Source organism: Izhakiella australiensis, from assembly GCF_002006995.1.
GTDB classification, from domain to species: Bacteria; Pseudomonadota; Gammaproteobacteria; order Enterobacterales; family Enterobacteriaceae; genus Izhakiella; species Izhakiella australiensis.
This window is the reverse complement of sequence record NZ_MRUL01000004.1, coordinates 114045-321020: the sequence shown is the minus strand read 5'-3', so window position 1 is coordinate 321020 and position 206976 is coordinate 114045. Positions and strand designations below refer to the sequence as shown.

The following is a 206976-nucleotide window of genomic DNA, read 5'->3' as shown; positions in this document are numbered from 1 at the left end:
TACTCGGAGAGTGGATAGGGCGATCGCGTATTGTCAGTCAGCCGATATCCGGCATTTACTTTTCTTTCGATACTGACGGACTCGGATGGGATCAGGGCGTCTGGCAAGGGCCATACGACCCGGATAACGGTTACACCAGTCTCAGCGACGACACATATCGCATTGTGCTGAAAGCGAAGATAGCGATCAACAACTGGAACGGGCAAAACGACACGCTGCCGGTGATTCTTGAAACTGCGCTGGTGGGTTCAGGAATTAGCATGCAAATCGTCGACAACCAGGACATGACAATCTCGGTATGGGTATTTCCCGAAACAGATATAAGCAATGTATCACTTGAACTGATAGACGCTATCCGGCAGGGCTATCTGACAGTGAAAGCCGCTGGTGTATGGGCCGGTGATATACACACACCATCGATTGAAACACCGTCAGAGGGAAACCGTTTTTTTGCATTCGACATCGAAAATAAATATCTGGCCGGGTTTGATGACGGCGCATGGGAGAAAAAACTGTAATGGCTAAAAATGATTTTAAGGCGTTCGCGACGGATGCCAATGCAAACGTAACAACGCAAGCTGATTATGAGGAACTGGCGGCGTTGCTGACAGGATTCCAAAGCGGAAAAGCTTCGTCAGCACAGATTAATAAAGCGCTGCGTCAGGCTTCTTTTATTGCTGCGGCGTTGGCTCAATACACAGCTGATAAGTCGGGTCAGGACGTCATAGACGATGGTGATGTTGCTGCATTCATCGCGAAAATGTCGTCTGCTTTTGGCAAAGATTATCAGCCGCTGGCGGCAACGCTCACGGCGATTTCTGGCCTGGCTACCGGTGCTGACACGCTGGCGTACTTCACAGGGGCTAAAACTGCCGGGCAAACGTCACTGACGCAGACCGGGCGTGATATCGTTGGTCAGGCATCTGTAGCTAACGTTCTATCATACCTTGGTTTAGTAGACGGCAATGGATCAACAGGGCGGAAAATTAACGAGCAATGGATCACAACATCAAAAACGTACACGCCGACATCTGGCACAAAACGAATTAAAGTCACGATCACGGGTGGAGGCGGTGGAGGCGGCGGAGCATTTAATAGCGGGGGCAGCACCGATAATTTTTCGGGCGCTGGCGGTGCGGCGGGAGCGACTGGCATAAAATGGTTAAATATCGCCGACATCACGAATTTTGCTGTTGTTGTTGGCGCTGGCGGCTCAGAAGCCACCAAAGGTGGCGATTCTACATTTAGCGGAATAGTCGCAACAGGAGGCGCCCCAAGTGTCGCCGCAACAGTATTTGCATCTGGTGGAACCGGGGGTGCCGGGACTGGTGGAGACATAAACATTTCCGGTGGTGATGGTGGAGATGGTCAGAATGGGACAAGACTTTTAAACGGCATGGGTGGTGCAAGCATTTGGGGTGGCAGCCGACGATCTGGGCAAGGTTCAGTTTCCGTCCCTACGATACCTAAGGCTAGCGTATATGGAGGAGGTGGTGGAGGTGCATATGATACACAGACTATGTCTACTCGATTCTATGGCGGAACGGGTGCCAATGGCATCTGTCTAATTGAGGAATTTGCATGATATACGCACTAGTTAAAAATGGCGTCGTTGTTAACATCGTAGAGTGGGATGGGAATGGTGATATTTTTGCAGAATATATAACTGTACCACTCGACGACATGACCTGTGGTATTGGGTGGACATACAGCAATGGGAAGTGTACACCTCCGGATGATTTTTATGAAATCCCCACTGGAAGCAACTAGTTAGCAATCTATGAAAATAGGATATACTATAAAAAATTTGTAGTTATTTCCTATGGACTAGATGATGAAAGACACTAGGTTTTATGCACTGGATGGGTTAAGAGGCATTTTTGCCTTGACCGTGCTGTTAAATCACGCAATACAATCAGTCACCGGATGGAAGAATGATGGCCCATTTAGTGGGCCTCATTTGAGTGTTGCGTATTTCTTTATAATATCAGGATTTGTACTCACGCACTCACATGGTAAAAATGATGGGTTTGTGAAATATTTACTAACTCGTTTTGCAAGATTATGGCCTCTTACTTTTATATCAGTAGTCGCTATGGTTTTAACTTACGCTATATTGAATTTTTCAGGCGATGGATATGTTCCTGGTGATTATGTTTTTAATGCCAACTTAATCATAAAAAACATTCTCTTCATACACGGAGCAACACCTTTCAAGTTCCATCTAATAAACCCGCCAACATGGACTATTGGAATAGAGTTTTGGGCATCACTTTTTATACCTCTGGTTTTTGTCAGGATGGATGCGATCTTAAGGCTCTGCTCATCAATTGCTCTATTTATTTTACTTTTCTACGTTTCTAAAACAGGGATGGAAAAACTAGATAGCCTTCTTCTTTTTGGTATGCATAATTTGCTTTTTGCTATAGCATCAATGATGCTAGGTTCAAGTATATATTCAGTGCTAGAAAGGAAATCAGATAAAATCAGTAATAACTCTAAGCACATCGAAGTGTTTATGTGGACTTCATTCGCAACATGCATGATTGGAATATATGCTCAAACATCATTTGTTAATAGACTGGATTTTTTCTTCATAATATCATTTGCCCCAATATTAATGGTGGACTATTTGAGTGAAAATTCATTTATTAAAAAATTTACACGATGTGAGATTGTACAATTCTTTGGATATATTAGTTTTCCATTATATCTTCTACACTTCCCAATACTGATAACAGGAATAGCATACAGAGGTTCTGACAATGTGTGGCTGGGTGTATTAATGATGTGCTCAGTTTCGATAGTTGTCGCGTACCTCTACACCGCATTCGTCGATGTAAGGATGTATCGGTATCTTAAGGGGTGCATAAACGCGTTACTTCCCGACAAACCGCCAACTGTAGAGAAGAACAAGGAAGCCTGAGATTTGAGCCCGCGAAAGCGGGTTTTCTTTTGATGGGGCAAAAATGGGACAAAAAATTGCCGCAATCTTTACCACCTCTGTGCTACCAGTGAGGTAAGGGATTGCGGCAATGCTCTGTTTGTGCGGGGCCTTTGCTAACCCTTTATATGCTCTATTTTTCCTACCACTGCATCATGAATATGCAGGTGTAGAGATGTAATCTCAGCCCGTCCCTTTTAACGGCTCAGGCATACAACGATGCTTCGCCGCTGGGACGGGTCTTGAAACGGCGATGCATCCACAGGTACTGCTCCGGCGCACGCAGAATCTGGCTTTCAATTACTTTATTCATGTACACCGCCGCCGCCATTTCATCATTATGGGGATAGTTTTTCAGCTCCGGATCGATAATCAGCCGATAGCCATAATTATTTGAATTACGTATCAGCACAATCGACAGCATCGCCGGATTTGCTAAGCGTGACAGCACAAAGGTGCCGTTGGTGGTGGCGGTCTTTTCGACGGCAAACAGCGGCGCAAAAACGCTGCCTTTCGGGCCGTAATCCTGATCCGGCGCAAACCATACCGATTCTCCCTGCTTCAGCGCATGTACCATGCCACGTAAATCCTGACGATTAATCATGGCTTTGTTCGAACGCATGCGACCTTTGGTCTGTGCCCATTCCATCGCCCGATTATTGTGCGGACGATACATTGCCATCATCGGCTGGCATAAGCCGCTGATGCGACCGCCCAGTTCGAGCGACATAAAATGTACCCCGATCACCATAACGCCGCGCTTTTGTTGTTGTGCGTGCTGCAGGTGGTTCATGCCCGACACTTCAAACAGCTTTTTTACCGCTTTGTCAGACCAGAACCAGGCGATGCCGGTTTCCGCCAGCGCCATACCGAGTGAGGCAAAATTTCCGGCGATCATCCGTTCCTTTTCCGCCTCGTCGATGCCGGGAAAGCAAAGTTCAATATTGCGGCAGGTAATTTTTTCGCGGCGTCGCAGAAAAAGACGAGAGAGCTTACCGGCCCCGGCGCCAAGCCGCATCAGAACGGAGTAGGGCAGCTGCGTCAGCAGCCAGAGCGTGGCAAGACCAAACCAGGTGAACCAATAGCGCGGGTGCAATAAACAGGTGCTGAATTGACGACGATGCTTCATGACGAGCCTTCTGTGAACGGTGGTTGTATCGCATAAAGAAGCATTCCCTCAATTCCCCAGGCTCTACAGCTATATAAAAGCTGACCGGCACTTTAGCAAAAAGTGCCGTCAGAAATAGGTAAATAGTGGTAACAACTGACTTCATAAAGTTATACGAATAAAGCGCTGCAGGCAGTGGTAGCGGGTTTTTTAATAAATAATGAGATTAAACAGAGGGCTGAAGTAAGAAAAATAAATCAGACTTATCGTCATCGGCGCCAGGCTGAAACCAATTGTCATTATTCTTTACGCAAGGCTTACTCTCTGCGCGCGGGCTGAAATCCTTAAATCTCAGATGCTGCGAACGTTGCTTCGCCCCCAACCGGTGGTTTATTAGCCGACGCCAGCGGGTACAAGGTCAGGATCCCGATCCGGGTTTCGCTAAACGCTCTGCTGCCCATATTGCCCGCGAAACTCGCGAGCTGTGCGCTTGCAGACTGCGCTCAATTTTATTCACCAGGCGCTGCTCGCCAGCCGCAGCCTGCTGCTTATCTCGCCGACGAGCTTTGTAACGGCTGCGACAGGTGCCGTGGACAGAGGCAATCTTCCAGATAATGGTGGTCATGATGTAATCTCCCGCCGTTTGTTAAGGGTTGGTGATAAGTCTCCCTCTAAAAACGATAGCCAGCGTTATTGATAATATCAATTGCTATTGTGGAAATAATTTAAAGTATAGATTTAAAGTGATTTAAAACAATTGGTTGCATTGTTTTTTCACTTTTTTTTATTCATAAGCAGCAGTGCTATTAAAAATTTTACTAACCTATTCAGTTGCAGCGCTGCTTAATGTTTTGGCTGGCAGAAACGAGAGTAAATGGGTCTGATATAGGAGGATCGCATGATATCTGTCTTATACAGGCTGTCCGGGGGACATTATGAGGAGTTCATCCTGCCTGAGCAGGATGTTGAAACTTACCGGCGCAGGTCGCGAATTAAAAAGATAGCGACGCCGATAAGCTCGACCTCGTCTGTTAACTCGACGGCCGGTAATCGGGGGTCATCGACGGTGAGAAAACCGTTAAAAGGGCCTTCCAGAAAACGATAAACTGAAATACGGGCGTTAAAATTCGCGACCACCAGATCGCCAGTTTCAGGCGCGATGTCAGTATCGACAATAATGATGCTGCCCGCAGTGGCTTCTGCACAGCCGCTGTTTCGCTCAAGAATATAGGCGCGCCAGCTCTTGCGTACCCGGGTGCCGTTTGGCGGAGCGATGACCTCACCGCTTTTTCCATGAGCATTCCAGACCGGAATTGTCGTACCAGTCTTTACTTTATCCAGCCCGCCTGACGTCGAGCGCCCGCTCATCTCACCTTCGCCGCTGGCCAGCCACTCGACGTTGACGTTCAACGCCCTCGCAATATCAACCAGCTTGCGTGAGCCACTGGCTTCGCCCTTCGTCAGGCGCCAGATTGTAGGCTGTGAAACGCCGGACGCTTTGGCTAAAGCCCCCTGAGTGATATCCCGTATGGCCATGGCCATGTTGAGACGATTAGCAAGAGTATCAGATTTCATATATCAGAATTTATAGCGACGCGTATTTTTCGTCAAACACGCTTTGCTATTGACCGAAGTAATACCTTTAGCTATTATTAATTCGTTGTTAATAGCAAAAGGGATTGGCGAGCCGGTGAGGTAACCGCCGTTTCCCCTCTTTTGCAAAGACCGCTCTTTAACAGTCTGGCCGCCCAGCCTAACCGCTGGCAACACGAAACAATCCTGAGAAGCGTTCCGCTGCCTGCTTTTGCCAATGAAAAAAAGCAATGCAGCAGAGTAGCTAACGCGAATCTGGTTATAACATCCGGCAATGACCAATTTTTTCCCTCTTTTAATATCCGCCGACGTTTATTACCGTTACCGATGGTAAATATAAGCCCAGTTAGTTTAGCGAAGAATTAAATATATTTTCTGTTAACTTTCTCAGAGATTGCTCTTAAGCAAATCGTCTTTAACCGTTAAACAACGAGCGCAGTAAAACCTGCTGCAGCGTTGCTGACCGTTTTACCACAAGGAGGAGAGTATGCATGATGTAAGTTTATTATTGCAGCGGTGGGGCGGCTGGGCGGCCAGTGAAAACAGCGGTGTTAATTATTCGTCCGTCGCCGCCGGGTTTCGCGGCCTGCTGATTCATCCATTGAAGCGAAATCTGAATTGTAATGATAGCGACGGTCTGATTTTAGACGGCTGTATCAGCCGGTTAAAACGCTTCAATCCCACCTATCATCAGCTGATTGTTACGCACTATCTGTACCGGGTCTCGATAAGGGCTATTGCCCGCCGGCGGCGCCTTGCTGACGGTACGGTACGCAAAGAGCTTCAGGCTGCCGAGGGTTTTATTGCCGGGGTATTAAGCGGTATGGATATAACGCTCGAATGCGAATCTGAATCGATGGCCTGATGCCAGCTATGAACATAGCGGTAATCATTATTTTTCGTCTCTGAACTCTCAAACAAACTATTCATGAACTTCTGCGGTACCTAATTAACCTGCACGCATTATCTTATTCAATTTTCTTTTAGTAAGTCGTCAACGTGCGGCCTGCAATTGCATGGCTGCCGTTTCGGTTATTTCATCTGCCGCAGCGCTGAGCTGCTGATGGATTATCAGGAGGTTCTTATGAGTCAGATAATTGCCATTCTTGCCTATGAGGAGGGCTACAAGGAGCAGCCTTATTGCGATAGTGAGGGTTATCCCACCGTGGCGTGTGGCATACGTATTGGTCCACGCAATGCCGCCATCAGTCTTTATACATTTAGCGTCCCGCATGAGGTCGGCATGCTGTGGATGCAGCAGCTGGTTGACGGATTGCAATCGGAAATGCTGACGCGAGCGGTGATTAATGCCGCGCTGCAGCAGTGTAACGAGGCGCGCAATGACATTCTCACCAGCATGGCTTATCAGCTCGGTATCTATGGGCTGTCCGCTTTTACGCAGACGCTGACGCGCATTGCCGCCGGTGACTTCGTTGGCGCGGCACAAAGCGTGATCAAAAGTCAGTGGGCCAGGCAGACGCCGGCGCGGGCAACCCGGCACGCCCAGGTGATTGCCAGCGGCACTTATGATGCATACAGGGGGTTATTATGAAACTGATATTCTTTTTTACGCTGGTCCTGATTGTTGTGGTCGGCGTCTGGTTTTTTCAGCGCCACGGCCGTATTCAACTGGTAGCTCATGCCCGCTTTTTAGCTAAAACCTGGTCGGTGTGGCTGGCATCTGCGGGCTCGGTGCTGGGAGCGCTGGCGGCCAGCTTTCCTGATATCAGCATCAGCGTCTGGAGCAACCTGCCGCCGGATATAAAAACCCTGCTGCCCGGCAACCTGCTGAGTTACATTTCGGCATTTTTGGTCGCAATGGCCGTCATTGCCCAGTATATCCGCCAGCGCAAGCTGGCGGCTGAGGTGCGGTCCGCGCTGGCAAATAAGGTCGCTAACAGCGGGGGCCAGCCATGAATCTCATTCAGCTTCTGACCAGCGGCTGGCATTGGCTGGCCGCTCTGGCCGCAGTCGGCGTGGCCATCATTATCAGCTGGTTTACCGGCAGACAGTCCGGCAAAAGCGAAGGCCGGGCTGAGGAGAAAGTGAAGTCAGAGCAGGAAAAAACCGCAGTGGCGATAGCGGCTGCACGCGATCAGGCAAAAAAAAACGAGGTGGCTAAAGATGCACAGGCTGGTAATGCTGCACTTGATGATTCCGCTGCTCGTGACAGGCTGCGTAACTCGCCCTGGAACCACAGCGACGACCGGGACCCTCCGGCCTCCTGACAGCAGCTGCATGATTTTTTTCCCCATCCGCACCTACGGCCAGGACTGGAAAAATCTGGATATCCGTACCGTTCGGGAAATAAACACCCACAACGAGGTCTGGCAGCGCCTTTGCGGCGAGCCGACTAACTAACCTTTTTTCACGGCGCGACGCGCCACCCCAATCCAACGTTAATGAAAAATCTGCTTTTAGCTGCTGCCAGCGGGTAGCGGACGGGCAGACTATATCCGGAGGTTCACATGATTGAAGTTAATTCATTTGCTCAACTGCGTACGACTGCTCCGACAACCTCTGGCGATTTCGCCAGCCTGAAACGCTACAACGATGGTGATAGTAAATATCGCGGCGGCGGTGATTTTGTCGGCTTCCTGACAACGACGCTGCCTGCTGATGACGGTGGAACCACTGCCGTGGGTACCAATTTTTACTGGAAACGGGTTGTCAACGATCCGGCGGACCTCAACGTGTTTCACTTCGGCGCCAAAGGGGATGGTTATGCCGATGATACCGCCGCCGTGCAGCGGATGGTTAACTGGGCATCCACCTATAATGGCAACTGCTTTGATCTGGGCGTACGCTTTCCCGGCGGTAAGTTTCTGGTTAAGCCGATCGATATCTCCGCCACCCAGCAGTCGTTTTTCTATCTGTATGGCGATGATAATCCCCACGGCGGGATGCCGCGCACGGTTATCATTTCTGATAAAACCAGCGCGCCGGTGTTTAAGGTGCAGGCGCGGCGCTGCGTAATAAAAGGCATCTGGTGGAACGGCCAGGCCAGTGCCGATACCACGACCAATACCGGCGTTATCACGGCGGCGATGACCAGCAACCAGCAGCCGTTTTTTGAAAATACCATTACTCAGGGGGATTCAGCGCTGATTGATGGCTTTCGTGCGCAGAATACCGGCGGTACGGTGATTAAGCTGCAGGATACCTTCGATACCCGATTTAACCAGATCTACGCCCTGTATACATATTCGCGGGTATTTGATATCGGCTGGAGCCAGAGCGACGGGCAGAACTGGGACCACTCGACAGCTATCGAACTCAGCAACGCTAACTTCCAGAACGGCTTCGCCGATGCAACCTTGTATATGCCGCGCGTCTCACAGGGCTTACTGCGCAACGTCTGGATCGAGCACAGTCGCTATCCCGGCGATTTGACCAACGGTCAATGGGTCGTCGATGCCCTGAGCATCGAAAGCTGCGACAATCCGCTGAACATGAATAACTGTCGCACGCAAATGCGTCAGCTCAACCTGCAGTCCGGCGGCAATGTCAGCCTCGACAGCAGTGGCACCCGCTGGTTGTCGTCCTATGAGTACGGCTGGCGTCGTGATGAAAATTACGGCACCGTGATGACCGGCACTATGAAAGCAGGATGGTATTCAGGCTATAAAATAACCAACACCTCAACCAGTGATAAATGGTACCGGCTGGGCAATTTCTACATGCCGAAGGATAACCAGCAGTGGGTAATCGAAATGATTGGCCGGGCCAGCAATGATACCCTCAGCACCCCGGCGGGCAGCCCGGTTACCTCCATTGCCTCTTGTCGTACCTACCTGAATCTGTCGCGCTGTTCGACGGCGATTTATGGCGATATTTACCACCACGGGTCACCTGCGGTGATTGACGTAAAGTTCAATCGTATCGCTATCAGCTATGCCGAAGTCTGGGTGAAGCTGAAGGCCAATAGCGGCGATACCATGTTCAACCTGAAAACCACCGGTCCTACCCGCTTTGAATCCGGTTCATGGTCGCTGTTTACGCCCGATTTGAGCGAAACGGTTGATACCAGCAAAATCGGCACCAGCGTACCGAATGCTCGCTGTAGCCTGCATAACGGCCTCGCAGGCGTGGGGGCCAACGAGAAAGGCGTGCTGACGGTGGCGACCGCCGCTGCCGCGACGCCAGCATCAACTACGCCGGCGGGCTATATTACGGTGAATATTAACGGCACCGATCGCAAGGTTGCCTGGTTCAACTAGGGTTAAACCGTCTGAAAAAGGCGCGGGCAGCGGGCAGGGAGTGCCTGGCTGCTATACTTAGTACATCACGCCACCGTCATGCGGCGGACGGCTTTGCGATCCACCCGCTTATAGGGAGTAAACGATGAGTGATAATGAAACTATCAAATCAGAGACGGATCATTTGCGCGATGTGACCTCGCAGCTTAAGGAGATTCGGCATTACGCCCAGACCAATACCGAAACCCTTTCTACACACTGGCTGGACTTCGACGCCGGTCAGTATAAAAACAAGGGCTTTGCCGAGAAAATGGATACGCTGTTAAATCAGCAGGGCAATCTGCTTGAGGAGCTGGATAAAACCATTCAGGATATGGAAATCGAAGTGAATCGCATTGAGAATGAGGCCTGATGGGGCCGGCGCGCGTTGGGTCGCGCGCTATTCACGCGTTTAAATTGAAAACTGCGGGCTGACGCGATTACGCCCGCTGCTTTTAGCAATATAAAGCTCTTCGTCGGCTTTCTGAATCGCCGCGTCCAGTCGGTTAACCTGCGAAATATTAATGCTACAAATACCGATGCTGACGGTAATGCTCAGATCGGCGCCTTCCACAATAACGCTATTTGCCTCAATTGCTGAGCGCAGTCGTTCAGCCAGCAGGCTGGCGCGCGGTTGCGACAGTCCTTCCATTAATATCAGAAATTCTTCGCCGCCCATGCGGCTGATGATCGCGCTCTGATGCAGCGTGTTTCTGATACATTCCACGGTTTTTATCAGCACCACATCCCCGGCAGCATGGCCCCAGGTGTCATTAATTTTTTTGAAATGATCGATGTCCAGCAGTAGCACCGCACCGAGGAAAGGTTGGGGTTTATTTTTTTGATTAACCTGCGTTTCAAGCCGCTGCGACAGGCCGCTGCGCGTTAATGCGCCAGTAAGGAAGTCGTAATCGGCGCGTTGGGTAACGCGCGCCACCAGCTTACGGTTAGCGCTGGCACTGAGTGCCACAATGAGCGGGCTGATGGTCATTGCAGCAACGCCGAGGCGGGCGGATGCCAGACTGTCAAGGCGGAAGACGTCGCCGACGCCCTGAATGTTGAGCACGTTATTGGCGACCAGAATAATTTCGGTCATGCCGGTCAGCAAAGTTAGCAGGCTACTGAGGAACATCGGATAGCGGATCGCAGACCATAGCAGGGCAGGCAAAGGAAACAGCAGGCTGCCGCCTCCGCCAACCCAGATGCCCATCAGCGTTGAAAACAGCAGCGCCAGTAATGGCAACGGCGATGACAGCGGCAAGCCGCTAAACAGCGGCGGAAGCTCATCGCGACGCGGTATTGCTATGGTTAGCGGCAGCAGCAAAATCGTGGTTGAAAACTGTTCGCAAAACCAGTCAATCCAGCCTTTCAGCAAATCGCTTTGATAGTAATGCGCGCTGGCTACACTGCCGATGGTCGCGGCTACCGCAGACGCCATCACCGCCGCAGGAAAGGTGCGCATCAGCGCCTGCAAGCGTCGGGTGCGGCCGTTACCAAAGCGGGTATTAAGCAACACGGCACGGCCAACCAGGATAAACAGCAGATTGGCTGCATCCATGCCGAAAGCGGCCGGCGGCGGTGTACCAACAGACAGATCGGCAATAACCATACCCAGATACATTGCAGGAAAACCTGCACGGCAATTAAGGGAAGGAAAGCGAATTAGCAGACCAAGTAGAACGGCGTTTCCCGGCCAGAATAACGATAACGCGTCATAACTCCGGCACCAGAGACCGACGGACGATAAAACGAGTGCCAGGCTGAACAGTAAAATAACAGGGCTAAACTTGTACTTATTAAGTAACATTTTTGACTCGGAAATCATTCAGGCCTGACATCGGTCTAACCGGCAAAAACTATTCTGATAATGACTGGTCGTAACCCTGATGAAAGGTGCGTTTATTTGAAATCAAAAAAGAAAATAGCGCGCACAATATACGTGACTGTTCTGGCGTTTGCAATGAACGCGCGTTGGCTAATAAGGAAGTGACAGCATTTTCAGTAGGTTAGTGCTTAGGTGGTTAAAAAATCAAAAATAAATGATTTTTGCTAAAACAACTGACCATAAAAAATGGTTGTTACAGTCTATATCACTGAAAATATTACCACGTTGAGCCAAACTGAATGCGCCATCCAGGTTTGAGACCATTCTGATTAAATAATTATTTCACTTAAGGTTGGGCGCCGCACGAATAGTATAATTTATTATTGTGTCAATTTGCTTTCTTCGCTTAATCGACGGAGAGATTGTTTAATTCACAGCTGATTCAGACGACAAAATTCTTCCCAGCTAACGCCCAGGGCGGCGGCATGGTCGCGCAGGTAGCGTTCAATTGCCTGCGCGGCCAGTTGCTTATCGGGTTCTGCCAGTTGGATAGCGAACAGCATGCCGTCCAGCTTTTTCTCGCGTACATACGCCGCCCAGGCGCGGTCAGCCTGCAGGTTTTTTAACTGGGGAAGCGTGATTCCCATGCTTTCTGCGTCGCTGTCGCTGAGCGAATCGATTTCAGCAGCGATGTGTGGGTAGGCCTGTAAAAACATCTGGCGGGCGATAACATAATAGTCTGCGGTGGTTTTCATAGCGGCTCCTGCGATTAAGCCGCCAGTTTAGCGGGGCGGGCATCAGAATGAAATGCCCGCCCGCCGATCAGCGTGGCGTTTGTGCCGCAAGCGCGCTGACCTGCTGCTGATTGCGACTCAGGGTCTCCTCAACGCTCAGCTTGCCTGCCAGCATGGCCGCCAGATTTTCGCCCACCTGGTTTCCCATCATGTCAAAGCCTGGGATGCTGACATACTGCACGCCCTGATAGGGAACCGGGCCAAGGGTAGGTTGCTGTACGCTGGCGCTTTCAATCGCCGCTTTAACCTGAGGTCCGTAGGGGGCCAAGCGCAAATAGCGGCTCTGCTGATAGGTTGACAGGCGGCTGCCGGGAGGCACGGCGCCCCAGCCGACTACTTCGGCCACCGTATTGATATATTGCTGCGAGGTTGCCCAGACGATAAAGGCAATTGCCTCGCTCTGATGGCTGGATTTTGCCGGTACCGCCAGCGCCCAGGACCAAAGCCAGTGCGAGCCATTTTGCGTCAGGCCGCCCGGTGCCGGCGCAAAGCCCACCTTATCCGCAACCGGCGATATTTGCGGGTTAGTCAGCTGGCTGGCGGCGACCGTACTATCAACCCACATCGCGCAGCGTCCCTCGGTGAACAGCCGGATAATCTGTGAAAAGCTGTTATGCTCGGTGTCCGGTGGACCGTAATCTTTTACCATCTGAAGATAGTCGGTAAGCACTTCGCGCCATTCGTCAGAGTCCAGCGTCGGCTTCCAGTCCATATCAAACCACTGGGCGCCGTAGGCGTTGGCCATGGTGGTTATCAGCGCTACGTTATCCCCCCAGCCGGGCAGACCGCGCAGGCACAGACCGTACTGCCCTTTTTGCTTATCGGTCAGCGCGGCGGCAAAGCGCTTAATATCGCTCCAGTCCGGATCGTCCGGCATGGTTAACCCTTTTGCCGCAAACAGATCCTTACGGTAATAGGTCATGCTGCTCTCGCCGTAAAACGGCAGGGCATAGAGCGTATCCTGCCAGGAGAGCGCTTTACGCACCGGCGCCAGCAGATCGTCAACCTGATAGTCCGCAGGCAGATTATTCAGCGGCGTCAGCCAGCCTTTTTTCCCCCACAGCGGCGCCTCATAGGTGCCGACGGCGATGACGTCGTAGGGCGCATCGCCTTTTTCCATCGCGGTGCGCACTTGTTGACGAAGCTCGCCATCGCTCATCAGGTGCCATTTTAGCTGGATATCCGGATGTGCTTTCTCATAGCGTGAGGAGAGCTGCTGCATAATGGTCATATCGCCGTTGGCGATGGTTGCAATATCAAGTGTGGTGGTTGCCTGCGCTGAGAATGCCAGCAGGCCGGTCAACATTAATGGTGCCAGATATCCACGCATAGTTTTTCCTCAGACCGTCGCTGGTTGCGCTGCGGGCAGGGCGCTGTCGCGATTGTTCGCTTCAGGCGCGGCGGCTTCGTTCAGCTGGAAAAAAGCCATTTTATGCACCAGCAATCCGGCATGCTGGCTGACGGTCTGGCTGGCAGACGTAGCCTGCTGCACCAGCGTGGCGTTCTGCTGAGTATTGGTATCCATCTGGGTAATGGCGATATTTACCTGGCCAATGCCGGACGACTGCTGACGGCTGGCAACGGCAATTTCGCCGATAATGCTCACCACCCGCTCAACGCCAAGATTGATCTCTCCCAGCATTTCGCCGGAGCGCAGCACCAGATTACTACCGGCGTCGACTTTGCTGACGCTGGCGCTAATCAGGGTTTTTATCTCCTGTGCGGCCTTCGCCGAACGCTGGGCCAGCTGGCGCACTTCGGATGCCACCACCGCGAAGCCGCGCCCTTGTTCACCGGCTCTGGCGGCCTCAACGGCAGCGTTCAGCGCCAGCAGGTTGGTCTGGAACGCTATCTCATCAATAACGTGGTTAATATCGGCGATTTTTTTACTTGATGACTCAATTTCGCGCATCGCCTGCACCGCCGAGTTAAGCACTTCGCTACCGCGTTCGGCCTGGGTGCGCACGGTTTTTGCCAGTTCATCGGCCTCGGCGGCGTTATCGGCGTTGTGCTTCACCGTGGCGGTCATCTGTTCCATGCTGGCTGCAGTTTGCTCCAGCGCGCTGGACTGAGAGTGGGTTCGTTCGGCAAGGTCATCGTTACCGGTTGCCATCTGCCGTGCGGCATCATCCAGCGCCACGGCGCTTTCGCTAACGTCGCGCACGATGCCGCTAAGATGGTTATCCATATCGGCAAGCGCCCGCATTAGCTGCCCCATTTCATCGTGGCTGAAGTGGTTCAGACCGTGGCCGATATGGCCATTGGCGATCGCGCTGGCCAGCTGCCGGGCGCGCTCAACCGAGCGGGAAATCGAACGTACCAGCATCCAGCCGGCGATCAGGCTAACTGCCAGTCCGCCTGCCAGCATAGCAATAAGGCAGTTACGCGCCAGCTGATAAGAATCGACGCTTTGGGCATAGTTGCTCTCGGCGTGTTGGCGCATCAGGCTATCAAGGCGATCGATACCGCTTTGCAGCCGCTGACTGCCGGGACTCAGGCGGGTTTCAATAATCACCAGCGCGGCGGAAGGGTTGCCGCCGCGCAGTTGTTCGCCGGCTTCATTCAGCGAAGACTGCCAGCCGTCGAGTTCGCTGAGAAACTGTCGGGAAATCTCTGCGGCGCCGGGCACCATCGGCAGCCGGCCATAAGCGGCGCGCTCCCGTTGAATATTTTCAGTATACTGATGGATCTGCGCCAGGCGCTTATTCACTTCATCGCTGTCTGTCCAGTAGCGCAGCGTTTCAAACAGGGTGGCCGACTGCTGCTGTACCTGGCGGTACAGGCGTGACGTGGATTGCAGCGGCAGCAATTCGTTGCGGTAGACGGCATCAGCGCGCAGATTTGCCTCGCGCAAGCCAAAAATGCCCCAGATAGCGGTAATGGTCAGCAGTAAGCAAAGTAACCCAACAATAGCAATCAATCTTGTACGAATGGTCAGCGTCATGATGTTCCCCAAAAGGTAAACCACCCGAGTCCTGGGTAGTGAATGACCAGACAAAATGAACCTGCGATAACTCAGCTGTTATCGGCAGGAAAAAAAGTAAACTTTAGTGACTATATGATTTTCTTTCGCCAGCGCGGGCGGTTTCACCGTCTGCTGAAGGATGTCAGAGCAGGGGGGGAGGGCAAACTGCGCTGACAAGGCTGGCGCTGCACCTTCAGGCTTGCGCAATTGCCAGTAAGTATTTAACGTAGCGCCAGGTAAATAATGTAGGGATAAGAAATGAAGAACTGGATGATTGCTGGCTCTGTGATAATGCTGCTGAGCGGATGCGTTCAGCTGACCAACTACGCCAGCGCGGTGAAAACGCCGCCGCCTGCCGCATTGGTCGGTAACTGGCAGACCTTCGGGCCGCAAAGCGGCCTGGTCAGCGACGAAGCGATTGGCAGTTTGCTCATTGATGCTGAGGGCAATACCCTCGATTGCCGCCAGTGGCAGCGTGTTATCGCTAAGCCCGGCAAGGTCAGCCGTATAGACGGTGAGCTGGTTAACGTTAATCAGCAATTGCGGGTGATGCCGCTGAAGCTGGAAGGCAACGAGCTGCATTACGACGATTTGGTGATGCGTAAGGTAAACAAGCCGACCCTTGAGTGCCAGCAGGCCTGGCAGCACAGCGAAGCGCCGGCAAACCACGCCGCGGTCACCCCCTGACGGCGGCTAACTTCCCTCGCCGCGTGACTTGCGCATTGAGGAACCAGCCCGGGTTGGCTTTGCGGTAGAACAGATCAACACGGTTATCGCCGCCTGCGCCTTTGCTGGCAGGCGGCGTCGTGGATTAGATATCGCGCGGCACCAGCACCAGTCCAGAATTGCTGGCGTAGGTTGACATCAGCGACTGCTGGCGATTGGACTGATTAATCAGACGATTAAGCTCATCTTTACGTTTTGCCAGCAGCTGCTTAATCTCTCTTTCGTTATCCAGCAGATGACGTAAAACCGGGCGTAGCTGCTCAAGACTTTTGATTGATAACGGATTATCACGCGTGCAGCGCGCCAGCGCTTCAACGGTACTGGCATAGCTGATTTCGATCTGAATCAGCTCGCTCCACTGGCCTTCATTCGCCAGGCGCAGCATCTCCTGGCTAAAAGAAAGCAGCTTCTGATAATTTTCCAGCAAGTGCGGTGCGATTGTCATTTATACGGCGTCCTGAACCGGGGCGCTAACCCCATTAGCTTCTTTCCACGCGTCGGCAATACCGCGCAGTAAACCTTCAACTTCTTCTACGGCGGCTACGTCATCGCGCAGATTAGCCTGCAGCAGGCGACGCACCATGTAGGTGTAAAGACCTAATAAATTATCCGTCAGCTCATCGCCGCTGTTTTCTTCCAGCCCCTGCTTGAGGCCGTTATCGATAATATTGATGGCTTTAGAAATCGACAGCCCCTTACCTTGCAGATTGTTGTCCTGCATAAACAGGCGCGCACGCACCAGGGCGCTGAGCGCGCCGTCAAACAGCAGGGTAATCAGCTGCGCCTGGCTGGCGCTCATCACGGCGCTTTCGACGCCGATTTTTTCGTAGGCCCGGGTGCCTTTTGCACTGTACATCTTATCCCCTTAGCGTCAGGACTTGCTGGATGAGGTGCCGTTCAGGGCATCAAATTGTTGCGTCAGGTAACTGCTGGTGCTGTTCAACGAGTTCATTAACACATCCAGCTGAGTAAACTGGGTTTTATAACGCGCAACGGTGTCGTTAATACGCGAGTTGGTATCATTATATTCTTGGGTCAGCTTCTTCAGGGTGCTGTTCACGCCGTTGGTGGCGGCGGTGAGAATACCGCTGGTCGACATATAGCTGGTCAGGTTGGTGCCGATGGTGGTGGTGATACCGGTTTTTTTACCGTCGCCAATCAACATCGCCTGTACGTCGCTGGCGTTACTGCTCAGCGCGCTGGAAAGCTTGTCGCTATTAATGGTCAGCTTGCCGCTGGTCGGGTCCGAAGTGATGCCGATCTGCGACAGGGTTTTATAGCTTGAGGTGCTGGCAGCGTTGGTCAGCATGCTCTTCAGCTGCGTCTGAATGGTACGCAGCGTACCGTCGCCTACCAGCGCGCCGTTGTTTGAGCTCTGCGTGGCGCCGGGGTCAACAGCGGTGTACTGCGTCAGGTTGTCGAAGGTATCCTGCAACGCGTTATAAGCGTTAACCCAGTTGGCGATCGCCGTGGACGCTTTGGAAGTGTCCTTGGTGATGGTTAACGTTTGGTTACCGCTGGTGCTATCGTTCAGGGTCAGGTTAATACCCTGCAAAGCATCGGTAATGGTATTGCTGGCGCTGTCAATGGCAATGTTATTCACCGTCAGGCTGGCATTTTGCGCGGCGACGGTTTGCGTCAGACCCTTGGTTTCATCGGTATTGCTGCCGTCGTAACCGATAAAACTGTTCAGGGTGTCATCGCCGCTGACGCTGATGGTCATGGCGTTGACGCTGCCGGTATCGTTAGCGGTAATCGACAGGCGGTAGCTGCTGTCGCTGACCTTAATGATGCTGGCGCTGACGCCGGCTTTGGCATTATTAATCGCGTCGCGCACCCCGGTCAGCGTGGTATTGCTGTCACTCAGATTAATGCTCACCGGGTCTTTACCATTACCCTGCTGAATAGTAATGGTACGCGCGCCGCTGGTGGTCACGGCGCCGATATTATCGGTCAGGCTGCTTTTGGTTGCCGAGGTCAGCGACTGCGCCTGCGCCAGATGGCTAACGTTTATGGTGTATTTGCCGGCGGTCGCGTTCGCGCTGGTGGTAGCGCTGAATGCCGTGCTGCTGCTGGCGGTAGTGGCGCTGAACAGGTCTGCGGCGCTGAGCGCGGTATTTGCCGTTTGAAATGACGTCAGCGCGCTTTTCAGCGTGCCGTAGGCCGTCAGCTTGGCGTTAAAGGCCGTTTGTTGGTTGGTAATCGGCGTCAGCGCGCTTTTTTCTGCGGTGGTGATGTTAGCCAGCAGCGTATTTAAGTCGAGACCGGATCCGATACCTAAAGAAGAAACGTTAGCCATGGTTATCCTTTATAAAGCGTCATGGGGAGTCAGTACCGGGGTTATCGGCAGCATTGGCAGTAAGTTTATCTTTTTTATTTATCTGGCAATGAAAGGAAAAACGCTAATAGAGAAGGGTATTTCGCGCACTAAACTTTTTTAGCTCATGGCGAAAATTTTTCTAAAGGTTGTTTGATGACAGACGATAACAGGTTTGACGGCGATGAAGCCGGCGGGCTGAAGCCCACTAACTAACCCCGACTGTTATACAGGAAACTTAATTATGTCACAGGTTATTAATACAAACAGCCTCTCGCTGATCACACAGAACAACATGAACAAATCGCAGTCTGCTCTTGGCACCGCGATTGAGCGTCTCTCCTCTGGTCAGCGCATCAACAGCGCAAAAGATGATGCAGCCGGCCAGGCGATTGCTAACCGCTTCACTTCTAACATCAACGGTCTGTCTCAGGCTGCGCGTAACGCTAACGATGGTATCTCCATCGCGCAGACCACTGAAGGCTCGCTGTCAGAAATCAACAACAACTTACAGCGTATCCGTGAACTGACCGTACAGGCGCAGAACGGTACCAACAACCAGTCTGACCTGGACTCAATCCAGGATGAAATCACCTCACGTCTGTCTGAAATCGACCGCGTATCTGGTCAGACTCAGTTCAACGGCGTGAAAGTGCTGTCAGCTGATAACACCATGAAAATCCAGGTAGGTGCTAACGATGGCGAAACCATCTCTATCGACCTGAAAGCCATTACCTCTAAAACGCTGGGCCTGACCGGCTTTAACGTTAACGGTAAAGGCAGCGTAGCAAATGCTGCTGCAACTTCTGATGACCTGAAACTGGCTGGCTTTGCCGCCGCTGGCAGCCCTAACGCTGACGGCAGCACTACCTACAGCAAAGACTTCAGCTACGCTGGCGCTACCGCTGCTGACGTGCTGGCTGGTGCTAAAGATACCAACACCATTACCTATACTGGCACCAACACCGGTCTGGGCGTTGCAGCTAAAACCAACACCTACACCTACGATGCCGCGTCTAAGTCTTACTCTTATGCTGCTGACGGCGTATCTAAAGACAGCGTACTGAGCTACCTGGCGCCGAACGCTGGCGACAGCTTCTCTGCTAAAGTTACTATCGGCGGTAAAGCGCAGGACGTTAACATTGCTAAAGACGGTACTGTTACTACTACCGACGGCAAAGCACTGTACCTCGATGTAAAAGGTAACCTGACTCAGACTGGTAGTGGTGCTACTACTGCTGCAACATGGGACAACCTGGTTGCCAACACTGATACTTCTGTAACCGGTTCTGAAGCTGCCGTTGCAACTAAAATCGAAGCTAAAGGCGTTACCATTCAGTCTGCTGGTGGCGGTGCCTTAACTGCTGGTGTTGCAACCCCCGCTAACACGGTAGTTGACGTAACTGGCGTCACCGTAAGCGCCGCTCAGATGGGCAACGCGGTTAAAGGTCAGGACTTTACGCTGAACGATGGCGGTACGGCTTACGGCGTAACCGGCAGCACCGGCGCGGTAACTAAAGGTGGTGCAGCGGCCTACGTTGATAACAACGGCGCCATCACCACTACCGCTAAAGAAACCGTTAATTACTACGCGCAGTCAAATGGCAATGTAACTAACAACACCGGTTCTGCTATCTACAAAACTGCCGATGGCAAACTGACCACGACTGCTGCCACGACTTCCGCTGCAACCTCTGACCCGCTGGCGTCACTGGATGCCGCTATCGGTAGCATCGATAAGTTCCGTTCAAGTCTGGGTGCGATTCAGAACCGTCTGGATTCTGCCATCACTAACCTGAACAACACCACCACTAACCTGTCTTCTGCTCAGTCCCGTATTCAGGACGCAGACTACGCGACGGAAGTGTCTAACATGTCCAAAGCGCAGATTCTGCAGCAGGCTGGTAACTCTGTGCTGGCAAAAGCCAACCAGGTTCCGCAGCAGGTTCTGTCTCTGCTGCAGGGCTAATCACCCGGCAAGCAACAGACTTATCACTCAACCCCGGCTTGCCGGGGTTTTTTGTTTAGTTATCCTTCAGAATAAGCCGCTTTTCCTTTTCTACTAGCCCCATTGAAAATGGGGGCAGGTGTTATCTTCTCCTGGTTAGCCAATTAACAGCCGTTGCCGCTCAGCACGGGGGAAAGGATATGAATAAAGAAATTATCGTTGAACCGTTATTTGTTAAAAGTTTCCAGTGCATCGGCAGCGCCTGCCGGGACTCCTGCTGCGGCGGATGGAGTATTACCCTTGATAAGCCATCAACAAAGCGCTACCTGAAAAGCCAGAGTATTGCGGTAAAAAATATTGCCAGCGAACATATCGTCCTGACAAAGCAAACCCCGCAAAACTGGGGATATATGAAGCTCAATACCGAGGGCAACTGTGCTTTTCTTGATGAACAGAAACTTTGCACTATTCAAAAGAATATGGGCAGTAAGGCGCTAAGCCATACTTGCAGCACCTATCCGCGCCGTAAGCAGACTTATAAACTGGATGTGGAAAGCAGTCTTGAACTTTCCTGCCCGGAAGCGGCGCGCCTACTGCTAACGCTACCGCAGGCGATGCGTCTCGATAAACGGGAAAGCGCGCAGATAACCTCCCTGGCCTCCCCGGCGCGCGATCAGAGTAAACAGTTAATCAATCTGATGTGCAGTCTGCTGGTCCAGCAGGCGGGCAGCGAAGTGAATGAAGGCTTATATGCCATCGCCATGCTGTTCCTGAGCCTGGATAAACTTAGCGCAGATAATGAAGACGATAAGCTTGCTCAGCTGGAAAGCAAATTCGGCGACATTATGGCCGCTTTAGAAGCCGGCCAGCTGGGGCAGAAGATTGAACAGATAAAGCCGGATTATCAGCTGCAGTGGTCGCTTTTAATGTTAATCCAGGTTTTTCTTGAAAGCCGCCCGACCACCAGAGGCCTGCCACGGCTGCGGCATTTCGTTGGTCAACTGCTGTTTTTGCAGACTCAAAGTATTGATGATGGTGACGTTGTCACGTCGATGCAGCGTCTGGATGATGTCTGGCAACAGCAGGTGCTGCCATGGCTGCGTGAGCGTCCCCATCTGATGAGCAACCTGATGCAATACCGCATCTGGCACGATCAGTTTCCCGGCTATGCAGGGCGCAGCGCCTTGTCATGCCTTTATCTGCTGACTGCCGAATGGTTCCTGATTAAGTCGTTAATCGCCGCGCAGGTTGCCGTCAATGGACAGCTGGATGAAGATACGGTGATCGACATTGTTTACAGCTTTCATACCATTACTAAGCATAACTCGACGGTAATGGAAGGCTTTTTCAAACGCATAGACAAAGTCAAAGTCAACGACGACCTGTCGCTGCTTTATTTGCTGAAGTAAAGTGCGCATATCCGGTTCTGAACCTTCAGTACCGGGTGGCGTATTCAAGGAAAACAGGACGTTTAAATAAACAGAATTGACGTCGATTCGATTTAATTAAACGCCCTGTTTCTTTCCCTCACTGATTTTCCCCGGCGACAGCCCGCTCTGGCTCGCCAACGCCATCAAAAAAAGCGTCATCTGACGGTACCACCAGCCTGTTACCGCCAGGTTACAGTTTCCTGCGCGCCTGCCGATAATCCGGATAAGTCTTTTTTCTGGTGGCCCCCATGCGCTTTAATTTCGACCTGATACCCGGTGAATGGCTGAGCTTTGATGAGATTGCTCAGCGCTACGCGTGGAAATTTCCTGCTGACAAAGAGCTGACGGCACGCGGCTTGCTGAGTCCTTCGACCACCAGTAAGAGCCTGATTATCCGCGCGGTATTCGCGCGCCAGCAGGTCAACGCCCCGCAAAGCGATTTGCTGTTTATCTGCGGCGATAACGAACGGAAAAACTATCTTCAGCGCTTTGAACACTATCTGGCTAACCAGCAGCCGTTTTACTATTTCCACCGCGATGCGGCGCTGGAAAATCAGAACCTCTGGCAGGTGATCGGCGAAGTGAAAGTATGTGCGATGCTCGATCCGGCTTCGCCGATGGCGCAAAACCTGATGAACAGCCGTGGTTATACCCTTTCTCTGATGCGCAGCGACCCGCACGATGAGTTCTGGCAGCTGTTCGATCCACAATCTCAGCCCTGTTTTGAACATGCCCTTGCGTTGCAGTTTATCGTGGTACTGAGCGGTGACGGACTGGTGCAAAATGGCGGCGTTTATCCCGGTACCCAGGTCGGATTGCGGGTGAAAAAGCGCCTGTGGGCGCGCGCGGGTAACGCAGATTTCCAGCTCGCGGTGAAGGCGCGCTACGGTGCCTGCGTCATCACCGGCACGTTACTGACCGGCGAGCATAGCTGGCCGTGGGTGGAAGCCTGCCATATTGACGTCAGCGAAAACGAGCAGGGCGTGATTGCCGACAATAGCGTGGATAACGGCCTGTTTCTGCGCAGCGACCTGCAACGATTATTCAGTAGCCACCGCTTGAGCATTGACGGCGAGACGGGGCAAGTGCGTCTGCGTCAGGCGCTGCAAGAAGATCAAATATTACTGCCGTTTTATCAATCGCTCGATGGGCAGGTCTGTGCGCTCTGGTCGCAGGTGCCCGCCGCGACCCGAGCGCGTCTGAATCGTAAGTAACGCTGATGACAGCAGGGCTGAAGCTGTTTTCAGCTCTGCGTAACAAATTAGAAATAACCCGCCTTTGCCTCTTTATTCTGCCAATCAAAACTCGCTACAGAATTAGATAATGATGCCGATAACTTAACTAACGCAGGGTAGTCAGAGTGAACGATCTCTATACCGCCGAAGGCGTCATGGACAAGCATTCGCTATGGCAGCGGTACGTACCGCTGGTGCGACACGAAGCGCTGCGCTTGCAGGTTCGCCTGCCAGCCAGCGTCGAACTGGACGATCTGTTACAGGCCGGAGGTATCGGGCTGCTAAATGCCGTAGAGCGCTATGACGCGCTACAGGGCACAGCCTTTACCACCTATGCCGTACAGCGCATCCGCGGCGCCATGCTCGATGAGCTTCGCAGCCGTGACTGGGCGCCACGCAGTGTGCGCCGTAACGCCCGGGAGGTGGCTGGCGCCATGCACCGGGTCGAACAGTCGCTGGGGCGAGCAGCTACCGAGCTGGAAGTGGCTACGCAGCTTGACGTATCGCTGGAAGAGTACCGGCAGATTTTGCTGGATACCAACAACAGCCAGCTGTTTTCGTACGATGAATATCACGAAGAACATGGCGATAGCGCTGAGCTGGTGACGGACGGGCACGAAGAGGCCAACCCGCTCCATCAGCTTATGGAAGGTGATTTACGCGAACGCGTCATTGAAGCGATTGAGGCGCTGCCTGAACGCGAAAAAATGGTGCTGACGCTCTATTACCAGGAAGAATTGAATCTGAAAGAGATTGGCGCAGTGCTGGACGTGGGTGAATCTCGCGTCAGCCAGCTGCACAGTCAGGCGATTAAACGCCTGCGCGCCCGATTGACGGGTGCGCGCTGACAGTTTGTTTACGCACATCACAGCAATCGGAGACTCTCGGATGAGATCCAAAACAAAAATGAGACCGCTCAGCCGTTATCTGAAAGACTACAAGCACGGGCAGACCAACTGCTCGCACTGTGGCAAGGTGCTGGATCGTATGGCGCTGGTGTTCCGCGGTCAGATAATTAATAAAGAAGCAATTGCCCGTATGGACCAGATGATCGACGACCAGGTCTGGCTTAAGTTACAAACTGAACTGACAGCGCTATGTCGTTTTTGCAGCGATATCTACTGCAACACGCATCCGACCTACTTTGACATCATGGCCTTCAAGCAATATTTGTTTGAGCAGACGGCAATGAGCCACAGCACCATCCGTGAGTATGTGGTTCGTCTGCGCCGTCTTGACGATATGCTGCAGGCAAAGAACTTTCCGGCGGAAAGTCTGCGCGGCGTCAGCTGGCATGCCTGCCTGGAGAACCAGCTGCCGGATGCCGGTAATAATAATTACCGCATTGCGTTGCGCAAATATGACCAGTTTTTAGGCTGGCAAAGCAACTATTCGTAACAAAGCGGGATTTATACAGCTAAATCTGTAAGGATGGGTTGTCTTTTAACCGTCACGGAGGTCGTGATGTCCTTACTCAGGCTGGATGATTACCCGCGCCTGGAGCTGCTCGGCGCGCCAACGCCGCTCGAGCATCTCCCGCGTTTTTCCGACTACCTTGGTCGGGATATTTTTATTAAACGTGACGATGTCACGCCGGTGGCATTGGGCGGCAACAAGCTGCGTAAACTGGAATATCTGGCGGCTGATGCGCTGCGTCAGGGCGCAGACGTGCTGGTGACCGCCGGGGCGATTCAGTCAAATCACGTACGGCAAACCGCTGCCGTGGCTGCAAAGCTGGGGCTGAAGTGCCTGGCTCTGCTGGAAAACCCTATCAATACCCGCGCTGAAAACTACCTTTCTAACGGCAATAGCCTGTTATGCAAACTTTTTAACTGTGAAACGGTGCTGGTCGAGGCGTTGAGCGATCCCGTCGCCCAACTGGCCGAGCAGGCAATCCGACTGGAGGCACAGGGTTTTCGCCCTTACGTGGTGCCGGTCGGCGGCTCAAACGCGCTGGGCGCGATGGGCTATGCCGCCTGCGCCAGGGAGATCGCGCTGCAAAGTGAAGGCGTCGTTGATTTTGCCGCGCTGGTGGTGGCGTCGGGCAGCGCCGGTACGCAAGCCGGACTTGGCGTCGCGATGGCGCAGCTGATGCCGCAGACCCAGCTGGTAGGCGTAACCGTTTCGCGCCGCGCTGAGCAGCAGCGCGCCAACGTTGAGCGATTGCAGCGGGAGCTGGCGCAGCTGCTTGGTCTCGATGGCGATATTCCGGTTACGCTGTGGGATGACTATTTTGCCCCGCAGTACGGGATGCCAAATGACGAAGGTAACGAGGCGATTGCGCTGCTGGCCCGGCTGGAAGGTATCGTGCTTGACCCGGTCTATACTGGCAAAGCGATGGCCGGTTTGATTGATGGCATCAGCCAGCGCCGGTTCGAGCGCGACGGGCCGATCGCGTTTGTGCATACCGGCGGCGCACCGGCGTTATTTGCTTATCATCCAACGGTATAAGCAATAACGACGTTGCTGATTATAATCGAAGCGCTGGCCACGCAGTCGGGTAACTGACCCGCAGGTCCGGCGCTGCTATCTATCCGATATGACAGGCTTTACGGTTAAAAAAATTATCACTATAACGGGGTGTTTATGACATTTTCTTTTGTTCGTCGCCAGCTGGTGCTGGGCGCCGCCGCCGCCGCGCTGATGGCAGGTTTTGCTGTCAACGTACAGGCCGCTGATGAAAATTTACTGCAGCAGGTAAAATCACGAGGCAGCTTGCTGGTGGGGCTGGAGGGAACCTATCCGCCGTTTAGCTTTCAGGATGAAAACGGCAAACTGACCGGCTTCGAAGTGGAGTTCGCTCAGGCGCTGGCGAAACATCTCGGCGTGAAAGCCAGCCTTAAGCCCACCAAGTGGGATGGTATGCTGGCCGCGCTGGATTCCAAACGCATTGACGTGGTGATAAATCAGGTCACCATCTCCGATGAGCGTAAAAAGAAATACGATTTCTCCACCCCTTACACTATTTCCGGCATTCAGGCGCTGGTGCGTAAAGATAAGGCCGGGTCGGTAACGAAGCCGGAAGATCTGGCGGGGAAAAAAGTCGGTGTCGGCCTTGGCTCCAACTATGAGCAGTGGCTGAAACAGAACGTTAAAGGGGTGGATATCCGCACCTATGATGACGATCCCACCAAGTATCAGGACCTGCGCGCCGGCCGTATTGATGCCATTCTGATTGACCGCCTTGCGGCGCTTGATCTGGTGAAGAAAACCGGCAACACCATGTCGGTGGACGGCCCGGCGTTCTCCCGTCAGGAAGCGGGCGTCGCGCTGCGCAAAGGCAACCCGCAGCTGCTGGAGGCCATCAACAAAGCGATTGCCGATATGCAGAAAGACGGTGAGCTGACTAAGCTTTCTCAGAAGTGGTTTAGTGCGGACGTCACGAAATAATGCAGGAAAGTATTCAACTGGTGCTGGATTCAGCACCATTTTTATTAAAAGGGGCGGTGTTTACCCTTGAACTGAGCATCGGCGGCATGTTTTTTGGCCTGCTGCTCGGCTTCGTGCTGGCCTTAATGCGCCTGTCTCCTCTGCTTCCACTGCGCCTGCTGGCGCGCTTTTACGTTTCCGTGTTTCGCGGTACGCCGCTGATAGCCCAGCTGTTTATGATCTATTACGGCCTGCCGCAGTTTGGTATTGAGCTGGACCCCATTCCCTCGGCGATGATCGGCCTGTCGCTGAATACCGCCGCCTACGCTTCTGAATCGCTGCGCGGTGCGATTGCCGCCATTGAGCGTGGGCAATGGGAAGCCGCCGCCAGCATCGGCATGACCGGCTGGCAAACGCTGTATCGGGTTATACTGCCGCAGGCTGCGCGTACCGCGCTGCCGCCGCTCGGCAACAGTTTTATCAGCCTGGTAAAAGATACCTCACTTGCCGCCACCATTCAGGTGCCGGAGCTGTTCCGCCAGGCGCAGCTGATCACCTCGCGTACGCTGGAAGTGTTTACCATGTATCTGGCCGCCACGCTGATTTACTGGATTATGGCAACGGTGCTGTCGGCGCTGCAAACCCGGCTGGAAAACTACGTCAACCGTCAGGACAGGGAGGTCAGATGAGCGCCATCAGCGTGACGAATCTTGTTAAGCAGTTTCACGGGCAAACGGTGCTGCATGGTATCGATCTGGCGGTAGACTCCGGCGAGGTGGTGGCGATTATCGGGCCGAGCGGCTCGGGTAAAACCACGCTGCTGCGCAGTATCAATTTGTTGGAAACCCCGGATGGCGGCACCATCAGCGTCGGCGACATTACCGTCGATGCCGCTCGTCCGCTGGCGAAGCAAAAGCAGCAAATTCGTGCGCTGCGCCAGCAGGTTGGCTTTGTGTTTCAGAACTTCAATTTATTTCCGCATCGCTCGGTGCTGGAGAATATCCTGGAGGGGCCGCTGATTGTTAAGGGTGAGCCGAAAGCCGAAGCGACGGCGCGTGCTTATCAGCTGCTGCAAAAAGTGGGGCTGGAGGGCAAGGAAAATAGCTATCCGCGCCGCCTTTCTGGCGGGCAGCAGCAGCGGGTAGCGATTGCAAGGGCGCTGGCGATGCGTCCGCAGGTGATCCTGTTTGATGAGCCCACCTCAGCGCTTGACCCGGAGCTGGTAGGGGAGGTGCTGGCAACCATCCGCGCGCTGGCCCAGGAAAAGCGTACCATGGTTATCGTTACCCATGAGATGAGCTTTGCCCGCGACGTTGCCGACCGCGCCATTTTTATGGACCAGGGGAAAATCATTGAGCAGGGGCCGGCCCGCGAGTTATTTACCCAGCCGCAGCAGGCCAGAACCCGCCAGTTTCTGGATAAATTTCTTAATTCCTGAGCGGAAAACGTTGCTGGCGATTAAAGCCAGGATAATAGCCCGGCGCCACTGACGGTGAAAATAATATTAGCCCCGGTAGCGCCATTCTTTTTAATATTGCTAAAAGAAAACTCTGAATTATTTATTCCGCCTGTCCGCGCCGTCAGATAGTTAACTCATCACCGCCGAAAATAGTTAGTAAATCATAAGGTAATCGCTGGCTTTCAGGGCTTTCTCATTGCTTCCCCCGGCGCATAAAAGTCATAATTGTTTTAAACGAAATATAAAACTCGCCACGAGAAGCGAGCTTTGAACATTCATTAAGCGCAACGTTAAGGCGAAATTTTTTATTTCAACACAGCATCAGGGACAACGTGCTGCTGGTCTTTGCTTACACTACGACGCTAATAAGCAGGAGTGGATAATGACCGAAGCGCCAAAACAACAGCTCGGCTGGGTAAATATTCTTAAGGGCGGCTGCATTTTGCTGGTGGTCCTGTATCACGTCGTTTTACCCGGCTTTGCCGATACCGTACCTCATCTCAGCAGCGGACAGCTGCCGGCTAAGCTGTGGGTTGGATTTAATGAAATCCTTTCACCGCTGCGGATGCCCGCTTTTTTCTTCGTTTCCGGTTTGCTGGCGGCTAATGCCATCATTAACCGTCCGTGGAAAAGCGTGTTAACCAGCCGGATAACCAACCTGTTTTACCTCTATTTTCTCTGGGGCATCATCCAATGGCTGATGATCGGCCGGGTGTCCGGGCCGCTGATGGGGGAACACCTTTCGGACAATACCAATGCCGCCTGGGCCAGCAGCTTCGCTGAAAGCCTGAAGCTGATGCTGCTGGCAATGAGCTCATCCTGGTATCTGTATGCGCTGGGCTTATTTTTCCTCTTTGCCCGGCTGTTTCGTCGCTATCCGTTTGCGCTGTTACTGGTTGCGGTGATGATGAATTATCTGGCCGTGGGTCGGCTGGTGCCAGGCTGGGGACCGGAGAGCTTGCTACAGTATTTTGTCTTCTTCGTACTGGGCGCGTTTTACAGCGAGGTTATTATGCGCTGGAGCGAATGGAAGCCGCGTAACCTGCTGGTTTGGGCGCTGCTGGCGGTGCTGGCCGCCGGGCACATTGCGTTGGGATTTAACGACAACTTCTTTCTGTGCATTGTGGCTATCCTGTTTAGCGTGCAGCTCTGTCGCTGGCTCGATCGCCATTTTTCAATGCGCATAATGAAATGGACCGGACGTAATACCTTGCAGATTTACGTGCTGCATCGCATCTTTATCGAATTTTTCGCCATGGTGGCGATCCTGCTGGCCGGGCACTATCAGCTGTTTGCTAACGCCTTGTTTGCCTGGAGCTGGGCGGCGCTGTTTCCGCTGTTGATGGTTGCCATCAGCGTAGGTTGCTCGCTGGTGGCCTGGAGCCTGCTTAACCGGGGGATCGGCCGCACGCTGTTTATCTATCCGCGGCTGCTGCACCGGCAGTCTCAGGTGGCTAAGGGCGCCTGAGACTGCCGTTAAAAGCAGGGCGCCGTCGCGCCCTGAGATTATCAGCCAATGGTCATCAGGCTGGCGTTGCCGCCGGCCGCAGCGGTGTTGATACTTAGCGAACGCTCCAGCAGCAGACGTTCAAGCAGCAGGTTAGTTTCGCCGTGGGCAAAGCCTTGTACTGATACAATTGCCCCTTCGCGCTCGGCCACGGCCTGGCATACCGCGCGCAGCTGGTCGGCATCGCCGTGATAAATCACCCCGTCAAACTCAATCTCATCGCTAAGCGGTGAGGGCACGCGGTCGATACGATCCTGCACTATTTTGGGCAGGGCGCTTAGCCACTGGCGATGGACTTCATCATCTGTCCACAGCGCGCGGCAGCCGACGCTGGTTACCGCAGCCAGCTGCACCAGCGCATCCTCTTCATTTTCCGCCAGGCAGAGAATGCGTTGGCGCGGCAGCAGAGACAGGGTATTGCGCTCGCCGGTCGGGCCGGGCAGCAGCCGGGTGATCCCGCCTTGCGCCTGCCGGGCAAACTGTTGGCAGACGCTGTGCAACGCCGGGCGATCCGCCGCCCAATCCGTCAGCGCCTGGTGCGGGGGGAGCAGCAGGCTGCGTTGACTGCAATCGGGCTGGCTGGCACCGTCCTGGCGGCTAAGGGTGGTCAGCAGCGACTGCGGCGGACGGCTTGCCAGCAGCCGGTAAAGGTAAAGCGGTCCGCCTGCTTTCGGACCGGTGCCCGAGAGACCCTCGCCGCCGAACGGCTGTACGCCGACAACCGCGCCGACGATATTGCGGTTAACGTACAGGTTGCCGACCTGCGCCCGGCTGACGACCTGGGCGATGGTTTCATCAATGCGGGTATGTACGCCGCAGGTCAGGCCGTAGCCGGCAGCGTTTATCTGCTCAAGCAGGGCGGGCAGCTGGTGGCGGCTGAAACGGACAACGTGCAGTACCGGCCCGAAAATCTCCTTGTCCAGCTCCGCCACCTCGTTGAGTTCGATAAGCGTGGGCGCGACAAAATAGCCCAGCGCCGTCTCCTGACGATCCTGGCGGTTATCCAGGGTGGCTTGATAAACCTGTCGGCCTTTGGCGCGCATTTGCTGAATATGTTGATCGATTCCAGCTCTGGCCTGATCGTCAATCACCGGGCCGATATCAATGGACAACCGTTCAGGATTGCCCATCCGGCATTCAGCCATTGCCCCGCGCAGCATTTGCAGCGTGTGGTCAGCAACGTCCTCCTGAATACACAGCAATCGCAACGCCGAGCAGCGCTGACCGGCGCTGTCAAAAGCCGAGGCTACGATATCAATCACTACCTGCTCGGTCAGCGCCGAAGAATCGACAATCATCGCATTCAGCCCGCCGGTTTCGGCAATCAGCGGCGTCGGGCGGCCCTGCGGATCGAGGCGCCCGGCCAGCGTACGCTGCAGCAGGGTGGCAACGGCAGTGGAGCCGGTAAACATGACGCCGCGCACCCGTTCGTCACCGGTCAGCTGCGCACCGACGGTTTCGCCATCGCCTGGAAGCAGTTGCAGCGCACCAACCGGCACGCCAGCCTCCAGCAGAATGCGCACTCCCTGAGCGGCAATCAGCGGCGTTTGCTCCGCGGGCTTAGCCAGCACGCTGTTGCCGGCCGCCAGCGCGGCGGCAATCTGGCCGGTGAAAATCGCCAGCGGAAAGTTCCAGGGGCTGATGCAGACCACCGGGCCGAGCGGTCGGTGCGTTTCGTTAGCAAAATCCTGTTTAACCTGGCCGGCGTAGTAACGTAGAAAGTCCACCGCTTCGCGCACTTCGGCAATGGCGTTGGCATAGGTTTTTCCCGCCTCGCGAATCAGCAGGCCGATCAGCTGCTGCATCTGATCTTCCATCAGCATCGCTGCCCGCTCAAGAATGGCGGCGCGCTCTTCTGGCGGTGTGGCAAACCAGACCGGGCCATGATCGACGGCAGTCTGCAACGCCTGCCTGACGTCCTGTTCGCTGGCGTTAGCCACCTGACCGACCACATCCTGACGGTTAGCCGGATTAATAACCGGCTGCCAGGCCTCGGGTTCAGCCTCAGCCGCCAGAACAGGCATTGCCTGCCAGTTCTGGCTGGCGCTGGTGAGCAGGGCGCTGGACAGCGACGCCAACCGGTGTTCATTGGCCATATCCAACCCGGCAGCGTTTACCCGGTCGCTGCCATACAGTTCGCGCGGCAGGGGGATTTTGGGGTGCGGCATGCCGACGGCGCCTTCCTGATGCGCCAGTTGGTCAATTTGCTGCGCCGGATCGGCAACCAGCTCTTCCAGCGGCAGGGTGCTATCGGCGATGCGATTGACGAATGAGGTGTTGGCGCCGTTTTCCAGCAGGCGGCGCACCAGATAAGCCAGCAGCGTCTCATGGGTGCCGACCGGCGCATAGATGCGGCATGGGCGGTTGAGTTTACCTTCAGCCACTTTACCGACGACCTGTTCGTACAAGGGTTCGCCCATACCGTGCAGGCACTGAAATTCATACTGGCCTGGATAGTAATTATTGCCCGCCAGGTGATAGATAGCCGCCAGCGTATGGGCGTTATGAGTGGCGAACTGCGGGTAGATTAGATTTGGCACCGCCAGCAGCTTTTTGGCACAGGTGAGGTAGGCAATGTCGGTATAAACTTTTCGGGTATATACCGGATAGCCCTCCAGACCTTCAACCTGGGCGCGCTTGATTTCGCTATCCCAGTAAGCGCCCTTAACCAATCGGATCATTAAGCGGCGGCGGCTGCGTTGCGCAAGGTCGGTCAGATAATCAATCGTGTAGGGGCAGCGTTTCTGGTAAGCCTGAATCACAAAGCCGATACCGTTCCAACCCTGTAGTTCCGCATCGAAACAAAGCTTTTCCAGTAAATCCAGCGACAGCTCGAGACGGTCGGCCTCTTCGGCGTCGATATTAATGCCGATATCATAGCTGCGGGCCAGCAGCGTCAGGGATTTCAGCGTCGGATAGAGTTCGTTGATTACCCGCTCATACTGCGCCCGGCTATAGCGTGGGTGTAGCGCGGAGAGCTTGATAGAAATGCCCGGACCTTCATAAATACCGCGACCGTTTGACGCTTTACCGATGGCATGTATCGCTTGCTGATAAGAGAGCAGATAGGCTTTAGCGTCAGCGGCGGTCAGCGCTGCTTCACCCAGCATGTCATAGGAGTAGCGAAAGCCTTTTGCTTCCAGTTTGCGCGCGTTAGCCAGCGCCTCCGCGATGGTCTCACCGGTTACGAATTGCTCGCCCATCAGGCGCATCGCCATATCCACGCCTTTGCGGATCAGCGGTTCGCCGCTTTTACCGATAATACGATTCAGCGAGCGCGACAGGTTGGCTTCATTATGCGTTGAGACCAGGCGGCCGGTAAACAGCAGGCCCCAGGTGGCGGCATTAACGAACAGCGACGGGCTGCGGCCGAGGTGCGATTGCCAGTTGCCGGTGCTGATTTTATCGCGAATCAGGGCGTCGCGCGTTGGCTTGTCCGGAATACGCAGCAGGGCTTCCGCCAGACACATCAGCGCGACGCCTTCTTGCGAGGAGAGGGAAAATTCCTGCAGCAGGCTTTGCACCATCCCGGCGCGGCCGCTGGCGGTTTTCTGGTTGCGTAGTTTATCCGCCAGCGTCCAGGCGAGCTGATGCGCTTTGGTGGCTATCTCGCCACCCAGGCGTCCTTGCTCCAGCATCAGCGGAATAACTTCGGTTTCCGGACGACGCCAGTTGGCGGTAATTGCCGCACGCGCCACGGACTGCGGCAAAATTTGCTCGGCGAAATCGAGAAAGGGCTGGAAGGTCTCTTCCACCACCGGCTCTGCGCTTTCCTGCTGGATGCTGTCATCCGGCCCGGACGCAGGCTGCTCGCCATTTTCTAAGCGTTCGAGATAGTTGAATATTGCTTGTTTAATCAGCCAGTGAGGGGTGCGGTCAATCCCTTTTGCCGCCAGTTTAATCCGCTCGCGGGTTTCATCATCCAGCTTCACGCCCATAGTGGTACTGCCCATACCGGAAACTCCTGTTACGGTGATAACCATTTGTTGCAATGCAATATCAATCAAGTTGCAACCTGGTGCAACCTGTTTGATGTTAGCCGCGCGACAATATTTACAGCCGTTAGCAGTCGCGGGGAGGGTATTTATTTAACTTAATGATTAATATCATTAAATTTCTCAATATTTGACGGCGTCAAAGTTGTGATGCGGTGCAACCTTTTTTACTTTGCCTGCAGTTTTCATTCGGTGGGTTGTGAAATTTGTGTTAAGCATTGTGCCTGTTATTGCTTTAAGGCAGGATAGCGCGCCTGGTCGAGCCTCACCCGCTGTCGGTGATCTCAGGAAGAGCTTCCGCCACGGTGGAAAAAAATTACATTGGAGAGACCCCATGACCGTAAGCACACCGATGCTGGTTACCTTTTGCATCTATATTCTGGGTATGGTGCTGATAGGCTTCCTTGCCTGGCGCTCAACTAAAAATTTCGATGATTATATCCTTGGCGGCCGCAGCCTTGGAGCACTGGTTACCGCGCTCTCCGCCGGCGCATCGGATATGAGCGGCTGGCTGCTGATGGGATTGCCTGGTGCAATCTTTATTTCCGGCATTTCCGAAAGCTGGATTGCGATCGGACTGACGCTGGGCGCCTGGCTTAACTGGAAAATTGTTGCCGGACGGCTGCGTGTGCATACCGAACATCAGAACAATGCGCTGACGCTACCGGACTTTTTCACTAACCGTTTCGAAGATCGCAGCAGGCTGCTGCGGGTGATCTCTGCGGTGATCATTCTGGTCTTTTTCACCATCTACTGTGCTTCGGGCATTGTTGCCGGCGCGCGTCTGTTTGAATCAACCTTTGGCATGAGCTATCAAACTGCGCTGTGGGCCGGTGCGGCCGCCACGATTATCTACACTTTTATCGGCGGCTTTCTGGCAATCAGCTGGACGGATACCGTGCAGGCCAGCCTGATGATTTTTGCGCTGATCCTGACGCCGGTGATGGTGATCATTGCCGTTGGCGGTTTTGGCGATTCGCTGCAGGTTATCGCGGCAAAAAGCGCCGAAAATATGGATATGCTAAAAAATCTCAACGCCGTTGCGATTATTTCTCTGCTGGGGTGGGGGCTGGGTTACTTTGGTCAGCCGCATATTCTGGCGCGCTTTATGGCCGCGGACTCTCACCGCTCGATTCGCAGCGCGCGGCGGATAGGCATGAGCTGGATGATCCTTTGCCTGCTAGGCGCGGTTGCCGTTGGTTTCTTTGGCATTGCCTACTTTCAGAACCATCCGCAGCAGGCTGCGGGCGTCAATGAAAACGGTGAGCGAATTTTCATTGAGCTGGCGCGGCTGCTGTTTAATCCATGGATTGCCGGCGTGTTGCTGTCGGCGATACTGGCGGCGGTAATGTCTACCCTGAGCTGTCAGCTGCTGGTCTGCTCCAGCGCGCTGACCGAGGATCTCTACAAACCCTTCCTGCGCGCGAATGCCAGTCAGCGTGAACTGGTGTGGGTTGGTCGTCTGATGGTGCTGCTGGTGGCAGCGATCGCTATTCTGCTGGCGTCTAACCCGCAAAACCGCGTGCTGGGGCTGGTCAGCTATGCCTGGGCTGGCTTCGGCGCGGCCTTTGGACCGGTGGTAATCTTTGCGCTTGTATGGCGCCGGATGACGCGCAACGGCGCGCTGGCAGGCATGGTGACCGGCGCCGCAACGGTACTTATCTGGAAGCAGTACGCCTGGCTGGGTCTGTATGAAATTATTCCCGGATTCCTGTTTGCGAGCCTGGCGATTGTGATCGTCAGCCTGGCCGGAAGATCGCCTTCCGCTACCGCCCAGCAGCGCTTCGACGCCGCCCGCCAGGAGTATCACGCAGGATAGTGGCGGCTTGCCCCTATCCTGTACCGCCTGACGACAGATTGCTGCACGCCCGCCAGGGTGAATAAGCCTCTGTTGTCAGATAAACAAAATGTCACGCCAGTGTTAAATGACCTCATCTTATCGAGCGTAGCGGAAAATAATTTTCCGCTAATATCACAATTCTCCTGAGTCAGCGCTTGTATTTTTTTTACCGGTAATGATAATCGGTATCGTTTGTATTTACTTTTCTTTACCACACCTGACATTAACCACTAGCCGAGGCCGTCGGTATGTTTGTACCGTTTCTGATTATGTTGCGTGAAGGGCTGGAAGCTGCGCTGATCGTTAGCCTGATTGCCAGCTACCTGAAACGCACAGGACGCAGCCGATGGTTTACCGCCATGTGGGCGGGCGTCTTTATTGCTGCCGCCCTATGCCTGGCGCTGGGGTATTTCATTAATGAAACCACCGGCGAGTTTCCGCAAAAAGAGCAGGAACTTTTCGAAGGCATCGTCGCGGTTATCGCCGTGGTGATCCTGACCTGGATGGTGTTCTGGATGCGCCGGGTGGCACGTAACGTCAAGCGTGAACTCGAAGCGGCAGTAGACCAGGCCCTGAGCAAAAATAACGGCAGCGGCTGGGCGCTGGTGATGATGGTATTTCTCGCCGTTGCCCGCGAAGGGCTGGAGTCAGTGTTCTTTTTACTGGCGGCATTTCAGCAGGATGTGGGCTACGGGCCGCCGGTTGGCGCCATGCTCGGCCTGGCCTGTGCGGTGCTGCTCGGGGCGTTGCTCTACTGGGGCGGCGTGCGTCTTAACCTCGGCGCCTTTTTTAAATGGACCAGCCTGTTTATTCTGCTGGTCGCAGCCGGCCTTGCCGCCGGTGCTATCCGGGCGTTTCACGAGGCGGGCCTGTGGAATTACTGGCAGGACGTGGCCTTTAACCTCAGCGCTATTCTGCCAACCAGCACGCTGTTTGGCACGCTGCTGGAAGGCATTCTTGGCTATCAGGAAGCGCCCAGCATCAGCGAGGTGGCGGTGTGGTTGCTGTATCTGATCCCGGCGTTGGCGCTGTTTTTTCTGCCGGCGCGCTCGCCTTCAACTGTACCTTCACGATGATATCCCGCGGGCCTGCCCGGTGCAGGCCAGCCTTTGTCTGACTTTGAAAAGGAATAACAATGACTACACTTTTTCGTCGCCATGCTCTAAGCGCAGCTTTGCTGACGCTGCTGTCAAGCTCCGCCGCTGCTGTAGCAGCAGATATTCCGGTTGTGAACGTCAGCGTTAACGACAAGCAGTGCGACCCGATGTCGCTGACGGTGAAGTCGGGTAAAACCCAGTTCGTGATAAAAAACAACAGTCAGAAGGCGCTGGAGTGGGAAATACTCAAAGGCGTGATGGTGGTGGAAGAGCGCGAAAATATTGCGCCTGGCTTCACGCAAAAGCTGACGGCTAATCTGGAAGCCGGCGAATATGATGTAACCTGCGGCCTGCTCAGCAACCCGAAAGGCAAGCTGGTGGTAACGGCCGGTGATGCTAAGCGCAGCGACGGTAAGCCAGACGTAATGCAGCTGGCCGGGCCAATCACCGAATATAAAGCGTACGTCACCAAAGAAGTTGAGCAGCTGGTCGCTGGCACCAAAGCCTTTACTGATGCAGTGAAGGCCGGCGATCTGGCCAAAGCTCAGGCGCTGTATGCACCAACGCGCGTTCACTACGAGCGCATTGAGCCAATTGCTGAGCTGTTCTCCGATTTGGACGCCGCGATCGACGCCCGCGAAGATGATTATGAGAAGAAAGCTGACGATCCGAAATTCACCGGCTTCCACCGGCTGGAAAAAGCGCTGTTTGCCGATAAAAGCACCAAAGGCATGGCTGAGTATGCTGACCGCCTGAATAGCGATACGCTGGAGCTGCAAAAACGCATCAATGAGCTGGCTTTCCCGCCAGGCAAAGTGGTGGGGGGGGCTGCCGGTCTGATTGAAGAGGTCGCTGCCAGCAAAATTTCCGGCGAGGAGGATCGCTACAGCCGCACCGACCTGTCCGACTTCCAGGCGAATGTTGATGGCGCGCAGAAAATCGTCAACCTGCTGCGACCGATGCTGAAAAAACAGAATCCGCAGCTGCTGAGCAAAATCGACGCTAACTTCAAAAAAGTTGACGCCATTTTAACTAAATACCGCACTAAAGACGGGTTCGAATCTTACGACAAGCTGACCGATGCTGACCGCAACGCGCTGAAAGGACCGATCACCACGCTGGCGGAAGATTTGTCACAGCTACGGGGAACCTTAGGGTTAGATTAAGCATGGACAACAGCGAAAATGGGGGCGTGCTACAGCCGGCACGCCGTCGTTTACTGAAGGGAATGGGCATCGTTGGTGGTGCCCTTGCCGTTAGCGGTGGCTGCCCGCTGCATGCCGCAGAGCAGGGGGCGCCGTCTTTCTCCCCCGGCACTCTAGATCCCGGCTCGCGGCGCGAACGCCAGCCGTTCTACGGTTTGCACCAGGCTGGAATTATTACCCCGCAGCAGGCGGCAATGATGCTGGTGTCGTTTGACGTGCTGGCGAGCGACAAAGCTGACCTTATCCGGTTGTTTACACTGCTGACGCAGCGCATTGCTTTTCTTACCGGCGGCGGCAAAGCGCCGACGTTAGATAATCCGCAAATGCCGCCGCTGGATTCCGGCATTCTCGGCGATGAAATTTATCCTGATAATCTCACCATGACGGTTTCCGTCGGCGCGGGATTATTTGACGAGCGCTTTGGCCTGCAACAGCAAAAACCGCGCAGCCTTGTGCCGATGACGCGCTTTCCGAACGATGCGTTGGACGGAAAGCTGTGCCACGGCGACTTGCTGATTCAAATCTGTGCCAATACCAATGACACGGTGATCCACGCGCTGCGCGACATTATAAAAAACACGCCCGATCTGCTGAGCGTACGCTGGCGTCGTGAAGGATTTATTTCTGACCACGCTGCGCGCAGTCGCGGCAAAGAGACGCCGATAAACCTGCTGGGATTTAAGGATGGCACGGCCAATCCTGATACCCAGGATGGCAGGCTGATGGATAATATTCTCTGGGTTTCTGGCGCGCAGAAGGAGCCGGCCTGGACGGTCGGCGGCAGCTATCAGGCGGTGCGCATTATTCAGTTTCACGTTGAAATGTGGGATCGCACGCCGCTGCGCGAGCAGGAGAATATTTTTGGCCGTCAGAAAAGCAGCGGCGCGCCGCTGGGCATGCAGGCAGAACGCGATGTGCCGGATTACCTGAACGATCCTGATGGTAACCTGATACCGCTGGACGCCCATATGCGTCTGGCTAATCCACGGACGACAGAAACCCAGCCCAACCTGATGCTGCGCCGGGGCTACAGTTATTCGCTTGGGGTTTCTAACTCAGGACAGTTGGATATGGGGCTGTTGTTTGTTTGCTATCAGCACGATCTGGAAAAAGGATTTATTACCGTTCAGAAAAGGCTCAATGGGGAAGCGCTGGAGGAGTATATTAAACCCATTGGCGGCGGCTATTTCTTCGTGCTGCCGGGTGTGGCGGATGGGCAGCATTATCTGGGGCAAATGCTACTGGAAGCCTGATTTTTTTCCGGCGCCGGCTGACTGTAAATATCAGCAGGCGCCTTTTAAATCAGCGCTCAGGTTATTATTTAATCAATTTTAACAATGAAAAATGGAAATCCATCACATAAAAAATATTGTCATAAATGGATTAAATTATTGTTTTTAGGTATTTTTCATCGCAGCTTTCTTTATCCATCATTCCGAAATATAAAAAAAAACTTTTTCCAGCTAATTTAAAGGTTGCATTTTTGTTGGTGTTTGTTGCACTTTATTCATGAAGCCGTTTCTGTATCGTAGTTCCACTCTGGAGATTGCGAATGGAAAAGTCCTGTATGGGACGATTAGTCAGTCAGCCGTTATTTATCGCTTTTTATCGCGAGGGATTATCTCCCTCTGAAACCCTCTCTTCGCTCCTTTTTCCCCGATTAACCTGCAATAAGATTTACCATGGATTAAATGGTGTCAGTCGTTTAAACATGCTCATTACCTCCCCCGTAAAAGGCTCTAAGGAAGCCGAACCTCTAAAGCGTTCACGTAATCGCATCGCGCTAGCTGATGCGGGAAATGAAACCAACTGTAAGGTGCCACTATGGGAAGACAGAAAGCAGTGATCAAAGCGCGTCGTGAAGCCAGACGCGTACTTCGGAACGATTCACGCAGCCATCGTCAGCGTGAAGAAGAATCGGTCACCTCGCTGGTGCATATGAGTGGATTAGATGCAATTGGCATGGCGCGCGACAGCCGCGACCTCGCGCCCGTTGAAGCAAGAAATGACGCTCAGGCACACTATCTACATGCCATAGAGACAAAGCAGCTTATCTTTGCCACCGGCGAGGCAGGCTGCGGGAAAACCTGGATTAGCGCAGCCAAAGCGGCTGAGGCCCTGATACATAAGGATATTGACAGGATTATCGTAACCCGTCCGGTTTTGCAGGCCGATGAGGATCTTGGGTTCCTGCCTGGCGATATCGCGGAGAAGTTTGCGCCATACTTCAGACCGGTTTACGACGTTCTGGTTAAACGTCTTGGCTCTTCATTTATGCAATATTGTCTGCGCCCGGAGATCGGCAAGGTGGAAATCGCGCCTTTTGCCTATATGCGAGGACGTACTTTTGAGAACGCCTTCGTTATTCTCGACGAGGCGCAAAACGTGACGGCCGCACAGATGAAAATGTTTCTGACGCGTTTAGGGGAGAATGTTACCGTGGTGGTTAACGGCGACATTACGCAGTGCGATTTACCCTCGGGCGTTCTGTCCGGACTGAGCGACGCGCTGGCTCGCTTTCAGGAGGATAATATGGTCGGCGTAGTGCGTTTTAGCGCCGAAGACTGCGTGCGTTCTACGCTTTGTCAGCGAACGCTGTCAGCCTACGCCTGATTTTTCCTGCCAAATAAAGGGGACCGCCGGTCCCCTTCAACGTTTCTCCCAGCAATATGTCAGGCGATGGCTGCGCTTTTTATGCTGCGCAAGGCTCAGGGGTCTACACTTAGAGCAATAAAAACCAAGGAGTCGCCGATGAGTAAAGATAAATCTGACCAGCAGCGCAATAAAGATGAGAAGCATCCCGCCAGAGATAATCCACATGAACACGGCGAAATGCCGCGCGGCCGTGACAGCAGCGAGGACCATAAAAAGGATCCCTATAAAAAGCCGGGTAAATAAGCGCTGTCACATCCTTATTTTCCAGCTATGGCTTTGTTGATATCATTGGAGAATTATCTGATTACAGGGAGTTCTTTAATGCGTAAATCACTATTTCTTGCTCTAAGCGTGGTTGTTTTATCCGGTTGTGCGCAAGAAAGCCATGATAGCTATTCTGATGAAAACGCCGCCAGCGGGCGTACCACGAATAAAGAGTGGAAGGAGTTTGTCGCCCCGCTGTCTGTTAAAACGCAAACGCCGTGGGAAAGAAGGATGAAGCAGGCTGAAAATGAACAACGGAAGCAGAACGGAAGTTAAAGCCTGCCTGACGAGAGGCTGACGGTACCCGGCTCAGGTTTTACCGCTGATGCCGGGTAGACATCGCGCCGATCGGCTACCACAGACAATAAAAAGCAATCATTGACTACACTTTCCTGCGCAAGGCAATTACCTGAAATTGTCTTAAAAACAGTCATAAAAACTCACTTTCATACTTATTCCGTTTGTTTTACTGCGTAAATCGGCAGTTAAGACGCATAATGCCGTGTTGATGATGAAAAACGACAGGGGGGAAGTTTGACACAGGCTACATCAGAACAGTCGCACGGCATACCCGCCGGCTCCGGAGCGCTATTTTTTATTCAAATCTTTGCAACGCTCGGCTTTGCTGTTCTTTACTCAACGCTGGTTCTTTATGCCACAAAGCGCCTCGGTTTTAGCGAAGGGCAGGCGAATACCATGATGGGGGTTTTCGGCGCATTTAACTATGGCCTGCACCTGTTCGGCGGTTATCTCGGCGGCCGGTTTCTGAGCAATCGCAACCTGTTTGTTTTAGGCATGGTCCTGCAAGTTGCTGGCTGCTGGGTGCTTTCAGGTCAAAGTGCTGAAGGACTATACTGGGGACTGGCAATGTTCCTTACCGGCAGCGGGCTGAACGTCACCTGCATTAATATGATGCTGACCCAGCGTTTTGCTCCGGAAGATAACCGTCGTGAGAGCGCGTTTTTGTGGAACTACGCGGGGATGAACCTCGGATTTTTCATCGGTTTTACCGGCGCAGGTTACTTCCAGCTTGGCGAACATTACCAGTCGCTTTTTCTGTTTGCCACCCTGGGCAATATCATCGCTATCGTCATCTCGCTGCTGCGCTGGAAGCTGCTGGCTGATATCGATACGCCGTTATTACATACCAGTCGCCGGCAGTTTTTCGTCCGCATGCTGGTTGGGCTGGCGGTGCTGACCGTACTGGTACCGGCGATCCGTCTGTTATTGACCCATGCCGACTTTACCGGGTCATTTGTTATCGCGCTCGGCGTGGTGGTTTTTCTACTGTTATGCCTCACCACATTACGTCATCGTCCGCGCGAGGAGCAGCGACGTATGGCGGCTTATCTGATCCTGGCGCTGGGCTCGCTGGTGTTCTGGATGCTTTATCAGCTGGCGCCAATGGGGCTGATGTTGTTCACCGAGCACAATATAAATCTGTCGGTATACGGCATCAGAATTGCCCCGCAGTGGATTCAGAATATTAATACGCTGGTGATAGTGCTGGGCGGCCCCTTACTGGCGCTGGCCTTTGGTAATTTGCGTAAACGCGGCTGGCGCATTGATATTCCAATGCAGTTTTCCTGCTCTCTGTTTTGCATTGGTCTTGGCATGTTGGTGCTGCCGGTAGGAATATTTTTGGCCGGTAGCGATGGTATTGTGGCGTTTAAATGGATCGTTATCAGCTATCTCCTGCAAAGTCTGGGGGAACTGCTTATTTCTCCGATCGGCTATGCCATGATTGGCAAGCTGGCGCCGGTAAAGTATCAGGGGATCATGATGGGATGCTGGATGATGGTTACCGGCGTAGCGTCGGTTCTGGCCGGTTACGTTTCCGGCTGGATGCCTGAAAACGCCGACAGCAATGCCGCAGCGACGGACCCCGGCTATAGCCACGTGTTTAATCAGCTGGGGTGGGGGGCGATGGCGGTTGGCGTGGTGATGCTATTGCTTATTCCACTGCTGCGTAAGCTTATCGCCGGAGTTGAAAATCCCGGCAGTTAAGTCGGCGTTTTTTCAGCGGCTGTTCGTAGCGACAAAAAGTTACACAACCGCCAGCGATAAAACAAAGAAAAGAGTCAAGAGGCAGACCGGATAGCGGCCTGCCTGCACAATAATCTTATTAGCTGTTGTCTTTGATCGTGTGAGAGCTGCCGTTGTTTTTTACTGACGCAATGCCGGTCTCACGTGATTGCGTACTGGCATACATCTGGCTCGTTCCGATAATCTGGTGATTAGCGGCTTTCAGATTGAAATAAAACTTCCCGTTGGAGGACGTTTTACTGTCATAGCGCTCACCGTGAGGGCTGTTTGTCTGTACTGATGCTATGCCGTTTTCGGCTGCGCTTTTCGTGGTATAAAGCTCGCTGGTGAGTATTATCTCACCGTTCCCGGCTTTAAGTACAAACCGGAACTGATTATCGCTGCTTTTGCTCAATTCGAACCAACCAGACATGTTAACTCCTTGATATCATCGCTAATGAAAACAGTTTGATTAACACTTTTGAGGCTCAGCCAGTATGCATAAAAAACAGCTTGTTTCAAACCGGGCATATCCCATTCTGAACCAGTACATCAGATGAAAACAGGAAACGCTGAACAGCTGAAAGCGGGCTGTCGGCGGTGAAGGATTAGCCAGGTTCACCGGGTGCGTCAGGTATTTGCGTAAACGTAATCCGTTTATCAGGAATAAATGATTAAATCATCGTAGTGGCTTGCTAATTTTTAAGGGTTTTATATCTCTGTATCAGAATAAATAAAATACGGAGATTTAAACATGAAAACAAAATATATCAGAAATAAAAAGGGATTCTCTCTTTTAGAGCTTTTACTGGTGCTGGGTATTATTGCTGCATTAGTGGTGGGCGCATTTATCGTTTATCCGAAAGTGCAGGCATCCCAGCGTGCAGAGGCTGAATCAAAAAACATTGCAACCATACAAAGCGGCGTAAAAGCGCTCTATAACTCAGCGTCAAACTATGCGGGACTTAACAACGCTGTCGGCGTTCAGGCCAGAATATTTCCTGACAATATGCTGAACGGCACAGGCGCGACCGCTTCGGTTGTTAACCTCTTCAAAGGCAACGTGACGCTTGCGCCGTCTGCTGACAGCCCGTCGGGTACAGCAAACTCTTCCTTTAACATTACCTGGGTCAGTGTTCCTGCGGCTGAGTGTATTAAAATCGTTTCTGCTGTGGCGGCGAACTTTTATATTGCAGAGGTGGGTTCAGCCATCGTTAAATCCGCTGATGGCGCACTTGATGTGGCGTCAGCGTCTCAGGCCTGTAATGAAGGGGGGAATGCCAATATCATTTTACTGGTATCGCTTTAATTATTTAAAATCCCCCCCCTTTGCATTGACATTGCATTAATTAATGTTATTAAAGGTAAGTTATATCCTTTTTGTTGTCCGGCCCCTTTTAATAAGGGGATTTTTATTGACAAGTTTTTAAAATTGGTTATTTAAAATATAACAACAAATAAAAGGAGATGATAATGGTCAGAACTAAAAAGGGATTCTCATTACTTGAATTAATTCTGGTGCTGGGTGTGGCATCGGCTGTTTCATTTATTAAGTTTCAGGATTTAAGGCAGGAGCAGGAAAATATTCAGGCAAAGGCGGTGGGGCAGCAGATTAAACAGGTGGGGGAGGCGGTCAACGGCTATATCAGTATCCGTTTTGATAAGCTGTCCACGCTGACGTCCGTGACGGCCTCCGCAGGCACTGATCCCGGTCCCAGAAGCTGCTCTGCGGCGGATAACACCTGTACCATCACGTACCAGACGCTGATAAACGAAGGGCTGCTTCCCGCTTCATTCAGTGGGATCAATGCAAACCATTCCTCTTACGCCATTATCCTCAGACGCGCCGGTACGTCGCCCAATTACCTGATCAACGGTCTTATTACCACTACCGCACAGTGGCAGGAAGGCGACAAAATTCGTTATGACCTGCTGGGTAAGGCCATGCAGACGGCGGGCGTGGACAGCGGCATGAGCAGAACAGCCTCGTCGGTTTCCGGATACAGCGGTCAGTGGTCTGAACAGGCTGTCAATTAGAACAATATCACCACCAGTGGTCTGCTGGCTTACCGCGTGGGGTACGACAGCGCCATGTATTCTGTTTTTCTTCGCCGTGATGGCTCGCTCCCCATGACGGGCGATCTGAATATGGGCGGGAATGACGTTAACAATGTGAAGAACCTTACCGCTTCCGGTTCCGTCAGCTCCGGCGCGCTGAAATCCAGCGGAGACACTACCGTGGGCGGCAACCTTACCGTTGCAGGCACTTCCACGCTCAGCGGTAACGCCAGAGTGCTGTCCAGGCTGGCGACCAGCGGTTACAGTCCTGACGATTTACCGTCAGGCTGGGGTGGGGGAATACGCACGCTGGATGCTTATGCTTCCGGAAGCATTGGGGCAGGGACAAACGGAGATGTGAATACCTACCTGAACAGCGCCGGCTATATTTATGCCGCAATTGATGCCAACGTGGGGCGTCAGGTTAATACGCAGTACGTCTGGGCAACGGGGAACGTAAACTCAAATTATGTCCATTCCAATGGCAATATTGACGCTAACGGCAGGGTGAATGCCGGTGAGTTTGTTTATATTAACGGTCAGTCTCAGCCGGGCTGGGGATGCAGCCCGAACGGGTTACAGGGCAGGACGCCGGAAGGCACGCTGCTATCCTGCGTAAATGGCGTCTGGAAAAGCGCGGGTCTTGGCAGTGTCTATATCATTCAGGGAAATCAGGCCTGCGGGCAGTACGCCACGTCTAATGCGACCTGTCCGGGCAAGCTGGTAAGCGGTGGCTATTATCTTTCCCGCTGGGGAGGCGACGGCTGGAACACGCCTGACAATAATTTTCCCAGCTCCGCCTGGACCTGGACGACGTTTAATGGTGGCGGGATAAGGCCCGGAACATGCATAACGGCGTTTGCGTTGTGTACCAATTAAAGGTAGGCCAAGAAATGGGTTCAGTCCCTTGTCAGAAAGTGGCAAGGATTTGTTATTAGAAACAGGAAAAAGTATCAAGAAAAAACTGATCTTTGATCAGCGAAAAGGCAGTAAAGACAGGAAGTTAAGATACAAAAAAGGCTCGTCCAAACGAGCCTCTTCATGCAGTACTCTATGCAGTACAAAATCAATATTTCACTCTAAGTTATTGATTTTAAAGCATATATGGCGGTGAGGGGGGGATTCGAACCCCCGATACGTTGCCGTATACACACTTTCCAGGCGTGCTCCTTCAGCCACTCGGACACCTCACCACATTGTCGCTGCTGCCTGTTTGGCTAGCAACGGTGCGCTAATATAGGGAGTCAGCGCGGATGGGTCAAGCAGAATTTTCTCCGGGAAAATCGTTCGGTTAAGGCTTGTACGATATGAACGCTGCAGCAGTGGATTACATCGTTGCTCTATCTCTGCGTGCTGTGACTTAAGGCAAATTTGTCATATTAACTACATCTGAGCGTCACAAAAGCGTTGCAAAGCTATCGCAGACTGATTCTGTGAAACAATTAGTAATAATTTCAGCGAGGATTAGGGATGCAACGTAACGTGCTGTTTTCAGTTTCATTATTAACGATATTGCTAGCGACTGGCGCCAGCGCCGATAGTCAGGTTTACCAGCGGGCCGCCGAGGGCGATCTCAGCAAGCCAGGCGGCGCCCGCCGCTTGCAGGGTGACCAGACGCAGGCGCTAAGGGACTCGCTTAAAACCGGACGGGCGCGAAACGTTATCCTGCTGATCGGTGATGGTATGGGGGATTCGGAGATTACCGCAGCGCGCAATTACGCTGAGGGGGCGGGCGGTTTCTTTAAGGGAATTGATGCGCTGCCGCTTACCGGGCAGTACACCCATTATTCCCTCGATCAAAAAAGCCATAAGCCTGATTACGTAACCGATTCGGCGGCGTCCGCAACGGCCTGGAGTACCGGCGTTAAAAGTTATAATGGCGCCATTGGCGTTGATGTTAACGGCAAGGCCCATCCAACGCTGCTGGAAAAAGCGAAGGCTGCTGGTATGGCTACGGGTAACGTATCCACCGCCGAACTGCAGGATGCGACGCCGGCCGCGCAAATTGCTCACGTCATTTCACGCCGCTGCTATGGTCCGCAAGTGACCAGCGAGAAGTGTCCGGCTAACGCCCTGGAAAAAGGCGGCAAAGGTTCTATTGCCGAGCAGCTGCTGAATGCCAGAGCCGATGTTACTTTTGGCGGCGGAGCTAAGACGTTTAATGAACTGGCCAAAGGGGGAGAATGGCAGGGAAAATCCCTCAAAGAGCAAGCGCAAGCCAGAGGTTATCAGCTGGTGACGAATCTTAACGAAATGAATAACCTGACACTGGCTAATGCAGATAAACCGATGCTCGGACTATTCGCTGACGGCAATATGCCGGTGCGCTGGAACGGGCCGAAGGCGACGCTACATGGCAACCTCAATCAGCAACCCGTTACCTGCGAGGTAAACCGGGATCGGGCCGCAACCGTGCCGACGCTGGCGCAGATGACGGATAAGGCGATTACGCTGCTAAGAAAAAATCCCCAGGGTTTTTTCCTGCAGGTTGAAGGCGCCTCGATCGATAAGCAGGATCATGCCGCTAATCCTTGCGGACAAATAGGTGAAACGGTCGATTTGGATGAAGCGGTGCAGAAGGCTCTTGAGTTTGCCCGCCAGGATGGCAACACCCTGGTTGTGGTTACCGCCGATCACGCGCATGCCAGCCAGATAATTCCAAATGATGCCAAAGCTCCGGGGTTGACCCAGGCGTTGAACACGAAAGATGGTGCGGTGATGACCCTCTCTTACGGCAATGCAGAAGAGGGATCGATGGAGCACACCGGGACTCAGCTACGCATTGCGGCTTACGGTCCACAGGCGGCGAACGTGGTGGGGCTGACCGACCAGACGGATCTGTTCTATACCCTGCAACGGGCGATGGAATTGAAATAAGCCATAAAAGAAAGAGTCGACGCGGAAAACGTCGACTCTGTTATCTAGCCAGCGCTGGGCTTAAAGGTGCTGAGGATAAACAGCAGCGCAGCGCCAAGCACCACAGAGGGGCCGGCGGGCGTATCGTAGTAGGCTGAAAGCGTTAAACCCGCAGTAACGGCGACGGCGCCCAGTAGGACGGCGAGCACAGCCATCTGCTCAGGAGAGCGGGCAAAGCGGCGTGCGGTGGCGGCCGGGATAATCAGCAGTGAAGTAATGATCAGCGCGCCCACAAATTTCATTGCCACGCCAATCGTCAGGGCGGTAACCAGCATCAGAACCAGGCGGGTACGTTGCAGATTAACGCCGTCGACCCGAGCCAGATCCGGACTGATGGTCATCGCCAGCAGCGGACGCCATTGCCACGCCAGTAGCCCGAGAACCACCGCCACCCCAATGGCAATGCCGATCAGATCCTGCGGCGTGACGGCAAGCAGATCGCCAAACAGATAGGCCATCAGGTCAACCCGCACATTAGCCATCAGACTGACCACCACCAGTCCCAGAGAGAGCGCGCTGTGTGCCAGAATGCCCAGCAGGGTATCAATCGGCAGCAGCGGTCGCCGCTCCAGCCAGACCAGGCCAAGTGCCAGCAAAAGCGTCACGGCGATAACCGCATAGAATGGATTGATATTCAGCAGCAAGCCAAAAGCGACGCCGAGCAGCGAAGCGTGGGCAAGGGTGTCACCAAAATAGGACATGCGTCGCCAGACGACAAATGAACCCAGCGGTCCGGCAGCCAACGCCAGCATCAGCCCGGCGAGCCAGCCGGGAAGCAGCAACTCAATCATGAAACATCTTTTCCTTTGCGTAATATGATGCGCCCCTGCAAATCATGGCGATGATTATGGTGGTGGCGGTAGATGCCCAGCTGCTGTGCGCCGCGCTGGCCAAACATGGCGATAAACTCCGGATGCGTTGAGACCACCTCTGGCGTGCCGGAGCAGCAGATATGTTGATTCAGACACAGTACGTCGTCGGTCTTGGCCATCACCAGATGCAGGTCGTGGGAAACCAGCAGCACGGCGCAGTTAAGTTCATGACGCAGCTGGTCTATCAGATCGTAGAGTGCGACCTGACCGTTAACGTCAACGCCCTGGGTTGGTTCATCGAGTACCAGCAGCTGCGGCTGGTTGAGTAGAGCGCGCGCCAGCAGGACGCGCTGCGTTTCACCACCGGAGAGCTTTTGCAGCGCGGCGTTGGCCAGGTGTCCGGCCTGCACGCGCTTCAATGCCGGCAGAATATCGTGCTGTTTTACACCTGATTTCAGGCGCATAAAGCGCGACACGTTCAGCGGCAGCGTGGCATCAAGGTGCAGTTTTTGCGGTACATAGCCGATGCGCAAACCGGCCTGGCGGGTTACGTTGCCTGCAGTCGGCAAAAGCAGTCCAAGCACCACGCGGACCAGGGTTGATTTACCGGCGCCGTTAGGGCCAAGCAAAGTAAGAATCCGTCCGGGCTGGAGCGAGAGCGAGATATCGCTGAGTACGCGCTTTGAGCCAAATGCGACGGAAACGGTGTTCAGAGAAACCAAATCAGACATGATATTTTATGAGTTACATAAGTTAACAAATGTTATAATATCACATTATCTTTCACTGTCACGATGGATTGAAGCATTATGTTACATAATAAAAAACAAGCCGCCTGCGGCTTAATCGCGCTGGTTTCCGGCGCCTTGTTATCTGGCGCTGCTCAGGCAGATGTAGTGGCCTCGATTAAGCCGGTTGGGTTTATTGCTGCGGCGATTGCCGATGGGGTTACTCCGGTAAAAGTATTGCTGCCGGACGGTGCGTCTGAGCATGATTATTCGCTGCGCCCGTCAGATATAAAAACCATACGTAACGCGGACTTAGTGGTATGGATAGGGCCCGATATGGAAGCATTTATGCCTAAAGTCGTCGGTCAGCTGCCGGCGAAAAAATCCCTTGAGATAGCCAGCCTTACTGACGTTAAGCCGCTATTAATGCGTGGTTCTGAAGAGGATGAGGAGAGTGAAACGGCGGGGCATCATCACCATGAGGATGCGGGTGAGCATCACCATCATGGTGAGTTTAATATGCACTTATGGCTTTCACCAGAGATAGCAAGGAACGCTGCGGTTGCAATCCATGCAAAATTATTGGAACTTATGCCGCGAAGTAAGGACAAATTAGACGCTAACCTGCAGCATTTTGAGGCAGCATTAGCGCAGTCCAATAAAGACATCGAAAAGCAGCTGGCACCGGTAAAAGATAAGGGCTATTTCGTTTTTCATGACGCCTACGGCTATTTTGAAAAACACTACGGGCTTTCCCCTTTAGGGCATTTTACCGTTAACCCGGAAATCCAGCCTGGTGCGCAGCACTTACATTATATACGTACACAGTTGGTTGAGCAGAAAGCCGTATGCGTTTTTGCTGAGCCACAGTTCAGGCCGGCCGTTATCGATGCCGTTGCCCGGGGTACGAATGTGCGCAAAGGCACGCTCGACCCATTGGGGATGGATGTTCGCTTAGGTAAGGATAGTTACGTGAAATTCCTCTCACAACTGTCCAGCCAGTATACGAGCTGCCTGAAAGGAGCATAGAGGAAAAAAGCAAGTGCAGCAGATAGCCCGCTCTGTCGCCATGGCGTTTAATACATTACCGCGTCCCCACCGCGTTATGTTGGGTTCATTAACCGTAGTTACTCTGGCCGTCGCTGTCTGGCGGCCATTTGTTTATCATCCAGACGGTAGCGGCGGCACGCCGTCCGTTATCAGAAATATCGAGCTGGATAAAAGCGAACTACGTTCATTATTGCCTGAAGCCAGCGAACCTATCGATCAGTCCTCGCCTGAGCCGCAAGACGATCTCCCTCCGGATGAAATTGACCAGGACGTACCCAGTGAAGCGGGTACGCATGACTATGTTGTCTCCAGCGGCGATACGCTAAGTAGCATTCTCAATCAGTATGATATTGATATGGCGGACATCAGTGCGCTGGTCAAAGCGGATAAGGATCTACGGGCGCTACAGGTTGGTCAGCAGCTTTCCTGGACCCTGACTGACGAGGGCGACCTGAAGCGCCTTACCTGGCAGCTTAATCGGCGGGAAACCCGTACTTACGATCGCAGCGGCAATGGTTTTAAAGCCTCGACAGAAGTGCAGAAAGGCGAATGGTCAAATCAGGTATTGCGCGGTCAGCTTAACGGCAGCTTTGTTGCCAGCGCTCAGGCCGCCGGACTGAGCCGTAATGAGATAAATGCGGTAATAAAGTCGCTGCAGTGGCAGCTTGATTTCCGCAAATTGCATAAAGGCGATCGCTTTTCGGTGCTAATGTCGCGTGAAATGCTGGACGGCAAGCGTCAGCAGAGTCAGCTGGCAGGGGTACGTCTGGAAACCGGTGGTAAAAGCTACTATGCCATTCGCGCCGAGGACGGTAAGTTCTACGATCGCAGCGGCGCAGGCCTGGCTCGCGGCTTCATGCGCTTTCCTACCGTTAAGCAGTATCGCGTTTCCTCTAATTTCAATCTGCGTCGCCTTAACCCGGTTACCGGCCGTATTGCGCCGCACCGCGGGGTCGATTTCGCCATGCCAATTGGTACGCCGGTGCTGGCGGTTGGCGACGGTGAAGTGGTGGTGGCGAAAAACGGTGGCGCCGCCGGGAACTACGTTGCCGTTCGCCACGGGCGTCAGTATATGACGCGCTACATGCACCTGAAGAAACTGCTTGTGAAGCCAGGACAGAAGGTTAAACGTGGCGATCGTCTGGCGCTGTCAGGCAACACCGGTCGTTCGACCGGCCCACATCTGCATTTTGAAATCTGGATCAACAATCAGGCGGTTAATCCACTGACGGCGAAGCTGCCGCGTATGGAAGGTCTGACCGGTAAAGATCGTCGTGACTTCCTGGCGCAAGTACGTGAAGTTGTACCTCAGCTAAGCCTGAATAAATAAACGTAGTCTGAATTGAAAAGAGCCGGCGCTGGCACGCCGGCTTTTTTTTGTCCGGTATTAAGCACCAGCGTATTGGCTAAGCTTATTGCAAATTCGGACCCTGATATTATTATTAGCCGGTTATAGCGTGAGGCGAATGCATGGAAAACAGTAAGAAAAATCATAGCGAGTCTTTTACACCGGTATTCAAAAAAGAATTTTATGCACCGCGCTATTGGGGAAGCTGGCTGGCAGTCGGCGCCTTTGCCGCGATGGCTTTAACGCCGGCTTCAGTACGCGACCCCATACTGGGCGGACTTGGCCGCCTGGCCGGTAAGTTCGCTAAAAGCGCCCGGCGACGCGCGCAGATAAATCTTTATTACTGTTTTCCCGAAAAGAGTGAGGCCCAGCGAGAGGCCATCATTGATGCGATGTTTGCCACTGCGCCACAGGCGATGGTGATGATGGCGGAACTGTCATTGCGCAACCCCGCCGCCCTGAGCCAGCGCGTTGAGTGGCACGGGCGAGAAATTATTGATGAAGTAAAAGCCAGCGGAGAGAACGTTATCTTGCTGGTGCCCCACGGCTGGGGAGTTGATATTCCGGCTATGCTGCTGGCCTCAGAAGGCGCGCAGGTAGCGGCGATGTTCCATCATCAGCGCAATCAGGTGATGGACTACATCTGGAACCGTATGCGTCTGCGCTTCGGCGGGCGTTTGCACGCGCGCGATGATGGCATCAAGCAATTTATCAGCTCGGTACGCAAGGGCTACTGGGGTTATTATTTGCCTGATGAAGATCACGGAGAGGAGCAGAGTGAGTTTGTCGATTTCTTTGCTACCTACAAGGCAACGCTGCCTGCAATTGGACGCCTGATGAAGGTTTGCCGGGCGCGCGTCATACCGTTGTTTCCGGTTTATAACAGCAAAACCCATCGCCTTGAAGTTTATATCCGTCCGCCGATGGATGACCTTAACCTGGCGGATGACCATACGCAGGCCAGGCGTATGAATGAAGAGGTTGAGTCGCTGGTGGGGCCACATCCTGAGCAGTACACTTGGATCCTCAAGCTGCTTAAAACCCGTAAGCCCGGTGAAATGGAACCCTATCGCCGTGATGACCTTTACCGCTGATCGGCCGCGTTTTCACTCAGTGCTGAATGCTGTCGATTGATAAAGGCTGTTGGCTTAAACCGCCCGTCAGCTGAACTGATACCCACGGCGTTTTACAAGCAAAAAAAAGCCAGCTCAGCGCTGGCTTATCAAAAAGTTGCGAGAATTACTCAACCCGCAGTACGCGGCTGGTATTGGTAGTGCCGGTTGTCGCCATCACATCACCCTGGGTGACTATGACCAGATCGCCGGAAACCAAAAAGCCCTTGTCGCGCAGCAGATTAATAGCGTCATGCGCTGCCACAACGCCATCATTATTGCTGTCGAAATAAACCGGCGTCACGCCGCGATAAAGAGCAGTGAGGTTCAGCGTGCGCTCGTGGCGCGACATGGCAAAGATCGGCAGACCGGATGTGATGCGTGAGGTCATCAGTGCCGTGCGGCCAGATTCCGTCATGGTGATGATAGCCGTAACGCCCTGCAGGTGGTTAGCGGCGTACATGGCGGACATGGCGATAGCTTCTTCGATATTATCGAACTGAACGTCAAGGCGATGTTTAGAAACGTTGATGGCCGGTATTTTTTCTGCGCCAAGGCAAACGCGCGCCATTGCCGCAACGGTTTCTGCCGGGTACTGACCGGCGGCCGTTTCCGCCGACAGCATAACGGCATCAGTACCATCCAGCACCGCGTTTGCTACGTCCATAACTTCAGCGCGCGTAGGCATCGGATTGGTGATCATTGATTCCATCATCTGGGTGGCGGTGATAACCGAACGGTTCAGCTGACGGGCGCGGCGGATCAGCGCTTTCTGAATACCAACCAGTTCCGGGTCACCAATTTCAACGCCGAGATCGCCGCGGGCTACCATGACTACGTCGCTGGCCAGAATGATGTCATCCATCGCTTCCTGGGTAGCCACGGCTTCAGCGCGTTCGACTTTAGCGACGATTTTAGCTTCACAGCCGGCATCACGCGCCAGGCGACGCGCATAATTAAGGTCTTCGCCGTTGCGTGGGAAGGAAACTGCCAGATAATCGCAGTTAATTTGCGCGGCGGTGATGATATCGGCCTTGTCTTTTTCCGTCAGCGCTTCCGCTGAAAGACCGCCGCCAAGTTTGTTGATGCCCTTATTGTTCGACAGCGGACCGCCGACGGTGACTTCAGTGAAAACTTTCATCCCCTGGACTTCCAGCACTTTGAGCTGGACGCGACCGTCGTCGAGCAGTAGCAGATCGCCGGGAACCACGTCCGCAGGCAGGTTTTTATAGTCGATGCCGACCTTTTCTTTATCGCCTTCACCTTTGCCAAGGCTGGCATCGAGCAGAAAACGATCGCCAATATTAAGAAATACTTTCCCCTCTTTGAATGTCGACACCCGAATTTTCGGGCCTTGCAAATCGCCGAGAATGGCCACGTGGCGCCCCAGTTTTGCTGCGATTTCGCGCACTTTATTGGCGCGCAGCTGATGGTCTTCCGGGGTGCCGTGGGAGAAGTTAAGACGAACGACGTTGGCGCCAGCAGCGATGATTTTTTCTAGATTATTGTCGCGATCAGTAGCTGGCCCCAGTGTGGTTACGATCTTGGTTCTTCTGAGACGTCTTGACATGCATAACTCCGTATCTGTAGTAGTGGTGTTGCTGGAGCAATCGGTGTTAGAGAACATTATGTTATACGATTAGCGGCGAATGGTCCCGACTCTCCCTTAGGTTATGATTGAAAAACAACCAATCAACGCGCTGTCGGGGTGGAAATAAAACTCTCCTTATCAAATCGCGATTCTTTTAAGGCTTCTTTGACACGCTTCAGGTTCTCGCGGAATTTTTCCCCGCGGCGCAACGTAAATCCTGTTGCCAGCACATCGATAAGCGTCAGCTGCGCCAGACGGGATATCATCGGCATGTAGACATCGGTATCTTCCGGAACGTCCAGCGCCAGCGCCAGGGTCGCCTCCTGAGCAAGGGGAGAGCCAGCTGAGGTTAAGGCAAGCACCATGGCATCATTTTCCCGCGCCAGCTGCGCCAGTTCAACGAGGTGTTTGGTTCGTCCCGTATGCGAGATCAATACCACCAGGTCGCCTTCATTACTGTTAATACAGCTCATGCGCTGCATCACAATATCATCAGAATAAAAAACCGGAATATTAAAGCGAAAAAATTTATTCATCGCGTCATGGGCGACCGCCGCCGACGCGCCCAGGCCAAAGAAAGCGATTTTCTTCGACATAGTCAGTAAGTCGACCGCGCGATTAACGGCGCTCATATCCAGCGAGCGGCGTACTTGATCGAGCCCGGCCAGTGCGGAGTCGAAAATTTTGGCGGTGTAAGCATCAACGCCGTCATGCTCTGCGACATGACGGCTAACATAGGGGGTGCCGGCGGCGAGCGACTGCGCCAGTTTCAGCTTGAAATCGGGAAAGCCTTTGGTCCCCATACGATGACAAAAACGATTAACGGTGGGTTCGCTGACGCCGGCGGCCTTTGCCAGATTGGCAATGCTGCAATGCATTGCCTCCGCCGGCGCCGCCAGAATGGTTTCAGCAACCTTGCGCTCAGACTTGCTCAACAGCTCCAGCTGAGATTGAATTTTATCCTGAATATTCATCCGGTAGGCTCATTAATTCTGGCGATTTCAATCATAGGCTGAAATCCAGAGAGGTTTTGGCTGACTATAACCTGACGCATCCTGATGACGGCACTGAGTGGCGAGGCAGATCACACTTTTTTTATCAGAATATGACGCGGGTCGAATTTTCAGTAGGCACAAAATTTAACAAACAAAGGCAAAATGACGCACAAATTGAGCCATGGTGGTAACGGTAACTGCTTAAATTAACAACCTGTTGGTACATTGTGCTGGATAACCGCTGTTTAGTTTACCTGCCTTGGGTAAACGAAGTACATTGTACCCCTGACAAAATTACAATAAGTGTCTGACCAAAGATGGATTACTCCAGTCAGGCAATCCTGCAACGAGGAGAAAGAAATGGCGCTAACACAAGCAGCTCAAGCGTGCGATTTGGTGATTTTCGGTGCCAAAGGCGACCTTGCACGCCGTAAACTGTTGCCTTCACTGTATCAGTTGGAAAAAGCCGGCCAGATTAACGAAGACTCGCGCATTATTGGCGTTGGCCGGGCTGACTGGGACAAAGCCGCCTACACCAAAGTCGTGCGTGAAGCCCTTGAAACCTTCATGAAAGAAAAAATTGACGAAGAGCTGTGGGATAAGCTCAGTAAACGCCTCGATTTTTGCAATCTTGATGTGGATGACACCTCGCACTTTACGCGTTTAGGAAAAATGCTCGACCAGAAAAAGCGCGTAACGATCAATTATTTTGCCATGCCGCCGGGTACCTTCGGTGCTATCTGTAAAGGGCTTGGTCAGGCAAAGCTGAATGCCCATCCGGCCCGGGTAGTGATGGAAAAGCCCCTCGGCACCTCGCTGGAAACCTCGCAGGAAATTAACGATCAGGTCGGCGAATATTTCGATGAAAGCCAGGTCTTCCGTATCGACCATTACCTCGGCAAAGAGACGGTGCTTAACCTGTTAGCGTTGCGCTTTGCCAACTCACTGTTTGCCAATAACTGGGATAATCGCACCATTGACCACGTGCAGATTACCGTGGCGGAGGAGGTCGGTATTGAGGGCCGCTGGGGGTATTTCGATAAAGCGGGTCAGATGCGTGACATGATTCAGAACCATCTGTTGCAAGTGCTGACCATGATTGCTATGTCGCCACCGGCGGACCTGAGCGCTGACAGCATTCGTGATGAGAAGGTGCGTGTTTTACGGTCGCTGCGCATGATTGACCATGCTAACGTGCGGGAAAAAACCGTTCGTGGACAGTACACGGCAGGATTTGTACAGGGTAAAAAGGTACCAGGCTATCTGGAAGAAGAGGGGGCGAACAAGCACAGTAATACCGAAACTTTCGTCGCCATTCGGGTTGATATCGACAACTGGCGCTGGGCCGGGGTACCTTTTTATCTGCGCACAGGTAAGCGCTTGCCGACTAAATGTTCAGAGGTCGTGGTTTATTTCAAAAACCCGGAAATGAATCTGTTCAAAGAATCCTGGCAGGAGCTGCCCCAGAATAAACTGACGATCCGCCTGCAGCCTGACGAAGGGGTGGATATTGAAATTCTCAATAAAGTGCCAGGGCTTGACCACAAGCACAACCTGCAAACCACCAAGCTGGATTTGAGCTATTCAGAAACCTTTAATCAGTCGCATCTTGCCGATGCCTATGAGCGTCTGCTTCTGGAAGCGATGCGCGGTATACAGGCCCTGTTTGTACGCCGTGATGAAGTGGAAGCTGCGTGGAAATGGGTTGATTCAATTATCGATGCCTGGTCAGCAGATAAGGAATCGCCCAAGCCCTATCAGGCTGGCACCTGGGGACCGGTATCGTCAGTGGCGATGATCACCCGCGACGGTCGCTCCTGGAACGAGTTCGAATAATTTTTAATCTCTGGCCCTGGCGCATAATACATGCTCCAGGGCTATTTCACCGTTAAGCCTGTTAAAATTCTGTTTGCCCGTTTTCATACTCTACCTGCAAGTCTGTTTTTCTCACACTTTTTATATTCAGTAATTTTATTAATGAACATTGTTAATAATATGCCAGTGCATCTCTAGTTACTTAGTTAATTCTTTGTTGTTACTAATGATAATCTTTATAAAGCGTTAACTAAAACAGGCGTTCAGTTATGCCAGCTGTTTTTATTTTGATTTTTATGGTTTTTTTTCATGATAGATTTTGGTTATTATTTTTGTCAAAACTGATCGTTATAAACAATTTACAGTTTTATTTATAATAAGTTAAAATTGAGACGTCATAAGATAGTTAAGGGAAACTATGTATCGTATTAAATCAGGGGTGGCTTCCCCCCTCAGTTCACTTCTTTTTCAGAGAAATCACTAACATTCAGATAGCAACATTGTCGTTAGTCTCTCTGTAAATAATTTTCCTTGTGCCATTACACTTGTAATGATACCGGTTGGTTATTGTAAAAGTATTATTTTTTTTGCTTGGTGCAAAAAATATTGCCGATTTTTCTACGTCGGCTTCTATACATTATCTGCTAAGAGATGTAAGGGATTTGACCTGTTTTAACTTAAGGAGATTTAAATGAATTATAGTAAACTTGCTTTGGCTGGCATGTCTTTTTCGCTATTAATATCAGGCGTGGCATATGCAGCAGATGGAGACACTAGCGTAATAGCCAATGGCGGTACGATTCATTTTCAGGGTGAATTTATTAATGCGGCCTGTGCGGTAAGTACCGAATCCAGTAATCAGACCGTCCAGATGGGCCAGTATCGTACCGCTGCGTTTAAAGCCGTTGGCGACACGCTGACTTCCGTTCCTTTTACCATCTCGCTTAATGAATGTGATAATAGTATCGCCAAACAGGCGCAGGTATCTTTTGCCGGTCAGCTGGATGCAACCGATAAAACGCTGCTGGCGTTAAATAGTGCAGGCAATGCAAGTACTGCTAAAGGCGTGGCGCTGCAAATTCTGGATAGCGCATCGAATCCGATTACGCCCGATGGCAGCACCTATTCTGTTGCGCAGAATTTGATTAATGGCACCAATACTCTGCGTTTTAGCGCAAATTATAAATCAACGGCCGAGAAGGTTACGGCCGGCCAGGCTAATGCCGACGCAACCTTTATGATCAAGTACCAGTAATATCGATAGCATCGGCCTTTTATGGGCGGTGCTGTTTTTATTTTTGGTTCATTTAATTTCCTGTTATTACCTGTAAGTATCACGTGCAGCCTTGTTTATTAATCAGGGTTGATGGTCGTTTTTTTATATTTAAAGATATTCATGATGAAAGAAAGTTTAATAAAGCTAACTATATTGCTGTGCTCTATTTTTACCGTGTTGCCATATGCTAACGCGCAGGGAGGGATTGCATTAGGATCTACCCGGGTGATCTATCCGGCAGGCAGTAAGCAGGTCTCTCTGTCAGTGAATAACAGCAGCAGGCATGAGCGCTATTTAATAAATTCATGGGTATCTGACCAGCATGATAAAAAAAGTAAAGATTTTATCGTGACGCCGCCGCTCTTTGTCAGCGAGCCGTCACAGGAAAATACGCTGCGAATTATGTATATAGGCCACGCGCTACCCACTGAAAGGGAATCCTTATTCTACCTTAACGTGAAAGCTATTCCTTCAGTAAACCGTGAAAGCGTTGAAAACAAAAATGTACTGCAGCTGGCTATTCTGTCGCGGATTAAACTATTTGTTCGCCCGCCGACCTTAGCATTCCCTGCAGGCGATGCGGCGAAACAACTTCGCTTCATCCGGCGCGGCGCAACGCTAAAAATTCGTAATCCCTCGCCTTATTATCTGACCCTGGTCAATCTTAAAAGCGGAAGCCTCGCCCTGCCGTCCAGGATGGTGGCACCTGAGTCAACTATTACGCTACCGATGCCGGCAAGCAGTACAGGCGACATAACTTACCAGACAATCAACGATTATGGCGCGCTAACGGCAAGCATGAAGGGCGTAATGCAGTAAAAAAGGTTCTTCAGGTAAGGATAAACCAATGCAGCCCCCAGGACTGTTGTGCACCAGAGATCGGCGGCAAAGTGTCGTCAGGCAGGCTAACGGGCTGGTGGTGCTTTCTTTTATTGCTCTCTGGAATACAACCGTGCGTGCTGAGAACTATTTTAATCCCGTTTTTTTGTCCGAAGACTTGAGCAACGTGGCCGATCTGTCGCGTTTTGAAGAGAATCATCGGCAAGCACCGGGCATTTATCGAACTGATGTTTATCTTAACGGAAACTTTATCGCTACCGGGGATGTGCGCTTTATCGCGTTGCAGCAGGCTACCCGTCAGACTGAGGCGCAGGCTAAACGCTCTGGCGGCCTGATTCCCTGTATGGATATGAACTGGCTTGAACAGTTGGGAACCAACCTTGATGCTTTCCCGGAACTGAAAAAATATAAGCCACAGCAGTGCATTGCTCTGCAAGACGCTATCCCGGATGCGCAGACAGATTTTAACTTTGCCCGTTTGCGGCTGGATATCAGCCTGCCTCAGGCGGCGCTTAAGCACGACGCCGATGGATTTATCCCGTATGAAAAATGGGATAACGGTATCCCGGCGCTCCTGCTGAATTATATGTTCTCTGGCGACCGCACGCGAAATGAACAGAGCTATTACCTCAATCTACAGAGTGGATTGAACCTCGGACCGTGGCGTTTGCGTAACACCGGCGCGTGGAGTTATAACCAGGGCGCAAACCAACACCTCAGCCGCTGGCGTAACGTTAGCACCTATTTACAGCGCGCCATCGTGTCCCTGAAAAGTACGTTTATAGCGGGTGACAGCAACAGCAGTGGCGATCTTTTTGATAGCAACGGGTTTCGCGGTGTACGGCTTTACTCAGTCGATAGCATGTATCCCTATAGCCTGCAAGGATACGCGCCGACAGTACGCGGTATCGCTCGCACCCATGCGAAGGTGATTATTCGCCAGAATGGCTATATCGTCTATCAGAGTTACGTTCCTCCGGGGCCATTCGTCATCAATGACATGAACGCGACGGTATCAAGTGGCAACTTTGACGTCAGCATAGAGGAGAGCGACGGCAGCCGACAGAGTTATACGGTGCCATATTCTGCAGTGCCAATGCTGCAGCGAGAGGGGCGAATGAAGTATGACATCGTGGCGGGAACATATCGTAGCGGCAGCGATGAAAAAAATACGCCATTCTATCTGCAAGGAACGTTGATCGCCGGCCTGCGCGGTGATTTCACTATATATGGTGGTATGCAGCAATCGGCAGATTATCATGCATACATGCTGGGCGGCGGTAAAAATCTCGGCATTCTGGGCGCGGTTTCGTTGGATATCACTGATGCCCAAAGCAAATTGGCTGATGGCAGTCGTTATCGTGGTCAGTCACTGCGTATGTTGTACGCCAAGACGTTAAATCATTGGGGAACCAACTTTCAGCTTCTTGGCTACCGCTATTCTACTCAAGGTTTTTACACGCTTAATGAGGTAACTTACAAACGCACGCAGGGTTATGAAATAGCCAGCGGAGAGCGTGGGGATGATGGCCTGCCGGCGCTAACTACTTATCATAATTTACGCTACAGCAAGCAATACCAGCTGCAGGTAAATATCTCTCAATCGTTGGGGGATTATGGATCGCTCTATTTTTCCGGTAACCGTCAGACTTACTGGCATGGCGCGGGCAGCATGCTTTGGTATCAGCTGGGCTACGCCAGCGCCTGGCAAGGAATAAATTACGCGCTTTCCCTGTCATGGAACAAATCCGGGGCAGCCGGTGGTAGTAATCGTGTTATGGCATTAAACCTGTCGATGCCAATAAGTCTGCTTGTCGGCAGTCGCAGCTCCCTGGCTAACCGCAGCTATGCGACGTTTAATGCTAATCATGATGGCGGTGGCAGCAGCTGGCAGAGCGGTATCGGCGGTACGCTGTTGGCTGACAACAATCTGAGCTACAACCTTGCGGGTGGTGATAATAGCGCTCATCGCGGCAGCGGCAGCCTGAGCGCAAATTGGCAGAGTACCTATGGCAATCTGAGTGGTGGTTATAACTACGCGCGTGACTTTAGTCAGCTGAACTGGCAGCTTTCCGGCGGTATTGTTGGACACGCCGACGGTATTACCTTCAGTCAGCCGCTTGGCGATACAAATGTGCTAATCCGCGCGCCGGGCGCCGCCGGAGTGAAGGTAGAAAATCAGACCGGCGTACGTACCGACTGGCGTGGCTACACTGTACTGCCTTACGCTACGGTTTATCGCTATAACCGTATCGCGCTTGATACCAATACGCTGGGCGACCATACCGATATAGAAAATAACGTTATGCGTGTCGTGCCGGTGCAGGGGGCCCTGGTTAGGGCCTCATTTAATACCCGAATCGGGGTCCGGGCATTGATAACGCTGCGGCATCAGGGTAAAGCCGTGCCATTTGGTGCTGATGTGAAGGAAATGAACAGCGGTATACAGAGTATGGTCGGGGCGGATGGCCAGGCCTATCTGAGCGGTTTGCCATTTAAAGGAAGGCTAGAGGTGACCTGGGGTAAAAGTCTGGAGTCCCGCTGTCATGCAGATTATCAACTGACAGCTGAAAGTTTGAATAAAGCTGTCAGCCTTATTGCGCTCGATTGTGGTTAAAAAATTTAATATATGATTAAGATTAAGATGGTTATCTCAAAGTGTTTGATGAATAATGGTCTGATTAGAGGCTTATTATTTGTTTTTTTATTTTCACCCGTTAGCGTGAAAGCGTGGATGTGCTATCCGACCGATTCTCCAAGGGATATTGCATTTTTTTTATCTGGTGCAATTGGTCATGGAAATAATTACGTTGGTTCAATTGTTACTATCCCTGAACGGAAAAATAATTCCGATATGACAGTAACATGCCCATTACTCACTTTACGCGGGGTGAGTTTTCGTAGTTATTTAACTGATCTACCTATTTCGACAGAGATTGATAACTATAGCTATTTGTCAATAAATGATTATCTGGATGCTGCGGTAAGTGTCACAAATGCGAGCGTTGGCACTTTTTATCCACCAGTAAAATACTTAAGATTTCCGGTAGATAGTCAGGTAAGATTTGGGCGAAGTTTTCCTGTGTCTGATAATGATATAACGGTAAAGTTAAGGGTTAAGAGGAAAATATCTAATAATATAAATGTTCAACAGATGAGACTATTCAGTGTCTATATAACAACGACAAGAATTGACCCTCTCCTTAACGTTATTTACTCAGTTAGTCTGGGTGGGGAAATTAAATTGCCGGGAACTTGTGTTATTAATGCCGGTTCCACTATCTCATTTAATTTTGGCGATATCGATGCGGCTGAGTTTGTTAATACGGAAGTGGGTAACCGTCCACAAGGCGTGAATCCGCAATGGAAAAGCATTGGTATAAAATGTTCGAATACCGAGCAGCAGGCCTTAATGACTATGCGACTTGAAGGTGCAAAAACAGCAGGCAATGCGTTGGTTTCCAGTAATCCCGATCTGGGTTTTGTGATTGCTGATGAGCGCGGTAGGCCTTTAAGACCTAATGATCCAAACAGCGTTATTCCGTTTCGTTTGGGGGCAACGTCTGCCCAGGTAAAGATTGGCGCCTGGCCGGTGAGTCTTACCGGATTGAAACCTGCGGCGGGAAGATTTACGTCACATGGTTATATACGGGTAGATTTTGAATAAGGATGATAACGTGAGCGTGGCGCGAAATATAATAATTATTAATACTCTGCTGTTGGCGGTCGTACCTGCTGCTAACAGCGATGATACCTTCCTGCAAAATCTACAGCTTTCGGGAAATATTGTTGTATCAAGTTGTCGGATTTCTGTTAGTGATAAAAATAAAATAGTGAACCTGGGTAATATACCCACCCATGATCTTGCTCGCCCGGGAAGCAGAAGTATACCCGTGGCGTTCAGCTTTCATCTGACTAATTGTCCTGCTGGCTCTTTTGCTATGACAATCAAGGGGCGAAATTTTCCAGGTTATACGAATTTGCTGTCGCTTAACGGCGGGGGAAATGTTAACAACGTTGCCATCGAGATTACTTCGTCTTATTTGAACAACCAGCCGATTACGCTTGGTCAACCGGCTGCGGTAGCTAGCAGCGATCGGAGTGGCGAGCTCTATTTTAATTTTCATGCTAATTTCTTTTCATTAAGCAATGTGATCCGACCAGGAAGAGCAGAAGCGAGCGCAACTTTCGTTTTAGATTACAGCTAAATTTTTTCAAATTAAGCATGGAACATGTGCACCCCTTGCTTTTTTCCTGCCGCCGGAAAATCTTAACCTTTCACCATCACCTGTCGCGCGCAGTTTACAGCGTGGTCGAGCGCCAGCTCATGTGCGCCCGTTGCCAGCGGACGCCCAGTCGACGCTGGTCGCTAATGCCGTTTTATCGGCAATGGCGAATATAATTTTATTTGCCATCTCTCCTCAATAGCGGGCTATTTATTAGATATCGATTTCTAATAATTAGCTGGCAATCTCACTGCAACTTGCTAAATCCGTTATTAATTATATGGATTGCAGACTGCCTGTTACAAAACGTCAAGTGGTAATGTAACTAATTCACTATAAAAAAATAAACAATAGATGACGATTTGAGCTTGTGGGATTTTTGTAAATGGCAGGGTTTGTTCTATTGAACGATGCTGTTTATGTGATAGATTATAGCTATTGTAATCGGTAAAATTGATCGCCAGAAACAATTCAGCTTTTTCTTTGTGATAAGATGAAGTTAAAAATCTGCTTAAATAGTCAAGGGATGAACTATGTGCCGCACTGAAACAAGGATGATCATACCTCGTGAAGTCACTTCATTATCAGCGAGACGCTTAGTTAGTGGCTGATTGTAAATGCCATCATTCATTATTTGGTTACGGTTTGCTTTGCTGGTGATCTTTCACTGCCGATAGCACAGCCGTGCTTTGCATTAACCATTAATTTTCTTTGCAGGATGCAGAGGACATCGGGCGTTTTCTATGCCTGGTCTACACATAATCTGATAAATGGATGTAAGAGATTATGACCTACTATAAACTAAGGGAATATAAATGAAATTTGCTAAACTTGCTTTGGCTGGTATGTCTTTTTCGCTATTAGTATCGGGCGTGGCCTATGCGCAGGACGGAACAACTAGCGTGATAGCCAATGGCGGTACAATTCATTTTCAGGGTGAATTTGTCAATGCCGCTTGCGCAGTGAGTACCGGCTCCAGCAACCAGACCGTACAAATGGGCCAGTATCGTACCGCTGCATTTAAATCAGTGGGCGACACGCTGACGTCAGTGCCTTTTACTATCTCGTTGAGTGATTGTGACAGCAGTATCGCTAAGCAGGCTCAGGTCTCTTTTTCCGGCCAGCTGGATGCCACCGATAAAACGCTGTTAGCGTTAAGTGGCGCAGGGAATGAAAGTGCGGCAAAAGGCGTGGCGTTGCAAATTCTTGACAGTGCATCAATGCCGGTTACTCCGGATGGCAGTACCTATTCCGTCGCGCAGAATTTAATTGATGGCAACAACACTCTGCGTTTTAGTGCGAGCTATAAATCAACGGCTGAAAAGGTAACGGCTGGTCAGGCAAATGCCGACGCAACCTTTATGATCAAATACCAGTAATATAAACAGCATCGGCTTTTTATGGTCGATGCTGTTTTTATTTGTTGTGTATTTAATTGCCTGATTGTTATCGGTAAATATCACATTCAGCCTTGTTTATTCGCCAGGGCTGGTGGTTATTTCACATATATTGAAAGATATTCCTGATGAAAGAAAGTTTAATAAAACTAACGATATTGCTGTGCTCTGTATTTGCCGTATTGCCACCGGCTAACGCGCAGGGGGGGATTGCATTAGGTTCAACCCGGGTGGTTTATCCGGCAGACAGTAAGCAAGTCTCTCTGTCCGTGAATAACAGCAGCAGGCAGGAGCGCTATTTAATAAACTCGTGGGTGTCTGACCAGCACGATAAAAAAAGTAAAGATTTTATCGTGACGCCGCCGCTCTTTGTCAGCGAACCGTCGCAGGAAAATACGCTGCGCATTATGTATATTGGCAAGCCATTACCCGCGGATAAAGAGACGCTGTTTTATCTCAATGTCAAAGCAATCCCGTCCGTAGATAAAAAAAGTGTTGAAAACAAAAATGTACTGCAGCTAGCGGTGCTATCAAGCATTAAACTGTTTGTTCGTCCCGCTGGCTTACCGGTTTCCCCGGAAGATGCGCCAGCCATGCTGCGTTTCAGTCGTCGCGCTAACTCGCTGACTGTTCACAACGCCTCTCCCTACTTTGTGACGCTGGTTAACCTGAAATTCGCTGGACAGCCATTGTCAGCGCTGATGGTTGCGCCCGGAGCAAACGGCAGGGTTTCATTACCGAAAGGAAAGTCTGGAAAAGTTACTTTTCAGACAATTAATGATTACGGCGCGCTGTCCTCAGTGCAAACGGGCGTAATGCAATAGTACTGGCTACTTTCAGGGAAGAAAAATGATGCAGCCGCCATCTCTACCTCGCCGGAAATATCTGCGGGGCCGCGCTTTCAGGCAAACAAGCGAAACTATCTTACTACCCATTATTGTCTTATGGAGCGCTGCTGCTCAGGCGGACAGCTACTTCAATCCGAATTTTCTTTCCAGCGATATTAACAGCGTGGCGGATTTATCGCGCTTTGAAAAAAACGATCAGCAGGCGCCCGGGACATACCGCACTGATGTTTATCTGAACGGTCGTTTCCTGTCCAACCGCGACGTACGCTTTGTTGCGACAGATATAAATAATGCCACAGCCCGGCGGGCAGGGGGGCTGACGCCCTGTATCGATGTTATCTGGTTAAAACAGATGGGCGTTAATATGGCCGCGTTCCCGGCGCTGGCGAAATACCACGCAGATGAATGCGTGGCAACAGAAACGCTTATTCCTCAGGCACAAATCGCATTTGATTTTGCCTTACTTAAGCTGGATATCAGCCTGCCACAGGCTGCACTGAATCAGAGTGCTGAAGGCTATATTCCTCCGGAGCAATGGGACAATGGCATCCCGGCACTGCTGTTTAATTATACGTTCTCAGGGAACAATGGTACAGGCGATCGTAGTTATTATCTTAACCTGCAAAGCGGGGCTAATGTCGGCGCCTGGCGGCTGCGTAATACCGGTGCCTGGCGTTACAGCCAGGGACGCGGCGGGGACAAAAGCGCATGGCGTAATATCAGTACCTATGTTGAGCGCGCGGTTATCGCCCTTAAAAGTTCGCTTATCCTGGGAGACAGCAATACCAATGGTGAGCTGTTCGGCAGCACGGGTTTTCGCGGTGTCCGGCTGTTTTCGGCAGAAAGTATGTATCCCTACAGCTTACAGGGTTATGCGCCGACCGTGCGCGGGATTGCGCGTACCCATGCCAAAATTGTTATTCGTCAGAACGGCTACGTTATCTATCAAAGTTATGTCCCGCCGGGACCATTTGTCATCAATGACATGAACCCGGCGACCGCCAGCGGCAATCTGAACGTCACCATTGAAGAGAGCGATGGCTCACAGCAACACTATACCGTTCCCTATTCAGCGGTGCCGATGTTGCAACGTGAAGGGCGGTTTAAATATGACCTGGTAGCCGGACAGTACCGCAGCGGCAGTGACGAGAAGTCCCGGCCATTTTTTATGCAGGGAAGCTTAATCGCCGGTCTGCGCAACGGTTACACCCTGTATGGTGGTACGCAGCAGGCTGCTGATTATCAGGCATTTATGCTGGGAGGCGCGAAAAATCTTGGCAACTGGGGGGCGCTGTCGCTGGATATCACCCATGCCCGCAGTCGGCTGGCCGATGGCAGCCAGCATCAGGGGCAGTCTCTGCGCGTGCTGTTTGCCAAATCCCTTAATGCTTTGGGCACCAACTTTCAGATACTCGGCTACCGCTATTCAACGCAGGGGTTTTATACGCTGGATGAAGTCGCCTATAAACGCATTCAGGGTTACGAGCTGAGCGATGAACAATCAAGCCGCAATAAGCAACCGGTCATTATTAATTACCATAATTTGCGTTACAGCAAGAAAGCTCAGATTCAGGCCAACATTTCACAGGGGTTGGGCGACTACGGCTCGGTGTATTTATCCGGTAACCGCCAGACTTACTGGCATGCCGACGGGAGCACCATCTGGTATCAGTTAGGTTACGCCAACGTCTGGAAAGGGATCAGTTATGCGCTCTCATGGTCATGGAACAAGTCTACGGATATGGCCGGCAGTGACCGCATAGTCGCGCTGAATGTGTCCCTACCGATGAGCCTGCTGTCCGCCCGTCACTTTTCCAGACAAAGCCTGCTGAATCGCAGCTATGCCACCTTTAACGGCAGTCAGGACGCACGGGGCGGCAGTAGCTGGCAGACGGGCGTCGGCGGCACCCTGCTGGCGGATAATAATCTCAGCTACAACTTCTCGCAGGGTCACAGTGCCGGCAATGGCGAAAGCGGCAGCCTCAGCGCCAGCTGGCAAACCAGCTATGGGGTGATGAGTGGCGGCTATAACTACGCGAGAGAGCAGCATCAGCTGAACTGGCAAATGTCAGGTGGCGTGGTCGCTCACCAGAATGGCGTGACGTTCAGCCAGCCTCTGGGCGATACCAATATTCTGGTCCGGGCACCGGGCGCGGCGGGGGTTAAGGTTGAAAACCAGACCGGCGTACGCACTGACTGGCGTGGATATACCGTTGTGCCTTTTGCCACCGTCTACCGCTATAACCGCATCGCGCTGGATATCAACACGCTGGGCGATCATATCGACATTGACAATAACGTCATCAGCGTAGTGCCTGTCCAGGGGGCACTGGTGCGGGCGTCATTCCACACCCGCAAAGGCGTCAGAGCGCTGGTCACGTTGTTGCGTAATGGCGTGCCGCTGCCGTTTGGCTCAGAGGTTAAAGAGGCACAAAGCGAGGGGCAGAGTCTGGTCGGCGATGCAGGGCAGGTGTATCTGAGCGGTATGCCAGTGCGCGGCGTTATCCAGGCGCGGTGGGGGCAATCTGAAAGCGCAGCCTGCAAAGCCCCTTATCAACTGGAAGACGACAGTCTGAAGAAGGCTGTCACGCAAATCACACTTCAGTGTAACTGACGCTGTATTTATTTTAGAAGGCGAGTGCGGCTGACTCGTGATGTAAACAGGACTAACCATGAATCAACAAACAATACTGCGGCTGCTGTCAACGATTGGTTTATTTTTCCCGCTTTCGGTTTTTGCCACAGTTTGTGATAATTATTACAACGTACCTACAGATATTTCTTATGATCTGTCCAATACCTTTAATACGTCAAACAATGCGGTCGGTAAAATTGTCACCCTTGACGGATATACACAAGGCATTGGAGTCTGGGCTGTTTGCCCGGCAGGCACCACAGGAAAACGAACCTATCGCAGCTACGTTACCAGTTTACCAATAAACCGAGTTATCGACGGCTTTAAATATATTTCCTTGAACGATTATTTAGATGTCGCCATGAGTATCACTGATAATACTGCGGGTGTATTTTATCCTCCGGTAAACTATATGCGGATGGGAGAACACTGGAAGGTACCCGAACAAGGCGCTTTCCCTATCGCAGATTCAAATCTGCGCTTTAAATTGATCGTGAAGCGCCGGCTGATTAATAAAGTTGTTATACCGCCCAAAACGCTTTTTCGGGTTTACGTTACCAGTACCAACAGTGATCCACTGACCAAAGTGGTATATACGATAGGTTTCAGCGGCGTTATCGATGTACCGCAGTCCTGCGTGATCAATTCCGGGGCGAACATCACCTTCAATTTTGGTGATATGGGCTCGACGCTGTTCAGCCAGGCTGGGGCGGGGCATAAACCGGCGGGCGTTAATCCGCAGTGGAAATCCGTCGGCGTCAAATGTGACAACATTGCAGCTGAAGCACTGCTCACCATGCGCCTTGAGGCAGATAATACTGTCGGTGATGCCCTCGTTTCCGACAATCCTGACCTCGGTTTTGTAATAGCCGATGCCAATGGTAAGCCACTTACGCCAAACAGTTTCAGCAGCACAATTCCTTTTACTGTCGATGATACGTCAGGGGCATCGGTTCGCCTCGGAGCCTGGCCGGTCAGTATTACCGGGAAAAAGCCGAAAGCCGGTCCTTTCACCTCGTTCGGTTATTTACGGGTGGACTTTAATTAAGGTGCAAGCAATGAACCCTGTCGCGAAGTACACACTGATTCCGGGACTGTTAATTACGTCCTGGGCGTTTGCAGGCAGCAATTCTGTTGGCTTACAGAACCTGCAGCTGACGGGCAATATCGTTGAGTTAAGCTGCCAGATAAGTGCCGGAGACAGCAATAAAGTTGTCGATCTCGGTCGCTGGGCAACCCGGGGGCTACGGCAGGCCGGGTCGGCTACGTCGCCGGTCTCTTTCAGCTTTCAGCTTACCGGGTGTCCGCCAGGCATCATAGCCATTACCTTCAGTGGTAAGACCCTTGCCGGCAATAGTGCATTACTGGCGCTTGATGACAGCGCCAACGCAGACAACGTGGCGGTGGAACTCAGCGACCAGTACCATCGGCCACTGTCATTTGGTCAGCCGGCGGATAAGGTCAGCATCGATGCCAGTGGCAATGCGAGTCTGCTATTTTTTGCCCGCTATGTTGCGTTGAATAATCATGTCCAGCCCGGACCCGCTTCAGCCAGCGCGGAATTTAGGATCAATTATTATTGATGCGCTGAGAGCGAAGAGCGGCTAACGCGTAAGCAGATTCTGACTTAGTTTCGCTGCCAGTCGTCATTTTTTTGAAACTGCGTTTTAAAAAAATGAGTTTGCCATAGACGATAAACCGCATACTGCGGTAAGGTACAGCGTATACCCCTCTTCCACCTTATAGTGTCGCGGCTTTAATGGCGCAAGGAGTTCGATGCAATGAAAAACTGGCGTATCAGTGCAGAACAAATTCTTACCGCGGGTCCGGTAGTACCGGTTATCGTGGTTAATAAGCTGGAACATGCGGTACCCATGGCCGAGGCGCTGGTGGCCGGCGGCGTGAAAGTGCTGGAAGTGACCCTACGCACCTCCTGCGCGCTGGAGGCCATGAAGGCGATGATCAAAGCGGTACCGCAGGCGATCGTCGGTGCCGGTACGGTCATTAATCAGCAGCAGCTGCAGGAAGTTACCGATGCCGGCGCACAGTTCATTATCAGTCCGGGCATTAGCGAGAAGTTAGTGGCAGCGGCAGTGGCAGGACCGGTTCCCCTGATTCCGGGTATCAGCACCGTTTCAGAACTGATGCTGGGCATGGAGCACGGACTGCGTGAATTTAAATTTTTTCCGGCAGAAGCTAATGGCGGGGTAAAAGCACTGCAGGCTATTGCCGGGCCGTTCCCACAGGTTCGCTTTTGTCCTACCGGCGGCATTTCGCCAAAAAATTACCGTGACTATCTGGCCTTAAGCAGCGTGCATTGCATTGGCGGCAGCTGGCTGGTTCCGGCGGATGCGCTGGAATCCGGCGATTATGAACGCATTACCCAGCTTGCTCGCGAGGCGGTAGCCGGCGCGCGCAGCTGACTTGCCGTCAGAACAGCCGCCGGCTTGCTGTCGGCGGCAAATCTTAACCTTTGACCACTACCTGGCGGGCGCAATCTATAGCGCGATCGATCGCCAGTTCAATGTTGTCTGCCGTTGCCAGCGCGACGCCCAGTCGACGCTGACCGCTAATTTCCGGCTTGCCGAACAGGCGCAGCTGCAACCCGGCGCCAAGCGCAGCGGAAAGATTGCTAAAAGAAACGTTGTTACTGGTCAGTTCGGGCAGGATAACGGCAGATGCGGCGGGGCCATATTGACGAATGCCGCCGATCGGCAGACCGAGAAACGCGCGTACGTGCAGGGCGAACTCTGACAGGTCCTGAGATATAAGCGTCACCATGCCGGTGTCATGGGGGCGCGGTGAGACCTCGCTGAAGACGACTTCATCGCCGCAGACGAACAGCTCCACGCCGAATAATCCGTGACCACCGAGGGCGCTCACTACTTTTTCCGCAACCTGCTGCGCCTGTTGTAATGCCTGAGGGCTCATCTGCTGCGGTTGCCATGACTCCCGGTAGTCGCCATCCTCCTGACGATGCCCCACCGGCGCACAGTAATGAATACCATCTGTCGCGCTAACCGTGAGCAGGGTGATTTCAAAGTCAAACTTAATCACGCTTTCAACAATCACCCGACCGGCGCCGGCGCGGCCGCCCTGCTGGGCGTATTCCCATGCTTTTTCAAGATCATCTTTGCTACGAATAAAGCTTTGTCCTTTCCCCGATGAGCTCATTACCGGTTTTATAATGCACGGAAAACCTATTTCTTCTACGGCTTGAAGAAACGCAGCCTGGCTGTCGGCAAAGCGGTAAGCAGAAGTGGGTAGGCCCAGCGTTTCCGCCGCCAGCCGACGAATTCCCTCTCGATTCATGGTCAGGCGAGCTGCCTGAGCGCGAGGTACTACGCGCTGTCCCTGATTTTCCAGCTCTACCAGGACATCGGTGGCGATCGCTTCAATTTCCGGCACAATATAATCCGGCCGCTCCTGAGCGATGAGCTCTTTCAGCGCCTGTGGGTCAAGCATGTTGATCACATGGCTGCGGTGGGCGACCTGCATTGCTGGCGCATCGGCATAGCGATCGACCGCAATCACCTCAACGCCCAGCCGCTGGCATTCAATCGCCACCTCTTTACCCAGCTCGCCGGAACCTAATAACATTACGCGCGTGGCGGCGGGGCGCAGCGCGGTGCCAAGAGTCGTCATGATCTAATACCTGAGTTAGCTAAAAACGCGCGCAGTATAAACGAAAACGTTTGTGTAGGCACTTGCTTTGCTGATTTGCGCGGGAAAAAAGATTTGTTTATACTGGATAAAAATACAGCATCAGAGGTGTGCGATGGCGGTAGAAATTAAATATGTCGTAATACGTAATGGCGAGGAAAAGATGACGTTTGCCAGCAAGAAAGAGGCGGATGCCCATGACAAAATGTTGGATATGGCTGAAACGTTTGCCGACTGGCTGGGTCAGAGTACACTGGAGCTTGATGAAGCCCAGCGTGAAGCGCTCGGTTTACATCTGGCCGCTGAGAAAGAAGCCATTCAGCATATTATTCGCACCAGTAAACTGCCTGAGGCCGTCGCCAGTCAAAGCGCTGATAGCGACAGCGTGGTTAACCAGCAGAAGAAAGCGCCGATCAAAGCCGTAGATGCCGCCTGATTATTTGCGCCGGCGGCTATTACGCCGGCGTTTCTCCCTTATCTTCCTCTGCTCGCGGTTGGCAATCCTGTTAAACGCTGCCACGCTTATATCAGGTAAGTCAGTTTTATCCCGGAGCGACCAATTATTATGATGCCCCCAAAAGCGCGCGAAACTCCCCATACCATGACCCTGCACGACGATACCCGCGTCGATAATTACTACTGGCTACGCGACGATCATCGCCAACGGCCAGAGGTAATTGACTATCTGCGTGCGGAAAATGATTACGGCAGGGCGGTGATGTCTTCACATCAGGCGCTGGAAAGCAGCCTGCTCAATGAAATGATTGAACGTGAGGCGCAGGAGGTGCAGTCGGTCCCGTATGTAAAGCGTGGCTACCGTTATTTGCATCGCTATGCTCAGGGTGATGAGTTTCCTCTCTATTTACGTCAGCCTGCTGATACGTCAACGCCCGATGAGTGGGAAATCCTGCTGGATGCGAATCAGCGTGCTGCTCACAGCGAGTTCTACACCCTCGAAGGTCTTAGTGTTAGTCCTGATAACCAAACGCTGGCGGTGGCGGAAGACTTCCTGTCGCGGCGTCTGTTCGGCATACGCTTTTGTAATCTGACGACCGGCTGCTGGTATCCGGAAGTGCTTGAGAACGTTTCTGATGAATTCGTCTGGGGAAACGACAGTCGGGTTCTTTACTACGTCCTCAAACATAAACAGACCTTATTGCCCTGGCAGGTCTGGCGGCATCAGGTTGGCACCTCGCAGCAGGATGATGTGCTGATCTATGAGGAGCAGGACGATACCTTTTATGTCAGCGTGCACAAATCAACGTCAGAACATTTTATTATCATCGCCATGCAGAGCAGTACCAGCAGCGAGATGAGACTGCTTGACGCTGAGTTTCATGACGCCATTCCCCAGGTTTTAATGGCTCGCAGCAAAGATCATGAATACAGTCTGGATCACTATGACCATCAGTTTTTTATCCGTTCCAATCGCCACGGCAAAAATTTCGGCCTTTACCGGACCGACGAGGTTACTGCCGAAGGCTGGCAGTGCCTGATTGAGCCACGACCGCATATCGTGCTGGAAAACTTCTCGCTATTTCGCGACTGGCTGGTGGTCGAAGAGCGCCAGCGCGGACTTACCAGCCTGCGCCATATTCATCGTCGGAGCGGGGAGGCGGTGAGCATCGCCTTCGACGATCCGGCCTATGTGACCTGGCTGGCGTACAATCCCAGTCCGGAAACCAGTAAATTGCGTTACGGATACTCATCGATGACTACGCCGCAAACTCTGTTTGAACTGGACATGGACACCGGCGAGCGCGTATTGCTGAAACAGACTGAGGTTAAGGGATTTGACCCTGCAAATTATCGCAGTGAGTACCACTGGTTTATCATGCGTGACGGTACTGAGGTTCCCGTTTCTCTGGTTTATCATCGCGATCATTTCCACAAGGCTAAGAATCCGCTGTTGGTATATGGCTACGGCGCCTATGGCGGGAGCATGGACGCTGATTTCAGCATCAGTCGCCTTAGCCTGCTTAATCGCGGTTTTGTTTTTGGCATTGCTCATATACGCGGCGGCGGGGAACTGGGACAGAACTGGTACGACGCCGGTCGCATGCTGAATAAGATGAACAGTTTCACCGATTTTATCGATGTCACCGTCGCGCTGGCTAAGCAAGGTTATGCTGACCCTGACCGGATTTATGCCATGGGAGCAAGCGCCGGGGGGTTGCTGATAGGGGCCGTCCTTAATATGGCCTCTGATTTATATCATGCTGCCGTGGCTGAGGTGCCATTTGTTGACGTGGTTACCACCATGCTGGATGCGTCAATTCCGCTGACGACGGGAGAATACCAGGAATGGGGCAACCCAAACCGTGCCGACGAGTATCATTACATCAGACAATATAGTCCCTATGACAATGTCACCGCCAAGCGCTATCCTCATTTGCTGGTCACTACCGGACTGCATGACTCGCAGGTGCAGTACTGGGAACCGGCAAAGTGGGTGGCAAAGCTGCGCAAGTTGAAAACTGATGATAGCCTGCTGCTGCTTTGCACCGATATGGACGCCGGGCATGGGGGGAAATCGGGGCGGTTTAAATCTTATGAAGGTATTGCGCTGGAATATGCGTTTCTTATCGGTCTGGCGCGCGGATCGCTCAGCGCGGCGCCGCCAGCGCAGCCATAACGGCTTGTTTTAACGCCGGTTTGAGGTCGCTGATATTTTTCAGCATCCAGTGCAAATAGGCCGGATTTTTCTGCGCGACCACGCTAATTGGCTGACCGCGATACTTGCCAAACGGCAGTACCCCTTCCTGTGATGGCCGGGGCTCCATTCGCGACGCCATGGCGGCGGCGTCCCACCCGGACACCTGCATAATGCGAATTAACAGCGCAGCAGTGACGTAGCAATCATAAAGCGCCCGGTGGGCATGCAGGTGCGCCGGTGGCGTAACCTCCAGCCGCAGCGACTCTCGCAGCGCCTGGTTGCCATATTTAATGCCGGGCCATAGCTGACGTGCAAGCTTCATGGTACATAGCCAGTTTCCCGACATTTCCGGCAGTACGCGCCGATCAAAGCTGGCATTGTGCGCGACGTACCATTCGCTGCCCTGATAGCGGATAATTGCGTCTTCAACCGGCGGCATACCGCTAACCATGGCGGGGGTAATCCGATGGATGGCCATTGCCTGGCGGCTGATTGGACGATCGGGCATTACCAGATCGCTCATTGGATTGACGATTTCACCCTCAACCACATCGACGGATGCCACTTCGACAATCCCGCCGTCAAGACCGCAGGTTTCAGTATCGATTACGCGAAAGCGGGTAACTGCAGACAACTTATATCGACTCCGGTTGGATGAACGGGACGGTGTCACCGTGCCAGTGACCTTCGTTACGCTCGGCAATGACCAGCTGTTCGCCTTCAGTGCCGACCACAATCTGATTACCACGCTGATCCCAGAGTGCGCTTTTCCCGGCACTGTCTAACCCGCCGGTAGGATAGGCGTGATTGGCCATCAGCACCGCCATATTGAAATCCCGCGCCCAGCGCTGCAGATAACCGGCATCGGTAGCGTAACCCGTTTCGCTTACCAGCACGCTGGCGGCATAAAGGTTAGCGCCGCGCTGGGCTGCGTCGCGGGCATAGGCATCAACGGTAATATCCGCACATACCGCCAGCGTCACGTAGCGGTGATCGTAACCAAACAGTGGCAGACCATCGCCGGGGGTAAAAAAGCGCGTTTCATCGCCGTGCAGCTTACGCTTGGCATAGGCGATGCGGGTGCCTTCCGGTAAAAAGGCGAGGGCGGATAGCCGGGGTTTGCCTTCATGCAGTAAAGGCAAACCAATAATGATGCTCATCTGGTGATTGTGCGCCGCCTGGCTGAATACTTTCAGGCGCGGATCGTCAAGCTCCAGCGCCTGGTGGCTGGCGTGCTCCAGTTCGTAGCCGGTCAGTGAAAGCTCAGGAAAAAGCAGAAGGTCGACCTCTCTGTCTGCCGCCTGACGAATAAAGGCTAAATGATGGGCAATGTTCCATTCAAGCTCGCCGGGTTTTGACCCGGATTGGGCCGCTGCAATACGCCAGAAAGACATGATCACTCACTCCTGATAGTGATAATTCTGCAAGCTATCTCACCCGAAGCGACAACAGAAAACAAGATAAAACGTTAAGCGCGTTTATTTTTGCTTAGGTTCCCATGGCAGCCGGCTCAGAGACAGCGACGCCTGACGGTGGTGCTGAAGCCGTTCACGAAACCATATGCGCAGCTCTTCGGGCTGCTCTTTTTCAACCAGTTCAGCAATAACGGGCATATTGTAGCGCTCTTTATAGGCGACGCCCGCAGCGGCCAGATCGGCATTAACGCGATCTTTTTCCTGCTGATCCAGCTCTGCCAGATTATATGACATATCTCTACTCCTGTTCGCAGTGCAAAAAGTACCTTAGTCGCCGCAGGCTGACAAGTCTTTGCCTGCAGGCGGGTGTCATCCGACCTCGACAGCTCAGAAGGGGCGGGGTATGCTGACGCCGATTTTTAACTTTTCATGCACGGAACGATCTGGGATCTGAATCGCGGACACTATGCCACTGGATACTGTTTATCTGTTCAGCCGCTGGATGCACTTTACGCTGCTGTTCGTTTATTCGGGCTGCTGTTTTTACAGCACGCTGCTTGCGCCGCGATGCTGGCGCAAGCAATTATCTCGTCGGCTTTTATCTCTGAGCGTGCTTGCTGCTGCGGGCTGTTTATTTTCAGCCTGGTTGCTACTGGCCGCTCAGGTCGGTCTGATGGGCGACGGCTGGCAAGATATTATGCGTTCCGGGGTGTGGCAGGCCGTGCTCGCTACGTCTTTCGGTCGAATGTGGCGCTTACAGCTTTGGCTACCGCTAATCAGCCTTGCGGCACTGTTTATTCCCCGCCAGTTTGGGCGTAACCTGGCATTATTGTCAGCGCTGACCCAGCTTTGTGGCCTGGCACTGGTCGGCCATGCCGCGATGCATGAAGGTATGCCGGGTGTCTTGCAGCGTATCAATCAAAGTATTCATTTAATCAGCGCGGCGTTTTGGGTTGGCGGCCTGGTTCCGCTGCCTGCCGTTATGCTGGCGGCGCGGCGGCAGTCGTCGGGCTATGACGCTATTCGCACCATGATGCGCTTTTCTTCTTACGGACATCTTGCCGTGGTGCTGGTGCTGGTTACCGGCATCATTGACGGCTGGCTGCTGCTTGGCTGGCCACCGCAAAGTTTTCAGTTCTACAGCCAGCTGCTGCTGTTTAAGGTGATGCTGGTGCTGCTGATGATCGCCATTGCTCTGTTTAATCGCTACTGGCTGGTTCCACGCTTTCGACTGGCGGGTTACCAGGCGCAGCGACGATTTATTGCTGCCACCTGTCTTGAACTGCTGCTGGCAGCCTGCGTGCTTATTCTGGTTGCGGTGTTTGCGACGCTGTCGCCGGGTTAATTTTAAAAGGGTCATTACAATGAAAAAATGGTTAAGCATTTTGTTGCTATCAGGGATCGCCAATAGCGCTCTGGCTGCATCGCAAATTGTGACCGTCAGCCGCTTTGAGGTTGGTAAAGACAAATGGGCGTTTAATCGTGAAGAGATTATGCTCACCTGTGAAAAAGGCGGCGCGCTGTTTGCTATTAATCCCAGTACGCTGCTGGAGTATCCCCTCAACGACAAGGCTGAGGCAATGATGAAATCCGGCCAGGTTCAGGCTAAACCGATCTCAATTATTCAGCTGGACGATCCGGCGCATCCCGGCCAAAAGAAAAGCCTGCAGCCGTTTATCGATCGCGCACAGCAGCTTTGCCGTAAATAGACGATGTTAAGCGACGCGGCATTTTTTTGCTGTCCGCGACTTCAACGCGGGTTCTTCATCCTTTCTCCACCTTTTGCAACCATAGTGTCAGCTAACGCCGGAGGAGAATGATGAATCGTCGTAAATTTATTCAGGGAGCCCTGGTTAGCTGTTTCTCGTTACGCTTTCCACACAGCATCGCCAGCGGGCTGTCCGGGGCGGATGAAGGGATTGATATTGCGCTGTGGCCGGGCTTACCACCGGGCGGTGGTGGACCCGCAGGCGCGCCGCTACGTTCCCCGGTCGGGGCATTGACGCATATCTCCCGACCGTCACTGACCTTGTTGCCTTCCGCCCGTGCTGGCGGAAAAGCGGTACTTGTCGCCGCCGGTGGCGGTTACAAGCGCATCGGCATGGCGCGCGAAGCATGGCCCGCCGCCCGCTGGCTGCAGCGACAGGGATACAATGCCTATATTCTTTGCTACCGGCTGCCCGGGGAAGGCTGGCACGATGGGGTGAGCGTCGCCTTACAGGATGCAAGGCGCGCGCTGCGCGTCATCCGCAGCCGGGAAAAGCAGCTTAGCGTGCTGGGGTTCTCCGCCGGCGGGCATTTGATGGGCATGGCGATTAATGCCCGCCGTCTCGGTCACTATCCCAGTCAGGATGATATCGATAAGCTGCCCGCCAGCGCCGACGCCGCCGCGCTGATTTATCCGGTTATTTCACTGGAAAGACCCTGGACCCATACCGCCACGCATCGCATGTTGGTCGGGCCGGAGGCCAGCGATCGGCAGAACGCACTGTGGTCGGTTCAGCGCCACGTCTCGCCAGCTACCCCGCCAATATTTCTCGTGCAGGCGGAGGATGATCCGATCGCGAACCCGCATAACAGCCTGTTAATGGCTGAAGCCTGCCAGCAAGCTAAGGTGCCGGTCGAGCTGCATATGTACCGCAGCGGCGGCCACGGTTTCGCGATGGGGAGGGCCGGCACGCCCGTAGCCGCATGGCCTGAGGCATACCGCCAGTGGCTAAGCCGGGTTATGCCGGGGTGAGACTGCGGTTCTCCTGTAGCCAGCGTTTAACATCGGTGACTTCGATTCCCCGCCTGGCGTTCCAGCTTTGTGATTTCGGCCAGGCAATGCCCGATTGGCGGGCAAAAGCCAGCTGATAAGCACTGGCAACGTCACCTTGTAGGAAAAGTCGCTGCTGCAGCTGCGCACGACTGCGTACCTCCAGGGTGAAAGGCCGGCAAAAGTGTTCGCTTAGCAATTGCGCAAGCTGGCTATAAGTGACGGTGTCACCTGCTGTATAGATAATGTCATTTTGCACCGCTGGCTGGTAAAAAAAGACGTCTGCCGTTAGCCTGCCTATATCCTCTGCGGTGGTCAGGGTGAGCGCATAATCTGCCGCGCCCAGGGCGAAAAGCTTTTGGTTTTCAATCTCAATGACGCCAAAGTCCGGTTCAAATAAAAAGCTGATAAACATCCCGGTAGAAATGATCACCCAGGCCGTTGCGCTTTGCTGGCGCAGCAAGTGGCGTACCTGAAGTTGTTCATCCCATACCGGTTGGCCGCTGCCCATGCCGATGCGGTCATAATCAACGCCGAACTGCCATGGAAAATAGCGCTCAATGCCGGCGCTGATTACCGCCTGGCTAATTTTGAGCTGGGTACCGGCGCCGCCGGCAAAGCCGCTGCAGTTAATCACCGCATTAAAGGGTTTAAAAAGCTGCGCCAGGCTGGATTGATCGTCGCGACTCAGATCGGCGGTGACAACCTCAATACCCCATTCAGCCAGCTGTTTGTCGCGCTGCAAATAGGCTGGCTGGCTGTTGTGGTGCGCTGCCGGACGTAGCAGCACGCTGAGCCGGATGTCGGGGGGCGTCTTTCTGCTAGCAACAAACGCCTTAATCATCGCCATGCCGAGCTCGCCTGCGCCGATAATCAGAATGTTTTGCCGTTGCTTTGTCTGGGTATGCTTCATATGCTCCTCCTGTTACACAGCATTCTGACAGCAGCAACTTGCGACGCACAATCAGGCACACGGGTGATACCAGAGGACAACATGCAACTCAGTTCGCAACAAATCGCCAGCTTTGCCGCCATCTGCGAGGCCTTAAGTGATGAAGATGATTCACTAAAAAGAGAGGTGCTTAGCCATGCCGGCAACCGCTGGTCGCTGGGAATTTTGTATATTCTGGGGACGCAGGGAACGCTGCGCCATGCTGACCTGCGCCGCGCCATGCCGGGAATAACCCAGCGCATGCTGACACGTACTTTACGCCAGCTGGAACGTGATGGGCTGATAGGGCGCTTTGATCATCAGCAAAAATTTCCCCACCCACGCGTTGATTACAGCCTGACGGCGTTGGGAGAAGGGATGCTGATGAATATGCTGCCGCTATGGCGCTGGATTATCGATAACGCCGGAGAGTTTCGCGCCGCCAGGCGCCGTGCGATGCCGACAGCCGAATAATCAGTTTCTTTAAGTGACCCTGTCACGAATTGCGATTTTCATGGCGCAGCTAGCTTGCATTTGCCGCCCTGGAGGCCGTACTGGCCATAAATCCGCTGGCATTATTAGCCGGGAGAAGTGTCCACCAATTGACTGTCGGGTCTCCTGGAGGGGGTAATCCGGTGTAACTGGATGGATACTAACTGGTTGATTTTTATATAACTGATTGTTTATAAAAGATAAACAAAAAAAGACCGAATACGATTCCTATATTCGGTCCAGGGAAATGGCTCTTGCGGGAGAGCCGTGCGCTAAAAGTTGGCATTAATGCAGGCGATGTCGCCTTGCTCTTTAAATGTAGCCGGGATATGTATTTTTTCCAGCCAGCTGTAAACCCCCACGGCTAAAGTTGTTCGCTTCGTGATCGGGGTTGCATAAATTGGAATAGCGCAGGGCGCGTGCGCGGGTGATTTATTTGCCCCGGACGTGAATATATTAATTTTTGTTTACATTCCGCCACAGAAAAACATCTGACTGACACTGCCTGTTCAGCTTCTTTAACTATACTCGCGGTAGGAAATTAAGGAGGTAACATGCAGCGTCAAGATATGAGCGAAGCATCTTATGACGAAGCCTGCCGCATCATTGGTGACGTGGTGCTGGTACTAAAGGATGCAGGGGCAGAAACCGGACGGACCTCGATTCTGGCAATCTTGCGTAAGGCTTTGATGCAGCGTAACGATTTGGCCGGAGAAGATAATAAGGCTCTTAAGCATGCGCTGATGCTGATGAAATAGTCTCGCGGCTGTTTCGACGCCGATGCGCGGCAGTGCCGACCAGGACTGCATTATGACCCGTTGATAGCCAGCGGCGACGGTCATCAAACCGCACAACGTTGGCCGCCTCTGTGAATGGCTTAACGTTGCGCATTTCCCCCCCTTGCTATACTTCCTTAGCGCTGGAAACTCATTTTCAGCTCAAATCTTATGCTCAGCGTTGTGACTTAACATCATGTTCTATCAGTATCTGGACGGAGAAAACTGGCGTCATATTTATATTGTCGGTGACCTGCATGGTTGCCGACGGATGCTCGATGAGCAGCTGATTAGCCAGCGCTTTGACCCTCAACAGGACCTGCTGATATCAGTTGGCGATCTTATCGACCGGGGTCCGGACAGCCGTGGCTGTCTGGCGTTGCTTGATCAACCCTGGTTTCGCTGTGTGCGCGGCAATCATGAGGAGATGGCGCTAGCGGCGCTCAAGGGCGCGGATCGCGCTGAGCATCAGCTCTGGCAGCTGAACGGCGGCGACTGGTTTTATCAGCTGCGCGGCAGCCAGTGTATTGAAGCGCGCCATGCCCTGATGCGCTGTCGCGAGCTACCGCTGGTGCTTCATCTGGTATCTGACGGTAAGATTATGGTGATTGCCCATGCCGATTATCCTGCCAGCCACTACGCCTGGGGGCAGGAGGTTAATCCTCGCGACCTGGTATGGAGCCGCGAGCGGATTAATCAGCTACAGCGCGGCATCGGAGAAGTCATCAGCGGCGCTGATGACTTCTGGTTTGGCCACACGCCGTTGGAGAGACCGGTGCATGCCTTTAATCAGCACTATATTGACACCGGCGCGGTATTTGGTAACACCCTGACCTTAGTGCAGGTGCAGTAAGCCTTAATCTCCGGCGCTAAACAGTTTTCCGTCGCGCACCAGCTCGCGCGGGTAGCTGTTTTTCAGTCGACTACCTATCTTTTTTGCCAGTCCGAGTGGCTGCTGCTGAAATGTCACAATCACTTCATTCGCGCTAATCTCGCCTTCAGGGTAAATATCCCGTCCGTGATACCATTCAACGGCTTCTGCTGCCGTCAGCGCGACGCAGTTGGCGGCCTGCGTGTCGGCCAGTGCAATAACCGCTTCATGCTGCCAGCGATAGCCTTTGGCGAAGGTTTCCGCCAGCCGCAGGCCGATGCGTGAAAATCGTACTTTACCGAGTAGCGGCACGATGGCTTCCGGAAACAACCAAAGCTCTTTATCCCGTTGCCAGAGGGCCAGTAACCGGCTATCCCAGTGCAGGCCAACGTTGCCTGCGGCGGCGGTTACCTGCTGGCTAAGGGCGGTTGAAAGGCGACTGAAGGGGAGTTTGCCGAGTTTATAGCCGGGCGCAGGCAGCGCGGGTAGCGAGGCAGTTTTACGCAGGCGGGCGACAAAAAATCCTTCGCTGTCAAAGCGCTGTGGAAATACGTGCAGATCGCCCGCCGGCGTCGCTACGCGTTCGGCGCCCGGAAACAATCCATTAAGCGGCAAACGCTCAGCTGCGCCGGGCCACTGCGCCAGCAGCCAGTCGATAATTTGCTGATTTTCTTCGCGATTGAGGGTGCAGGTTGAATAAACCAGTACGCCACCCGGCTTCAGGGCATGGAAAGCGCTGGCGATAAGATCGCGCTGCGTAGCCGCAATCTCAATATTGCTGGCGGCAGACCAGTTTTTCAATGCATCTGCATCTTTACGCAGTACGCCTTCGCCGGAACAGGGCGCGTCCAGCAATATGGCGTCGAACTGTTCTGGCAGGGCAGCACCAAATACCCGGCCATCAAAATGGGTGAGGGCAACGTTGCTGACGCCGCAGCGGCTGAGATTAGCATGCAGCACTTTTATGCGACTGGCGGCGTACTCGTTGGCGACAATGGCCCCTTCTTGCGCCATGCGCGCTGCGATTTGAGTGGTTTTTGACCCCGGCGCGGCGGCCATATCCATCACGCGTTCGGGACCGGGGGCCGCATCAAACAGCGCCGTAACCGGCAGCATGGAGCTGGCTTCCTGAATATAAAATAATCCGCTCAGGTGCTCAGCAGTGCTACCGAGCGGAAAATCCCCATCATCACGATCGATCCAGAAGCCTTCCTCACACCAGGGGATCGGCGTCAGCTGCCAGCCCCAGGGCGCGACCAAATCAAGAAACTTGTCTACGTCAATCTTGAGCGTATTGACGCGCAGGCTGCGTCGCAGCGGCTGCCGGCAGATCGTGAGGAACGCGTTGAAATCGGCTTCGTCAGGCAGCAGATCGCGCATTTGCTGCAAAAAAGCAGCGGGGAGAAAGGGCGTTGCAGTGGTGGTCACAGGCGTAATCCAGGCCAGCGGGAGCAAGACAGCTCCCCATTACGATAAAAAGCCATTATGCCCTGTCGGGACGCCGCTGTCGAAAGCGGCGCCCCGTGCGGTCAGGGTTGCGGTTGCGGTATCGCCGTTCCCCAGTTGCGCCATCCTTTGGGCTCTTCATTTTCCAGCAGGAAATGTTTGCCCGGCGTCGCCTGCGGCGCCAGCGGCACCGTCGCCGGCGTTGCGAACGAAATCCCGCCCTGAATAAACTGCTGGAAGGTACCGGTTTTCACCACGCCGCCAACCAGGCCGAACTTCAGGTTATACCCGGATGACAGCCAGAATACCGAGTTGTTGCGTACCAGATGCTGATATTTACTGCTAATCCGCAGGAATACCAGCACGCGATCCGCCATCGGTCCCAGCGTCGTGCCGGTCACCGTACCGACCTCTACGCCGCGGAAGAATACCGGCGTACCTACCTGCAAGGATCCACCTTCGCTGGTATCGACCACCACATTCAGCCCGTCGAGGTAGCGCGCATCGGTGATGGTGTTTTCCTGCAGCTCAAAGCTGCGCATCACCCGACCTTTACCCGGATCGACGTTAACATAGGGCTGAAGCAGGGTCTCAAGATGGTTGACGCCGGCTGCGGAAATCTGCGGTGAAACCACCGAGAAGCGGCTGCCCCAGCGGGCAAATTCTTCCACGTACTCAGGATAAAGCACCGCTTTGGCGATCACCTGGCGGTTATCCGGGCTAAGCGCCAGACTTTCAACCTGCCCGACGCTGATACCGAGGTAGCGGATCGGCATCCCCGGCGACAGCTTGCTGCCGTCATAGGTGCGCAGCGTAATCTGGCTTCCCACCGCGCGTGCGGCGGTTTCTGATCCATAAAGAATGCGTTTCTCTTTGCGATCAAGTCCGGCGCCGGCGCCGAGCAGGTTGTCGAAGCTAATCGCCCCTTTCAATGCCCGGTTCAGCGGCGAGGCTTGCACCGTCAGGCCGCTGCCGTTCCATTGTACTTTAGCGCCGCCCTCGGCCCAGAACACGCTGTTTTGCGTCAGCAGTTTGCGGTATTCCGGACGGATATGAACGCCGATATCAAACTTATTAGCGTAAGGCGTTACTGACACGATCTCGCCCACCTGAAATTTCCGGTACAGCACTACCGATCCTGCCTGAATATCCGGCAGGCTGTTGGCCGTTAACGTCAGGGTAGTGGGCGGCTGGTCGCCGGTGATACCTTCTTCCGCCTTTGCCGCATCGGCGTACAGTGGATAGCTGGCGGCCGGCGCGCCTTTGCCTCCAGGCTCAAGACGTATACCGCCATCTACCCATTCACGCGCGCTGGCGCCCAGCACCTGCATACCATCAAGGCCAAACTTGACGTCAAGACGGCTGTTAACGATGAACTTGCTGTCGCCATGAACCAGGCTGCGGTAATCGGCATTAATGGCGATGGCGAAACGCACCCCTTTTTCCTTCAGGTCGCGGCTGATAACCTGGCCAATTTTCATCCCATGGAGCATCACCGGCTGTCCGGCATCAATGCCGTAGCTGTCACCGGCGGTGAGGGTGAGCTTCAGCACGTTTGGCTGCTGTAAGGGCGCATCATTAACGGCGGCAACGGAAAAATGGTCTGTCGGTGGGCCATCTCCGGGTAGCAGCTCAAGGGTTGGCCCGGTCAGCAGGCTGCTGATGGAGGCATCAGACAGGCTAAGCTTCGGCGTATGCAGCTCGATACGCGTATTCTCGCGCATCAGGCCAACCACCGACGGATCGAGGACCAGCTCGCCCTTAACCCGCCCGCTGTCCTGCAGTTGCATCGAGGTAAGCGTACCCACCTGCAAGCCCTGATACATCAGCGGAGTGGAATTCGCTTTCAGGCCTTTGCCATCAGGAAAATCCAGCGTAACGTTCACGCCACGCTTGCTGTGTTGCAGGTCGGCATAGAGCTGGTAGTTATCTTCCGATTTAGCCTGAGGCGAAGCGGGGGGAGAGTCGAAGGCAACGGCGCCGTTGACCAGCGCCGCAAGGCTTTCCATTTCCAGTTTCGCGCCGCTCAGGCTAACGTCTGCTTTCACGCCTGATACGTTCCAGAAACGACTGTCCTTTTTGACCAGATTGGTAAAGCGCCGCTCAATCAGCACGTCAATAGTGACGCCCTGGCTTGCCGGGTTGATGGTGTAATCATACACCCGGCCAACGGGGATTTTACGGTAATAAACGAGCGAGCCGGTGCCGAGTGAACCGAGGTTGGGGGCATGCAGATGGATCAGCATTTCGCCGGTGTTTACCCGATATTTGGGTTGGGTATCCAGCGCAACAAAGTCGGTGCGCGGCTGACCTTTACCGGGCATCATGCCGATATAGTTGCCGCCGACCAACGCATCCAGACCCGATACGCCCGCCAGCGACGCCTTGGGGGTTACCAGCCAGAACTGAGTATTGTCGCGCAGGGCATCTTTCATATCATTTTTGATACTGGCCTTAATGCGAATGGTGCGCAGATCGTCACTCAAATTTATGCCCTGAACCGTTCCGACCTCAACGCCCTGATAACGAATAGGCGTACGCCCCGGGACGATGCCGTCCGCAGAGGTAAAGGCAATGGTAACCGAGGTGCCGCGCTCCTGATAATTAGTCCACAGCAGCCAGCCGGCAATCAGCAGGGCTATCAGCGGCAAAAGCCAGAAGGGCGATACCCGGCGCCGGTTGCGGATGCGAGCTTCAATCGGTGTATTCGGCGTTTCCTGTTGCATGTGCGTCCCAAAGTAAGCGACTGTCGAGCCATTCGACGGCTAGGATAGTCAAGATTACCGCCGTACCGAAATAAAATGCGGCCGGCCCCATGGTAAAAGCTAAAAGCTGATCGCGATTGACCAGTGACATCGTGAGCGAAATAACAAACAAATCCAGCATCGACCAGCGACCAACCCAGGTGATAACGCGCAGCAGGCGAATGCGCGTTTTGAGGCCCTGCTCACAGTTGAAGTGGATGCTTATCAGCACCGTAAGCAGCACGATCACTTTGGTCACGGGCACCAGGATACTGGCGATAAAGACCACGGCGGCTACCGGCACATTGCCGCTGGCAAGAGACATAATGCCAGACAGTATCGTGTCCTCCTGGCGTGCGCCATTTAGATAGATGATGGATATCGGCAGCATATTGGCCGGAATAAGAAATATAATCGAGGCAATCAGCGCCGCCCAGGACTTTTGCAGGCTATGCCTGCGGCGTAGCCGCAGCGGGGTGTGGCAGCGCGGACAGCGTCCGCGGCTATCGGGTACGCCGGTAAAGTGGCAGCCGAGGCAGATGCGTAGCGACGCTAATGGCTGATTCGCTTCCGGCAGCGGGTAATAGCGCTGCCAAAGCTCTTCTTCATTAAGGTGGATTAACATCAGCAGGCTGAGCAGCGTCAGGGTAATAAATGCGATCAGTCCGGGACCGGGCTCCAGCGCCGCGTAATCTTTAACTTTAATTGACGCTACCGCGATGCCGATCAGATAGATATCCAGCATTACCCACTCTTTAAGCCGTCGCAGCATCAATATTACCGGCCGCAAATTCATGCCGAAGCGGTGACCAAACCACAGGTAAAGGATTGAGGCAACGAGGGTTACCGGCGTGCCGATAGTGCAAAAGGCGACCATGGAGGCGGTAATAACATCGCCCTGGCGGGCCATCTGCATGATTCCGCCCATCAGGCTGGCGCTGATCGTGGTGCCAAGCAGGGACACCGACATCAGCGGTTCGGTAAAGCTAAAAGGTAGCAGCAGTAGCATTGTTATCGCGATGGCGCAAAGCCGGGTCATCGACCAGTCGCGACCGTTGTGGATACGGGCATTGCAGCGAGGGCAATGGGCCGACTGCACCGATTTTACCGGCGGCAAGGAAAAAAGGGTATCGCATTGGGGGCAACGCTGATAACGTGCCTGTGGCAGAATAGGGCTGATAGTGTAAATTTTCATAATTATAATCTTTGGGCCGTATTTGCATTCTGTCATGCACTAGAATCAGCGACCTGTCCATATCACCTGGTACAGCAAAACTAAGGGTATATTAACTAACGGAATGTTTCACCTTGTCGAGCTGGGCAATTAATGCTTATTTTATCGGGCAGGCGTATTTAAAGCGTCTTTTTTGCAAGTTAAACAGTGGTAGCTGATGAACAAACAAGAGTTTTATAACGAGCTGAACCGTGATTTACGCGCTTTGACTCACGGCGAGACCAGCTTTCTGGCACTAATGGGCAACTGTAGCGCACTGCTTTTTGAGCGTCTGGAGCAGGTTAACTGGGCCGGTTTTTACCTGCTGAGTGAAAGTAACACCCTGGTACTGGGGCCGTTTCAGGGCAAAATAGCCTGCGTGCGAATACCTGTTGGCCGTGGCGTATGCGGCATCGCCGTCACGGAAAAAACTATTCAGCGCGTCGGCGACGTTCATGCGTTTGCCGGACATATCGCCTGCGATGCCGCCAGCAATGCGGAAATTGTATTACCCTTGACGCTAAACGGTGAAGTTATTGGCGTGCTGGATATCGACAGCGTGGCTTATAACCGATTTGATGGCGAGGACGAAGCGGGGCTTAAAATACTCAGTGAATGGCTGAGTGAAGCGTTAGCTGCAACCGACCTGCATCACTTTCTGCAGATCAATCGTCGCTAAAGCGCTCAATCACGTAGCAATTGGCGTCACGGTCATTATAATGACGCCTGTTCATGCCTGCGCTGGTTGGCAAACCCGTTGTAATCAGGAAATTTCATGGAAAATCAACCTAAGTTGAACAGCAGTAAAGAAGTCATCGCCTGGCTGGCCGAGCGTTTCCCGCAATGTTTCAGCGCCGAAGGTGAAGCACGTCCTCTTAAGATCGGTATCTTTCAGGATCTCGTTGACCGCGTTCAGGGCGAAATGAGTCTGAGTAAAACGCAGCTGCGTTCCGCTCTGCGTCTCTATACCTCCAGCTGGCGCTACCTTTATGGCGTTAAAGCCGGTGCCATTCGTGTGGACCTGGATGGCAACCCTTGCGGCGAACTTGACGAACAGCACGTTGAACATGCACGCAAGCAGTTAGAAGAAGCAAAAGCCCGCGTGCAGGCGCAGCGTGAAAAGCAGCAGGCTAAAAGGCGTGAGGCTGGCGAAGAAGAGGGCGCGCGTCGTCCGCGTAAGCCCGCAGCGCGTAAAGCCGCAGCGGCGGGAGAAGAAGTACGTAAGCCGCGTAGCAACAACAAACCGCCGCGTCCGGCTGCGGAGCGCAAGCCCGCAGAAGCGAAACCCCGCAAACCTGTTACCGATACTGCCGCGCTGGCGGTGGGTCAGAATATTAAGGTAAAAGCAGGTAAAAGTGCGATGGATGCCACGGTTCTTGAAATTACAAAAGACGGCGTTCGGGTAGAGCTGGCTTCCGGCCTGGCAATGATTGTGCGCGCAGAACATTTGCAGTTCTGAAACGGAGGCCGATTAGGGGCATGAACACTACGTTTAAAATGACTATCCTTGCGGGTCTGCTGCTGGCAGGCCCTGCTCTGGCCAATGAAAGCGCTGCGATAACCCGGGAAGATCAGCTCCCGATTCTCAAGCAGGAGCCTCAGGACGCAACGGTGAGTGAACGCGTAACATCGCGTCTGACGCATTCTCACTACCGTCAGTTTGACCTGGACAACGCTTTTTCAGCGAAAATTTTCGATCGCTACCTCAACATGCTGGACTACAGCCACAACGTGCTGCTGGCTTCTGATGTTGCAAGCTATGCTAATAAAAAAACCACCCTTGGCGATGAGCTGCGCGGTGGCCAGCTGACGGTTTTTTACGATTTATATAATCTGGCGCAGCGGCGGCGCTTTGAGCGTTATCAGTATGCGCTCAGCGTGCTGAAGCGGCCGATGAATTTCAATGGCAACGATACGATTGATGTCGATCGCAGCAAAGCGCCGTGGCCGAAATCGGCAGCAGAGCTTAATGCGCTGTGGGACGCTAAAGTTAAATATGATGAGCTGAGCCTGAAGCTGGCGGGCAAAGACGAAAAAGAGATTCGCGATATCCTGACTAAGCGTTATCAGTTCGCAATCCGCCGTCTGACCCAGAGCAACAGCGAGGATGTATTCCAGCTGGCAATGAACAGCTTTGCTCATGAAATCGATCCGCATACTAACTATCTGTCACCGCGCAATACCGAGCAGTTTAATACTGAAATGAGCCTCTCGCTGGAAGGTATCGGCGCGGTATTGCAGATGGATGAAGATTATACGGTGATCAATTCCATGGTCGCCGGCGGGCCGGCGGCGCGCAGTAAAATGCTCAACGTGGGCGATCGTATCGTCGGCGTAGGGCAACCCGGTAAGCCGATGGTTGACGTTATCGGCTGGCGTCTGGATGACGTGGTTGCCCAGATTAAAGGCCCGAAAGGCAGTAAAGTTCGTCTGGAAATACTGCCTTCCGGTAAGGGAACGAAAACCCGCACCGTCACCCTGACGCGTGAGAAGATCCGCCTGGAAGACCGCGCGGTGAAAATGTCGGTGAAAAACGTTGGTAAAGAAAAGGTCGGCGTTCTGGATATTCCCGGCTTTTACGTCGGGCTGACGGAAGACGTTAAGACGCAGTTGCAAAAGCTGGAAAAACAGAAGGTGGATAGCATCGTTATCGACCTGCGTACCAACGGTGGCGGCGCCCTCAACGAGGCGGTTTCTCTTTCCGGACTGTTTATTCCCAGCGGTCCGGTGGTACAGGTCAGAGATAACAACGGCAAGGTCCGCGAAGACAGTGATAACGATGGCATCGTTTATTACAAAGGCCCGCTGGTGGTGTTGGTAGACCGCTTCAGCGCTTCAGCTTCTGAGATCTTCGCCGCTGCCATGCAGGATTACGGCCGTGCGCTGATTGTTGGCGAACCAACGTTTGGTAAGGGAACGGTGCAGCAATATCGTTCGCTAAACCGCATCTATGATCAGATGCTGCGCCCGGAGTGGCCAACCCTTGGCACCATCACCTACACCATCCAGAAGTTTTACCGTATAAACGGCGGCAGTACGCAGCGCAAGGGCGTGACGCCCGATCTGATGATGCCGACCGGCGTCGAAGCAGTGGAAACCGGCGAAAAGTTTGAAGATAACGCGCTGCCCTGGGATAGCATCAAACCGGCTACCTACTCGAAGATGGGCGACGTGAAAGCTTATGCCCCCGAGTTGAAGAAAATGCACGACGAGCGTATCGATAAAGATCGTGAATTCCAGTACATCATTAAAGATATCGCGCGTTTTAACGCCATGAAAGATAAACGCAACCATATTTCTCTGAACTACGCCCAGCGTGAGAAAGAGAATCATGAAGAAGATGCGCTGCGTCTGGAGCGGATTAATGCGCGCTATGCCGAGGAAGGCAAAAAGCCGCTTAAGAGCCTCGACGACCTGCCAAAAGATTATAAAGAGCCCGATCCCTATCTTGATGAGACAGTGCGCATCGCCAACGATTTGGCGCAGCTGGAGGCCAGTCAAAAGCCTGGCACCCCGGCGGCGACTAAATAACCTCAAGGGCAGCCAGCGCTGCCCTTTTTTATACTCAGCGTTCTGCAACGCAGCGCGGGTAATCCCTCCCTCAGCACGGCTTTTCTTTGCGGTATTGTCCTTATGCTAACGCTGGCTATGTCAGCGAGAGGGAAAGTGCTACAAAATGTAAAGTTATGTCGTTATAGCCCCGTAATGGTTAAGGTTGCTTGAATTGCGCCACGTAGCCCATAGGATATAGCTCGCAACAAGACAATTTTTTAACTGAGGAAGATTAACTCTATGATGCGTATTGCTCTTTTCCTGCTGACTAACCTGGGAGTCATGGTGGTCTTCGGGCTGATCCTCAGTCTGACAGGGATCCAGCGAAGCAGTATTCCGGCTTTGATGATTATGGCGGGTCTGTTTGGCTTTGGCGGTGCGTTCGTCTCGCTGCTGATGTCTAAATGGATGGCGCTGCGTTCCGTTGGCGGTGAAGTTATTGAGCAGCCGCGCAATGAAACGGAACGCTGGCTGATGGACACCATCTCCCGCCAGGCGCAGCAGGCAGGGATTGGCATGCCGCAGGTGGCCATCTACCATGCGCCTGATATTAATGCCTTTGCCACCGGCGCTCGCCGCGATGCTTCGCTGGTTGCCGTATCAACCGGTCTGCTGCAGAACATGAGCCGCGATGAGGCGGAAGCGGTGCTGGCCCACGAAGTCAGCCATATCTCTAATGGTGATATGGTGACAATGACCCTGATCCAGGGCGTGGTTAACACCTTCGTTATCTTTCTGTCACGCATTATTGCGCAGGTTGCGGCGGGCTTTATGTCCGGCAATCGCGACAACGAAGAAGGCAATAGCGGTAACCCGCTGGTTTACTTCGCGGTTTCCATGGTGTTAGAGATTGTGTTTGGCATTATCGCCAGCATTATCACCATGTGGTTCTCGCGTCATCGTGAGTTTCACGCCGATGCCGGCTCGGCGAAGCTGGTAGGGCGCGAAAAGATGATTGCCGCGCTCCAGCGCCTGAAAACCAGCTATGAACCGCAGGAGGCCAACAGCATGCTGGCTTTTTGCATCAACGGTAAATCAAAAACCTTCAGCGAGATGTTCATGTCACATCCGCCGCTGGATAAGCGTATCGAAGCGCTGCGCAACGGCGCTTACCTGAAGTAATTCCCGTTACAGGCTACAAGCCGGACGCTGAAAAGGCGTCCGGCTTTTTTTTGCCCTGTTTTTGCCTCAACAGGTTACTTGCTTAGCGGCTGCTTAATACGCATCAGGCTAACAATGGTCGCCGCCGTCGAGAAGGCGCCGGCCAGCAGCAGCGCCGCATGGGTGCCATGCTCGCTGAAGAGATTGAACATCAGCGCCACGAGCGCTGCGCCGGTAGTCTGTCCGACCAGACGTGCGGTTCCCAACATGCCGCTGGCGCCGCCGCTACGGTTAGCCGGCGCTGCGCTGATAATCGTGTGATTATTCGGTGACTGGAACAAACCGAAACCGGCGCCGCACAGCATCATGCGCCAGATAATATCGCCATCGGCAGGCGCGGCGGGCAGCAGCGCGAGGGAAAATAAGCCGCTGGCAAATACGGCAAGGCCAATACCGCCTAGCAGGCCAGCGTGAAAGCGTTCGATTAGCCTGCCGGCAATGGGGGCCAGTACCATGGTCGCCAGTGGCCATGGCGTCAGCAGCAAGCCGGTAGCGACCTCATCGCGCCCCAGCGTATTTTGCAGGAAGAAAGGCAGTGAAACCATCGCCAGCATCTGGGCGCAGAAAGAGCAAACAGAGGTACACATCGACAGAGAGAACAGCGGAATACGTAGCAAATCCACCGGAAACAGCGGTACCGGCATTTGCAGCTGGCGGCGGATAAAAAAGCTGCCGATTACCAGCAGCAGAACCAGTTGCAGAATAACCCACTTCATCGCCACGCCCTGCGCGTAGCCGCTGAGCGCGGAGAGCATCAGACCGAAGCTGAGGGCATTCATCACGGCGCTGATAAAATCAAAACGCTGCTGGCTATTCTTCTGTTGGTTATCCGGCAAATAACGCAGGGCCAGCCACAGAGCGATAATGCCCACCGGGACATTGATTAAGAATAGCCACTTCCAGCTGGCAACCGACAGAATCGCGGCGGCAACCGTTGGCCCTGCTGCGGTGGAGACCGCCACCACCAGTGAGTTGATGGCCATGCCGCGTCCGAGAAAACGCTGCGGGTAAATAATACGTATCAGCGCGGTGTTGACGCTCATCAGCATGGCGCCCCCCAGCCCCTGCAAAACGCGCGCCAGCGTCAGCATGCTGAGTGACGTCGATAACGCGCAGAATAAAGACGTGCAGGTGAACAGCACCAGCCCCCACTGATAAATGCGCCTGTAGCCCAGCATATCGCCGAGAAAAGAGAGGGTCAGTAGCGACACGACGATTGCCAGCTGATAGGCGTTAACAATCCAGATTGACTCAGCCGGGCTGGCATGGAGTTCGCGTGAGATAGTGGGCAGCGCCACGTTAGCTATAGCGCTGTCCAGAACCGCCATCGTGATGCCGAGTGCAATGGTGGCGATGGCACCGTAGCGCAACGGCAGCGGAAGCCCGTCAGCGGGCGTGGTAGTTTGCATATGAGGAATATCAGCAGATGGTAATACGGATAGTTAACATGCTAATGATTATAGCGGCATAAAGCTATCTGCTCGTGTAATGGGATAGGGACAATCACTGTGGTCCGCAGTGCGGAGAATTGCTGAAAATCAGCGCGGTCAGTATACTGAAAAAAGCGTTCCATTTTTTTTAAAACTCAATGCTGAAATGAGGAGCTCCTATGTCTGCGCTGGAAAATGACAAGCAGCCGGATGCTGTTTCGTCCGTGCTTAAGGTGTTTGGCATATTGCAGGCGCTGGGTGATGAGAGAGAAATAGGCATTACCGAGCTGGCTCAGCGGGTGATGATGTCTAAAAGTACGGTTTATCGTTTTTTACAAACCATGAAATCGCTGGGGTATGTCTCGCAGGAAGGGGAAAGCGAAAAATATGCGCTGACGCTAAAACTGTTCGAACTCGGTGCTAAATCGCTGCAGAATCTTGACCTGATTCGCTTGGCCGATCAGGAAATGCGTGAATTATCGCGCCTGACGCGTGAAACGATTCACCTTGGTGCCCTGGATGAAGACAGCATTGTTTATATTCATAAAATAGATTCTCTCTATAATCTGCGGATGTATTCGCGCATTGGCCGACGTAACCCATTATACAGCACCGCCATTGGCAAAGTGTTACTGGCCTGGCGCCCTGAAGCTGAAGTCAGAGCTATTCTTGATGGGGTTGATTTTGTTCGCACCACTGAACGTACCTTAGCCGATACCGGGGCTCTGCTGCCGGTCCTTGATCGGGTGCGGGGGCAGGGATATGGCGAGGATAATGAAGAGCAGGAAATGGGTATCCGCTGTCTGGCCGCGCCGGTGTATGATCGTTTCGGTATGGTGATTGCCGGTTTGAGTCTCTCTTTTCCTACTCTGCGTTTTGATGAAGAGCAAAAATCTGACTATGTCGCGATGCTGCACCACGCCGGACGTAATGTATCGGCTCAAATGGGCTATGGTGATTACCCGTGGTAAAAAGCAGGGGGCTAAAGCTAGCCCCGTCGCTTTCAAGCTAGTTGTTATCGACCACCTCACTGCTTTTTTTCAGAACCGGGCATTCAGATACGCCGACCACGCCGCTGTCACTGTGCAGATATTGCGAGGAAACCATACCACGGGCGGTCAGATATTGGCATTTCAATCCCAGACCCGCGACGTTTTTGCTACTACCGGTTAGTACACCATAGCCCGTTACTAGCATTATCAACCAGATAATGACCAGTATCGCCAAAATTCGTACTAAAAATTTCATGTTTTCTCCTTGTTAAAAGACCGCGCTGCCTGCTGCCACTCATGCTGGCAGAAACAATAATAGCAGCATGATTGCCGCCTATGATGAAATCGATAAGAGGATACTGAAATCGCCGCATTCAGGCCGCATATCGTTATTATCTGAAACGGATTTTTCTCTTTCGATGGGTTATAAATCAGTGTGTAACCGGGTAGAATTTACCGGTTGGTTTAACAATTAGCCAACGCTGTACAGATAATTTGGTGTGCTGATTGCACACCGGGGAAAGGTAAAATGAACGAACTGGCAAATGGCTCTTCAGGACTGACGTCAATCATCGCCTTTGCGGTGGTCATCATCGCGGCGCTGATCGCCTGGTATTTTGTGAACCGGGCTAGCGTTAAAGCAAACGCGCAAATTCGCCTGCTGGAAGCGCTGCTTGAAGAGCAAAAACAGCAGAATATGTTGTTACGCCGCCTGACGGATAAAGTGGTCGGTGAAGAGGAAGCCGCGGAACCGGCGGATGAAGATAAAGACTTTACCCGTCTGATCCCTGAACGCTAGGCCACAGCAAAACACGGAGGCAAAAACGTGGCATGGAAAAATCCCTGGTATGATCCCCACCTTGAGCATCACACGCCGGAAGGATTTAAAAACCCTGAGCCGGAGCTACGTCAAAAAGGCGATCTGAAAAAATGGCAGAAAGAGCGCAAAGCTAGCGGGCTTCCTCTTCCGCCAGAAGAAGGGTACCCGGCGTTCATTAGTCGTTGGTGTCAGCCGGTTGACCTGACGGGCAGCGAGGATGCGGTATGGTGGCTTGGGCATGCTGCAATTATGCTACGTCTCGCCGGGCAATATACGCTGATCGATCCCGCACTGTCGCCCCGCGTTTCCCCCGTGAGCTTTTATGGTCCGCAGCGTAAAACGCCGGCGCCGCTGCAAATCGCCGACTTACCGTCACTCAGCTACGTGGTTATTTCTCATAGTCACTATGACCACCTCGACCGGCCGACGATAAAGCAAATTTTACGTCGTTTCCCGCAGGTGGAATTTATTGTTCCTCTCGGGCTGGCTCCCTGGTTCAAACGCATGGGCGCCAGGCGCGTTACGCAACTGGACTGGTGGCAGACAGTCCAGCTGGATTCAATAACCTTCCAGGCAGTGCCTGCCCGCCACTGGACGATGCGTACCCTGTGGGATCGCAATCGTTCTCTATGGTGCGGCTGGGTGATTAAGCAGGCGAAATTAAACTTCTGGTTTAGCGGCGATAGCGGCTACTCGGACAGCCTGCTGGCGATCCCTGAACGCCTCGGTCCGTTCAATCTGCTGGCGCTGCCGGTTGGCGCTTATGCACCAAAATGGTTCATGCAGGGCCAGCATATGGACCCTTCACAGTCGGTACATCTGCATCAGGCGGCCGGTTGTCCGCTGACTATCCCCGTTCACTGGGGCGTTTTTGAGCTGGCGGACGAATCGTTAGATGAACCTCCGTGGGTACTGGATCAGGCGTTGAGGGATGCCGGGCTGGCATCAGCGTTTTTTTATCCGTGGAAAATAGGGCAGCGATATCTGCTGAAAAACTTAATCCAGGATTTGTCCTAATCTGATGCTGAGTGATATCGAAAAAGTGCTTTATGCTTTTTATATTTCGCCTGCTGATGATAAGTAAAAATATAAATAGAGCATCATTGCTTTTTTTTAGGGCATAGAAGGAATGCTTTTCCTGGATTTGGTGCAAGCATAAGTTAACTTGTACATCAAATTTATTTCTGCATAGTTTCCCTGACAACGAATAATTATGGTGAACGCTTTATTCACGCTAAAGCAGCAAAGCGTTGCAATATTTATGCAATAACCTTGCAGGAAAATATCCTGTACTATCGTATCATCTCAGGATGAACCCGCGTCGTATGGCGCTGACTTCAGTGTTTTTTATCTTTAATTCATTGATTAAAAAAATATTTTTTTAGCAGCGGTCCGGTGGGTCATAAAGCGGATATTTTTACCTTCCGTGCTTAACTCTCTTTTTTATGCGCATTATCTCATTTGTTGTCTAAAAATGGCTTGCCATTATATTGAGGATATGTGATAACCCTGTTGGGTAAATCGAGGTACAGTTCTGTTTATGTATGGCATTTCAGTAAAGAAGTTTTGAGTACAGACGTTGACGTTGAATACCGCTTCCTTGCCGAACCTTAATTAGTGCCTCATTCAGTAATGTCTCTGGTTTCTCTGTCAGTACAGCCTACGGGCAAAAAATACACTCTAAGGAAATTTGCAAAATGGCAAAGATTAAAGGTCAGGTTAAGTGGTTCAACGAGTCTAAAGGCTTCGGTTTCATTACTCCGGCTGACGGCAGCAAAGATGTATTCGTACACTTTTCTGCAATCCAGGGTAACGGTTTCAAAACCCTGGCAGAAGGTCAGAACGTAGAGTTCGAAATCCAGGACGGTCAGAAAGGTCCTGCAGCTGTAAACGTTACTGCTATCTGATGAGCCGCAGCGCTGGCCGCACGTCGGCCGGCGCCGTAACACTCTGATGAATAAAACCCTGTCAACATGGCAGGGTTTTTTCATTTGCAGTACACTGCGCGACTGATTTATCAGTGAGACCATTTGCAATGAGCTACCAATGCCCCCTTTGCCATCAGCCGCTCTGCCGGCAGGAAACAAGCTGGGTTTGCATTAACCGCCATCAGTTTGACCGCGCCCGCGAAGGTTACGTAAATTTGCTGCCGGTGCAGCATAAACGCTCGAAACAGCCCGGCGACAGCGCTGAAATGATGCAGGCCCGCAGGCAGTTTCTTAATGAGGGGCACTATCAGCCGCTACAGCATGGTGTCTGCCGACTGCTCGCTGAGGTTATCGATAGCGATACGACGCCGCAGAGGGTGCTGGATATTGGCTGTGGTGAAGGCTATTACACCGGCGCGGTAGTACAGGCTCTCTCTGCTAACGCGAATGCCAGGGTTTACGGTCTGGATGTTTCCCGCGAGGCAATACGCAGTGCGGCGAAGCGCTATCCGGACGTGGCATTTTGCGTCGCTTCCAGCCAGCGCTTGCCTTTTATGGACAGCAGCGTTAGCGCGGCGCTGCGCATTTATGCGCCCTGTAATCCTGACGAGCTGGCGCGGGTGATGCGCCCCGGCGGTTATTTACTCACGGTGACGCCGGGACCACGGCATTTGTTGCAGTTTAAAGCGCTAATTTATCAGGAGGCAAAGTTGCATGATGCCGCGCCGGAATCGCTGCCGGGCTGGTCATTGTGTAAAGAGGAGTCGCTGGCATATCCACTGTCATTAAGCAGTGACAGCGCAGCAACGCTGCTGCAGATGACGCCCTTTGCCTGGCGCGCTCGTCCGGAAGTATGGGGGCGTATTGCTACCGTTGAGCGCTTTGCATGCGAAACTGATTTTATATTACGCCTGTGGCAGCTTCAGCCCTGAGGCGTGGTAGCTGGCTGTCCTTCCATAAGGAAATGATAGATGCGCTCCAGATCGTCCAGATCGCGCACTTCTATCAGCAGTCGGCGCTGTTCAATCTGAATAACCAGGACGCCATCTTCTGAAAGATTCATCGACTGAATACGTTCATAGCGAATAAATACGTTGGCATAAAAAAATCCGTCGCCTTTGAATACGATTTTAGGCTGGCGGAACCAGAATACGTACAGTGACATAAACGCCAGTACCAGCAGGAGGGTGGTGGTAACTTGCGGTCCGTGATGCTGCAGATTCTGCCATAGCAGGATGGCGACCAGTCCAACAAAAATCAGACTGTCGGTGCGGTTACGTCGCTTAAGCGCCACCGTCATACCGGTTTTTCCCTTACGCCGCGGCATGATCAGCTCATCGTAGATGGCGTAGGCGAGAAATAAGGCGATTACCAGCGCCAACGCGATGTCATTCAATGTCATAACCTCTCCTTAAAAGCGATGCGCAACCGTTCGCGGGAGCGGTTGCGCATCGTTTCTAACCACAGCGGGGGCGACGCCCCCGCTGCAAAGCTTACAGGCCGAGCAGGCCAACCCAGTAGCCGAAAATCCCCAGCACGAAAAAGCCCATGATGATCCACAGGGCGTTTACCTTACGACGCAGTAGCCACATACAGCCAAAGGTCAGCAGCAGCGGCACCAGTCCTGGCATCAGCTGGTCGAGAATGGTCTGCACCGTCGTAACGGTGGTTTTCCCGGTTTGGTCGGTAATTTTTGATACAAACACCGGTATATTAATGTGCGTCCATTTATTTACCAGCGCCCCCATAACGAACAGGCCGAGAATAGACGCCCCCTCCGTCAGCTTTTGTAGAAAACCGCCGCCCATATCGCCGACGATGTCTACGCCCTTACGATAGCCATAAGCAACGCCGTAGTAACGCACCAGCAGGCGTACCAGGTTAAACAGCACAAAGAACAGGATTGGACCCAGTATGCTGCCACCCATGGCAAGCCCGGCGCCCAGCGCGGCAAATACCGGTCGTACGGTTCCCCAGAAAATAGGGTCGCCAACGCCAGCCAGCGGGCCCATCAGACCGACTTTAATACCGTTGATTGCACCGTCATCAATTGATGCGCCGTTGGCACGCTGTTCTTCCATCGCCAGGGTTACGCCAAGTACCGGAGCGGCAACGTAAGGATGGGTGTTGAAAAACTCCAGATGGCGCTTAATCGCTTGTTTCCGGTCGTCATTATTGATTGGGTAAAGACGACGGATCACCGGCACCATCGAGTAGCAAAAACCCAGCGACTGCATGCGTTCAAAGTTCCACGATCCCTGAAACAAATTGGAGCGGAGAAATACGCCGCGCACGTCGCCCTGCGTCAGCTTTTTGGCCTGGTTTGTTGTATCCACCATGTGATATCCCCTTAATTAATCCAGTTCGTTATCAAGATCGTTATTTGCCGGACCCGCAGCCGGGGCTGCGCCCGCCGTGCGGTTGTATTTCGGCGCCAGCTGAATGTAAAGCACGGCCATAACCACGCCGATCACGCCGAGTGCAACCAGGTTGAAGCTGGTAAATGCTGCGGTAACAAAGCCCAGGTAGAAGAAGGGCATTAGATAGCCTGCGCGCATCATGTTGATCACCATCGCGTAACCGACTACCACGATGACGCCGCCGGCAATATTCAAACCGTTGGTGACGACTTCAGGGATAGAAGCCAGCAAGCCTTGTACTTCGCTGGTGCCAACGGATACGGCAACGATCAGCGCCGGAATGGCGATACGAAGCGCTTGCAGGAACAGCGCGGAGAAGTGAATCCATGAAATAGCCGTCAGATTACCTTTTTCCGCTGCCTTATCCGCTGCGTGCTGGAAGGCTACCGTAATGGTACGAACGACGATGGTCAGCACCTGACCGGCAGCCGCCAGTGGGATAGCCAGCGCGATACCAGCACCGGTACTCTGACCGCCGGCGATAACCAGAATGGTGGAAATGATGGAGGCGAGGGCGGCATCCGGCGCCATTGCCGCACCGATGTTCATCCAGCCAAGGGCAATCATCTCCAGTGAACCGCCGATGATGATACCTTTTTCGACGTCACCCAGAATAAGGCCAATCAGGGTACAGGCAACCAGCGGACGGTGAAACTGAAACTCGTCAAGCGTTGAATCCATCCCGGCAATACAGGACACAATAAAAATCAGTACAAGCTGAAGGATTGTTATCTCCATTGTACTTCTCCTCTGACATTCAATAACTGAAGTTAAACCGCATCTGCGGATAAGAAATTAAATCTTCGGTATTAGATTTTCGCGATCAGGTCCATCATTTTGAGTCGAGGATCGCTTGAGACCTTACGGACTTCCAGCTCAATCTGGCGCTCGTTCAGCTTGCGGAACGCTTCAATATCCTTGTCATCAACGGAAACCGCATTATTCACCTGAGTTTTACCCTGGCGGAATGCCATGCCTCCGACGTTAACGGATTTGATATCAATGCCGTTTTCCACCACCCGCAGTACGTCCGTTGGGTTAGTAAAGAGCAGCATAACGCGGTCACGGGAGTATTTCGGGTTATTCCAGACGCGCACCATTTTATCCACATCGACGACGTGTGCGGTTACGCCCGGAGGGGCAACCTGGGTGAGCAGCGTTTTACGTACATTATCGTTCGCCACTTCGTCGCTGACGACAATAATACGCGTAACGTTGGTCTCTTTCGTCCAACGGGTCGCGACCTGGCCATGAATCAAACGGTCATCAATACGCACGAGGCCAATCTTCATATGATCGTTTGGACCGAGGGGAGCCTGGGGCGCGGCGGGTTTTGCCACGGCAGCCGGCGCGGCTTTAGCGGGTGCTTCAGGTTCTTTTGCCTTCAGCGCTTTGACACCTTCGCGACCGGTTTCGACTGCCAGCGCCACTAACTCAGCAAAAGACGGGTTATCATCTCGCGCCATCAGCGTTTCAACCAGCATGGGGATATTAACCCCGGCAATAACTTCGTAGTTTTCCTTATCGACGACAATTCGACTGGCGGCGTTGAACGGGCTTCCTCCCCAGGTATCGACGAGGAACAGAACGCCGCTACCGGTATCAAGTTCGGCCAGTCGTGCTTGATATTTCTCAATCAGGGTTTCAGCATTCTCGCCGGGGACGAAATCGATCCAGCCGACGTTTTCCTGCTCTCCCAATAGCATTTCCGCGGTTTTAAGCAGTTGTTCCGCTGCCCAGCCGTGCGTGCCAATCATAATAGCAATGGTCACTTGCTACCTCCTTTCTCTGATATACGAACCCGGACCGAAAGCAAAGGTTCGCGTGAGTTTATCTGTATCAGCTTTAATCATCACTTTTCCTGACGGATACCTGCTTAACACAGGTCAGATGATTGCAGACTTATACAATAACCTTAAGATAATTCGCGAATTATTTTAGTGCGCAAAAAAATAAATTATGTGACTTTGCTCAGTAATTTAGACGAGTGTCACACTCGGACGACGCGTTGCCTGATTTAGCAGCAGTTGAAGTAACTTTACAGTTAAATTCGATAATCTATTTTGTGAGTTTCTAAGGCACTGTTAGAGTAAGGCTTCTTATACTGCACAGGAGTAACGGGCATCAGCCCCCCATATGGACTGTCACCGACGTTCTTTAACCATGCCACCGGGTCATCCGGCTCATCTCTCTGCGTCCAAACGCGATTTCTTTCATTTCTGCCGTGCTACATGCTGCCGCATGGATAGCTTTACGTCAGCGGTATCGACCTTTTTATTTCTTCGGAGTAGGTAATGGAATTTCTTCTTGACCCCTCTGTCTGGGCCGGTTTGCTTACGCTGGTTGTGCTTGAAATTGTCCTTGGTATCGACAACCTGGTCTTTATTGCCATTCTTGCCGATAAGCTGCCGCCTAAGAAGCGTGATAAAGCGCGTTTAATCGGCCTTTCTCTGGCGCTGCTGATGCGTCTGGCTCTGCTGTCACTGGTTTCCTGGATGGTTACGCTGACGAAACCGTTATTCAGTGTAGGCGATTTCAGCTTTTCCGGGCGCGATATCATTCTGCTTATCGGTGGTATTTTTCTGCTGTTCAAAGCCACGATGGAATTACATGAGCGCCTGGAGAATCACGAGGTTAACAGCGAAGGCAGCAAGAGCTATGCCAGCTTCTGGGCGGTGGTGCTACAGATTGTCATACTGGATGCGGTTTTTTCGCTTGATGCGGTAATTACCGCCGTGGGGATGGTCAACAATCTCGCGATTATGATGACGGCTGTGGTTATTGCCATGGCGGTGATGCTACTGGCATCAAAGCCGCTAACGCGATTTATCAATGCGCATCCGACGGTGGTGGTGCTATGCCTCAGCTTCCTGCTGATGATCGGCTTAAGTCTGGTGGCGGAAGGATTTGGCTTCCATATACCTAAAGGCTATCTGTACGCCGCTATTGGTTTCTCGATCCTTATCGAGCTGTTTAACCAGATTGCCCGGCGCAATTTTCTGCGCCATCAGGCGCGCAGACCAATGCGTGAGCGTACCGCCGAGGCGATTCTGAAGATGGTCGGCACGCGGCGACAAAGCCAGCATGAGGACGAGCGCGATGAGCCTGAGGCTTCCGCCAGGCAGCAGGAGCTGCCGCACGAGACCTTCAAGGAAGAAGAGCGCTATATGATTAACGGCGTGCTGACGCTGGCCTCACGTTCAGTGCGCAGCATTATGACGCCCCGTGGTGAAATATCCTGGGTGGATGCCACTCGCCCGGCGGATGAAATTCGCATCCAGCTGCTGGATACGCCGCACAGCTTATTCCCGGTGTGCCGTGGCGAGCTGGATGAAATCATCGGCGTGGTGCGGGCGAAAGAGCTGCTGGTTGCCGTTGAGCACGGTATGGACGTTACCGCATTTGCCGCTGCGCATATGCCGATTGTCGTGCCGGAAACCCTCGACCCGATCAATCTGCTCGGCGTGCTGCGTCGCGCCAGGGGCAGCTTTGTGATTGTCACCAATGAGTTTGGCGTGGTGCAGGGGTTGATTACGCCGCTTGACGTACTGGAAGCGATTGCCGGCGAATTCCCCGACGAGGATGAAACCCCGGATATTTCGGTTGAACAGGATGGCTGGCTGGTCAAAGGGGGAACCGATCTGCACTCCCTGCAGCAGCGGCTTAATATTCACGGGCTGATTGACCCTGCCGAAGATTATGCATCGCTGGCCGGTTTGTTGATCCATCACCACGGTCAGCTGCCGCAGGTTAATGAGGTGATTGAGCTGCAAGGGTTCAGTTTCCGCATCCTTGAAGCGACGGATTACCGTATTGATCTTGTTAAGGTCACCCGGATTCCGCGCCCTGAAGATGAAGATGACGCTTCATAGCGGCTGAGTCCTTTCGGTTAACGAATGCTTGCGGGCCCGCCATTTTCTGGCGGGCTTTTTTATTCGGTCGCAGGCCCGTTTTGCCGCCAGTTTTCCAGCCACTGAGGGAAATCCGTCAGCGGCATCGGCCGGGCGTAAAAATAGCCCTGCAAGGCATTCACGCCCCGGTCACGCAAATATTCCGCCTGCTGGGCGGTTTCCACGCCTTCGGCCACCAGCGCGATATTCAGCCGCTGCGCCAGGGAAATAACCATATCAGTCACCGTGGCATTAATGGCGTCGGTGCCGATGGCGCCGGTGAATATTTTATCAATTTTCAGTACGTCAGGACTCAGGGTTTTCAGATAAGACAGCGAGCTGTGGCCGGTGCCGAAATCATCGATTGCCAGCTTAACGCCAATTTTATGCAGATAGGCGACGGTGCTTTGATCCACCACGGGCAGGGCGTCACGCTCGGTTAGCTCTACTATCAGCTGCGGTTTTGGATCGGCCGGCCACCATAGCTTTTGCAGATCGTTAATAATTTCCTGCTGGTGAAAATGGCTGGCGGCCACGTTAATGGCAATATGAAATCCAGCACATCCAGGCAGCTGTGGCAGTTGGCGCACCACTTCGGTGAGCACAAATCGGGTCAGGGGGGCAATTAAGTTTTGCCGTTCTGCCAGCGGTATAAAGACGTCCGGGGCAATCCACCCCTGACGTGGATTATGCCAGCGGAGCAGTAGCTCAATGCCGTCGCAGCCGTTAGTCCGGGCATTGATCAGCGGCTGGCAGTAAACGATAAACTCACGGGCGTTGATGCCAACGCTAATTTGCCATGAAAGGCTCATGCGATTAGCGGTAGCCAGCCAGACCACATAACCCACCAGCGCGCTCAGCAGTAAAGCCAGCGGCAGCTGGGAGGGCAGCGACAAGATCGCCAGCGCGGCAGGTTCCGGACCGAACAGGGTAATAGAGTAAGGATAGCGCAGCGAGGCCTGTATATAGCTTACTTCGTCCTCAGATGGCTGCGCCGCCTCAATCATCGGGTTGCCGTATTCGAGGCTCTTACCCCCCACGTTTATAACGGCTCGCTCTACCCATGGCAGCGTCGGCTCCAGCAGATAGCTGCTCATCAGTTCAATATTTATCGTCTGTAAAATGCCAGAGCGATTATCGAGAGACCTTGGCGTCCACAGCAGCAAAACCGGCGAGCCTTTAAGTAGCTGATCGTCAACCACCAGCATCATACGCTGGCTGGCGATAGCCAGTTCGGGAAACGCGTTACTAAAGCTAATATTGCTGGCGCCGAAGATGCTGGAGCAGTATATCCGGTCATCATCGACCAGCAGAATAGAGCGAATGGTCTGCAGCGCCGCCAGTTTTTCAATCAGCGGATAACGTACCTGGTCGCACTTTAAGCCGACCAGTCCCATCGTATTGTTTGCTGCAATATCCAGTGGCGAAAACAGGCGATCAAAGCGCTGAATTGCCCTGTCAGCAAAGCTGCGTGATTGCTGCTCGACATGGCTTTTTTCTTCAAAAAAACGAAAGGTCAGCGTCACTACGAGCACCAATGCAGCGATTGTCGCAGCGATGAATAAACGCTTGCGACGAAATTGTCCGAAAACCTCCTGGGACATTGGCATTGACGACCACCCTTCAAATCACGCATAAACATGGAGCCAGAGCTTCGATTATCGGCTGGCAAGTAGATAAGTTTAGTCTTGCTGGAGAAAAAAGCGGGATGGCGGGCCACTGGCGCTAATGTTTTTAGCCGCTAAAAAAGCGTGGTTGTCAGCTGTGTTACCGAAGGCAATGACAGCGCATACCGGGCATATTTTCCGGCAGTCAGCGCTACTGGCTGCCGGAAAAAGCGTGGGGCTATTGTTTAATCGCACTGAACCTTAATCGCCAGGCCTCCGCGTGAGGTCTCGCGATATTTAGCATTCATGTCCTTGCCGGTCTCGTACATGGTTTCAATCACTTTATCGAGGGAGACGCGAGCCTGGCTGGTGCGACGCAGCGCCATACGTGCGGAGTTGATCGCCTTCACGGCGGCAATCGCATTACGCTCTATGCAGGGCACCTGCACCTGACCGGCTACCGGGTCGCAGGTCAGTCCAAGGTTATGCTCCATACCAATTTCGGCGGCGACGCACACCTGTTCCGGGCTGGCGCCGAACAGCTCGGCAACGCCTGCCGCCGCCATTGAACAGGCTACGCCCACCTCACCCTGGCAGCCAACTTCTGCGCCGGAAATTGAGGCATTCATTTTATACAGTACGCCAATGGCGCCGGAGGCCAGAAAGTAACGGGTAAAAATTTCTGGTGTTACCGGTTCGACGAAACGGTCGTAATAAGCCAGTACCGCCGGAACAATGCCGCAGGCGCCGTTGGTCGGAGCCGTCACAACGCGCCCGCCGGCGGCGTTTTCTTCATTGACCGCCAGGGCAAACATATTAATCCAGTCAATAATGCTCATCGGATCATTATTCATCTTGCCTGACGCCAACAGCATCCGGTGCAGCGCGGCGGCGCGGCGCGGAACGCGCAGGGGGCCGGGCAGCACGCCTTCAGTGTCCAGTCCGCGGTCGATGCAGTCGCTCATCGTTTGCCAGATGCGTGCAAAATAGGCTTCAATTTCCGCGCGGGAGTGAAGCGCAAGTTCGTTTTTCATCACCAGACCTGACAGAGAAAGGCCGGTATCGCGGCAGTGACTGAGCAGCTCGCTGGCGGAGTGAAACGGATAGGGCACGGAGACTTCATTCAGCGCCGACTGGCCGAAATGGGCGGCGTCAACGATAAAGCCGCCGCCGGTCGAGTACCAGGTATTGCTGTACAGCTGGCGGTCGCCGTGCCAGGCAGAAAATGTCAGTCCATTTTCGTGCAGCGGTAAATTTTCGCTGCGAAATATCATCCCGCCTTCGCGTGGAAAATCGACTTCGTGCTGACCATTAGCGACGGGCAGACGCTGACGCTGCTCAACATCTTTAATAAACGCGGGAATTGCATCGATATCGACATCCTCCGGCAGCGCGCCGGACAGGCCCATGATAATCGCGATATCGGTATGATGCCCCTTGCCGGTGAGCGACAGCGAGCCGTAAACATCCACCGCCAGACGCGTAACGTCCTGGAGTAATCCCTTATCCACTAATTCGTCTATGAACTGTTTCCCGGCTTTCATTGGGCCCACCGTATGTGAGCTTGAAGGGCCAATGCCGACTTTGAACATATCGAAAACGCTAATCACGCTAATAACTCCTGAAATTGCAGCACTGCCAGATAACATGCAGGTTTATTTCACTAATAGTAAGTGCAGGATGTCTGAACCTTGCGCCTTTTCACATGAAATAAACTAATGCCATACCAGCGGTTAAGTAATGAATACGGGTAGGGTCTGTAAACTGAGCTGGCGAATGATTCCAGCCGTCATACCCCAAATCAGGTACTGGTCAAATTGTGAGAACCACACTTGACGGGTTTGGCCGCGGTGGTTGATATCCAGCGCCGAATAGCGCGCGGTATCCAGCGCTAGCTGGAGCGGCATTTCGAAGATTGATTCAACTTCGTTTTTGTTGGCGCTCAGCGCTAAATCGGGCGGGATAACGCCGAGAAAGGGCGTTACCTGAAAGCCGGTCGAGCTGGCGACGGTGGGTAACCGGCCGATAATTCGCACCAGATGGCGCGGCAGGGCGATTTCCTCCTGCGCTTCCCGCAGTGCCGTTTCAATCAGACTGTTGTCGCTGGCATCGCGCATACCGCCGGGAAAGGCAACCTGCCCGGCGTGCTTGCGCAGCGATGCGGCACGGCGCGTCAGCAACAGCCCGGGCTGCGGCCGGTTAACCACTGGCACTAACACCGCCGCCTGACGCCCCGGACCGGAGTGACAGGGTAACAATGGCAGCTGTAGTTGAAAGCGGGTGAGGAAGTCATCCAGTGGCTGTTGGCTATTCATTTTGCTCTGCTAACCCATCAAGGGCGGAAAGAATGCGGCCAATTTTGTCGAGGGTTTCCTGGTATTCCGCCTCCTGCTGGCTGTCAGCGACGATGCCGCCGCCAGCGGCGCAGTAAAGCCTTTGCTGTTCAGCAATCAGCGTGCGTATCGTGATGCTGCTGTCCATGGTGCCGCAGGCGCTGAAATAGCCGATGCTGCCGCACCATGCGTTGCGGCCATGAGGCTCCAGCTGTTCGATTATCTCCATGGCTCTGACTTTGGGCGCCCCGGTAATAGAGCCGCCGGGAAAGCAGGCGCGCAGCAGGTCGCTGGCATGCAGTTCTGGCCGGAGACGGGCGTTGATGGTACTGACCAGATGATAGACCGCCGGAAAGGCTTCGACCGCGAACAGCTCCGGCACTGACACGCTGCCGGGTAGCGCTACCCGGCCGATATCGTTACGCAGCAAATCAACAATCATCAGATTTTCAGCGCGATCTTTCTCCGATGCCGCCAGCCGCAGCGCCTGCTGCCGGTCGTCTTGTTCATCAGCCAGACGGGGAAGCGTGCCTTTTATCGGCCGTGTCTGGATTGTGCCGGCCCGCAGGCGTAAAAAGCGCTCAGGTGAAAAGCTCAGGATCTGAGCATCAGGAAGCGTAAGCCAGGCGCTGAACGGCGCCTTGTTAGCCTGTAGCAGCTGTTCAAACGCTGGCCAAAGATTGCCGCTGTATCCGGCGCTGAAACGCTGCGCCAGGTTAACCTGATAGCAGTCGCCGCTGGCTATCCAGCGCTGGATCTGTTCATAGCGCTGGCCGTAATCTTCCCGGCTGAGATTTGACTGCCAGCGGCTGGTGAGCTTAAACGCGTCGCCGTCAGCGGGGCGAATCTGGTTCTGGAGCCAGTCAAGCCGCTGCTGTAAATCGCCATGGCACAGCAGCGTCAGTCGCTGCTGCTGGTGGTCGGCAATGATTGCCCAGTCATAAATACCAATAGCCATATCGGGCGTCTGCAGATCGCGCTGCGCGCGCTGCGGCAGGCGCTCAAAGCGTCGTCCGAGATCGTAACCAAAAAGCCCCAGCGCGCCGCCCTGAAACGGCAGCGATTCATCCGGCGTAACCTCGGGCAACAACTGTGTCAGCAGCGCTTTGCAGAGACTGAGCGGATCTTGTTCGCTCACCCGCCGGCGGCCTTTTTCGCTGATTGTGGTTTGCAGACCGCGCGTTTCCAGCGTGGCCAGCGGGTCAGCCACCAGAATATCAAAGCGGCTGTCCGGGTGGTTGGCATCACCGGAGTGCAGCAGCATCGACCAGTGAAGCGAGGCCAGCGGCGCAAAGCGTTGTTGCAACGCGTCGCAATGATAAGGAAGCGAATGATATTTCAATGACATAACTAACGGAAGTCGTAGCGGCTACAGGCGTGCAAGCCTGGCATATTTTTCTGCTGCTGGCATCTGTTTATTGCTCGTGAAATAATGACCGGCCAACTCAGGAGAAGACTATGTTTGAGGGTTTACCCGCGCTTTCCCACTACCAGCAGCAGCAGGCGGTGGAGCGAATTCAGGCGCTAATGCAATCGGGTATGAGTAGCGGTCAGGCGATTGCCCAGGTTGCGCAGGAAATTCGCCAGAGTCATTCCGGCGCCATGATCCATGCGCGCTTTGAGGATGAAGAAGACTAAGCAGGCTGATTGCCGCCTCAGTCTGTGAGGCAGCAACGACATCTGCGCTATTTCGCGGCGATAATTTTAATTTCGACGCGGTATTTCGGGTTCATCAGCTGAGCCTGCACCGTACAGCGCACAGGGGCGTTTCCGGGTGAAACCCAGGCGTCCCAGGCGCGATTCATCGCAGCGAAATCCGCCTTATCAACCAGAAAAATGGTTGCATCCAAAATTTTGCTTTTATCAGAACCCAACCGGATTAACAGGTTATCAATCACCGCCAGCGCGTCAGCCGTCTGCGCTTCGGCATCACTGTCGAGGTTTTCCGGCACGCTGGTGTAATAGATGGTGTCGTTATGAATGACGGCTTCCGACATCCGGTGTTCCGGGTCAATACGTTCAATGGTCATTATCGATGTCTATCCTTTGGCAATCAGGCAGGGATTTTCGCCTCACAGCCTGCCACAGTAAAAATGCGCTGTCATCTTTGCGATCCGCCCCGACGGGCAGCGTTTGTCTCCATGGACCGATACTGGCATAATTCCCAGTACTTTTGCAGGCCTGAGATAATTTGTGACAGACGATTTTGCAGCCGATGGCGCTCTGGCGCAGGCAATTCCCGGTTTTAAACCTCGCGCGCCCCAGCGTGAAATGGCGCTGGCCGTGGCGCGCGTTATTGCCGGGCAGGGTGAGCTGGTGGTAGAGGCGGGAACCGGCACCGGCAAAACCTATGCTTACCTTGCTCCGGCGCTGCGCGCCAATAAAAAAGTGATTATTTCTACCGGGTCTAAAGCCTTGCAGGACCAGCTTTATAGCCGCGATCTGCCGACCGTCGCCCGCGCGCTTAACTACAAAGGGGCACTGGCGCTGCTAAAAGGGCGCTCAAACTATCTCTGCCTGGAGCGACTGGAGCAGCATTCAATGGCCGGCGGCGACCTGGCGGCGCAGGCGCTGAGCGATTTGGTGCATTTGCGCGGCTGGTCGGCGGCTACCGTCGATGGCGATATCAGTACCTGCGCGGCGGTTGCTGAAGACAGTCCGGTATGGCCGCTGGTCACCAGCACCAACGACAACTGCCTGGGCAGCGACTGCCCGCTGTATAAAGACTGCTTTGTGGTTAAAGCGCGTCGTAAAGCGATGGATGCCGATGTGGTGGTGGTCAATCACCACCTGTTTCTCGCCGACATGGTGGTTAAGGAGAGCGGATTTGCCGAGCTGATCCCGCAGGCCGACGTTATGATCTTCGATGAAGCCCATCAGGTGCCGGATATTGCCAGCCAGTATTTCGGCCAGCAGGTCTCCAGCCGTCAGCTGCTGGATCTGGCGAAAGATATCACCATTGCCTATCGCACCGAGGTGCGTGACGTTCAGCAACTGCAAAAATCCGCCGATCGCCTGGCTCAGTGCGCCCAGGACTTCCGGCTGGCGCTTGGCGAGCCGGGGTTTCGCGGCAATCTGCGCGAACTGCTCAGTAACCAGCCGGTGCAGCGGGCATTGGTGCTGCTCGATGATGCGCTGGAGCTGTGCTATGACGTGGCTAAGCTGTCGCTGGGACGCTCAGCGCTACTGGATGCCGCGTTTGAACGTGCGGTGCTTTATCGCGGTCGCTTAAAGCGGCTGAAAGATGTCAGCCAGCCGGGCTTTAGCTACTGGTATGAATGTAACTCTCGCCACTTTGTGCTGGCACTGACGCCGCTTTCGGTATCAGAGCGTTTTCGCGAGGTGATGAACGAACGTCCGGCCAGCTGGATTTTCACGTCGGCCACGCTGGCGGTCAACGAGCAGATGACCCACTTCGTCGAGCGGCTCGGCGTTGAAAAAGCGCAAACGCTTATCTTAAACAGCCCCTTTGATTTCAGTCAGCAGGCGCTGCTTTGCGTGCCGCGCCAGCTGCCATTGCCCAATCAGCCCGGCGGCGCGCGTCGGCTGGCAAAAATGATGGCGCCGTTGATTGAAGCCAACCAGGGGCGCTGCTTTTTTCTCTGCACCTCGCATCTGATGATGCGTGAGCTGGCTGCCGAGTTTCGCGCCAGCCTGACGCTGCCGGTGCTGCTGCAGGGCGAAACCAGTAAAGGGCAGCTGCTCAAGCAGTTTATCGCCGCCGGCAATGCGCTGTTAGTGGCGACCAGCAGCTTCTGGGAAGGGGTTGACGTGCGCGGTGACGCCTTGTCGCTGGTTATCATCGATAAGCTGCCCTTTACCTCGCCGGACGATCCACTGCTTAAGGCGCGCATGGAGGATTGCCAGCTGCGCGGCGGCGATCCGTTTAACGACGTGCAGCTTCCCGATGCGGTGATCACCTTAAAGCAGGGGGTGGGACGCCTGATTCGCGATATTGACGATCGCGGCGTGCTGGTGATCTGCGATAATCGGCTGGTAATGCGGCCTTACGGCGCCTCTTTTCTTAATAGTCTGCCGCCGGCGCCGCGCACCCGCGACCTTGAGCGTGCGGTGGAATTCCTGCGCGCGGCGCGCACCTGATGACGGACTCTGTGATATGATGCGCGCCGAAAATTGTGAGTCCAGGAGTAAGCATGTCAACCCGTATTCTGGCGCTGGATACCGCCACTGAAGCCTGTTCCGTCGCCTTGCTGGATGGTCAGCAGGTGCTGGCAAAGTTTGAGCTGTGCCCGCGTGAACACACCCAGCGCATATTACCCCTGGTGCAACAGGTTCTGGCTGAAGCAGAGCTGACGCTTAATCAGCTCGATGCGCTGGCTTTTGGCCGCGGTCCGGGAAGCTTTACTGGCGTGCGTATTGGTATCGGTATTGCTCAGGGGCTGGCGTTTGGCGCCGGATTGCCAATGATGGGCATCTCCACCCTGGCAACCATGGCCGAGGGCGCCTGGCGCCTGCAGCGCGCGCAGCGGGTGCTGGCGGCTATCGATGCCAGGATGGGCGAAGTTTACTGGGCGCAGTACCTGCGCGATAGCGACGGCGGCTGGCAGGGTGAGGTGACTGAAGCCGTACTAAAGCCGGAGGCAGCGCAGCTTCGGATGTCGCAGCTTGAGGGTGACTGGGCGCCGGTAGGAACCGGCTGGCAGGCCTGGCCGCAGCTGACGGAGCGCAGTAAACTTAATCTGGCACGCTGTGAGGTAACGCTTCCCGCCGCGCAGGATATGCTGCCGCTGGCCGCTGCGGCGCTGGCCCGCGGCGCGGTGGTGGACGCTGAGCATGCCGAGCCGGTTTATCTGCGTAATGACGTTGCATGGAAAAAATTACCGGGACGTGAGTAGAGCAGGCAACTATTCATTGTGCGCTGAGTCTAATTAGCGGTATTCAGGAGAATTTTATGCGCAAATTAGCTTTACTCACCGCCGCGCTTTGCGCGGGTGTTTTGCTGCTGACGGGGTGCGTCAGCGTACCTGATTCAATTAAGGGAACGTCACCGACGCCGCAGCAGGATTTGGTCCGGGTGATGAACGCACCTCAGCTGTACGTCGGGCAGGAATCACGCTTTGGCGGTAAGGTGGTGAAAGTGACCAACGAAAATGGCCACACGCTGCTGGAAATCGCTGCGACCCGGCTTGACGATTTTGGACGGCCAATTCTGGGGGCGCCATCCATCGGACGGCTGTTTGCCCGCATCAATGGCTTTGTCGATCCGGTTGATTTTAATAACCAGTGGGTCACGGTGGTAGGCCCCATCACCGGAACCCGCCAGGGTAAAGTTGGTGAGGCGAACTATAACTTTATCACCGTGGATGCAACCGGCTATCAGCGCTGGCGCCTGGCGCAGCAAATCGTATCACCGCCCGCGCCGATCGACCCCTGGATTTGGTATGGACCAGGACCGGGCCGCCATCGCGGTTACTGGGGACCGCCGCCCTACGGCTGGTACAACCCCGGACCGGCGCAGGTCGAGACCTTTCTGACTGAATAAATTTTATCGCTGAACGCCCTGTCATGCTAAACCATGGCAGGGCGTTTATTGCTTTTTAAATCATGCGCTAAATTTTAGTGATGGGCTTCGCAACCTGCACATCCGGAGGATGGCAAACTGGTACGCTGAGTTAAAATAATGTTAATAAAATGCGTGCGAGGGGGTTGCGATGACAACCAATAATAACTTTCGAGGTGCTGAGTTGAAAAAGGTCTGGCTGGATCGTTATCCTGCAGATGTTCCGGCAGAAATTGATGCCGACCGCTATACGTCATTAGTTGACCTCTTCGAGCAGGCTGTTAAGCGCTACGGTGATAAAACCGCGTTTGTTAACATGGGCCGCAGCATGACGTTTCGCCAGCTCGACCGCCGCAGCCGCGCTTTCGCTGCCTGGCTACAGCAGGGGCTGGGATTGAAAAAAGGCGACCGCGTGGCGCTGATGATGCCGAACCTTTTGCAGTATCCCATCGCGCTGTTCGGGGTGCTGCGTGCCGGTATGATAGTGGTTAACGTTAATCCTCTCTATACGCCGCGCGAGCTGGAGCATCAGCTGAATGACAGCGGAGCTCAGGCCATTCTGATCGTCTCCAACTTTGCCCATACCCTGGAAAAAGTGGTGGCAAAAACCCAGATTCGCCATGTGATGCTCACCCGCCTTGGCGATCAGCTATCGCCGGTGAAAGGCTCGCTGGTTAACTTCGTGGTCAAATACGTTAAGCGTCTGGTGCCGAAGTATAATTTGCCGGGGGCTATTTCGTTTCGCAGTGCGCTACAGCAGGGCGCCGTTATGAGCTATAAGCGCCCGACGATTGATAATAACGATTTGGCGTTTCTGCAATACACCGGCGGCACCACCGGGGTGGCTAAAGGCGCGATGCTGACACACCGGAATATGCAGGCGAATCTGGCGCAGACAAAAGCGACCTATGGCTCTCTGCTGCGTGACGGTGACGAAACGGTGGTCACCGCGCTGCCGCTTTACCATATTTTCGCCCTGACGGTGAACTGTCTGCTGTTTGCCGAGCTGGGCGGGCGCAATTTACTGATAACCAACCCGCGCGATATTCCCGGTCTGGTTAAAGAAATCAGCAAATATCCCGTTACCTCGCTGACGGGCGTCAATACGCTGTTTAACGCCTTACTGAACGATCCTAATTTTCACAACATCGACTTCTCAACGCTACGCATGTCCGCCGGCGGGGGAATGTCGGTGCAGAAAGCGGTGGCTGAACGTTGGGAAAAGCTCACCGGGCGTTTCCTGCTGGAGGGCTACGGCCTGACCGAATGTTCACCGCTGGTGTCCGTCAACCCCCATGACATCACCCATCACACCGGCAGCATCGGTCTGCCAGTGCCGTCAACCGATATCCGTCTGGTAGATGATGAGGGCAATGAAGTGGCGCCGGGTGAACCGGGAGAGCTTTGCATTCGCGGTCCGCAGGTTATGCTTGGCTACTGGCAGCGTCCGGATGCCACTGATGAAGTGCTGAAAAATGGATGGCTTCACAGCGGTGATATTGTTACCGTGGATGAAGAGGGCTTTTTACGTATCGTTGATCGTAAAAAAGATATGATTCTGGTTTCCGGTTTTAATGTCTATCCCAACGAGATTGAAGATGTGCTGATGCAGCACCCAAAAGTGCGTGAAGCGGCGGCTATCGGCGTGCCACATGACGTCGCCGGCGAGATGGTTAAGATTTGCGTGGTGAAAAAGGATGATTCGCTGAGCAAAGAGGAGCTGATCGCCCACTGTAAGCTGCATCTTACCGGTTATAAGGTGCCTAAACTGGTTGAGTTTCGCCAGGAGCTGCCAAAAACCAACGTAGGCAAAATACTGCGTCGCGAGCTGCGCGATGAAGCCATTAAAGCGGCAAAGCAGGGCGGCTGACTGCCGCATTGCTGAGGGATACAAGTAAAAACGCCGGTGAGACCGGCGTTTTTATTAGCGAAGATTAACCCGCCAGGCGGGCAAAAAAGAGACCCTATGTTGAATTACACCATGATTAGCGAAAACGCTGAGCTGGCGGCGGTTTGCGCTGCTGCCGGGAAAAAAACGGCGCTGGCGTTGGATACCGAGTTTGTTCGCACCAGAACATATTATCCACGCCTCGGGCTTATCCAGATGTTTGATGGTGAACAAATTAGCCTGATCGACCCGATTGAAATCAGTGACTGGCAGCCATTTATTGCGTTGCTACAGAACCCGGCGGTAACGAAGTTCCTCCATGCCGGCAGTGAAGACCTCGAAGTATTTCTGCACCAGTATGGCGTGATGCCAACGCCGATGATCGACACCCAAATCCTCGCCGCTTTTTGCGGTAAGGCGATGTCACTGGGGTTTGCCAGCCTGGTAGAGAATTACACCGGTATAGCCCTTGATAAAAGTGAAGCGCGGACCGACTGGCTGGCGCGTCCGCTGACCGTGAAACAGTGCCAGTATGCCGCTGCCGACGTCTGGTATTTGCTGCCGGTGGCGTTGCGCCTGGTTGAGGAGACCCGCGAGGCTGGCTGGCTGGCCGCGGCGCTAAACGAGTGCCAGCTTTTGTGCCAGCGACGTCAGGAAATCACCGATCCCGAACAGGCATGGCGCGATATCACCAATGCCTGGCAGCTACGCCCGCGCCAGCTTGGTGTTCTTCAGCTGCTGGCTGCATGGCGACTGGAACAGGCGCGGCAAAAAGATCTGGCGGTTAATTTTGTTGTACGTGAAGAAAATCTGTGGAAGGTGGCGCGCTATCTGCCGGGCACGTTGGGAGAATTAGACCACTTAGGCATCCCCGGCCAGGAAATTCGTTATCACGGCAAGCGTTTGTTGGCGCTGGTTGTTGCCGCGAATGCGCTGGACGAATCGTCACTGCCTGATGCGCTGACAAACCTGGTTGATATGCCGGACTACAAACGGCTGTTTAAAGAAATTAAGGCGCAGATTGCTGAAGTAGCACAGGAAACGGGGTTAAGCCCGGAGCTGCTGGCTTCACGTCGCCAGATAAACCAGCTGCTGAACTGGCATTGGCAGCTAAAACCACAGGAGCGCATTCCTGAGCTGGTAAGCGGCTGGCGTGGCGATCTGTTAAAGCAGCGAATAGATATTTTGCTGGCAACGTAAGCGGCCTGGCATCTGTTCCCCTGCTGACAGTCAGCAGGGGAGCTTGCCAGATAATACCGCATCATTTCGGCGTTTCTTCCGTCTCCGGCAACGTGACATTGAGTTCCAGAATAGAAATGTCGTCGTCGTTCTGATCCAGCTTAACCGTCAGCATTTCCGGATCGATCTTGACGTATCTGCAAATCACTTCCAGTAAATCCTTTTTCAACTGCGGCAGATAGTGAGGCTCCATATCGCCTCTTCTACGCTCTGCAACAATGATCTGCAGCCGCTCCTTGGCTATGTTCGCAGTGTTTTTTTTACGGGATAAAAAGAAATCAAGGAGTGCCATGTCTTATCCCCCAAACAGGCGTTTCAGGAAACCCTTCTTCTCTTCTTCAATAAAGCGGAAGGGGCGTTCTTCGCCAAGCAGTCGGTCTACCGTATCAGCATAGGCCTTACCTGCATCGGATTCGGCGGCCAGAATAACCGGCTCACCCTGGTTGGAGGCACTGAGTACCGACTGGTCTTCAGGAATGACGCCCGCCAGCGGAATGCGCAAAATTTCCAACACGTCTTCCATGCTCAGCATATCACCGCGATTAACCCGGCCAGGGTTGTAGCGGGTTAGCAGCAGATGCTCTTTGATCGGATCCTGGCCGTTTTCGGCGCGGCGCGATTTAGACGACAGGATGCCGAGGATGCGGTCTGAGTCGCGCACCGACGAGACTTCCGGGTTGGTGGTGATGATTGCCTCATCAGCGAAATAGAGCGCCATCAGCGCGCCGGTTTCAATACCAGCAGGCGAATCGCAGACGATGAAATCGAAATCCATCGCCGTCAGGTCATTCAGTACTTTTTCCACACCTTCGCGCGTCAACGCGTCTTTATCGCGGGTCTGGGATGCCGGCAGGATATAGAGTTTTTCCGTGCGCTTATCTTTAATCAGCGCCTGGTTCAGCGTGGCATCGCCCTGGATGACGTTAACAAAGTCATACACCACGCGGCGTTCGCAGCCCATAATCAGGTCAAGGTTTCGCAGACCGATATCGAAATCGATCACCACGGTCTTTTTACCTTTCAGCGCGAGACCGGTCGCGATGGCAGCGCTGGAGGTGGTTTTTCCAACGCCCCCTTTGCCCGAAGTAACTACAATAATGCGTGCCATAAAGTGATTTCCTTACAAAATAGGGCTGTAGAGCCTGCTCAGTACAATTTCTGTATTGTCAGAACGCCGTCCTGCAGACAGAGTCGGGACGCTTTTCCAAAAAAATCGGCAGGTATCTGATCCATTATCCAGTATTCGCCAGCGATAGAGACCAGTTCTGCAGATAAACTGCTGCAAAAAATCTGACACTGCCGGTCCCCGCTGGCGCCTGCCAGCGCCCGACCACGCATCGTGCCGTAAATATGAATGTTGCCATCAGCAATAAGCTCGGCACCAGCGCTGACGCTGCTGGTAACAATGAGATCGCTGTTTTTGGCATAGATTTGCTGCCCGGAGCGCACCGGTGTACTAATCAGACGCGTTTTAGTGGCTTCAGACGGCGCAGGGACCGTTTTGACCTCTTCAATCGGGGCTGCTTCCTGCTTTTTCTGCTGCTTGCCTTCGCTAAGCAGCGGCAGACCGGCCCGGCCGATCAGACGCTTTAACCTGTCGTCTTTACAGCCGCTGATGCCAACAATATGCAATCCTGTTGAGGCGATTGCCTGCTGCATCTGCTGCCAGTTAACGTCACCGTCCAGCGTGGAAACATTTAACACGACGGGCGCGTTTTTTAAAAAGGCCGGAGCCTGATCTACTTTGTCCTGCAACGCCTTGCGAACCGTTTCCGGTTCCGGGTGATGAAGGTGAACAACCGACAGCGTAAAACTACTGCCCTTTAGCTCAATTGGCGCTTGCGACATCGATACCAACTCAGTCCTGTTATCGTCCCTGCTTAAATTATGCCAGTTTTCATGATGCTTAATCGCGGCGGGAGAATATTACGAAGTTATGCCAGCATGTTATAGTTAGAGCTATATTCAGGCAAGATGCCTGCCAGGTTAATTCGAGTAAAAAATATGTTTTGTGTGATCTACAGAAGTCCCCATCGCGATCAGACTTATCTGTATGTTGAGAAAAGAGATGATTTTTCCCGGGTGCCTGAGGCGCTTTTACGCAGTTTTGGACGACCGCAGTTCGCCATGATGTTACCCCTTGACGGGCGCAAGAAACTGGCTAACGCCGAGCTGGAAAAAGTGACCGCAGCGCTTAACGAACAGGGGTTTTATTTGCAGATTCCGCCAACCCCTGAAAGTTTGTTGCAAACCCATCTGGAGAACAGCAAAAAGCCAGTTTAGGAATCATCTGCAAATATTTTCGCCAGATTTACCCCCATGCGGCAATTAATTGCGGCGAAAATAAACAATATAAGGAATCCCGGATGAAGTCCCGCAAACATAATATTATTGCTATCGCCGCTTTGCTGGCGCTGGGCAGTGGCCTGTCGCAGTCAACCTGCGCGGACGCAGGTAGTGCGCCTGCACAGGAACATTTGCTTAATTCTGCGTCCACCACGCCTGCACAGGGGCATTTGCTTAATTCTGCGGATGCGCCCGCGAAGAAACCGCTCTCCAATTCGTCGCCGGCGCAGCCTTCAGCCTCAACGCTTGCTGAGACGGGGCGCGATCCAGCCGAGTTCCCCGCGTATGTGGAACAGCTTAAACAGCAAGCCCGCCAGGCGGGTATTGATGAGCAGACCATCACCAACGGCTTCATCGGGGTACACTTCGTCGATCACGCCGTCACCTCCGATCGCAATCAGCCGGAAAAAAAGTTCACGCTTGATGACTATCTGGCGCGCATTATGACGCCGGAAAGGATTGAGCAGGGGCGCGAGAACCTCGGGAAGTATCACCAGCAACTGCAGCAGGTTGCGGCCCGTTACGGCGTCTCGCCTGCTTACGTCGTCGCCCTGTGGGCGATGGAAAGCCGCTATGGTGCAATTCAGGGCAAAGAAGAGGTTGTTTCAGCGCTGGCGACGCTGGCGTTTGAAGGCCGCCGTGAACGGTTCTTTACCGATGAACTGCTGGCGGCCTTAAAAATTATTCAGCGCCAGCAGATTTCTGCTGCCGAACTGAAAGGCTCGTGGGCTGGCGCAATGGGGCAAAGCCAGTTTATGCCCAGCTCTTTTCTGCGCTACGGCGCCGACGGTGATGGCGACGGTAAGATCGATATCTGGAACAATGTTGATGACGTTTTTGCCTCAACGGCCAACTACCTTGCTTCACAGGGATGGCAGGCCGGTGAACGCTGGGGCCAGCAGGTTTCGCTGCCGGACAGCTTCGATCGTCAGAAAGCCGGTACCCGTGAAGGCCAGGGGCGTACCATTGCCCAGTGGCAGGCGGCGGGCGTAACGCTATCCGCTCCGGCGCCGTCACCGCAGCAGCGCGCCTGGATAATTCTGCCTGACGATGCGCAGAACCGGGCATTTATGGTTTTTGACAACTTCCGCACGATTATGCGCTGGAACCGTTCTTATTATTTCGCTTTGAGCGTTGGTATGATGGCTGACGTACTGGCAAAACCGGCGTCGGCTGCTGCCGATGCTCCCTGATTAATCAGCGAGGGAACAACATGTATCAGCACCATAACTGGCAGGGCACTCCGTTAGATTATCCTGTTAATAAAGTGATATGCGTTGGCAGCAACTACGCCAAACACATTAGCGAAATGGGTAGTGCAACGCCGGTCGAACCGGTGCTATTTATTAAGCCGGAAACTGCCCTGTGCGATATCCGTCAGCCGCTGTCGATCCCAAAAAATATGGGCGCGGTACACCATGAGGTAGAGCTGGCGGTATTAATTGGTTCGACTCTCAAGCAGGCGACGGAAGATCACGTCCGTCAGGCGATTGCTGGCTACGGTGTGGCACTGGACCTGACGCTTCGTGATATTCAGGCCGGCTGCAAGAAAGCCGGACAGCCGTGGGAAAAGGCCAAGGGCTTTGATAATGCCTGTCCGATTTCCGGTTTTATCCCCGCCGCCGAGTTTTCCTCCGATCCGCAAAATACTGAATTAAGGCTGCTGGTTAATGGCAGTGTGCGCCAGAGCGGCAATACCGCTGACATGATAACCCCCATACTGCCGCTTATTGCTTATATGAGTAAGTTTTTTACCCTGCGGGAGGGAGACATCGTGTTAACCGGTACGCCGGAGGGCGTGGGGCCGATGGCGTCAGGCGATACCCTGGAGGTGTCGCTGGCTGGCTATGGGATTGCCACCAGAGTGCTATAGACGCATTGAATCTGCGCCGGGGCTTGCATCTGTCGCTGCTAAGCTTTATAAGGTGCAGCTTTCTCAACGAGCGGGAATAATGATGAGCGAACTTCCATTCTGGCAGCGTAAAAGCCTTGAACAGATGACCGACGCGGAGTGGGAATCGCTTTGCGATGGCTGCGGGCAGTGCTGTTTAAATAAGCTTCAGGATGAAGAGAGCGACGAGATTTATTTTACCAATGTCGCCTGCGATCAGCTGAACATTAAAACCTGCGGCTGTAAAAATTATGAACGTCGCTTCGAATACGAACCCGATTGCATCAAGCTAACGCGGACAAATCTTCCAACCTTTTCGTGGCTGCCATGGACCTGTGCTTATCGATTGCTGGCGGAGGGAAAACCGCTGCCTGCGTGGCACCCATTGCGCAGCGGATCGAAAACCGCCATGCACGCGCAGCGTATTTCAGTCCGGCACATTGCCGTACGTGAAAGCGAAGTCATTGACTGGGAAGATCATATTATCAGGCGTCCTGCCTGAGTCTGACAGACCCCGGCGGTGCCGGGGTAATCGATCGACTAATGAAAAGACGGTGATACCGATTTAGCGCAGCTGCCGTCAGCGTTGTTGCAGGGCTGAGCCTTGCTGTCGGTTGATTTAGCCGCCTGATTCGGCGCCGGATCTGAATTGGGCGAAAACGCTGAGCATCCGCTGACGAATGACAGTACAAGAGATAGCAGTAGTATTTTTTTCATCACATCTCCTTGTTATGACGCTTACTTTTTGATCATAGACCGTCGGATGACATTCCGGGCGGCGGGATGTGAAATTTGTTGGGAGCCAGCGCCCCCGACGTCTCAATTTGAGAAAATAGTCCGTTTGCGCGCCCGGAAAGGCTGAGCGATCAGCACCAGAATGGCGATCAGTAGATACACGGCGAAAGTGGCAATCAGCCACTGGGGCATGCTGAGATTCAGCAGCGTCCAGCCGCGTTCTGAGCAGTCGCCGCTGGCGACGAATACCGCAGGAAGCCAGTGGTCCAGCGGCAGCCAGCCCGGAAAGCTGGCTGCGAAGTCGCATGTGGCGAAAGGATTGGGATGCAGCTGCAGCATGGTATGTTGCCATGACAGACGCAGGCCTTCCCAGGCGCTGTAAATCCAAATCAAAATCGCTAGCCAGCGCAGCGGCGTACGCGGCGCGATGACGCCAACGATACCTGCGCCCATGACGCCAAACAACGCGCAGCGTTCATAAATGCACATCACGCAGGGCATCAGCCCCTGAACATGTTGGAACCAAAGCGCTACTAATTCCAGCGCCAGCGCTGAAAGCGTCAGCAGTAGCCAGGCTCCGCGTCCCTGAGAGCAGCGATTAAGATAAGTCAGCATAAAACGTTCCATGAATAACTGTTAAACGGGAAGTTTAAACGAAAAACAAGGTGCTGCCAGCCCGTCAGATGACAAAAGATAGCCCTGATAAATGACTTAAATTAAACAAAATGTAAAAAAATCCCCGCCAGCAACATAGGCTGCTTAAACGCCGGTGCTACCAACTGATTTTTGTTTGATATATATCCAAATCCGGCGTTAGCAGACTATATAGCACAGAATGCCTCTGGTATGATGAGTAACAATTTATAGCATTATCCCTACCACGGAAAATAAACGCTATGGTCATAAAAGCGCAGAGCCCTGCAGGGTTCGCGGAAGAATATATTATTGAAAGTATTTGGAATAACCGTTTTCCGCCAGGAACTATTTTACCCGCTGAACGTGAGCTGTCAGAACTGATCGGTGTAACGCGAACCACGCTGCGTGAAGTCTTACAGCGTCTGGCTCGCGATGGCTGGCTGACAATCCAGCATGGCAAACCGACCCGGGTTAATGACTTTTGGGAAACTTCAGGGCTGAATATTCTTGAAACCCTGGCGCGTCTGGATCACGACAGCGTTCCGCAACTGATCGATAATTTGCTCTCAGTGCGGACGAATATTGCCTCAATTTTTATTCGTCGTGCGGTGCGCAACTTTCCGGAAAAAGCGCAGGCGGTACTTCGTTCAGCCGAGACGGTCGAAGATAAAGCGGATGCCTATACGGATCTCGACTATGGCATTTTCCGTGGCCTGGCATTCGCTTCCGGCAATCCCATCTACGGTTTGATCCTCAACGGACTTAAGGGATTATACACCCGGGTAGGGCGTCACTATTTCTCCAACCCGGAAGCCCGCCAGCTGGCGCGCAATTTTTATACTGAACTGTTGGCGCTTTGCCAGCAGCAGCACCCTGACCGGGTAGTCGACGTGGTGCGTGATTATGGCCGCCGCAGCGGAGAGATCTGGCACGGCATGCAACTGTCAATGCCCCAGCAGGAAACCAGTCGGTTGAAAAGCTCCTGATGATAATAAAAAACCGGTCAATGACCGGTTTTTTTAACCGCCTCGCCAGCAGAGGGGTTATCGGAAATGCCGTGCCATAGTTACAGTGTCACGGTGCGTGGTGGACAGCGATCCAGCTGTTCCACCGAGCCATCTTCATTTTGCTGTTCCAGATGCACATCAAAGCCCCACAGGCGATGCACATGTTTTAACACTTCACGACGGCTCTTATCCAGCGGCGTACGGCTTTGCGGCACGTAACGCAGCATCAGCGATCTGTCGCCGCGCAGGTCGACGTTATAAATCTGAATATTGGGTTCAAGATTGCTCAGATTATACTGTGCGGAGAGCTGCTGGCGGATCGCCCGATAGCCGGCCTCATCGTGAATCGCGGCAATTTCCAGGAAATTATTGCGATCGTCATCCAGTACGGTGAACAGGCGGAAGTCGCGCATCACCTTCGGTGACAGGAACTGGCTGATAAAGCTTTCGTCCTTAAATTCCCGCATAGCGAAATGCAGGGTGTCCAGCCAGTCTTTGCCTGCTATGTCCGGGAACCAGTAGCGATCTTCTTCGGTCGGCGCTTCACAGATACGCTTAATATCCTGAAACATAGCGAAGCCGAGCGCATAAGGATTAATGCCGTTGTACCACTGGCTGTTATACGGCGGCTGAAAAACAACGTTAGTATGACTATGGAGGAACTCCATCATAAAGCGGTCAGTAACTTTACCTTCGTCATACAGATGGTTGAGAATGGTATAGTGCCAGAACGTCGCCCAGCCCTCATTCATTACCTGCGTTTGCTTTTGCGGATAAAAATACTGGCTGACTTTGCGCACGATGCGCAGAATTTCACGCTGCCATGATTCCAGCAGTGGCGCGTTTTTTTCCATAAAATACAGCAGATTTTCCTGCGGTTCAGAGGGGAAACGTTGCTGCTGGGCCTGCGCTTCTTCCCGTTCGCGTCGCGGCAGGGTGCGCCACAGCGTATTCACCTGGCTTTGCAGGTACTCTTCGCGGCTTTTCTGGCGCGCTTTTTCTTCTTCCAGCGAAATCTTTTGCGGGCGTTTGTAGCGATCCACGCCGTAATTCATTAGCGCATGGCAGGAGTCGAGCAGCTTTTCCACCTCTTCAACGCCGTAGCGCTCTTCGCAGCGGGCTATATAGCTGCGGGCAAAAATCAGGTAATCAACAATTGAGCTGGCGTCGGTCCAGCTGCGAAACAGATAGTTATTTTTGAAAAAGGAGTTATGCCCATAGCAGGCATGAGCCATCACCAGCGCCTGCATGGTCATGGTGTTCTCTTCCATCAGATAAGCAATACAGGGATTAGAATTAATCACAATCTCATAAGCCAGCCCCTGCTGGCCGTGCTTATAGCGCTGCTCCGTTTCGATGAATTTTTTACCGAATGACCAGTGCGCATAGTTGATTGGCATACCGACGCTGGAGTAGGCGTCCATCATCTGCTCGGAGGTAATAACCTCGATTTGGTGTGGGTAAGTTTCCAGGCGGTAATGTTTGGCGACGCGGTCTATTTCATGCAAATAGACGTCAAGCAGATCGAAAGTCCAGTCGGGTCCATCACTGAGTCGTTTGCTGTCCTTAATTGGATCGTCAAAGATTGTTGTCATAGCGCACCCCTTAATAACAAGCGGTCAGGCACCGGCCCAAACCGTTTATTTCATGATCTGTCGCAGCATCTCCGTGCCGGCCAGATCCGGAATCACAACTTCATCTTTAATGATAGTTCACTCTCTGTTATCTCTGGGGTTAAAGCAACGGAAATCTTGCGCTACAGGGCCACTGCTGCCGGCTGTCGAAGCTGAGCAAAGTTAAATTCTGTGACGGATGTTTTAACCAGTTGTTAATACTGATGAGGCTTGAGGGCAGGGAATGCCCAGCTTTCTGCTGGTAAGGGCGTTGAATTTGCTATCTGTTAGTGTTTGCTACTGCAAAGTGGCGCTTGTCTTTAGGAAGTTCTGAATTCATCGCCTGTGCTGAGTTTTTGTTACCAAAATGCAAAAAAAGAGGTGAAATACAGACGCTAAGGTTGCGTCATCGCTTTGGAGTATTTGTCGGCGCACAGGGCAATAAATTAGTATTTTATTCTTTTCAGCAATGCGGAGCGGTTATGCGAATAGTCATTCTGGGGAGCGGCGTTATCGGCGTTACCAGCGCCTGGTATCTGGCGCAGGCAGGTCATGAGGTTACCGTGATTGAACGTCAGCCGGATTCCGCGATGGAAACCAGTGCGGGAAATGCCGGGCAAATATCACCAGGCTACGCTGCCCCCTGGGCGGCGCCCGGTGTGCCGCTCAAGGCCATCAAGTGGATGTTTCAGCGTCATGCGCCGCTGGCGATACGTCCTGACGGCAGTCGCTTTCAGCTGGCCTGGATGTGGCAAATGCTGCGTAACTGCGATATGCGCCACTATCAGCAAAATAAAAGTCGCATGGTGCGACTTGCCGAATACAGCCGCGACTGCCTGAAAGCTCTGCGCGAACAGACCGGCATCGCCTATGAAGGGCGGCAGGGCGGAACCTTACAGCTGTTTCGCACCGATCAGCAGTTTGACAACGCCAGCAAAGATATTGCCGTGCTGAAAGAGGCGGGCGTGCCCTATGAGCTGCTGCGCGCCGACGAGCTGGCGCGCGTCGAGCCGGCGCTGGCGGCGACCCGGCACAAGCTAACTGGCGGCCTGCGGTTACCTAATGATGAAACCGGCGACTGTCAGCTGTTTACCCATCATCTGACCGAAATGGCGCGCGCCGCAGGCGTGACGTTCCGCTTTGGCGTTGCTGTTGATCGGCTGGTGCGCGAAGGCAATCGTATCGTGGCGGTAAAGTGTGGCGCGGAAACGCTGACCGCCGATGCCTTCGTCATGGCGCTCGGCTGCTGGTCGACCGCCATGCTGAAGGATATTGTTGATATCCCGGTCTATCCGCTAAAAGGCTATTCGCTGACCGTTCCCGTGACCAATTCTGATGCCGCGCCGGTCTCCACCGTGCTGGATGAAAGTTATAAAGTTGCCGTCACCCGTTTTGATAATCGCATTCGCGTTGGCGGCATGGCGGAAATTGTTGGTTTTAACAACGAACTGTTAGTCGCGCGGCGTAAAACGCTGGAGATGGTGGTCAACGACCTTTACCCTGAAGGCGGTGACGTCGGCCGCGCCAGTTTCTGGACCGGGCTGCGCCCGATGACGCCGGACGGTACGCCGATAGTCGGCCGGACGCCGCTGAGCAACCTTTTTCTGAATACCGGACACGGCACCCTTGGCTGGACGATGGCCTGCGGTTCGGGTCAACTGCTGGCCGATCTGGTTTCAGGGCGTACGCCGGCTATTGCTGCCGATGATCTATCTGTACTACGTTATCTGCCAGGGTTTGACGGCAACGCTGCCGGAAAATTATATAGCGCCGGTGCCGCACGCTGATAAAAGCGCCGTGCGTTAAAGGAGAAAATATGGCTCGTCCTATTGTCGCAACCATTCATAGCGATGCGTTGCGACACAATCTGTCCGTCGTCCGTCAGGCGGCGGGGAGATCTCATATCTGGTCTGTGGTGAAGGCTAACGCTTATGGCCATGGCCTGGCGCGCATCTGGCAAAGCCTCAGTGATACCGACGGCTTTGCGTTGCTGAATCTGGAAGAGGCAATACTGCTGCGCGAACAGGGCTGGAAAAAACCCATCCTGCTGCTGGAGGGCTTTTTTGCTCCCGAGGAGCTGGAAATACTCGATCGCTATCGGTTGACCACCAGCGTGCATAGCAACTGGCAGATTCAGGCGCTGGCGCAGGCCCGGCTCTCCGCGCCCCTGGATATTTATCTGAAGGTTAATAGCGGTATGAACCGCCTCGGCTTTCAGCCGGAACAGGTCCACAATGCCTGGCAGAAACTGCGCAATTTAGACAATGTCGGTGAGATGACGCTGATGTCGCACTTTGCCAGAGCTGAGGAAGCGCAAGGCATTGTCGAGCCGCTGCGTCGCATTGAGCTGGCTGCAAAGGATATCTCCTCGCCGCGCTCGCTGGCAAATTCGGCGGCCACCCTCTGGCATCCGCAGACGCATCATGATTGGGTCAGGCCGGGCATTATTTTATACGGCGCTTCCCCCAGCGGTAAATGGCAGGATATCGCCAGCACCGGTTTGCGACCTGCGATGACGCTTGAAAGCGAAATTATCGGCATACAAAACCTGTATCCCGGTGAGGGCGTCGGCTACGGCCACCGTTACCGGGCCAGTGATGAGCAGCGGATAGGCGTAGTCGCTTGTGGCTACGCGGATGGCTATCCGCGCCATGCGCCTACCGGTACCCCGGTTTACGTTGACGGCGCCAGAACCACCACGGTTGGCGCTATTTCGATGGATATGTTAGTGATTGACCTCACGCCGTGCCCCGAAGTACACATCGGTACGCGCGTGGAATTGTGGGGTGATAACGTCAGAATTGACGATGTGGCAGCCGCTTCCGGCACCGTAGGGTACGAGCTAATGTGCGCGTTGGCCCCGCGAGTGCCGGTGGTGGTGGCCGACTAAATATCAGAGCGCGGTGATCCTGCCGCGCATTTTTTTACTCATTCGCCATGCCAGTGCGCACAGCAGCGTACCGAGCAGCATCATCAGCATAAGGGCGCTTTTTTCGCTCAGCGGCAGCGCCATTACCAGCATACCCACCGACGCGCCGCCAGCCATTTGGATAAACCCCATCAGCGCCGAAGCGACGCCCGCCTGCTGCGGCCAGGGCTCCAGCGCGTAGCTGGTCGCCGGACCAACGGTCCAGGCAAGGCCCGCACAGGCGATAACAACCGGCAGCATATAGCAATACCAGGCGCTTTGCGCTGCGGCTGGCAGCAGGCTGATTTCCGCCAGCAATAGCAGCGCTGCGCACAGCTGGGCGAGGCTGCCGGCCAGTAAACATCTGGGACGGCCCACCTTACGGATCATCTTGTTAACGAGTACGCTAAACAACATGATCCAGAAGCCGTTAGCGCCGAAAGCGAAGGAGAACTGCAGTGGCGAAAGTTTACCCTGATTCATCAGCACTTCCGGTGCCAGAGAAACGTAGGTAAGCACCATGCCCATCACTCCGGCATTGGCGGCAGCAAAGGCGAGGAAGTCGGGGCGTTTGATAATCAGGCCGTACTGGCGAAATGGAATTCCCCTGGCGCGTAGCGTCCCTTCTGGCCGGGTTTCCGGCAGCAAAAACACCACCAGTGAGCCGATCACCAGCGCATACAGGCTGAGAAGCCAGAAGGGCGCGCGCCAGCCAAAACTGGCGCCCAACAGCCCGCCCAGTAGCGGAGCCAGAGCCGGAACGATATTCAATGCGCCGTTAAGAAAGCTGTAGGCGCGCGCAGCGTCGTCGCCTTCGAGGCGGTCGCGCACGCCGCTGAATGACACCACCGCGGTACAACAAACCGCGCAGCCCTGTACCACCCGCGCCAGAAAGAAAAGCTGCCAGCTTACTGCGCAGGCGGCCAGTATGCTGCCCACCAGATAAAGGGCGATGCCGCAAAGGGCGATGGGTTTACGGCCGAAATTATCCACCAATGGTCCGGCGACCAGTTGCCCCAGTCCCATGATAAGCAGGAACAAGGGAATAGTCAGTTGCATCAGAGAGATGGGTGCATCAAGGCCAATGGCGATTTGCGGCAGCACCGGCAGGTAAAGATCGATGCCCAGCGGGCCAAACAGCACCAGCGTAAGCAACAACAGGGTGAATTTTTGCATGCGGACCAGATGGTAAAAACAAAAAAAGAAGGGCTAAGGGTAGAGCTTTGACGATAAAAAGGAAAGGCTGAAGAGCGATTCAGGCTGCCTGCTGGTGCAAACAGCCTGAACAGTGAGCGGTTAGTATGCGCCGTCGCGGCGTAAAACAACGCCAGCGGTTTTAAACAGAATGGCGACGTCGGTCCACAGCGCCCAGTTTTTAACATACCAGGAGTCGAAGTAGACCCGCGTGTCGTAATCGATATCATTACGTCCGCTAACCTGCCAGAGTCCGGTCATACCCGGTTTGGCCATCAGGTAGTAATCAACGTCGCCGGCATAGCGTTCCAGCTCTGCTTCAATCACCGGACGCGGTCCGACCAGGCTCATTTCACCCCGGATCACGTTCCACAGCTGCGGCAGTTCATCAAGGCTGGTTTTACGCAGGAAGCCGCCGACACGGGTAATGCGCGGATCATTTTTCAGCTTGAAGTCTTTATCCCATTCGGCCTGCGCCTCCGGGTCGGTTGCCAGCAGTTGTTCAAGCACTTCCTGGGAGTTAGTTACCATTGAGCGGAACTTGAGGCATTTAAATTTTTTGCCATCGTGACCAACGCGCTCGTGACCGTAAATCGGGCTGCCGCCATCGCGGGAAACCAGCCAGCACAGCAGGCCAAAGGCCGGTGCGAGGAACAGCAGCAGCATTGAGGCAACCACCAGGTCAAACGCACGCTTAAGGAAGCGTGAGGAGCGTTTGGCCAGGCTATTGCTGACGCGCAGAATCATGACTTCGTGACTGAAAATAAACGACATGTCGGTACCGTACAGCGGCACGCCGCGCAGGGCAGGGACAACTGACACCGAACGGCAGCGCTTCTTCGATAACAGCTTCAGCCATTTGTCACTTAACGCCTTTTGTTCATATTCTGTCGCTACGATGAACTGGGTATTTTCCAGATCGACCGTATCCCAGACGATATCCTTATGGGTGATAACCGGAATGCCGTTCAGATGTTCCGGACGGTTTTCGCCGCTGGTGGCAACAAACGCTTTAACTTCATAGCCAAGCATCTCTTCGCTTTGCAGCGCGGCATAGGCTTCGCGGGCGTTTCTGCCTGAACCGATGATGATAGTCTGTTTGGTCCATTGGCCGGCGCGCAGGATAGCCTGCTTAACGCAGGTACGCAGCAGTGGCACCAGAATCAGGGCAAAGCCCCAGGTGAAAATCCACAGCATGCGAGAGAAATCCCATTTGGAGAAAGAAATCAAGGCCATATCCAGCAGGGAAAAAATGACCAGCGTCTTAATTATTTCTTTCAGTTCAAACCAGAACGGCTTGCGATAGGTGTAATGACGCAAGCGCGTCCAGAACCAGGCGGTACACACCAGTGACATAACAAACTGAGCAATAAAGCGAACTTTAATCTCATGTGGCGGGATAAATATATCCAGATTCCCCCATATTGCCTGAACGGCAGCGGTGGACAAAAATAGTGCCAGATTAATAGAGACTAAATCCGAAAAGCTAAGTGCTAATTTCGCAATAATATTTTTACGGGTGCCGCTGAACGTGCGACGGCCCTCGTTCATTACCAGAGTACTTGCCATAATGCCTGCTCTCTTTTCATAAGGAACCCATGAACCTGACGAGGATCAAGCACGCTATCAGGGGTGGTTGCAGTGAATAGTTCCTGTTTATCAATGCATTGTGTGGCGTGTTTCGCCGATTTTTTTCTATTAAATGCGCAATGAGACCCTATGTTCAATCTTTTGACATTGTGTTTCATCGCAAAAATCTAACCGGAATTATGCAGCAGGGTGCTGTTGGCGTTAATACGGGTAATTCCTAAAAGCAAAAACACTCCGGTCTAAAAAATAAAGAATGCACTGCTTCGATAACAAAAAGATATTAATAGAAGAGCATGAGAATATGACGAGACGGTAACAATAAGAATACGATGAAATGAAATCATTTCATCGTATAAATAATCTTAAAGATATTATGGGAATAACTTCAGGCCGAAATTTTTAATACCCAGCGGTCATGATTTTTGTCGTAATGACCGATTTCCAGGTCCACTTGTTCACCGTCAATCCAGGCGGGTATGCTGGTGTCCTCATCCCAGCCGTCCAGCTGGTAACTCAGGCCGGGGTTGGTCAGGCAGGGGATGTGGACTTCATTGACGTTGGTTTTGCTGGCACTACCAGCGTTCATTTCTGCATCTACGATCTCATAACGCCCGACGCGAATAACATGGCTCATAATTCATCCCCTCTGCATAAGCATGAACTATAAGCGTAGTCGGTTTTGCTGACAGATCGAGCTAAAGCGGGATTCAGGCTTTATCTTCCGGCACGCGAACCCCGACTTTTACTATCTGATTTTCTTCTTTTTCAGCCACCGTCCAAATCAGATTATTCCACTCGATTTGGTCACCAACCACCGGCGCGGCCCCTAGCATTGTCAGCACCAGATGGCCAAGGGTTTGCTGGCCGTCAATCTGTTCATCCAGCGTCAGACCATAGATCTGTGCCACGTCGCGCAGCAGCGCATCTGCTTCAAGGATAAAGTCACCAAAGAAGCGTTGGTCAAGGGAAACCGGCGGCGACTGGCTAAACAGCTTACCCAGCGCGGGCAGGTCGCGTTCCCGGCCGATCACGCAAATAATATCGCCTTCTCGCAGCCGGGTATTACCGGTGGGATGTAGCAGCACATTATCGCGAAACAGCGCCGCAATACGGGTTTCTCGCGGCATATGTAAATCACGCAATGCGGCGCCGACGCACCATTTATCGGCGCTGAGCTGATAGACCAGCTGTTCCCAGGGATTCTGCGGATGAATATCCAGCCCGATGCGCGAGATCGGCGATGCCGTTGGCGGTACGATAACCCGGGCCTTGCTGGCGGCAAAGCTGAGAGAGGTTCCCTGCACCATCAGCGAGACCAGCACCACGAAAAACGCAATATCGAATATCAGTGAAGCATGGCTGAGTCCGGCCATCATCGGGAATACGGCGAGGATAATCGGTACCGCGCCGCGTAGTCCAACCCAGCTGATAAAAACCCTTTCGCGCAGATTAAATCCGCGAAAAGGCAGTAAGCCGACCAGAACCGCCATTGGTCGGGCCACGACAATAAGCCAGAGTGAAAGCAGCATCGCCGGAATGGCGATATGCCACAAATCGGACGGCGTAACCAGCAGGCCGAGTACCAGAAACATGCCTATCTGGCTGAGCCAGGACATGCCATCAAAGGTTTGCAAAATGCCATAGCGGTTGCGTATCGGCTGGTTACCAAGGACAAATCCGCACAGATAAACCGCCAGGATACCGCTGCCCTCAATGGCCGTGGTAAAGGCAAAAATAAGAATGCCGCCGCTGACTGCCAGCAGCGGATAAAGCCCGCTGGCCAGCGTAATGCGATTGACCATTTGCAGCAGCAGCCATCCGCCGCCGAGGCCCATAAAGATGCCGAGGCCGAACTCCTGAATCAGATGGACGACAAACATCCAGTCAAGGCCTGTCTGCCCGCGCTGGATCATGTCTATCAGGGTGATGGTCAGAAATACGGCCATCGGGTCGTTGCTGCCGGATTCGATTTCCAGGGTAGCGTTAACACGCTCGTTAAGCCCTTTACCCCCAAGCAGCGAAAACACCGCCGCCGCATCGGTTGAGCCAATGATGGCGCCGATCAAAAAACCTTCGATCATGTCGAGATGAAACAGCCATGCAGCTGCCATGCCCGTCAGGCCGGTTGTGATAAGTACGCCGACGGTTGCCAGCGACAGCGCGGGCCACAGGGCAACTTTAAACGAGCTTGCCTGGGTACGCATACCGCCATCAAGCAGAATGATGGCTAGCGCCAGGTTACTGACCATGTAAGCAACGGGGTAGTTATCGAAAACGATGCCGCCAATGCCATCAACGCCGGCCAGCATTCCCAGTGCCAGAAAGATAACCAGAATGGGGATGCCGAGGCGTGAAGAGAACGAACTCAGCAAAATGCTGGAAGCCACCAGCACTGAACCGATGATAAAAACGCTGTAAATGGCACTGGCTTCCAAAGGGGGGATCTCCTGCGATTGTTACCGGGCAGTACATAGTTTGTTGTATTACCGGGGTAATAAGCAACGTTAACCTGATTTTATCGTCGCGAAAGACATAAATGATCAAGTCAGGTAAAAATAGCGCCTTTCTTGTAAAGCTATCAGCTAAAAAAAGGGCTAAATGAGAGGATGCTTCGGCATTGCGTCGCAGACAGAGATAAAAAAAGCCGGATGGCGCGCATCCGGCTTTGGGATATCAGTAACTTTCTTCAGCTTGCTTGTGAAAAAGCTCCCGGAATACCGGATAGATGTCTTCCGGTTCGCGGATATGCTGAATAGCAAAGTTATCGAAGGTGGCCTGCAGATGTTCGTATTCACGCCACAGGGTTTGATGGGCGCGCCGGGTAATCTCTATATAGCTGTAATAGCGCACCACCGGCAGGATATTCTTTGCCAGAATCTGGTGGCAAAGGGGAGAGTCATCTGCCCAGTTGTCACCATCCGATGCCTGCGCCGCATAAATATTCCACTGCTGCGGATCGTAACGCTCTTTAACCACCTCATCCATGAGCTTCAGCGCGCTGGATACGATAGTTCCGCCGGTTTCCTGCGAGTAGAAAAACTCCTGCTCATCCACTTCTTTCGCCTGGGTGTGGTGGCGGATATAGACCACCTCGACGTTCTTATAGGTACGACTGAGGAACAGATACAGCAAAATATAAAAGCGTTTCGCCATATCTTTGGTTGCCTGATCCATTGAGCCGGATACGTCCATCAGGCAGAACATCACCGCCTGACTGGAGGGCTCTGGCCGCTTTTCAAAATTTTTATAGCGCAGATCGAAGGTATCGATAAAGGGAACCCGCGCGATGCGCGCTTTGAGCTCGGCGATATCTTTACGTAAGCGTTCCTGCTCCAGCAGCTGTGCGGGTTCGGCTTTTTCAACCTCAGCCAGCGCGTCTTCCAGCTCGTGCAGCATACGCCTTTTGCCGGCGGTCATGGCCGTCCGCCTGGCCAGCGAGTTTTGTAATGAGCGAACCACGCTGATATTGGCAGGCACGCCGTTTGAGGTGAAACCGGCACGATGCGTTTTATACTCATTAAGCTGGCGCTGCTGGTTTTTTTTCAGATTGGGTAGGGCAAGGTCTTCAAACAGCAAATCGAGATATTCATCCTTTGAGATCTTAAAGACGAATTCGTCTTGTCCGTCACCATCTTTGCTGGCATCGCCCTGACCGCTACCACCGCCACCGCCTCCCTGGGGGCGTTCAACGCGATCGTTTTGCACAAAATGGTCGTTACCCGGATGGACCCGATGGCGTTCGCCGCCGCGTCCCTGATGAAACATGGGTTCGTTAATATCTTCAATAGGAATGGAAACGGACTCGCCGTTCTCAACGTCGGTCACCGAACGTTTGTTGATGGCCTCGGAAATCGACTGCTTGATTTGGGTACGATAACGGCGCAGGAAGCGCTGGCGATTTACCGCACTCTTGTTTTTACCGTTAAGGCGCCGATCGATGAAATAGGACATATATCCCCCAAACTTACTGGCAAGGGGTCAGATAAACCTGACCCCGTTAATGCACTTTTGGCGCTAGTTGCGGCTAATACTATGACGATTTTCGTACGCGCAGATACCATTCACACAGCAAGCGGACCTGTTTGCGGGTATATCCTTTCTCCATCATACGGTCAACGAAATCATCATGTTTTTTCTGTTCGTCCGTGGAGGTTTTCGCATTAAATGAAATCACCGGCAGCAGCTCTTCGGTATTGGAGAACATTTTCTTCTCGATTACCGTGCGCAGCTTTTCATAGCTGGTCCAGTTGGGGTTGCGACCATTGTTCTGCGCCCGCGCGCGCAGTACAAAGTTAACGATTTCATTTCTGAAATCTTTGGGATTACTGATGCCGGCGGGTTTTTCAATTTTTTCCAGCTCGGCGTTCAGCGATTCACGGTCAAATAGCTGACCGGTATCGGGATCGCGGTACTCCTGATCCTGAATCCAGAAGTCTGCATAGGTCACATAGCGATCAAAAATGTTCTGACCATATTCAGAGTAGGATTCCAGATAAGCCGTTTGGATCTCTTTACCAATAAATTCGGCATATTTGGGAATCAAATAGCCTTTAAGGTGTTCGAGGTATTTCTCCGCCTGATCCTGAGGGAACTGCTCGCGCTCAATTTGCTGCTCAAGCACGTAGAACAGATGTACCGGATTGGCGGCTACCTCAACGTGGTCAAAGTTGAAAACTCGCGACAGGATCTTAAAGGCAAAGCGGGTGGATAAGCCGTTCATGCCTTCATCGACGCCGGAATAATCACGATACTCCTGATAAGACTTAGCCTTAGGATCAGTATCCTTCAGGCTCTCGCCATCATAGACGCGCATTTTTGAATAAATGCTGGAGTTTTCTGGCTCTTTCAGGCGTGACAATATTGAAAAGCGCGACAGCGTTTCCAGCGTACCGGGCGCGCAGGGCGCGTGGGTCAGCTCGCTGTGATTGAGCAGCTTCTCATAAATCTTAATTTCTTCCGAAACCCGCAGGCAGTATGGCACCTTGACGATATAAACGCGGTCAAGAAACGCCTCGTTATTTTTGTTGTTACGGAATTGCACCCATTCCGATTCGTTGGAGTGGGCCAGAATGATGCCATTGAACGGCAGCGCGGAGATCCCCTCGGTGCCGTTGTAGTTACCCTCCTGGGTGGCTGTCAGCAGCGGATGCAGCACCTTGATGGGCGCTTTAAACATCTCAACGAATTCCATGATCCCCTGGTTTGCCCGGCACAGCGCGCCGGAGTAGCCATAGGCGTCAGGATCGTTTTGCGCGTGGTTTTCCAGCTTGCGAATATCTACTTTACCGACCAGCGCGGAGATATCCTGGTTGTTTTCATCACCCGGCTCGGTTTTAGCAATCGCCAGCTGTTCCAGAATCGACGGCCAGACCTTGACCACTTTAAAGCGGCTGATGTCTCCACCGAACTCATGCAGGCGCTTGGCCGCCCAGGGTGACATTATTGTGCCAAGGTAACGCCGTGGTATGCCGTATTCTTTATCCAGAATGTTGGCGTCTTCCTGCGGGTTAAACAGACACAGAGGGTGATCGTTTACCGGGCTGCGCTCACCGTCGGCGCTCAGCACGTAAATTGGCACGCGCTGCATCAGCGATTTCAGGCGTTCCGCCAGTGAGGATTTACCGCCGCCGACCGGACCCAACAGGTAGAGGATCTGCTTTTTCTCCTCAAGGCCCTGAGCGGCATGTTTCAGGTAGGAGACGATTTGCTCAATCGCTTCCTCCATGCCGTAAAATTCCTCGAATGCCGGATAGCGCGAAATAACACGATTAGAGAATAAGCGTGAAAGACGAGGCTCATGGGCGGTGTCGACCATTACCGGCTCGCCGATAGCCGTTAATAGTCTTTCTGCCGCGTTGGCGTATGCATTGCGATCTTGCTTACATACTGCAAGAAACTCTTGCAAAGTGAACTCTTCGTCCTTGGCAGCTTCATAACGCTGACGATAGTGATCGAATATATTCATGGCATGCCCGTCCTTTCGTTTTTAGCACAGGTACCAGGAGCATAGTAAAGGGTGAATCAGCCCCCGGAAGATATTCTTTAATGTGTAGAGCAACCCTTATGCCAACCTGACATTATTGTGCTGAATACATAAAGCTAATGGTCACGCTACGCACTTCAATTTTCACCTCAGGTTAAAGTCTAGTTGGCATTCGTGAAATTTCCTGAGCTGCTGTTTATTTTCAAAGAGAATTCAATAACAAAGTCTTTTAGCTTCGAAGCAACAACCTTGTTGGCTGCGGGATGAGGGATTTTTGTAAAAAATAAGCAGCGCGCTTGTGACTTTTGCTGGATTGGTTAGCGACATGACAACCGCTAGCGTGTTAAGTTTCTTTGCGTCTATCATGAGATAGCAAATCATACCTCTGCTGATTGTTATATTTCTGGGATGAATAAATTGTGAACTATTTCAAAATTAGCACGCTGACCCTCGGGTTAGCTGCCAGCCTGACGGCTGTTACGGTTGCGGCTAACCCCCTTACGCTGGGCGCCTCGGTTTTCTATAGCGAAAGTCCTTATAAAAGCGGACAAAATCGTTATTATCCCGTTCCGGTTATCGACTATGAGGGCGATAATTTTTATTTTCACAGCCTCGCCGGCGGGTACTACCTGTGGAAGGATGAACAGGACCGCTTGTCGCTGATGCTTACGGGATCGCCGCAGCAATACGATCCTGATGACGCCGATAGCGGCGACATGAAAGCGCTGGATAAGCGTCGTATGACCCTGATGGGCGGCGTTGCCTATCGTCATACCGCCAGCTGGGGGATTGTACGTACTACGCTATTGGGCGACGTGCTTAACAACAGTAACGGTATTCAGTGGGACCTTGCCTACCTGTACCGCTTTCAGCTCGGTGATTTCGGCCTGACGCCGGGTATCGGTGCGGTATGGAGCAGCAAAAACCAAAACCGTTATTATTACGGCATATCCAGCCATGAGTCGGCACGCAGCGGTCTGAGTACCTATAATCCGGACGACAGCTGGAATCCTTACCTGGAAATGACCGCCGATTATCGTATTAATGACAGCTGGCGGGCGACGCTGTCAGCGCGATACACCCACCTGGATAGCGAGATAACCGACAGCCCGATGGTCGATAAGCACTCGCAGACAAACCTCTGGACGGGGATCAGCTACACCTTCTGATCGGAATTGACTGCACCATGGCGCAGCGTTTTGCTGCGCATGCGCCGTTATGGTGCCCCAGAAAAGTGCAGGAGCGAATCGATGAGTAAATATGTCACCTTCGCCGACGGTGAAAGGTTACCCGCTATCGGCCAGGGCACCTGGTATATGGGCGAGCAGCCCGGGAACCGCCCTCAGGAAATCGCCGCTTTACAGCAGGGGCTGGAGCTGGGTTTAAAGGTCATTGATACTGCTGAGATGTATGCCGAGGGCGGCGCGGAGCGGGTGGTCGGCGAGGCGCTGGCTGGTCGCCGGGATAAAGCATTTCTGGTTTCCAAAGTGTATCCGTGGAATGCCGGGCGCAAAGAAGCCATTGCAGCCTGCGAGCGCAGCCTGCAACGGCTGGAAACCGATTACCTTGACCTTTACCTGCTACACTGGCGTGGCGGCGTTCCGCTTGATGAAACAATAACCGCAATGGAAACGCTTATTCAGCAGGGCAAAATTCGCCGCTGGGGCGTTTCCAATTTCGACGTCGATGATATGCAAGAGCTCTGGCAGCAAGAGGGCGGTCAGGCCTGTGCCGCAAATCAGGTTTTGTATCATCTGGCCTCCCGAGGAATTGATTATTCGCTGCTGCCACTTTGTCGCCAGCGCCAGCTGCCGCTGATGGCCTACTGCCCGCTGGCACAGGCCGGCCGGCTCCGGCATGATTTACTAACCCATCCGGATTTACAGCATATCGCCGCAGATAAAAATATCAGCGTCGCTCAGCTGCTACTGGCCTGGGCTATCAGAGACGAGGGCGTGCTGGCGATTCCCAAAGCCAGCTCAGCGGTTCACGTCGCCGCCAACGCTGCGGCGCTGGAGATTACGCTTAGCGCACAGCAGCTGGCGCAAATTGAACGGCATTTTCCGGCGCCGCAGCGAGCGATGCCGCTGGATATTGTTTAATAAAACGGGCGCGTTAAGCGCCCGTTCTATGAGTAAAGTGTCGGCCTGACTATCAGACCTTCTGGTTTCTTTTACGCAGACGGAAGGTGGCGCCAAGCCGCGCGGGCGTTTCGCCGCTGCTTATCATCGGGCTGGATATATGTGCGGTTTCGACGCAGACCATGGTTTTGTAGCCGCTTGCCGTCATATCGCTCATGCTGCTCGACAGGGCGGGGCCTGGATTCCAGGTGACCACGTCGCTGTGATGATGGTGATAGACTTCAATGACTCGCTCACCCCGCTGGTCGTCAATAGTGCTGTAGTCTTCCGGGCTGGTGTAAATGCGATCGGTACGATCGGGATAGGTTTGCTTACCTTCCGCAGACAGGCCGTCGCTGCCATTATTAACTTTATCAATATAGGGCTGACCCAGGCCGGAAACTGTGACGCCGGCAATATCCGCCACCTGAAAATAGCTATGCAACGCGCCAGTGCTCGGGTAGTCACCGTGGGCTTCGAGTTCAACCTCGCAATGCTGGCTGAATCGAAAGCGGGCATAAAGCGTAAAGTCATGGGACCACAGCTTTTTCGTCTGTTCGTTGCTCTCCAGTGCCAGCGTCAGCATGACGCTGTCATCGTTTTCGTCATGAGCGGAGAGAGACCAGTCAAGGTTGCGGGCAAAGCCGTGCGCAGGCTCGCCAGCCGGACCAAACCACGGCCAGCAAATGGGGACGCCGCCGCGAATCGCTTTACCCTTTTGCCACAGCGAATTATCACTCAGCCAAATAACGGGACGTTCTCCGGTTGGCTGCCAGGCGAGCAGATGCGCGCCCTGCAGGGCAACAGCGGCCTGCACTTTAGGGTGATTAATCACCAGAATCGCCAGTTCACCCTGGCGGCGCTGCGAAATATAGGGTGAGACCTGTTCATCCACTGGCAGGGAGAAGAATTTATCCGACATGGTTTGATCTTCCTCTAAGCGTTTGGCAATAAAAAAGGGCGACCATCGTCGCCCCTCGTGGTTCAGCCTGCCATCAGATTATTTGGCAGCAACCAGAGCAATCAGATCGAGAACTTTGTTTGAGTAACCCGTTTCGTTATCGTACCAGGAAACCAGTTTCACAAAGTTATCATTCAAGGCGATACCGGCTTTGGCATCAAATACTGACGTCAGCACTTCGCCGTTAAAGTCAGTAGAAACGACGTCATCTTCAACATAGCCCAGCACGTCTTTCATTTCGCCTTCGGCTGCCGCTTTAATTGCCGCGCAGATGTCTTTGTATGTAGCTGGCTTAGCCAGACGAACGGTCAGGTCAACCACGGAGACGTTCGGAGTCGGCACGCGGAACGCCATACCCGTCAGTTTGCCATTCAGCTCAGGCAGCACTTTACCAACGGCTTTCGCTGCGCCAGTAGAAGACGGGATAATGTTCTGCGATGCACCGCGGCCGCCGCGCCAGTCTTTATGAGAAGGGCCATCAACGGTTTTCTGAGTGGCGGTGGTGGCGTGAACGGTGGTCATCAGGCCTTCAACGATGCCGAACTTATCGTTGATGACTTTAGCTAGCGGCGCCAGGCAGTTGGTGGTGCAGGAAGCGTTAGAAACGATGTCCTGACCGGCATATTTATCAAAGTTGGCACCGCGTACAAACATCGGGGTGTCATCTTTAGACGGACCGGTCAGTACCACTTTTTTGGCGCCGGCGGTCAGGTGCTTACGCGCGGTTTCGTCAGTCAGGAAGATACCGGTTGCTTCAGCAACGACGTCAACACCGACTTCGTTCCATTTCAGGTTAGCCGGATCTTTTTCAGAGGTAACGCGGATTTTTTTACCGTTAACGATCAGCGCGCCATCCTTCACTTCAACGGTACCGTCGAAGCGGCCGTGAGTGGAGTCATACTTCAGCATGTATGCCATGTATTCTGCATCTAACAGATCGTTAATTGCGACGATTTCGATGTCAGAACGCTGCTGCGCAGCACGGAAAACGATGCGACCGATGCGGCCAAAACCGTTGATACCTACTTTGATAGTCATATATTCCACCAGCTATTTGTTAGTGAATGTTAGTGAATAAAAGATTGTTTGTAGGATTACCAAATCCTTGCCAGGCGTCAAGCGGAATCGTGTCAATGATTGCGAAAAATCAATCATGGCAACAGGAATAATTGCCTGAAACACCTGCTTTGCGCTGACCTCTGTAACTCCATATGGGGGCGGCCAACCAGAATATAAACGGCTGAGTAGCACAAAGAGTGATCTGTCTCACGAAATGGCGGTATACGTCGCCGTCTGCCGCTCACCCTTTGGAAAACTTGCCCGTTACTGTTAAGTGTTTGTTAGAATAATAGCTGATATTTACAGATTAAACCCGCCTGAGAAGAGAATCATGGCTAACGATACTGAACGCCTGTCCCCGGAAACCGATTTAACCGAAATGCAGCGCCATGTTACGCGCGATCGCGGCACTGAGCCGCCGTTTACCGGTAAGCTACTGCACAACAAATTGGCTGGAATCTACCACTGCCTGGTGTGCAATTCGCCACTGTTTTTGTCAGACACTAAGTACGAGTCAGGCTGCGGCTGGCCGAGTTTTTATCAGCCGGTCAGCGATGAAGCCATCCGCTATCTGGAGGATACGTCGCACGGTATGCGCCGGGTGGAAATTCGCTGTAATACCTGCGATTCACATCTCGGGCATGTATTCCCTGATGGCCCGCAGCCGGGAGGCGAGCGCTATTGTGTTAACTCTGCGTCGCTAAGCTTTAGCGATAGCGATGGCAATAACATCAGGGGATAATTGTGACGGAAATGAGTCTGGAAGCGATGATCGCCAGTATGACGCCCGAAGTTTATCAGCGTCTGGCTACCGCAGTGGAAACAGGGAAGTGGGCGGACGGCGTGCCGCTGACCGCAGAGCAGAAAGAGCATAGCTTGCAGCTGGTGCTGCTGTGGCAATCGCGTAACAATGATGACCCGCAGCATATGAGTATTGGGCGCGACGGTCAGATTGTGACTAAAAGCAAACAGCAGTTAAAAAAGGAGTTCGGCATCGCTGAACAGGATGTAACCCGACTCAAGCTGCAGTAATTATTCCTCCAGGAATAATTGGCGGCCAGTTTGCTGAAACTGGCCGCCAGTGGTTCAGCTTTTCAGCTTATCCGCGCGCCCATTTTTTGCATTTCAGCCAGGGCTTGTTCACTGTCTCCGGCCTGCAGATTTACACCGCGACAGCCCGCTGCCACTACGTTGACCTCATAGCCTGCTGTCAGGGCGTCCAGCACCGAGAATTTCACGCAGTAATCCGTTGCCAGTCCCATCACCGTCAGAATATTAATTTGCTGCAGACGAAGCCAGGCATCCAGTCCGGTCGGCTGCTGGTGGCCATTGTCCCAGAAGGCGCTGTAGCTATCGATGGCCGGGTCGGTGCCTTTCTGCACGACATGATCAAGCTGCTTGCTATCCAGCCCGGGATGAAATGCTGCCCCCTCGCCGTGCTGCACGCAGTGTACCGGCCACCATACCTGAGGCAGGCCGTTGAGCATGCCGGTTTCACCCGGGCGGGTACCGGCATTAGCTGCGAAGCTGCCATGGTTGGCCGGATGCCAGTCCTGACTGGCAACCACCAGCCCGCCGTGCGCTTTCCACTGGGCAATATAGCGGTTAGCTACTGCCACCACCCGATCACCTTCATGGACCGCCAGCGCGCCGCCGGGGCAAAAGTCGTTCTGAATATCGATTAGCAGCAACGCATGATGGCTATACATGGTTTAATCCTCGACGGTCAGTTCGCCGCGCAGGTTAGTTTGCATCAGGCGGCGGATCGCATCCGGCGCCAGGTTTTGACTGAGTAAATAATGCAGCTTGGTCAGCGCGGATTCTACTGTCATATCGGCGCCGCTAATCACCCCGGCATGCGCTAACGCATTGCCGGTGGCGTAGCCGCCCATATTGACCTTACCGGACATACACTGCGTCAGGTTAACCACCACGATACCGCGTTGGCTGGCTGCGGCCAGCTCCTGCAAAAACTCTCCATTTTGCGGTGCATTGCCAACGCCGTATGAGCGCAGGATCAGCGCTTTAACCGGCTGGCGCAGGAAGTTGCGTACCACATCTGCTGAAATGCCCGGATATATCGTTACCACGCCCACCGGCTGCGGCGTGATCAGATGTACTCTCAGCTCGCCTGTGCCAGGCATAATGCTGGGAGTATTGAGGCGACGGATATGTATCCCGGCCTCCAGCAGCGGCGCCAGGTTAGGTGAAGCAAAGGCGTTAAAACCATCCGCATGGGCTTTAGTGGTACGGTTGCCGCGAAACAGGGTGTTATTGAAAAACAGCGACACTTCATTGATCGGGTAGTTGGCGGCAACAAAAAGCGCATTCAGCAGATTTTGCTGGCCGTCAGAGCGCAGCTCTGCCAGCGGAATTTGTGACCCTGTCACGATGACCGGTTTGGCCAGGTTTTCCAGCATAAAAGAGAGCGCTGATGCGCTAAACGCCATGGTGTCGGTGCCGTGCAGGATCACGAAGCCATCGTAGCTGTCATAGTTAGCGGCGATATCATCAGCGATAGCCTGCCAGTCCTGCGGCGTCATATCCGATGAGTCAATAAGCGGCTGGTATTCGTGAATGGTGAAATCAGGCATCTCAGGGCGATGAAACTCAGGCATCATAGCCAGCTGCTGCTGAAGGTGACCAGAAACCGGAATATAGCCGTTCTCAGAACGTTGCATACCGATGGTGCCGCCGGTGTAGGCGACGTAAATAGATTTTTTTTGCATTGTTAAGCCCGGGCTTGCGATCAAAAGCCGATTATAAGAGGAATGATGAGCAAAATCAGCCCGGCCGGAGCCGGGCTAAAAGGGCGATGCCGTCAGCGGACGTCGCCGCAGGTCAGGCACACCGCATAGCGGTTCTGCGGATCGTTCATTTTATCAAACAGTCCAGGCTGCTTTTTCATCATGCTCATCACGTCATACATCGGCGCTGGCAGCATTGACTGCAGGGTTTCCGGCAGAACGGCGCGGATCTGCGCATTCATTTGACCAAACAGCATATCGGCAAAGGAGGGCTGCTGCTGATACCATTGCAGCTGTGGCTGGCTGATTTTTGCCAGCTCGGCGGCCTTTTTAACGGCGTCATCGAAATCGCCCAGCGCGTCAACCAGCCCATTCGCTTTGGCGTCGCTGCCGGTCCAGACGTGGCCCTGAGCAATCTGATCAACCTGTTCAGGCGTCATCTTGCGCGATTTCGCGACCAGATCGAGGAAGTTTTTATAGCCATTTTCAATGCTGAGCTGCATTAACTGCTGTACTTCCTGCGGCAGCGCTTTGGTCACGGAAACGTCGGCCAGCGGCGAAGTGGCTACGCCGTCAGTATAAACGCCGATAGTGCCGAGGGATTTCTCAACGGTGTTGATAATGCCAAAAATCCCGATGGAACCCGTCAGCGTGCTCGGGCTGGCGATAATGTAATTCGCCGGCGTTGAGATCCAGTAGCCGCCGGACGCCGCCATACCGCCCATGGAAACGACAACCGGTTTGCCAGCCGCGCGGGCGGCCGCCAATTCCTCACGGATGGCTTCAGAAGCGGTGACGCTGCCGCCCGGGCTGTTAACCCGCAAGATGATGGCTTTAATCTTGTCATCGAGGCGCGCCGAGCGAATTTCTGCGGCAGTGGTATCGCCACCGACCGTGCCGGGAGTTTGCTCGCCATCAACGATCGCGCCATCAGCAAAGATCACTGCGATGTTGCCTTTAGCCGGCTGTTTTTTCAGCGAGTAATCATAAATGCTGGTGCCTCGATAATCGTTGGCCTGCTTATCCCAGCCAAAGACTTTGGTCAGCTTCTGATCGACTTCGGCTGGGGTCGCCAGTTCATCAACCAGTTTGGCGTCCAGCGCATATTTCGCCATATCACCGCCATTTTTCTGCAAGGCGGCGATTAACTGTTGCGCGCCGGGGAAAACCTGTTCGGGCGAAATCTGGCGGTTAGCGGCTATTTGCGCGACATAATTATTCCATAACTGTCCAACCCAGCGCGTGTCGGCATCGCGGGCGGCTTGCGACATATCATCGCGCAGGAAGGGTTCGACGGCAGATTTGTAGGTGCCGACGCGGAAAATATGAGAACTCACTTTTAGCTTATCGAGCAGCGACTTGTAATAGAGCGAATTGGTGGCAAAACCGTGCAGGTCGATGCTGCCATGCGGCGCAAGATAGATCTTGTTGGCAAAGCTGGCCAGATAGAACTGTGCCTGAGTGAAGTTGTCGCCGTAAGCATAAACCGGCTTGCCACTGTCGCGGAATTCGCGCAGCGCTTTGCCGATATACTGCAAAGAGGGCTGATCGCCGCCGGCAAAATCCCGTAAGTTGAGCACAATGCCGCTAATGCGATCGTCGGTTTTGCCCTGACGAATCCCATCGACGATGTCGAACAGCGGATTTTCTTTCAGGCGGTTGCTGCTGGCACCCAGCAGCTGGCGGCCCAGTTTACCTAATTTATTGGTAACCGAAGGTTTATCAACCACCACGCCAGCCAAATCGATATTCAGCGCCCCCCGTTGAACCTCAACCGGCTGGTTAGCGCTTTTGATGTGCATCCAGACCCCGACGCCGACCAAAATCAGCAGCAGCAGGAACAGGTTAAGAATAAATTCCCTGACAAAATTAATCAGGCGCCATGTCCATTTGAACAAATTCGCGATGATTCGCCATAAGCTTCGCATGTAATCTCCATACTCGCGGTAATAACGCCGGATTGCCGACAATCAGACAGATAAAGGCTGTTATCCTAAAGAGCGGCGGCGAAAATGTCAGTAAGAAAACGGCGCGGGCTAACAATTTATGCTGCGGTTACGGACTGTCGTCGTGGCGGCTCGCGTGTTAGGGTGACTGATTCAAATCGTACTGCATTAATCAGGAGATTTTCATGGATGCGCTGGAATTACTGGTCAATCGACGTTCGGCCTCGAGGCTGGCTGCGCCTGCGCCGGCAGGAGAAGCATTGCAAAACATTATTCAGGCCGGAATGCGCGCGCCTGACCACGGCACATTACAGCCCTGGCGTTTTATCGTTGTTGAAAACCAGGGGCTGGAGCGCTTAAGTCAGCTGCTGGAGCAGCGGGCGCGTCAACAAAATCAGGAACAAAAAGCGATTGAAAAAGCCCGTCAGGCGCCTTTTCGTGCGCCGATGATCATTACCGTGGTTGCACGCTGTGAGGAGCACCCGAAAGTCCCGCAGTGGGAGCAGGTCGTGTCCGCCGGCTGCGCGGTGATGGCGATGCAGATGGCCGCACTGGCTCAGGGATTTAACGGCATCTGGCGCAGCGGCGCCTGGACTGAGGATCAGCAGGTGAGGGAGGCTTTCGGCTGTCGCTCGCAGGATGTCATCGTCGGCTTTCTCTATTTAGGCACGCCGCAGCTAAAAGCATCGACCACCGTGCTAGCGCCCGACACCGCGCTGTTTGTTAGCTATTTCTGAGCCGTCGAATAACCGCGTTGGCACCGGGCCTCGGTATTGACAGCATTAGCATGGGTCTGTTGGCTTACTGTCTGATAAATGAGCGTACGGCCGCATAATATTCTCATGGCGCTTACGCGCTGGTGGGTAACAGGTTAATATTAGCGGCTGATATATAGCTGGAGATAGCGATGAGCAAGGTTACGCAACCCTCTGAGCCGGGTAAACCGGTGGGTAAAAACCAGCTAGCGGGCGTCGCAGCAGTGCAGTCCGTGACCCTGTCACTAAGCGGTAAGCTGAACAACACCTTGCCGGTCCGCGCTGTTATCAGCCTCCTTCCCTGATTTGGAACTCCGCTTTACATGCGCCTGTTTATTGCCGAAAAACCGAGTCTGGCCCGCGCGATTGCCGATGTTTTGCCTAAGCCGCACCGTCGTGGCGATGGCTATATAGCCTGCGGTAACGATCAGATAGTCACCTGGTGCGTCGGGCATTTACTTGAACAGGCTCAGCCGGAAAGCTATGACAGCCGCTATGCACGCTGGTCGCTGGCGGACCTTCCCATCGTCCCGGATAAATGGCAGCTGCAACCGCGCCCGTCAGTGGCAAAGCAGCTAAACGTCATCAAAGGGCTGCTGGGCCAGGCCAGCGAAATTGTCCACGCCGGTGACCCGGACAGAGAAGGCCAGCTGCTAGTGGATGAGGTGCTGGATTATCTGCTGCTGGTGCCGGAGAAGCGTCAACAGGTGCAGCGCTGTCTGATTAACGATCTTAACCCGCAGGCGGTCGAGCGGGCGGTCGGTCGTTTGCGGCAGAATAAAGAGTTTGTCCCTTTATGTGTTTCAGCGTTGGCGCGTGCCAGGGCGGACTGGCTGTATGGCATCAATATGACGCGCGCCTGGACGCTTTTAGGCCGCAACGCGGGCTATAACGGCGTGCTGTCGGTCGGGCGCGTGCAGACACCGGTTCTCGGACTGGTAGTGCGCCGCGACGAGGAAATAGAAAACTTCATCGCCAAAACGTTTTTTGAAGTCAAAGCGCATATTGTCACCCCGCAGCAGGAGCGTTTTATTGCCATCTGGCAGCCGAGTGAGTCCTGTGAACCGTATCAGGATGAAGAGGGGCGCTTACTGCACCGGCCGTTAGCCGATCACGTGGTTACCCGCATCACCGGCCAGCCGGCGCTGGTCACCAGCTATCAGGATAAGCGCGAAAATGATATTGCGCCGTTACCGTTTTCGCTATCCGTACTGCAAATCGAAGCGGCAAAACGCTATGGTCTTAGCGCTCAGACCGTGCTGGACACCTGCCAGCGCCTGTACGAAACCCATAAACTTATCACCTATCCGCGTTCTGATAGTCGCTATTTGCCAGACGAGCATTTTGCCGGTCGCCATGCGGTTCTGAATGCTATACAGGCCCATCAGCCGGATCTGGCGCTGCCTGCTACCTTTGACAGCGACCGCAAAAATCGCTGCTGGGACGATGGCAAAGTTGACGCGCACCACGCCATTATTCCTACTGCTCGCGCCGGGAAAATTCAGCTAAGCGAAAATGAGCGTCATATTTATCAGCTAATCGCCAGGCAGTATCTGATGCAATTCCTGCCGGATGCCGTATTTCGCAAATGCAGTATCGAACTTGATATCGCCGGCGGCAAGTTCGTTGCCAAAGCACGCTTTCTGGCGGAAGCGGGCTGGCGGACTTTGCTGGGAAGTAAAGAGCGGGATGAGGAGAATGACGGCATGCCGTTGCCGGTGGTTGCTAAAGGTGATGAGCTACTTTGCGAGGGCGCCGAAGTAGTGGAAAAGCAGACGCAGCCGCCGCGCCATTTCACCGACGCGACCTTGCTTTCCGCCATGACCGGCATTGCGCGCTTTGTTCAGGATAAAGATCTAAAGAAAATACTGCGAGCGACCGATGGATTAGGAACGGAAGCAACGCGGGCGGGTATTATTGAGTTACTGTTTCGCCGAACCTTCCTGTATAAAAAGGGGCGCTATATTCATGCCAGCGAGGCCGGTAAAGCGTTAATTCATGCCTTGCCCGAAATGGCGGCCCGCCCTGATATGACAGCACACTGGGAGTCGACCTTAACCCGAATCAGTGAAAAACAGTGCCGCTATCAGGATTTTATGCTGCCGCTGGTTGATACGCTCAACCAGCTAATTAGCCACGCCAAACAGCGGCCCTCGCTTCAGGCCTTCAGGGGGCTGCCGCCGGCGCCCGAACGCAAAAAAAACGCTGGCAGGAGCCGGGCGGGTAAAAAGAAGGAGATGGAAGAATGAAAGCAGCTTTAGCAGTTACGCTCTCTGGTCTGATGCTGTTCAGCGCTTCGCTGCTTGCCGGGCAGGAGCGCCACTATGGCACCGGTACTGGCAGCGCGCAGCGGATGCAAAACGGCGGTAACGCCGATGTTATTGTCGATATGCCGCCGGAAGCGTGGAGTCAGGGGCAAAATAATAATCAGCCACCTTGCCTGCGTTGTTGCACTTTTGAAAATCGGCAGTACAGCGAAGGTTCAGTGGTCAAAAGCGAAGGGGTGCTGTTACAGTGTGCCAGAGACGAGCACTCCATCGGCACCAATAATCTTATCTGGAAAATCGTTAAGCAGTAAGACGCAGCCCTGGGCCGGGCTGCTGGCGCTTAATCAAGTTTGAATGTCGCCCAGATCGGTGCGTGATCCGACGGTTTTTCCATGCTGCGGATCTGATAGTCAATGCCGCTGTCAACGCAGTGAGAGGCCAGGGTCCGGCTTGCCAGCAGCAGGTCTATGCGCAGGCCCCGGTTGTCGTCAAAACCTTTGGAACGATAGTCGAACCATGAAAAACGATCGTTCACTTCCGGGTTCTGCTGCCGCCAGGTATCGGTAAGGCCCCAGCCTAATAGCCGATCCATCCATTCGCGCTCTTCGGGGAGAAACGAACATTTGCCGGTACGCAGCCAGCGTTTGCGGTTCTCTTCACCAATGCCAATGTCCAGATCGGTGCTGCTGATATTCATGTCGCCCATAATCAGCACCGGACTATCCGGCTTCAGCTGCTGCTCAAGATAATCCTGCAGGTCGCGGTAGAATTTTTCTTTTGCCGGAAACTTACTGGGGTGGTCACGACTTTCTCCCTGCGGAAAATAGCCGTTAATAACGGTGATATTACCCAGTGGACTGGGGATCTCCGCCATAATCAGGCGGCGCTGGGCGTCTTCACCATCAAGCGGGAAACCCCGGCGCACCGAAACGGGCTGCGTTTTGCACAGTAATGCCACGCCATAGTGGCCTTTTTGTCCGTGATAAAACACGTTATAGCCCAGCGATGCTACGTCCTCGAGCGGGAACATATCATCGTGGACTTTGGTTTCCTGCAGGCCGATCACATCCGGCTGATGTTGCTGAATGATAGCTTCAAGCTGGTGCGGCCGTGCGCGCAGGCCGTTGATATTAAAAGAGACAAATTTCATGGAACCCTGTCTGGTAAGCGGGGGAAACGTAGTCAGAGATGTTAGCAGACCCAGCCAGCAGGGGAAAGATTGATCCGCCGTTGTCTCGCTGCGCTCGGCTCGAACCTTGTCGAAGGTTCTCATCCTTCTCCACGGAGAATTTTTTTACTTTGGTAATTTTGTTTGGCGGAGTGCCAAAAAGAAGTGGTGGTGGGAGAAGGATAATTCGGCGCGCTGCGCCTCACCCTTCGGGCCGTTGCCACTGGCAACGTTGTCTCGCTGCGCTCGGCTCGAACCTTGTCGAAGGTTCTCATCCTTCTCCATGGAGAATTTTTTTACTTTGGTAATTTTGTTTGGCGGAGTGCCAGAAAGAAGTGGTGGTGGGAGAAGGATTCGAACCTTCGAAGTCTGTGACGGCAGATTTACAGTCTGCTCCCTTTGGCCGCTCGGGAATCCCACCACTGGCCTGCTTGTTGCTCGTAAGCGGGGCGCATAATATCAAAAGCTGAAGCCCTGTAAAGCATTATAAAAAAATAACGGTTTGGTTGCTTTTTTTTTGCCCGAACCGCAAGCGGGACGGGCAAAAAAGCGACATTTGGCTCACAAAATGATGGTGCGATTGCCGTAGACGAAAACCCGCTGTGCCAGCACCTGGTACAGCGCCCGGCTGAGAACGTTTTTCTCTACGTCGCGACCGGCACGCATCATATCCTCTGCCGTGTAGGTGTGATCGACGTGGATAACATCCTGCATGATAATCGGCCCCTCATCCAGGTTATCGTTAACGTAGTGAGCGGTGGCGCCAATGATCTTTACACCACGTTCATAGGCCTGATGATAGGGGCGGGCGCCAATAAATGCCGGTAAAAACGAATGGTGAATATTGATGATTTTATTGGGAAAGCGCTTTACAAAATCCGGCGTCAGCACGCGCATGTATTTTGCCAGTACCACGTAGTCTGGCTGGTAGCATTCGATGCTGGCGGCCATATGATTATCATGCTGTTCGCGCGTAAGCCCTTCATGACTTACCAGTACAAACGGAATATCAAAGCGTTCAACCAGGGTACGCAGCGTTTCATGATTGCCGATTACCGCTGCAATTTCGACGTCAAGGCCGCCGTAGGCGCTCTTCATCAGCAGGTCGCCGAGGCAGTGGGCCTCTTTGGTGACCAGAATCACCACCCGCCGGCGGCCGGCAGGGTGTAATTCGCGTACCGAACCGTCGGGTAGCGCGCCGTCAAGATCGGCTAGCAGCGTTGTATCGTTGAAAATCCCTTCCAATTCCGTACGCATAAAGAAACGGCCGGTACGGTGATCAACGAACTCATTATTCTGAACGATGTTCAGCTCGTGCTTAAAACAGACGTTGGTTATCCTGGCGATCAGCCCGCGCGCGTCGGGACAAATGGTGCGTAATACTTTTCTTTGTAGGTTCTGCGGTTGCATTGCGTTGGTAATCCTGTTGAAAAAACTCAGCGTGTCGCCAGCCAGTTACTGACCGCAACATTTTTTATATTTTTGGCCTGAGCCACAAGGGCAGCGGTCATTGCGACGCAGCGCAGGAAAGGTGCCGTCGACATAGTACCAACGGCCATCTTCATACACAAAGCGTGAACGTTCATAAATAAACCCCGGCTTCTGGTCGGCGTAGCGAGCAAAAAAGGTAACGTAACCCGTATTGCCATCGGCAGCTAACTCATGGTCAAGCACCGTCAGTCCCTGCCAGCGGGTATCGTCTGCGTTTTGCGCCAGGCTCAAGGCTAATCCCGCAGGGCGGCTGGATGGGTGCCAGGTTTGCTCCAGCCAGCTGCCATTTTTTTGTATATAGGCAACATAGCGTGAGCGCATCAGTGCTGGCGGGTCTGGTGGCAGCTGCAGCCCGCTTAGCCAGCGACCGCAACATAAGCTATACTCCAGCCCACTACAGCATGGACATAACATTGACACAGCAACTCCGGTAACTGAATAAAAGATAAAAACAGGTCAGGCATCAATCGTACCTGAGCACGGTTGCTGATGCTATTAAAGACCAGGGGATTCAGAGGTAAAATGAGACAGGTAAAAGTTGGCCTCGCGCTAGGTTCCGGCGCAGCCAAAGGTTGGGCGCATATTGGTGTTATTAATGCACTGCTACGCGCAGGTATTCAGATTGACGTGGTCGCCGGGTGCTCCGTTGGGGCGCTGGTGGGTGCGGCCTACGCCAGCGGCAATCTTGGCATCATGGAGCGCTGGGTTCGGTCGTTCAGCTACTGGGACGTTCTGCGTTTAATGGATGTCTCCTGGCGACGCGGTGGACTGCTGCGTGGCGATCGGGTATTTAGCCAAATAAAACAACTCATCAGCTCAACGCATATCGAAAAATGTTCGCTGCCTTTTGGCGCCGTGGCCACCAACCTCAGTACCGGCCGCGAATTATGGCTGACAGAAGGCGATCTTCATCTTGCTATCCGGGCCTCTTGCAGTATGCCAGGCCTACTTCCCCCTATCGGCTACAATGGTTACTGGTTGGTTGATGGTGCGGTAGTTAACCCGGTTCCGATTTCACTTACCCGCGCGCTGGGCGCAGATATCGTGATTGCCGTTGATTTACAACACGATGCCCACTTAATGCAGCAGGATTTGTTGTCAATAACCCCCGAAAGCGTTCCTGAGGAAATGGCGAGCGGTTGGGGATGGCGTCTGAAAGAGCAAATTGCACGGTTTACCCAGCGCAAAACGCAGCAGTCGCCCGGCGCCATGGAAATTATGACCACCTCGATTCAGGTGCTGGAAAACCGCTTAAAGCGCAATCGTATGGCGGGCGATCCGCCAGACGTATTGATACAGCCATTCTGCCCGCAGATATCTACGCTGGATTTTCATCGCGCAGAAGAGGCATTGGCGGCGGGGAAATTGGCGGTTGAAAAAAAGAGGGATGAGCTGCTTCCTCTGGTTCGTAACCGTAAATAGCGTGGCCGGCATGATGACTTCAGGAAATTCTGAGAGGCAAGACCGGGATTTATCGATCACTATTTACTTATCTGGTCAGAGGGGAGAGTGATGGAACAGCCATTAACTGGAAAACACATTCTTGTGGTTGAGGATGAGGCCGTTTTCCGCACTCTGCTCGATAACTTTTTGCAGTCGTTAGGGGCTAACACTGTGCTTGCCGACGATGGCGTGCAAGCCCTTGACCTTCTCAGCAAGCTCGCTCCCGATCTGATCATTTGCGATCTTGCTATGCCGCGAATGAACGGTATTAAGCTGGTGGAGCACCTGCGCATGCGTAACAGCATGGTGCCCGTTCTGGTTATTTCTGCCACGGAAAACATGGCTGATATCGCCCATGTGCTGCGTCTGGGCGTGCAGGATGTGCTGCTAAAACCGCTGCGCGATCTCAGCCGGCTGCGCGAGGCGGTGCTGGAATGTCTCTATCCTTCCATGTTTACTTCTAAAGTGGAGGAAGATGAACAGCTATTTCAGGATTGGGAAGCGCTGGTGCGCGACCCGCCGGCGGCAGCCAAGCTGCTCAAAGAATTGCAGCCTCCAGTTCAGCAGGAGCTGGCGGGATGTCGGATAAATTATCGCCAGCTCACCATGGCCGAGCAGCCAGGATTGGTGCTTGATATTGCCGCGCTGTCAGAAAAGGACCTGGCTTTTTATTGTCTGGATGTAACGCGGGCTGGCGATAATGGCGTACTGGCTGCGCTTTTATTGCGCGCATTATTTAATGGTTTGTTACAAGAGCAATTATCAGGCCAGGCGCAACGGTTGCCTGAATTAAGTGGTTTACTAAAACAAGTTAATCTTTTATTACGTCAAGCAAATCTGCAGGGGCAGTTCCCTTTATTGGTCGGTTATTATCATCAGGGATTAAAAAATCTTATCCTTGTTTCCGCCGGGTTAAATGCCACGCTCAATATAAATACCCACCAAATTCAGCTTAGTAATGGCGTACCGCTGGGTACGCTTGATAGCACTCATCTTAACCAGATTAGTCAGCGCTGTGATGCCTGGCAATGTCAGGTCTGGGGCGCAGGAGGCAAGCTACGGCTGATGCTGGCTACGGAGTAATCATTCTGTCATTTTTATAGCTGCAGTATAGAGACACTATCAAGGATAAGTTTTACACTTGGGTAATAGTCTTAATTTATGCTGAAATGATTCAACCAGGATAAATCCGTGCGTATCTAACTGATATACTCATTTTCGTTTTTAAATCGACATATCAAGTAATAACTTGAACGGCCTAAAGAGAGGTACTTTGATGTCTGCCTATAAGTCCAAAGTAAAAAAAGCGGTTATCCCGGTTGCAGGATTGGGAACGCGTATGCTGCCTGCTACCAAAGCTATTCCGAAAGAAATGTTGCCGCTGGTTGATAAGCCGTTAATTCAGTATGTCGTTAACGAGTGTATCGCTGCCGGGATTAATGAGATTGTGCTGGTGACGCATTCTTCCAAAAACTCTATTGAAAACCATTTCGATACCAGTTTTGAGCTGGAAGCCATGCTGGAGAAACGCGTTAAGCGTCAGCTGCTTGAAGAAATTCAGTCAATTTGCCCGCCGCACGTCACCATAATGCAAGTCCGTCAGGGCTTAGCCAAAGGTCTGGGCCACGCCGTTCTCTGTGCGCATCCACTGATCGGTAACGAGCCGGTTGCCGTTATTCTGCCGGACGTGATTATTGATGAGTATGAATCTGATCCGACCAAAGATAACTTGGCGGATATGATGAAACGCTTTGACGAAACTGGCCACAGTCAGATCATGGTTGAGCCGGTTGCTGATGTTACTGCCTACGGCGTGGTTGACTGCAAAGGTGCAGAACTGCAGCCTGGCGATAGCGCGCCGATGGTTGGCGTGGTTGAAAAACCAAAAGCAGACAAAGCGCCATCAAATCTGGCGGTTGTCGGACGTTACGTCTTGTCTGCTGATATCTGGCCTCTGCTGGCTAAGACCCCTCCGGGCGCTGGCGATGAAATTCAGCTGACCGACTCTATCGCTATGCTGATGGATAAAGAGACCGTAGAGGCCTATCACCTTAAAGGTGTTAGCCATGACTGCGGCAACAAACTGGGCTATATGCAGGCATTTGTTGAATACGGTGTACGCCATAATACGCTGGGCAAAGATTTCAAAGCCTGGCTTGAAGGCGCCGTTGGTAAATAAGTTAAATAAATTTCTAACCGGGACAATCCAATGAAAGTCACCGTTTTTGGTATCGGCTATGTTGGTCTGGTACAGGCTGCTGTACTGGCGGAAGTCGGGCACGATGTCATTTGTATCGACGTTGATGAAAACAAAGTTGAGAACCTGAAAAAGGGAATAATTCCAATTTTCGAACCAGGACTGACGCCTTTAGTAATGCAGAATTACGAAGCGGGTCGCCTGAAATTCAGCACTGACGCCAAAGAGGGCGTCAACCACGGCATTATGCAATTTATCGCAGTGGGCACGCCTCCCGATGAGGACGGTTCTGCTGATCTTAAATATGTCACTGCGGTTGCGCGCACGATTGCTGAGCACATGCAGGGGCATAAGGTGGTGATTGATAAATCAACCGTACCTGTTGGCACGGCGGATCGCGTGCGTTCAGTGATGAGCGAAACGCTGAAAGGGCGCAATGCCAGCGTTGCCTTTGACGTGGTATCTAACCCTGAGTTTCTCAAAGAGGGGGCGGCGGTTTCTGACTGCATGCGTCCGGAACGTATCGTTGTCGGTACTGACAATGAAGACGTTGTCGATTTACTGCGAGAGCTTTACGAGCCCTTTAACCGCAATCACGATCGTATGATCCTGATGGACATCCGCAGTGCTGAGCTGACCAAATATGCAGCTAACTGCATGCTGGCCACCAAGATCAGCTTTATGAATGAGATATCAAACCTGGCGGAGCTGCTCGGGGCGGATATTGAGAAGGTACGCCAGGGAATTGGTTCTGATTCACGCATTGGCTACTCTTTTATTTATCCTGGATGCGGCTACGGTGGCTCCTGCTTCCCGAAAGACGTGCAGGCGTTGATTCGCACTTCTGAGCAAATTGGCTATACGCCGCGTATTTTGCAAGCGGTTGAAGCGGTTAATGACGATCAGAAACTGAAGCTGCCGGCCTTTATTAAGCGTCATTTCGGTGATGACCTGAAAGGCAAAACCTTTGCGCTCTGGGGACTGGCTTTTAAACCCAACACCGATGATATGCGCGAAGCTTCCAGCCGGGTGCTGATGGAAACCTTGTGGCAGGCGGGCGCGCGCGTTCAGGCGTTTGATCCTGAAGCGATGGATGAAGCGCAGCGCATTTACGGCAGTCGCGACGATCTCCAGCTCATGGGTACAAAAGAAGCCGCGTTGCACAACGCAGATGCGCTGGTTATTTGTACTGAATGGAAGAATTTCCGTGTTCCGGACTTTGATGTGGTTAAAAACGCGTTAAAAGAACCCGTGATTTTTGATGGTCGTAACCTGTATGATCCAGAAAGAGTCAGTAAGCGCGGTTTTGTTTATTATGCAATCGGCCGCGGAGCTTCTGTAAAATTGCATAATTAACCGAGGGAAAGTATGAAATATCTGGTTACCGGCGCGGCAGGTTTTATCGGGTTTTATGTTGCCCAACGCCTGCTTAGCGCTGGTCACCAGGTTGTTGGTATCGACAACCTGGATGACTACTACGATGTCAGTCTGAAACAAGCCCGCCTTAATTTAATCGCCAATGATGACCGCTTTACTTTTATCAAGGGTGATTTAACTGACCCAAAAATCGTTGCTGATTTATTTGCCGATCATCAGTTTCAACGCGTCGTTCACCTCGCAGCTCAGGCCGGGGTGCGTTATTCGCTTGATAACCCACACGCCTATACCAACACCAACGTTACGGCTTTTCTCAATATTCTTGAGGGTTGTCGTTTCCATAAGATCGAGCACCTGCTTTATGCCTCTTCCAGCTCGGTTTATGGTCTGAATCGCAAGATGCCATTCTCAACGGATGATGCGGTCGATCACCCGATTTCACTCTATGCCGCAACGAAAAAAGCCAATGAGTTAATGGCGCATACCTATTCTCACCTTTATGGCATTCCAACAACCGGCCTGCGGTTCTTTACGGTATATGGCCCCTGGGGTCGCCCGGACATGGCGCTATTTAAGTTTACCCGGGCCATTTTGGCTGGCGAAGCGATTGATGTGTATAACCATGGGAATATGAGACGCGACTTTACCTATGTCGAAGATATTGCAGAAGCGGTAGTGCGCCTGCTGGATATTATTCCCGGCGCCGATCCGCTATGGACGGTAGAAAATGGCTCTCCGGCTTCCAGCTCGGCGCCGTATCGCATTTACAATATTGGTAATAGCCAGCCGGTGATGCTGACGGACTATATTGCGGCTATTGAGAGTGCTACCGGACGTGAGGCGCGTAAAAACATGCTGCCAATGCAGCCGGGCGATGTACATGAAACCAGCGCTGATACGCAGCCTTTGTATGATGCTATTGGCTTTAAGCCAAAAACGGATGTGAAAGAGGGCGTTAAACGCTTTGTTGACTGGTATCGTAAGTTCTATCAGGCGTGATGGTAACGCAGGAAAATAAAAAGGAAGCCGCAGCTTCCTTTTTTCATCTGGTTTTGATGATTATCTGGTGTAAATAATAAAATCGAGCTCAGTAACAATCAGTCATTAAGGCAAATGGTTGGTTACAGCAAGAAATCATCCAGCTGCTTGCCTTGTTCTTCGATAGCTTTTTTGATAACTGCAGGCGTGCGGCCCTGGCCTGTCCAGGTTTTAGTTTCGCCATTCTCGTCAACGTACTGATATTTTGCCGGACGCGTCGCACGCTTGGATTTTGCGCTGGTTTTGGCAGCGCCTAAAGTCGCGAGTAATTCATTAGGATCAATTCCGTCAGCAATCAGCATTTCGCGATATTGCTGCAATTTGCGACTACGTTCCTCAATTTCTGCCTGTGCCTGGTTGTCTTCTTCGCGGCGTTCATTAACCACCACTTCCAGTTTTTCCAGCATCTCTTCCAGCGTTTCAAGTGTACATTCTCTGGCTTGGGCGCGCAGAGTACGAATGTTATTAAGAATCTTAAGGGCTTCGCTCATTGTCCTGATCTCTAAATTATAATGAAGGTAGGTATCGCTGCTAATAATAGAGAGAGAATAAATGAACTGCAACTAATAATTTTTTATTCAGTACATTTGATTTAAATATGCCAGCCTGTATATAAGCGAACAATAACTTTCATTGAAATAAAGTGTAACATCGCCCGGTAACGGGTGGGGATAAAGATGATTAAACAAAAGTGCAGTAATTTTTAATTAAACCTTATGGTTGATATTGATTAACTGATGGACAGTATCCGGCGATGGGCACTTTGTATCCTAAAACCCGCAATGAGACGGTCATCCCGCAGGCTATTGCCGCCTTTTTTTACCTGCGATTGTGTTACAATCGCCGCAGATTTCTACCCTAATGCCCCGGAGTGAAGCCTGATGGCGCAACTTTATTTTTATTACTCAGCAATGAATGCGGGTAAGTCAACGGCCTTACTGCAGTCTTCTTATAACTACCAGGAACGTGGCATGCGAACGCTGGTATACACCGCCGAAATTGACGATCGTTTTGGTAGCGGCAAGGTCAGTTCGCGCATTGGTCTGGCTTCTCCCGCCTGTCTTTATAATCCGCAAACTGCACTTTTTGAGCAGATAAGCCAGGCACATGCCGATGAAGCGGTTAACTGTGTGCTAATTGATGAATGTCAGTTTCTGACTAAAGAACAGGTAAAGGCGTTATCTGACGTGGTTGATTCCCTTGATATTCCTGTTCTTTGCTATGGTCTGCGCACTGACTTTCGCGGAGAGCTTTTTTCCGGCAGCCAGTATTTGCTGGCATGGGCAGATAAGCTGGTGGAATTAAAAACGGTTTGCCACTGCGGCCGTAAAGCGGGAATGGTTTTGCGACTGGATGAGAATGGGGTGCCTTTCCGGGAGGGCGAGCAGGTGGTTATCGGCGGTAATGAGCGCTATGTATCGGTATGCCGCAAACATTATAAGGAAGCGATTGAAAAGGGAAACCTACAGGCGGTTGATGGTAAAGCGGCTGAAAGTAACAGCTGACGCTACCGGAAAGGTCCTGGATCCATTATTGATTTCAGCTTTTATAAAAAAAATTAATGTTTATATAAAATAAACCCGCCGAAGCGGGTTTATTTTTACTGCAAGCCGGTAATTAACTACGTTGCCGGGCGCAAGCTAAAACATAACAAGTTATGCTTTTTTAGCTTTTTTCTCGTTTTTTTTCGCCGCTACCGGCTGCGCTTTTACCGCCTCGGTAATGTTGTCGAAAGGTTCATTGAATTCACGACCATAGAAGGTATCCAGCATGATTTGTTTCAATTCGGCAATCAGCGGATAGCGCGGGTTGGCACCGGTACACTGGTCATCAAAAGCGTCATCAGCGAGTTTATCCACTTTCGCCAGGAAGTCAGCTTCCTGCACGCCCGCTTCGCGAATAGACTTCGGAATCCCCAGAGAGGCCTTCATTTCTTCCAGCCACGCCAGCAGTTTTTCAATTTTCTGCCCGGTACGGTCACCTGCGGCGCTAAGACCGAGATGGTCAGCGACCTCAGCATAGCGGCGACGAGCCTGCGGGCGGTCGTACTGGCTGAATGCCGTCTGCTTGGTTGGGTTATCGTTAGCGTTATAGCGAATGACGTTACAGATCAGCAGGGCATTCGCCAGGCCGTGTGGAATATGGAACTCCGAGCCCAATTTATGCGCCATAGAGTGACATACGCCAAGGAAGGCATTGGCGAAAGCGATACCGGCGATGGTTGCCGCGTTGTGTACGCGCTCGCGGGCTACCGGGTTGGCGGCGCCTTCATGATAGCTGGCCGGCAGATACTCTTTAAGGAGTTTAAGGGCCTGCAGCGCCTGACCATCGGAATATTCATTCGCCAGAACCGAAACGTAAGCTTCCAGTGAATGGGTTACGGCGTCCAGACCACCAAATGCGCACAGCGACTTCGGCATGTTCATCACCAGATTGGCATCAACGATGGCCATGTCCGGGGTGAGGGCGTAGTCTGCCAGTGGATATTTTTGACCGGTGGCGTCATCAGTTACCACCGCAAACGGCGTGACTTCTGAGCCGGTACCTGAAGTGGTGGTGATCGCTATCATTTTCGCTTTCACGCCCATTTTCGGGAATTTGTAGATGCGTTTACGGATATCCATAAAGCGCAGCGCCAGCTCTTCAAAATGGGTTTGCGGGTGCTCATACATTACCCACATGATTTTGGCCGCATCCATCGGCGAGCCGCCGCCGAGGGCGATAATGGTATCGGGTTTGAACGAATTCATCTGTTCAGCCCCTTTGCGCACGATGCTTAGCGTCGGGTCCGCTTCAACTTCGAAGAAGATTTCCGTTTCAATGTTATAGGACTTGAGTACGCGGGTTATCTGGTCAGCGTAGCCGTTATTAAACAGGAACCGGTCGGTAACGATGAAGGCGCGTTTTGCTCCTTCGCTGGCGACTTCTTCCAGTGCAATGGGCAGTGAACCGCGACGGAAGTAGATAGACTTCGGTAGTTTATGCCACAACATATTTTCTGCTCGCTTAGCCACGGTTTTTTTATTGATCAGGTGTTTAGGACCAACGTTCTCCGAAATGGAGTTACCACCCCAGGAGCCGCAACCCAGCGTCAGTGACGGCGCCAGTTTAAAGTTATACAGATCGCCGATCCCGCCCTGTGAGGCCGGCGTATTGATCAGAATACGGGCGGTTTTCATCTTGTCGCCGAAGAAATTGACCCGCTCATGCTGATTATCCTGGTCGGTATACAGGCAGGAAGTGTGACCGATACCGCCCATGGCGACCAGTTTCTCCGCCTTGTCGACCGCGTCGGCAAAATCTTTTGCACGGTACATCGCAAGCGTCGGCGACAGCTTCTCATGAGCAAACGGCTCGGATTCATCAACCAGCTTAACTTCGCCAATAAGGATTTTGGTATTAGCCGGAACGTTAATTCCGGCCATTTCAGCTATTTTCGCCGCCGGTTGACCTACGATAGCCGCATTCAACCCGCCGTTTTTCAGAATGATATCCTGAACGGCCTTCAGCTCTTTACCCTGTAGCAGGTAGCCACCATGTGTGGCAAAACGCTCGCGTACTGCTTCATAAACGGAATCGACGACGATAACAGACTGTTCAGAAGCGCAAATAACGCCATTATCGAAGGTCTTAGACATCAGGATAGAGGCAACTGCGCGTTTAATATCAGCGGTTTCATCAATCACCACCGGTGTATTACCGGCGCCGACACCAATGGCGGGTTTTCCTGAACTGTAGGCTGCTTTGACCATGCCCGGACCACCGGTGGCGAGGATCAGGTTGATGTCGGGGTGATGCATTAATTGATTAGACAATTCGACGGAGGGCGCATCGATCCAGCCAATAAGATCTTTCGGCGCGCCGGCCTCAATTGCCGCTTTCAGAACAATGTCTGCCGCTTTATTGGTGGCATCCTTGGCACGTGGGTGCGGAGAGAAAATGATACCGTTGCGGGTTTTAAGACTGATAAGCGCTTTAAAGATCGCGGTAGAAGTAGGGTTGGTGGTCGGAACAATCCCGCAAATCAGCCCGATTGGCTCGGCGATGGTGATGGTGCCGTAGGTGTCGTCAGTGGCAAGCACGCCGCAGGTTTTTTCATCCTTATAGGCGTTATAAATATACTCAGAAGCGAAGTGGTTTTTTATTACCTTGTCTTCAACGATGCCCATGCCTGACTCTGCTACTGCCATTTTAGCCAGTTGAATACGGGCATCAGCTGCTGCCAGTGCGGCTGCGCGGAAAATCTTATCAACCTGTTCTTGTGAAAAGTTAGCGTACTCACGCTGAGCTTTCTTAACACGCTCAACCAGTGCGTTAAGTTCGGCAACATTCGTAACGGCCATAATGCTCTCCTGATGAAAGTTAAACTCTTTTAGTAAACAAGTCGGAGCAATTTATTATAGCTATCCAACACGACAGCGGACCCGCATTGCTGAAAAGTGTTGATTGTTTCTCATACTTTTTTACTAAAAAAGTCTGCTAAAAGAGCAATATCTTGAACCTTTTGGCGTCTTCCTTCAGTGCTGATAGCGTAACTCTGCCGTGTGTTAAAAAGTGTGATTTACATCAAGTTTCCACATGGCTGACACCATTCAGCTGTGATTTTCTGATTCATTGTTACTTTGTTTTACCAATTAACAAACAAACTGGCACGTTTATGTAACTTGCTGGTTGCATTAAATTTATCAGGGAGGAATAGTTCGGAATAATGAGGATGAAAACAAGTAATCGCAGCCGTGCCGGGTATAATAATGCCAGATAAAAGCAAAAAGGTAAGCGGCGGTGAGTTTGTATCAGAGTATGTTAGTTTTTTATGCGATTGTGGCGCTGGTTGCCGCTATCGTCACTTTTTTTATCGCCCGGGACCGCATCAGTATCCGCATATTATCTGCACTGCTGGTCGGGGCAACATGGCCAATAAGTTTTCCGGTGGCACTACTTTTTGCGCTGTTTTGACGGCTAAATGTTTTGATAGGATGATTCTGGCTCTGGATAAATCAGCTTGTAAACGCTATGACGCTATATCGCCAGGGGAAGCTTGCGCGTTTTTCTGAAACTTATTTTTTAATCAATCGTTGAAATTGCCCTGTTTTGGTGCAAAAAAGTCGCAGCAGTGCACCTTAAATGCGCACTCATTTGTTTTGTTTACCAGCCATCTCGCCTGATAAGTTTTCCTACTAATCCGCTGAGAAGAAACAGATTATTCTTAGTGGGTGTTATTATTTTAACATTTAATTCTCTGGAATTTAGCCTGTAATGTGGCGTTAAAATCCATTCCGATTGAATATTTCAGGATAGTATCTTATTTATCCCGATAATGATGTTATTTGTTTGTTTTTTAGTCGTGCACGGCATGTAATTTGACTTAGTTATGGTCATTTCTTGTTTAATTCATTGATTTTATTGTTTTTTATTAATATTTATCTGCGCAAAATAACACTTCACCTGTGTAAAGAGTCATGATAAAAGAGAATTAGTTAACATTTTCGTCAGATAGCTTTAGCGCAGTAAAAATTCATCTGGTAATTTCGGCGCAACGAAAAAAATCTGAGTGTGACGCAAAGTGTGTACGGATTTTGCTTATTTAGCTCAGAACATAAAAAAGGTCATTCACGCTGAGATGAAATTGCTGATTTCAAAACGCTATGCGCAACTTAGTCTGGTGGCTTTGTCATTTTTGCATTTCAACCTCGTGAATGCGGCGCAGCCAGAGCAGGATACGCCGCTGGCTGCACAGCAGCATATTGTCATTAATAATGGCGCCGAAGTGGCTACGCTTGATCCGATGAGATCGCAGGGCGTACCGGAAAGCACCGTCATTCTTAACCTGCTGGAAGGCCTGGTTACGACCGATAATTATGGGCACATCGTTGCTGGCGCTGCCCTTGAATGGAACAACGTTCAAAATAAGGTATGGACGTTTACCTTGCGTAAAGAGGCGCGCTGGTCTGATGGTGAACCCGTGACTGCCGCTGATTTTGTCTATAGCTGGCGCCGGCTGGCCTCGCCTGAAAACGCCTCACATTATTCAAGCTATCTGGAATATGCCCACGTTGAAAATGCCAGCGCGGTGATTAGCGGTAAACTGCCGCCCGAAGCGCTTGGCATTAAAGCCCTGAGTAAATATCAGCTGCAGGTGACGCTGAATGAGCCCGTTCCTTATTTTCTGGCGATGGTGACGCATACCGCATTAAAACCGGTAAATCGTAAAGCGGTAGAACAGTGGGGTGATAAATGGACCCAGCCGGCTCACTATGTGGGCAACGGGGCATACAGTCTGAGCGACTGGGTTATTAATGAAAAGATCGTCCTGAAACGTAATCCTTACTATTGGGATAATGCGCATACGGTTATTGAACAAGCCACTTTTTTACCGCTGATCTCTACCAGTAAAGACGTTGAGCGTTATCGTCAGAATGAGGTGGATATTTCCGATAGCGCGCTGCCGCCGGATATGTTTTCCACATTGAAAACTGAACTGGGGCCGCAGGTACGCGTTACGCCTTATCTTTGTACCTTTTACTACGAGCTGAATAGTAAGCGCCCGCCTTTTGATGATGTAAGGGTAAGAGAGGCGGTTAAGCTGTCACTCGACCGTAACTTCATCACCAGCAAAATTATGGGGCAGGGGCAGGTGCCCGCCTGGGGCTTTACGCCGCCCTATACCGATGGTGCCGATCTGGCAGTGCCTGACTGGTTTAAGCAAACGCAGGCGGCGCGCAATCAGCGCGCCCGGACACTGCTGCGCGAGGCGGGGTACGGTCCTGCGCATCCGTTGACGTTTTCGCTGTTATACAACACCTCTGATATTAACTATAAGCAGGCTGCTGCGGCGGCGGCAATGTGGCATGAAAACCTTGGCGCCGAGGTTCGACTGGATAATCAGCCGTGGAAAAACATGCTGGAAATACGCCGCAAGGGTTTGTACGACGCGTCGCGCGCGACATGGTGTTCTGATTACAACGAACCCTCATCTTTTCTCAACGTATTTCTCAGCGACTCAAGTGCCAACACCTCGTTCTATCATGACGCCGCTTTCGATGCATTAATGAAAAAGAGCCTTGAAGTTAGCGATCGGCTGCGGCCGCAAGTATATCAGCAGGCCGAGCAGCAGCTTGATGCTGATTCAGCGTTTGTGCCGGTCTACTATCGGGTGAGCGCGCGGCTGGTAAAACCCTGGGTTGGTGGATTTACCGGTAAAGATCCGCGTGATTCGCTCGATATTAAATATTTCTATATTACGGCACATTAATCTGCAGACGTGCTAAAGCTTAAGGTGGTCTTAAACCACAGGGTAAACAGAAATTGGCCTGAGCAGAAATTCGTTCCTCTGCGCAGGCGCTAGGCCCGGATAACGGGGGGATCTCTGGTGCGGTGTACCGGGGTGATTATAAAAACTGGAGTAAATAATGACCAACATCACGAAGAAGAGTCTGGTTGCAGCAAGTATTTTTGCTGCGTTGGGGACCATGGCCGGGAACGCCGCATGGGCGGCCAGCGTGCCGGCAGGCGTTGAGCTGGCAGCTAAACAGGAACTGGTGAAGGGTAACGGCAGTGAAGTTCAGTCTCTGGACCCGCATAAAATCGAAGGGGTGCCGGAATCCAACGTCAGTCGCGACCTGCTTGAAGGCCTGGTGATTAGCGATGCCAACGGACACCCGATTCCCGGCGTTGCTGAAAGCTGGGAAAACAAAGACGGCAAAGTCTGGACATTCCATTTACGTCCCAATGCCAAGTGGTCCAATGGCCAGCCGGTAACCGCCGCTGATTTCGTTTATAGCTGGCAGCGCCTGGCGGATCCGAAGACGGCTTCTCCCTACGCCAGCTATCTGCAATATGGCCACCTGGAAAACGTTGATGACATTATTGCGGGCAAAAAGTCGCCGGATACCCTGGGCGTAAAAGCCATCGACGATCACACCCTACAGGTTACGCTGAGTGAGTCTGTCCCTTACTTCTATAAGCTTTTGATTCATGGATCAATGTCACCGGTCTACAAGCCTGCGGTTGATAAATTCGGTGAAAACTGGACCCAGCCGCAAAACTGGGTCGGCAACGGCGCATTTAAGCTGAAAGAGCACGTGATTAACGAACGTATTGTTGTTGTACGTAACCCGGAGTACTGGGACAACGCCAATACCAAACTGGAAAAAGTCACCTTCCTGCCTATCTCTTCTGAAGTTACCGACGTTAACCGTTACTTCAGTCAGGACGGCAGCGACATGACGTATAACAACATGCCTATCGAGCTGTTCCAGAAGCTGAAGCGTGATAACCCGAAAGAGCTGCACGTTGATCCCTATCTGTGCACCTACTATTACGAAATCAACAACCAGAAAGCGCCGTTTACCGATCCGCGCGTTCGTACCGCGCTGAAGCTGGGGCTGGATCGCGATATCATCACCAATAAAGTGCTTGCGCAGGGCCAGATCCCGGCCTACAGCTTTACACCGCCGGCAACCGACGGTATGCAGCTGACCAAACCAGAGTGGTTTAGCTGGACCCAGGCTAAGCGCAACGAAGAGGCGAAGAAACTGCTGGCGGAAGCTGGTTATACCGCCGATAAGCCGCTGAGCTTCGAGCTGTTGTATAACACCTCCGATCTGCATAAAAAACTGGCGATTGCTGCCGCATCAATCTGGAAGAAAAACCTCGGCGTTAACGTCAAGCTGACCAACGAAGAGTGGAAAACCTATCTGGATACCCGCCATCAGGGTAACTTTGACGTCGCCCGCGCCGCCTGGTGCGCCGACTACAACGAACCGACTTCCTTCCTGAACGTCATGCTGTCAAACAGCAGCAATAACACCTCGCACTACAAGTCGGCTGACTATGACAAAGTTATAGCGCAGGCTGCGGGTGCGGAAGACGAAAAAGGACGCGCCGCGCTGTATGACAAGGCAGAGCAGGTGCTGGATAAGGATTCCATGATGGTTCCGGTCTATTACTACGTGAATGCTCGTCTGGTGAAACCGTATGTTGGCGGCTATACCGGCAAAGATGCGCTGGATAACGTTTACGACAAGAACCTGTACATTATTAAGCACTAAAAATAATGCGTTTTATGGGCGGCAATTTGCCGCCCGATTTAAGAAGCAATGTGACCTTATTTCCGTTCGCTGAAGTAAGGCATCAGCTCTGTAGGTATGGCAATGTTAAAGTTTATTCTGCGCCGGCTGCTTGAGGCAATCCCGACGCTGTTCGTACTCATCACGATATCCTTCTTTATGATGCGCCTGGCGCCGGGAAGCCCGTTTACCGGCGAGCGCACTCTGTCGCCGGAAGTGATGGCCAATATTGAAGCGAAATATCATCTCAACGATCCGATCGGCAAGCAGTATCTCAATTATCTGTTACAGCTGGCCCATGGTGATTTCGGTCCCTCGTTCAAATACAAAGATTATTCGGTCAACTACCTTATTTCCCACGCTTTTCCGGTTTCGGCCAAGCTTGGCCTTGCGGCATTTTTGCTGGCGCTGGTGCTGGGGGTCACTGCCGGCGTTATTGCCGCGCTGAAGCAAAATACCCGCTGGGATTTTGCGGTCATGGGGGTGGCAATGACCGGGGTGGTAATACCCAGTTTTGTGGTGGCGCCATTACTGGTGTTGATTTTCGCCATCAGCCTGCAGTGGCTGCCGGGCGGCGGCTGGAACGGTGGGGCACCCAAATATATGATCCTGCCGATGGTGGCGCTGTCGCTGGCCTATATTGCCAGCATTGCACGTATTACCCGTGGCTCTATGATCGAAGTGCTGCATTCGAACTTTATTCGCACCGCCCGGGCGAAAGGCTTGCCGATGCGACGTATTGTGCTGCGCCATGCGCTGAAACCGGCAATGCTGCCGGTGCTGTCCTACCTTGGACCGGCGTTCGTCGGCATCATAACCGGCTCAATGGTGATAGAGAGTATTTATGGCCTGCCGGGAATCGGTCAGCTGTTTGTTAACGGCGCGCTTAACCGTGATTATTCGCTGGTGCTCAGCCTGACCATTCTGGTTGGGGTGCTGACCATCTTATTTAATGCGGTTGTCGATGTGCTCTACGCCGTTATTGATCCAAAAATCCGTTATTAACCGGAGCTCGTTATGATCTTGAGTAAAAAAAATAGCGAAGCTCTCGATGCATTCAGTGAAAAGCTGGAAGTCGAAGGGCGTAGTTTGTGGCAGGATGCCCGTCGTCGTTTTATTCACAACCGCGCGGCGCTCAGCAGCCTGGCCGTGCTGTTAGTCATCATTTTGTTTGTCATTCTTGCGCCGGTGCTGTCACCTTTTACCTATGATGATACTGACTGGTCAATGATGTCGGCGGCCCCCGACTTCAGCACCGGACACTATTTTGGTACTGACTCATCCGGGCGCGACTTGCTGGTGCGCGTTGCTATCGGCGGGCGTATTTCGTTGATGGTGGGCATCGCCTCTGCGCTGGTGGCGGTAATTGTGGGTACGCTGTACGGCTCGCTGGCGGGTTACCTCGGCGGCAAAACCGACTCGGTGATGATGCGTATTCTGGAAATCCTTAACTCTTTCCCGTTCATGTTTTTCGTTATCCTGCTGGTGACTTTTTTTGGTCGCAATATTTTGCTGATCTTTGTCGCTATCGGCATGGTTTCCTGGCTGGATATGGCGCGTATCGTCCGTGGACAGACCCTGAGTCTTAAACGCAAAGAGTTTATCGAGGCCGCGCAGGTTGGCGGCGTATCAACCGGCAATATCGTGATTCGCCATATCGTGCCCAACGTGCTGGGCGTGGTGGTGGTCTACGCATCGCTGCTGGTTCCTAGCATGATTTTATTTGAGTCGTTCCTGAGCTTCCTCGGTCTGGGGACCCAGGAGCCGCTGAGCAGCTGGGGAGCGTTGCTTAGCGATGGCGCTAATTCGATGGAAGTTTCTTCGTGGCTGTTGCTTTATCCGGCAGGGTTTTTAGTGGTCACTTTGTTCTGTTTTAACTTTATCGGCGATGGCCTGCGTGACGCCCTCGACCCGAAAGATCGCTGAGGAGCTGCCGATGAGCACTATCGAAACGCAATCAACCAGCGTGCAGGCGCTGCACAGCGAAACGCTACTGCGGGTTAAGGATCTGCGCGTGACGTTTAATACCGCCGATGGCGATGTTACCGCGGTAAACGACCTGAATTTTAGCCTTAAAGCGGGTGAAACGCTGGGCATCGTTGGCGAGTCCGGTTCGGGTAAATCGCAGACGGCGTTCGCCCTGATGGGGTTGCTGGCAAGCAATGGCCGCATTAACGGTTCGGCACTGTTTAACGGTAAAGAAATCCTTAATCTGCCGGAAAAAAAGCTGAACGCCCTGCGTGCTGAGCAAATTGCGATGATTTTTCAGGACCCGATGACCTCGCTCAATCCCTACATGCGCGTGGGTGAGCAGCTGATGGAGGTGCTTAAGCTGCATAAAGGCATGAGCGGCTCACAGGCATTTGAAGAATCGGTACGCATGCTTGATGCGGTCAAAATGCCGGAAGCGCGTAAGCGGATGAAAATGTTCCCTCACGAGTTTTCCGGGGGGATGCGTCAGCGGGTGATGATCGCGATGGCGCTGCTGTGCCGGCCGAAGCTGCTGATTGCTGATGAGCCCACCACCGCGCTCGACGTCACGGTGCAGGCGCAGATTATGACGCTGCTTAATGAGCTGAAGCGGGAATTTGATACCGCCATTATTATGATTACCCACGATCTCGGCGTCGTCGCCGGCATCTGCGATAAGGTGCTGGTGATGTACGCCGGACGAACCATGGAATATGGCAAAGCCCGCGATGTGTTCTATCAGCCAGCGCATCCTTATTCAATCGGCTTGCTGAGCGCGGTACCGCGCCTTGATGCTGAAGGGGAGTCACTGCTGACTATTCCGGGCAATCCGCCCAACCTGCTGCAGCTGCCGAAAGGCTGTCCGTTCCAGCCGCGTTGTCCACACGCGATGGATATTTGCGCGAGCGCGCCGCCGCTGGAATCGTTCGGTGAAGGCCGGTTACGTGCCTGCTATAAGCCGCTGGAGGAACTGGTATGAGTGAAGCGATCGATAAAAAAGTACTGTTGGAAATCGCCGATCTTAAGGTGCATTTTGCCATTAAAGACGGTCGCCAGTGGTTCTGGCAGCCGCCAAAAACGCTAAAGGCGGTGGATGGCGTCAGCCTGCGGCTTTTCCAGGGGGAAACCCTGGGAGTGGTCGGTGAGTCTGGCTGCGGAAAATCAACCCTGGCGCGCGCCATCATCGGGCTGGTCAAAGCGACGGAAGGACGCGTTGCCTGGCTTGGTCGCAACCTGCTGGGACAGAGCGAAGAGGAATGGCGCCGGGCGCGAAGCGATATCCAGATGATTTTCCAGGATCCGCTGGCCTCGCTCAATCCGCGAATGACAATCGGCGAAATCATTGCCGAACCGCTGCGCACCTATCATCCGAAGATGGCGAAACAGGAAGTAAAGGAGCGGGTAAAAAATATGATGATGAAGGTCGGGCTGCTGCCTAACCTAATCAATCGTTATCCGCATGAGTTTTCCGGTGGACAGTGTCAGCGAATCGGTATCGCCCGCGCGCTGATTCTGGAACCTAAGCTGATTATTTGTGACGAGCCGGTTTCAGCCCTCGATGTATCGATCCAGGCGCAGGTGGTTAACCTGCTGCAAAAGTTACAGCGCGAAATGGGGCTGTCGCTGATATTTATTGCCCACGATCTGGCGGTGGTTAAACACATTTCCGATCGGGTACTGGTGATGTATCTCGGCCACGCGGTGGAGCTTGGAACTTATGATGCGGTGTATAACAATCCGCAGCATCCTTATACCCGGGCGCTGATGTCGGCGGTGCCGATTCCGGATCCCGATCTGGAAAAAGAGAAGAAAATCCAGTTGCTGGAAGGTGATTTGCCATCACCGATCAATCCACCTTCGGGCTGTGTTTTTCGCACTCGCTGCCCAATTGCCGGCCCGGAGTGCGCGAAAACCCGGCCGCTGCTTGAAGGCAGCTTCCGTCATGCGGTGTCCTGCCTGAAAGTCGATCCGCTCTGAGGCGACTATCAGCTCAGCGTAAAAAACCCGGTCGCTGACCGGGTTTTTATTTTGGGGGAAGGGGGCGGACTAAAAACGGTTCTGGCTGGCGATTCACTCTTTCCAGATGATATGGCACAGCTTATGGTCTTTTTCGCGACATAGCAGCACGCGGGCAAACACGTCGGTAATCGGCTCGCCGTCTTCTTCACCGAGGCCAATAACCACTTCGGCGAAAAAATCAGGATTAACGTCGAAATCAACCTGCTCCTGCCAGTCCTCCGCCGGGTCGTAAAGCTCAGCGCCACCGCGTTCTTCAAACTGCAGATTGAATAAAATGATATCGGCCGGGTCGAGATTATCGCCTGCCAGCTCCAGAAAAATATCGTAGGCTTGCTCCAGCGTTTCATCTTCTGTAAGGCGGTTATTGAGGTCCATAATAAATCCTGTGTACTTTGCTGCGCTGTGTAATTCCGCTCCTTTTACAGTAACGGACTGAAGAAGTAAAACAGTCGTTCGACCACGCGCTGCCACCAGGAGCGATTTTCCCAACGTTTGCGATCGACCAAATTTGAGCGGGCAATATAATCATCCTGAACGTGCGCCAGGTCACTGCCAAAGCCGTCATCGTCAATCACCAGAGTAATTTCAAAGTTCAGCCACAGGCTGCGCATATCCAGATTTACCGTACCGACCAGGCTTAGCTGCCCGTCGACCAGCACGCTTTTGGTATGCAGCAGGCCGCCTTCAAACTGGTAAATTTTCACTCCGGCCGCCAGCAGCTCGGAGAAGAACGCCCGGCTGGCCCAGCGTACTAACAGATTATCGTTATGGCGGGGAATGATGATGCTGACATCAACACCGCGCCATGCTGCGGTACAGATGGCATGTAGCAGGTCGTCACTTGGCACCAGATATGGCGTGGTCATTACCAGCTGTTCATGGGCGGAATAGACGGCGGTCAGCAGCGCCTGATGGATCATATCCTCCGGGAAGCCTGGCCCCGAAGCAATAACCTGAATGGTGTGGCCGCTCTCCTGTTCAAAAGGCATAATGTTGACATCGGGGGGCGGCGGTAAAATGCGTTTACCGGTTTCAATCTCCCAGTCGCAGGAGTAGATAATCCCCATGGTGGTGGCAACCGGCCCCTCCATGCGCGCCATCAGGTCTACCCACTGACCCACGCCGGCGTCCTGTTTAAAATAGCGTGGATCGACCAGGTTCATGCTCCCGGTATAGGCGACATAGTTATCAATCAATACCACTTTACGGTGCTGGCGCAGGTCCATGCGGCGTAAAAATACGCGCAGCAGGCTGACTTTTAGCGACTCGACAATATCAATCCCGGCGTTGCGCATCATTCCCGGCCAGCTGCTGCGGAAAAAATCCACGCTGCCGGCAGAGTCCAGCATTAGCCGGCAATGAACGCCACGACGCGCAGCGGCCATCAGCGACTCTGCGACTTCATCTGCCAGCCCGCCTGGCTGCCAGATATAGAACACCATTTCAATGTTATGACGAGCCAGTTGAATATCCCGCACCAGGGCGTTGAGGGTGTCTTCGGCGCTGGTAAGGAGCTGTAACTGATTGCCTTTTACCCCGGCAATGCCCTGACGGTTTTCGCACAGCTGAAATAACGCCCTGGCAACATCGCTATTTTCATGGGCGAAGATATGCTGTGATTGTTTAAGGTCGCTGAGCCACCTGGCGGTTGCCGGCCACATTGCGCGAGCACGCTCCGCCCGACGTTTTCCCAAGTGTAGTTCGCCAAATGAAAGATAGGCAATAATACCAACCAGCGGCAGAATATAGATAATAAGCAGCCAGGCCATAGCGGAAGTGACCGCGCGACGCTTCATCAGGATCCTGAGCGTTATGCCGGCAATTAATAACCAGTAGCCAAAAATCAGCAGCCAGCTTAATAAAGTATAAAAGGTACTCATGTAAGTGGACATCCCGTTCACGCTTGCGTTAAAGAAGTGTACGTTGAGATGGCGATAGACGAAACCCTAAATGCCGCCTAAACGATGACTCTGGCAGAAAAAACGGGATGCAGGCTTCAGCATATAACAAGGATAAAAGTTATGAGACGTAGCAGAAATGAAGTCGCCCGCTGGCGTATGCGTCGTCACGTTCAGTGGCGTAAGACGCGGGGGCACGAGGCGCAGTCAAGACGTTATCGCGGTATGCGCCGTTTTCACTATCTCATTGCTCAGCGTCAGCGCCGTTCAATTTTATTTGTCCGCCAGTACTAAGCCGCTGTTAACGCCTTGCAGTGGGACCGTGCTGGCGGTTTGAAAAGTTAACCTGGCAAAGCAGGGCGTTTTACTGTCGTTTATCTTGCCTGGACTATCGTCAGCGTATCTTTCGCATAAAAAAATCACCGGGATAGTTAAAATGTGGGATCTCCTGGCCCTAGCCCTGCTGTTACTGCGTTTCAGTAAGAAGTGCGGGCTAATTGTACTTGCCGTCGTCATCATGATGGGATGTTCCGTAGGCGTTCTCGACTGGGTAGCACTGGCATGGATTGCCGCAACCGGCGTTCTCTTGCTTATTCATGCCTACGCAAAACCGTACCGCCTTTGTAGCCTGTTAACCGAAACGTTACTGGTGGCGGATGCCGTTGCGCTGATGCTGCATCTGGTACCCGGTTTTCATAATTTACGTCTACTGGACGGCGTGCATGTCAGTCCCGACAGCCTGCCATTCACCCTGTATTATAACTTCGATAAGGCACTGGTTCCCTTTATCCTGCTGGGCTGTCTCAGCACGCTTTTTGTCACTAAACGCCATCATCGCGTTAGCTGGCAGTGGCTGCTGCTGGTGGCGGCGGTGCCGGCGCTACTTTGGCTGGCAACCCTTCTCGGCGGGCTACGCGCAGAGTTTCACGTTCCCGAATGGCTGCCTGAGTTTACCCTTGCCAATATCTTTTTTGTTTCGCTTGCGGAAGAGGCGTTGTTCCGGGGATATCTGCAACAGCGCCTGGCGCGCGTTGCGCATCCTGCGGCTGCGCTGGTGGTTTCGGCGCTGTTTTTTGGCGCGATGCATTTCCAGGGCGGAATGATGCTGGTGCTGTTCGCCAGCTTGGCCGGCATGATTTACGGTATTGCCTGGATGTGGAGCGGCAGGCTGTGGGTTGCCGTGCTGTTTCATTTTGGCTTAAACCTGATGCAGCTGCTGTTTTTTACCTATCCTGCTTTACGCCATCTGCCCTGAATAGCCGCCAGACGGCGGCCGGACCTGACGTCAGCGCCTGATGCCGCTGCGGCGACAATGCTGCGCTTAAAAAATAGCCACGACATCGCTGGCTGGCTGTGTTAGGGGGGTACTCCACTCATCGCCGGACATGCATTATGGAAACCGGATTTTATTGGGTTGGCTCTCAACATGCCGCGCCGCAAATATGGTATTACCTGCTGGGATACGGTGTTTACCGGCCGATGGAGCCGATTCCTCTGTCGCTGGAAAGATTCAGCGCAGCAGGCTTTACCTTTCTCAGCGGCAAGCTGATTCTTCCTTCCTGACCCTTCCCGACGTCTTGCCAGTCAGGGCGGTATCTGACAAAAACTGATGTCAACATAGCGTGCGCCCCGGATAATTAACAAGCCGGGGCGATGGTTTTATTGTGGAGTTTATGTAACTTCAGCGAATAGTGCTGGGTGTCATCATACGGCGAGCGCCGAGATAATGACGCCGCCAGTAGCTATCAGCCAGCTCGCTGATATGAATATCTTCACCGGTGCGGGGGGACTGGATAAACTTACCTCCGCCGAGGTAAACACCCACGTGGTCTGCGCCCCGGTGTCCTCTGATATGGAAAAAGACCAGGTCACCTCTTTGCAGCCGATCGCGACTGACCGGCGCGGCATCACGCATGTGGAACATTTCGTTCGCCGTTCTGGGCAGCTTATAGTTGACCAGGTCTTTATAGGCGTACCACACCAGACCGCTACAATCAAAACCGGTTCTTGGCGAGGTTCCCCCCCACAGGTAGGGTTTGCCCAGCTGATCCATCAGTTTTGCCATGGCGGTGGCGCGCACTTTGTGGAATTCAGCAAGCTGTTTTTTACTCAGGTGCAGTGGTTTGTCGTTTTCGCTTGCTATCCGGTGTAATTCACTGCGGCTTTTGCGTCCGTAATGTTTACGCTCGCGATAGCTCAGCTTACGCTCATCGCGGCGCCTCTCTTCTGCAAGACGGCGTAGCCTGATGCGGTTTTCCTCAGACCTTTCGGCGACCAGTTTGCGCTCGCGCAGGGAGGATAGCCGCGTCGGGTGTGATTTTTTCTCTGCGACCGATTCAGTATGAAGGGGCTTGCTGGTTTCAGTTTTTCGTTCTGATTCTCTTTTTTTCAGACGAATTTTTTTGATGCTGGCAAGTCGGCTTTTCTTTTGCGGCGTCTCTCTTACTTTCTTCTCTGTTGGGGCTTTTGTCGTACGCCGTTTACGTCTTTCATCTTCCCGTGACGGGCTTTTCTCCGCCTTGTGATGGACAATATTAACCGCCGGCCTGGGCGAAGCATGAGCTATGTTCATGAAAATTTGGGCAAATGCCAGTAAAAAAAGCGTGATCAGTAAACGCATCGTTTGCAGCAACAAGTTATGCTTCCAATAACATCAGAAGCTAAATGGATTAAATTTTTTCTGCTAAAGCAGCAGAAGTGCCGGGCAATTCTAATCCAGATTTTTCGCAAAAGGTAAGCAGTTTTTTGTATCAATATTGTGTCGCTATGTAATGATGGTTTTGTAAACATAATCAGCAGGTTAATTCACCATAGTCAGCCATGAAGCCATAAAAGCACATTGCTCTACCTTTAACGATGCCGCATCATGTTATTCTGCAGTTTTGCGGGCTGACAGCCGGAATAACCCTGGATAAATTGTCATTTTCATCCTTCCCGCACACTCGCTACAATAAAATGACATGAGATAACGCTTTAGAGGAAGGCAAATATGAGTACTGTCGAAAAGATTCAGCGTCAGATCGCAGAGAATCCAATCCTGCTATACATGAAAGGTTCACCTAAGCTGCCGAGCTGTGGTTTTTCGGCCCAGACTGTGCAGGCGCTCTCCGCCTGCGGCGAGCGTTTTGCTTATGTCGATATTTTACAGAACCCTGATATTCGCGCGGAGCTGCCAAAATACGCTAACTGGCCGACTTTTCCGCAGCTGTGGGTCGACGGAGAACTGGTCGGCGGTTGTGATATCGTGGTGGAAATGTTCCAGCGTGGCGAACTGCAGACGCTGATTAAAGAGACGGCGGCAAAATACAATGAAGCGGAATAAATCCGCTTGATTCCTGCTCAGGCGGCCCTCGGGCCGCCTTTTTAATGGCGCGATGGCAAGCTTAAACCGCCGCCTCTGCCGCTTTTGCCAGCGGCCAGCCACCCAGCCGTTTCCAGCGATTTACCAGTTCGCAGAACAGCTGCGCCGTCTGTTCAGTGTCATACAGCGCGGAATGCGCCTGTTGCTGATCAAAGGCAAAACCCGCCGTTGTGCAGGCCCGTGCCAGCACCGTCTGGCCAAGCACCAGTCCGCTTAATGCCGCAGTGTCGAAAGTGGCAAAGGGATGAAAAGGGTTACGCTTTAAGCTAACGCGCTCGGCGGCAGTCATCATGAAAGTATGATCGAAGGTGGCGTTATGGGCGACGACAATTGCGCGGTTACAGCCGCTGTCCTTAACCCCTTTACGCACCATTTTAAAGATGGCGTGCAGCGCGTCATATTCGCTGACAGCACCGCGTAGCGGATTATGCGGATCGATACCGTTAAAAGCCAGCGCTTCGGGCTGCAGTACGGCGCCTTCAAAGGGCGTGACGTGAAAGTGCAGTTTTTCATCCTGCTCCAGCCAGCCTTCCCGATCCATTTTTAGCGTCACCGCCGCTATTTCCAGCAGCGCGTTGGTTTTGGCATCAAAGCCAGCGGTTTCAACATCAATAACCACAGGATAAAAACCGCGAAAGCGGCTGGCGAGGGTATTCAGATCGTTGGTATCAGACATCAGGCGCTCTTGCAGTAAAAATGGCAGCGCGCATTATGGCAAATTTTGGCTTCAGATGCAGCAGCCTCGGAAAGCAAGGGCGGCGCGATGGCCGCCGCTGGGATTAGTTGCCGAGGCCCGCTGATGCTTGTTTATTTTCGATCAGCTCAATTTTGTAGCCATCCGGATCTTCAACAAAGGCGATAATCGTGGTGCCGCCTTTTACCGGACCGGCTTCGCGGGTAACGTTGCCGCCCGCCTGGCGAATGCGATCGCAGGTTGCTGCAACGTCATCAACGCCCAGAGCAATATGCCCGTAGGCGGTGCCCAGCTCATAGCTGTCTACGCCCCAGTTATAGGTCAGCTCAATAACTGCGCCTTCGCTCTCTTCGCTGTAACCAACGAAAGCCAGGGTGTATTTATATTCGCTGTTCTCGCTTTGACGCAGCACGCGCATACCCAGCACGCGGGTATAAAAATCAATGGAGCGCTGCAAATCGCCAACGCGCAGCATGGTATGAAGTAAGCGCATAACATCCTCTTAAAATAATCTGCAAAGAAACAGTATAGCGGCGTTGCCGCCGCATTTTAATCTGTTAAGTCAAATGGTGCTATATCAGTCCGTCAGGCGCGGGTAGTCGGTATAGCCTTCCGCGCCACCGCCGTAAAAGGTTTCCGGCTTGGGGGCGCTTAGTGGTGCATTTTGCTGCAGACGCTCAACCAAATCAGGGTTGGCAATATAGCTGCGGCCAAATGCCACCGCATCAATCAGCCCTTGCTCAATTAGCGCTTCTGCTTTCTCTGGCGTATAGCCGCCCGCCGCGACAATCACGCCGGGATAATTAGCCCGAATCGCCTTACGGAATTCGAGGCTGTAAGGTTTGCCTCCCGCCCAGTCCGGCTCGGAAATATGCAGAAAGGCCAGCTTACGTTTTGCCAGTTCTTTCAGGTAATAGAGCGCGGCAGCTTCTTGATCCTCACCGTTATCAAGGCCGTTGAACGGACCCAGCGGGGAGATGCGAATGCCAATGCGCCCGGCATCCCAGGCGGCAATCGCCGCATCGACGACTTCAAGCGCAAAGCGCGTGCGATTTTCAACGCTGCCGCCGTATTCATCGGTACGCTGATTCGATGCGGGTGAGAGGAACTGATGAATCAGATAGCCGTGTGCGGAGTGTAATTCTACCAGGTCAAAATCCGCTTCGCGGGCGTTGATGACCGCCTGGTGGAAATCGTTAACAATGCCTTTTATCTCTGAGGTTTCAAGGGCGCGCGGGGTAGAGGTGTCTTCACGAATCGCACGTCCTTGCGCGTCACGCAGTGAGGTGCGGGTTTCGGCGTTAATGGCCGACGCGGAAACCGGGCTCAGTCCGCCAGGCTGGACGCTGACGTGAGAAATACGCCCGGTGTGCCATAGCTGTACTGCACTGCGACCACCATCCTGATGAATGCCGGCGTTAATCGATTTCCAGGCGGAAATCTGCTCGGACGAATGAAGCCCCGGCGCGCCGGCGTAGCCTTTCGCCTGGGCGGAAATTTGTGTCGCTTCGCTAATGATAAGACCGGCGCTGGCGCGCTGGCGATAATATTCGCCCATTAGCGGCGTAGGAATGTCACCGGGCTCAATGCTACGTAAGCGGGTAAGGGGAGCCATAAGAATGCGATTGGGTGCGGTTATCGCGCCGAGCTGCAAAGGGGTAAACAGTTTTTTCAGTGACATAATAACTCCAGGTAGACTGGTCGACTAGTAACGGTTTTTTTTAAACAGGAAGTGGCAGCATACGCGCCATTTCTTCCCTGGCATTAATCAGCGGGGCGCTGCTGCGGCAAATTTTGCTGTGCAGACTGGCGCCCAGCCAAAGGGTATAGATACGCTCGGCCGTGCTTTGTGCGCTGGTGAACAACGTCAGTTGCTGACGCGCTTCCGCCTGCTCCAGCACCCGGCTAATAACGGCGATGAGCGCGGTTGAACCCTGCTGCAGCGAGGTGCGCATGGATTCTGAAAGATCGCACACTTCGGCTGAAATTTTCACCGACAGACAGCCGGCAAAGGTTGGTTCCTGACACCAGGTGGAAAGTGACTGCTGATAATAATCCAGCAACCGCTGACGCGGCTGGTCGGGGGCGGCGTCAAACCAGGCCTGAAACTGCTTAACATAGCGGGCAAAATAGCGCTCAAGCATGGCTACGCCAAATGCTTCTTTCGAGGGAAAATAGTAATAAAACGACCCCTTAGGAACGCCCGCTTCCTTAAGTAATTCAATCAGGCCGACGCCGGTGAAGCCGCGCTGGGTACAAAGGCGCTCACCGGTTTCCAGCACGTGTTCTCGGGTATCTGTTCGCATCGTTTTCATGGCAACAGAGTAATAGACCATTCGGTCGACAGCAACCAACAAACGGCCTTTCAGGCACAAACGGATCATATCTCGATGCGCGCGCTGGTACGATGCATTCAATTTGTCACATTCCAGCCCAATCCGACTTGCAATCTACTTTGTTAATGGTGCTAATAGCCTGACGATTGCCAGCGCAGCGTCGACTTTTTTGTCAAGGTTGCTTGCGCATCAGGATGTGAAGCACTTCAATTAACCCAGGGTTCTCAACGCGGAGGGGATGTGGCAGAACAGCTTGAGTTTTTTCCGGTTCCCAGCCCCTGTCGTGGTATTTGTCAGGCGGACGCGCGCGGCTATTGCCGGGGTTGCCTGCGAAGCCGCGATGAACGTTTTAACTGGAGTAAATTCAGCGACAGTGAAAAGCGCGAGGTGCTGCGGCTGTGCCGCCAGCGCTACATGCGTCTGCAGCGCGCAGCTAAGCACAGCGCGCCGCCAGATCCTGAACAGCCTTCACTGTTTTAGCGTTGGGCTGTAGCCGTATCGACCGCTAGCGCCTGGCCAAGCTGCGAAAGGGAGCAGTACAGACGCCAGAGGATGCCAGCCAGCTCAATGGCATCGGGCTGCTGGCTGGCATTCAGCTGCCCGATCATCGAATCCAGCTCGCTTAGAACCACGCCCAGTGAACTGTGGCGCACGCCGCGTTCGCTGATGATCTTTTCCAGTCCTTTTATTGCCGCGTCACGCATCTGTACCAGCATCCCGTTTCCACTGTGCCACTGGCGTAGCTGCCAGAGAATGTGCGAAGCGTTAAGCAACACCACGCCCCAGCGCAGTAGCCAGACGCGGGCTTGTTCATCCCGGCTGTTGGAAAGCTGGCTGATGCGATGATAGATGCGCGACTCAAACTGCTGCTCGCTAAGCTGAGGCCGACGTCCAAGCTGATCGCGAAAGTCCCGGCGCAGAGCGCGTATTTGTCGACGGCTACGTCTTTTATCGGAGCTGGGGCGCAACATCTGAAATGCCAGCCAGGCGATAAGTACGCCACAAACTTTGGCAATATTATCATTGAGAAACAGCTGGTAATCATAATCGGGGGGATTACTGACTGCCAGAAACGAACCCATAAATACGATAAATTGCGCCCACAGCGGTGCCAGTTTTTTCTGTTGCAGTTTGCAGAGCTGCAGGGTGATAACTAAAGGAAATAACACCAGCAAAAACTGCCACAGCACGGTTATCTGCACCATAATGGCAAACTTCATAACAAAGCTAAAAACGCACAATAGCAGCAGGGTACGCAGCAGCTGCGAAACGCTGCTGGCGGGTGATGGCGACGATGAGTAAAGTACGCAGCTAATGGCGGTTAACGTCAGCGCAGCGCTGCCGGCGTCCCACTGGGTGCGCATCCAGAAGGCGCAGCCGAAAACGATGGCGCAAAAGGTACGCAGGGCACTCCAGCCCGCTTCGGCGCTGTCGGAATAGCGCGCCAGGGCTGAAACCGCAGGCGGGGAGAGGAGGGCATCGGCATCCGCGCGTTCGAACTGGCGTATCCAGCGCTCGATGTTGAGGTAGGCCATGCTGAAATAACGCAGGCGCTGCCAGTAGGCCCGGTGGCGATAATCGCTGTCGGGAGTGGGCGCCATAGCGGCCAGTAGCCTTGCTATATCATACTTGCTGGCATCGCTGCCCTTTAGCGCCTCCAGCAGCTGCGTCGTACCGTGAAAAATGCGCGCTGGCGGCTGGTCCCAGTTTACCAGCATGCGGCGCAGGCTGGATATAATGCTGGTTAGCTTCAGCTGCTGATGTAAAACATAATTCAGCACATGATTCTGCCGACGAAAGCGATAATGGCTCCAGAAGGCCTGAATCCGCAGTAAATTCATCGTCAGGATCTGGCCGATAACCTGCTCATGGGCGCTGCGAATACCGTCCGTATTTTGCTGCTGCAGCATCAGCCCGGCATGTGTCAGCAGGCGTTGATGCATGGCGTGCAGCGAGTTTACCAGGGTATCGCCATCGGAGGTGCTGGGTAATATCATCATCATCAGCCCGGCGCAGAGGATGCCGGTTATCACTTCGCAAACCCGCGCCTGGGTAATGTCCCACAGCTGGCTGATACCGCTGACATCCACCGTGCTGAATACAATAATCGCCGCCGTGTAACCTGCCAGTGAGAAGGCGTAGGCGACATTGTTCTGAAAGTGGTTGGCAATCCAGGTGCAAAGCGCCAGCCAGCTGGCAATGCTCAGGGTGAAAAGCCATGGTTCATTGAGGGTATGTCCGGCAATGATAATTGCTGCGATTGCTCCCAGCAGGCTGCCTGCAATGCGTCCGAGACTTTTGCTGATAACGCCGCCAACGGTCGGAAAGCTGACAACCGCCGCTGAAGTCATTGCCCAGTAAGGCTCGCTCAGATCAAGGCCGTAGGCAATGCTCAGCGCCAGGCACATCGCCAGGGCATTGCGCAACGCATAACGCCACTGCGCGGCGCTGGCTTTAATCCACGGAAGTTGATGCAGGTCGGGTCGGCGTAATTTCATCACCGACCTCATTGCTGGATGGTTATGGTACAGGTGGTTCCCGCGACCAGCCTCACCCCTTTTGGCATCTGCGTCAGGCGGATCCTGACCGGTATCCGCTGCGCCAGCCGAACCCAGGGCACGCTGGGCGTGATATTGGGCACCAGGCCGCTGTCGCTGGCGAGGCTCTGATCGTAGATGACATGGCCGATGCTTTCTACCACGCCCTGTAAATGGCGATTATCGCTGTAAAGCGCAATATCAGCGATGGCGCCGGGGTGGATATGACGCAGCTTGGTTTCTTCAAAATAGCCCATAATGTAAAAAGAGTGGCTATCGACAATGGCAAATACCGCCTTGCCGCTGCTGGCATAGTTACCTGAACGTGTCAGAAGATTGCTGACCCAGCCATCACCGGGAGCGAACACCTTCGTCTGTTGTAAATCCCATTGCGCCTGATCCAGCGCCGCTTGCGCTGCCTGAGTGGCTGCCTGTGCTGAGGCGGCGTTAAGGTTAGCGGCATCGAGGTCTTCGGCGGAAATGGTGTTTTTAGGCAGGCTGCGGCGTCGTGCTGCCTCATGCTGGGCTTTCGCCAGCGCCGAGCGCGCTTTTGCCAGCTGCGATTCGGCCGTAAGCACGGCTATCTGAAAAGGGCGCGGATCGAGGGTAAATAATAAATCGCCCTTATGGACGAACTGATTATCTTTTACCAGCAGCTGGTCGATGCGACCGGACACCTGCGGAGCGATATCCACCAGCTCCGCTCTGACCCGGCCATCCCTGGTCCAGGGCGATTGCATGTAATAACTCCACAACCACCAGCCAGCGCACAGCGCGGCGGCAAAAAAAATCAGCGTAGAAAAGTATTTTAATGAACTGAGTTTCATATTTCTTACCAAACGGTCATTAGCAACATTGCTGCGGCGACGCACAGCACAAAAATGGACAAGTCCATTAGCGTCGGATGCCAGATTTCACCGGAGTAAAGCCAGCCGCGTAGCAGGGGGTGGATCAATAACCAGAAGAAAAAGCCGGCAACAACGGCTTTAAAGATGGGAGGAAATAGCAGGGATGCGCCAAAAACCAGGTCCGTAAGTGGCGACAGCGGGGTGTGCATAACCTTGTACTCCTTTACCGTAAGTGATGGTCATCGTATGACAACTACGCATTTATGTCGTTGGTTGACCATTAATTTGTATTTCGTCCTGTAAACTCGCAGAATAGTCTAAAATGATGCCTAATAGCTAGCAAGCTAATTATAAGGAGAGGAAATTGGATACATCATTAGGAACGGATCTGTCCAGGCTGGTGCGTATCTGGCGTGCGTTAATCGATCATCGGCTTAAGCCGCTTGAACTTACCCAGACTCATTGGGTTACTTTGCATAATATTCACCAGCTCCCTCCCGAGCAGTCCCAGATTCAGCTGGCCAAAGCGATAGGCATTGAGCAGCCATCGCTGGTACGGACTCTGGATCAGCTGGAAGAAAAAGGGCTGATTACCCGTACCACCTGTCCCAGCGATCGCCGTGCTAAGCGTATCAAATTGACAAAGCAGGCTGAGCCAATCATTACTCAGGTTGAGCACGTCATTGATGCGACTCGTCACGACATATTATTTGGCATTTCACGCCAGGAAGTGGAACAAATGGTTACGCTGATCGCCCGGCTCGAACGTAATATCAGCGAGCTACACGGTAAAGAGAGACAGGAATAACAAAACGGCATCGCTTGCGATGCCGTTTGTTTTTAGACGCGACTAACTTAACGCGGAGAGACGGTGACCTGGCTACCGTTTGAAGCCATCACCACGCGCTGGCCAACGGCGAAGCGGCTGGCAGCCTGCTTCTGAACCACCATGATGGTGTTGCCATCATCTTTACGAATCTCCAGCTCAACGCCGTTAGTTTTGTTCAACGCGCCCTGCACGCCCTGGCCTGCCACCGCACCTGCGACGGCGCCGCCAGCGGTTGCCAGACTACGTCCGGTGCCACCGCCAATGGTGTTACCGAGGAATCCACCCAGCACAGCGCCGCCAATAGCGCCAATTACATTGCTATCATCACCGCCCTGAATTTTTACCGGACGGACGTGAACGACGGTGCCATAGCTTACGCTCTGGACTTGTTTAGCTTCCGATGCGCTATAGGTGTCACCGGAAAGGGTGTCATTACTGACACAACCTGCCAGCGTTATTCCGGCTAATGCCACGATAAATAAACGCTTGATCATTGTTAACGCTCCTTTGTAGAACAACTGGCCAGTTAAAGACCAACTTACAACTTAATTATATGGCAAAGGCCGGACTGGAATCATCTTTCACCATTAACGTGGCGAAAAACGCACAGCATAGACCACGAAACTTAAACCCGGGTTCAATTGTGTTAAGGCTGAGGCCCTAAAAGCGGGTCAGATATCGCTGAATTTCAAAAAACGATATTTAATCATAGAATTGCCTGCGGCTTTTTGCCAGGCTAACAATTACTGCCAGCAGCGGCGAAGCCGGGATATTTTTATGAATTCAGGACGTTATATTGGAGTAATGTCAGGCACCAGCCTCGATGGCGTTGATGTGGTACTGGCGGTTATTGATGAAAACATGGTTGCGCAGCAGGCCCGATATTGTTGCCCAATGCCGGCAGAGCTACGCCAGCAGGTTCTCGCTGTATGCCAGGGACAAAGCCTGACGCTCTCCCAGCTGGGGCAGTTAGATCACCGGTTGGGGCGGCTATTTGCTGAAGCCGTCTTAGCATTACTTAAGCAGGAGCAGCTCTCTGCTGAGGATGTGGTGGCTATTGGCTGCCATGGTCAGACCGTCTGGCACGAACCGCAAAGCGAGGCGCCTCACAGTATACAAATCGGAGATAACAATATTATTGCCGCGCTAACGGGAATCACCGTCGTTGGCGATTTCCGCCGTCGTGACATGGCGCTGGGCGGCCAGGGCGCGCCGCTGGTGCCGGCTTTCCATCAGGCGGTACTGATGCATCCCCATGAACGGCGAATGATCCTTAACATTGGCGGCATCGCTAATCTTTCACTGCTGTTTCCAGGACAAACAGTGATGGGGTATGACACCGGACCGGGCAATATGCTGCTCGATGCCTGGATCTGGCAGCAGCAGGGGAAGGCATTAGATAAAGATGGCGAGTGGGCTGCAACGGGGCGGATACTGTTGCCACTACTGCAGCATATGCTGGCCGACCCTTGGTTTATGCTGCCTGCGCCGAAGAGCACCGGCCGCGAATATTTTAATCTCAGCTGGCTGGAAAAGCAGCTAAGCCCGTTTCCGGGCGTGCGTCCTGAGGACGTACAGGCTACCCTGGTGGAGCTTAGCGCTATCACTATTGCCGAGCAGGTAATGCTTCATGGCGGCTGCGACCGCCTGCTGGTATGCGGCGGCGGCAGCCGTAATCCGCGGTTAATGGCGCGTTTAGCCTCGGCACTGGCCGGGATTGAAGTTGCCAGCACCGATGAGGCCGGTATAAATGGTGATGATATGGAAGCGCTGGCTTTCTCCTGGCTTGCCTGGCGTACGCTAAGTGGTTTACCGGGCAACCTGCCGGCAGTCACCGGCGCGCGCGAAGCCACGGTGCTTGGTGCCATATACCCGGCGAACTCTCTGATACGTTGAAAAAGGAAACAAGCATGAAAGGCTATTCTATTGCCGCGCTGGGTGCGGCGATGCTGTTGGCAGGCTGTAATAGCCTGCAATCGGCGTCGCAGGATCAGCAAAAAACCTTACATTACACTTGCGGAACCTTGCCGCTTACGGTGCAGCTGGATAACAGTCAGCAGCAGGTGAAACTGATTCTGGATGGCACCCCGCGGGTTCTTAAACAGACCCGTGCTGCATCCGGTACGCGCTATGCCGATGATACCTATGTATTCTGGTCAAAAGGCGACAGCGCTTTCGTTGAACGTAATGACAAAATCATTATTAATGACTGCCAGCTGCAGCAGTGAGCTGCCGGTTTAAGGGAGTTGAACAATGAGTGACAAGGATCTTTTACAGAATATCGCCAGCCTGCGTCGGGAATATATTCGTGGCGGTTTACGCCGTAACGATTTACCCGACGATCCGGCTGATTTATTTAATCACTGGATAAACCAGGCGGTTGAGGCCGGGCTGCCTGACCCGACGGCGATGACGGTGGCAACGGTTGATGCGCAGGGACAGCCCTATCAGCGCATCGTTCTGCTAAAACATTTCGATGCGCGCGGCATGGTGTTTTATACCAATCTCGGCAGCCGCAAGGCGAAGCACCTGGAGAACAATCAGCGTATCAGCCTGCATTTTCCCTGGCATATGCTGGAGCGCCAGGTGATGGTGCTCGGTGAAGCTGAAAAGCTTTCTACGCTCGAAGTGGTCAAGTATTTTCACAGCCGCCCGCGTGATAGCCAGATCGGCGCCTGGGCATCGAACCAGTCCAGCCGCATTTCGGCGCGTGGCGTGCTGGAGGGTAAGTTTCTTGAGCTTAAGCAAAAGTTCCAGCACGGCGAAATTCCATTGCCCAGCTTTTGGGGCGGCTACCGCATTAAAATCAATACCTTTGAATTCTGGCAGGGCGGCGCGCACCGCCTGCATGACCGCTTTATTTATCAGCGCGCCGACAGCGGCTGGCAAATCGACCGCCTGGCGCCCTGACAGCAACAAATAATCCCCTTAAGCGCTGGCACGATGGGCGTCAGCGCTTTATGCTATACGCCTCATTTTATCCGCATCTCAGCGGAAAGCTGTGTACCGGCCAGGTACAGATGTTTTACATGGAGCCTTCGATGACTGGCAGTAACCTGATTCAACAATTGCAAGAGCGGGGCCTGGTGGCTCAGGTAACGGATGAGGCGGCGTTAGCAGAGCGGCTGGCGCAAGGGCCAATTGCTTTGTATTGCGGCTTCGATCCGACCGCAGACAGCTTGCATTTGGGCCATCTGGTGCCGCTTCTTTGTCTGAAACGCTTCCAGGATGCGGGCCACAAACCGGTGGCGCTGGTGGGCGGTGCCACCGGTCTGATCGGCGACCCCAGCTTCAAGGCTGCGGAGCGTAAGCTTAATTCTACCGACACCGTCAATGATTGGGTGGAAAAAATCCGCCGTCAGGTTGCGCCTTTCCTGAGCTTCGACTGCGGTGATAACAGCGCTATTGCGGCGAACAACTATGACTGGTTTGGCGACATGAACGTGCTGACCTTCCTGCGTGATATTGGTAAGCACTTTTCAGTTAACCAGATGATCAATAAGGAAGCGGTAAAACAGCGCCTTAACCGTGAAGATCAGGGGATTTCATACACCGAATTTTCCTACAACCTGCTTCAGGGCTATGACTTTGCCGAGCTGAACAAGCGTCACGGCGTCGTTCTGCAGATTGGCGGCTCGGATCAGTGGGGTAACATTACTTCCGGTATTGACCTGACCCGCCGCCTGCATCAGCAGCAAGCTTGGGGGCTGACTGTTCCGTTAATTACCAAAGCAGATGGCACCAAGTTCGGCAAAACCGAAGGCGGTGCGGTCTGGCTCGATGCGAAAAAAACCAGTCCTTATAAGTTCTATCAGTTCTGGATTAATACCGCCGATGCCGATGTCTATCGCTTCCTGAAATTCTTCACTTTCCTTAGCATTGATGAAATCAATGCGCTTGAGCAGGAAGATAAAAATAGCGGTAAGGCGCCGCGCGCGCAGTACGTGCTGGCTGAGCAGGTAACGCGGCTGGTTCATGGCGAGGCCGGTCTCAGCGCCGCCAGGCGTATTACCGAAAGCCTGTTCTCCGGCGCGCTGAGCGCGCTGACCGAAGCTGATTTCGAGCAGCTGGCGCAGGATGGTATGCCAACCATCGAATTGCAGGAGCAAGACGATCTCCAGCAGGCGCTGGTAAAAGCAGAGCTGGTGCCATCCCGTGGCCAGGCGCGCACAATGATTGCGTCAAATGCGGTCAGTATTAACGGTGAAAAGCAGAGCGATGCCGAGTACCGCTTCAGTGCCGCTGACCGGCTTTTTGCGCGCTACACGCTGCTGCGTCGCGGTAAAAAACATTATTGTCTTGGCTGCTGGCAGCAGTAATTACCAGTAAAACAGGGCCGGCGGGAACCGGCCTTTTTCTTTGGCGGGGAGCATTACATTGCCTATGAAAAACATTCTCTCTATTCAATCACATACTGTTTATGGTCATGCGGGAAACAGCGCGGCGGAATTTCCTATGCGGCGGCTGGGCGCCAACGTCTGGCCGCTTAATACCGTACAGTTTTCTAATCATACTCAGTACGGCCAATGGACCGGTATCGTGATGCCGGCGCAGCATCTGACCGAAATTAGCCAGGGTATCGCCGACATTGACAGGTTAAAGACCTGTAGCGCGGTACTGAGCGGCTATCTGGGATCGGCTGAGCAGGGCGAACAGATCCTTGAGATAGTTCGTCAGGTAAAGGCGGCAAATCCCGATGCGTGGTATTTCTGCGATCCGGTGATGGGCCATCCCGAAAAGGGCTGTATTGTCGCGCCGGGCGTGGCGGAGTTTCACGTGCGCAGCGCACTGCCGGCGGCGGATATGATCGCGCCTAATCTGCTTGAGCTGGAAATGCTCAGCGAGCATCCGGTGGCTTCCGTAGAAGAGGCCGTAGCGGCCAGCCGCGAACTGATTGCTCGCGGTCCGCGCGTGGTGCTGGTTAAACATCTGGCTCGCGCCGGTCGCCGCAGCGATCGTTTTGAGATGCTGCTGGTCACTGCCGATGAAGCCTGGCACATCAGCCGGCCGCTGGTGGATTTTGGCGTGCGTCAGCCCGTTGGCGTCGGCGATCTGACCAGCGGCTTGCTGCTGGTTAATCTGCTACAGGGTCAGTCATTGCAGGCGGCGCTGGAGCACGTTACCGCCGCAGTATATGAAGTGATGCTGACGACTCACCAGATGGGGGAGTACGAACTGCAGCTGGTTGCCGCGCAGGATCGCATCGCCCGTCCGGAACAGCACTTTGCGGCGGAAAAACTGTAATAAACCGGGGGCGCAGCGCCCCCGGACTCCTCATTTAGCTCAGACCTTCAGCCTGTAATGCCGCGATAACCGCCGGACGCTGCGCCACGCGTTGACGCCATGCTTCCAGCGCGGCCAATTCTGCCAGATTCAGCTTCAGGGCATGACCCCAGCGTAATACGGTGAAAAGATAAGCGTCGGCCACCGTGAAATAATTACCCGTCAGCCAGCACTGGTCAGGCAGCATGCTGTCAACGTAGCGGAACTTTTGCTCAAGCACGCTTCGGCATTGCTGCTTCATTTCATCGCTCGTACCGGGGCGGAACAGCGGCGAAAAGCTTTTGTGCAGCTCGCTGGAAATATAGCTTAGCCACTCAAGGGTACGATAGCGCGCCATGTTGCCCGTCGGTTCCAGCAGATGACGGTCCGGCTTAAGGTCGGCGAGATACTGGACGATCGCCTGGCCTTCAGTCAGCACGCTGCCGTCATCAAGCTGCAGAGCCGGTACCTGACCTTTGGGATTGATAGTCAGGTAATCCTCTCCCTGTTCCGTTGTGCGGGCTTTTAAATCAACGTTTATCAGGGTGAAATCAAGCCCGGTTTCACGCAGGATGATATGAGGGGAAAGTGAACAGGCTCCGGCCTTGGTGTACAGTTTCATTATGATCTCCTGTAGGTTCAAAGGATAACGTCATCATAAGTGGGCTGGGGCGAAAAAACAGTGCGCGGGCGCAATATCAGCGGGGAATAACAGCGAAGGTGACGCCGTTGCGGCGCCACCTGTTGCACTCAGCTGGCGGTGGTTTCCGGCTGTTCCAGCTGTTTTGGCTGGTTATCCTGGGTCATGCGATTAAGCAGCGGCGCGGTCAGCAGCATTAGCACGGCAATCACGCCGGTAGCAATTCCGATCTGCATAAAAACGTGACCGTAAATGTGCAGTGATTCCAGCGGGTCGTTCACGTTGTCTGGCACCGCCATCAGATTGGCTACTTTACCCGCAACGAGAGCCGCGCCGGCGGTGGTCAGGAACCACGACCCCATGATAAAGCCCATCAGACGCTGGGGAACCAGCTGGGCAACCATGGCCAGCCCCAGACCAGAGATCATCAGCTCGCCAATGCTTTGCAACGCATAGCTCAGGATCAGCCAGCTGACCGGCACAATTCCCGCTTCGCTGGCAAATTTAGTTCCCAGCGGCAGCACCATAAAGGCACAGCAGCACAGCACCATGCCGAAGGCGAATTTATGCGGCATCGGCATGCGGTCACCCATTTTGTTATACACCGCGGCAAGAATGGGGCTGGCGACCATAATCCACATCGGGTTCAGCGCCTGAAACTGTTCCGGTTCAAAGGCAAAGCCAAAAATCGAGTGCTCGACGTTACGAATGGCAAAGAAGTTCAGTGAGGTTGGCATCTGCATGTAAAGCACAAAGAAGACGATGGCTTCAACCATTAGCAGGAAGGCGACAATCATTCTGCGCCGGGCCGTACCATGTAAGGCAAATGCTTCCTTAGCAAAAATAACGACGATGCCAACGGCCACCACGCTCAGCGCAATACGCGCGATATCCTGATGGTGCAGCAGCCAGGTCGCAATGGCAATCAGTGCCACGACGCCCAGCAGCGTAGCGAGCAGTTTGCCAAAGTGCAGCGCGGCGAAGTCAGGTTTTGAACCATTGTTTTTAACCTGGCGCTGACAGAACAGGAAGTTGAACAGGGTGATGATCAGACCGATAACCGATAAAGAGAATGCCACGCTCCAGCCATATTTAGCCGCCAGCCACGGGGTCAGCATCATTGAGATAAATGAGCCGATATTGATGGCCATGTAGAACATGGTAAAGGCGCCATCGAGGCGCGGATCGTCTTTTTCATAGCAGGTTGATAGCAGCGAAGAAGGGTTGGCTTTAAACAGGCCGCTGCCGACGGCAATGGTGGCCATGCCGACATATACCTGCGTAACGTTATGGCCCGACCAGGCCACAGTGGCATAGCCCAGCGCCAGCACCATTACGCCAAGAATGATCACGCGTTTTGTGCCCAGTACTTTATCACCCAGCCAGCCACCTATCGCCACCAGGCCATATACCAGCGCGCTGAATGAAGAGAAAAGGGTAATAGATTCGGCTTCTGACATACCCAGCTGTCTGACCAGATAGACAGCCATAATGGCCTGCAGGCCATAGAAACCAAAACGCTCCCATAACTCGATGGAAAATATCAGATAAAACGCTTTTGGTTGCCGAAAAGAGTTAAGGCTCGACACGCCATCACTGTTGTTGTTTGCAGTTGACACTTATGTACCTCTGGTTTTGCAATCCTGTTTTTTATCAGGAATTAAGTCGGCGTTATTGTGTAAAACTTTCGCGACTTTGTTTAAAGAGGGGAAAATTCAGCTGACTAATTTCGCTGATTACTGCCATGCAGGCAAGTATTTTTTATCATTATTGTTTAAACGTTTACAGGCTTTAAAAGTTGATTTTAACTGGATTATTCGATGTTAAATTCTGATTATTTATTAAATTATGGTTTATTATTTTGATGAGTGGCTGATTTTTATTTATATTTTAGATGATGTTGCTGTTTGTTCTTTTTATGAACTTAATGCCTGAATTTGTAGCAGGATGTGGATTTTTATTTTGAATTTTTGGCGTCAAATATGACTAAAAACTATTAAAAAGCGTCGTTGTGGCATCTATGGCGAAATCATGTGATCAAAGTCATAAAATTTGCAGTAGTTTTGAATTGTAAAAGAAGTTTATCTATGAGTTTTGCTTTTAATTAAGAGTAAAAAATAGTCATTCAATGTTAAGTCAGTACAATATTTTTGTTTTGTTATTTCTACGCTGAAAATCCCTTTGTCTTGCTCCTGAGAAGTCCTGTTCGGCAGAGAGCTTGCAATTAACTATCGTAAGATATATAAGGTTGTGTATCTTACGATAGTAACTCAGGAGATAACTATGTTTCGTCATATGTTTAAAGGGCACCGTGACCACGCACGCTTTTACCATGATCATTGCCACCCGCGTCAGCGGCGGGAAGATGATTGCCATGATGATGAACAGCAGATGATTGAGTCGGAGTGGCGTGAGGCTATGTTCCGTCTGCATCACGCCAGAGGCGATTTTCCACACCACATGCATTTTATCGGCCGCGGCGGCGGGCGTTCTCGCGGTGGTCCGGGCGGTATGTTTTCCGCAGAAGGCGGGCGTGGCGCAGGGCGGCCATCTTTTGTTCGCGGCCGCAAGTTTGGCGCTGAAGAACTGCAGCTTTTATTACTCAGCCTGCTTAAACAGCAGCCCAGCTACGGCTATGAGCTGATTAAACTGCTTGCGGAACGCAGCGGGGGCTTTTATACGCCGAGCCCCGGTGTGATATATCCGGCAATGAGCTACATGGAAGACGTTGGTTATGTCAGCGTACAGCCCGAGGGCAGCCGCAAGCGCTATGCCATTTCATCAGAGGGAGAGCGCTGGCTGGAAGAGAATCGTCCGGCGGCTGAGGCGCTATTGGCTAAGCTGGAAATGTTTGCCCGACAAAGTGAGTCGTTTAATCAGGCGATGCGTGAGCAGCGTCAGGTATTCACGCCGCAATTGATGGACGCGCTGCACGCACTGCGCGGTGAGATGCACAACTGGCACCAAAGTAGTGACGAGGCGCAGAAGCAGGCCGCCAAAATTCTTACCGAGGCCCTGCAGCAACTGCGGGCGCTGAAGGATAAGTCATAAAGGAAACCGGCAGGTGGTAAGCGCCATCGATAAGCGACTAAAAGCAGTAGGCCTGACGTCCGAATACGGGCGTCAGGCGATTTCCGTTTTCTGATCGTATTCGCACAGGTCTTCAATAATGCAGGCGCCGCAGCGGGGTTTGCGCGCTACGCAGGTATAACGGCCGTGGAGAATAAGCCAATGGTGACAGTCAATTTTGAACTCTGAAGGTACGACTTTAAGCAGCTTATCTTCAACCTGCTCGACATTACTACCTGGCGCAAAGCGCGTGCGGTTTGAAACGCGAAAAATATGCGTATCGACGGCAATCGTCGGCCAGCCAAAGGCGGTATTCAGCACGACGTTTGCCGTTTTGCGCCCGACGCCGGGCAGTGCTTCCAGCGCCATCCGGTCTTCCGGAACTTCGCCGCCGTGTTTTTCCAGCAGCAGGCGACAGGTTTTAATCACATTTTCTGCTTTGCTGTTAAACAAGCCGATGGTTTTGATGTATTCCTTTACGCCGTCCACGCCAAGCGCCAGCATTGCCTGCGGCGTATTGGCCACGGGATAAAGGCGGGCGGTGGCTTTATTCACGCTTACATCCGTCGCCTGCGCTGAAAGTAAAACCGCGATCAGCAGTTCAAAAGGCGAGGAAAAATTCAGCTCGGTTGTTGGGTGGGGATTATCTGCGCGCAGACGTTCCAGTATCTGCTGACGTTTTGCTTTATTCACGCGGCACTTCCCGTTTGTCCTTTCAGTTCAGCGCCAGCCGTCTGCTGTTGCTCAGCGCGCAGGGCCGCACGCTGTTTCATTTTTTTGTCGATCAGATATTTACACGCCAGCAGCATGCCAAGCCCGATAAAAGCACCTGGCGGCAGCATCGCCAGCAGCATTGGCGAGTCAAAATGAAAGACCTCAATGCGCATTGCCTTCGCCCACGGGCCAAGCAGCTGGTCGGCGCCGTTGAAAATCGTGCCGTTGCCGATAATTTCGCGAATCGAGCCAAGGACCACCATCACGCTGGTGGCGCCAAGGCCAATTGCCATGCCATCCAGCGCGGCAAGCGGCACGCTGCTTTTAGAGGCCACGGCTTCCGCCCGTCCGACAACAATACAGTTGGTGACAATCAGCGGAATAAAAATGCCCAAAGACTGATTCAGCTCTGGCGCCCAGGCGGCAATCAGCATCTGTACGCAGCTGACAACTGCCGCGATGATCATCACGTAAATTGGGATGCGGATTTCCGAAGGCACCCAGCGGCGGGAAAGCGATATTCCGCTATTGGTGCAAGTCAGCACCAGCGTCGTTGCCAGCCCAAGGCCCAGCGCATTGGTCGCTGTGGACGTTACCGCCAGCAAAGGGCAGAGGCCCAGCAGCTGTACCAGCGCAGAATTATTTTTCCACAGTCCGCCAATTAGCAGATTCTTAGCTTCGCTCATTATTGCTCTCCACAAGCCGTCAGTGAGTCCAGTTGAGGTGGCAGGGTTTCCACATAAAGCGTGGTGCGTTTAACTGCGTTAACCACCGCACGCGGAGTAATAGTCGCGCCGGTAAACTGGTCGAAATCACCGCCATCTTTTTTTACCGCAAATTGCGTATCGGCGCTGCCATGAATGACTTTACCATTGAAAGATAAAATCCAATCGGAAATACGCAAATCAATTTTATCTCCCAGGCCTGGGGTTTCATGGTGCTCAACAACCCGGGTCCCCAACACTTTTCCCTTAAAATCAGCGCCAACCAGCATCTGGATATTGCCGGAATAACCATCGGGGGCGGTGGTTTCAATAGCTACCGCGACCGGTTTGCCGTTTTTACGCGCCAGATAAAGGTGGTGAGGGTTCATATTTCCCAGCGCCTTATCCGTGACAATGTAACATTCCTGCTGCAGCTTATTGTTATAAATATCCGGCGGCACCACCTGATCAAGCAGCGCTTTTTGCGCCAGCTCGCTCTGATGTTCGATAGTGGGTTTGGTCACCGCATTAATTACCGCCGTCATGCCGGTGGTGATGGCGGCGAAAACCGCAAGCGTTACGCCATTTTTACGAATCGCATCCAGCATGTTTACTCCTTCCTGTGACCGTAAACGCGTGGTTGCGTATAGTAATCTATTAGCGGCACGGTAATGTTAGCCAGCAGCACGGCAAAAGCTACGCCGTCAGGATAGCCGCCGAAGCTGCGAATTAGCCATACCAGCAGGCCAATCAGAGCGCCAAATATCAGACGTCCCTTGTTGGTGGTGGACGCTGTGACCGGATCGGTGGCGATAAAAAAGGCACCCAGCATCGTGGCGCCAGAAAACAGATGAATCAACGGCGACACGAACTTATCCGGCGCAATCAGCCAGCCGATAGCGGCGCATAGCGTTAGCGACAGCAGAAAACTCAGCGGGATATGCCAGCGAATAGTATTGCGACTGATTAAGAACAGGCCGCCGAGCAGAAAGCCAACGTTGATCCACTGCCAGCCAAGGCCCGCCAGTACGCCGCTGTAAATAGGCTGAGCGAGCAGCTGACTGGCGTGATGACCGGCGGTCAATCCGGTTTTAAAATTATCCAGCGGCGTCGCCTGGCTGATACCATCAATCCCTTCGCGCAGCTGGTGCAGGCTTTCACCGCTCAGGCTGTGGCCGCTGAATATTACCGCCAGCGAGTCAACGAAACCTGCGCTTGATGCCTGTAGCTCAGTCGGTGGTAGCCAGCTGGTCATCTGAACCGGAAACGATATCAGCAGCACTACATAGCCAATCATGGCGGGATTGAACGGATTCTGGCCCAGACCGCCATAGAGCTGTTTGGCAATAATAATTGCAAAGGCGGTACCTATAACCACCATCCACCAGGGGGCAAGTGAAGGGATACTGATTCCCAGCAGCAGGGCAGTCAGCACCGCTGAGTAATCGCTCCAGGACGGTAGCACCGGACTGTTGCGCAATTTTAACGCCAGACCTTCCGCCGCCAGCGCGGTGACGATCGCGATCGCAACCTGTATCAGGTTACCCCAGCCAAAGTAATACCACTGTGCCGCTATACCGGGGATAGCGGCTATCAGCACCAGCAGCATGATTTTGCTGGTGCTGCGGTGGTTGTGGGTATAGGGGGAGCTTGCAATGCGAAACGCCATTTATTCCTCTTGATTCCGTTGTTGTGCGGCTTTTTTAGCTTTCGCACGCGCAATGGCTGCTTCCACTGCCGCCTTGCGCGGGTCGACGGCGGGCGGCTGCGCGCCACTTTCTTCATTCTCAGGGGCTGTCAGCGCGGCTTTTTTAGCTTTCGCACGCGCAATGGCTGCTTCCACTGCCGCCTTGCGCGGGTCGACGGCGGGCGGCTGCGCGCCACTTTCTTCATTCTCAGGGGCTGTCAGCGCGGCTTTTTTAGCTTTCGCACGCGCAATGGCTGCTTCCACTGCCGCCTTGCGCGGGTCGACGGCGGGCGGCTGCGCGCCACTTTCTTCATTCTCAGGGGCTGTCAGCGCGGCTTTTTTAGCTTTCGCACGCGCAATGGCCGCTTCCACTGCCGCCTTGCGCGGGTCGACGGCGGGCGACTGCGCGCCACTTTCTTCATTCTCAGGGGCCGTCAGCGCGGCTTTTTTGGCTTTCGCGCGCGCAATGGCCGCTTCCACTGCCGCCTTGCGCGGGTCGCTACTTTGTCGGGCGACCGGATCGATCTCGCTCTGTCTTTCCGCCTGCCGCGCGCGCGCCTGGGCTTTACGCGCTTCGCGCTGGGCTATTATTGCGCTGTTATCCGGCGTGCTGCCGGCTTGCACTTCAACGGGCTGCGCTGCCTGATTATTTTTAGCTTTAACCCGAGCCAGTGCGGCGCTAATAGCCTGCTGATCCCGTTCACCGACAGCCGTTTTTGCCTGCTGATGGCGGGCTTCACGGGCCTCTTTTTCACGCTCAAGGCGGTTCTGGCGGGCTTCAAAACGCGCTTTTGCTTCAGCGGTTCGCCGTACTTCCAGATCTATGGCCCTGAGTTCGGCTTTTTCCTGGCGATAATACTGAACCAAAGGAATATTGCTGGGGCAAACGTAGGCGCAGGCGCCGCATTCAATGCAATCATCCAGATGATGGGCCCGGGCTTTGTCATGGTCACCGCCGCGGCTATACCAGTAAAGCTGCTGCGGCAGCAGCGCTGCCGGGCAGGCGTCAGCACAGGCGCTGCAGCGAATGCAGGGCTGCTCTTCTTCAGGTTTACCGATCTCGTCGCCGGATGGCGCCAGCAGGCAGTTGGTTATCTTAACCACCGGCACATCCAGCGCGGGCAGGGTGAAGCCCATCAGTGGACCGCCCATGATCACCATCTGCTCAGACTGCGGCGTAAAGCCGGCATGGTGCAGCAGATGGCTAACCGGGGTACCAAGGCGTCCCCAGACGTTGCCCGGCTGCGCTAGCGCCTCACCGGTTAGCGTCACCACGCGTTCGGTAAGCGCCTCGCCGTCGATAACCGCACGCTTAACGGCATAGGCCGTGCCGACGTTTTGCATCAGCACGCCAATATCTGACGAACGACCGCCGTGAGGAACTTCTTTACCGGTGAGGATTTTTGTCAGCTGTTTGGCGCCGCCTGACGGGTATTTAGTCGGGATGACGCGCAGCTGTATATCGTCGCTGCCAGCCAGAGCCTGCTTCAGCGCGCTAATGGCCTGCGGTTTATTATCCTCAATACCGATCATGGTTTTATCTGCCTGTAAAATCCAGGCGAGGATACGACTTCCTTCCACGACTTCAGCGGCGCAGTCCTGCATCAGGCGATCGTCGGCGGTAATATAAGGCTCACACTCTGCGGCGTTGATAATTAACGTTCTGGTGCTGTTTTGTCCGCCCTTTAGCTTAAGCGCGGTAGGAAAACCGGCGCCGCCAAGTCCGGCGATGCCAGCCTGATGAATATGAGCAATGAGATCGGCGCGGGGCCGCTGCTGATAATCTGCCAGAGAATTACGTGGCGCCCAGCGATCCTCGCCGTCCGCTTCGAGGAAAATACAGAGCTCGCTCAGCCCGGAAGGGTGAGCTGTCATATGATGGGCTATCGCCTCTATTGTGCCGGAGGTTGGCGCATGGACAGGCAGCATCCGACCCTGGCCAAAGGTGAGTGGTTGACCGCGCAGCACTTTATCTCCGGGCTTGACGCAGATTTCGCCGTCGTGACCAATATGCTGCTTTAGCGGAATAATAAAGCGCGACGCCAGCGGCAGCTGACGCAGAGGCGTGCCGCTAGACTGGGTTTTCATCTCCGGCGGATGAATACCGCCGTCGAAATCCCAGATGCGATCTTGTTTAAACAGCTTTAGCAGGTTAAGCATGGCTATCCGCAGGAAGCACGCGCACCGGAATGGTGTCTAAATTCCATTTCCAGCTGGCAGGGGTAACGGCAACTGGTCGCATTTCAATGCAGTCGGTTGGGCAGGGTGCTACGCAGAGATCGCAGCCGGTGCAGACATCGCTTAGTACGGTGTGCATGGCGCGGGTAGCGCCGACGATGGCATCAACCGGGCAGGCCTGAATGCATTTGGTGCAGCCGATGCAGTTGGCCTCGTCGATCCACGCCACCTTTCTTACCGGTTCACGGGCCTCATCGTCACCGTCGATGGGCTGCGGTTCGATATTCAGCAGCGTCGCCAGTTTAAGCATGGTTTGCTCGCCGCCGGGCGCGCATTTATTAATCGCTTCGCCATTGTTGCCAACCGCGTTTGCGTACGGGCGGCAGCCGGGATAACCGCACTGGCCGCATTGACTCTGCGGCAGCAGCGCGTCAATTTTCTCGACGATAGGGTCATCTTCAACTTTAAACCGGCGCGAAGCGTAGCCAAGCAGACCGCCAAAAAACAGACTCAGTGCGCTAAGTACAGCAATAGCGATCCAGATTGCACTCATCAGAATTTTACCAGCCCGGTGAAGCCCATAAAGGCCAGAGCCATCAGCCCGGCGGTGATCAGCGCGATAGAGTTACCTTTAAACGGCGCGGGCACGTCAGCCAGAACCAGGCGCTCACGCAGGCCGGCAAACAGTACCATTACCAGCGAGAAGCCGAGTGAAGCGCTGAAGCCAAATACCGCCGCCTGCAAAAAGCTATGGCTGAGATTTACGCTCAGCAGCGGAACGGCCAGCACGGCACAGTTAGTGGTGATCAGCGGCAGAAAAATGCCTAACAGGCGATAAAGACCGGGGCTGGTTTTACGCACCACCATTTCAGTAAATTGCACCACAACCGCGATCACCAGAATATACGCCATGGTGCGCAGATAGGTCAGATCAAGGGGAACAAGGATCAGATGATTAACCAGCCACGCGCAGATCGAGGCCAGGGTAATCACAAAGGTTGTGGCGAGCCCCATGCCAATTGCCGTTTCCAGCTTTTTGGAAACACCCATAAAAGGACAAAGGCCAAGGAACTTCACCAGGACAAAATTATTCACCAGAACGGTGCCAACAAATAACAGCAGGTATTCGGTCATGGTTTAGCCTGAACAACGAAAGCGGTTATTATCGGCGATCCAACCGCCAGCGACAACCGCTCAACCCCAGGGTTAGTCCGTAAACCCATACAGAAAGCACTATTGAATAAACTCGTCGTATTAAACGACGATTAACGCCCGATAAAGGTCGCTTTAACTCTTGCCGAACGTCGCAGATAAATGGCGAAAATTGCCGCCGCCAGCAGCGAAATCAGCAGATTTCGCGTGGCAATCGCCTCGCTTACCGGCGAGAAGGCCCAGCTTTTAAGCGCCAGCGCAACCGTTAACAGCAGCCATATAATATAATGACGCGGCAGGCGGCTTGAGCGTTGGTAAAAAAGCCAGGTGATCCAGCCGCTGTAAATCCATACGCCAATCGCCGTTACCAGCGAGGCCACCACCTGAATCAGCAGCGTATGCGATTGCATCAGCAGCTCGTGCCACACTTGATCGCTCAGCAGCCAGATGCAATAACGGGCAAGTACCAGCGTACTGGCAAGCAGCGTTAAAATCAGCCAGATAAACGGCAACCACAACCAGCCACCGATGCGCGGTTTTGATTCCAGTGTCAAAACAACCCCTCATGATTAGCCGCGGGAAGATTACCGCCGCCGGCAACAGAGGCGCGATTATACGTGATTTTCAGTGAAATTCATCAGCCCGCGCTAATTTAAACGACGTAGTGCCAGACTGATTTTGGCACCTGGCCCAAATCGAACAGGCGGCCACCGGAAACCAGTTCCGCACGCCGATGGTCGGCGGCACGATACATGTTGATGATGTCCTGTTCGTCGGTCAGCGAGTAGTTGAGATGATCGAAAAGTCTTTCAAGGCTGTCGAGGCTACTAACTTTGCGAAATTTTAACAGATAATCGTGAACTGTCATGATGTTGGTATGTTGTCCTGCCTGCGAGAGCTACAAGTATATGTTGTGGTTTTATCTCTTCTACAGAGAAAACCGTAAAAAATAGCGAATTTAAGAATTACGCTTAAGAGTGCGTGATAAAAATGCAAGTTCAACCGGCAGCACAGCTGACTCAAAAATAGTTAGCTCAGAAGGTGACGTGCGGCTGAGATATTCGCCATCAAACTCTATTTTAATCTGACAATGTAAAACCTGAATACAACAAATCGCCAATATAAACCGTGTTCGATAGATCAATTCTGCGTTGCGTTTCAATCGGGCCGCTGGGCGCATTGTGGCGGGTGTCACATTTTTTAAAAAATACATTAACAGTTGGTTAGCGCTCTGCGCCAGCGTGGGCTGTAATCGTTTTCATCTTTGTGGTCAGGATAACCGCTTATCTTTGTGACACTTATCGTTTCCTGTCGCCAAACTTTTTTATTTTTCACCGGCAGGAATTTGGCGGTTTCCTGAGGTGATTTTGGCGTAACTCCTTTTATTAGTTCGGTTTTGTGAGCTTTGTCTAAATAGTTTTGCCGCTAATGGTACAAGCTCTAATTGCTTTTGTACCCCTAATAATCTCCGCCTCAGAGGATAAAAAATCATGTGGAAGCGTTTACTCTTAACCACGTTAATCAGTGCAACATTCAGCGGAGCCGCGCTGGCTGAAAATCTTACCGTTGGTTTTTCCCAGGTAGGTTCAGAGTCAGGCTGGCGCGCCGCGGAAACCACGGTGGCAAAAAGCGAAGCGGCAAAGCGCGGAATAACCCTGAAGATTGCCGATGGCCAGCAAAAACAAGAAAACCAGATTAAAGCCGTTCGATCTTTTATTGCGCAGGGCGTCGATGCCATCTTTATTGCACCGGTGGTGCAGACAGGCTGGGAGCCGGTGCTTGAAGAAGCCAAAGATGCCAAAATCCCGGTATTTTTACTCGATCGCGCCATTACTGTTAAAGATAAATCCCTGTATATGGCGGTCGTCACCGCAGACAACGTTTATGAAGGTAAATTAATCGGTGACTGGCTGGTAAAAGATATCGGCAATAAGCCCTGTAACGTGGTTGAACTGCAGGGAACCGTGGGGGCCAGCGTAGCTATCGACCGTAAAAAAGGATTTGCTGATGCCATTGCCGGTCATTCCAATATAAAAATTATCCGCTCTCAGTCCGGTGACTTTACCCGCAGTAAAGGTAAAGAGGTAATGGAAAGCTTTATCAAAGCGGAAAACAACGGCAAAAATATTTGCATGGTTTATGCCCACAACGATGATATGGCCATCGGCGCTATTCAGGCGATAAAAGAGGCCGGCCTGAAGCCAGGTAAGGATATTCTTACCGGCTCAATTGATGGCGTACCGGATATTTACCGCGCTATGTTGGCAGGCGAAGCGAATGCGAACGTTGAGCTAACGCCGAATATGGCCGGTCCGGCGTTTGACGCACTGGAAAAATTCCGCAAAGACGGCACCATGCCGCCGAAGATTATTAAAACAGAATCCCGTTTGTACCTGCAGCCGGAAGCGCAATCGCAACTGGATAAGAAAAAAGGCATGGGATATTAATTCTGCTGCCCGCCGCTTGCTAACGCAGGCGGCTTTTTTCATTGACTGAGACGCATTTTATGACCTCGCAAAGTGCAACACAGCCGGTTCTGCTTAGTATTGAAAACGTCAGCAAAAATTTTCCCGGCGTCAAGGCGTTAGACAATGTTTCCTTATCTGTAAGGCGTGGTGAAATCATGGCGCTGTTGGGGGAGAACGGCGCCGGTAAATCGACCCTGATTAAAGTGCTTACCGGCGTTTATCAGCGTGACGGCGGCACTATTACCCTGGAGGGAAAGGCGATTCACGCCCGTAATACCGCAGAAGCGCAGCAGCTGGGAATTGGCACTGTTTATCAGGAGGTCAACCTGCTGCCTAATATGTCCGTCGCAGATAACTTATTTATCGGTCGCGAACCGCGACGCTTTGGTTTAATCGATCGTAAAACTATGAATGCCAATGCCCGTAAGCTGTTAAACAGCTACGGGTTCGAACTGGATGTCAGCCGCCAGCTGGGGCAGTACTCGGTCGCCATGCAGCAAATTGTGGCGATTTGTCGGGCGGTCGACCTTTCAGCCCAGGTACTGATTCTTGATGAACCGACCGCCAGCCTTGATGCCAGCGAAGTTGAGATGCTGTTCTCCTTGATGGAAACCCTGAAAGCGCGCGGGATGAGCCTGATTTTCGTTACCCATTTTCTCGACCAGGTTTATCGCGTCTGCGACCGTATTACCGTCTTACGCAATGGTCAGTTTATCGCGACGCGTGATTGTGATGCGTTGCCTCAGCTTGAGTTGATCAAGCTGATGCTCGGTCGCGAGCTGCTGGAAACGGCGCTGCAGCGCGCCGGGCGTACGATTAAAAGCGAGACGCCGCTGGTGGAATTTACCAATTATGGCAAAAAAGGAACGCTGTCAGCGTTTGACCTGCAGGTTCGCCCCGGCGAAGCGGTTGGTCTCGCCGGACTGCTGGGATCGGGACGGACCGAAACGGCCGAACTATTGTTTGGTATCCGCCGGGCGGATAAAGGCGCTAGCGCGCGGATTAAAGGCAAGCCACGCGCGATCCGCAATCCGGCTCAGGCGTCACGCTTAGGCATCGGCTTCTGTCCGGAAGACCGTAAAACTGACGGTATCATTGGCGCCGCATCGGTCAGAGAAAACATCATTCTGGCGCTGCAGGCGCAGCGTGGCTGGCTACGGCCAATTAAACGCCGCGAGCAGCAAGAGATTGCCGAACGCTTTATCAAGCGCTTAGGCATTCGCACGCCGGATAGTGAGCAGCCCATTGAACTGCTCTCCGGCGGCAACCAGCAAAAGGTGTTGCTATCACGCTGGCTGGTCACGCGGCCGCAATTTCTGATACTCGACGAACCCACGCGCGGCATTGATGTCGGCGCCCATGCGGAAATTATTCGATTGATAGAAACCCTGTGTGCGGACGGGCTGGCGCTGCTGGTTATTTCTTCTGAGCTGGAGGAACTGGTGGGCTATGCCGACCGGGTCGTGATTTTGCGCGAGCGTCAGCAGGTGGCTGAAATACCCCTTGAACGTTTGTCGGTGGCATCAATAGTTAACGCCATTGCAGCGGGAGGAGAACAACATGTTTGAGTCTCACCTGACGCCGGAAAGATCGGCAAAGTCAAAGCGCAAATGGCCGAAAGGCACCCCGCAGATTGTCGCGCTGATTCTGGTACTGATCGTTGACAGCCTGGTGGCCCACAACTTTTTTGCTGTTCATTTACAGGATGGGCGCCTGTTTGGCAGTCCGATTGATATTCTTAACCGTGCCGCACCGGTCGCGTTGTTGGCGATCGGCATGACGCTGGTGATCGCCACCGGCGGTATTGACCTGTCGGTTGGTGCGGTCATGGCGATTGCGGGCGCGACGGCGGCGGCCATGACGGTTGCCGGGTATTCCCTGGGCCTGGTGATTCTGGCGACGCTGGCAACCGGCATTGCCTGCGGCATGTGGAACGGAATACTGGTGGCAATATTGCGTATTCAGCCTTTTGTCGCCACGCTGATTTTGATGGTGGCGGGCAGGGGGATCGCGCAGTTAATCACCCAGGGGCAAATCGTCACTTTCGACAGCCATTCGCTGGCATGGGTGGGCAGCGGCGCGCTGTGGTTTTTACCGGTACCGGTATGGGTAACCTTGCTGATGGCGCTGCTGGTCTGGTTGCTGACGCGCAAAACGGCGCTGGGCCTGTTTATCGAAGCCGTAGGCATCAACCTGCGCGCAGCGCGTAACGCCGGCGTAACGGGCTGGCTGGTGGTAATGAGCACCTATATTATCAGCGGTTTATGCGCTGCGGTGGCCGGGCTTATCGTCACCGCGGATATTCGCGGCGCGGATGCGAATAATGCCGGTCTGTGGCTGGAGCTGGATGCGATTCTGGCGGTGGTCATCGGCGGGGCATCGTTAATGGGCGGACGCTTTACTATTTTCCTGTCGCTGGTCGGCGCGCTGATTATCCAGTCAATGAACACCGGCATCCTGCTATCTGGCTTCCCGCCGGAGCTTAATCAGGTGGTGAAGGCCGTGGTCGTCATGGTGGTGCTGATGTTGCAGTCACCGCGCTTTCTGCAACTGTTGAAAAGGAGAGCGCGATCGTGAAACGCCACCTGCCTTTAATTATTACGCTGCTGGTATTTGTGCTCGGCTATCTGTTCTGCCTGACGCAGTTTCCAGGCTTCGCCTCCACCCGCGTGATTTGCAACATTCTTACCGATAATGCGTTCCTTGGTATTATCGCGGTAGGGATGACCTTCGTGATTTTGTCGGGAGGAATCGACCTGTCAGTGGGCGCGGTGATTGCCTTTACCGGCGTTTGTCTGGCGCGCATGATCGGTGACTGGCAGATAGATCCCTGGCTGGCATTCGCCATTATGCTGGTTTTGGGCGGCGCTTTTGGCGCGCTGATGGGGTTGCTGATCGACGCGCTGAAAATTCCAGCGTTTATCATTACCCTGGCCGGCATGTTTTTCCTGCGCGGCAGTAGCTACCTGGTGTCAGAAAGCTCAATTCCGATCGATCATCCGCTGTATGCGACCTTGTCCAGCCTGGCCTGGAAAATGCCGGGCGGCGGTCGCCTTAGCCTGCTGGCGGTGATTATGCTGCTGGTGGTGGCCTTTGGAATTGTCCTGGCCCATCGTTCGCGCTTTGGTAATCAGGTCTATGCACTGGGGGGAAGCATCAGCTCGGCGCAGCTGATGGGCATTTCCACGCGCAGTACCACCGTGCGTATTTATATGCTGTCATCAATGCTGGCGACGCTGGCCGGGATCGTTTTTTCCATTTATACCTCCGCAGGCTATGCGCTGGCCGGGCTGGGCGTTGAACTTGACGCCATTGCTTCCGTGGTGATTGGCGGTACGCTGCTCTCCGGCGGTGTGGGAACCGTACTTGGCACCCTGTTTGGTGTGTTAATTCAGGGGTTAATCCAGACCTGGATAAATTTTGACGGTACCCTGAGCTCGTGGTGGACTAAGATTGCCATTGGGATTCTGCTGTTTGTATTTATCGCGCTGCAGCGCTTGCTCACCGTACTCTGGGATCGCCAGCAAAACGCGCCGGTGAAACGGCTAAGCTAGCCGGTTTTCAGCCAACCAAAAGCCGAAGGGTTAGCTATCCTTCGGCTTTTATTATTTGTTCAGCTGTGCTTTGTCCGGGCAAAAATAATCTTTCAGCGTATTCCGCCTTGTTCTGCATCGCGCTTTCGACTTAAATCAATCGGGTAAGTGAACGAGAGGAACTCAAATGAGCGATAAAATTCGTGTTGGCCTGGTCGGTTACGGCTTTGCCAGCAAAACATTCCATGCGCCATTAATCGCCGGAACGGCGGAAATGGAGCTGGCGGCGGTATCCAGTAGCGATGCTGCTAAAGTGCATGCCGACTGGCCATCGGTAAAGGTTGTGGCCGATCCGCAGACGTTATTTGACGATCCTTCGTTGCAGGTTATCGTTATTCCGACGCCGAATGACACCCACTTCCCATTGGCAAAAGCCGCCCTGAATGCCGGCAAGCACGTAGTGGTGGATAAACCCTTCACCGTGACGTTGTCACAAGCCCATGAGCTAAATGCGCTGGCGCAGTCGAAAGGATTGCTGCTTTCAGTATTTCATAACCGCCGCTGGGACAGCGATTTTCTGACGGTTAAGAATCTGCTGGCTGAAGGTACCTTAGGTGAAATTCGCTATTTTGAATCGCACTTTGACCGCTTCCGTCCGGAAGTGCGTCAGCGCTGGCGTGAACAGAAGGGCGCGGGAAGCGGTATCTGGTATGATTTAGGACCGCATTTGCTGGATCAGGCGCTACAGCTGTTTGGCTCGCCGGTCGCAATCAACGTTGATATGACCGAACTGCGGCCCGGTGCGCAAACCACCGACTATTTTCACGCGGTATTAATCTACCCGCAGAAACGCGTAGTCCTGCATGCCAGCATGATGGTTGCCGCCGAGTCAGCGCGCTATCAGCTGCATGGCACCCGCGGCAGCTACATCAAATACGGGCTGGATCCGCAGGAAGACAGTCTTAAATCGGGCGCCCGGCCACCGCAGCAGGAATGGGGTTATGATATGCGAGATGGCGTGCTGACCCTGACTGAGGGAGAGACGATGGTTGAGAAAAGCCTGTTGACTATTCCCGGCAACTATCCGGCCTATTATGCCGCCATCCGTGATGCGGTCAGGGGAGAGGGTGCCAATCCGGTTAGCGCTGACGAAGCTATTCAGGTTATGGAACTGATCGAGCTTGGATTGCAGTCTTCGGAAAAGCGCCAGACGCTTTCCTGTAAATAAGCCCTACAGTACACCGACTGGCAATATATCCCGCCCCCTTAGCATAAGGGGGCTTTTTTTTACCTTTAACCGGCAACGCGCTGGCGTAATGCCTGCTTTTCCGCTTCGCTGAGGAATGCGATCGTCAGGCCATTTTCCTGAGCCTTGCGTATTTGCGCCGGCGACAGCCCGGCGGCGGGCGCCGCAACCTGATATTCATAGGGTAGTTCGATGCCCTGAACCGCCGGATCGTCGGTGTTCAGCGTGGCAAGGATGCCGTGGTCGAGGAATTTTTTTAGCGGATGGCTGGCCAGTGAGGCGACGGTGCTGGTTTGGATATTGGAGGTCAGACAGGATTCGATACCGATACCATGTTCAGCGAGAAACGCCATCAGCGCCGGATCGTCAACCGCTTTGACGCCGTGTCCAATGCGTTCTGCCCCCAGTTCGCGAATCGCCTGCCAGATACTGTCAGCGCCCGCCGCTTCACCGGCGTGGATCGTTACATGGAAGCCGGCATCGCGCGCGCGATTGAAATGCGTCAGGAATTCACTGCCGGGAAAGCCCAGCTCGTCACCGGCAAGGTCAACGGCGGTAATCGCATCGCGGTGGGCCAGCAGTCCTTCCAGTTCGCGCAGGCAGGCTTCTTCACCAAAGGTCCGGCTCATGATGCCAATCAAACGGACCTCGATCGGCAGCTGGCGACTGGCGGTTTTGATGCCGTCGGCCACCGCTTCGACCACGCCGCTTACCGGCAGGTTATGCGTCATTGCCATATAGCCGGGGGAGAAGCGCAGCTCAGCATAATGAATGCCTGCGCGTGCAGCATCTTCAACGTTTTCCATTGCCACCCGGCGACAGGCGTCAAGCGAACCCAGCACCTTCACGCCCCAGTCGAGCTTGTTCAGAAAGCTCACCAGATCCGGCTCGGTTTCGGTAACCTGAACGTGAGGCCGCAGGCTGTCAATATCTGTCGCCGGCAGGGCAATATTAAACTGGCGGCCTAAATCGAGAATAGTTTGCGCACGGATATTGCCATCCAGATGGCGATGAAGGTCTGTCAGGGGAAGGTCATGAACGATCACTGAGCACTCTCTTATCTTATCGGCTTTAGAAGTGCAGAAGATTATAAAAACATCGGGACGAATGATGCCAGCAGTTTGCGCAACAAATTAATTTGTTTGCGCAAATGACCAGCAAAAAAAAAGCGCGCCGTAGCGCGCTCTGCATTCAGTCTGGATTATTGCGGCATGCCGTCCGGCGTCACGCCCCCTGGCAGATAGCGATTGATAAACTGGTCGAGCGGCATTTTTTCGCCGTTCATCTCCACCTGACCGTCGGCAAAATGCAGGCTGGCGACGATATCATTATCCTGCTGGGTAGTGAGCTTAAACATTTGCCCCATGGCGGCAAAGCCTTTGACCTGCTGGTCGGCAAGTTTGGCAGCCTGCTCTTCGCTATTACCTTCCGCCATGCCCACGTGAGTCATGGTTTCGGTTGCCATCGCCATAGGAATAACCAGCTTAGCATCCAGCGATTTGACCACGTTGTCAGCGGCCTGGTTGATATCGCCACCGTCGGCAGGCTTACCGGTTGACGGGTCTCTCAGGCTGGCGGTCAGGTTAAAGGTGCTCTCGCCCTTCGCATTTTTCCAGCTCAATGGCGCAATGCTGATAACCGGATTACCTTTCAGCAGTAGCGGCAGATTTTTGGCAAAGACCTCGCGGGATTTTTGCTGCAATACCAGCGGATCTATATTCGGCTGGTCGATAACTGGCTGCATTTCATTGCGATAATTATCCGAGAAGGTCTTCAGCGCATCGGCATCCAGCTGCGATAATTTCAACGTCAGTTTCGCTGAGCCAAAATCCTGCCCCTGCATTTTCAGGGCGTCCATGCTGTAATCAAACTGTCCGTTGATGTTCTTATCATCGCTTTTGAAATCTGAAAGCAGTTTCAGCCCTTCTGCGGTGAACACTTCTTTACCCTGAATGCTGGCATTGAATTTTTTCAGCGCCAGCGTCTGGTCGCCAACGCGCAGATTGCCGGCGCCCAGATGGGTTTTACCGTCAAACGTCATGCCATTAAAGGTAAGCAGAACCGGCATATCCATCGCGTTTTTGCTGGTAACCGCAAGGCTGTCGATATTGCCGGAGTAATCTACCTGATTACCCTGCTTATCGGCAGAAATGGTTAAGTCGCCGCCGTTAAAGGCCAGCCTATCGCCGCTGTTGGCATCCTGATAATCAATCGGCAGCAGGTGGATATCGCTGGAGGTATCGCCGCTGTAACCAATGCGGGTATCGGCGGTAATAAAGGGTTTATCCTTGGTCAGCTCAAACAGCTTGCGCACCGGGTCGGTATTTTGCAGATCGCTGTGAACTGAAGCCATGCTGG

197 protein-coding genes, 2 tRNA genes, 1 other RNA gene and 2 pseudogenes (1 of these 202 cut by a window edge) are annotated in these 206976 nt (G+C 53.1%); 119 read left to right on the top strand and 83 right to left on the bottom strand.

Going from position 1 to position 206976, the window contains the following annotated elements; all coding sequences use genetic code 11:
* The 3 genes from BTJ39_RS09295 to BTJ39_RS09280 all read left to right on the top strand — a co-directional run.
* Positions 1 to 518: baseplate wedge 1 family protein (locus BTJ39_RS09295; RefSeq protein ID WP_078002397.1), on the top strand; the 518-nt coding region annotated here is incomplete at its 5' end.
* Positions 518 to 1585, top strand: a complete 1068-nt coding sequence (locus tag BTJ39_RS25535; RefSeq protein ID WP_479684390.1) for a glycine-rich domain-containing protein — start codon at positions 518 to 520, stop codon at positions 1583 to 1585. The genes BTJ39_RS09295 and BTJ39_RS25535, both read left to right, overlap by 1 nt.
* Before the next feature lie 246 nt (positions 1586 to 1831).
* Positions 1832 to 2926 carry an acyltransferase family protein gene (locus BTJ39_RS09280; protein WP_078002394.1) on the top strand — a complete coding sequence of 365 codons (1095 nt, stop codon included), beginning with the start codon at positions 1832 to 1834 and terminating at the stop codon, positions 2924 to 2926.
* 223 nt (positions 2927 to 3149) lie between these two features.
* Here the strand turns inward: BTJ39_RS09280 and lpxP are convergent, their stop codons facing one another.
* The 3 genes from lpxP to BTJ39_RS09265 all read right to left on the bottom strand — a co-directional run bounded on the left by lpxP (position 3150) and on the right by BTJ39_RS09265 (position 5627).
* Positions 3150 to 4073 carry a kdo(2)-lipid IV(A) palmitoleoyltransferase gene (gene lpxP, locus BTJ39_RS09275; protein WP_078002393.1) on the bottom strand — a complete coding sequence of 308 codons (924 nt, stop codon included), beginning with the start codon at positions 4071 to 4073 and terminating at the stop codon, positions 3150 to 3152.
* A 397-nt stretch (positions 4074 to 4470) separates the two neighbouring features.
* The gene (locus BTJ39_RS09270) at positions 4471 to 4677 is read right to left on the bottom strand and encodes a hypothetical protein (RefSeq protein WP_078002392.1); all 207 of its coding nucleotides are present in this window, start codon (positions 4675 to 4677) and stop codon (positions 4471 to 4473) included.
* 347 nt (positions 4678 to 5024) lie between these two features.
* Positions 5025 to 5627, bottom strand: a complete 603-nt coding sequence (locus tag BTJ39_RS09265) for a LexA family transcriptional regulator (RefSeq protein WP_078002391.1) — start codon at positions 5625 to 5627, stop codon at positions 5025 to 5027.
* A 505-nt stretch (positions 5628 to 6132) separates the two neighbouring features.
* Between BTJ39_RS09265 and BTJ39_RS09260 the strand changes: the two genes are divergently transcribed.
* From BTJ39_RS09260 to BTJ39_RS09235, 7 genes are all read left to right on the top strand, one after another.
* The gene (locus BTJ39_RS09260; RefSeq protein WP_078002390.1) at positions 6133 to 6510 is read left to right on the top strand and encodes an antiterminator Q family protein; all 378 of its coding nucleotides are present in this window, start codon (positions 6133 to 6135) and stop codon (positions 6508 to 6510) included.
* Between the two features lie 219 nt (positions 6511 to 6729).
* The gene (locus tag BTJ39_RS09255) at positions 6730 to 7197 is read left to right on the top strand and encodes a glycoside hydrolase family protein (protein ID WP_078002414.1); all 468 of its coding nucleotides are present in this window, start codon (positions 6730 to 6732) and stop codon (positions 7195 to 7197) included.
* Positions 7194 to 7562 (top strand): DUF7940 domain-containing protein, encoded by a 369-nt coding sequence (locus tag BTJ39_RS09250; protein WP_078002389.1) that lies wholly within the window; start codon positions 7194 to 7196, stop codon positions 7560 to 7562. The genes BTJ39_RS09255 and BTJ39_RS09250 overlap by 4 nt, the downstream gene beginning before the upstream one ends.
* Positions 7559 to 7873 (top strand): hypothetical protein, encoded by a 315-nt coding sequence (locus BTJ39_RS09245; protein WP_078002388.1) that lies wholly within the window; start codon positions 7559 to 7561, stop codon positions 7871 to 7873. The genes BTJ39_RS09250 and BTJ39_RS09245 overlap by 4 nt, the downstream gene beginning before the upstream one ends.
* A gap of 10 nt (positions 7874 to 7883) precedes the next feature.
* Positions 7884 to 8006, top strand: coding sequence for a hypothetical protein (locus BTJ39_RS25280; RefSeq protein ID WP_277869770.1), 123 nt, complete (start codon positions 7884 to 7886; stop codon positions 8004 to 8006).
* 107 nt (positions 8007 to 8113) lie between these two features.
* Positions 8114 to 9865, top strand: a complete 1752-nt coding sequence (locus tag BTJ39_RS09240; protein WP_078002387.1) for a glycosyl hydrolase family 28-related protein — start codon at positions 8114 to 8116, stop codon at positions 9863 to 9865.
* 124 nt (positions 9866 to 9989) lie between these two features.
* Positions 9990 to 10256, top strand: a complete 267-nt coding sequence (locus BTJ39_RS09235; protein ID WP_078002386.1) for a hypothetical protein — start codon at positions 9990 to 9992, stop codon at positions 10254 to 10256.
* A 39-nt stretch (positions 10257 to 10295) separates the two neighbouring features.
* On the opposite strand, the gene BTJ39_RS09230 is transcribed toward BTJ39_RS09235, so the two are convergent.
* The 4 genes from BTJ39_RS09230 to BTJ39_RS09215 form a co-directional block, all read right to left on the bottom strand.
* Positions 10296 to 11690 (bottom strand): sensor domain-containing diguanylate cyclase, encoded by a 1395-nt coding sequence (locus BTJ39_RS09230; RefSeq protein ID WP_078002413.1) that lies wholly within the window; start codon positions 11688 to 11690, stop codon positions 10296 to 10298.
* Between the two features lie 449 nt (positions 11691 to 12139).
* The gene (locus BTJ39_RS09225) at positions 12140 to 12463 is read right to left on the bottom strand and encodes a DUF6388 family protein (protein WP_078002385.1); all 324 of its coding nucleotides are present in this window, start codon (positions 12461 to 12463) and stop codon (positions 12140 to 12142) included.
* A gap of 67 nt (positions 12464 to 12530) precedes the next feature.
* Positions 12531 to 13832 carry an ABC transporter substrate-binding protein gene (locus BTJ39_RS09220; protein WP_078002384.1) on the bottom strand — a complete coding sequence of 434 codons (1302 nt, stop codon included), beginning with the start codon at positions 13830 to 13832 and terminating at the stop codon, positions 12531 to 12533.
* A gap of 9 nt (positions 13833 to 13841) precedes the next feature.
* Entirely contained in the window at positions 13842 to 15446 is a 1605-nt protein-coding gene (locus BTJ39_RS09215) for a methyl-accepting chemotaxis protein (protein ID WP_078002383.1), read from the bottom strand.
* A 279-nt stretch (positions 15447 to 15725) separates the two neighbouring features.
* Between BTJ39_RS09215 and yedD the strand changes: the two genes are divergently transcribed.
* A complete protein-coding gene (gene yedD, locus BTJ39_RS09210; RefSeq protein WP_078002382.1) occupies positions 15726 to 16154 on the top strand; it encodes a lipoprotein YedD in 429 nt (142 codons plus the stop codon).
* 124 nt (positions 16155 to 16278) lie between these two features.
* On the opposite strand, the gene fliT is transcribed toward yedD, so the two are convergent.
* Genes fliT through fliD form a run of 3 tightly spaced genes read right to left on the bottom strand, consistent with a single transcriptional unit; the run spans position 16279 to position 18492 of the window.
* Positions 16279 to 16638: a flagella biosynthesis regulatory protein FliT gene (gene fliT / locus BTJ39_RS09205; protein WP_078002381.1), complete on the bottom strand. Its 360-nt coding sequence runs from the start codon at positions 16636 to 16638 to the stop codon at positions 16279 to 16281.
* Complete coding sequence (fliS, locus tag BTJ39_RS09200) at positions 16639 to 17049, bottom strand: flagellar export chaperone FliS (protein ID WP_078002380.1); 411 nt, start codon at positions 17047 to 17049, stop codon at positions 16639 to 16641. It abuts the gene before it with no gap.
* Positions 17050 to 17064: 15 nt separating this feature from the next.
* Positions 17065 to 18492 carry a flagellar filament capping protein FliD gene (gene fliD / locus BTJ39_RS09195; RefSeq protein ID WP_078002379.1) on the bottom strand — a complete coding sequence of 476 codons (1428 nt, stop codon included), beginning with the start codon at positions 18490 to 18492 and terminating at the stop codon, positions 17065 to 17067.
* Here fliD and BTJ39_RS24840 point away from each other — a divergent pair.
* The 11 genes from BTJ39_RS24840 (at position 18491) to BTJ39_RS09145 (ending at position 29419) form a co-directional block, all read left to right on the top strand.
* Positions 18491 to 18634: a hypothetical protein gene (locus BTJ39_RS24840; protein WP_176110276.1), complete on the top strand. Its 144-nt coding sequence runs from the start codon at positions 18491 to 18493 to the stop codon at positions 18632 to 18634. The genes fliD and BTJ39_RS24840 overlap by 2 nt on opposite strands.
* A gap of 120 nt (positions 18635 to 18754) precedes the next feature.
* Complete coding sequence (locus tag BTJ39_RS09190; RefSeq protein WP_078002378.1) at positions 18755 to 20479, top strand: FliC/FljB family flagellin; 1725 nt, start codon at positions 18755 to 18757, stop codon at positions 20477 to 20479.
* Positions 20480 to 20658: 179 nt separating this feature from the next.
* Positions 20659 to 21867, top strand: a complete 1209-nt coding sequence (fliB, locus tag BTJ39_RS09185) for a flagellin lysine-N-methylase (RefSeq protein WP_078002377.1) — start codon at positions 20659 to 20661, stop codon at positions 21865 to 21867.
* Positions 21868 to 22136: 269 nt separating this feature from the next.
* Positions 22137 to 23102 carry an HNH endonuclease signature motif containing protein gene (locus BTJ39_RS09180; RefSeq protein WP_078002376.1) on the top strand — a complete coding sequence of 322 codons (966 nt, stop codon included), beginning with the start codon at positions 22137 to 22139 and terminating at the stop codon, positions 23100 to 23102.
* Between the two features lie 146 nt (positions 23103 to 23248).
* Positions 23249 to 23971 carry an RNA polymerase sigma factor FliA gene (locus BTJ39_RS09175; protein WP_078002375.1) on the top strand — a complete coding sequence of 241 codons (723 nt, stop codon included), beginning with the start codon at positions 23249 to 23251 and terminating at the stop codon, positions 23969 to 23971.
* Positions 23972 to 24011: 40 nt separating this feature from the next.
* Positions 24012 to 24521: a flagella biosynthesis regulatory protein FliZ gene (fliZ, locus tag BTJ39_RS09170; RefSeq protein ID WP_078002374.1), complete on the top strand. Its 510-nt coding sequence runs from the start codon at positions 24012 to 24014 to the stop codon at positions 24519 to 24521.
* A 66-nt stretch (positions 24522 to 24587) separates the two neighbouring features.
* Positions 24588 to 25574 carry a D-cysteine desulfhydrase gene (locus BTJ39_RS09165; protein WP_078002373.1) on the top strand — a complete coding sequence of 329 codons (987 nt, stop codon included), beginning with the start codon at positions 24588 to 24590 and terminating at the stop codon, positions 25572 to 25574.
* Positions 25575 to 25709: 135 nt separating this feature from the next.
* Positions 25710 to 26513 carry a cystine ABC transporter substrate-binding protein gene (gene tcyJ, locus BTJ39_RS09160; protein ID WP_078002372.1) on the top strand — a complete coding sequence of 268 codons (804 nt, stop codon included), beginning with the start codon at positions 25710 to 25712 and terminating at the stop codon, positions 26511 to 26513.
* Positions 26513 to 27181, top strand: coding sequence for a cystine ABC transporter permease (tcyL, locus tag BTJ39_RS09155; RefSeq protein ID WP_078002371.1), 669 nt, complete (start codon positions 26513 to 26515; stop codon positions 27179 to 27181). The genes tcyJ and tcyL overlap by 1 nt, the downstream gene beginning before the upstream one ends.
* Entirely contained in the window at positions 27178 to 27930 is a 753-nt protein-coding gene (gene tcyN, locus BTJ39_RS09150) for an L-cystine ABC transporter ATP-binding protein TcyN (RefSeq protein ID WP_078002370.1), read from the top strand. The genes tcyL and tcyN overlap by 4 nt, the downstream gene beginning before the upstream one ends.
* Before the next feature lie 403 nt (positions 27931 to 28333).
* Positions 28334 to 29419, top strand: a complete 1086-nt coding sequence (locus BTJ39_RS09145; RefSeq protein WP_078002369.1) for an acyltransferase family protein — start codon at positions 28334 to 28336, stop codon at positions 29417 to 29419.
* A gap of 41 nt (positions 29420 to 29460) precedes the next feature.
* On the opposite strand, the gene putA is transcribed toward BTJ39_RS09145, so the two are convergent.
* The gene (gene putA / locus BTJ39_RS09140; RefSeq protein ID WP_078002368.1) at positions 29461 to 33411 is read right to left on the bottom strand and encodes a trifunctional transcriptional regulator/proline dehydrogenase/L-glutamate gamma-semialdehyde dehydrogenase; all 3951 of its coding nucleotides are present in this window, start codon (positions 33409 to 33411) and stop codon (positions 29461 to 29463) included.
* 376 nt (positions 33412 to 33787) lie between these two features.
* On the opposite strand from putA, the gene putP reads away from it, so the two are divergent.
* The 9 genes from putP (at position 33788) to BTJ39_RS09105 (ending at position 42521) form a co-directional block, all read left to right on the top strand.
* The gene (gene putP / locus BTJ39_RS09135) at positions 33788 to 35272 is read left to right on the top strand and encodes a sodium/proline symporter PutP (protein WP_078002367.1); all 1485 of its coding nucleotides are present in this window, start codon (positions 33788 to 33790) and stop codon (positions 35270 to 35272) included.
* 269 nt (positions 35273 to 35541) lie between these two features.
* Entirely contained in the window at positions 35542 to 36369 is an 828-nt protein-coding gene (gene efeU / locus BTJ39_RS09130; RefSeq protein WP_078002366.1) for an iron uptake transporter permease EfeU, read from the top strand.
* 59 nt (positions 36370 to 36428) lie between these two features.
* Complete coding sequence (gene efeO, locus BTJ39_RS09125; RefSeq protein ID WP_078002365.1) at positions 36429 to 37556, top strand: iron uptake system protein EfeO; 1128 nt, start codon at positions 36429 to 36431, stop codon at positions 37554 to 37556.
* A gap of 2 nt (positions 37557 to 37558) precedes the next feature.
* Positions 37559 to 38848 carry an iron uptake transporter deferrochelatase/peroxidase subunit gene (gene efeB, locus BTJ39_RS09120; protein ID WP_078002364.1) on the top strand — a complete coding sequence of 430 codons (1290 nt, stop codon included), beginning with the start codon at positions 37559 to 37561 and terminating at the stop codon, positions 38846 to 38848.
* Positions 38849 to 39147: 299 nt separating this feature from the next.
* Positions 39148 to 39441, top strand: coding sequence for a hypothetical protein (locus BTJ39_RS24835; protein ID WP_176110274.1), 294 nt, complete (start codon positions 39148 to 39150; stop codon positions 39439 to 39441).
* Positions 39420 to 40208: a phosphate starvation-inducible protein PhoH gene (gene phoH, locus BTJ39_RS09115; protein ID WP_078002363.1), complete on the top strand. Its 789-nt coding sequence runs from the start codon at positions 39420 to 39422 to the stop codon at positions 40206 to 40208. Before BTJ39_RS24835 ends, phoH begins: the two co-directional genes overlap by 22 nt.
* 138 nt (positions 40209 to 40346) lie before the next feature.
* On the top strand, positions 40347 to 40493 hold the full coding sequence (locus tag BTJ39_RS24830; RefSeq protein ID WP_176110272.1) for a hypothetical protein: 147 nt from the start codon (positions 40347 to 40349) through the stop codon (positions 40491 to 40493).
* A 78-nt stretch (positions 40494 to 40571) separates the two neighbouring features.
* Entirely contained in the window at positions 40572 to 40790 is a 219-nt protein-coding gene (locus BTJ39_RS09110) for a membrane lipoprotein lipid attachment site-containing protein (protein ID WP_078002362.1), read from the top strand.
* 258 nt (positions 40791 to 41048) lie between these two features.
* Complete coding sequence (locus BTJ39_RS09105; RefSeq protein ID WP_078002361.1) at positions 41049 to 42521, top strand: peptide MFS transporter; 1473 nt, start codon at positions 41049 to 41051, stop codon at positions 42519 to 42521.
* 118 nt (positions 42522 to 42639) lie between these two features.
* Here the strand turns inward: BTJ39_RS09105 and BTJ39_RS09100 are convergent, their stop codons facing one another.
* Positions 42640 to 42972, bottom strand: a complete 333-nt coding sequence (locus BTJ39_RS09100; protein WP_078002360.1) for a YegP family protein — start codon at positions 42970 to 42972, stop codon at positions 42640 to 42642.
* A gap of 321 nt (positions 42973 to 43293) precedes the next feature.
* Between BTJ39_RS09100 and BTJ39_RS09095 the strand changes: the two genes are divergently transcribed.
* Together BTJ39_RS09095 and BTJ39_RS25140 are read left to right on the top strand one after the other, a co-directional pair.
* Positions 43294 to 43848, top strand: a complete 555-nt coding sequence (locus BTJ39_RS09095; protein ID WP_078002359.1) for a type 4 pilus major pilin — start codon at positions 43294 to 43296, stop codon at positions 43846 to 43848.
* 158 nt (positions 43849 to 44006) lie between these two features.
* Positions 44007 to 45476: pseudogene (locus tag BTJ39_RS25140) on the top strand (shufflon system plasmid conjugative transfer pilus tip adhesin PilV).
* Positions 45477 to 45702: 226 nt separating this feature from the next.
* Here BTJ39_RS25140 and BTJ39_RS09085 read toward each other — a convergent pair.
* Positions 45703 to 45790, bottom strand: a tRNA-Ser gene (locus BTJ39_RS09085).
* 277 nt (positions 45791 to 46067) lie between these two features.
* Here BTJ39_RS09085 and phoA point away from each other — a divergent pair.
* Complete coding sequence (phoA, locus tag BTJ39_RS09080; protein ID WP_078002358.1) at positions 46068 to 47474, top strand: alkaline phosphatase; 1407 nt, start codon at positions 46068 to 46070, stop codon at positions 47472 to 47474.
* A gap of 44 nt (positions 47475 to 47518) precedes the next feature.
* On the opposite strand, the gene znuB is transcribed toward phoA, so the two are convergent.
* Both znuB and znuC read right to left on the bottom strand, forming a co-directional pair.
* The gene (gene znuB, locus BTJ39_RS09075) at positions 47519 to 48304 is read right to left on the bottom strand and encodes a zinc ABC transporter permease subunit ZnuB (RefSeq protein ID WP_078002357.1); all 786 of its coding nucleotides are present in this window, start codon (positions 48302 to 48304) and stop codon (positions 47519 to 47521) included.
* On the bottom strand, positions 48301 to 49056 hold the full coding sequence (gene znuC / locus BTJ39_RS09070) for a zinc ABC transporter ATP-binding protein ZnuC (RefSeq protein ID WP_078002356.1): 756 nt from the start codon (positions 49054 to 49056) through the stop codon (positions 48301 to 48303). The genes znuB and znuC overlap by 4 nt, the downstream gene beginning before the upstream one ends.
* Before the next feature lie 78 nt (positions 49057 to 49134).
* Here znuC and znuA point away from each other — a divergent pair, with 78 nt between their 5' ends.
* From znuA to lpxM, 3 genes are all read left to right on the top strand, one after another.
* On the top strand, positions 49135 to 50082 hold the full coding sequence (gene znuA / locus BTJ39_RS09065; protein ID WP_078002355.1) for a zinc ABC transporter substrate-binding protein ZnuA: 948 nt from the start codon (positions 49135 to 49137) through the stop codon (positions 50080 to 50082).
* Between the two features lie 13 nt (positions 50083 to 50095).
* Positions 50096 to 51433, top strand: a complete 1338-nt coding sequence (gene mepM / locus BTJ39_RS09060; protein ID WP_078002354.1) for a murein DD-endopeptidase MepM — start codon at positions 50096 to 50098, stop codon at positions 51431 to 51433.
* Between the two features lie 140 nt (positions 51434 to 51573).
* A complete protein-coding gene (lpxM, locus tag BTJ39_RS09055; RefSeq protein WP_078002353.1) occupies positions 51574 to 52545 on the top strand; it encodes a lauroyl-Kdo(2)-lipid IV(A) myristoyltransferase in 972 nt (323 codons plus the stop codon).
* Positions 52546 to 52690: 145 nt separating this feature from the next.
* Here lpxM and pyk read toward each other — a convergent pair whose 3' ends face one another.
* Positions 52691 to 54133, bottom strand: coding sequence for a pyruvate kinase (gene pyk / locus BTJ39_RS09050; protein WP_078002352.1), 1443 nt, complete (start codon positions 54131 to 54133; stop codon positions 52691 to 52693).
* 122 nt (positions 54134 to 54255) lie between these two features.
* Positions 54256 to 55128, bottom strand: a complete 873-nt coding sequence (locus BTJ39_RS09045) for a MurR/RpiR family transcriptional regulator (protein WP_078002351.1) — start codon at positions 55126 to 55128, stop codon at positions 54256 to 54258.
* 381 nt (positions 55129 to 55509) lie between these two features.
* Between BTJ39_RS09045 and zwf the strand changes: the two genes are divergently transcribed.
* The 12 genes from zwf (at position 55510) to BTJ39_RS08985 (ending at position 70609) form a co-directional block, all read left to right on the top strand.
* On the top strand, positions 55510 to 56985 hold the full coding sequence (gene zwf / locus BTJ39_RS09040; RefSeq protein ID WP_078002350.1) for a glucose-6-phosphate dehydrogenase: 1476 nt from the start codon (positions 55510 to 55512) through the stop codon (positions 56983 to 56985).
* A 670-nt stretch (positions 56986 to 57655) separates the two neighbouring features.
* Positions 57656 to 58219, top strand: a complete 564-nt coding sequence (fimA, locus tag BTJ39_RS09035) for a type 1 fimbrial major subunit FimA (RefSeq protein ID WP_078002349.1) — start codon at positions 57656 to 57658, stop codon at positions 58217 to 58219.
* Between the two features lie 144 nt (positions 58220 to 58363).
* Entirely contained in the window at positions 58364 to 59059 is a 696-nt protein-coding gene (locus BTJ39_RS09030; protein ID WP_078002412.1) for a fimbria/pilus periplasmic chaperone, read from the top strand.
* A 28-nt stretch (positions 59060 to 59087) separates the two neighbouring features.
* Positions 59088 to 61697: a fimbrial biogenesis usher protein gene (locus BTJ39_RS09025; protein ID WP_078002348.1), complete on the top strand. Its 2610-nt coding sequence runs from the start codon at positions 59088 to 59090 to the stop codon at positions 61695 to 61697.
* A gap of 12 nt (positions 61698 to 61709) precedes the next feature.
* Positions 61710 to 62747: a fimbrial protein gene (locus BTJ39_RS09020; protein WP_078002347.1), complete on the top strand. Its 1038-nt coding sequence runs from the start codon at positions 61710 to 61712 to the stop codon at positions 62745 to 62747.
* Positions 62740 to 63288, top strand: coding sequence for a fimbrial protein (locus BTJ39_RS09015; protein ID WP_176110267.1), 549 nt, complete (start codon positions 62740 to 62742; stop codon positions 63286 to 63288). Before BTJ39_RS09020 ends, BTJ39_RS09015 begins: the two co-directional genes overlap by 8 nt.
* Before the next feature lie 833 nt (positions 63289 to 64121).
* Complete coding sequence (gene fimA / locus BTJ39_RS09010; protein ID WP_078002345.1) at positions 64122 to 64685, top strand: type 1 fimbrial major subunit FimA; 564 nt, start codon at positions 64122 to 64124, stop codon at positions 64683 to 64685.
* 146 nt (positions 64686 to 64831) lie between these two features.
* Positions 64832 to 65527: a fimbria/pilus periplasmic chaperone gene (locus tag BTJ39_RS09005; RefSeq protein WP_078002344.1), complete on the top strand. Its 696-nt coding sequence runs from the start codon at positions 64832 to 64834 to the stop codon at positions 65525 to 65527.
* 25 nt (positions 65528 to 65552) lie between these two features.
* On the top strand, positions 65553 to 68165 hold the full coding sequence (locus BTJ39_RS09000) for a fimbrial biogenesis usher protein (RefSeq protein WP_241825890.1): 2613 nt from the start codon (positions 65553 to 65555) through the stop codon (positions 68163 to 68165).
* A 58-nt stretch (positions 68166 to 68223) separates the two neighbouring features.
* Positions 68224 to 69234 carry a fimbrial protein gene (locus BTJ39_RS08995; RefSeq protein WP_078002343.1) on the top strand — a complete coding sequence of 337 codons (1011 nt, stop codon included), beginning with the start codon at positions 68224 to 68226 and terminating at the stop codon, positions 69232 to 69234.
* 10 nt (positions 69235 to 69244) lie between these two features.
* The gene (gene sfmF, locus BTJ39_RS08990) at positions 69245 to 69769 is read left to right on the top strand and encodes a fimbria assembly protein (protein ID WP_078002342.1); all 525 of its coding nucleotides are present in this window, start codon (positions 69245 to 69247) and stop codon (positions 69767 to 69769) included.
* A 198-nt stretch (positions 69770 to 69967) separates the two neighbouring features.
* On the top strand, positions 69968 to 70609 hold the full coding sequence (locus tag BTJ39_RS08985) for a bifunctional 4-hydroxy-2-oxoglutarate aldolase/2-dehydro-3-deoxy-phosphogluconate aldolase (RefSeq protein ID WP_078002341.1): 642 nt from the start codon (positions 69968 to 69970) through the stop codon (positions 70607 to 70609).
* 43 nt (positions 70610 to 70652) lie between these two features.
* Here BTJ39_RS08985 and purT read toward each other — a convergent pair whose 3' ends face one another.
* A complete protein-coding gene (gene purT / locus BTJ39_RS08980) occupies positions 70653 to 71831 on the bottom strand; it encodes a formate-dependent phosphoribosylglycinamide formyltransferase (protein ID WP_078002340.1) in 1179 nt (392 codons plus the stop codon).
* Between the two features lie 133 nt (positions 71832 to 71964).
* Between purT and BTJ39_RS08975 the strand changes: the two genes are divergently transcribed.
* Entirely contained in the window at positions 71965 to 72285 is a 321-nt protein-coding gene (locus BTJ39_RS08975) for a YebG family protein (RefSeq protein ID WP_078002339.1), read from the top strand.
* Positions 72286 to 72414: 129 nt separating this feature from the next.
* The gene (locus BTJ39_RS08970; RefSeq protein WP_078002338.1) at positions 72415 to 74484 is read left to right on the top strand and encodes a prolyl oligopeptidase family serine peptidase; all 2070 of its coding nucleotides are present in this window, start codon (positions 72415 to 72417) and stop codon (positions 74482 to 74484) included.
* On the opposite strand, the gene exoX is transcribed toward BTJ39_RS08970, so the two are convergent.
* From exoX to BTJ39_RS08955, 3 genes are all read right to left on the bottom strand, one after another.
* Positions 74456 to 75139: an exodeoxyribonuclease X gene (gene exoX, locus BTJ39_RS08965; protein ID WP_078002337.1), complete on the bottom strand. Its 684-nt coding sequence runs from the start codon at positions 75137 to 75139 to the stop codon at positions 74456 to 74458. The two genes, BTJ39_RS08970 and exoX, sit on opposite strands and share 29 nt — an antisense overlap.
* A gap of 1 nt (position 75140) precedes the next feature.
* On the bottom strand, positions 75141 to 75899 hold the full coding sequence (locus BTJ39_RS08960; protein ID WP_078002336.1) for a carbon-nitrogen hydrolase family protein: 759 nt from the start codon (positions 75897 to 75899) through the stop codon (positions 75141 to 75143).
* Between the two features lie 84 nt (positions 75900 to 75983).
* Entirely contained in the window at positions 75984 to 76214 is a 231-nt protein-coding gene (locus BTJ39_RS08955; protein WP_078002335.1) for a DNA polymerase III subunit theta, read from the bottom strand.
* A 172-nt stretch (positions 76215 to 76386) separates the two neighbouring features.
* Here BTJ39_RS08955 and copD point away from each other — a divergent pair, with 172 nt between their 5' ends.
* The 3 genes from copD (at position 76387) to BTJ39_RS08940 (ending at position 78660) form a co-directional block, all read left to right on the top strand.
* Positions 76387 to 77265 (top strand): copper homeostasis membrane protein CopD, encoded by an 879-nt coding sequence (copD, locus tag BTJ39_RS08950; RefSeq protein WP_078002334.1) that lies wholly within the window; start codon positions 76387 to 76389, stop codon positions 77263 to 77265.
* Positions 77266 to 77284: 19 nt separating this feature from the next.
* Entirely contained in the window at positions 77285 to 77629 is a 345-nt protein-coding gene (locus BTJ39_RS08945; RefSeq protein ID WP_078002333.1) for a YebY family protein, read from the top strand.
* Positions 77630 to 77739: 110 nt separating this feature from the next.
* Positions 77740 to 78660 carry an alpha/beta hydrolase gene (locus tag BTJ39_RS08940; protein WP_078002332.1) on the top strand — a complete coding sequence of 307 codons (921 nt, stop codon included), beginning with the start codon at positions 77740 to 77742 and terminating at the stop codon, positions 78658 to 78660.
* Here the strand turns inward: BTJ39_RS08940 and BTJ39_RS08935 are convergent.
* Positions 78647 to 79591: an aromatic alcohol reductase gene (locus tag BTJ39_RS08935; protein ID WP_078002331.1), complete on the bottom strand. Its 945-nt coding sequence runs from the start codon at positions 79589 to 79591 to the stop codon at positions 78647 to 78649. The two genes, BTJ39_RS08940 and BTJ39_RS08935, sit on opposite strands and share 14 nt — an antisense overlap.
* An 81-nt stretch (positions 79592 to 79672) precedes the next feature.
* Here BTJ39_RS08935 and BTJ39_RS08930 point away from each other — a divergent pair, with 81 nt between their 5' ends.
* The 3 genes from BTJ39_RS08930 to BTJ39_RS08920 all read left to right on the top strand — a co-directional run bounded on the left by BTJ39_RS08930 (position 79673) and on the right by BTJ39_RS08920 (position 81730).
* Positions 79673 to 80083 carry a winged helix-turn-helix transcriptional regulator gene (locus tag BTJ39_RS08930; RefSeq protein ID WP_078002330.1) on the top strand — a complete coding sequence of 137 codons (411 nt, stop codon included), beginning with the start codon at positions 79673 to 79675 and terminating at the stop codon, positions 80081 to 80083.
* Between the two features lie 572 nt (positions 80084 to 80655).
* A complete protein-coding gene (locus BTJ39_RS08925; RefSeq protein ID WP_078002329.1) occupies positions 80656 to 80859 on the top strand; it encodes a DUF2767 family protein in 204 nt (67 codons plus the stop codon).
* A gap of 214 nt (positions 80860 to 81073) precedes the next feature.
* Positions 81074 to 81730 carry a metallophosphoesterase gene (locus tag BTJ39_RS08920; protein WP_078002328.1) on the top strand — a complete coding sequence of 219 codons (657 nt, stop codon included), beginning with the start codon at positions 81074 to 81076 and terminating at the stop codon, positions 81728 to 81730.
* Between the two features lie 3 nt (positions 81731 to 81733).
* Here BTJ39_RS08920 and rsmF read toward each other — a convergent pair whose 3' ends face one another.
* The 3 genes from rsmF to yebS form a co-directional block, all read right to left on the bottom strand.
* Complete coding sequence (rsmF, locus tag BTJ39_RS08915) at positions 81734 to 83176, bottom strand: 16S rRNA (cytosine(1407)-C(5))-methyltransferase RsmF (RefSeq protein WP_078002410.1); 1443 nt, start codon at positions 83174 to 83176, stop codon at positions 81734 to 81736.
* A 101-nt stretch (positions 83177 to 83277) separates the two neighbouring features.
* Complete coding sequence (locus tag BTJ39_RS08910) at positions 83278 to 85920, bottom strand: PqiB family protein (RefSeq protein ID WP_078002327.1); 2643 nt, start codon at positions 85918 to 85920, stop codon at positions 83278 to 83280.
* A complete protein-coding gene (gene yebS, locus BTJ39_RS08905) occupies positions 85889 to 87133 on the bottom strand; it encodes a membrane integrity lipid transport subunit YebS (RefSeq protein ID WP_078002409.1) in 1245 nt (414 codons plus the stop codon). Before yebS ends, BTJ39_RS08910 begins: the two co-directional genes overlap by 32 nt.
* A 196-nt stretch (positions 87134 to 87329) precedes the next feature.
* Here yebS and BTJ39_RS08900 point away from each other — a divergent pair, with 196 nt between their 5' ends.
* The 4 genes from BTJ39_RS08900 to htpX all read left to right on the top strand — a co-directional run bounded on the left by BTJ39_RS08900 (position 87330) and on the right by htpX (position 91825).
* Positions 87330 to 87830 (top strand): GAF domain-containing protein, encoded by a 501-nt coding sequence (locus tag BTJ39_RS08900; RefSeq protein WP_078002326.1) that lies wholly within the window; start codon positions 87330 to 87332, stop codon positions 87828 to 87830.
* Between the two features lie 96 nt (positions 87831 to 87926).
* A complete protein-coding gene (gene proQ / locus BTJ39_RS08895) occupies positions 87927 to 88610 on the top strand; it encodes an RNA chaperone ProQ (protein ID WP_078002325.1) in 684 nt (227 codons plus the stop codon).
* Positions 88611 to 88630: 20 nt separating this feature from the next.
* Positions 88631 to 90682, top strand: coding sequence for a carboxy terminal-processing peptidase (gene prc, locus BTJ39_RS08890; protein ID WP_078002324.1), 2052 nt, complete (start codon positions 88631 to 88633; stop codon positions 90680 to 90682).
* Positions 90683 to 90943: 261 nt separating this feature from the next.
* Positions 90944 to 91825 carry a protease HtpX gene (htpX, locus tag BTJ39_RS08885; RefSeq protein WP_078002323.1) on the top strand — a complete coding sequence of 294 codons (882 nt, stop codon included), beginning with the start codon at positions 90944 to 90946 and terminating at the stop codon, positions 91823 to 91825.
* A gap of 74 nt (positions 91826 to 91899) precedes the next feature.
* Here htpX and BTJ39_RS08880 read toward each other — a convergent pair whose 3' ends face one another.
* A complete protein-coding gene (locus tag BTJ39_RS08880) occupies positions 91900 to 93273 on the bottom strand; it encodes an MFS transporter (protein WP_078002322.1) in 1374 nt (457 codons plus the stop codon).
* A gap of 200 nt (positions 93274 to 93473) precedes the next feature.
* Between BTJ39_RS08880 and kdgR the strand changes: the two genes are divergently transcribed.
* Positions 93474 to 94265 carry a DNA-binding transcriptional regulator KdgR gene (kdgR, locus tag BTJ39_RS08875; RefSeq protein WP_078002321.1) on the top strand — a complete coding sequence of 264 codons (792 nt, stop codon included), beginning with the start codon at positions 93474 to 93476 and terminating at the stop codon, positions 94263 to 94265.
* 37 nt (positions 94266 to 94302) lie between these two features.
* On the opposite strand, the gene BTJ39_RS08870 is transcribed toward kdgR, so the two are convergent.
* Positions 94303 to 94542 carry a YobH family protein gene (locus tag BTJ39_RS08870; RefSeq protein WP_078002320.1) on the bottom strand — a complete coding sequence of 80 codons (240 nt, stop codon included), beginning with the start codon at positions 94540 to 94542 and terminating at the stop codon, positions 94303 to 94305.
* Positions 94543 to 94815: 273 nt separating this feature from the next.
* Here BTJ39_RS08870 and BTJ39_RS08865 point away from each other — a divergent pair, with 273 nt between their 5' ends.
* From BTJ39_RS08865 to rlmA, 5 genes and pseudogenes are all read left to right on the top strand, one after another.
* The gene (locus BTJ39_RS08865) at positions 94816 to 95085 is read left to right on the top strand and encodes a YebO family protein (protein ID WP_078002319.1); all 270 of its coding nucleotides are present in this window, start codon (positions 94816 to 94818) and stop codon (positions 95083 to 95085) included.
* Positions 95086 to 95112: 27 nt separating this feature from the next.
* Positions 95113 to 96123, top strand: coding sequence for an MBL fold metallo-hydrolase (locus BTJ39_RS08860; RefSeq protein WP_078002318.1), 1011 nt, complete (start codon positions 95113 to 95115; stop codon positions 96121 to 96123).
* 549 nt (positions 96124 to 96672) lie between these two features.
* Positions 96673 to 96790 (top strand): annotated as a pseudogene (locus BTJ39_RS25135) (DUF2627 domain-containing protein).
* A 13-nt stretch (positions 96791 to 96803) separates the two neighbouring features.
* Positions 96804 to 97013 carry a transcription antiterminator/RNA stability regulator CspE gene (gene cspE, locus BTJ39_RS08855; RefSeq protein WP_001062678.1) on the top strand — a complete coding sequence of 70 codons (210 nt, stop codon included), beginning with the start codon at positions 96804 to 96806 and terminating at the stop codon, positions 97011 to 97013.
* Positions 97014 to 97141: 128 nt separating this feature from the next.
* Entirely contained in the window at positions 97142 to 97966 is an 825-nt protein-coding gene (gene rlmA / locus BTJ39_RS08850) for a 23S rRNA (guanine(745)-N(1))-methyltransferase (RefSeq protein WP_078002317.1), read from the top strand.
* Here rlmA and BTJ39_RS08845 read toward each other — a convergent pair.
* The 4 genes from BTJ39_RS08845 to manX form a co-directional block, all read right to left on the bottom strand.
* Positions 97957 to 98436, bottom strand: coding sequence for a DUF986 family protein (locus BTJ39_RS08845; protein ID WP_078002316.1), 480 nt, complete (start codon positions 98434 to 98436; stop codon positions 97957 to 97959). The two genes, rlmA and BTJ39_RS08845, sit on opposite strands and share 10 nt — an antisense overlap.
* Before the next feature lie 91 nt (positions 98437 to 98527).
* Positions 98528 to 99373, bottom strand: a complete 846-nt coding sequence (locus BTJ39_RS08840; protein ID WP_078002315.1) for a PTS mannose transporter subunit IID — start codon at positions 99371 to 99373, stop codon at positions 98528 to 98530.
* A gap of 15 nt (positions 99374 to 99388) precedes the next feature.
* Positions 99389 to 100192 (bottom strand): PTS mannose/fructose/sorbose transporter subunit IIC, encoded by an 804-nt coding sequence (locus BTJ39_RS08835; protein WP_078002314.1) that lies wholly within the window; start codon positions 100190 to 100192, stop codon positions 99389 to 99391.
* A gap of 71 nt (positions 100193 to 100263) precedes the next feature.
* Entirely contained in the window at positions 100264 to 101226 is a 963-nt protein-coding gene (manX, locus tag BTJ39_RS08830; RefSeq protein WP_078002313.1) for a PTS mannose transporter subunit IIAB, read from the bottom strand.
* A 522-nt stretch (positions 101227 to 101748) separates the two neighbouring features.
* Here manX and BTJ39_RS08825 point away from each other — a divergent pair.
* A complete protein-coding gene (locus BTJ39_RS08825; RefSeq protein WP_078002312.1) occupies positions 101749 to 103326 on the top strand; it encodes a TerC family protein in 1578 nt (525 codons plus the stop codon).
* Between the two features lie 59 nt (positions 103327 to 103385).
* Here the strand turns inward: BTJ39_RS08825 and BTJ39_RS08820 are convergent, their stop codons facing one another.
* The 4 genes from BTJ39_RS08820 to pabB form a co-directional block, all read right to left on the bottom strand.
* Positions 103386 to 104954, bottom strand: a complete 1569-nt coding sequence (locus tag BTJ39_RS08820; RefSeq protein ID WP_078002311.1) for an EAL domain-containing protein — start codon at positions 104952 to 104954, stop codon at positions 103386 to 103388.
* Between the two features lie 242 nt (positions 104955 to 105196).
* On the bottom strand, positions 105197 to 106561 hold the full coding sequence (locus BTJ39_RS08815; protein WP_078002310.1) for an L-serine ammonia-lyase: 1365 nt from the start codon (positions 106559 to 106561) through the stop codon (positions 105197 to 105199).
* A 123-nt stretch (positions 106562 to 106684) separates the two neighbouring features.
* Complete coding sequence (locus BTJ39_RS08810; protein ID WP_078002309.1) at positions 106685 to 107266, bottom strand: CoA pyrophosphatase; 582 nt, start codon at positions 107264 to 107266, stop codon at positions 106685 to 106687.
* Positions 107259 to 108632 (bottom strand): aminodeoxychorismate synthase component 1, encoded by a 1374-nt coding sequence (gene pabB / locus BTJ39_RS08805; RefSeq protein WP_078002308.1) that lies wholly within the window; start codon positions 108630 to 108632, stop codon positions 107259 to 107261. The genes BTJ39_RS08810 and pabB overlap by 8 nt, the downstream gene beginning before the upstream one ends.
* Before the next feature lie 110 nt (positions 108633 to 108742).
* Here pabB and BTJ39_RS08800 point away from each other — a divergent pair, with 110 nt between their 5' ends.
* Positions 108743 to 108922 (top strand): YoaH family protein, encoded by a 180-nt coding sequence (locus BTJ39_RS08800; RefSeq protein WP_078002307.1) that lies wholly within the window; start codon positions 108743 to 108745, stop codon positions 108920 to 108922.
* A 47-nt stretch (positions 108923 to 108969) separates the two neighbouring features.
* On the opposite strand, the gene BTJ39_RS08795 is transcribed toward BTJ39_RS08800, so the two are convergent.
* Complete coding sequence (locus BTJ39_RS08795; RefSeq protein ID WP_078002306.1) at positions 108970 to 109314, bottom strand: RidA family protein; 345 nt, start codon at positions 109312 to 109314, stop codon at positions 108970 to 108972.
* 163 nt (positions 109315 to 109477) lie between these two features.
* Between BTJ39_RS08795 and BTJ39_RS08790 the strand changes: the two genes are divergently transcribed.
* The 5 genes from BTJ39_RS08790 to rnd all read left to right on the top strand — a co-directional run bounded on the left by BTJ39_RS08790 (position 109478) and on the right by rnd (position 115893).
* Positions 109478 to 111385 carry a DNA repair helicase YoaA gene (locus BTJ39_RS08790; RefSeq protein ID WP_078002305.1) on the top strand — a complete coding sequence of 636 codons (1908 nt, stop codon included), beginning with the start codon at positions 109478 to 109480 and terminating at the stop codon, positions 111383 to 111385.
* Between the two features lie 53 nt (positions 111386 to 111438).
* On the top strand, positions 111439 to 112140 hold the full coding sequence (gene tsaB, locus BTJ39_RS08785; protein WP_078002304.1) for a tRNA (adenosine(37)-N6)-threonylcarbamoyltransferase complex dimerization subunit type 1 TsaB: 702 nt from the start codon (positions 111439 to 111441) through the stop codon (positions 112138 to 112140).
* A 56-nt stretch (positions 112141 to 112196) separates the two neighbouring features.
* On the top strand, positions 112197 to 112787 hold the full coding sequence (locus BTJ39_RS08780; protein ID WP_078002303.1) for a Slp family lipoprotein: 591 nt from the start codon (positions 112197 to 112199) through the stop codon (positions 112785 to 112787).
* Between the two features lie 202 nt (positions 112788 to 112989).
* Complete coding sequence (gene fadD, locus BTJ39_RS08775) at positions 112990 to 114675, top strand: long-chain-fatty-acid--CoA ligase FadD (RefSeq protein ID WP_139356330.1); 1686 nt, start codon at positions 112990 to 112992, stop codon at positions 114673 to 114675.
* 99 nt (positions 114676 to 114774) lie between these two features.
* A complete protein-coding gene (rnd, locus tag BTJ39_RS08770; RefSeq protein WP_139356329.1) occupies positions 114775 to 115893 on the top strand; it encodes a ribonuclease D in 1119 nt (372 codons plus the stop codon).
* Positions 115894 to 115954: 61 nt separating this feature from the next.
* On the opposite strand, the gene minE is transcribed toward rnd, so the two are convergent.
* The 3 genes from minE to minC are packed head-to-tail and all read right to left on the bottom strand — an operon-like array spanning position 115955 to position 117780.
* On the bottom strand, positions 115955 to 116224 hold the full coding sequence (gene minE / locus BTJ39_RS08765) for a cell division topological specificity factor MinE (RefSeq protein WP_078002300.1): 270 nt from the start codon (positions 116222 to 116224) through the stop codon (positions 115955 to 115957).
* Positions 116225 to 116227: 3 nt separating this feature from the next.
* The gene (minD, locus tag BTJ39_RS08760) at positions 116228 to 117040 is read right to left on the bottom strand and encodes a septum site-determining protein MinD (RefSeq protein ID WP_078002299.1); all 813 of its coding nucleotides are present in this window, start codon (positions 117038 to 117040) and stop codon (positions 116228 to 116230) included.
* 38 nt (positions 117041 to 117078) lie between these two features.
* Positions 117079 to 117780: a septum site-determining protein MinC gene (minC, locus tag BTJ39_RS08755; RefSeq protein ID WP_078002298.1), complete on the bottom strand. Its 702-nt coding sequence runs from the start codon at positions 117778 to 117780 to the stop codon at positions 117079 to 117081.
* 156 nt (positions 117781 to 117936) lie between these two features.
* Between minC and BTJ39_RS08750 the strand changes: the two genes are divergently transcribed.
* From BTJ39_RS08750 to BTJ39_RS08735, 4 genes are all read left to right on the top strand, one after another.
* Positions 117937 to 118215: a YcgL domain-containing protein gene (locus tag BTJ39_RS08750; RefSeq protein ID WP_078002297.1), complete on the top strand. Its 279-nt coding sequence runs from the start codon at positions 117937 to 117939 to the stop codon at positions 118213 to 118215.
* A gap of 83 nt (positions 118216 to 118298) precedes the next feature.
* Positions 118299 to 119471 (top strand): lytic murein transglycosylase, encoded by a 1173-nt coding sequence (locus tag BTJ39_RS08745; RefSeq protein ID WP_078002296.1) that lies wholly within the window; start codon positions 118299 to 118301, stop codon positions 119469 to 119471.
* Positions 119472 to 119491: 20 nt separating this feature from the next.
* On the top strand, positions 119492 to 120151 hold the full coding sequence (locus tag BTJ39_RS08740; protein ID WP_078002295.1) for a fumarylacetoacetate hydrolase family protein: 660 nt from the start codon (positions 119492 to 119494) through the stop codon (positions 120149 to 120151).
* Between the two features lie 82 nt (positions 120152 to 120233).
* The gene (locus BTJ39_RS08735; protein ID WP_078002294.1) at positions 120234 to 120671 is read left to right on the top strand and encodes a YcgN family cysteine cluster protein; all 438 of its coding nucleotides are present in this window, start codon (positions 120234 to 120236) and stop codon (positions 120669 to 120671) included.
* Positions 120672 to 120988: 317 nt separating this feature from the next.
* Here BTJ39_RS08735 and dsbB read toward each other — a convergent pair whose 3' ends face one another.
* A complete protein-coding gene (gene dsbB, locus BTJ39_RS08730) occupies positions 120989 to 121519 on the bottom strand; it encodes a disulfide bond formation protein DsbB (protein WP_078002293.1) in 531 nt (176 codons plus the stop codon).
* Between the two features lie 281 nt (positions 121520 to 121800).
* Here dsbB and fadR point away from each other — a divergent pair, with 281 nt between their 5' ends.
* Positions 121801 to 122526, top strand: a complete 726-nt coding sequence (gene fadR / locus BTJ39_RS08725; protein WP_078002292.1) for a fatty acid metabolism transcriptional regulator FadR — start codon at positions 121801 to 121803, stop codon at positions 122524 to 122526.
* An 80-nt stretch (positions 122527 to 122606) separates the two neighbouring features.
* Here fadR and BTJ39_RS08720 read toward each other — a convergent pair whose 3' ends face one another.
* The gene (locus tag BTJ39_RS08720) at positions 122607 to 124142 is read right to left on the bottom strand and encodes a SpoVR family protein (RefSeq protein ID WP_078002291.1); all 1536 of its coding nucleotides are present in this window, start codon (positions 124140 to 124142) and stop codon (positions 122607 to 122609) included.
* A gap of 500 nt (positions 124143 to 124642) precedes the next feature.
* On the opposite strand from BTJ39_RS08720, the gene BTJ39_RS08715 reads away from it, so the two are divergent.
* Entirely contained in the window at positions 124643 to 125947 is a 1305-nt protein-coding gene (locus tag BTJ39_RS08715; RefSeq protein WP_078002290.1) for a D-amino acid dehydrogenase, read from the top strand.
* Between the two features lie 29 nt (positions 125948 to 125976).
* Positions 125977 to 127050, top strand: a complete 1074-nt coding sequence (gene dadX / locus BTJ39_RS08710; RefSeq protein ID WP_078002289.1) for a catabolic alanine racemase DadX — start codon at positions 125977 to 125979, stop codon at positions 127048 to 127050.
* 3 nt (positions 127051 to 127053) lie between these two features.
* Here the strand turns inward: dadX and BTJ39_RS08705 are convergent, their stop codons facing one another.
* The 6 genes from BTJ39_RS08705 to yeaG form a co-directional block, all read right to left on the bottom strand.
* Positions 127054 to 128244 (bottom strand): multidrug effflux MFS transporter, encoded by a 1191-nt coding sequence (locus BTJ39_RS08705; protein WP_078002288.1) that lies wholly within the window; start codon positions 128242 to 128244, stop codon positions 127054 to 127056.
* A 120-nt stretch (positions 128245 to 128364) separates the two neighbouring features.
* Positions 128365 to 129831 (bottom strand): undecaprenyl-phosphate galactose phosphotransferase WbaP, encoded by a 1467-nt coding sequence (gene wbaP / locus BTJ39_RS08700; protein WP_078002287.1) that lies wholly within the window; start codon positions 129829 to 129831, stop codon positions 128365 to 128367.
* 406 nt (positions 129832 to 130237) lie between these two features.
* On the bottom strand, positions 130238 to 130486 hold the full coding sequence (locus tag BTJ39_RS08695) for a DUF1480 family protein (protein ID WP_078002286.1): 249 nt from the start codon (positions 130484 to 130486) through the stop codon (positions 130238 to 130240).
* 73 nt (positions 130487 to 130559) lie between these two features.
* A complete protein-coding gene (locus tag BTJ39_RS08690) occupies positions 130560 to 132287 on the bottom strand; it encodes a potassium/proton antiporter (protein ID WP_078002285.1) in 1728 nt (575 codons plus the stop codon).
* A gap of 238 nt (positions 132288 to 132525) precedes the next feature.
* Complete coding sequence (locus BTJ39_RS08685; RefSeq protein ID WP_078002284.1) at positions 132526 to 133803, bottom strand: YeaH/YhbH family protein; 1278 nt, start codon at positions 133801 to 133803, stop codon at positions 132526 to 132528.
* Between the two features lie 79 nt (positions 133804 to 133882).
* Entirely contained in the window at positions 133883 to 135817 is a 1935-nt protein-coding gene (yeaG, locus tag BTJ39_RS08680) for a protein kinase YeaG (protein ID WP_078002283.1), read from the bottom strand.
* A gap of 437 nt (positions 135818 to 136254) precedes the next feature.
* On the opposite strand from yeaG, the gene BTJ39_RS08675 reads away from it, so the two are divergent.
* Both BTJ39_RS08675 and BTJ39_RS08670 read left to right on the top strand, forming a co-directional pair.
* Positions 136255 to 137004 carry a MipA/OmpV family protein gene (locus BTJ39_RS08675; protein WP_078002282.1) on the top strand — a complete coding sequence of 250 codons (750 nt, stop codon included), beginning with the start codon at positions 136255 to 136257 and terminating at the stop codon, positions 137002 to 137004.
* Positions 137005 to 137085: 81 nt separating this feature from the next.
* On the top strand, positions 137086 to 137937 hold the full coding sequence (locus tag BTJ39_RS08670; RefSeq protein WP_078002281.1) for an aldo/keto reductase: 852 nt from the start codon (positions 137086 to 137088) through the stop codon (positions 137935 to 137937).
* Between the two features lie 52 nt (positions 137938 to 137989).
* Here BTJ39_RS08670 and BTJ39_RS08665 read toward each other — a convergent pair whose 3' ends face one another.
* Both BTJ39_RS08665 and gapA read right to left on the bottom strand, forming a co-directional pair.
* Positions 137990 to 138877 carry a D-hexose-6-phosphate mutarotase gene (locus BTJ39_RS08665; RefSeq protein WP_078002280.1) on the bottom strand — a complete coding sequence of 296 codons (888 nt, stop codon included), beginning with the start codon at positions 138875 to 138877 and terminating at the stop codon, positions 137990 to 137992.
* Positions 138878 to 138955: 78 nt separating this feature from the next.
* Positions 138956 to 139954 (bottom strand): glyceraldehyde-3-phosphate dehydrogenase, encoded by a 999-nt coding sequence (gene gapA / locus BTJ39_RS08660; protein ID WP_078002279.1) that lies wholly within the window; start codon positions 139952 to 139954, stop codon positions 138956 to 138958.
* A gap of 352 nt (positions 139955 to 140306) precedes the next feature.
* Between gapA and msrB the strand changes: the two genes are divergently transcribed.
* Both msrB and BTJ39_RS08650 read left to right on the top strand, forming a co-directional pair.
* Positions 140307 to 140717, top strand: a complete 411-nt coding sequence (gene msrB, locus BTJ39_RS08655) for a peptide-methionine (R)-S-oxide reductase MsrB (protein ID WP_078002278.1) — start codon at positions 140307 to 140309, stop codon at positions 140715 to 140717.
* An 11-nt stretch (positions 140718 to 140728) separates the two neighbouring features.
* The gene (locus BTJ39_RS08650) at positions 140729 to 141007 is read left to right on the top strand and encodes a YeaC family protein (RefSeq protein WP_078002408.1); all 279 of its coding nucleotides are present in this window, start codon (positions 140729 to 140731) and stop codon (positions 141005 to 141007) included.
* 62 nt (positions 141008 to 141069) lie between these two features.
* Here the strand turns inward: BTJ39_RS08650 and pncA are convergent, their stop codons facing one another.
* From pncA to sppA, 3 genes are all read right to left on the bottom strand, one after another.
* A complete protein-coding gene (gene pncA, locus BTJ39_RS08645) occupies positions 141070 to 141684 on the bottom strand; it encodes a bifunctional nicotinamidase/pyrazinamidase (RefSeq protein WP_078002277.1) in 615 nt (204 codons plus the stop codon).
* A gap of 3 nt (positions 141685 to 141687) precedes the next feature.
* Positions 141688 to 142704: an asparaginase gene (gene ansA, locus BTJ39_RS08640; protein ID WP_078002276.1), complete on the bottom strand. Its 1017-nt coding sequence runs from the start codon at positions 142702 to 142704 to the stop codon at positions 141688 to 141690.
* Positions 142705 to 142796: 92 nt separating this feature from the next.
* Positions 142797 to 144650: a signal peptide peptidase SppA gene (sppA, locus tag BTJ39_RS08635; protein ID WP_078002275.1), complete on the bottom strand. Its 1854-nt coding sequence runs from the start codon at positions 144648 to 144650 to the stop codon at positions 142797 to 142799.
* Between the two features lie 203 nt (positions 144651 to 144853).
* Between sppA and BTJ39_RS08630 the strand changes: the two genes are divergently transcribed.
* The 4 genes from BTJ39_RS08630 (at position 144854) to BTJ39_RS08620 (ending at position 148001) form a co-directional block, all read left to right on the top strand.
* Positions 144854 to 145405, top strand: a complete 552-nt coding sequence (locus BTJ39_RS08630) for an NAD(P)H nitroreductase (protein ID WP_078002274.1) — start codon at positions 144854 to 144856, stop codon at positions 145403 to 145405.
* A gap of 170 nt (positions 145406 to 145575) precedes the next feature.
* On the top strand, positions 145576 to 145728 hold the full coding sequence (locus tag BTJ39_RS24815; protein WP_176110265.1) for a hypothetical protein: 153 nt from the start codon (positions 145576 to 145578) through the stop codon (positions 145726 to 145728).
* An 18-nt stretch (positions 145729 to 145746) separates the two neighbouring features.
* Positions 145747 to 147672 (top strand): DNA topoisomerase III, encoded by a 1926-nt coding sequence (locus tag BTJ39_RS08625; protein WP_078002273.1) that lies wholly within the window; start codon positions 145747 to 145749, stop codon positions 147670 to 147672.
* Positions 147669 to 148001 carry a YnjH family protein gene (locus BTJ39_RS08620; RefSeq protein ID WP_078002272.1) on the top strand — a complete coding sequence of 111 codons (333 nt, stop codon included), beginning with the start codon at positions 147669 to 147671 and terminating at the stop codon, positions 147999 to 148001. Before BTJ39_RS08625 ends, BTJ39_RS08620 begins: the two co-directional genes overlap by 4 nt.
* Positions 148002 to 148030: 29 nt before the next feature.
* Here the strand turns inward: BTJ39_RS08620 and xthA are convergent, their stop codons facing one another.
* The 5 genes from xthA to BTJ39_RS08595 all read right to left on the bottom strand — a co-directional run bounded on the left by xthA (position 148031) and on the right by BTJ39_RS08595 (position 150769).
* Complete coding sequence (gene xthA, locus BTJ39_RS08615) at positions 148031 to 148840, bottom strand: exodeoxyribonuclease III (RefSeq protein ID WP_078002271.1); 810 nt, start codon at positions 148838 to 148840, stop codon at positions 148031 to 148033.
* 184 nt (positions 148841 to 149024) lie between these two features.
* Positions 149025 to 149154: non-coding RNA, RtT sRNA (locus BTJ39_RS08610), on the bottom strand.
* 40 nt (positions 149155 to 149194) lie between these two features.
* Positions 149195 to 149279, bottom strand: a tRNA-Tyr gene (locus tag BTJ39_RS08605).
* A 140-nt stretch (positions 149280 to 149419) separates the two neighbouring features.
* A complete protein-coding gene (gene purU, locus BTJ39_RS08600) occupies positions 149420 to 150268 on the bottom strand; it encodes a formyltetrahydrofolate deformylase (RefSeq protein WP_078002270.1) in 849 nt (282 codons plus the stop codon).
* 45 nt (positions 150269 to 150313) lie between these two features.
* Positions 150314 to 150769, bottom strand: a complete 456-nt coding sequence (locus BTJ39_RS08595; RefSeq protein ID WP_078002269.1) for a YchJ family metal-binding protein — start codon at positions 150767 to 150769, stop codon at positions 150314 to 150316.
* Between the two features lie 102 nt (positions 150770 to 150871).
* Between BTJ39_RS08595 and rssA the strand changes: the two genes are divergently transcribed.
* The 5 genes from rssA to BTJ39_RS08570 all read left to right on the top strand — a co-directional run bounded on the left by rssA (position 150872) and on the right by BTJ39_RS08570 (position 156365).
* Positions 150872 to 151771: a patatin-like phospholipase RssA gene (gene rssA, locus BTJ39_RS08590; RefSeq protein WP_078002268.1), complete on the top strand. Its 900-nt coding sequence runs from the start codon at positions 150872 to 150874 to the stop codon at positions 151769 to 151771.
* 90 nt (positions 151772 to 151861) lie between these two features.
* Positions 151862 to 152875 carry a two-component system response regulator RssB gene (gene rssB, locus BTJ39_RS08585; RefSeq protein WP_078002267.1) on the top strand — a complete coding sequence of 338 codons (1014 nt, stop codon included), beginning with the start codon at positions 151862 to 151864 and terminating at the stop codon, positions 152873 to 152875.
* 193 nt (positions 152876 to 153068) lie between these two features.
* Entirely contained in the window at positions 153069 to 153971 is a 903-nt protein-coding gene (gene galU / locus BTJ39_RS08580) for a UTP--glucose-1-phosphate uridylyltransferase GalU (protein ID WP_078002266.1), read from the top strand.
* Between the two features lie 30 nt (positions 153972 to 154001).
* On the top strand, positions 154002 to 155345 hold the full coding sequence (locus BTJ39_RS08575; RefSeq protein WP_078002265.1) for a UDP-glucose dehydrogenase family protein: 1344 nt from the start codon (positions 154002 to 154004) through the stop codon (positions 155343 to 155345).
* A gap of 12 nt (positions 155346 to 155357) precedes the next feature.
* The gene (locus tag BTJ39_RS08570; RefSeq protein ID WP_078002264.1) at positions 155358 to 156365 is read left to right on the top strand and encodes an NAD-dependent epimerase; all 1008 of its coding nucleotides are present in this window, start codon (positions 155358 to 155360) and stop codon (positions 156363 to 156365) included.
* A gap of 122 nt (positions 156366 to 156487) precedes the next feature.
* On the opposite strand, the gene hns is transcribed toward BTJ39_RS08570, so the two are convergent.
* Positions 156488 to 156895: a histone-like nucleoid-structuring protein H-NS gene (hns, locus tag BTJ39_RS08565; RefSeq protein WP_078002263.1), complete on the bottom strand. Its 408-nt coding sequence runs from the start codon at positions 156893 to 156895 to the stop codon at positions 156488 to 156490.
* Positions 156896 to 157285: 390 nt separating this feature from the next.
* Between hns and tdk the strand changes: the two genes are divergently transcribed.
* On the top strand, positions 157286 to 157909 hold the full coding sequence (gene tdk / locus BTJ39_RS08560) for a thymidine kinase (protein WP_078002262.1): 624 nt from the start codon (positions 157286 to 157288) through the stop codon (positions 157907 to 157909).
* 150 nt (positions 157910 to 158059) lie between these two features.
* On the opposite strand, the gene adhE is transcribed toward tdk, so the two are convergent.
* Entirely contained in the window at positions 158060 to 160747 is a 2688-nt protein-coding gene (adhE, locus tag BTJ39_RS08555; protein WP_078002261.1) for a bifunctional acetaldehyde-CoA/alcohol dehydrogenase, read from the bottom strand.
* Between the two features lie 439 nt (positions 160748 to 161186).
* On the opposite strand from adhE, the gene BTJ39_RS08550 reads away from it, so the two are divergent.
* The 7 genes from BTJ39_RS08550 to oppF all read left to right on the top strand — a co-directional run bounded on the left by BTJ39_RS08550 (position 161187) and on the right by oppF (position 169420).
* Positions 161187 to 161360 (top strand): GhoT/OrtT family toxin, encoded by a 174-nt coding sequence (locus tag BTJ39_RS08550; RefSeq protein ID WP_078002260.1) that lies wholly within the window; start codon positions 161187 to 161189, stop codon positions 161358 to 161360.
* 664 nt (positions 161361 to 162024) lie between these two features.
* Positions 162025 to 163656, top strand: a complete 1632-nt coding sequence (locus BTJ39_RS08545) for an ABC transporter substrate-binding protein (protein ID WP_078002259.1) — start codon at positions 162025 to 162027, stop codon at positions 163654 to 163656.
* Positions 163657 to 163813: 157 nt separating this feature from the next.
* Entirely contained in the window at positions 163814 to 165454 is a 1641-nt protein-coding gene (oppA, locus tag BTJ39_RS08540) for an oligopeptide ABC transporter substrate-binding protein OppA (RefSeq protein WP_078002258.1), read from the top strand.
* Positions 165455 to 165556: 102 nt separating this feature from the next.
* Positions 165557 to 166477, top strand: coding sequence for an oligopeptide ABC transporter permease OppB (gene oppB / locus BTJ39_RS08535; protein WP_078002407.1), 921 nt, complete (start codon positions 165557 to 165559; stop codon positions 166475 to 166477).
* A 12-nt stretch (positions 166478 to 166489) separates the two neighbouring features.
* Positions 166490 to 167398 (top strand): oligopeptide ABC transporter permease OppC, encoded by a 909-nt coding sequence (oppC, locus tag BTJ39_RS08530; RefSeq protein ID WP_078002257.1) that lies wholly within the window; start codon positions 166490 to 166492, stop codon positions 167396 to 167398.
* Between the two features lie 10 nt (positions 167399 to 167408).
* Entirely contained in the window at positions 167409 to 168422 is a 1014-nt protein-coding gene (gene oppD / locus BTJ39_RS08525) for an ABC transporter ATP-binding protein (protein WP_078002256.1), read from the top strand.
* Positions 168419 to 169420 (top strand): murein tripeptide/oligopeptide ABC transporter ATP binding protein OppF, encoded by a 1002-nt coding sequence (gene oppF, locus BTJ39_RS08520; RefSeq protein ID WP_078002255.1) that lies wholly within the window; start codon positions 168419 to 168421, stop codon positions 169418 to 169420. Before oppD ends, oppF begins: the two co-directional genes overlap by 4 nt.
* Before the next feature lie 93 nt (positions 169421 to 169513).
* On the opposite strand, the gene BTJ39_RS08515 is transcribed toward oppF, so the two are convergent.
* Complete coding sequence (locus BTJ39_RS08515; RefSeq protein WP_078002254.1) at positions 169514 to 169837, bottom strand: HI1450 family dsDNA-mimic protein; 324 nt, start codon at positions 169835 to 169837, stop codon at positions 169514 to 169516.
* A gap of 44 nt (positions 169838 to 169881) precedes the next feature.
* On the bottom strand, positions 169882 to 171342 hold the full coding sequence (cls, locus tag BTJ39_RS08510) for a cardiolipin synthase (RefSeq protein WP_078002253.1): 1461 nt from the start codon (positions 171340 to 171342) through the stop codon (positions 169882 to 169884).
* 141 nt (positions 171343 to 171483) lie between these two features.
* On the opposite strand from cls, the gene BTJ39_RS24315 reads away from it, so the two are divergent.
* The 3 genes from BTJ39_RS24315 (at position 171484) to BTJ39_RS24810 (ending at position 172923) form a co-directional block, all read left to right on the top strand.
* On the top strand, positions 171484 to 171654 hold the full coding sequence (locus BTJ39_RS24315; protein ID WP_096777704.1) for a YciY family protein: 171 nt from the start codon (positions 171484 to 171486) through the stop codon (positions 171652 to 171654).
* Between the two features lie 142 nt (positions 171655 to 171796).
* A complete protein-coding gene (locus tag BTJ39_RS08505) occupies positions 171797 to 172615 on the top strand; it encodes a CPBP family intramembrane glutamic endopeptidase (protein ID WP_078002252.1) in 819 nt (272 codons plus the stop codon).
* Between the two features lie 137 nt (positions 172616 to 172752).
* Positions 172753 to 172923, top strand: a complete 171-nt coding sequence (locus BTJ39_RS24810) for a hypothetical protein (RefSeq protein WP_176110263.1) — start codon at positions 172753 to 172755, stop codon at positions 172921 to 172923.
* 118 nt (positions 172924 to 173041) lie between these two features.
* Here BTJ39_RS24810 and BTJ39_RS08500 read toward each other — a convergent pair whose 3' ends face one another.
* Positions 173042 to 173980: a C40 family peptidase gene (locus BTJ39_RS08500; protein ID WP_078002406.1), complete on the bottom strand. Its 939-nt coding sequence runs from the start codon at positions 173978 to 173980 to the stop codon at positions 173042 to 173044.
* A 369-nt stretch (positions 173981 to 174349) separates the two neighbouring features.
* On the opposite strand from BTJ39_RS08500, the gene BTJ39_RS08495 reads away from it, so the two are divergent.
* Positions 174350 to 174682 (top strand): Grx4 family monothiol glutaredoxin, encoded by a 333-nt coding sequence (locus tag BTJ39_RS08495; RefSeq protein ID WP_078002251.1) that lies wholly within the window; start codon positions 174350 to 174352, stop codon positions 174680 to 174682.
* A gap of 61 nt (positions 174683 to 174743) precedes the next feature.
* On the opposite strand, the gene rnt is transcribed toward BTJ39_RS08495, so the two are convergent.
* The 4 genes from rnt to BTJ39_RS08475 form a co-directional block, all read right to left on the bottom strand.
* Positions 174744 to 175397, bottom strand: coding sequence for a ribonuclease T (rnt, locus tag BTJ39_RS08490; protein WP_078002250.1), 654 nt, complete (start codon positions 175395 to 175397; stop codon positions 174744 to 174746).
* Between the two features lie 103 nt (positions 175398 to 175500).
* Positions 175501 to 175908 (bottom strand): lactoylglutathione lyase, encoded by a 408-nt coding sequence (gene gloA, locus BTJ39_RS08485; protein ID WP_078002249.1) that lies wholly within the window; start codon positions 175906 to 175908, stop codon positions 175501 to 175503.
* 84 nt (positions 175909 to 175992) lie between these two features.
* The gene (gene nemA, locus BTJ39_RS08480) at positions 175993 to 177096 is read right to left on the bottom strand and encodes an alkene reductase (protein WP_078002248.1); all 1104 of its coding nucleotides are present in this window, start codon (positions 177094 to 177096) and stop codon (positions 175993 to 175995) included.
* Between the two features lie 40 nt (positions 177097 to 177136).
* Positions 177137 to 177730 carry a TetR/AcrR family transcriptional regulator gene (locus tag BTJ39_RS08475; RefSeq protein ID WP_078002405.1) on the bottom strand — a complete coding sequence of 198 codons (594 nt, stop codon included), beginning with the start codon at positions 177728 to 177730 and terminating at the stop codon, positions 177137 to 177139.
* 261 nt (positions 177731 to 177991) lie between these two features.
* On the opposite strand from BTJ39_RS08475, the gene BTJ39_RS08470 reads away from it, so the two are divergent.
* The gene (locus BTJ39_RS08470) at positions 177992 to 178231 is read left to right on the top strand and encodes a DUF1289 domain-containing protein (RefSeq protein WP_078002247.1); all 240 of its coding nucleotides are present in this window, start codon (positions 177992 to 177994) and stop codon (positions 178229 to 178231) included.
* On the opposite strand, the gene BTJ39_RS08465 is transcribed toward BTJ39_RS08470, so the two are convergent.
* Genes BTJ39_RS08465 through BTJ39_RS08455 form a run of 3 tightly spaced genes read right to left on the bottom strand, consistent with a single transcriptional unit; the run spans position 178228 to position 181345 of the window.
* Entirely contained in the window at positions 178228 to 180249 is a 2022-nt protein-coding gene (locus BTJ39_RS08465) for an FUSC family protein (RefSeq protein WP_078002246.1), read from the bottom strand. The two genes, BTJ39_RS08470 and BTJ39_RS08465, sit on opposite strands and share 4 nt — an antisense overlap.
* Positions 180250 to 180257: 8 nt before the next feature.
* A complete protein-coding gene (locus BTJ39_RS08460; RefSeq protein WP_078002245.1) occupies positions 180258 to 181115 on the bottom strand; it encodes an efflux RND transporter periplasmic adaptor subunit in 858 nt (285 codons plus the stop codon).
* Between the two features lie 5 nt (positions 181116 to 181120).
* Positions 181121 to 181345: a DUF1656 domain-containing protein gene (locus BTJ39_RS08455; protein WP_078002244.1), complete on the bottom strand. Its 225-nt coding sequence runs from the start codon at positions 181343 to 181345 to the stop codon at positions 181121 to 181123.
* A gap of 155 nt (positions 181346 to 181500) precedes the next feature.
* On the opposite strand from BTJ39_RS08455, the gene slyA reads away from it, so the two are divergent.
* Complete coding sequence (slyA, locus tag BTJ39_RS08450; protein ID WP_078002243.1) at positions 181501 to 181944, top strand: transcriptional regulator SlyA; 444 nt, start codon at positions 181501 to 181503, stop codon at positions 181942 to 181944.
* A gap of 47 nt (positions 181945 to 181991) precedes the next feature.
* Here slyA and slyB read toward each other — a convergent pair whose 3' ends face one another.
* The gene (slyB, locus tag BTJ39_RS08445; protein ID WP_078002242.1) at positions 181992 to 182459 is read right to left on the bottom strand and encodes an outer membrane lipoprotein SlyB; all 468 of its coding nucleotides are present in this window, start codon (positions 182457 to 182459) and stop codon (positions 181992 to 181994) included.
* A 283-nt stretch (positions 182460 to 182742) separates the two neighbouring features.
* Here slyB and anmK point away from each other — a divergent pair, with 283 nt between their 5' ends.
* The 5 genes from anmK to pdxY all read left to right on the top strand — a co-directional run bounded on the left by anmK (position 182743) and on the right by pdxY (position 187209).
* Positions 182743 to 183861, top strand: coding sequence for an anhydro-N-acetylmuramic acid kinase (gene anmK / locus BTJ39_RS08440; protein ID WP_078002241.1), 1119 nt, complete (start codon positions 182743 to 182745; stop codon positions 183859 to 183861).
* A gap of 14 nt (positions 183862 to 183875) precedes the next feature.
* The gene (locus BTJ39_RS08435) at positions 183876 to 184193 is read left to right on the top strand and encodes an MliC family protein (protein ID WP_078002240.1); all 318 of its coding nucleotides are present in this window, start codon (positions 183876 to 183878) and stop codon (positions 184191 to 184193) included.
* A gap of 25 nt (positions 184194 to 184218) precedes the next feature.
* Positions 184219 to 184875 (top strand): pyridoxamine 5'-phosphate oxidase, encoded by a 657-nt coding sequence (pdxH, locus tag BTJ39_RS08430; protein WP_078002239.1) that lies wholly within the window; start codon positions 184219 to 184221, stop codon positions 184873 to 184875.
* A gap of 131 nt (positions 184876 to 185006) precedes the next feature.
* Positions 185007 to 186284 (top strand): tyrosine--tRNA ligase, encoded by a 1278-nt coding sequence (gene tyrS, locus BTJ39_RS08425; RefSeq protein WP_078002404.1) that lies wholly within the window; start codon positions 185007 to 185009, stop codon positions 186282 to 186284.
* A 64-nt stretch (positions 186285 to 186348) separates the two neighbouring features.
* The gene (gene pdxY / locus BTJ39_RS08420; RefSeq protein WP_078002238.1) at positions 186349 to 187209 is read left to right on the top strand and encodes a pyridoxal kinase PdxY; all 861 of its coding nucleotides are present in this window, start codon (positions 186349 to 186351) and stop codon (positions 187207 to 187209) included.
* Positions 187210 to 187243: 34 nt separating this feature from the next.
* On the opposite strand, the gene gstA is transcribed toward pdxY, so the two are convergent.
* Together gstA and dtpA are read right to left on the bottom strand one after the other, a co-directional pair.
* A complete protein-coding gene (gstA, locus tag BTJ39_RS08415; protein WP_078002237.1) occupies positions 187244 to 187849 on the bottom strand; it encodes a glutathione transferase GstA in 606 nt (201 codons plus the stop codon).
* Between the two features lie 128 nt (positions 187850 to 187977).
* Positions 187978 to 189486: a dipeptide/tripeptide permease DtpA gene (gene dtpA / locus BTJ39_RS08410; protein ID WP_078002236.1), complete on the bottom strand. Its 1509-nt coding sequence runs from the start codon at positions 189484 to 189486 to the stop codon at positions 187978 to 187980.
* Positions 189487 to 190150: 664 nt separating this feature from the next.
* Between dtpA and BTJ39_RS08405 the strand changes: the two genes are divergently transcribed.
* On the top strand, positions 190151 to 190918 hold the full coding sequence (locus tag BTJ39_RS08405; RefSeq protein WP_078002235.1) for a PadR family transcriptional regulator: 768 nt from the start codon (positions 190151 to 190153) through the stop codon (positions 190916 to 190918).
* Between the two features lie 72 nt (positions 190919 to 190990).
* Here the strand turns inward: BTJ39_RS08405 and nth are convergent, their stop codons facing one another.
* The 9 genes from nth to ydgT form a co-directional block, all read right to left on the bottom strand.
* Positions 190991 to 191629: an endonuclease III gene (nth, locus tag BTJ39_RS08400; protein ID WP_078002234.1), complete on the bottom strand. Its 639-nt coding sequence runs from the start codon at positions 191627 to 191629 to the stop codon at positions 190991 to 190993.
* On the bottom strand, positions 191626 to 192336 hold the full coding sequence (locus tag BTJ39_RS08395; protein ID WP_078002233.1) for an electron transport complex subunit E: 711 nt from the start codon (positions 192334 to 192336) through the stop codon (positions 191626 to 191628). Before BTJ39_RS08395 ends, nth begins: the two co-directional genes overlap by 4 nt.
* Entirely contained in the window at positions 192336 to 192962 is a 627-nt protein-coding gene (gene rsxG / locus BTJ39_RS08390) for an electron transport complex subunit RsxG (protein WP_078002232.1), read from the bottom strand. The genes BTJ39_RS08395 and rsxG overlap by 1 nt, the downstream gene beginning before the upstream one ends.
* Positions 192963 to 192964: 2 nt before the next feature.
* Positions 192965 to 194023, bottom strand: coding sequence for an electron transport complex subunit RsxD (rsxD, locus tag BTJ39_RS08385; protein ID WP_078002231.1), 1059 nt, complete (start codon positions 194021 to 194023; stop codon positions 192965 to 192967).
* Positions 194024 to 196201 (bottom strand): electron transport complex subunit RsxC, encoded by a 2178-nt coding sequence (gene rsxC / locus BTJ39_RS08380; RefSeq protein ID WP_078002230.1) that lies wholly within the window; start codon positions 196199 to 196201, stop codon positions 194024 to 194026. It abuts the gene before it with no gap.
* A complete protein-coding gene (gene rsxB, locus BTJ39_RS08375) occupies positions 196194 to 196772 on the bottom strand; it encodes an electron transport complex subunit RsxB (protein ID WP_078002229.1) in 579 nt (192 codons plus the stop codon). Before rsxB ends, rsxC begins: the two co-directional genes overlap by 8 nt.
* The gene (rsxA, locus tag BTJ39_RS08370) at positions 196772 to 197353 is read right to left on the bottom strand and encodes an electron transport complex subunit RsxA (RefSeq protein WP_078002228.1); all 582 of its coding nucleotides are present in this window, start codon (positions 197351 to 197353) and stop codon (positions 196772 to 196774) included. The genes rsxB and rsxA overlap by 1 nt, the downstream gene beginning before the upstream one ends.
* Positions 197354 to 197484: 131 nt before the next feature.
* Positions 197485 to 197925: a DUF2569 domain-containing protein gene (locus BTJ39_RS08365; RefSeq protein ID WP_078002227.1), complete on the bottom strand. Its 441-nt coding sequence runs from the start codon at positions 197923 to 197925 to the stop codon at positions 197485 to 197487.
* A gap of 98 nt (positions 197926 to 198023) precedes the next feature.
* Positions 198024 to 198239, bottom strand: coding sequence for a transcription modulator YdgT (ydgT, locus tag BTJ39_RS08360; protein ID WP_078002226.1), 216 nt, complete (start codon positions 198237 to 198239; stop codon positions 198024 to 198026).
* A 622-nt stretch (positions 198240 to 198861) separates the two neighbouring features.
* Between ydgT and ytfQ the strand changes: the two genes are divergently transcribed.
* The 5 genes from ytfQ (at position 198862) to BTJ39_RS08335 (ending at position 204600) form a co-directional block, all read left to right on the top strand.
* Positions 198862 to 199818 carry a galactofuranose ABC transporter, galactofuranose-binding protein YtfQ gene (gene ytfQ, locus BTJ39_RS08355; RefSeq protein WP_078002225.1) on the top strand — a complete coding sequence of 319 codons (957 nt, stop codon included), beginning with the start codon at positions 198862 to 198864 and terminating at the stop codon, positions 199816 to 199818.
* A 59-nt stretch (positions 199819 to 199877) separates the two neighbouring features.
* A complete protein-coding gene (locus BTJ39_RS08350) occupies positions 199878 to 201407 on the top strand; it encodes a sugar ABC transporter ATP-binding protein (RefSeq protein ID WP_078002224.1) in 1530 nt (509 codons plus the stop codon).
* Positions 201400 to 202416 (top strand): galactofuranose ABC transporter, ATP-binding protein YtfT, encoded by a 1017-nt coding sequence (gene ytfT / locus BTJ39_RS08345; protein WP_078002223.1) that lies wholly within the window; start codon positions 201400 to 201402, stop codon positions 202414 to 202416. Before BTJ39_RS08350 ends, ytfT begins: the two co-directional genes overlap by 8 nt.
* A complete protein-coding gene (gene yjfF, locus BTJ39_RS08340) occupies positions 202410 to 203393 on the top strand; it encodes a galactofuranose ABC transporter, permease protein YjfF (protein ID WP_078002222.1) in 984 nt (327 codons plus the stop codon). The genes ytfT and yjfF overlap by 7 nt, the downstream gene beginning before the upstream one ends.
* Before the next feature lie 166 nt (positions 203394 to 203559).
* Positions 203560 to 204600, top strand: a complete 1041-nt coding sequence (locus tag BTJ39_RS08335) for an oxidoreductase (protein WP_078002221.1) — start codon at positions 203560 to 203562, stop codon at positions 204598 to 204600.
* Between the two features lie 65 nt (positions 204601 to 204665).
* Here the strand turns inward: BTJ39_RS08335 and add are convergent, their stop codons facing one another.
* Both add and BTJ39_RS08325 read right to left on the bottom strand, forming a co-directional pair.
* Positions 204666 to 205664 carry an adenosine deaminase gene (gene add / locus BTJ39_RS08330; RefSeq protein WP_078002220.1) on the bottom strand — a complete coding sequence of 333 codons (999 nt, stop codon included), beginning with the start codon at positions 205662 to 205664 and terminating at the stop codon, positions 204666 to 204668.
* A gap of 155 nt (positions 205665 to 205819) precedes the next feature.
* Positions 205820 to 206976, bottom strand: the 3' portion of a protein-coding gene (locus BTJ39_RS08325; RefSeq protein WP_078002219.1) for a YdgA family protein. 340 nt of this gene lie beyond the right edge of the window; the window shows 1157 of its 1497 coding nt (coding positions 341-1497); its start codon lies off the right edge, out of view — the gene reads right to left on this strand; the stop codon is at positions 205820 to 205822.

Bases quoted from the DNA above. Each gene is read 5' to 3' on its own strand.
- BTJ39_RS08930 (WP_078002330.1), top strand. From the start codon at position 79,673: ATGCAACTCAGTTCGCAACAAATCGCCAGCTTTGCCGCCATCTGCGAG.
- gstA (WP_078002237.1), bottom strand. From the start codon at position 187,849: ATGAAACTGTACACCAAGGCCGGAGCCTGTTCACTTTCCCCTCATATC.
- yebS (WP_078002409.1), bottom strand. From the start codon at position 87,133: ATGAAAATTTACACTATCAGCCCTATTCTGCCACAGGCACGTTATCAG.
- BTJ39_RS08975 (WP_078002339.1), top strand. From the start codon at position 71,965: ATGGCGGTAGAAATTAAATATGTCGTAATACGTAATGGCGAGGAAAAG.
- BTJ39_RS09270 (WP_078002392.1), bottom strand. From the start codon at position 4,677: ATGACCACCATTATCTGGAAGATTGCCTCTGTCCACGGCACCTGTCGC.
- BTJ39_RS08840 (WP_078002315.1), bottom strand. From the start codon at position 99,373: ATGGTGGATACAACAAACCAGGCCAAAAAGCTGACGCAGGGCGACGTG.
- BTJ39_RS08970 (WP_078002338.1), top strand. From the start codon at position 72,415: ATGATGCCCCCAAAAGCGCGCGAAACTCCCCATACCATGACCCTGCAC.
- BTJ39_RS25535 (WP_479684390.1), top strand. From the start codon at position 518: ATGGCTAAAAATGATTTTAAGGCGTTCGCGACGGATGCCAATGCAAAC.
- BTJ39_RS08945 (WP_078002333.1), top strand. From the start codon at position 77,285: ATGAAAAAATGGTTAAGCATTTTGTTGCTATCAGGGATCGCCAATAGC.
- BTJ39_RS09020 (WP_078002347.1), top strand. From the start codon at position 61,710: ATGATTAAGATTAAGATGGTTATCTCAAAGTGTTTGATGAATAATGGT.
- BTJ39_RS24840 (WP_176110276.1), top strand. From the start codon at position 18,491: ATGGTTATCCTTTATAAAGCGTCATGGGGAGTCAGTACCGGGGTTATC.
- BTJ39_RS08810 (WP_078002309.1), bottom strand. From the start codon at position 107,266: ATGAATAGCCAACAGCCACTGGATGACTTCCTCACCCGCTTTCAACTA.
- BTJ39_RS08940 (WP_078002332.1), top strand. From the start codon at position 77,740: ATGAATCGTCGTAAATTTATTCAGGGAGCCCTGGTTAGCTGTTTCTCG.
- BTJ39_RS09100 (WP_078002360.1), bottom strand. From the start codon at position 42,972: ATGTCTGGTTGGTTCGAATTGAGCAAAAGCAGCGATAATCAGTTCCGG.
- yedD (WP_078002382.1), top strand. From the start codon at position 15,726: ATGAAGAACTGGATGATTGCTGGCTCTGTGATAATGCTGCTGAGCGGA.
- phoH (WP_078002363.1), top strand. From the start codon at position 39,420: ATGGGAAGACAGAAAGCAGTGATCAAAGCGCGTCGTGAAGCCAGACGC.
- BTJ39_RS08735 (WP_078002294.1), top strand. From the start codon at position 120,234: ATGAGCGAACTTCCATTCTGGCAGCGTAAAAGCCTTGAACAGATGACC.
- pdxH (WP_078002239.1), top strand. From the start codon at position 184,219: ATGAGTGACAAGGATCTTTTACAGAATATCGCCAGCCTGCGTCGGGAA.
- BTJ39_RS08465 (WP_078002246.1), bottom strand. From the start codon at position 180,249: ATGAAATTACGCCGACCCGACCTGCATCAACTTCCGTGGATTAAAGCC.
- tdk (WP_078002262.1), top strand. From the start codon at position 157,286: ATGGCGCAACTTTATTTTTATTACTCAGCAATGAATGCGGGTAAGTCA.
- BTJ39_RS08955 (WP_078002335.1), bottom strand. From the start codon at position 76,214: ATGTCATATAATCTGGCAGAGCTGGATCAGCAGGAAAAAGATCGCGTT.
- BTJ39_RS08750 (WP_078002297.1), top strand. From the start codon at position 117,937: ATGTTTTGTGTGATCTACAGAAGTCCCCATCGCGATCAGACTTATCTG.
- fliD (WP_078002379.1), bottom strand. From the start codon at position 18,492: ATGGCTAACGTTTCTTCTTTAGGTATCGGATCCGGTCTCGACTTAAAT.
- BTJ39_RS08995 (WP_078002343.1), top strand. From the start codon at position 68,224: ATGAATCAACAAACAATACTGCGGCTGCTGTCAACGATTGGTTTATTT.
- BTJ39_RS08745 (WP_078002296.1), top strand. From the start codon at position 118,299: ATGAAGTCCCGCAAACATAATATTATTGCTATCGCCGCTTTGCTGGCG.
- BTJ39_RS08835 (WP_078002314.1), bottom strand. From the start codon at position 100,192: ATGGAGATAACAATCCTTCAGCTTGTACTGATTTTTATTGTGTCCTGT.
- BTJ39_RS08575 (WP_078002265.1), top strand. From the start codon at position 154,002: ATGAAAGTCACCGTTTTTGGTATCGGCTATGTTGGTCTGGTACAGGCT.
- BTJ39_RS08740 (WP_078002295.1), top strand. From the start codon at position 119,492: ATGTATCAGCACCATAACTGGCAGGGCACTCCGTTAGATTATCCTGTT.
- pncA (WP_078002277.1), bottom strand. From the start codon at position 141,684: ATGTATAGCCATCATGCGTTGCTGCTAATCGATATTCAGAACGACTTT.
- lpxM (WP_078002353.1), top strand. From the start codon at position 51,574: ATGGAAAACAGTAAGAAAAATCATAGCGAGTCTTTTACACCGGTATTC.
- BTJ39_RS09145 (WP_078002369.1), top strand. From the start codon at position 28,334: ATGACCGAAGCGCCAAAACAACAGCTCGGCTGGGTAAATATTCTTAAG.
- gapA (WP_078002279.1), bottom strand. From the start codon at position 139,954: ATGACTATCAAAGTAGGTATCAACGGTTTTGGCCGCATCGGTCGCATC.
- phoA (WP_078002358.1), top strand. From the start codon at position 46,068: ATGCAACGTAACGTGCTGTTTTCAGTTTCATTATTAACGATATTGCTA.
- BTJ39_RS08495 (WP_078002251.1), top strand. From the start codon at position 174,350: ATGAGTACTGTCGAAAAGATTCAGCGTCAGATCGCAGAGAATCCAATC.
- BTJ39_RS09005 (WP_078002344.1), top strand. From the start codon at position 64,832: ATGAAAGAAAGTTTAATAAAACTAACGATATTGCTGTGCTCTGTATTT.
- ytfT (WP_078002223.1), top strand. From the start codon at position 201,400: ATGTTTGAGTCTCACCTGACGCCGGAAAGATCGGCAAAGTCAAAGCGC.
- dadX (WP_078002289.1), top strand. From the start codon at position 125,977: ATGGCTCGTCCTATTGTCGCAACCATTCATAGCGATGCGTTGCGACAC.
- BTJ39_RS09230 (WP_078002413.1), bottom strand. From the start codon at position 11,690: ATGTTACTTAATAAGTACAAGTTTAGCCCTGTTATTTTACTGTTCAGC.
- BTJ39_RS08715 (WP_078002290.1), top strand. From the start codon at position 124,643: ATGCGAATAGTCATTCTGGGGAGCGGCGTTATCGGCGTTACCAGCGCC.
- znuB (WP_078002357.1), bottom strand. From the start codon at position 48,304: ATGATTGAGTTGCTGCTTCCCGGCTGGCTCGCCGGGCTGATGCTGGCG.
- kdgR (WP_078002321.1), top strand. From the start codon at position 93,474: ATGTCTGCGCTGGAAAATGACAAGCAGCCGGATGCTGTTTCGTCCGTG.
- yeaG (WP_078002283.1), bottom strand. From the start codon at position 135,817: ATGAATATATTCGATCACTATCGTCAGCGTTATGAAGCTGCCAAGGAC.
- BTJ39_RS09265 (WP_078002391.1), bottom strand. From the start codon at position 5,627: ATGAAATCTGATACTCTTGCTAATCGTCTCAACATGGCCATGGCCATA.
- fimA (WP_078002349.1), top strand. From the start codon at position 57,656: ATGAATTATAGTAAACTTGCTTTGGCTGGCATGTCTTTTTCGCTATTA.
- BTJ39_RS08570 (WP_078002264.1), top strand. From the start codon at position 155,358: ATGAAATATCTGGTTACCGGCGCGGCAGGTTTTATCGGGTTTTATGTT.
- ydgT (WP_078002226.1), bottom strand. From the start codon at position 198,239: ATGACAGTTCACGATTATCTGTTAAAATTTCGCAAAGTTAGTAGCCTC.
- minD (WP_078002299.1), bottom strand. From the start codon at position 117,040: ATGGCACGCATTATTGTAGTTACTTCGGGCAAAGGGGGCGTTGGAAAA.
- rssA (WP_078002268.1), top strand. From the start codon at position 150,872: ATGAGACAGGTAAAAGTTGGCCTCGCGCTAGGTTCCGGCGCAGCCAAA.
- znuC (WP_078002356.1), bottom strand. From the start codon at position 49,056: ATGTCTGATTTGGTTTCTCTGAACACCGTTTCCGTCGCATTTGGCTCA.
- lpxP (WP_078002393.1), bottom strand. From the start codon at position 4,073: ATGAAGCATCGTCGTCAATTCAGCACCTGTTTATTGCACCCGCGCTAT.
- oppB (WP_078002407.1), top strand. From the start codon at position 165,557: ATGTTAAAGTTTATTCTGCGCCGGCTGCTTGAGGCAATCCCGACGCTG.
- BTJ39_RS08825 (WP_078002312.1), top strand. From the start codon at position 101,749: ATGGAATTTCTTCTTGACCCCTCTGTCTGGGCCGGTTTGCTTACGCTG.
- proQ (WP_078002325.1), top strand. From the start codon at position 87,927: ATGGAAAATCAACCTAAGTTGAACAGCAGTAAAGAAGTCATCGCCTGG.
- BTJ39_RS08620 (WP_078002272.1), top strand. From the start codon at position 147,669: ATGAAAGCAGCTTTAGCAGTTACGCTCTCTGGTCTGATGCTGTTCAGC.
- BTJ39_RS24810 (WP_176110263.1), top strand. From the start codon at position 172,753: ATGGAAACCGGATTTTATTGGGTTGGCTCTCAACATGCCGCGCCGCAA.
- BTJ39_RS08625 (WP_078002273.1), top strand. From the start codon at position 145,747: ATGCGCCTGTTTATTGCCGAAAAACCGAGTCTGGCCCGCGCGATTGCC.
- zwf (WP_078002350.1), top strand. From the start codon at position 55,510: ATGGCGCTAACACAAGCAGCTCAAGCGTGCGATTTGGTGATTTTCGGT.
- BTJ39_RS25280 (WP_277869770.1), top strand. From the start codon at position 7,884: ATGATTTTTTTCCCCATCCGCACCTACGGCCAGGACTGGAAAAATCTG.
- BTJ39_RS08545 (WP_078002259.1), top strand. From the start codon at position 162,025: ATGAAATTGCTGATTTCAAAACGCTATGCGCAACTTAGTCTGGTGGCT.
- tcyN (WP_078002370.1), top strand. From the start codon at position 27,178: ATGAGCGCCATCAGCGTGACGAATCTTGTTAAGCAGTTTCACGGGCAA.
- BTJ39_RS24830 (WP_176110272.1), top strand. From the start codon at position 40,347: ATGAGTAAAGATAAATCTGACCAGCAGCGCAATAAAGATGAGAAGCAT.
- BTJ39_RS08925 (WP_078002329.1), top strand. From the start codon at position 80,656: ATGCAGCGTCAAGATATGAGCGAAGCATCTTATGACGAAGCCTGCCGC.
- BTJ39_RS09240 (WP_078002387.1), top strand. From the start codon at position 8,114: ATGATTGAAGTTAATTCATTTGCTCAACTGCGTACGACTGCTCCGACA.
- sfmF (WP_078002342.1), top strand. From the start codon at position 69,245: ATGAACCCTGTCGCGAAGTACACACTGATTCCGGGACTGTTAATTACG.
- ytfQ (WP_078002225.1), top strand. From the start codon at position 198,862: ATGTGGAAGCGTTTACTCTTAACCACGTTAATCAGTGCAACATTCAGC.
- gloA (WP_078002249.1), bottom strand. From the start codon at position 175,908: ATGCGCTTACTTCATACCATGCTGCGCGTTGGCGATTTGCAGCGCTCC.
- BTJ39_RS09025 (WP_078002348.1), top strand. From the start codon at position 59,088: ATGCAGCCCCCAGGACTGTTGTGCACCAGAGATCGGCGGCAAAGTGTC.
- galU (WP_078002266.1), top strand. From the start codon at position 153,069: ATGTCTGCCTATAAGTCCAAAGTAAAAAAAGCGGTTATCCCGGTTGCA.
- sppA (WP_078002275.1), bottom strand. From the start codon at position 144,650: ATGCGAAGCTTATGGCGAATCATCGCGAATTTGTTCAAATGGACATGG.
- BTJ39_RS09110 (WP_078002362.1), top strand. From the start codon at position 40,572: ATGCGTAAATCACTATTTCTTGCTCTAAGCGTGGTTGTTTTATCCGGT.
- rsxD (WP_078002231.1), bottom strand. From the start codon at position 194,023: ATGGCGTTTCGCATTGCAAGCTCCCCCTATACCCACAACCACCGCAGC.
- tcyJ (WP_078002372.1), top strand. From the start codon at position 25,710: ATGACATTTTCTTTTGTTCGTCGCCAGCTGGTGCTGGGCGCCGCCGCC.
- rssB (WP_078002267.1), top strand. From the start codon at position 151,862: ATGGAACAGCCATTAACTGGAAAACACATTCTTGTGGTTGAGGATGAG.
- BTJ39_RS08935 (WP_078002331.1), bottom strand. From the start codon at position 79,591: ATGAAGCATACCCAGACAAAGCAACGGCAAAACATTCTGATTATCGGC.
- putA (WP_078002368.1), bottom strand. From the start codon at position 33,411: ATGGGCAGTACCACTATGGGCGTGAAGCTGGATGATGAAACCCGCGAG.
- slyB (WP_078002242.1), bottom strand. From the start codon at position 182,459: ATGATCAAGCGTTTATTTATCGTGGCATTAGCCGGAATAACGCTGGCA.
- BTJ39_RS09250 (WP_078002389.1), top strand. From the start codon at position 7,194: ATGAAACTGATATTCTTTTTTACGCTGGTCCTGATTGTTGTGGTCGGC.
- BTJ39_RS09095 (WP_078002359.1), top strand. From the start codon at position 43,294: ATGAAAACAAAATATATCAGAAATAAAAAGGGATTCTCTCTTTTAGAG.
- BTJ39_RS08650 (WP_078002408.1), top strand. From the start codon at position 140,729: ATGAGTCTGGAAGCGATGATCGCCAGTATGACGCCCGAAGTTTATCAG.
- BTJ39_RS08820 (WP_078002311.1), bottom strand. From the start codon at position 104,954: ATGCCAATGTCCCAGGAGGTTTTCGGACAATTTCGTCGCAAGCGTTTA.
- BTJ39_RS24835 (WP_176110274.1), top strand. From the start codon at position 39,148: ATGGAAAAGTCCTGTATGGGACGATTAGTCAGTCAGCCGTTATTTATC.
- BTJ39_RS08395 (WP_078002233.1), bottom strand. From the start codon at position 192,336: ATGAGCGAAGCTAAGAATCTGCTAATTGGCGGACTGTGGAAAAATAAT.
- oppA (WP_078002258.1), top strand. From the start codon at position 163,814: ATGACCAACATCACGAAGAAGAGTCTGGTTGCAGCAAGTATTTTTGCT.
- fimA (WP_078002345.1), top strand. From the start codon at position 64,122: ATGAAATTTGCTAAACTTGCTTTGGCTGGTATGTCTTTTTCGCTATTA.
- fliS (WP_078002380.1), bottom strand. From the start codon at position 17,049: ATGTACAGTGCAAAAGGCACCCGGGCCTACGAAAAAATCGGCGTCGAA.
- copD (WP_078002334.1), top strand. From the start codon at position 76,387: ATGCCACTGGATACTGTTTATCTGTTCAGCCGCTGGATGCACTTTACG.
- BTJ39_RS09215 (WP_078002383.1), bottom strand. From the start codon at position 15,446: ATGACGCTGACCATTCGTACAAGATTGATTGCTATTGTTGGGTTACTT.
- BTJ39_RS09220 (WP_078002384.1), bottom strand. From the start codon at position 13,832: ATGCGTGGATATCTGGCACCATTAATGTTGACCGGCCTGCTGGCATTC.
- cls (WP_078002253.1), bottom strand. From the start codon at position 171,342: ATGAGTACCTTTTATACTTTATTAAGCTGGCTGCTGATTTTTGGCTAC.
- BTJ39_RS08405 (WP_078002235.1), top strand. From the start codon at position 190,151: ATGTTTCGTCATATGTTTAAAGGGCACCGTGACCACGCACGCTTTTAC.
- BTJ39_RS24815 (WP_176110265.1), top strand. From the start codon at position 145,576: ATGAGCAAGGTTACGCAACCCTCTGAGCCGGGTAAACCGGTGGGTAAA.
- prc (WP_078002324.1), top strand. From the start codon at position 88,631: ATGAACACTACGTTTAAAATGACTATCCTTGCGGGTCTGCTGCTGGCA.
- BTJ39_RS09045 (WP_078002351.1), bottom strand. From the start codon at position 55,128: ATGAATATTCAGGATAAAATTCAATCTCAGCTGGAGCTGTTGAGCAAG.
- BTJ39_RS09255 (WP_078002414.1), top strand. From the start codon at position 6,730: ATGAGTCAGATAATTGCCATTCTTGCCTATGAGGAGGGCTACAAGGAG.
- ansA (WP_078002276.1), bottom strand. From the start codon at position 142,704: ATGCAAAAAAAATCTATTTACGTCGCCTACACCGGCGGCACCATCGGT.
- BTJ39_RS08985 (WP_078002341.1), top strand. From the start codon at position 69,968: ATGAAAAACTGGCGTATCAGTGCAGAACAAATTCTTACCGCGGGTCCG.
- cspE (WP_001062678.1), top strand. From the start codon at position 96,804: ATGGCAAAGATTAAAGGTCAGGTTAAGTGGTTCAACGAGTCTAAAGGC.
- BTJ39_RS08665 (WP_078002280.1), bottom strand. From the start codon at position 138,877: ATGTCGGATAAATTCTTCTCCCTGCCAGTGGATGAACAGGTCTCACCC.
- fliT (WP_078002381.1), bottom strand. From the start codon at position 16,638: ATGACAATCGCACCGCACTTGCTGGAAAATTATCAGAAGCTGCTTTCT.
- oppF (WP_078002255.1), top strand. From the start codon at position 168,419: ATGAGTGAAGCGATCGATAAAAAAGTACTGTTGGAAATCGCCGATCTT.
- htpX (WP_078002323.1), top strand. From the start codon at position 90,944: ATGATGCGTATTGCTCTTTTCCTGCTGACTAACCTGGGAGTCATGGTG.
- putP (WP_078002367.1), top strand. From the start codon at position 33,788: ATGACCGTAAGCACACCGATGCTGGTTACCTTTTGCATCTATATTCTG.
- rsxC (WP_078002230.1), bottom strand. From the start codon at position 196,201: ATGCTTAACCTGCTAAAGCTGTTTAAACAAGATCGCATCTGGGATTTC.
- BTJ39_RS09000 (WP_241825890.1), top strand. From the start codon at position 65,553: ATGATGCAGCCGCCATCTCTACCTCGCCGGAAATATCTGCGGGGCCGC.
- hns (WP_078002263.1), bottom strand. From the start codon at position 156,895: ATGAGCGAAGCCCTTAAGATTCTTAATAACATTCGTACTCTGCGCGCC.
- fadR (WP_078002292.1), top strand. From the start codon at position 121,801: ATGGTCATAAAAGCGCAGAGCCCTGCAGGGTTCGCGGAAGAATATATT.
- BTJ39_RS08865 (WP_078002319.1), top strand. From the start codon at position 94,816: ATGAACGAACTGGCAAATGGCTCTTCAGGACTGACGTCAATCATCGCC.
- wbaP (WP_078002287.1), bottom strand. From the start codon at position 129,831: ATGGCAAGTACTCTGGTAATGAACGAGGGCCGTCGCACGTTCAGCGGC.
- oppC (WP_078002257.1), top strand. From the start codon at position 166,490: ATGATCTTGAGTAAAAAAAATAGCGAAGCTCTCGATGCATTCAGTGAA.
- efeB (WP_078002364.1), top strand. From the start codon at position 37,559: ATGGACAACAGCGAAAATGGGGGCGTGCTACAGCCGGCACGCCGTCGT.
- dsbB (WP_078002293.1), bottom strand. From the start codon at position 121,519: ATGCTGACTTATCTTAATCGCTGCTCTCAGGGACGCGGAGCCTGGCTA.
- BTJ39_RS24315 (WP_096777704.1), top strand. From the start codon at position 171,484: ATGAGACGTAGCAGAAATGAAGTCGCCCGCTGGCGTATGCGTCGTCAC.
- anmK (WP_078002241.1), top strand. From the start codon at position 182,743: ATGAATTCAGGACGTTATATTGGAGTAATGTCAGGCACCAGCCTCGAT.
- BTJ39_RS09245 (WP_078002388.1), top strand. From the start codon at position 7,559: ATGAATCTCATTCAGCTTCTGACCAGCGGCTGGCATTGGCTGGCCGCT.
- BTJ39_RS09165 (WP_078002373.1), top strand. From the start codon at position 24,588: ATGTCCTTACTCAGGCTGGATGATTACCCGCGCCTGGAGCTGCTCGGC.
- BTJ39_RS08780 (WP_078002303.1), top strand. From the start codon at position 112,197: ATGCGCAAATTAGCTTTACTCACCGCCGCGCTTTGCGCGGGTGTTTTG.
- minE (WP_078002300.1), bottom strand. From the start codon at position 116,224: ATGGCACTCCTTGATTTCTTTTTATCCCGTAAAAAAAACACTGCGAAC.
- BTJ39_RS08630 (WP_078002274.1), top strand. From the start codon at position 144,854: ATGGATGCGCTGGAATTACTGGTCAATCGACGTTCGGCCTCGAGGCTG.
- xthA (WP_078002271.1), bottom strand. From the start codon at position 148,840: ATGAAATTTGTCTCTTTTAATATCAACGGCCTGCGCGCACGGCCGCAC.
- pdxY (WP_078002238.1), top strand. From the start codon at position 186,349: ATGAAAAACATTCTCTCTATTCAATCACATACTGTTTATGGTCATGCG.
- BTJ39_RS09260 (WP_078002390.1), top strand. From the start codon at position 6,133: ATGCATGATGTAAGTTTATTATTGCAGCGGTGGGGCGGCTGGGCGGCC.
- BTJ39_RS08475 (WP_078002405.1), bottom strand. From the start codon at position 177,730: ATGAAAACGATGCGAACAGATACCCGAGAACACGTGCTGGAAACCGGT.
- BTJ39_RS08685 (WP_078002284.1), bottom strand. From the start codon at position 133,803: ATGTCCTATTTCATCGATCGGCGCCTTAACGGTAAAAACAAGAGTGCG.
- BTJ39_RS08960 (WP_078002336.1), bottom strand. From the start codon at position 75,899: ATGTCTTTCTGGCGTATTGCAGCGGCCCAATCCGGGTCAAAACCCGGC.
- BTJ39_RS08515 (WP_078002254.1), bottom strand. From the start codon at position 169,837: ATGGACCTCAATAACCGCCTTACAGAAGATGAAACGCTGGAGCAAGCC.
- rsxB (WP_078002229.1), bottom strand. From the start codon at position 196,772: ATGAGTGCAATCTGGATCGCTATTGCTGTACTTAGCGCACTGAGTCTG.
- tyrS (WP_078002404.1), top strand. From the start codon at position 185,007: ATGACTGGCAGTAACCTGATTCAACAATTGCAAGAGCGGGGCCTGGTG.
- BTJ39_RS08795 (WP_078002306.1), bottom strand. From the start codon at position 109,314: ATGACCATTGAACGTATTGACCCGGAACACCGGATGTCGGAAGCCGTC.
- purT (WP_078002340.1), bottom strand. From the start codon at position 71,831: ATGACGACTCTTGGCACCGCGCTGCGCCCCGCCGCCACGCGCGTAATG.
- nemA (WP_078002248.1), bottom strand. From the start codon at position 177,096: ATGTCACTGAAAAAACTGTTTACCCCTTTGCAGCTCGGCGCGATAACC.
- minC (WP_078002298.1), bottom strand. From the start codon at position 117,780: ATGTCGCAAGCGCCAATTGAGCTAAAGGGCAGTAGTTTTACGCTGTCG.
- BTJ39_RS08460 (WP_078002245.1), bottom strand. From the start codon at position 181,115: ATGAAACTCAGTTCATTAAAATACTTTTCTACGCTGATTTTTTTTGCC.
- rlmA (WP_078002317.1), top strand. From the start codon at position 97,142: ATGAGCTACCAATGCCCCCTTTGCCATCAGCCGCTCTGCCGGCAGGAA.
- pabB (WP_078002308.1), bottom strand. From the start codon at position 108,632: ATGTCATTGAAATATCATTCGCTTCCTTATCATTGCGACGCGTTGCAA.
- BTJ39_RS08670 (WP_078002281.1), top strand. From the start codon at position 137,086: ATGAGTAAATATGTCACCTTCGCCGACGGTGAAAGGTTACCCGCTATC.
- oppD (WP_078002256.1), top strand. From the start codon at position 167,409: ATGAGCACTATCGAAACGCAATCAACCAGCGTGCAGGCGCTGCACAGC.
- tsaB (WP_078002304.1), top strand. From the start codon at position 111,439: ATGTCAACCCGTATTCTGGCGCTGGATACCGCCACTGAAGCCTGTTCC.
- efeO (WP_078002365.1), top strand. From the start codon at position 36,429: ATGACTACACTTTTTCGTCGCCATGCTCTAAGCGCAGCTTTGCTGACG.
- BTJ39_RS08900 (WP_078002326.1), top strand. From the start codon at position 87,330: ATGAACAAACAAGAGTTTTATAACGAGCTGAACCGTGATTTACGCGCT.
- BTJ39_RS08800 (WP_078002307.1), top strand. From the start codon at position 108,743: ATGTTTGAGGGTTTACCCGCGCTTTCCCACTACCAGCAGCAGCAGGCG.
- znuA (WP_078002355.1), top strand. From the start codon at position 49,135: ATGTTACATAATAAAAAACAAGCCGCCTGCGGCTTAATCGCGCTGGTT.
- BTJ39_RS08845 (WP_078002316.1), bottom strand. From the start codon at position 98,436: ATGACATTGAATGACATCGCGTTGGCGCTGGTAATCGCCTTATTTCTC.
- tcyL (WP_078002371.1), top strand. From the start codon at position 26,513: ATGCAGGAAAGTATTCAACTGGTGCTGGATTCAGCACCATTTTTATTA.
- adhE (WP_078002261.1), bottom strand. From the start codon at position 160,747: ATGGCCGTTACGAATGTTGCCGAACTTAACGCACTGGTTGAGCGTGTT.
- BTJ39_RS08870 (WP_078002320.1), bottom strand. From the start codon at position 94,542: ATGAAATTTTTAGTACGAATTTTGGCGATACTGGTCATTATCTGGTTG.
- BTJ39_RS09030 (WP_078002412.1), top strand. From the start codon at position 58,364: ATGAAAGAAAGTTTAATAAAGCTAACTATATTGCTGTGCTCTATTTTT.
- BTJ39_RS08350 (WP_078002224.1), top strand. From the start codon at position 199,878: ATGACCTCGCAAAGTGCAACACAGCCGGTTCTGCTTAGTATTGAAAAC.
- efeU (WP_078002366.1), top strand. From the start codon at position 35,542: ATGTTTGTACCGTTTCTGATTATGTTGCGTGAAGGGCTGGAAGCTGCG.
- BTJ39_RS09235 (WP_078002386.1), top strand. From the start codon at position 9,990: ATGAGTGATAATGAAACTATCAAATCAGAGACGGATCATTTGCGCGAT.
- BTJ39_RS09225 (WP_078002385.1), bottom strand. From the start codon at position 12,463: ATGAAAACCACCGCAGACTATTATGTTATCGCCCGCCAGATGTTTTTA.
- BTJ39_RS08695 (WP_078002286.1), bottom strand. From the start codon at position 130,486: ATGAGCCATGTTATTCGCGTCGGGCGTTATGAGATCGTAGATGCAGAA.
- fliB (WP_078002377.1), top strand. From the start codon at position 20,659: ATGAATAAAGAAATTATCGTTGAACCGTTATTTGTTAAAAGTTTCCAG.
- BTJ39_RS08720 (WP_078002291.1), bottom strand. From the start codon at position 124,142: ATGACAACAATCTTTGACGATCCAATTAAGGACAGCAAACGACTCAGT.
- BTJ39_RS09180 (WP_078002376.1), top strand. From the start codon at position 22,137: ATGCGCTTTAATTTCGACCTGATACCCGGTGAATGGCTGAGCTTTGAT.
- BTJ39_RS08435 (WP_078002240.1), top strand. From the start codon at position 183,876: ATGAAAGGCTATTCTATTGCCGCGCTGGGTGCGGCGATGCTGTTGGCA.
- purU (WP_078002270.1), bottom strand. From the start codon at position 150,268: ATGCAACCGCAGAACCTACAAAGAAAAGTATTACGCACCATTTGTCCC.
- rsxG (WP_078002232.1), bottom strand. From the start codon at position 192,962: ATGCTGGATGCGATTCGTAAAAATGGCGTAACGCTTGCGGTTTTCGCC.
- rsxA (WP_078002228.1), bottom strand. From the start codon at position 197,353: ATGACCGAATACCTGCTGTTATTTGTTGGCACCGTTCTGGTGAATAAT.
- BTJ39_RS08335 (WP_078002221.1), top strand. From the start codon at position 203,560: ATGAGCGATAAAATTCGTGTTGGCCTGGTCGGTTACGGCTTTGCCAGC.
- BTJ39_RS08880 (WP_078002322.1), bottom strand. From the start codon at position 93,273: ATGCAAACTACCACGCCCGCTGACGGGCTTCCGCTGCCGTTGCGCTAC.
- pyk (WP_078002352.1), bottom strand. From the start codon at position 54,133: ATGTCAAGACGTCTCAGAAGAACCAAGATCGTAACCACACTGGGGCCA.
- fliZ (WP_078002374.1), top strand. From the start codon at position 24,012: ATGAGATCCAAAACAAAAATGAGACCGCTCAGCCGTTATCTGAAAGAC.
- BTJ39_RS08705 (WP_078002288.1), bottom strand. From the start codon at position 128,244: ATGCAAAAATTCACCCTGTTGTTGCTTACGCTGGTGCTGTTTGGCCCG.
- BTJ39_RS08500 (WP_078002406.1), bottom strand. From the start codon at position 173,980: ATGCGTTTACTGATCACGCTTTTTTTACTGGCATTTGCCCAAATTTTC.
- BTJ39_RS08920 (WP_078002328.1), top strand. From the start codon at position 81,074: ATGTTCTATCAGTATCTGGACGGAGAAAACTGGCGTCATATTTATATT.
- BTJ39_RS08910 (WP_078002327.1), bottom strand. From the start codon at position 85,920: ATGCAACAGGAAACGCCGAATACACCGATTGAAGCTCGCATCCGCAAC.
- BTJ39_RS09190 (WP_078002378.1), top strand. From the start codon at position 18,755: ATGTCACAGGTTATTAATACAAACAGCCTCTCGCTGATCACACAGAAC.
- BTJ39_RS08455 (WP_078002244.1), bottom strand. From the start codon at position 181,345: ATGCACACCCCGCTGTCGCCACTTACGGACCTGGTTTTTGGCGCATCC.
- rnt (WP_078002250.1), bottom strand. From the start codon at position 175,397: ATGTCTGATACCAACGATCTGAATACCCTCGCCAGCCGCTTTCGCGGT.
- BTJ39_RS08505 (WP_078002252.1), top strand. From the start codon at position 171,797: ATGTGGGATCTCCTGGCCCTAGCCCTGCTGTTACTGCGTTTCAGTAAG.
- msrB (WP_078002278.1), top strand. From the start codon at position 140,307: ATGGCTAACGATACTGAACGCCTGTCCCCGGAAACCGATTTAACCGAA.
- BTJ39_RS09280 (WP_078002394.1), top strand. From the start codon at position 1,832: ATGATGAAAGACACTAGGTTTTATGCACTGGATGGGTTAAGAGGCATT.